The 225,041-nt window shown below is 49.1% G+C and carries 238 protein-coding genes, 9 tRNA genes, 2 pseudogenes and 1 riboswitch (1 of these 250 only partly in view); of the genes and pseudogenes, 142 read left to right on the top strand and 107 right to left on the bottom strand.

Annotation, left to right across the window (positions count from 1 at the left end):
- The 4 genes from LVJ88_RS08200 to hrpA all read right to left on the bottom strand — a co-directional run.
- Positions 1-688, bottom strand: partial view of an AAA family ATPase gene (locus LVJ88_RS08200; RefSeq protein WP_085417668.1) — the start only. 1,061 nt of this gene lie to the left of the window's left edge; only the first 688 of its 1,749 coding nucleotides appear in the window; the start codon lies at positions 686-688; its stop codon lies beyond the left edge, outside the window.
- Positions 689-827: 139 nt separating this feature from the next.
- Entirely contained in the window at positions 828-3,695 is a 2,868-nt protein-coding gene (locus tag LVJ88_RS08205) for a DUF3418 domain-containing protein (RefSeq protein ID WP_096777370.1), read from the bottom strand.
- Between the two features lie 185 nt (positions 3,696-3,880).
- A complete protein-coding gene (locus LVJ88_RS08210) occupies positions 3,881-4,291 on the bottom strand; it encodes an SRPBCC family protein (protein WP_085417670.1) in 411 nt (136 codons plus the stop codon).
- 84 nt (positions 4,292-4,375) lie between these two features.
- Positions 4,376-5,773, bottom strand: a complete 1,398-nt coding sequence (gene hrpA / locus LVJ88_RS08215) for an ATP-dependent RNA helicase HrpA (RefSeq protein WP_085417671.1) — start codon at positions 5,771-5,773, stop codon at positions 4,376-4,378.
- A gap of 137 nt (positions 5,774-5,910) precedes the next feature.
- On the opposite strand from hrpA, the gene LVJ88_RS08220 reads away from it, so the two are divergent.
- Complete coding sequence (locus tag LVJ88_RS08220) at positions 5,911-6,969, top strand: hypothetical protein (RefSeq protein WP_233127503.1); 1,059 nt, start codon at positions 5,911-5,913, stop codon at positions 6,967-6,969.
- 330 nt (positions 6,970-7,299) lie between these two features.
- Here LVJ88_RS08220 and rpsO read toward each other — a convergent pair whose 3' ends face one another.
- The 6 genes from rpsO to LVJ88_RS08250 all read right to left on the bottom strand — a co-directional run bounded on the left by rpsO (position 7,300) and on the right by LVJ88_RS08250 (position 11,539).
- Positions 7,300-7,569 carry a 30S ribosomal protein S15 gene (gene rpsO / locus LVJ88_RS08225; RefSeq protein WP_054599164.1) on the bottom strand — a complete coding sequence of 90 codons (270 nt, stop codon included), beginning with the start codon at positions 7,567-7,569 and terminating at the stop codon, positions 7,300-7,302.
- A 232-nt stretch (positions 7,570-7,801) separates the two neighbouring features.
- Positions 7,802-9,043 (bottom strand): aromatic amino acid transporter, encoded by a 1,242-nt coding sequence (locus LVJ88_RS08230; RefSeq protein ID WP_085417712.1) that lies wholly within the window; start codon positions 9,041-9,043, stop codon positions 7,802-7,804.
- 216 nt (positions 9,044-9,259) lie between these two features.
- Complete coding sequence (locus tag LVJ88_RS08235) at positions 9,260-9,643, bottom strand: hypothetical protein (protein WP_085355857.1); 384 nt, start codon at positions 9,641-9,643, stop codon at positions 9,260-9,262.
- Positions 9,640-9,813: a lipoprotein signal peptidase gene (locus LVJ88_RS08240; protein WP_082402960.1), complete on the bottom strand. Its 174-nt coding sequence runs from the start codon at positions 9,811-9,813 to the stop codon at positions 9,640-9,642. The genes LVJ88_RS08235 and LVJ88_RS08240 overlap by 4 nt, the downstream gene beginning before the upstream one ends.
- Before the next feature lie 267 nt (positions 9,814-10,080).
- Positions 10,081-10,698 carry a Smr/MutS family protein gene (locus LVJ88_RS08245; RefSeq protein WP_085417672.1) on the bottom strand — a complete coding sequence of 206 codons (618 nt, stop codon included), beginning with the start codon at positions 10,696-10,698 and terminating at the stop codon, positions 10,081-10,083.
- A 97-nt stretch (positions 10,699-10,795) separates the two neighbouring features.
- Positions 10,796-11,539, bottom strand: a complete 744-nt coding sequence (locus LVJ88_RS08250; RefSeq protein ID WP_244694139.1) for an SDR family NAD(P)-dependent oxidoreductase — start codon at positions 11,537-11,539, stop codon at positions 10,796-10,798.
- Positions 11,540-11,743: 204 nt separating this feature from the next.
- Between LVJ88_RS08250 and LVJ88_RS08255 the strand changes: the two genes are divergently transcribed.
- Positions 11,744-12,157 (top strand): hypothetical protein, encoded by a 414-nt coding sequence (locus LVJ88_RS08255; RefSeq protein ID WP_085355860.1) that lies wholly within the window; start codon positions 11,744-11,746, stop codon positions 12,155-12,157.
- 90 nt (positions 12,158-12,247) lie between these two features.
- Here LVJ88_RS08255 and LVJ88_RS08260 read toward each other — a convergent pair whose 3' ends face one another.
- Positions 12,248-13,318, bottom strand: a complete 1,071-nt coding sequence (locus LVJ88_RS08260; protein WP_085360662.1) for an AI-2E family transporter — start codon at positions 13,316-13,318, stop codon at positions 12,248-12,250.
- A 278-nt stretch (positions 13,319-13,596) separates the two neighbouring features.
- Here LVJ88_RS08260 and dcd point away from each other — a divergent pair, with 278 nt between their 5' ends.
- Positions 13,597-14,163: a dCTP deaminase gene (gene dcd, locus LVJ88_RS08265; RefSeq protein WP_054599169.1), complete on the top strand. Its 567-nt coding sequence runs from the start codon at positions 13,597-13,599 to the stop codon at positions 14,161-14,163.
- Between the two features lie 76 nt (positions 14,164-14,239).
- Here dcd and LVJ88_RS08270 read toward each other — a convergent pair whose 3' ends face one another.
- Complete coding sequence (locus LVJ88_RS08270) at positions 14,240-14,440, bottom strand: hypothetical protein (protein WP_054599170.1); 201 nt, start codon at positions 14,438-14,440, stop codon at positions 14,240-14,242.
- A 737-nt stretch (positions 14,441-15,177) separates the two neighbouring features.
- Between LVJ88_RS08270 and LVJ88_RS08275 the strand changes: the two genes are divergently transcribed.
- On the top strand, positions 15,178-15,309 hold the full coding sequence (locus tag LVJ88_RS08275; protein ID WP_085356301.1) for a DUF3149 domain-containing protein: 132 nt from the start codon (positions 15,178-15,180) through the stop codon (positions 15,307-15,309).
- Positions 15,310-15,495: 186 nt separating this feature from the next.
- On the opposite strand, the gene mpl is transcribed toward LVJ88_RS08275, so the two are convergent.
- Entirely contained in the window at positions 15,496-16,875 is a 1,380-nt protein-coding gene (mpl, locus tag LVJ88_RS08280; protein WP_085417674.1) for a UDP-N-acetylmuramate:L-alanyl-gamma-D-glutamyl-meso-diaminopimelate ligase, read from the bottom strand.
- A gap of 389 nt (positions 16,876-17,264) precedes the next feature.
- Between mpl and LVJ88_RS08285 the strand changes: the two genes are divergently transcribed.
- Together LVJ88_RS08285 and LVJ88_RS08290 are read left to right on the top strand one after the other, a co-directional pair.
- Entirely contained in the window at positions 17,265-18,845 is a 1,581-nt protein-coding gene (locus LVJ88_RS08285; RefSeq protein ID WP_085356304.1) for a sodium-dependent transporter, read from the top strand.
- On the top strand, positions 18,842-18,934 hold the full coding sequence (locus LVJ88_RS08290; RefSeq protein WP_082402962.1) for a methionine/alanine import family NSS transporter small subunit: 93 nt from the start codon (positions 18,842-18,844) through the stop codon (positions 18,932-18,934). Before LVJ88_RS08285 ends, LVJ88_RS08290 begins: the two co-directional genes overlap by 4 nt.
- 108 nt (positions 18,935-19,042) lie before the next feature.
- Here the strand turns inward: LVJ88_RS08290 and dut are convergent, their stop codons facing one another.
- From dut to gcvT, 5 genes are all read right to left on the bottom strand, one after another.
- Positions 19,043-19,495, bottom strand: a complete 453-nt coding sequence (gene dut, locus LVJ88_RS08295) for a dUTP diphosphatase (RefSeq protein WP_054599227.1) — start codon at positions 19,493-19,495, stop codon at positions 19,043-19,045.
- 118 nt (positions 19,496-19,613) lie between these two features.
- A complete protein-coding gene (gcvH, locus tag LVJ88_RS08300) occupies positions 19,614-19,997 on the bottom strand; it encodes a glycine cleavage system protein GcvH (RefSeq protein ID WP_040669495.1) in 384 nt (127 codons plus the stop codon).
- A 336-nt stretch (positions 19,998-20,333) separates the two neighbouring features.
- Entirely contained in the window at positions 20,334-20,834 is a 501-nt protein-coding gene (locus LVJ88_RS08305) for a hypothetical protein (protein WP_143773641.1), read from the bottom strand.
- A 122-nt stretch (positions 20,835-20,956) separates the two neighbouring features.
- Positions 20,957-22,399 (bottom strand): aldehyde dehydrogenase, encoded by a 1,443-nt coding sequence (gene aldA, locus LVJ88_RS08310; protein ID WP_085417676.1) that lies wholly within the window; start codon positions 22,397-22,399, stop codon positions 20,957-20,959.
- Positions 22,400-23,227: 828 nt separating this feature from the next.
- On the bottom strand, positions 23,228-24,328 hold the full coding sequence (gcvT, locus tag LVJ88_RS08315; RefSeq protein ID WP_085417677.1) for a glycine cleavage system aminomethyltransferase GcvT: 1,101 nt from the start codon (positions 24,326-24,328) through the stop codon (positions 23,228-23,230).
- Positions 24,329-24,506: 178 nt separating this feature from the next.
- A riboswitch (glycine riboswitch) is annotated at positions 24,507-24,604 on the bottom strand.
- 396 nt (positions 24,605-25,000) lie between these two features.
- Between gcvT and LVJ88_RS08320 the strand changes: the two genes are divergently transcribed.
- From LVJ88_RS08320 to LVJ88_RS08335, 4 genes are all read left to right on the top strand, one after another.
- On the top strand, positions 25,001-25,483 hold the full coding sequence (locus LVJ88_RS08320; protein WP_054599177.1) for an Lrp/AsnC family transcriptional regulator: 483 nt from the start codon (positions 25,001-25,003) through the stop codon (positions 25,481-25,483).
- Positions 25,484-25,740: 257 nt separating this feature from the next.
- On the top strand, positions 25,741-26,325 hold the full coding sequence (locus LVJ88_RS08325; protein ID WP_085417713.1) for a DUF1415 domain-containing protein: 585 nt from the start codon (positions 25,741-25,743) through the stop codon (positions 26,323-26,325).
- A 37-nt stretch (positions 26,326-26,362) separates the two neighbouring features.
- Positions 26,363-26,725 carry a YbaN family protein gene (locus tag LVJ88_RS08330; protein WP_054599178.1) on the top strand — a complete coding sequence of 121 codons (363 nt, stop codon included), beginning with the start codon at positions 26,363-26,365 and terminating at the stop codon, positions 26,723-26,725.
- Positions 26,726-27,063: 338 nt separating this feature from the next.
- Positions 27,064-28,482 carry a sodium:proton antiporter gene (locus tag LVJ88_RS08335; RefSeq protein WP_054599179.1) on the top strand — a complete coding sequence of 473 codons (1,419 nt, stop codon included), beginning with the start codon at positions 27,064-27,066 and terminating at the stop codon, positions 28,480-28,482.
- Between the two features lie 61 nt (positions 28,483-28,543).
- Here the strand turns inward: LVJ88_RS08335 and truA are convergent, their stop codons facing one another.
- Positions 28,544-29,356: a tRNA pseudouridine(38-40) synthase TruA gene (gene truA / locus LVJ88_RS08340; protein ID WP_054599180.1), complete on the bottom strand. Its 813-nt coding sequence runs from the start codon at positions 29,354-29,356 to the stop codon at positions 28,544-28,546.
- 389 nt (positions 29,357-29,745) lie between these two features.
- Between truA and gltS the strand changes: the two genes are divergently transcribed.
- The 16 genes and pseudogenes from gltS to LVJ88_RS08420 all read left to right on the top strand — a co-directional run bounded on the left by gltS (position 29,746) and on the right by LVJ88_RS08420 (position 43,382).
- Complete coding sequence (gltS, locus tag LVJ88_RS08345; RefSeq protein WP_054599181.1) at positions 29,746-30,987, top strand: sodium/glutamate symporter; 1,242 nt, start codon at positions 29,746-29,748, stop codon at positions 30,985-30,987.
- 96 nt (positions 30,988-31,083) lie between these two features.
- Complete coding sequence (locus LVJ88_RS08350) at positions 31,084-32,109, top strand: lysozyme inhibitor LprI family protein (RefSeq protein ID WP_085417678.1); 1,026 nt, start codon at positions 31,084-31,086, stop codon at positions 32,107-32,109.
- Between the two features lie 179 nt (positions 32,110-32,288).
- The gene (locus LVJ88_RS08355; protein WP_332888937.1) at positions 32,289-32,675 is read left to right on the top strand and encodes a DUF7832 domain-containing protein; all 387 of its coding nucleotides are present in this window, start codon (positions 32,289-32,291) and stop codon (positions 32,673-32,675) included.
- 66 nt (positions 32,676-32,741) lie between these two features.
- Positions 32,742-33,767, top strand: a complete 1,026-nt coding sequence (gene galE / locus LVJ88_RS08360; protein WP_085417680.1) for a UDP-glucose 4-epimerase GalE — start codon at positions 32,742-32,744, stop codon at positions 33,765-33,767.
- A gap of 104 nt (positions 33,768-33,871) precedes the next feature.
- A pseudogene (locus tag LVJ88_RS08365) lies at positions 33,872-34,499 on the top strand (WaaS/CpsH family glycosyltransferase).
- Positions 34,500-34,555: 56 nt separating this feature from the next.
- On the top strand, positions 34,556-35,779 hold the full coding sequence (locus LVJ88_RS08370) for a glycosyltransferase family 4 protein (RefSeq protein ID WP_085417681.1): 1,224 nt from the start codon (positions 34,556-34,558) through the stop codon (positions 35,777-35,779).
- Complete coding sequence (locus tag LVJ88_RS08375; protein WP_085417682.1) at positions 35,769-36,566, top strand: glycosyltransferase family 2 protein; 798 nt, start codon at positions 35,769-35,771, stop codon at positions 36,564-36,566. Before LVJ88_RS08370 ends, LVJ88_RS08375 begins: the two co-directional genes overlap by 11 nt.
- A 24-nt stretch (positions 36,567-36,590) precedes the next feature.
- Positions 36,591-37,655, top strand: coding sequence for a dTDP-glucose 4,6-dehydratase (gene rfbB, locus LVJ88_RS08380; RefSeq protein ID WP_085417683.1), 1,065 nt, complete (start codon positions 36,591-36,593; stop codon positions 37,653-37,655).
- Positions 37,652-38,530: a glucose-1-phosphate thymidylyltransferase RfbA gene (rfbA, locus tag LVJ88_RS08385; RefSeq protein WP_085356319.1), complete on the top strand. Its 879-nt coding sequence runs from the start codon at positions 37,652-37,654 to the stop codon at positions 38,528-38,530. The genes rfbB and rfbA overlap by 4 nt, the downstream gene beginning before the upstream one ends.
- Complete coding sequence (gene rfbD / locus LVJ88_RS08390; RefSeq protein WP_085417684.1) at positions 38,523-39,407, top strand: dTDP-4-dehydrorhamnose reductase; 885 nt, start codon at positions 38,523-38,525, stop codon at positions 39,405-39,407. Before rfbA ends, rfbD begins: the two co-directional genes overlap by 8 nt.
- A gap of 40 nt (positions 39,408-39,447) precedes the next feature.
- A complete protein-coding gene (gene rfbC, locus LVJ88_RS08395; protein ID WP_085356321.1) occupies positions 39,448-39,990 on the top strand; it encodes a dTDP-4-dehydrorhamnose 3,5-epimerase in 543 nt (180 codons plus the stop codon).
- A gap of 76 nt (positions 39,991-40,066) precedes the next feature.
- A complete protein-coding gene (locus LVJ88_RS08400; protein ID WP_085417685.1) occupies positions 40,067-41,119 on the top strand; it encodes a glycosyltransferase family 4 protein in 1,053 nt (350 codons plus the stop codon).
- Positions 41,120-41,133: 14 nt separating this feature from the next.
- Complete coding sequence (gmhB, locus tag LVJ88_RS08405; RefSeq protein ID WP_054599193.1) at positions 41,134-41,712, top strand: D-glycero-beta-D-manno-heptose 1,7-bisphosphate 7-phosphatase; 579 nt, start codon at positions 41,134-41,136, stop codon at positions 41,710-41,712.
- Between the two features lie 23 nt (positions 41,713-41,735).
- Positions 41,736-42,470, top strand: coding sequence for a lysophospholipid acyltransferase family protein (locus LVJ88_RS08410; RefSeq protein ID WP_085417686.1), 735 nt, complete (start codon positions 41,736-41,738; stop codon positions 42,468-42,470).
- 43 nt (positions 42,471-42,513) lie between these two features.
- Positions 42,514-42,693, top strand: a complete 180-nt coding sequence (locus LVJ88_RS08415; protein WP_085360174.1) for a hypothetical protein — start codon at positions 42,514-42,516, stop codon at positions 42,691-42,693.
- Positions 42,690-43,382 carry a M48 family metallopeptidase gene (locus LVJ88_RS08420; RefSeq protein ID WP_085417687.1) on the top strand — a complete coding sequence of 231 codons (693 nt, stop codon included), beginning with the start codon at positions 42,690-42,692 and terminating at the stop codon, positions 43,380-43,382. The genes LVJ88_RS08415 and LVJ88_RS08420 overlap by 4 nt, the downstream gene beginning before the upstream one ends.
- A gap of 87 nt (positions 43,383-43,469) precedes the next feature.
- On the opposite strand, the gene grxD is transcribed toward LVJ88_RS08420, so the two are convergent.
- From grxD to LVJ88_RS08445, 5 genes are all read right to left on the bottom strand, one after another.
- Complete coding sequence (gene grxD, locus LVJ88_RS08425) at positions 43,470-43,778, bottom strand: Grx4 family monothiol glutaredoxin (protein ID WP_054599197.1); 309 nt, start codon at positions 43,776-43,778, stop codon at positions 43,470-43,472.
- A 74-nt stretch (positions 43,779-43,852) separates the two neighbouring features.
- Positions 43,853-44,740, bottom strand: coding sequence for a DMT family transporter (locus LVJ88_RS08430; RefSeq protein ID WP_085417688.1), 888 nt, complete (start codon positions 44,738-44,740; stop codon positions 43,853-43,855).
- 39 nt (positions 44,741-44,779) lie between these two features.
- Positions 44,780-45,826, bottom strand: a complete 1,047-nt coding sequence (gene argC, locus LVJ88_RS08435; RefSeq protein WP_085417689.1) for an N-acetyl-gamma-glutamyl-phosphate reductase — start codon at positions 45,824-45,826, stop codon at positions 44,780-44,782.
- 134 nt (positions 45,827-45,960) lie between these two features.
- The gene (locus LVJ88_RS08440) at positions 45,961-47,115 is read right to left on the bottom strand and encodes an NnrS family protein (protein WP_085417690.1); all 1,155 of its coding nucleotides are present in this window, start codon (positions 47,113-47,115) and stop codon (positions 45,961-45,963) included.
- 387 nt (positions 47,116-47,502) lie between these two features.
- The gene (locus LVJ88_RS08445) at positions 47,503-47,868 is read right to left on the bottom strand and encodes a hypothetical protein (RefSeq protein ID WP_085417691.1); all 366 of its coding nucleotides are present in this window, start codon (positions 47,866-47,868) and stop codon (positions 47,503-47,505) included.
- A gap of 87 nt (positions 47,869-47,955) precedes the next feature.
- Here LVJ88_RS08445 and LVJ88_RS08450 point away from each other — a divergent pair, with 87 nt between their 5' ends.
- Positions 47,956-48,411, top strand: coding sequence for an Rrf2 family transcriptional regulator (locus LVJ88_RS08450; protein ID WP_085417692.1), 456 nt, complete (start codon positions 47,956-47,958; stop codon positions 48,409-48,411).
- A 340-nt stretch (positions 48,412-48,751) separates the two neighbouring features.
- On the top strand, positions 48,752-49,195 hold the full coding sequence (gene mscL, locus LVJ88_RS08455; protein ID WP_085417693.1) for a large conductance mechanosensitive channel protein MscL: 444 nt from the start codon (positions 48,752-48,754) through the stop codon (positions 49,193-49,195).
- Positions 49,196-49,378: 183 nt separating this feature from the next.
- On the opposite strand, the gene yacG is transcribed toward mscL, so the two are convergent.
- The 7 genes from yacG to LVJ88_RS08490 form a co-directional block, all read right to left on the bottom strand.
- Positions 49,379-49,558: a DNA gyrase inhibitor YacG gene (gene yacG / locus LVJ88_RS08460; protein WP_082402963.1), complete on the bottom strand. Its 180-nt coding sequence runs from the start codon at positions 49,556-49,558 to the stop codon at positions 49,379-49,381.
- 4 nt (positions 49,559-49,562) lie between these two features.
- On the bottom strand, positions 49,563-50,330 hold the full coding sequence (gene zapD / locus LVJ88_RS08465) for a cell division protein ZapD (protein WP_054599204.1): 768 nt from the start codon (positions 50,328-50,330) through the stop codon (positions 49,563-49,565).
- Entirely contained in the window at positions 50,327-50,950 is a 624-nt protein-coding gene (gene coaE / locus LVJ88_RS08470; protein ID WP_085417694.1) for a dephospho-CoA kinase, read from the bottom strand. The genes zapD and coaE overlap by 4 nt, the downstream gene beginning before the upstream one ends.
- A gap of 3 nt (positions 50,951-50,953) precedes the next feature.
- Entirely contained in the window at positions 50,954-51,817 is an 864-nt protein-coding gene (locus LVJ88_RS08475; RefSeq protein ID WP_054599206.1) for a prepilin peptidase, read from the bottom strand.
- Positions 51,818-51,819: 2 nt separating this feature from the next.
- Positions 51,820-53,058 carry a type II secretion system F family protein gene (locus tag LVJ88_RS08480; protein WP_085356335.1) on the bottom strand — a complete coding sequence of 413 codons (1,239 nt, stop codon included), beginning with the start codon at positions 53,056-53,058 and terminating at the stop codon, positions 51,820-51,822.
- A 32-nt stretch (positions 53,059-53,090) separates the two neighbouring features.
- Positions 53,091-54,770 (bottom strand): type IV-A pilus assembly ATPase PilB, encoded by a 1,680-nt coding sequence (pilB, locus tag LVJ88_RS08485; protein WP_085417695.1) that lies wholly within the window; start codon positions 54,768-54,770, stop codon positions 53,091-53,093.
- A 264-nt stretch (positions 54,771-55,034) separates the two neighbouring features.
- A tRNA-Phe gene (locus LVJ88_RS08490) sits at positions 55,035-55,110 on the bottom strand.
- 340 nt (positions 55,111-55,450) lie between these two features.
- Here LVJ88_RS08490 and LVJ88_RS08495 point away from each other — a divergent pair.
- Positions 55,451-56,083 carry an isochorismatase family protein gene (locus LVJ88_RS08495; RefSeq protein ID WP_054599209.1) on the top strand — a complete coding sequence of 211 codons (633 nt, stop codon included), beginning with the start codon at positions 55,451-55,453 and terminating at the stop codon, positions 56,081-56,083.
- Between the two features lie 76 nt (positions 56,084-56,159).
- Here the strand turns inward: LVJ88_RS08495 and putA are convergent, their stop codons facing one another.
- The 3 genes from putA to dnaQ all read right to left on the bottom strand — a co-directional run bounded on the left by putA (position 56,160) and on the right by dnaQ (position 61,475).
- Complete coding sequence (gene putA, locus LVJ88_RS08500; RefSeq protein WP_085417696.1) at positions 56,160-59,801, bottom strand: bifunctional proline dehydrogenase/L-glutamate gamma-semialdehyde dehydrogenase PutA; 3,642 nt, start codon at positions 59,799-59,801, stop codon at positions 56,160-56,162.
- Between the two features lie 259 nt (positions 59,802-60,060).
- Positions 60,061-60,759 carry a 2-C-methyl-D-erythritol 4-phosphate cytidylyltransferase gene (gene ispD / locus LVJ88_RS08505; RefSeq protein WP_085417698.1) on the bottom strand — a complete coding sequence of 233 codons (699 nt, stop codon included), beginning with the start codon at positions 60,757-60,759 and terminating at the stop codon, positions 60,061-60,063.
- Entirely contained in the window at positions 60,756-61,475 is a 720-nt protein-coding gene (gene dnaQ, locus LVJ88_RS08510; protein ID WP_085417714.1) for a DNA polymerase III subunit epsilon, read from the bottom strand. The genes ispD and dnaQ overlap by 4 nt, the downstream gene beginning before the upstream one ends.
- Positions 61,476-61,688: 213 nt before the next feature.
- On the opposite strand from dnaQ, the gene LVJ88_RS08515 reads away from it, so the two are divergent.
- The 10 genes from LVJ88_RS08515 to ykgO all read left to right on the top strand — a co-directional run bounded on the left by LVJ88_RS08515 (position 61,689) and on the right by ykgO (position 71,281).
- On the top strand, positions 61,689-62,342 hold the full coding sequence (locus LVJ88_RS08515) for an esterase/lipase family protein (RefSeq protein WP_085417699.1): 654 nt from the start codon (positions 61,689-61,691) through the stop codon (positions 62,340-62,342).
- Between the two features lie 271 nt (positions 62,343-62,613).
- Positions 62,614-63,672: an alanine racemase gene (gene alr / locus LVJ88_RS08520; RefSeq protein WP_085417700.1), complete on the top strand. Its 1,059-nt coding sequence runs from the start codon at positions 62,614-62,616 to the stop codon at positions 63,670-63,672.
- Positions 63,673-63,794: 122 nt separating this feature from the next.
- Positions 63,795-64,544, top strand: a complete 750-nt coding sequence (locus LVJ88_RS08525; protein WP_085417701.1) for an NYN domain-containing protein — start codon at positions 63,795-63,797, stop codon at positions 64,542-64,544.
- Between the two features lie 44 nt (positions 64,545-64,588).
- Positions 64,589-65,719, top strand: a complete 1,131-nt coding sequence (gene dapE, locus LVJ88_RS08530) for a succinyl-diaminopimelate desuccinylase (RefSeq protein ID WP_085417702.1) — start codon at positions 64,589-64,591, stop codon at positions 65,717-65,719.
- 24 nt (positions 65,720-65,743) lie between these two features.
- Complete coding sequence (locus LVJ88_RS08535) at positions 65,744-66,478, top strand: UDP-2,3-diacylglucosamine diphosphatase (RefSeq protein ID WP_085417703.1); 735 nt, start codon at positions 65,744-65,746, stop codon at positions 66,476-66,478.
- A gap of 121 nt (positions 66,479-66,599) precedes the next feature.
- Entirely contained in the window at positions 66,600-67,709 is a 1,110-nt protein-coding gene (locus LVJ88_RS08540; RefSeq protein WP_244694140.1) for a methyltransferase, read from the top strand.
- A 113-nt stretch (positions 67,710-67,822) separates the two neighbouring features.
- Entirely contained in the window at positions 67,823-68,815 is a 993-nt protein-coding gene (locus tag LVJ88_RS08545; RefSeq protein WP_085417705.1) for an ornithine carbamoyltransferase, read from the top strand.
- A gap of 147 nt (positions 68,816-68,962) precedes the next feature.
- Entirely contained in the window at positions 68,963-70,471 is a 1,509-nt protein-coding gene (gene pta / locus LVJ88_RS08550) for a phosphate acetyltransferase (RefSeq protein WP_085417706.1), read from the top strand.
- A 409-nt stretch (positions 70,472-70,880) separates the two neighbouring features.
- On the top strand, positions 70,881-71,156 hold the full coding sequence (locus LVJ88_RS08555; RefSeq protein ID WP_054599219.1) for a type B 50S ribosomal protein L31: 276 nt from the start codon (positions 70,881-70,883) through the stop codon (positions 71,154-71,156).
- On the top strand, positions 71,156-71,281 hold the full coding sequence (ykgO, locus tag LVJ88_RS08560; protein WP_004283474.1) for a type B 50S ribosomal protein L36: 126 nt from the start codon (positions 71,156-71,158) through the stop codon (positions 71,279-71,281). The genes LVJ88_RS08555 and ykgO overlap by 1 nt, the downstream gene beginning before the upstream one ends.
- A gap of 427 nt (positions 71,282-71,708) precedes the next feature.
- Here the strand turns inward: ykgO and LVJ88_RS08565 are convergent, their stop codons facing one another.
- From LVJ88_RS08565 to LVJ88_RS08575, 3 genes are all read right to left on the bottom strand, one after another.
- Positions 71,709-72,362 carry an IS1595 family transposase gene (locus LVJ88_RS08565; RefSeq protein ID WP_244694126.1) on the bottom strand — a complete coding sequence of 218 codons (654 nt, stop codon included), beginning with the start codon at positions 72,360-72,362 and terminating at the stop codon, positions 71,709-71,711.
- 39 nt (positions 72,363-72,401) lie between these two features.
- Positions 72,402-74,408, bottom strand: a complete 2,007-nt coding sequence (ftsH, locus tag LVJ88_RS08570; protein ID WP_085418988.1) for an ATP-dependent zinc metalloprotease FtsH — start codon at positions 74,406-74,408, stop codon at positions 72,402-72,404.
- A 62-nt stretch (positions 74,409-74,470) separates the two neighbouring features.
- Positions 74,471-75,091: an RlmE family RNA methyltransferase gene (locus LVJ88_RS08575; protein WP_054599220.1), complete on the bottom strand. Its 621-nt coding sequence runs from the start codon at positions 75,089-75,091 to the stop codon at positions 74,471-74,473.
- 107 nt (positions 75,092-75,198) lie between these two features.
- Between LVJ88_RS08575 and yhbY the strand changes: the two genes are divergently transcribed.
- Positions 75,199-75,480 (top strand): ribosome assembly RNA-binding protein YhbY, encoded by a 282-nt coding sequence (gene yhbY / locus LVJ88_RS08580; protein WP_054599221.1) that lies wholly within the window; start codon positions 75,199-75,201, stop codon positions 75,478-75,480.
- Between the two features lie 122 nt (positions 75,481-75,602).
- Here the strand turns inward: yhbY and LVJ88_RS08585 are convergent, their stop codons facing one another.
- Both LVJ88_RS08585 and LVJ88_RS08590 read right to left on the bottom strand, forming a co-directional pair.
- Entirely contained in the window at positions 75,603-76,094 is a 492-nt protein-coding gene (locus LVJ88_RS08585) for a nuclear transport factor 2 family protein (protein ID WP_085418987.1), read from the bottom strand.
- 263 nt (positions 76,095-76,357) lie between these two features.
- Positions 76,358-76,927: a DUF1287 domain-containing protein gene (locus tag LVJ88_RS08590; protein ID WP_085418986.1), complete on the bottom strand. Its 570-nt coding sequence runs from the start codon at positions 76,925-76,927 to the stop codon at positions 76,358-76,360.
- A 170-nt stretch (positions 76,928-77,097) separates the two neighbouring features.
- On the opposite strand from LVJ88_RS08590, the gene pip reads away from it, so the two are divergent.
- From pip to LVJ88_RS08615, 5 genes are all read left to right on the top strand, one after another.
- On the top strand, positions 77,098-78,033 hold the full coding sequence (gene pip, locus LVJ88_RS08595; RefSeq protein WP_085418985.1) for a prolyl aminopeptidase: 936 nt from the start codon (positions 77,098-77,100) through the stop codon (positions 78,031-78,033).
- Between the two features lie 101 nt (positions 78,034-78,134).
- Positions 78,135-78,893 (top strand): type I 3-dehydroquinate dehydratase, encoded by a 759-nt coding sequence (gene aroD / locus LVJ88_RS08600; protein ID WP_085418984.1) that lies wholly within the window; start codon positions 78,135-78,137, stop codon positions 78,891-78,893.
- A 150-nt stretch (positions 78,894-79,043) separates the two neighbouring features.
- Positions 79,044-79,883 (top strand): amino acid ABC transporter substrate-binding protein, encoded by an 840-nt coding sequence (locus tag LVJ88_RS08605; RefSeq protein WP_054600571.1) that lies wholly within the window; start codon positions 79,044-79,046, stop codon positions 79,881-79,883.
- Between the two features lie 22 nt (positions 79,884-79,905).
- Positions 79,906-80,589 carry an amino acid ABC transporter permease gene (locus LVJ88_RS08610; protein WP_172392895.1) on the top strand — a complete coding sequence of 228 codons (684 nt, stop codon included), beginning with the start codon at positions 79,906-79,908 and terminating at the stop codon, positions 80,587-80,589.
- A 9-nt stretch (positions 80,590-80,598) separates the two neighbouring features.
- On the top strand, positions 80,599-81,354 hold the full coding sequence (locus tag LVJ88_RS08615) for an amino acid ABC transporter ATP-binding protein (RefSeq protein ID WP_085418983.1): 756 nt from the start codon (positions 80,599-80,601) through the stop codon (positions 81,352-81,354).
- A gap of 202 nt (positions 81,355-81,556) precedes the next feature.
- Here LVJ88_RS08615 and LVJ88_RS08620 read toward each other — a convergent pair whose 3' ends face one another.
- From LVJ88_RS08620 to LVJ88_RS08630, 3 genes are all read right to left on the bottom strand, one after another.
- Positions 81,557-83,185 (bottom strand): ABC-F family ATPase, encoded by a 1,629-nt coding sequence (locus LVJ88_RS08620; RefSeq protein ID WP_085356372.1) that lies wholly within the window; start codon positions 83,183-83,185, stop codon positions 81,557-81,559.
- 280 nt (positions 83,186-83,465) lie between these two features.
- Positions 83,466-84,443 (bottom strand): IS30 family transposase, encoded by a 978-nt coding sequence (locus LVJ88_RS08625; RefSeq protein ID WP_085418660.1) that lies wholly within the window; start codon positions 84,441-84,443, stop codon positions 83,466-83,468.
- Positions 84,444-84,557: 114 nt separating this feature from the next.
- Positions 84,558-85,121 carry an adenine phosphoribosyltransferase gene (locus LVJ88_RS08630; protein ID WP_054600568.1) on the bottom strand — a complete coding sequence of 188 codons (564 nt, stop codon included), beginning with the start codon at positions 85,119-85,121 and terminating at the stop codon, positions 84,558-84,560.
- 225 nt (positions 85,122-85,346) lie between these two features.
- Between LVJ88_RS08630 and gmk the strand changes: the two genes are divergently transcribed.
- The 3 genes from gmk (at position 85,347) to LVJ88_RS08645 (ending at position 88,411) form a co-directional block, all read left to right on the top strand.
- Positions 85,347-85,964, top strand: a complete 618-nt coding sequence (gene gmk, locus LVJ88_RS08635; RefSeq protein WP_085356359.1) for a guanylate kinase — start codon at positions 85,347-85,349, stop codon at positions 85,962-85,964.
- Positions 85,965-86,026: 62 nt separating this feature from the next.
- Positions 86,027-86,233: a DNA-directed RNA polymerase subunit omega gene (gene rpoZ, locus LVJ88_RS08640; protein ID WP_085356360.1), complete on the top strand. Its 207-nt coding sequence runs from the start codon at positions 86,027-86,029 to the stop codon at positions 86,231-86,233.
- A 24-nt stretch (positions 86,234-86,257) separates the two neighbouring features.
- A complete protein-coding gene (locus LVJ88_RS08645) occupies positions 86,258-88,411 on the top strand; it encodes a RelA/SpoT family protein (RefSeq protein ID WP_085356361.1) in 2,154 nt (717 codons plus the stop codon).
- A gap of 79 nt (positions 88,412-88,490) precedes the next feature.
- On the opposite strand, the gene LVJ88_RS08650 is transcribed toward LVJ88_RS08645, so the two are convergent.
- From LVJ88_RS08650 to LVJ88_RS08695, 11 genes are all read right to left on the bottom strand, one after another.
- A complete protein-coding gene (locus LVJ88_RS08650) occupies positions 88,491-89,582 on the bottom strand; it encodes a tetratricopeptide repeat protein (protein ID WP_158087953.1) in 1,092 nt (363 codons plus the stop codon).
- An 8-nt stretch (positions 89,583-89,590) separates the two neighbouring features.
- Positions 89,591-91,633: an RHS repeat-associated core domain-containing protein gene (locus LVJ88_RS08655; protein ID WP_085419016.1), complete on the bottom strand. Its 2,043-nt coding sequence runs from the start codon at positions 91,631-91,633 to the stop codon at positions 89,591-89,593.
- Positions 91,634-91,845: 212 nt separating this feature from the next.
- Positions 91,846-92,559, bottom strand: coding sequence for a hypothetical protein (locus LVJ88_RS08660; RefSeq protein ID WP_085419033.1), 714 nt, complete (start codon positions 92,557-92,559; stop codon positions 91,846-91,848).
- Complete coding sequence (locus LVJ88_RS08665) at positions 92,552-93,937, bottom strand: hypothetical protein (RefSeq protein ID WP_085419034.1); 1,386 nt, start codon at positions 93,935-93,937, stop codon at positions 92,552-92,554. The genes LVJ88_RS08660 and LVJ88_RS08665 overlap by 8 nt, the downstream gene beginning before the upstream one ends.
- Complete coding sequence (locus LVJ88_RS08670) at positions 93,934-96,396, bottom strand: type VI secretion system Vgr family protein (protein WP_244694141.1); 2,463 nt, start codon at positions 96,394-96,396, stop codon at positions 93,934-93,936. The genes LVJ88_RS08665 and LVJ88_RS08670 overlap by 4 nt, the downstream gene beginning before the upstream one ends.
- Before the next feature lie 109 nt (positions 96,397-96,505).
- Positions 96,506-97,483, bottom strand: a complete 978-nt coding sequence (locus tag LVJ88_RS08675) for an IS30 family transposase (protein ID WP_244694142.1) — start codon at positions 97,481-97,483, stop codon at positions 96,506-96,508.
- Positions 97,480-97,611 carry a hypothetical protein gene (locus LVJ88_RS12570; protein WP_269844505.1) on the bottom strand — a complete coding sequence of 44 codons (132 nt, stop codon included), beginning with the start codon at positions 97,609-97,611 and terminating at the stop codon, positions 97,480-97,482. The genes LVJ88_RS08675 and LVJ88_RS12570 overlap by 4 nt, the downstream gene beginning before the upstream one ends.
- A gap of 357 nt (positions 97,612-97,968) precedes the next feature.
- A tRNA-Asp gene (locus LVJ88_RS08680) sits at positions 97,969-98,045 on the bottom strand.
- 12 nt (positions 98,046-98,057) lie between these two features.
- Positions 98,058-98,133: transfer RNA gene (locus tag LVJ88_RS08685), tRNA-Val, on the bottom strand.
- A gap of 130 nt (positions 98,134-98,263) precedes the next feature.
- Positions 98,264-98,854, bottom strand: a complete 591-nt coding sequence (gene ribA, locus LVJ88_RS08690; RefSeq protein WP_085418471.1) for a GTP cyclohydrolase II — start codon at positions 98,852-98,854, stop codon at positions 98,264-98,266.
- Positions 98,847-99,518, bottom strand: a complete 672-nt coding sequence (locus LVJ88_RS08695) for a hypothetical protein (protein WP_085418470.1) — start codon at positions 99,516-99,518, stop codon at positions 98,847-98,849. The genes ribA and LVJ88_RS08695 overlap by 8 nt, the downstream gene beginning before the upstream one ends.
- Before the next feature lie 164 nt (positions 99,519-99,682).
- Between LVJ88_RS08695 and LVJ88_RS08700 the strand changes: the two genes are divergently transcribed.
- From LVJ88_RS08700 to LVJ88_RS08765, 14 genes are all read left to right on the top strand, one after another.
- Positions 99,683-99,767: transfer RNA gene (locus LVJ88_RS08700), tRNA-Leu, on the top strand.
- 222 nt (positions 99,768-99,989) lie between these two features.
- Positions 99,990-101,216: a tyrosine-type recombinase/integrase gene (locus tag LVJ88_RS08705; RefSeq protein ID WP_085418475.1), complete on the top strand. Its 1,227-nt coding sequence runs from the start codon at positions 99,990-99,992 to the stop codon at positions 101,214-101,216.
- Between the two features lie 25 nt (positions 101,217-101,241).
- Positions 101,242-101,973: a hypothetical protein gene (locus tag LVJ88_RS08710; RefSeq protein ID WP_085418469.1), complete on the top strand. Its 732-nt coding sequence runs from the start codon at positions 101,242-101,244 to the stop codon at positions 101,971-101,973.
- 187 nt (positions 101,974-102,160) lie between these two features.
- Positions 102,161-102,367, top strand: a complete 207-nt coding sequence (locus LVJ88_RS08715) for a helix-turn-helix transcriptional regulator (protein WP_085418468.1) — start codon at positions 102,161-102,163, stop codon at positions 102,365-102,367.
- A gap of 11 nt (positions 102,368-102,378) precedes the next feature.
- Positions 102,379-102,690: a helix-turn-helix domain-containing protein gene (locus LVJ88_RS08720; protein ID WP_085418467.1), complete on the top strand. Its 312-nt coding sequence runs from the start codon at positions 102,379-102,381 to the stop codon at positions 102,688-102,690.
- Positions 102,687-103,370: a KilA-N domain-containing protein gene (locus tag LVJ88_RS08725; RefSeq protein ID WP_233127585.1), complete on the top strand. Its 684-nt coding sequence runs from the start codon at positions 102,687-102,689 to the stop codon at positions 103,368-103,370. The genes LVJ88_RS08720 and LVJ88_RS08725 overlap by 4 nt, the downstream gene beginning before the upstream one ends.
- Positions 103,371-103,408: 38 nt before the next feature.
- Positions 103,409-105,727, top strand: a complete 2,319-nt coding sequence (locus LVJ88_RS08730; protein ID WP_233127584.1) for a phage tail tape measure protein — start codon at positions 103,409-103,411, stop codon at positions 105,725-105,727.
- A 72-nt stretch (positions 105,728-105,799) separates the two neighbouring features.
- Entirely contained in the window at positions 105,800-106,195 is a 396-nt protein-coding gene (locus LVJ88_RS08735; RefSeq protein WP_085418465.1) for a terminase small subunit-like protein, read from the top strand.
- A 333-nt stretch (positions 106,196-106,528) separates the two neighbouring features.
- Positions 106,529-106,828: a hypothetical protein gene (locus LVJ88_RS08740; protein WP_085418464.1), complete on the top strand. Its 300-nt coding sequence runs from the start codon at positions 106,529-106,531 to the stop codon at positions 106,826-106,828.
- 109 nt (positions 106,829-106,937) lie between these two features.
- Positions 106,938-108,053, top strand: a complete 1,116-nt coding sequence (locus tag LVJ88_RS08745; RefSeq protein WP_085418463.1) for a DUF7146 domain-containing protein — start codon at positions 106,938-106,940, stop codon at positions 108,051-108,053.
- Positions 108,054-108,228: 175 nt separating this feature from the next.
- Positions 108,229-109,671, top strand: coding sequence for a DUF927 domain-containing protein (locus LVJ88_RS08750; RefSeq protein WP_233127583.1), 1,443 nt, complete (start codon positions 108,229-108,231; stop codon positions 109,669-109,671).
- The gene (locus LVJ88_RS08755) at positions 109,610-110,008 is read left to right on the top strand and encodes a hypothetical protein (RefSeq protein WP_233127581.1); all 399 of its coding nucleotides are present in this window, start codon (positions 109,610-109,612) and stop codon (positions 110,006-110,008) included. The genes LVJ88_RS08750 and LVJ88_RS08755 overlap by 62 nt, the downstream gene beginning before the upstream one ends.
- Before the next feature lie 619 nt (positions 110,009-110,627).
- A complete protein-coding gene (locus LVJ88_RS08760) occupies positions 110,628-110,894 on the top strand; it encodes a type II toxin-antitoxin system RelE family toxin (protein ID WP_085356730.1) in 267 nt (88 codons plus the stop codon).
- A gap of 37 nt (positions 110,895-110,931) precedes the next feature.
- Positions 110,932-111,327 (top strand): helix-turn-helix domain-containing protein, encoded by a 396-nt coding sequence (locus LVJ88_RS08765; RefSeq protein ID WP_085418462.1) that lies wholly within the window; start codon positions 110,932-110,934, stop codon positions 111,325-111,327.
- Between the two features lie 369 nt (positions 111,328-111,696).
- Here LVJ88_RS08765 and LVJ88_RS08770 read toward each other — a convergent pair whose 3' ends face one another.
- The 3 genes from LVJ88_RS08770 to LVJ88_RS08780 form a co-directional block, all read right to left on the bottom strand.
- Positions 111,697-112,995 (bottom strand): adenylosuccinate synthase, encoded by a 1,299-nt coding sequence (locus LVJ88_RS08770; RefSeq protein WP_085418461.1) that lies wholly within the window; start codon positions 112,993-112,995, stop codon positions 111,697-111,699.
- Between the two features lie 3 nt (positions 112,996-112,998).
- Positions 112,999-114,165, bottom strand: coding sequence for an ATP phosphoribosyltransferase regulatory subunit (locus LVJ88_RS08775; protein ID WP_085418460.1), 1,167 nt, complete (start codon positions 114,163-114,165; stop codon positions 112,999-113,001).
- Positions 114,166-114,427: 262 nt separating this feature from the next.
- On the bottom strand, positions 114,428-115,597 hold the full coding sequence (locus LVJ88_RS08780; RefSeq protein WP_085418459.1) for an alpha-hydroxy acid oxidase: 1,170 nt from the start codon (positions 115,595-115,597) through the stop codon (positions 114,428-114,430).
- A 289-nt stretch (positions 115,598-115,886) separates the two neighbouring features.
- Between LVJ88_RS08780 and iscR the strand changes: the two genes are divergently transcribed.
- The 9 genes from iscR to LVJ88_RS08825 all read left to right on the top strand — a co-directional run bounded on the left by iscR (position 115,887) and on the right by LVJ88_RS08825 (position 120,837).
- Positions 115,887-116,330 (top strand): Fe-S cluster assembly transcriptional regulator IscR, encoded by a 444-nt coding sequence (gene iscR, locus LVJ88_RS08785; RefSeq protein ID WP_054600297.1) that lies wholly within the window; start codon positions 115,887-115,889, stop codon positions 116,328-116,330.
- A 35-nt stretch (positions 116,331-116,365) separates the two neighbouring features.
- On the top strand, positions 116,366-117,580 hold the full coding sequence (locus LVJ88_RS08790; RefSeq protein ID WP_054600298.1) for an IscS subfamily cysteine desulfurase: 1,215 nt from the start codon (positions 116,366-116,368) through the stop codon (positions 117,578-117,580).
- Between the two features lie 108 nt (positions 117,581-117,688).
- Positions 117,689-117,934 (top strand): antitoxin, encoded by a 246-nt coding sequence (locus tag LVJ88_RS08795; protein WP_085356725.1) that lies wholly within the window; start codon positions 117,689-117,691, stop codon positions 117,932-117,934.
- Positions 117,935-117,937: 3 nt separating this feature from the next.
- On the top strand, positions 117,938-118,333 hold the full coding sequence (locus tag LVJ88_RS08800; protein ID WP_085418458.1) for a type II toxin-antitoxin system VapC family toxin: 396 nt from the start codon (positions 117,938-117,940) through the stop codon (positions 118,331-118,333).
- Between the two features lie 126 nt (positions 118,334-118,459).
- A complete protein-coding gene (iscU, locus tag LVJ88_RS08805; protein ID WP_085418457.1) occupies positions 118,460-118,846 on the top strand; it encodes a Fe-S cluster assembly scaffold IscU in 387 nt (128 codons plus the stop codon).
- A gap of 146 nt (positions 118,847-118,992) precedes the next feature.
- Positions 118,993-119,133, top strand: coding sequence for a TraR/DksA C4-type zinc finger protein (locus LVJ88_RS12655; protein WP_425312870.1), 141 nt, complete (start codon positions 118,993-118,995; stop codon positions 119,131-119,133).
- A 361-nt stretch (positions 119,134-119,494) separates the two neighbouring features.
- Entirely contained in the window at positions 119,495-119,731 is a 237-nt protein-coding gene (locus LVJ88_RS08815) for a recombinase RecA (protein WP_085418456.1), read from the top strand.
- Between the two features lie 140 nt (positions 119,732-119,871).
- Complete coding sequence (gene iscA / locus LVJ88_RS08820) at positions 119,872-120,192, top strand: iron-sulfur cluster assembly protein IscA (protein ID WP_054600303.1); 321 nt, start codon at positions 119,872-119,874, stop codon at positions 120,190-120,192.
- 108 nt (positions 120,193-120,300) lie between these two features.
- Positions 120,301-120,837 (top strand): inorganic diphosphatase, encoded by a 537-nt coding sequence (locus LVJ88_RS08825; protein WP_085356722.1) that lies wholly within the window; start codon positions 120,301-120,303, stop codon positions 120,835-120,837.
- 250 nt (positions 120,838-121,087) lie between these two features.
- Here LVJ88_RS08825 and LVJ88_RS08830 read toward each other — a convergent pair whose 3' ends face one another.
- A complete protein-coding gene (locus LVJ88_RS08830) occupies positions 121,088-121,441 on the bottom strand; it encodes a winged helix-turn-helix transcriptional regulator (RefSeq protein ID WP_085356721.1) in 354 nt (117 codons plus the stop codon).
- A 195-nt stretch (positions 121,442-121,636) separates the two neighbouring features.
- Between LVJ88_RS08830 and LVJ88_RS08835 the strand changes: the two genes are divergently transcribed.
- Together LVJ88_RS08835 and LVJ88_RS08840 are read left to right on the top strand one after the other, a co-directional pair.
- Positions 121,637-121,873 (top strand): DUF896 domain-containing protein, encoded by a 237-nt coding sequence (locus LVJ88_RS08835; protein ID WP_085356720.1) that lies wholly within the window; start codon positions 121,637-121,639, stop codon positions 121,871-121,873.
- A gap of 49 nt (positions 121,874-121,922) precedes the next feature.
- Positions 121,923-122,798 (top strand): pirin family protein, encoded by an 876-nt coding sequence (locus tag LVJ88_RS08840; RefSeq protein ID WP_085418455.1) that lies wholly within the window; start codon positions 121,923-121,925, stop codon positions 122,796-122,798.
- Positions 122,799-123,088: 290 nt separating this feature from the next.
- On the opposite strand, the gene LVJ88_RS08845 is transcribed toward LVJ88_RS08840, so the two are convergent.
- The 7 genes from LVJ88_RS08845 to argB form a co-directional block, all read right to left on the bottom strand.
- Positions 123,089-123,235, bottom strand: coding sequence for a FeoB-associated Cys-rich membrane protein (locus LVJ88_RS08845; protein ID WP_082403052.1), 147 nt, complete (start codon positions 123,233-123,235; stop codon positions 123,089-123,091).
- Entirely contained in the window at positions 123,235-125,112 is a 1,878-nt protein-coding gene (feoB, locus tag LVJ88_RS08850; protein ID WP_085418454.1) for a ferrous iron transporter B, read from the bottom strand. Before feoB ends, LVJ88_RS08845 begins: the two co-directional genes overlap by 1 nt.
- Before the next feature lie 88 nt (positions 125,113-125,200).
- The gene (locus LVJ88_RS08855) at positions 125,201-125,473 is read right to left on the bottom strand and encodes a FeoA family protein (RefSeq protein ID WP_054600308.1); all 273 of its coding nucleotides are present in this window, start codon (positions 125,471-125,473) and stop codon (positions 125,201-125,203) included.
- Between the two features lie 666 nt (positions 125,474-126,139).
- Positions 126,140-126,880 (bottom strand): toxin-antitoxin system YwqK family antitoxin, encoded by a 741-nt coding sequence (locus tag LVJ88_RS08860; protein WP_085418453.1) that lies wholly within the window; start codon positions 126,878-126,880, stop codon positions 126,140-126,142.
- 1 nt (position 126,881) lies between these two features.
- Positions 126,882-128,231: an aldehyde dehydrogenase family protein gene (locus LVJ88_RS08865; protein ID WP_085356742.1), complete on the bottom strand. Its 1,350-nt coding sequence runs from the start codon at positions 128,229-128,231 to the stop codon at positions 126,882-126,884.
- A gap of 397 nt (positions 128,232-128,628) precedes the next feature.
- A complete protein-coding gene (ttcA, locus tag LVJ88_RS08870) occupies positions 128,629-129,579 on the bottom strand; it encodes a tRNA 2-thiocytidine(32) synthetase TtcA (protein WP_085418452.1) in 951 nt (316 codons plus the stop codon).
- 128 nt (positions 129,580-129,707) lie between these two features.
- On the bottom strand, positions 129,708-130,601 hold the full coding sequence (gene argB, locus LVJ88_RS08875; protein ID WP_054600311.1) for an acetylglutamate kinase: 894 nt from the start codon (positions 130,599-130,601) through the stop codon (positions 129,708-129,710).
- A gap of 158 nt (positions 130,602-130,759) precedes the next feature.
- On the opposite strand from argB, the gene LVJ88_RS08880 reads away from it, so the two are divergent.
- Both LVJ88_RS08880 and LVJ88_RS08885 read left to right on the top strand, forming a co-directional pair.
- Positions 130,760-131,725: a tRNA dihydrouridine synthase gene (locus tag LVJ88_RS08880; protein ID WP_085418451.1), complete on the top strand. Its 966-nt coding sequence runs from the start codon at positions 130,760-130,762 to the stop codon at positions 131,723-131,725.
- Between the two features lie 133 nt (positions 131,726-131,858).
- Positions 131,859-133,073: a multifunctional CCA addition/repair protein gene (locus LVJ88_RS08885; RefSeq protein ID WP_085418450.1), complete on the top strand. Its 1,215-nt coding sequence runs from the start codon at positions 131,859-131,861 to the stop codon at positions 133,071-133,073.
- Here LVJ88_RS08885 and LVJ88_RS12615 read toward each other — a convergent pair.
- Positions 133,064-133,207: pseudogene (locus LVJ88_RS12615) on the bottom strand (lipoprotein signal peptidase); the annotation flags it as partial. The gene LVJ88_RS08885 and the pseudogene LVJ88_RS12615 sit on opposite strands and share 10 nt — an antisense overlap.
- 99 nt (positions 133,208-133,306) lie before the next feature.
- Here LVJ88_RS12615 and LVJ88_RS08890 point away from each other — a divergent pair.
- From LVJ88_RS08890 to LVJ88_RS08920, 7 genes are all read left to right on the top strand, one after another.
- On the top strand, positions 133,307-133,921 hold the full coding sequence (locus LVJ88_RS08890; RefSeq protein ID WP_085359859.1) for a riboflavin synthase subunit alpha: 615 nt from the start codon (positions 133,307-133,309) through the stop codon (positions 133,919-133,921).
- On the top strand, positions 133,921-134,541 hold the full coding sequence (locus tag LVJ88_RS08895; RefSeq protein WP_233127579.1) for a uracil-DNA glycosylase family protein: 621 nt from the start codon (positions 133,921-133,923) through the stop codon (positions 134,539-134,541). Before LVJ88_RS08890 ends, LVJ88_RS08895 begins: the two co-directional genes overlap by 1 nt.
- A gap of 111 nt (positions 134,542-134,652) precedes the next feature.
- Positions 134,653-135,402 carry a 23S rRNA (guanosine(2251)-2'-O)-methyltransferase RlmB gene (gene rlmB / locus LVJ88_RS08900; protein ID WP_085418449.1) on the top strand — a complete coding sequence of 250 codons (750 nt, stop codon included), beginning with the start codon at positions 134,653-134,655 and terminating at the stop codon, positions 135,400-135,402.
- Positions 135,403-135,717: 315 nt separating this feature from the next.
- Entirely contained in the window at positions 135,718-136,146 is a 429-nt protein-coding gene (locus tag LVJ88_RS08905) for an NfeD family protein (RefSeq protein WP_085418448.1), read from the top strand.
- Between the two features lie 9 nt (positions 136,147-136,155).
- Entirely contained in the window at positions 136,156-137,121 is a 966-nt protein-coding gene (locus LVJ88_RS08910) for an SPFH domain-containing protein (protein WP_054600317.1), read from the top strand.
- A 205-nt stretch (positions 137,122-137,326) separates the two neighbouring features.
- Positions 137,327-138,619, top strand: a complete 1,293-nt coding sequence (aroA, locus tag LVJ88_RS08915; protein WP_244694143.1) for a 3-phosphoshikimate 1-carboxyvinyltransferase — start codon at positions 137,327-137,329, stop codon at positions 138,617-138,619.
- Positions 138,620-138,761: 142 nt separating this feature from the next.
- Positions 138,762-139,529, top strand: a complete 768-nt coding sequence (locus LVJ88_RS08920; protein WP_085418446.1) for an endonuclease/exonuclease/phosphatase family protein — start codon at positions 138,762-138,764, stop codon at positions 139,527-139,529.
- A gap of 85 nt (positions 139,530-139,614) precedes the next feature.
- On the opposite strand, the gene greA is transcribed toward LVJ88_RS08920, so the two are convergent.
- The 3 genes from greA to plsY form a co-directional block, all read right to left on the bottom strand.
- Positions 139,615-140,091, bottom strand: coding sequence for a transcription elongation factor GreA (greA, locus tag LVJ88_RS08925; protein WP_054600320.1), 477 nt, complete (start codon positions 140,089-140,091; stop codon positions 139,615-139,617).
- A gap of 227 nt (positions 140,092-140,318) precedes the next feature.
- Positions 140,319-141,812 (bottom strand): patatin-like phospholipase family protein, encoded by a 1,494-nt coding sequence (locus LVJ88_RS08930; RefSeq protein ID WP_085418445.1) that lies wholly within the window; start codon positions 141,810-141,812, stop codon positions 140,319-140,321.
- A gap of 57 nt (positions 141,813-141,869) precedes the next feature.
- The gene (plsY, locus tag LVJ88_RS08935; RefSeq protein WP_085356709.1) at positions 141,870-142,493 is read right to left on the bottom strand and encodes a glycerol-3-phosphate 1-O-acyltransferase PlsY; all 624 of its coding nucleotides are present in this window, start codon (positions 142,491-142,493) and stop codon (positions 141,870-141,872) included.
- A gap of 61 nt (positions 142,494-142,554) precedes the next feature.
- Here plsY and folB point away from each other — a divergent pair, with 61 nt between their 5' ends.
- From folB to hemL, 4 genes are all read left to right on the top strand, one after another.
- Positions 142,555-142,908, top strand: a complete 354-nt coding sequence (gene folB / locus LVJ88_RS08940; RefSeq protein WP_085418444.1) for a dihydroneopterin aldolase — start codon at positions 142,555-142,557, stop codon at positions 142,906-142,908.
- 86 nt (positions 142,909-142,994) lie between these two features.
- The gene (locus LVJ88_RS08945) at positions 142,995-143,615 is read left to right on the top strand and encodes a flavin prenyltransferase UbiX (RefSeq protein ID WP_085418443.1); all 621 of its coding nucleotides are present in this window, start codon (positions 142,995-142,997) and stop codon (positions 143,613-143,615) included.
- A gap of 284 nt (positions 143,616-143,899) precedes the next feature.
- Positions 143,900-144,406, top strand: a complete 507-nt coding sequence (locus LVJ88_RS08950; RefSeq protein ID WP_085418442.1) for a hypothetical protein — start codon at positions 143,900-143,902, stop codon at positions 144,404-144,406.
- Between the two features lie 488 nt (positions 144,407-144,894).
- Positions 144,895-146,178 carry a glutamate-1-semialdehyde 2,1-aminomutase gene (gene hemL, locus LVJ88_RS08955; protein ID WP_085418441.1) on the top strand — a complete coding sequence of 428 codons (1,284 nt, stop codon included), beginning with the start codon at positions 144,895-144,897 and terminating at the stop codon, positions 146,176-146,178.
- Between the two features lie 241 nt (positions 146,179-146,419).
- Here the strand turns inward: hemL and tssC are convergent, their stop codons facing one another.
- Positions 146,420-147,958, bottom strand: a complete 1,539-nt coding sequence (gene tssC / locus LVJ88_RS08960) for a type VI secretion system contractile sheath large subunit (protein ID WP_085418440.1) — start codon at positions 147,956-147,958, stop codon at positions 146,420-146,422.
- Between the two features lie 37 nt (positions 147,959-147,995).
- Positions 147,996-148,496: a type VI secretion system contractile sheath small subunit gene (gene tssB / locus LVJ88_RS08965; RefSeq protein ID WP_054599929.1), complete on the bottom strand. Its 501-nt coding sequence runs from the start codon at positions 148,494-148,496 to the stop codon at positions 147,996-147,998.
- 156 nt (positions 148,497-148,652) lie between these two features.
- Between tssB and tssK the strand changes: the two genes are divergently transcribed.
- The 8 genes from tssK to LVJ88_RS09005 all read left to right on the top strand — a co-directional run bounded on the left by tssK (position 148,653) and on the right by LVJ88_RS09005 (position 158,716).
- Positions 148,653-150,056, top strand: coding sequence for a type VI secretion system baseplate subunit TssK (gene tssK / locus LVJ88_RS08970; protein ID WP_233127577.1), 1,404 nt, complete (start codon positions 148,653-148,655; stop codon positions 150,054-150,056).
- 17 nt (positions 150,057-150,073) lie between these two features.
- Positions 150,074-150,733 (top strand): DotU family type IV/VI secretion system protein, encoded by a 660-nt coding sequence (locus LVJ88_RS08975; RefSeq protein WP_085418438.1) that lies wholly within the window; start codon positions 150,074-150,076, stop codon positions 150,731-150,733.
- A 13-nt stretch (positions 150,734-150,746) separates the two neighbouring features.
- On the top strand, positions 150,747-152,405 hold the full coding sequence (locus LVJ88_RS08980; protein WP_085418437.1) for an OmpA family protein: 1,659 nt from the start codon (positions 150,747-150,749) through the stop codon (positions 152,403-152,405).
- Positions 152,406-152,557: 152 nt separating this feature from the next.
- Positions 152,558-153,046 (top strand): Hcp family type VI secretion system effector, encoded by a 489-nt coding sequence (locus tag LVJ88_RS08985; protein ID WP_085356701.1) that lies wholly within the window; start codon positions 152,558-152,560, stop codon positions 153,044-153,046.
- Positions 153,047-153,107: 61 nt separating this feature from the next.
- Positions 153,108-155,882 (top strand): type VI secretion system ATPase TssH, encoded by a 2,775-nt coding sequence (gene tssH / locus LVJ88_RS08990; protein WP_085418436.1) that lies wholly within the window; start codon positions 153,108-153,110, stop codon positions 155,880-155,882.
- 387 nt (positions 155,883-156,269) lie between these two features.
- Positions 156,270-156,776, top strand: a complete 507-nt coding sequence (gene luxS, locus LVJ88_RS08995; RefSeq protein WP_054599935.1) for an S-ribosylhomocysteine lyase — start codon at positions 156,270-156,272, stop codon at positions 156,774-156,776.
- Positions 156,777-157,241: 465 nt separating this feature from the next.
- Positions 157,242-157,718 (top strand): NGO0322 family iron-responsive protein, encoded by a 477-nt coding sequence (locus tag LVJ88_RS09000; RefSeq protein ID WP_085418435.1) that lies wholly within the window; start codon positions 157,242-157,244, stop codon positions 157,716-157,718.
- Between the two features lie 158 nt (positions 157,719-157,876).
- Positions 157,877-158,716, top strand: a complete 840-nt coding sequence (locus tag LVJ88_RS09005; protein WP_085418434.1) for a hypothetical protein — start codon at positions 157,877-157,879, stop codon at positions 158,714-158,716.
- A 236-nt stretch (positions 158,717-158,952) separates the two neighbouring features.
- On the opposite strand, the gene rnhA is transcribed toward LVJ88_RS09005, so the two are convergent.
- From rnhA to LVJ88_RS09030, 5 genes are all read right to left on the bottom strand, one after another.
- Positions 158,953-159,393 carry a ribonuclease HI gene (rnhA, locus tag LVJ88_RS09010; protein ID WP_085418473.1) on the bottom strand — a complete coding sequence of 147 codons (441 nt, stop codon included), beginning with the start codon at positions 159,391-159,393 and terminating at the stop codon, positions 158,953-158,955.
- 102 nt (positions 159,394-159,495) lie between these two features.
- Entirely contained in the window at positions 159,496-159,867 is a 372-nt protein-coding gene (locus tag LVJ88_RS09015; protein ID WP_054599965.1) for a VanZ family protein, read from the bottom strand.
- Positions 159,868-159,869: 2 nt separating this feature from the next.
- Positions 159,870-160,073 (bottom strand): dioxygenase, encoded by a 204-nt coding sequence (locus tag LVJ88_RS09020; RefSeq protein ID WP_085359887.1) that lies wholly within the window; start codon positions 160,071-160,073, stop codon positions 159,870-159,872.
- 883 nt (positions 160,074-160,956) lie between these two features.
- Positions 160,957-162,285, bottom strand: a complete 1,329-nt coding sequence (locus tag LVJ88_RS09025; protein ID WP_085418433.1) for a DUF3482 domain-containing protein — start codon at positions 162,283-162,285, stop codon at positions 160,957-160,959.
- Positions 162,286-162,749: 464 nt separating this feature from the next.
- Positions 162,750-163,004 carry a helix-turn-helix domain-containing protein gene (locus LVJ88_RS09030; RefSeq protein WP_004282923.1) on the bottom strand — a complete coding sequence of 85 codons (255 nt, stop codon included), beginning with the start codon at positions 163,002-163,004 and terminating at the stop codon, positions 162,750-162,752.
- Positions 163,005-163,288: 284 nt separating this feature from the next.
- On the opposite strand from LVJ88_RS09030, the gene LVJ88_RS09035 reads away from it, so the two are divergent.
- The gene (locus LVJ88_RS09035) at positions 163,289-163,540 is read left to right on the top strand and encodes a hypothetical protein (protein ID WP_125940155.1); all 252 of its coding nucleotides are present in this window, start codon (positions 163,289-163,291) and stop codon (positions 163,538-163,540) included.
- Between the two features lie 59 nt (positions 163,541-163,599).
- On the opposite strand, the gene LVJ88_RS09040 is transcribed toward LVJ88_RS09035, so the two are convergent.
- A complete protein-coding gene (locus LVJ88_RS09040; RefSeq protein ID WP_198941577.1) occupies positions 163,600-164,946 on the bottom strand; it encodes a DUF2868 domain-containing protein in 1,347 nt (448 codons plus the stop codon).
- A gap of 691 nt (positions 164,947-165,637) precedes the next feature.
- On the opposite strand from LVJ88_RS09040, the gene LVJ88_RS09045 reads away from it, so the two are divergent.
- The 14 genes from LVJ88_RS09045 (at position 165,638) to LVJ88_RS09110 (ending at position 175,178) form a co-directional block, all read left to right on the top strand.
- Entirely contained in the window at positions 165,638-166,252 is a 615-nt protein-coding gene (locus LVJ88_RS09045; RefSeq protein WP_233127575.1) for a lytic transglycosylase domain-containing protein, read from the top strand.
- Positions 166,253-166,313: 61 nt separating this feature from the next.
- Positions 166,314-166,634, top strand: a complete 321-nt coding sequence (locus tag LVJ88_RS09050) for a hypothetical protein (protein ID WP_085419036.1) — start codon at positions 166,314-166,316, stop codon at positions 166,632-166,634.
- An 11-nt stretch (positions 166,635-166,645) separates the two neighbouring features.
- Positions 166,646-167,077 carry a VirB3 family type IV secretion system protein gene (locus tag LVJ88_RS09055; protein WP_085419037.1) on the top strand — a complete coding sequence of 144 codons (432 nt, stop codon included), beginning with the start codon at positions 166,646-166,648 and terminating at the stop codon, positions 167,075-167,077.
- Positions 166,989-169,376, top strand: coding sequence for a VirB4 family type IV secretion/conjugal transfer ATPase (locus LVJ88_RS09060; RefSeq protein WP_244694144.1), 2,388 nt, complete (start codon positions 166,989-166,991; stop codon positions 169,374-169,376). Before LVJ88_RS09055 ends, LVJ88_RS09060 begins: the two co-directional genes overlap by 89 nt.
- A 137-nt stretch (positions 169,377-169,513) precedes the next feature.
- Positions 169,514-170,491: an IS30 family transposase gene (locus LVJ88_RS09065; protein ID WP_244694145.1), complete on the top strand. Its 978-nt coding sequence runs from the start codon at positions 169,514-169,516 to the stop codon at positions 170,489-170,491.
- A gap of 71 nt (positions 170,492-170,562) precedes the next feature.
- Complete coding sequence (locus tag LVJ88_RS09070) at positions 170,563-171,231, top strand: TrbJ/VirB5 family protein (RefSeq protein WP_244694146.1); 669 nt, start codon at positions 170,563-170,565, stop codon at positions 171,229-171,231.
- A 20-nt stretch (positions 171,232-171,251) separates the two neighbouring features.
- Complete coding sequence (locus LVJ88_RS09075) at positions 171,252-171,458, top strand: conjugal transfer protein TraH (protein ID WP_085419027.1); 207 nt, start codon at positions 171,252-171,254, stop codon at positions 171,456-171,458.
- Positions 171,459-171,516: 58 nt separating this feature from the next.
- Positions 171,517-172,497 carry a TrbL/VirB6 family protein gene (locus LVJ88_RS09080; protein WP_085358504.1) on the top strand — a complete coding sequence of 327 codons (981 nt, stop codon included), beginning with the start codon at positions 171,517-171,519 and terminating at the stop codon, positions 172,495-172,497.
- Between the two features lie 23 nt (positions 172,498-172,520).
- Positions 172,521-172,982 carry a cytochrome C oxidase subunit III gene (locus tag LVJ88_RS09085; protein ID WP_085419028.1) on the top strand — a complete coding sequence of 154 codons (462 nt, stop codon included), beginning with the start codon at positions 172,521-172,523 and terminating at the stop codon, positions 172,980-172,982.
- A 20-nt stretch (positions 172,983-173,002) separates the two neighbouring features.
- A complete protein-coding gene (locus LVJ88_RS09090; protein ID WP_085390655.1) occupies positions 173,003-173,167 on the top strand; it encodes a pesticidal protein Cry5Aa in 165 nt (54 codons plus the stop codon).
- Positions 173,168-173,240: 73 nt separating this feature from the next.
- Complete coding sequence (locus tag LVJ88_RS09095; protein ID WP_158087730.1) at positions 173,241-173,360, top strand: lipoprotein; 120 nt, start codon at positions 173,241-173,243, stop codon at positions 173,358-173,360.
- A complete protein-coding gene (locus LVJ88_RS09100; protein ID WP_180384088.1) occupies positions 173,360-174,103 on the top strand; it encodes a VirB8 family type IV secretion system protein in 744 nt (247 codons plus the stop codon). Before LVJ88_RS09095 ends, LVJ88_RS09100 begins: the two co-directional genes overlap by 1 nt.
- Positions 174,100-174,939 (top strand): TrbG/VirB9 family P-type conjugative transfer protein, encoded by an 840-nt coding sequence (locus LVJ88_RS09105; RefSeq protein ID WP_085358498.1) that lies wholly within the window; start codon positions 174,100-174,102, stop codon positions 174,937-174,939. The genes LVJ88_RS09100 and LVJ88_RS09105 overlap by 4 nt, the downstream gene beginning before the upstream one ends.
- Positions 174,936-175,178 (top strand): hypothetical protein, encoded by a 243-nt coding sequence (locus LVJ88_RS09110; protein ID WP_085419071.1) that lies wholly within the window; start codon positions 174,936-174,938, stop codon positions 175,176-175,178. The genes LVJ88_RS09105 and LVJ88_RS09110 overlap by 4 nt, the downstream gene beginning before the upstream one ends.
- 2 nt (positions 175,179-175,180) lie before the next feature.
- On the opposite strand, the gene LVJ88_RS09115 is transcribed toward LVJ88_RS09110, so the two are convergent.
- Positions 175,181-175,834 carry an IS1595 family transposase gene (locus LVJ88_RS09115; protein ID WP_244694147.1) on the bottom strand — a complete coding sequence of 218 codons (654 nt, stop codon included), beginning with the start codon at positions 175,832-175,834 and terminating at the stop codon, positions 175,181-175,183.
- Positions 175,835-175,848: 14 nt separating this feature from the next.
- Between LVJ88_RS09115 and virB10 the strand changes: the two genes are divergently transcribed.
- The 18 genes from virB10 (at position 175,849) to LVJ88_RS09200 (ending at position 190,924) form a co-directional block, all read left to right on the top strand.
- A complete protein-coding gene (virB10, locus tag LVJ88_RS09120) occupies positions 175,849-176,865 on the top strand; it encodes a type IV secretion system protein VirB10 (protein ID WP_244694148.1) in 1,017 nt (338 codons plus the stop codon).
- A 69-nt stretch (positions 176,866-176,934) separates the two neighbouring features.
- On the top strand, positions 176,935-178,029 hold the full coding sequence (locus LVJ88_RS09125) for an ATPase, T2SS/T4P/T4SS family (protein WP_085358494.1): 1,095 nt from the start codon (positions 176,935-176,937) through the stop codon (positions 178,027-178,029).
- 38 nt (positions 178,030-178,067) lie between these two features.
- Positions 178,068-178,394 (top strand): hypothetical protein, encoded by a 327-nt coding sequence (locus LVJ88_RS09130; RefSeq protein ID WP_085358492.1) that lies wholly within the window; start codon positions 178,068-178,070, stop codon positions 178,392-178,394.
- Positions 178,395-178,442: 48 nt separating this feature from the next.
- Positions 178,443-178,772: a hypothetical protein gene (locus tag LVJ88_RS09135; RefSeq protein ID WP_085419019.1), complete on the top strand. Its 330-nt coding sequence runs from the start codon at positions 178,443-178,445 to the stop codon at positions 178,770-178,772.
- A 17-nt stretch (positions 178,773-178,789) separates the two neighbouring features.
- Complete coding sequence (locus LVJ88_RS09140) at positions 178,790-179,185, top strand: single-stranded DNA-binding protein (protein WP_085419020.1); 396 nt, start codon at positions 178,790-178,792, stop codon at positions 179,183-179,185.
- Between the two features lie 61 nt (positions 179,186-179,246).
- Positions 179,247-181,292: a type IV secretory system conjugative DNA transfer family protein gene (locus LVJ88_RS09145; RefSeq protein ID WP_085419021.1), complete on the top strand. Its 2,046-nt coding sequence runs from the start codon at positions 179,247-179,249 to the stop codon at positions 181,290-181,292.
- A gap of 57 nt (positions 181,293-181,349) precedes the next feature.
- Complete coding sequence (locus LVJ88_RS09150; protein ID WP_085419022.1) at positions 181,350-181,991, top strand: hypothetical protein; 642 nt, start codon at positions 181,350-181,352, stop codon at positions 181,989-181,991.
- A 141-nt stretch (positions 181,992-182,132) separates the two neighbouring features.
- Positions 182,133-185,150, top strand: a complete 3,018-nt coding sequence (locus tag LVJ88_RS09155; protein WP_244694149.1) for an LPD7 domain-containing protein — start codon at positions 182,133-182,135, stop codon at positions 185,148-185,150.
- Between the two features lie 113 nt (positions 185,151-185,263).
- Positions 185,264-185,464, top strand: coding sequence for a hypothetical protein (locus LVJ88_RS09160; protein WP_004285818.1), 201 nt, complete (start codon positions 185,264-185,266; stop codon positions 185,462-185,464).
- On the top strand, positions 185,451-185,726 hold the full coding sequence (locus LVJ88_RS09165; RefSeq protein ID WP_004285819.1) for a type II toxin-antitoxin system RelE/ParE family toxin: 276 nt from the start codon (positions 185,451-185,453) through the stop codon (positions 185,724-185,726). The genes LVJ88_RS09160 and LVJ88_RS09165 overlap by 14 nt, the downstream gene beginning before the upstream one ends.
- A gap of 115 nt (positions 185,727-185,841) precedes the next feature.
- Positions 185,842-186,780, top strand: coding sequence for a hypothetical protein (locus tag LVJ88_RS09170; protein WP_085418976.1), 939 nt, complete (start codon positions 185,842-185,844; stop codon positions 186,778-186,780).
- 68 nt (positions 186,781-186,848) lie between these two features.
- Positions 186,849-187,394: a plasmid mobilization relaxosome protein MobC gene (mobC, locus tag LVJ88_RS09175; protein ID WP_050809989.1), complete on the top strand. Its 546-nt coding sequence runs from the start codon at positions 186,849-186,851 to the stop codon at positions 187,392-187,394.
- Between the two features lie 15 nt (positions 187,395-187,409).
- Positions 187,410-188,477 carry a relaxase/mobilization nuclease domain-containing protein gene (locus LVJ88_RS09180; protein ID WP_085418977.1) on the top strand — a complete coding sequence of 356 codons (1,068 nt, stop codon included), beginning with the start codon at positions 187,410-187,412 and terminating at the stop codon, positions 188,475-188,477.
- Positions 188,478-188,656: 179 nt separating this feature from the next.
- The gene (locus LVJ88_RS09185) at positions 188,657-188,941 is read left to right on the top strand and encodes a hypothetical protein (RefSeq protein WP_125940247.1); all 285 of its coding nucleotides are present in this window, start codon (positions 188,657-188,659) and stop codon (positions 188,939-188,941) included.
- Positions 188,942-189,002: 61 nt separating this feature from the next.
- Positions 189,003-189,305 (top strand): hypothetical protein, encoded by a 303-nt coding sequence (locus LVJ88_RS09190; RefSeq protein WP_107873936.1) that lies wholly within the window; start codon positions 189,003-189,005, stop codon positions 189,303-189,305.
- A 66-nt stretch (positions 189,306-189,371) separates the two neighbouring features.
- A complete protein-coding gene (locus tag LVJ88_RS09195) occupies positions 189,372-190,103 on the top strand; it encodes a DNA-methyltransferase (protein ID WP_233127655.1) in 732 nt (243 codons plus the stop codon).
- Positions 189,997-190,395 (top strand): DUF5131 family protein, encoded by a 399-nt coding sequence (locus LVJ88_RS12660; protein ID WP_416171761.1) that lies wholly within the window; start codon positions 189,997-189,999, stop codon positions 190,393-190,395. Before LVJ88_RS09195 ends, LVJ88_RS12660 begins: the two co-directional genes overlap by 107 nt.
- Positions 190,396-190,504: 109 nt before the next feature.
- Positions 190,505-190,924: a hypothetical protein gene (locus LVJ88_RS09200; RefSeq protein WP_085418978.1), complete on the top strand. Its 420-nt coding sequence runs from the start codon at positions 190,505-190,507 to the stop codon at positions 190,922-190,924.
- Here LVJ88_RS09200 and LVJ88_RS09205 read toward each other — a convergent pair.
- From LVJ88_RS09205 to LVJ88_RS09220, 4 genes are all read right to left on the bottom strand, one after another.
- The gene (locus tag LVJ88_RS09205; protein WP_085418979.1) at positions 190,898-191,893 is read right to left on the bottom strand and encodes a hypothetical protein; all 996 of its coding nucleotides are present in this window, start codon (positions 191,891-191,893) and stop codon (positions 190,898-190,900) included. The genes LVJ88_RS09200 and LVJ88_RS09205 overlap by 27 nt on opposite strands.
- Before the next feature lie 79 nt (positions 191,894-191,972).
- The gene (gene thrH / locus LVJ88_RS09210) at positions 191,973-192,590 is read right to left on the bottom strand and encodes a bifunctional phosphoserine phosphatase/homoserine phosphotransferase ThrH (protein WP_054617425.1); all 618 of its coding nucleotides are present in this window, start codon (positions 192,588-192,590) and stop codon (positions 191,973-191,975) included.
- Positions 192,591-192,616: 26 nt separating this feature from the next.
- Positions 192,617-193,234, bottom strand: coding sequence for a LysE family translocator (locus LVJ88_RS09215; RefSeq protein WP_085418980.1), 618 nt, complete (start codon positions 193,232-193,234; stop codon positions 192,617-192,619).
- A 3-nt stretch (positions 193,235-193,237) separates the two neighbouring features.
- Complete coding sequence (locus tag LVJ88_RS09220) at positions 193,238-193,996, bottom strand: 2OG-Fe dioxygenase family protein (protein WP_158087952.1); 759 nt, start codon at positions 193,994-193,996, stop codon at positions 193,238-193,240.
- A 104-nt stretch (positions 193,997-194,100) separates the two neighbouring features.
- Between LVJ88_RS09220 and LVJ88_RS09225 the strand changes: the two genes are divergently transcribed.
- Positions 194,101-194,958: a LysR family transcriptional regulator gene (locus LVJ88_RS09225; protein WP_085418982.1), complete on the top strand. Its 858-nt coding sequence runs from the start codon at positions 194,101-194,103 to the stop codon at positions 194,956-194,958.
- A gap of 262 nt (positions 194,959-195,220) precedes the next feature.
- Here the strand turns inward: LVJ88_RS09225 and LVJ88_RS09230 are convergent, their stop codons facing one another.
- The 4 genes from LVJ88_RS09230 to LVJ88_RS09245 form a co-directional block, all read right to left on the bottom strand.
- Positions 195,221-195,760: a hypothetical protein gene (locus LVJ88_RS09230; RefSeq protein WP_085419050.1), complete on the bottom strand. Its 540-nt coding sequence runs from the start codon at positions 195,758-195,760 to the stop codon at positions 195,221-195,223.
- The gene (locus LVJ88_RS09235) at positions 195,751-196,221 is read right to left on the bottom strand and encodes a hypothetical protein (protein WP_085419051.1); all 471 of its coding nucleotides are present in this window, start codon (positions 196,219-196,221) and stop codon (positions 195,751-195,753) included. Before LVJ88_RS09235 ends, LVJ88_RS09230 begins: the two co-directional genes overlap by 10 nt.
- Positions 196,222-196,243: 22 nt before the next feature.
- Complete coding sequence (locus tag LVJ88_RS09240) at positions 196,244-197,026, bottom strand: N-6 DNA methylase (protein ID WP_085419052.1); 783 nt, start codon at positions 197,024-197,026, stop codon at positions 196,244-196,246.
- Positions 197,027-197,090: 64 nt separating this feature from the next.
- Positions 197,091-197,492 carry a phosphoglycerate kinase gene (locus tag LVJ88_RS09245; RefSeq protein ID WP_244694150.1) on the bottom strand — a complete coding sequence of 134 codons (402 nt, stop codon included), beginning with the start codon at positions 197,490-197,492 and terminating at the stop codon, positions 197,091-197,093.
- A gap of 620 nt (positions 197,493-198,112) precedes the next feature.
- Between LVJ88_RS09245 and LVJ88_RS09250 the strand changes: the two genes are divergently transcribed.
- Complete coding sequence (locus LVJ88_RS09250) at positions 198,113-198,523, top strand: hypothetical protein (protein WP_143773696.1); 411 nt, start codon at positions 198,113-198,115, stop codon at positions 198,521-198,523.
- Between the two features lie 103 nt (positions 198,524-198,626).
- Here LVJ88_RS09250 and LVJ88_RS09255 read toward each other — a convergent pair whose 3' ends face one another.
- The 8 genes from LVJ88_RS09255 to LVJ88_RS09290 all read right to left on the bottom strand — a co-directional run bounded on the left by LVJ88_RS09255 (position 198,627) and on the right by LVJ88_RS09290 (position 202,240).
- Positions 198,627-198,887, bottom strand: coding sequence for a Txe/YoeB family addiction module toxin (locus LVJ88_RS09255; RefSeq protein WP_085419045.1), 261 nt, complete (start codon positions 198,885-198,887; stop codon positions 198,627-198,629).
- Complete coding sequence (locus LVJ88_RS09260) at positions 198,884-199,132, bottom strand: type II toxin-antitoxin system Phd/YefM family antitoxin (RefSeq protein ID WP_085360212.1); 249 nt, start codon at positions 199,130-199,132, stop codon at positions 198,884-198,886. Before LVJ88_RS09260 ends, LVJ88_RS09255 begins: the two co-directional genes overlap by 4 nt.
- A 117-nt stretch (positions 199,133-199,249) precedes the next feature.
- A complete protein-coding gene (locus LVJ88_RS09265; protein ID WP_085419044.1) occupies positions 199,250-199,654 on the bottom strand; it encodes a type II toxin-antitoxin system VapC family toxin in 405 nt (134 codons plus the stop codon).
- Positions 199,651-199,932, bottom strand: a complete 282-nt coding sequence (locus LVJ88_RS09270) for an AbrB/MazE/SpoVT family DNA-binding domain-containing protein (RefSeq protein WP_085419043.1) — start codon at positions 199,930-199,932, stop codon at positions 199,651-199,653. Before LVJ88_RS09270 ends, LVJ88_RS09265 begins: the two co-directional genes overlap by 4 nt.
- A 181-nt stretch (positions 199,933-200,113) precedes the next feature.
- A complete protein-coding gene (locus tag LVJ88_RS09275; protein WP_054600261.1) occupies positions 200,114-200,461 on the bottom strand; it encodes a type II toxin-antitoxin system PemK/MazF family toxin in 348 nt (115 codons plus the stop codon).
- Positions 200,458-200,700: an AbrB/MazE/SpoVT family DNA-binding domain-containing protein gene (locus tag LVJ88_RS09280; protein ID WP_244694151.1), complete on the bottom strand. Its 243-nt coding sequence runs from the start codon at positions 200,698-200,700 to the stop codon at positions 200,458-200,460. The genes LVJ88_RS09275 and LVJ88_RS09280 overlap by 4 nt, the downstream gene beginning before the upstream one ends.
- Positions 200,701-201,216: 516 nt before the next feature.
- Positions 201,217-202,014, bottom strand: a complete 798-nt coding sequence (locus tag LVJ88_RS09285) for a hypothetical protein (protein WP_244694152.1) — start codon at positions 202,012-202,014, stop codon at positions 201,217-201,219.
- Positions 202,015-202,030: 16 nt separating this feature from the next.
- Positions 202,031-202,240: a Cro/CI family transcriptional regulator gene (locus LVJ88_RS09290; RefSeq protein WP_232005234.1), complete on the bottom strand. Its 210-nt coding sequence runs from the start codon at positions 202,238-202,240 to the stop codon at positions 202,031-202,033.
- Positions 202,241-202,353: 113 nt separating this feature from the next.
- Here LVJ88_RS09290 and LVJ88_RS09295 point away from each other — a divergent pair, with 113 nt between their 5' ends.
- The gene (locus LVJ88_RS09295; RefSeq protein WP_085360218.1) at positions 202,354-202,986 is read left to right on the top strand and encodes a LexA family protein; all 633 of its coding nucleotides are present in this window, start codon (positions 202,354-202,356) and stop codon (positions 202,984-202,986) included.
- Positions 202,987-204,030: 1,044 nt separating this feature from the next.
- The gene (locus LVJ88_RS09300; protein WP_085390701.1) at positions 204,031-204,333 is read left to right on the top strand and encodes a hypothetical protein; all 303 of its coding nucleotides are present in this window, start codon (positions 204,031-204,033) and stop codon (positions 204,331-204,333) included.
- Position 204,334: 1 nt separating this feature from the next.
- On the opposite strand, the gene LVJ88_RS09305 is transcribed toward LVJ88_RS09300, so the two are convergent.
- Positions 204,335-204,790, bottom strand: a complete 456-nt coding sequence (locus LVJ88_RS09305; RefSeq protein ID WP_085419002.1) for a hypothetical protein — start codon at positions 204,788-204,790, stop codon at positions 204,335-204,337.
- A 154-nt stretch (positions 204,791-204,944) separates the two neighbouring features.
- Here LVJ88_RS09305 and LVJ88_RS09310 point away from each other — a divergent pair, with 154 nt between their 5' ends.
- The 6 genes from LVJ88_RS09310 to LVJ88_RS09335 all read left to right on the top strand — a co-directional run bounded on the left by LVJ88_RS09310 (position 204,945) and on the right by LVJ88_RS09335 (position 208,641).
- A complete protein-coding gene (locus LVJ88_RS09310; RefSeq protein ID WP_085418969.1) occupies positions 204,945-205,127 on the top strand; it encodes a hypothetical protein in 183 nt (60 codons plus the stop codon).
- Between the two features lie 93 nt (positions 205,128-205,220).
- Positions 205,221-205,751: a TrbM/KikA/MpfK family conjugal transfer protein gene (locus LVJ88_RS09315; RefSeq protein WP_054600251.1), complete on the top strand. Its 531-nt coding sequence runs from the start codon at positions 205,221-205,223 to the stop codon at positions 205,749-205,751.
- A gap of 168 nt (positions 205,752-205,919) precedes the next feature.
- On the top strand, positions 205,920-206,684 hold the full coding sequence (locus LVJ88_RS09320) for a nucleotide-binding protein (protein ID WP_085418970.1): 765 nt from the start codon (positions 205,920-205,922) through the stop codon (positions 206,682-206,684).
- Positions 206,677-207,108 carry a hypothetical protein gene (locus LVJ88_RS09325; RefSeq protein WP_244694153.1) on the top strand — a complete coding sequence of 144 codons (432 nt, stop codon included), beginning with the start codon at positions 206,677-206,679 and terminating at the stop codon, positions 207,106-207,108. Before LVJ88_RS09320 ends, LVJ88_RS09325 begins: the two co-directional genes overlap by 8 nt.
- A 295-nt stretch (positions 207,109-207,403) precedes the next feature.
- Positions 207,404-207,733 carry a helix-turn-helix domain-containing protein gene (locus LVJ88_RS09330; RefSeq protein ID WP_085418972.1) on the top strand — a complete coding sequence of 110 codons (330 nt, stop codon included), beginning with the start codon at positions 207,404-207,406 and terminating at the stop codon, positions 207,731-207,733.
- Positions 207,625-208,641, top strand: a complete 1,017-nt coding sequence (locus LVJ88_RS09335; protein ID WP_085418973.1) for a tyrosine-type recombinase/integrase — start codon at positions 207,625-207,627, stop codon at positions 208,639-208,641. The genes LVJ88_RS09330 and LVJ88_RS09335 overlap by 109 nt, the downstream gene beginning before the upstream one ends.
- A 331-nt stretch (positions 208,642-208,972) precedes the next feature.
- On the opposite strand, the gene LVJ88_RS09340 is transcribed toward LVJ88_RS09335, so the two are convergent.
- The 10 genes from LVJ88_RS09340 to LVJ88_RS09385 form a co-directional block, all read right to left on the bottom strand.
- A tRNA-Leu gene (locus LVJ88_RS09340) sits at positions 208,973-209,062 on the bottom strand.
- Between the two features lie 131 nt (positions 209,063-209,193).
- Positions 209,194-209,267, bottom strand: a tRNA-Cys gene (locus tag LVJ88_RS09345).
- 44 nt (positions 209,268-209,311) lie between these two features.
- A tRNA-Gly gene (locus LVJ88_RS09350) sits at positions 209,312-209,387 on the bottom strand.
- 21 nt (positions 209,388-209,408) lie between these two features.
- A tRNA-Gly gene (locus tag LVJ88_RS09355) sits at positions 209,409-209,484 on the bottom strand.
- A gap of 27 nt (positions 209,485-209,511) precedes the next feature.
- A tRNA-Gly gene (locus LVJ88_RS09360) sits at positions 209,512-209,587 on the bottom strand.
- Between the two features lie 81 nt (positions 209,588-209,668).
- Positions 209,669-210,235 (bottom strand): CDP-diacylglycerol--glycerol-3-phosphate 3-phosphatidyltransferase, encoded by a 567-nt coding sequence (pgsA, locus tag LVJ88_RS09365; protein ID WP_054600247.1) that lies wholly within the window; start codon positions 210,233-210,235, stop codon positions 209,669-209,671.
- Positions 210,236-210,661: 426 nt separating this feature from the next.
- Entirely contained in the window at positions 210,662-212,497 is a 1,836-nt protein-coding gene (gene uvrC / locus LVJ88_RS09370) for an excinuclease ABC subunit UvrC (RefSeq protein ID WP_085360230.1), read from the bottom strand.
- Positions 212,498-212,751: 254 nt separating this feature from the next.
- Positions 212,752-214,560: an aspartate--tRNA ligase gene (gene aspS / locus LVJ88_RS09375; protein ID WP_085418974.1), complete on the bottom strand. Its 1,809-nt coding sequence runs from the start codon at positions 214,558-214,560 to the stop codon at positions 212,752-212,754.
- 97 nt (positions 214,561-214,657) lie between these two features.
- Positions 214,658-215,332: a DUF502 domain-containing protein gene (locus tag LVJ88_RS09380; protein WP_054600264.1), complete on the bottom strand. Its 675-nt coding sequence runs from the start codon at positions 215,330-215,332 to the stop codon at positions 214,658-214,660.
- Between the two features lie 308 nt (positions 215,333-215,640).
- Complete coding sequence (locus tag LVJ88_RS09385) at positions 215,641-216,780, bottom strand: phospholipase A (RefSeq protein ID WP_054600244.1); 1,140 nt, start codon at positions 216,778-216,780, stop codon at positions 215,641-215,643.
- Here LVJ88_RS09385 and LVJ88_RS09390 point away from each other — a divergent pair.
- Complete coding sequence (locus LVJ88_RS09390; RefSeq protein ID WP_158087951.1) at positions 216,780-216,920, top strand: hypothetical protein; 141 nt, start codon at positions 216,780-216,782, stop codon at positions 216,918-216,920. The genes LVJ88_RS09385 and LVJ88_RS09390 overlap by 1 nt on opposite strands.
- A 142-nt stretch (positions 216,921-217,062) precedes the next feature.
- Here LVJ88_RS09390 and rpsT read toward each other — a convergent pair whose 3' ends face one another.
- A complete protein-coding gene (gene rpsT, locus LVJ88_RS09395; RefSeq protein ID WP_054600263.1) occupies positions 217,063-217,326 on the bottom strand; it encodes a 30S ribosomal protein S20 in 264 nt (87 codons plus the stop codon).
- Between the two features lie 187 nt (positions 217,327-217,513).
- Positions 217,514-218,491, bottom strand: a complete 978-nt coding sequence (locus LVJ88_RS09400; protein WP_085418660.1) for an IS30 family transposase — start codon at positions 218,489-218,491, stop codon at positions 217,514-217,516.
- A 239-nt stretch (positions 218,492-218,730) separates the two neighbouring features.
- On the opposite strand from LVJ88_RS09400, the gene LVJ88_RS09405 reads away from it, so the two are divergent.
- Positions 218,731-219,882 (top strand): extracellular solute-binding protein, encoded by a 1,152-nt coding sequence (locus LVJ88_RS09405; RefSeq protein WP_085418874.1) that lies wholly within the window; start codon positions 218,731-218,733, stop codon positions 219,880-219,882.
- A gap of 27 nt (positions 219,883-219,909) precedes the next feature.
- On the opposite strand, the gene LVJ88_RS09410 is transcribed toward LVJ88_RS09405, so the two are convergent.
- Positions 219,910-220,836 carry an AraC family transcriptional regulator gene (locus LVJ88_RS09410; protein WP_085418875.1) on the bottom strand — a complete coding sequence of 309 codons (927 nt, stop codon included), beginning with the start codon at positions 220,834-220,836 and terminating at the stop codon, positions 219,910-219,912.
- A 110-nt stretch (positions 220,837-220,946) separates the two neighbouring features.
- Between LVJ88_RS09410 and LVJ88_RS09415 the strand changes: the two genes are divergently transcribed.
- From LVJ88_RS09415 to LVJ88_RS09425, 3 genes are all read left to right on the top strand, one after another.
- The gene (locus LVJ88_RS09415; protein ID WP_054600241.1) at positions 220,947-221,282 is read left to right on the top strand and encodes a carboxymuconolactone decarboxylase family protein; all 336 of its coding nucleotides are present in this window, start codon (positions 220,947-220,949) and stop codon (positions 221,280-221,282) included.
- 330 nt (positions 221,283-221,612) lie between these two features.
- The gene (locus LVJ88_RS09420) at positions 221,613-222,104 is read left to right on the top strand and encodes a DUF302 domain-containing protein (RefSeq protein ID WP_054600240.1); all 492 of its coding nucleotides are present in this window, start codon (positions 221,613-221,615) and stop codon (positions 222,102-222,104) included.
- A 507-nt stretch (positions 222,105-222,611) separates the two neighbouring features.
- Positions 222,612-225,017: a DNA translocase FtsK gene (locus LVJ88_RS09425; protein WP_085418876.1), complete on the top strand. Its 2,406-nt coding sequence runs from the start codon at positions 222,612-222,614 to the stop codon at positions 225,015-225,017.
- Positions 225,018-225,041 lie beyond the last annotated feature (24 nt).

A 225,041-nucleotide genomic window follows, 5' to 3' on the forward strand; every position in this document is an offset into this window, starting at 1 on the left:
TAATCGCATTATCTTCACCAACAGAGGCGGTATTGGAGTCAATGCCCTCAGTATCGGTTAAATATTCTGTTCGAGTTTTGATATTTTCGATAATCTGAGGAGTTGATTCGGTTATCTTAATGCCAGTTATACGCTCTACTAACTTGTGAAAAATTACATTGTATTCTTTAGGCAGCTCTTTTCTGACCCCTTTCACAGGGATATCGTTTTTCATTTCTCCAAAAGGTAGCAATCTAGCTAAACTTAAATAAACGGTGCGTAAAGTCGGCAAACTTTGGCTTTGAGAAGATGAATATTTGGGAATAAGCCGAAAGCGTGAATGTGCATCGTCTGCTGAGTTTTTATTATGCCGCCTAAAACCAATAGATTGGTTATTAGTATATGCTACTTCAAAAAGTTCACCTGATTGGCCAGGGGCAGGGTCGTTATATTCTTTATCACCCTTGGTTAACATTTCGATTTTTGCATTGACTTGAGCTGAAATATTGTTGATTACGTTCAATTCGCTTGAAGGCTCTAGTTTGGTATTGGTGGATTTTTCTGCTTGAAATGCATTACTAATAAGATACAGAATCGATGACTTACATGTACCATTCAGTCCTGAAATAATATTAATATTATTGCAGAAATCTAGCTTTAAGGGAGCTTTTAAACGTCGGTATTGTGTGAATTTAATGCTCTTAATCATATCGAATTTTCCTGTAGATTAGATAAAAATCTATTTGTATTCAATGTCATAAAGTAATTCAATTTTTGCTTAAATTTCATCCTGACAAACAGTAATCAGATTTATACGTTAAATTAAAATGGATAGCAGTAATACTATACTAAGTTTGTTTATTCAACCCCTCCCACTCCTTCAACAACCTCTTCACCGACACCGGACTCGGCGTCTTCAACTCCTGCGCAAACAGCGACACGCGCAGTTCTTCTATTTGCCATTTAAACATCTTCAGGCCGTCTGAAACGGGTTGGTTTTGTTTTAAAAGTGATTGTACCTTGTCTTGCCACATCTGTTCCAACTCTTGAATATCGGCTTCGCGTGCGGCATCGCGGGCGGGGTTGGCGCTGTATTTTTCCATGCGCAGGGTCATGGCTTTGAGGTAGACGGGTAGGCGCGGCCATTGGCTCCAGGGGGTGCGGCCGGCGAATCCGGCGGACAGCAGGGTTTGGGTGCGTTCGCGCAGCAGGTGGGTGAGCGGGTGTTTGCCAAGTTTGCTGTTGAGTTCGGCGTAAGCGGCGGCGGTGTCTTGCAGGTAGCGGCTCATGGCTTCTTTGACGGCGGGCAGGCGGCTGCGGGCGCGTTTGATTTGTTCTTTGAAGGCTTTTTCGCTGCGGGGTAGCTCGTCGTCGCCGATAAAGGCGCGGTCGCAGATGGCGGCGGTGAGGTCGTCGCGCAGGGTGTCGGCGCTGATGTGTTTGAGCAGCATGGCGGCTTGGGTGAAGCCTTGGATGCCTTTGCCCAGGTCTTTCATGTGCTCTTTGAGCTGGAGCTGCATGAGGGCGATCACGCCTTGGCGGTGGGCTTGTTGGGCGGCTTCGGGGGTGTCGAACAGGCGCAGGGCGATGGTGTTGTTTTTTTCTTTTTGCAGGCCGAGATAGCCGGTGAGCTGTTGTTTGCCGCGGGCGAATTTGATGTTTTCAGGTAGCGTGCCGATGTCCCAATTGGTGAGGTTGTCGCGCTCGAATTCTTGGGTGTTGTCGCGGAAGGTTACGGCGGCGGCTTGGCCGAGTTCTTGCTGGAGTTTGGCTAAATCGCGGCCGGTGGCAAGCTCTTGGCCGCCGTCGTCGATGATGCGCAGGTTGAAATAGCAATGCTCGGGCAGTTTGAATGCGCTCCATTCGTCTTGGTCGATTTGCTCGAGCAGGCGCATGTTGCCGGCGGTTTTGGCGATAAAGCGGGCAAGCTGGGGGATGATCGGCTCTTGGCGGTTGGGGTTGCTTTCTAAAAATTGTGTGATGAAGTCGGGCACGGGCACGCAGATGCGGCGGATTTGTTTGGGCAGGGCTTTGATAAGCAATTGCAGTTTTTCGCGCAACATGCCGGGCACGAGCCATTCGAGCGCGGGGGCGTGGAGGCGGTTGAGCACGGTAAGCGGCAGGGTGAGGGTTACGCCGTCGAGTGGGTGGTGCGGCTCGAAGCGGTAGCTGAGTTTGAATTTGCCGTCGGCGTTTTTCCAATGTGGCGGAAACTGCTCTTCAGTGATGTGCGCGGCGGCGTGCTGCATAAGGTCTTCGCGGGTAAGGAACAGCAGGCGCGGGTTGTCGCGCTCGGCAGTTTTGAGCCAGCTTTGGAAGGTGCGGATGTCGGCAAGGGGCAATGGTTTTTTCAGACGGCCTGTGTGATGCGGGCTACCTGAAAGGCCGTCTGAAACGGGGGTATTTGGGGTAGGTCGGATACTGGTATCCGACATCTTATTTACTGCCTTTGTTTCTGCTGTGTTGTCGGATTCGAGAATCCGACCTACGTTTTCTGCACTTTCAGACAGGCCTGTGTTGTCGGGCAGGGAGGCCCGACCTGCCTTTTCAGACGGCTCGTAAAACTGCGGTAAACGCTGATTGTAAAACTCAAACAAGGCTTCTTCGTCCACCAACACGTCCTGCTTGCGCGACTTGTGTTCCAACTCACTGATTTCTTTAATCAGTTTTTTGTTGTGGATAAAAAAGGCCGTCTGAAGATTGCATTCCTGCGCCACCAGTGCGCTGCGGATAAAGATTTCGCGGGCTTCTTCGGGGGCGACTTTGCCGTAGGCGACCGGGCGGCGCGGCAGAATGGTCAGCCCGTAGAGGGTAACGCGCTCGCTGGCGACGACTTCGCCGCGTTTCTGCTCCCAATGAGGCTCGAAATAGTGGTAGCGCACGAGGTGCGGGGCTTCCTGCTCAATCCATTCGGGCTGGATGGCGGCGACATCGCGGGCATAAAGGCGGGTGGTTTCAGTGAGTTCGGCGGCCATCACCCATTTGGGTTTGGACTTGAACAGGGCGGAGGCGGGGAACAAATGAAAGTGCGAGCCGCGCGCGCCGGTGTAGTCATGGCCGTCGGGCGATTTCATGCCGACGTTGGCAATCAGGCCGGTCAGCAGAGCGCGGTGGATTTGTTCGTAGCTCGCTTCTTTAGCGGTGCGGATATGGGCGCGGTGCTGCTTTTTATCCAGTTGTTTTTGTTTGAGTTTGGCAGATAAATCTTGGTCGCCGGTGTTTTCAGACGGCCTCAGTTGCTCTTGTGCAGGAGGCCGTCTGAAAGCCCGCTCTTTGGTGGTCAAACCCATTTCCACGGCAATGTCGGCGAGCTGATGGTGCAGTTCGCGCCACTCGCGCATCCGCAGGTGGGAAAGGAAATATTGGCGGCACCATTGCACCAGTTGTTTGTTGGACAAACCTTTGTCGCGCTCGCGCTGGAAGCTGTCCCAAATATTGAGGTAGGCGAGAAAATCGGACTGTTTGTCGGTAAAGCGTTCGTGCGCTTTTTGGGCGGCTTCGCGTGCTTCGAGCGGACGTTCGCGCGGGTCTTGGATGGACAGGGCGGACACGATGACGAGTATTTCCGCCATACAGTCGTGCTTTTGTGCCGCCAGCAGAATGCGGGCAACCTTCGGGTCGATGGGCAGCCGCGCCATTTGTTCGCCGAGTTTGGTTAGGCGGTAACGGTTGCGGGGTTCAAGCAGGCTTTTTGTGTTGGCTTTCGTATCTTGCATAATTCGTAGATCGGGCATTTATGCCTCACATTGCGTTGTATTTCTGAATGTTGTCGGACATGAATGCCTGACTTATGTAATGTGTTGTGCCGGCTCAGATATTTCCGGTATGTGGATTGGGTTGAAAACCCAACCTTTCAGGCAGCCTCTAATTTTATTGGGTTTGCAACCCAAGTTACACGCGACTATGAGCTAGCTTCTTCACAATTTAATGCTTTCTTTAAATCTTTAAAATACAATTGCTGTTGCTTCCTCAAATATAACCCTACAAAAAGCTTAAATATGAATTTTTTAGACACAATATTTTCGGTAAAATCTAAAGTTGTTCTATCTCCATGAGAATAAAATTTCCCTGTCCAATTTCCTTTGATATTTTCATTTTCTATTTCAAATGCCCAACTTTGATTTTGAATACATTCTGTAACTTTAAAATATGTTTCAGTTCCATCTTTAGAAATTTCCACAAATTTATTCTCATCTATAATTCTTATACTTATTAAATCACTCCGCCAAGCAAAATCATTTAAATCAGTTACCTTATTCCACACTTTTTCAATTGGGCATAGAAGAGTAACCTTTATATTAGCAGTCGCCATACTGTTATCCTTTTCATAACGATTTAATTTTTTTCGTTACTATAACAAATATAACCATGCTACATTTTACTGTCTGAAGCATTTTCAGACGGCCTCTTCCACCGCCCCCAGTTCCAACAACACCTGAAACCCGTCATTAATATAACGCTGGTCAGGCGCTTCGAGGAACGGGAAAGCCGTCACATCGCCCAGTTTCAGCGCGGCCATGCGCAGGATGACTGCGGCCAGATTGCTGCGAATGATTTCGGGGTCGGTAAAGGCGGGACGCTCGTTGAAATCTTCTTCGCTATACAGGCGCACGGCTACGCCGGCGGATACGCGGCCGCAGCGGCCGGAGCGTTGACGCGCGGCGGCTTGGGAGATTTTTTCTACATGAAGCTGCTCCACTTTGGCGCGCGCGGAATAGCGTTTGACCCGTGCCAAGCCGGTGTCGATCACATATTTGATGCCCGGCACGGTGAGCGAGGTTTCGGCCACGTTGGTCGCCAGCACGATGCGCCGTTTGCTGCCGCTCGGGTGGAAAATTTTGTGCTGTTCGGCGTTCGACAAACGGGCAAACAGCGGCAGGATTTCGTCGTCACGGCGCAGCGGCGATTTGCGCAGGGCTTCGGCGGCTTCGCGGATTTCGCGCTCGCCGGGCAGGAACACCAGAATGTCGCCGTCTCCCAGCCGCGCCAGTTCGTCGGCGGCATCGACAATCGCGTCGGTCAGCTCGATTTCCGCTTCGTCTTCGTCTTGCGAATGCAGCGGGCGGTAGAGAATGTCGACGGGGAACGTGCGACCGCTCACTTCCAGCACCGACGCGTTGTTGAAATGTTTGGAAAAGCGCTCGGCATCAATGGTGGCCGAGGTGATGATGACTTTCAAATCGGGACGGCGCGGCAGCAGCTGTTTCAGGTAGCCGAGCAGAAAATCGATGTTGAGGCTGCGTTCGTGCGCTTCGTCGATAATAATCGTGTCGTAGGCGGTGAGGAAGCGGTCGGTTTGCGTTTCGGCGAGCAGAATACCATCGGTCATCAGCTTCACATAGGCATCGCGCGAGGTGTTGTCGTTGAAGCGCACTTTGTAGCCGACGGTTTGGCCGATGTTGCTGCCCAATTCTTCGGCAATCCGCTCTGCCACCGAACGCGCCGCCAAGCGCCGCGGCTGCGTGTGCCCGATCAAACCCGCCGTGCCGCGCCCGAGCTCCAAGCAGATTTTCGGCAGCTGGGTGGTTTTGCCCGAACCGGTTTCGCCGCAAATAATGGTTACTTGGTTGTTTTGAATGGCAGTTTTGATGTCGTCCAAACGTTCGTGCACCGGCAGCGTGCCGTCATACTGCGGCTTGGGCAGCGCGGCTTGGCGTTTTAAAAATGCGTCGTGCGATTTTTGGTATTTTTTCTGCACGGCTTCGATGCCGCCAAAGCGTTTGGGGTTTTTGAAGGCGTTTTGCAGAAAATGGCGGTCGCGGGAGAGCGTTTGGGTGAAGTCGGGCTGCTGCATGGTGTGTGTAAAAATCTAGGTAAAACAATGGCGGTAATTATAACAGAAGGCCGTCTGAAACTTTTAACCGGCCTTATGGTAAATGCGGTGTAAATTTAGTATGCTAGCGCGTGTATATAACGAAGGAGAAACAGACCATGAGCACTATCCGCCGCTTTTCTCTCGGCCTGCTGGCCGGTGCAGCATCTTTCGCCGCTCGGGCTGATCACTCACCGGCCGAAGAGCCGGTTTCGGCAGAAGCGCAAGCCGTCTCGGAACAGCAACCGGTTTATGTGCCGGTTACCCGCTCCGCCCCTGCCGAAGAGCAGGAACAACACAATACTTGGGTAGACAGAAGGCATAAAGATATCCGCAGCACTCTGAGCGGCTGGGCGCATAATATGGACGACTGGTTCGGCGACCCCGACCCCGACAACCCCGCTACCGCCAACCTGCGCCTGATTGTTGATACCTCATGGAACAAGCACGACGATTTTTCCGTGAAGCCCCGCGTTCGCGGCAAAGTGAAGCTGCCCGTGCTGCAAAAACGCTTGAACGTGGTATTCGGTGACGATTCGTTGGACAGCGAACCGCAGCAAACCGGCCATCTGTACGACGAAACCGTTCAAAACCGCCAAAAAACCTTCAGCAAAACCGAAACCAGAGAAAGCAACTCTTCGCTGGCCTTGCGTTGGTCGGATATCAACAAATACACCGGCATAGACACCGATGCCGATATCGGTATCCGCTCCGGCGATGATTTATATGTGCGTTTGAAAGGCAGCAAAGATTGGGATTTGGGCAACGATTTCAGCACCCGCGTCGAACAGATTTACCGCTACGGCCTCAAAAGCGAACACCACACCCGCTCCACTTGGGAAGTGCGCCACGGCAAAGCCGGCAAACCGTTTATCGCCAACCATTTGAATATCGAATACAACCATAAAGACCAAGACGAACATTGGACATGGGGCAACAGCCTCTACCGCCAACACAATTTTCCCAATCACAAACGTCTGAACTACGGTATCTACACGGGCGGCGACATCAAAAACAAAAAGGTAAAACTCAACAGCTACGGCCCGTTTGCAGGCTGGCGGCAACCGGTTTGGCGCGAATGGCTGTTTGTGCAACCTGAAATCAATTATCTCAACAACCGCAAAGAAAACCGCAAACACCATATCGGCGCATTGCTGAGGGTGGAGGCTTTATTTTAACGAAACCTTCTCGGGCTGAATTCGGATACGGGCTTTAAATCGACTTACCATCATTTAAAGCCCGGAATCTTTTGCGTGATTTAAGATAAAAATCGGGAGAGAACCTTAAAAAGCTTAATGCCGTCTGAAAGTTATAGTCAATCAACTTAATTTACTACGGCATTGCTGCGCCTTAGCTCAATAAGTTGATTCACATAGACTGTGCGGGTTTCGCCAAAACGCTTTCAGACGGCCTGATCGGCTTTTCGTAGATATGCTTTGGCTTTGCAGCATTCAGCCGCGCATAAAAAAACGCCGCTTGATATAAGCGGCGTTTGAACATATAAAAGATTATTTACGCAAGCCCAAACGGGTAATCAGATTACGGTAAGTGTCGGGCTTGGTGCGACGCAAGTAAGACAACAGGCGGCGGCGTTGGCTAACCATTTTCAACAGGCCGCGGCGGCTGTGGTGATCTTTGGGGTTGGCTTTGAAGTGGGGGGTCAAATCGTTGATACGGAAAGTCAACAATGCAACTTGTACTTCAGAAGAGCCGGTATCGCCTTCTTTGCGTTGGAAATCTTTAACGATTTCGGCTTTTTGTTCTACGCTTAATGCCATGATGGATAAACTCCGAATAAATAATAAGAACCTTTCGGTTCAGACAAGTTTGCCAAGCCTAAACCCGTGCAAACTCCTTAAACCCGTGTAAACGGACAGGCAATTATGCCACAACACGCCGCATTTTGCACAGGTTTATCAAATGGGGCCTTGCCATATGTTGCCGATTTTGCCCGCTTGACGTTTTTTCAGACGGCCTCGGCCTGCGTTCCATTCATCCGCAAAAGAAAGCTCAGCCTTTAAATACCGGCACGGCTTCCCATTCGTGCAATATTTTGGCGGCGATATTAATCACTCCGAAAGCAAATACCCACACAATCAGCCACATGCCGCCGTAAACGCGGTAACCTTTGTTTTCTTTAAATTTTTTGCGCGAGCGGTAAAGCAGCATCGAAGGAATCAAGGCCGTCCAAACCGTAGCCGCCAAGCCGACATATCCGATAACTTTTACAAAACCGGTAGGAAACAGCAAACAGCACACCAAAGGCGGCAAAAACGTGAGTGCCGCTGTTTTCGTGCGGCCTGCCGTGCTGTTGTCCCATTTGAACATATCGGCCAAATAGTCGAACAAACCCAATGTTACGCCTAAGAAGGAAGTAGCAATCGCCATATAGGCAAAAAACGACAATACTGCGGCCATGCTGCCCGTGGGCACAAACTTAGACAAAGTTTCAATCAACACCGAAACCTGCCCGTTCACTTCGATCACCGGCCCGAATGCGCTGCGCGGCAGGTTGCCTTGAATGGCCAACTGCCACAGGATGTAGATCACCAAGGCCATCAGCGTACCCCAAAACAAGGCGCGCGCAACTCTGGGGGCATCGCCGTTAAAGTATTTCAACAAACTCGATACGTTGCCGTGGAAACCGAACGATGCCAAACACACCGGCAAAGCGGCGGCAACGTAAATCCAATATTGCGTACCGGGTGCGGCATCGGTATCGAACAGCACCGGCAGCTGCACACTGCCGATTAAGCCGCCGGTAGCCCAGAAAAAGGCGATTACCATACCGGCAATCAAAATACTGGTCAGCCGGTCCACCCAGCGGGTCGATGCCCACACGCAAAACGCCAACACAAAGAAAAACAGCAGCTGCCCCGCAGGCAAGCCTACCTGCCCTTTCAGCAGGCTGCTCAAGCCTTTGGCGGTTAAATCGCCGCCTACGAAAATATAGGCGTAAGTGAGCAGATAAAGCACAAACGCCACGGCAAATCCGTTTATCGCATTCCAACCTTTGCCGAGCAAGTCTTTTACCATCGTATCGAAACTGGCACCGTGCGGGTAATGGGTATTCACTTCCAGCAACATCAAACCGCTCGACAACATAGAAAACCATGTATAAAACAACACCAGCAGCGAGCCGGTAAACCAGATACCCGACGTAGCGGTTGGATTGGCCAGCATACCCGCCCCAATCACCGTACCCGCAATAATCAATGCTCCGCCCACCAGCGACGGATTTTTAGCAGACATATTCATTCCCTTTGTTGCAACCATACGGGCGGGCCTTATCCGTGCCCGACACCTTTAACATGAAATAATATAAACAAAAATATAAAACAGCCCCCCGTGCTTTCGCAGCAAACGGCGGGCGGATATTATGCCTGATTGCGGGCTTTCTGACCTACACTTATCCGCTTTGTCAGGATAAAAAATTCAGACGGCTCCGAGAAGCCGTCTGAAATACGCTTACCAGCAATAATAGCAATACCGCCGGAAGGGGTAATAAAAACCGTCCCAATCGTGGTAATAACGCGCTCTTTCGAGTTCTTGGCGAGCAATATAGTTTTGCCAAGCCAATTTGTAGCAGGCCTGAAACATCGGATCGGACACTTTATCTATGTAGCGCAAACGAAACGCTTTTTGCTCTTTTTCGCTGCGGGGCGGCGAATCGAATTGTTCGCGCATCAACTCTGCGGTTTCTTTGTCGCATTGGGAAGCCAGCGATACCTGTAAATCCTGTTCGTATTTTTTCTGTGCAGCGTCCCTTGCAGCCCGCTGTTCGGGAGTAATGGCACATGCCGCCAGCAATAATGCGGCAGACAATAACGGGGCCGTCTGAAAAATCCTCATAACACGCTCCTTCGGCAAACAGAAAAGATGGGGTAAGACCTTTGCAAAACCCTCAGATGTGGATGCAGTTCAAGGCGTAGCAGCACAGCGAGTGCAGACATATCATACAGATAGGCAAACGAGCAAACAGCGCACAACGCAGAAATGCGCCGCAGATGGGGGTTTTGCAAAGGTCTCGGGGTGCGTACCCGCACCGGGTGTACCGCCGCAATGCCTTCTGACGATACGCCCTAGCACACAGTCCGCTTCATGTTTAAATGTACGCCTTTTTCTGCCACATTGCACGCGGTTTACCTATTTTATTGAGCAGAAACAATATCCGATATGAAATTTCATGCCGACGATTGCTAACTATAACGTGTTATTAAGGCCGTCTGAAAACCGGCCCGAACAGGTTTTCAGACGGCCGGATACTTTTGCAAACAGCAGCTGCCTGTTTATTCGGCATCCCATGCTTTATTGCGTTTCAGCAAAATCCGCACCGCGCCGTCGTTGCCTTTGTGCGGTTCCACATAGGCCAACACATCGGGATGGGCCATCAGCCAACGGCGCACCAGCGTTTTCAACACAGGCTTGTAGCCTGAAGACCCCAAGCCGCTGCCGTGCACGATTTCGCCGCACACGCCGCGCTTTTTGGTAAATTCGATAAACTCGTTCAATACTTCCTGCGCCTGCTCTTGGGTGTAGCCGTGCAAATCCACATCGGCCACCACCGGCCAATGGCCGCTTTGCAAACGGCGGATGTCGTTTTTGCCTTGGCCGTTTTTGCTGAACGATGTGGGCGGCTCGTCAAATCCGCCGTCGCCCACATAAAAATAATCTTCCGCCGCCAATGACGCTCCATCGGTTTTACGCGGCTTGATGGGGCTTTTGTCGCGCGGGGGAGCATAGCGGTTGCTGTTTTTCAGCGGCACGACTCCGCCCATTTCTTTGGCAAAGTCCACCTCTTCGGCAGCCTGTTTGCGCGCCTTTGCTTCGGCATCTTCCCGCTCTCGGGCTTCTTGTTTGGCTTGTTTGCCCAACGCTTTGAGCGCGGCTTGGAAATCGTTGTTCATGGGTTCGGCCTTCGATGGAGTCTTTCAGACGGCCTGATAGGGGCAGGCCGTCTGAAAATGGTTTGTGCTGTATTCAATGTCTTCGAGCAGATTTAGTTCAGTTACCTTTATGCCCTGCATAACGGCGCACATCGTCTATAACTTCTTTGCCGAAATCGGCAGATGCAATCATGGCGGCAATACGGGCGGCGGTATCGGCGGGACTGCTCAAACCGCCCTGCTCTTTCAGGTCGAGAAAACGCTGCCGCATCGGGAAAGCACCGTCATGCGAAGCACGGATTTCGGCCTGCATCGGCGTATCCACCACGCCGGGCGCAATAGAAGCGATGTAAACTCCGGCATGCTGTTCGGCGGCGATACAGCGGGCATGGTGGTCGAGCGCGGCTTTGCTTGCGCCATACACGCTCCAGCCGGGATAGGCATTGCGTCCCGCCCCGCTGCTGATGTGGACGATTTTCAACACGCTGCGCTTAGGCTTGCAGGCGATCAGATGGTTGGTCAGCAGCAACGGTGCGGCAATGTTTAACGATACGGCGGTGGAAATTTCACCGGCACTCTGCATACCCGCAACGGCATTCGGAGCAACGGCGGCCGCATTGTTGATTAAAATGATTTCGCGCGCGCCCGCCGAAAAATCATCTAACAGGCCGTCTGAAAGCAAAGCAGCCAATGCTTCTGCCCGACTTAAATCCACACTGTGCTGCAACAGATTTTCAGACGGCCCCAAAGCTGCCTGCCGTCGCGACAAACCCAATATGCGGCAGCCTGCCGACAGATAATGTTCGACCAACGCCAACCCTAAGCCGCTGCTGTGCCCGCTGATGATGACTCCGGTATCCATAAATGCTCCGCCGCTGAATGATTCTGAACAGGCTCCGATTGCCGCCGAAACGACACCGGCGGCTTTATTTTAGCGGCTTTTCCAAGCACCCGAAACCCGCGTTTCCGCAGCCTGCCGTATCCAGCGCTTTTATTTTGCGGTATATTAAACGCCTGTTTTCAGACGGCCTAACGCTATTTAGCCGCAACATAAAGGAATTTCCGCATGTTCAAACGCCCCGAAGAATTGATCTTAGCCACACTTGCCGCCCTGTGGGTTGTACTCACTTACCTGATTGCCAATTATTTCGGCGCGCCGATGCAGACCAAACTGCTGATCAGCGCGCTTACGTTAATTTGTTCGGTGGTGTGCTTCGTATTATGGCAGCGCAATTTGAGCCGCAACATTTGGCCGTTTTTCCTCGGCCTGCTCACCGCCTGTTGGTGGCCGTATCTCGACTGGGTTGCCGTACGCGATATTCTCGTTTCAGGCGGCACGATTTCGGCCGACACCATCGTGATTGCCAAACCGTGGTATGCCACTTGGACATTCAAATGGATTATCGCCCTCGCCCCCGTGCTGCTGGGCTATGCGGTGAAATGGAAACTCCGCAACGGCAGACAAAAAACCATTGATTAACCGTTCGTTTCACAATCATCCGTCCATGTAACAAAGGCCGTCTGAAAAACTTTTTCAGACGGCCTAAAACATTCCCATCGGCAATGCCATTTATTTGTGTTTATAGAACAAACTCTTGAAATAAACATCCGCTCCTTCGCGCAGCAACACCAACGTTACCGCCGCCAACGGCAAGCCGATCAACATGCCCACGAAACCCATCAACTGGCCGAAGGCCATCAACGAAAAAATCACCCAGAAAGGCGACAAACCGATGCGGTCGCCCACGATTTTCGGCGTAATGAAGAAGCTCTCCAAAAACTGGCCGACACCGAACACCGCCCACACCATCAACAAACCCTGCCACGAACCGAATTGCAGCAAAGCTGCCAACGTTGCCAACAGCAGGCCGGTAAATGCGCCCAAATACGGCACAAACACCAAAATGCCGGCGATCATACCGATGGCGAAACCCGAATCCAGCCCCGTGAGCATCAAACCCACGCCGTAAATCACGCCCATAATCAGCATGACCAACAGCTGACCGCGCAAAAACTCGCCCAATACCTTGTCCATATTGCCCGCAATGCGCGTGTAAGTATCAATAAAGCGTCTGGGAATCAAAGCCTTGATCCCGTGCGACCACCGCTGCCAATCGAGCAGAAAATAATACAGCAGAAACGGCAACAACATCAGGTTGGTCAACCCCACCGCCACATTGCTGCTTTGGCGCATCAAGGTCGGCGCAAGTCGGCGCAAAGCATTGTTCAACTCGCCCGTATGCGATTGAATCCACAGCGTAATACTCTGCACATCAATAGTTGCATGCTTGCCGGCCAGCTTATCGAGCCAAGGCAGCAGTTTGCCCTGAACAAAATTAATAATCTGCGGCACACGGTCGATCATATTGTTAAACTGGCTGATCAGCATCGGCACGATAATCAGCATCAACGCCAGCAGCAGCATCAACGCGAAAACCATCACCATCATCGAAGCCGGGCCGCGTTTTACACCTTTGTTACGCAGCTTTTCCACCAGCGGATTCAAAATATACGCCAACACCGCTGCAACAATAAACGGCGTCAGAATATTTCCGAGTGCATACAGCAGCCACACCAGCAGCAGCAACACCACCGTCATCACAATCCACGGCTTCGCGCCGCGCGCTTTTTTATGATACATAGTTTTTCCTGTGTGTAATCAAACGCATCTCTTAGCCGATGCGCGCAAAACGGTGTGAAGCATACCAGTTTCAACCGCATTGCGCATCAGGCTTCCGACAAACGGAACCGAGCATATCCGCAAACGCCTGCGGCAGAAACCGCCCCGAGCCGGCGCAACCGAAAACGGGATAAAGCTGTATAATCGGCGCGAGGTAACTTATAATCCCAGCCTCAATCGGCCTTCATGAACAAAGATTGAATTTCTACTGCAACCACCCGCTTATCAAAAGGAAAAACATGAGCATCAAATCGGACAAATGGATACGCCGTATGAGCGAGCAACACGGAATGATTGAGCCGTTTGAGCCGAATCAGATTAAAGAAATCAACGGTAAAAAAATCATTTCCTACGGCACTTCAAGCTACGGTTACGATATCCGTTGCGCCAATGAATTTAAAATTTTTACCAACATCAACAGCACGATTGTCGATCCCAAAAATTTCGATCCGCGCAATTTTGTAACGGTTGAAGACGACTACTGCATCATCCCGCCCAACTCTTTCGCACTGGCACGCACGGTTGAATATTTCCGCATCCCGCGTAACGTGCTGACGGTATGCCTGGGCAAATCCACTTATGCCCGCTGCGGCATTATCGTGAACGTAACGCCGTTCGAGCCTGAATGGGAAGGCTATGTTACGCTGGAATTTTCCAACACCACCCCGCTGCCGGCCAAAATTTACGCGGGAGAAGGCGTGGCTCAGGTATTGTTTTTTGAAAGCGACGAAGTGTGCGAAACCTCTTATAAAGACCGCAACGGCAAATATATGGGGCAAACAGGCGTTACCTTGCCCAAAACCTGAAGCATCAACCCGATACCCTTATGCAAAACGATGCCGTCTGAAACGTTTCAGACGGCATCGTACTTTTCATTGCGGCTTATGATTTGGAATCGGGGTAAAACAGCGAAGATTTGTTTTTTTCAAACTCTTTCTGCTTTTCAGGGTTTTTGAATTTCACTTCAAACAGATTTTCACGGCTGAACGTATGTTTGATTTTCTGCTTGACCTCAGGGCTTTCCTGAACATAGTAAAGGCCGCCCAATAACGCCGCCGCTGCAACAAAAACAGTAATACGCATGATTCCCTCCTTTTTCGATTCTTTTTTGGAGCAACTTTTCATCTTTAAAAAAGGATAAATCGGATGCCGTATTCTCAAGCAAATATCACTCAAACGGTTGCATATCTCACCGAGCGGAAAACAATCAACTTAAGTAATCACTTTGATTATAAATAATTTTTATCTGCCAAAAATCTTATATTCTTCTCTTAAACCTGCTGTTCTGTGAGCAAGCACAGCTTTTTTTACTGTTCGATAAAGCCCTAACACGTTTCATATTTTAGGCCGTCTGAAAACCTACTGAATCTTTTTTGCCGAAACAAGTTCGGCAAATATCATCAACCTATTTTCACGTTAACCGCCTGCTTCCGCTCGGCCAAATCGTCTATCCGCACGCAGATGATTCGGGCGGCAAGTTTACATAATTAATATCTGTTTTTATTATTATTTTATAAATGCCTCGTTTAAGACAGAAACACCCCCGCATATTGTGCAAACCCGACACGAACACGCATTCTGCCGCCCACTCTTTGGCACAACGCGCGAAAATTTCAGCACCTGCCATCGGGTTTCAAACAAGTCGGCCGCCTATGACGTATCAGCAACAGGCAAAATGAAAAAACCTAACCTGCCCGTATTTCGCGCTTTTCCATGCCCGATACCTCAACTTTGAGAAAAGTTGACCTGAATCAAATCCAAATAATTATTTTTATCTATAATGTGTTTCAAATCTAATAACAAATATCACCGGGAACATTATGGAACTACTCAAAGAATTATTTGAATCGCCTGTGGGCATTATGTCGCTGCTGACGATTCTTTTTGTGATTGTGATTGCAACGGTTTTATTCTTCTGGGTGAAAAAACAAGCTGACAAACCTAGAAACTGATTTTTTTCATCTCTTTCCTCTTGATGTGTGTGTGTTTGGGTGTGGCGGTCTGCCACCCCTTTTTTTTGCCGATACCTTTTCAAAACTCTTGCTTTTCAGTCAAACCAAACCAAGCCGAACAATCAAAAAAACATCAGGCCGTCTAAACAGTCAGAACGGCCTGATGTTTTTAAAGCTGCCCGAAGGCTATTTTTCCAATTCCGAAAGCAGTTTCTCATGAATACCGCCGAAACCGCCGTTACTCATAACCAACACATGGTCGCCGCTTTGCGCCTGCCTTACAATTTCCGCCACAAATGAATCAAAATCCTTGCCGACGTAAAGCTTGCTGCCGAGCGGAGCGAGTGCGGCGGCAACATCCCAATCCAACCCGCCTGCATAGCAAAACACTTGATCGGCTTCACGCAGGCTTTCCGGCAACGCTTCTTTCATGGTGCCGAGTTTCATGGTATTCGAACGCGGCTCCAATACGGCCAAAATCCGCCGGCTGCCGATTTTCTGCCGCAAACCGGCAACGGTTGTGGCGATGGCGGTGGGGTGATGGGCAAAATCATCATAAACCGTTACGCCGTTTGCCACGCCTTTGGTTTCCATGCGCCGCTTCACGTTTTTAAACTGCCCCAATGCTTCGCAGGCCGTCTGAATGTCCACACCGGCATGTCTCGCAGCGGCAATAACGGCCAAAGCGTTCATGCGGTTGTGTTCTCCTATGATTTGCCAAGCAACATGTCCTGCTTTTCGGTCTTCGAACCAAACGTCAAACGAGCCGTCTGCCTCTACATTGCCGATCTGCCAACCGCTTTCTCCGCCGAAATATTCCACGGGTGTCCAGCAGCCTTTGTTTAAAGTATCGCGCAAGCTCTGTTCGGTGCCGTTGCACGCGATCAGCCCTTCAGACGGCACGGTACGCACAAGATGATGGAATTGGGTTTGAATCGCGGCCAAATCGGCAAAAATATCGGCGTGATCGAATTCTAAGTTGTTGAGAATACAGGTGCGCGGGCGGTAGTGGACAAACTTGGAGCGTTTGTCGAAAAAGGCCGTGTCGTATTCGTCGGCTTCAACCACAAAAAACGGAGACTTACTGTTCGGATCTTGACGCGGAGATTGCGGCAGGCGGGCGGACACGCTGAAATTTTGGGGCACGCCGCCGATGAGAAAGCCCGGAGCAAGCCCTGCATATTCCAACACCCAAGCCAGCATGGATGCCGTGGTGGTTTTACCGTGCGTTCCCGCCACAGCCAACACCCAGTGCCGGTGCAATACATTTTCGGCCAACCACTGCGGGCCGGAAATATACGGCAGGCCGCGGTTCAATACCGCCTCTACCACTTCCATGCCCCTTTTGGCTACGTTGCCGATCACATACACATCGGCTTGAAAGGTATCAAGCTGTTCGGCATCGAAGCCTTCGTACACATCGATACCGAGTGCTTCGAGTTGGGTGCTCATCGGCGGATACATCTTGGCATCGCATCCGGTTACTTTGAATCCTGCTTCTTTGGCAATCGCCGCCACGCCGCCCATAAAGGTTCCGCCGATACCGATAATGTGTATGTGTTTCATATGATAAGTGGTCTTAACAAAAAAGCTTATTATATCGTGAATCGCTGCCAAGCCGATATATGCGCCAAACGGGAAAGGCAGGCAAGAGCCGCTGTTTTTTGTTGCCGATACCTGTCAGTTTCAGACGGCCATGTTTTAAATGCCGGCGATATTCTGCCGATAGCCGCCAAACGGTCGAAAAAACATTTATTCGCACCGCATCTGTTTATTTGCCCTGAAAACACACCGCAAATTTAAATTTTTCTCGCACAACTTTACATAAATCAGTATGATACCGTACATGGCGGTTTTTTTACCGACTGCAAACAACCTGCTTCGGTGCGTTTAGAGCCATCCTTTTTCAAGCCGGCTTCTTTTCAAACGCCCGCGAAGCAGCCGTGCCGGAATAAATGTTTCATCAAACATCCGGCGTAAAACATACTTTAAATTATTCACGAGGTACGATTGTGTCTGATTCAAATCAATCCAAGCGCGAAACCTTCTCAAGCCGGCGGGCGTTTATGTTTGCCGCCATCGGTTCGGCGGTCGGTTTGGGCAATATCTGGCGTTTCCCTTACGTTACTTATGAAAACGGCGGCGGTGCATTTATCGTGCCTTATTTGGTTGCATTGCTGACTGCGGGCATCCCCCTGCTGTTTTTGGATTACGCTTTGGGCCACCGCAACCGCGGTTCCGCACCTTTGGCCTTCCGCCGCGTTAACAAAGCTTTCGAGCCTTTCGGCTGGTGGAACGTACTCACCAACGTAATCATCTGTATTTATTACGCGGTGATCATCGGCTGGGCGGCCAGCTATACCTATTACTCGCTTATCGGCGCATGGGGTTCCGACCCGCAGGCATTCTTTTTTAAAGACTATCTTCAAATGGCCGACGGCGTATCGTTAGGTTTGGATTTTGTCGCCAAAGTCGCCGGGCCGCTGGTGGGCGTTTGGATTTTTACCCTGCTGATTTTGGCATTGGGCGTACAAAAAGGCGTGGCCCGCTCTTCCAGTTTCTTCATGCCTTTATTGGTGGTGATGTTTTTGATTATGGTGGGAATTTCCCTCACTTTGCCGGGCGCGGAAAAAGGCTTGAACGCGCTGTTTACGCCTGATTGGTCTAAATTGTCCGAACCCGGAGTGTGGGTTGCCGCATACGGCCAGATTTTCTTCTCGCTCTCTATCTGTTTCGGCATCATGATTACTTATTCGTCTTACCTGAAAAAGAAATCTGACCTGACCGGCACCGGTTTGGTAGTGGGTTTTGCCAACAGCAGTTTTGAAGTATTGGCCGGCATCGGCGTATTCGCCGCTCTCGGCTTTATGGCGGCCGCCAACGGCAAAGAAGTGAGCGAAGTTGCCTCTTCGGGCATCGGCTTGGCATTCATCGCTTTTCCGGCCATCATCAACCAAGCCCCTTTCGGCGCTTTAATCGGATTGCTCTTTTTCGGCTCGTTGGTGTTTGCAGGCATCACTTCGATGATCTCGATTGTAGAAGTGATTATCGCGGCCATTCAAGACAAAATGAAACTGGGGCGGGTAACGGCAACATTTACCGTGTGTATTCCCATGATGATCATTTCCACCCTGCTCTTCGGCACCACCACGGGCTTGCCGGTGCTGGATGTGATGGATAAATTCGTTAACACTTACGGCATCGTGGCAGCAGGTTTCTTATATGTCTTGGCCATTGCCGCCAGCAAAAACCTGCCGGTTTTACGCCGACACATCAATGCCGTTTCTTCCTTCAAAGTCGGTCCGATTTGGTATGCCTGCATCGGCATCACCATCGTTATACTGGGCTACATGTTGTTTAAAGACACTTCCGCACTGCTGGAGAAAAACTATGAAGGCTATCCCGACTGGTTCTTAAACATCTTCGGTTGGGGCATGTCGCTGGCTCTGGTTGTATTGGCTTTGGTTTTGTCGGCAATGCCTTGGAGAAAAGAAGAAGCCTTCAATCCTGATGAAGAAAAAGGAGATCAAGAATGAGCAGCACCGCAATCATGATGCTTATCATCACACTGGTTATTATTTGGGGCGGATTCCTAGTATCCATCATCCGCCTGCCTAAAGAATAAAACAAAATAACCATCTGAAAAGCCAGAGGCCGTCTGAAAATTTCAGACGGCCTCATCGCAACAAATATAGTTAATCAACACATTTTTAATACAAGGCAGCAAACTTGTTCAAGCCTTGCCCGTGCTGCCGAAACCGCCCTCTCCGCGCTCGCTTGCGGCAAATTCTTCTACCACTTTAAACGAAGCCTGAACCACAGGCACAATCACCATTTGGGCAATCCGCTCAAACGGTTGGATCACAAATGCTTCTTTACTGCGGTTCCAAACCGATACTTTTAATTCGCCTTGGTAATCCGAATCAATCAAACCGACCAAATTGCCCAGCACAACGCCGTGCTTATGCCCCAAGCCTGAACGGGGCAACAATACCGCAGCATAATCGGGATTGCCCAAATGAACGGCCAGCCCCGTCGGCACAAGAAACGTCTCGCCCGGTTGCAGCTCCACGGCCTCGTCGAGGCAGGCACGCAAATCCAAACCGGCCGAACCGGGCGTAGCGTAAGCAGGCAGCTTGTCGGCCATCTTGGGGTTTAAAATCTTCAATTCCACTTCTGTTTGCATCACATATCCGTTATCAGGGTTAAAGCCGCTCATTATACACAAAGGCCGTCTGAATTTTTTCAGACGGCCTTAAAGCCTTAGAAAATCGGTTGAGCCGATTCGGGCAACAAATAACCGTTTAGCCGATTTCGGCAGCGTATTGCTCGGCAGTCAGCAAACCATCCAAATCGGCAGCATTGGCCGGTTTGATTTTGAAGAACCAACCTGCGCCGTAAGGCTCGCTGTTGGCCGTTTCGGGCGCATCAACCAAAGCTTCGTTGATTTCCACCACTTCACCGGCAATCGGCGCGTAAACGTCGGAAGCCGCTTTTACCGATTCCACCACACCGGCCTGCTCTTCGGCGGCCAGATTCGCACCCACCTCGGGCAGTTCCACAAATACGATGTCGCCCAACAACTCTTGCGCGTGTTCGGTAATGCCCACGGTTACGGTGCCGTCGGCTTCCAAACGCAGCCATTCGTGGCTGGACACATATTTCAATTCAGCGGGGATATTGCTCATGGTTTGTTCTCCATAGGTTTCAAAATTAACACTGCCGTTAGTCAATTAACACATTTTTAAGGCAGCAAGGCGCAGCAACGCCGTAGTAAAAGTTAAGTTGATTGACTATTTCTCGCATTGCTTGGTGGTTTCATTATAGCTGCCGCCTTGATCCAAGCAAGCGTCTTTCGCATCGCAGCCGGCTAGGGCCAGCGACGACAAAACAGCAGCCAAAAATAATATCTTACACATCGTGTGAATCCTCTTGTGTTCGGCCTTATGGTCAGCCTGTCTGAAAATACCGTTTTATCTTTTTCAGACGGCCTCTTGGTTTAAAGGCCGTCTGAAAACGCAGGATTATAGCTGTTTATCGGCAAGCGCCAACTTATCCAAGCATTGCACGGTATTTTTCTTTAACGAACCGTCCGGCTCGATAATGTCGTCTATCAAACAAACGCCCTGATTGCAGGATAAAACGTAATCCAACACCCGCGCCTCGCCGAAATTCTCAAAAGAAACATAAACCCGCCCGCTTTTCGTCAGCTTGTATTGAATCGTGCGGGCGATTTCCTGCCTGTCGAAATCCTGCCCCTGAATCACATAATCATAATCCATGCAGGCCACGCCTTCTGCTTCCGCCGCTTTGGAATCGCGATTAAGTACGGCGCGGAAATCGGGCGTAAAAAACTGCTCCGGCTTAATCTCTTCCGCTCCGTCTCCTTCCGTATAGTGCGTATACAGTTTTTTCACTAAGTCCAACTTGGCCTCATCAGCGGCGCGGCTTTGTTGGGAGCAAGCCGCCAAAGCAAACGGCAATAAAACAAACGGGAGTATTTTCCACATAAAGGTTTTCATCATTTCTGCTTTTTATTTAGCCGGATAGCTTATCCGATAAAACGCATATTGTCGGCACCAACCTAACAGGCCGTCTGAATGCGGCACTTCCTTGCAAAAGGGAACGAAGTGCCGCGCGCTTCAGATTAAATATTGGTTTCCAAATAAACCATCTGCGTTTGCAGATACTCTTCCAAACCGTGTTTGCCGTCGGCACCGCCGATACCCGATTTTTTCCAACCGGCATGGAAACCCTGCATGGCCTCGAAGTTTTCACGGTTGATGTAGGTTTCGCCGAATTGCAGGCGGCGGGTTACATAGAAGGCTTCGTTCAGATTGGTGGTGTACACCGAGCTGGTGAGGCCGAATTCGCAATCGTTCGCCAACGAAACGGCTTCGTCCAGCGTTTCAAAAGTCGCAATCGGCAGCACGGGGCCGAAGGTTTCTTCTTTCATAATGTCCATGCTGTTATCGACATCGGTCAACACGGTCGGCTCGAAGAAATAGCCTTTGCCCTCGGCGCGTTTACCGCCGCACACCAGCGTCGCACCTTGCGAAACGGCGCGCTGAACTTTTTCCGCCACTTCCTTCACCGCGCGCTCTTCAATCAGCGGGCCCATTTCCAGCGCGCCTTCAGCCGCTTCGGCAGGATTGCCGAAACGCACCGCTTTTATGGCTGCGGTCATCTTCTCGATAAATTGATCTTTAATGCTCTTATGCACATACACGCGTTCGGCGCAGTTACAGATTTGGCCGGTATTGCCCACGCGTGAAGCCACTATCGACTTCACCGCCAAATCCAAATCGGCGTCTTTCAACACCAGCGCGGGTGCTTTGCCGCCCAATTCCAGCGACACTTTGGTGATGTTTGCCGAAGCCGCTTCCATCACTTGGCGGCCGGCTTCCACCGAACCGGTGAGGCTCACCATTGCGACTTGCGGATGCGATGCCAACGCATTGCCGATTTCCGCACCCGGGCCGTTCACCACGTTGAACACGCCCGCAGGCAGGCCGACGCTGTGCACGATTTCCGCAAAAATATGACAGTTGATCGGCGTAACGCTGCTGGGCTTAACCACAATCGTATTGCCCGTAACCAGCGCAGGCCCCATTTTGCGGGCAATCAGGAAAAACGGGAAATTCCACGGCAAAATACCGCCGATCACGCCCAACGGACGCTTAAACAAGAAAATATTTTCTTTCGGACGGTCGCTCTGAATAATCTCGCCCTCATAACGGCGCGCCCATTCCGCCTGATAATCCAGATAATCAGCGGTAAACATCACTTCGATACGCGCCAAATCTTTGGTTTTGCCGCCTTCGGCCACAATCGTATCGGTCAACTCATCCGCACGCTCGCGAATGCCCGCCGCGATTTTACGCAGATACGCACCGCGCTCCACTGCCGGCACACGTTCCCACGCAGGCTGCGCCGCATAAGCCGCCGCCACCGCTTTTTCCACATCGGCACGGCTGCCCTTCGGTTCCCGCGCAATCACCGCTTCGGTAGCCGGGTTCAACACATCGCGGTAGCTGCCTGCAAAATCAGACACAAACGCACCGTTGATATACATCGCCAATTGTTTCATGCTGTTACTCCTTTTTCCTTTATAGTGTCGGATGATTTTTATAAGTATGTGTGGTTTGGGCGTAAAGCGGAAACGGCTCTTTTTCTTGTAAAGTGATTCAAGCTGTTTCTCAGACGGCATCTTAGAAACAGATAGATATAGGTTTCGTTAAGAGGCCGTCTGAAAGTTTAGCAAGTATAGGTTAAACAACTCCTGCCAGCTCTGCATAGCAACTGTATGGTCAACCGGTCAGCAACAGCAAACACGGGTAACCAAACAACTTGCAAGCTACGCTGCCCAAATGTAGGTCGGATTCTTGAATCCTACAAAATGGGGAAATGCCTTGTTCAAGAAAAACAGTTCAGACAGCCTTGAAGGATTTGTCGGATACGAGTATCCGACCTACGCTTGCTTGTAAAGTGATTCAAGCTATTTTCAGACGGCATCGTAGAAACAGATGGATATAGGTTTCGTTAAGAGGCCGTCTGAAAGTTTAGTGTTGGTAAAACAATTCTTGCTTGCCTCGCGTAGGGTGTGCGGCTCAAGCCGCGCACGCGTTCTCAACCATTCCCAACCAACGCGTGTGTGCCGGTGGCACGCACCCTACTCGCTGTATGGCCAACCAATCAGAACAGCAAACACAGGGAACCAAACAACTTGCAAGCTACGCTGCCCAAATGTAGGTCGGATTCTTGAATCCGACAAAATAGAGAAATGCCCTATTCAAGAAAAATAATTCAGACAGCCTTGAAGGATTTGTCGGATACGAGTATCCGACCTACACTTGCTGAACCACTTTTCTTTTCAGACGGCCTCTTCATACTCAAGGCCGTCTGAAAACTCCAAACCTCAATCAAACTGCTTCTGCCCATTCCGCACAAACGGCAGTTTCAACACGCGCACATCCACTTCCTTGCCGCGAATCGCCACTTTGGCCGCGTCGCCTTCAAAGGCTTTGGGCACGCGGGCGATGGCGATGGATTGTTTCAGGCTGGGGGAAAACACGCCGCTGGTGGTGATGCCTTTGCCTTGTTCGGTAACGACTTCCATGCCTTCGCGCAATACGCCGCCTTTGGCCAGCAGCAGGCCGACTTGTTTCACGTCCACGCCTTTTTCTTTGAGGGCGACGAGGGCGGTTTTGCCGATGAAGTCGCGGTTTTCGTCTTTCAAGTCCACCGTCCAGCCCATGCCGGCTTGCAGGGGGCTGGTTTCGTCGTTCATGTCGTGGCCGTAGAGGTTCATGCCGGCTTCCATGCGCAGGGTGTCGCGTGCGCCGAGGCCGCAAGGTTGCACGCCGGCTTCGCGCAAGGCGGTAAAGAAGGCGGTGGCTTCGGTGCCGGGCAGAATCACTTCTACGCCGTCTTCGCCGGTGTAGCCGGTGCGGGCGACAAACCAGTCGTTGCCTAAATCTGCGCCTTGGAAGGGCTTGAGCGCGTTCACGGTTTCGGCCCATTCGGGTTTGACGGCGAGCAGTTTTTCAATGGCTTTGGGGCCTTGCACGGCGAGCATGGCGAGATCGTAGCGGGGGGTGATTTCGATGCCGAACGCTTCGCCTACTTTGGCAAATTGTGCCAAGTCTTTTTCGCGGGTGGCGGCGTTGGATACGATGCGGTATTGGGTTTCGGCTTCGTTGGTGCGGTAAACGATCAGGTCGTCCATCACGCCGCCGTTGTCGTTGAGCATGGCGGAATAAAGGGCTTTGCCGACGAATGAAAGTTTGGCTACGTCGTTGGCGAGCAGTTTTTGCAGCCATTGCTTGGCTTGGCTGCCTTTGATGTCGGAAACGAGCATGTGGGATACGTCGAACATGCCTGCGTCGGTGCGCACGGCTTCGTGTTCTTGGATTTGCGAGCCGTAGTTGACGGGCAGCTCCCAGCCAGCAAAATCAACAAGTTTGCCGCCTGCGTCTTTATGGGCTTGGTTGAACGGGGTGGTTTTGAGGGTAGTCATTGCTCTGGTTCTCCATAGTTTAAGGGCTGCGATGCTTTTCACGCGCCCCTATCTGTCCTTGAACCTGAGATTTTCGGCAACAGGCCGTCTGAATCGAATGCCTGCGTGTTCGCCCGAATGTTTTCAGACGGCCTTCTCCCCTTCGGTGGGCGCAGCCGCGCCGCTCTCCAGATGATTGTGATGAAATGCAGTCCTTTTGCCTGAGCGATTTAAGGGTGTCTGCGCCTTCGGCGGCTTGCCGTGCAATACGGTGTCGCGCTCTCCTGCATTGCGCCTGATTATGGCGGGATTTTCGGTTGCGGGCAAGTTTCGTTTATTTATAAGGTAAAGGTTTTGAATCGGGGGCGAACACACAGGGTAAAAACGGCGAAAACGCTCGCATGCTCAAACGGATTGTAACCTTTGCAAAATACCTAGATGTGCACGCGGTTCAAAGGTCTTTGATTGCGTGCGATGCCCTCAAACGGCCAACCCAAACTCCCGAACAGCAGAGAAAATTAAAAATACTGAAAAAATACAAAACAATATGAAGCTGAAAACTGTGTTTATTATCACATAATATTTTAAAAAAATATGTTTTTTAGACTATTGTGCGTTAAGTTAAATTATTTTATATTAAGCTTGCAGTCGGAATATAAACCAAACCAAAACCATAAGAAAAAGGGCAAGAAAATGGCACAAATCACTCTGGATAAAACCGATTTAAAAATCTTGCAGGTATTACAAGAAAACGGCCGCCTGACCAATGTGGAGCTTTCCGAGCGGGTGGCATTGTCGCCCTCTCCGTGTCTGCGCCGTTTGAAGCAGCTCGAAGATGCCGGCATCATCCGCCAATATGCGGCGTTGCTCTCGCCGGTGGCGGTCAAACTGGGGTTGCAGGCTTTTATCCGCGTTTCTATCGATAAAGCGGTGGAGGCGCGAGACGACTTCTCTTCTGCGGTTCAAAACTGGCCGGAAGTGTTAAGCTGCTTTGCGTTAACGGGAGAAACCGATTATCTGCTTCATGCGTTTTTTACCGATATGAACGCGTTTTCGCATTTTGTGTTGGATACCCTTTTATCGCATCCCGGCGTGCAGGACGCGAAATCCAGTTTCGTATTGAAAGAAATTAAAAACACCACCGCCCTGCCTTTGGGGCATTTACATCAAGATTAAGACAACCAACGCCATAAAGGCCGTCTGAACCGTTCAGACGGCCTTACTTGTATCTGTACAACACCACCTTACACGCATTGGCATCCGGCAAAATAGCAGCTTTTTGCCCGCCCGAAGCTGCATCTCTTCCGACAATACCCGTTAATCCGTTTTGACACCTTCCCCACCACCCAATAAATCGGGCGTTATTGTTTTCATTCGGGGTAAAAAACCTTATCATTACAAGTTATTCTCAGATAATGCAGTTTTTAACCGATATGACTATTTGCAACCAAACCGTAATCGAGCACACCCGCCAATGGCTGGAAAAAGCCGTTATCGGTCTCAACTTGTGCCCTTTTGCCAAAGCCCCTTATGTTAAAGGGTTGGTGAGGATTGAAGTCAGCAGGGCCAAACATCTCGACGGTTTTCTCGAAGATCTCGACCGCGAACTGCAATTATTGAGCAGCACTCCGCCCGAAGAGTTGGAAACCACTTTACTGGTGCACCCCGATTTATTCGGCGATTTTCTGCTATTTAACGATATGCTTGATTTTGCCGAGCAGGCGGTGGCGGATAACGGCTTGGAAGGGATTATCCAGATTGCTCCGTTTCACCCCGAATTTCAATTTGAAGGCACTCAAGCAGACGATATTACCAACTATACCAACCGCTCGCCTTACCCTACGCTGCATTTAATCCGCGAAGACAGCATCAGCAAAGCAGCCGAAGCATTCCCCGATGCCGAAGCGATTTTCGGCCGCAATATGGCTTTGCTGCGAGAAATGGGGCATCAAGGCTGGAACGATTTAAACATTGCACGTTGCACGTTCGATAAGCATAACAACAAACACAAACGCTGAAACCTTTACTCACTCACAACACAACATCAAGAAAAACATGATATTACGTCCTCTATTCTGGCTTTTCGGTGCGATTGCGCTGTTATTGGGCATTATCGGCATCTTTCTGCCGATTCTGCCCACCACCCCGTTTGTGATTCTGGCCGCCGCCTGCTGGGCGCGTGCTTCACCGCGTTTCCACCGCTGGCTTCACCAACACCGCTTTTTCGGCCCGATGGTCAAAGATTGGGAAGAACGCCGCGCCGTACCGCGCCGTGCCAAATATTTCGCATTCAGTATGATGGCCTTTTCTTGCTGCCTGATGCTGTATCAGTTTCCCGAACGCTGGTGGGTTGCCGCCGTTTCGGCCGTATTCTGCTTCTGCGTAGCCGTTTGGATGTGGCGTCTGCCCGATGCCTGAATAGGTATATTCAACCAAGGGATTCGCACTGGCTTGCCGACATTTTATGCCATGATTGTTTTCAGACGGCCTGATTGCTGAACAGGCCGTCTGAAAACACGCTGCGGCAAAAGCTGACACACCCGCATCTTTCATTTACAATTTGCCCCTTTCGTAGCCGGAAAATCGGTGGATACACACCATTCAAAGTGTGTTTAACCATCAACATGCGGCAAAACCGATATGGCAAACGGTTGCCTTACCGCTATGATTCATCGAAGCCTTAGGTTTCGGCCGTGCGCGGCAGTTTTTTCCCGCCGTGTATTTCGACGACCCTCCACCATAAGGAATAATAAATAATGCGATTATCCACCGCACTTCTTCCCCTGCTGCTTGCGCCGGCACCTGCGATGGCAGCATCTCTCGACGGTGCCACACTCAGCCTGATGTGGGGCATCCCTTTCGTTCTGATTCTGCTTTCCATTGCCACCGGGCCTTTGCTGTTTTCACATACTTGGCACCACCACTTCGGCAAAATCACTGCCGTTTGGACTTTGCTGTTTTTGATTCCGTTTATTTTCGTATTCGGTTTCGGCGAGGCCGTTCATACCGTTGCCCATGCTTTGGTGGCCGAATATATTCCGTTTATCGTGCTGCTGTTTGCCCTCTACACGATTTCAGGCGGCATTTTGGTGTGGGGTAATCTGCACGGCAGCCCCCGCCTGAATACGACCATTCTGGCCATCGGCACGGTGCTGGCATCGATTATGGGTACGACCGGTGCGGCGATGCTGCTGATCCGCCCAATTCTGAAAGCCAACGACAACCGCAAACATAAAGTGCATGTGGTGGTTTTCTTTATCTTCTTGGTAGCCAATATCGGCGGCGGCTTGACCCCGCTGGGTGATCCGCCGCTGTTTTTGGGCTTTTTGAAAGGCGTCGACTTCGGCTGGACCGTGCAACACATGATGGTGCCGGTGCTGATCAGCTCCGTATTGCTGCTGATTCTGTTCTACCTTGTAGACAGCTATTTCTTCTCCAAAGAAGACGAAATCCTGCCTAAAGACCCTTCTCCCGACAGCAAACTGAAAATTTTCGGCAAATGGAATTTCCTGCTGCTGGCCGGCGTAGTGAGTGCGGTATTGATGTCGGGCTTATGGAAACCCGACCACCCCGGCATCAATGTTTTGGGCACTCCCTACCTGCTGCCCAACCTGTTGCGCGATATTATTCTGGTTGTGTTGGCTCTTATTTCGCTTGCCATCACCGCCAAACAAGTACGGGCAGGTAACGAATTCAACTGGGATCCGATTCTCGAAGTGGGCAAGCTGTTCTTAGGTATTTTCATTACCATCGCGCCTGTAATTGCTATTTTGCAGGCAGGTGAAAAAGGAGCGTTTGCCGGATTGATTTCGCTGGTGCACAACGAAGCGGGTGATCCTATCAACAGCATGTATTTCTGGATGACCGGCATATTGTCTGCCTTCTTGGATAACGCGCCCACCTACTTGGTATTCTTCAATATGGCCGGTGGCGACGCCCAAGCATTGATGAGCGGCCCGCTGTTCCACACTTTATTGGCTATTTCAATGGGTTCGGTGTTTATGGGCGCATTGAGCTATATCGGTAACGCGCCGAACTTTATGGTGAAAGCGATTGCCGAGCAGCGCAAAGTCAACATGCCCAGCTTCTTCGGCTACATGGCTTGGTCTTTCGGCATTCTTGTACCACTGTTTATCCTGCACACTTTAATTTTCTTTGTGTGGGAATTGCTGTGACACTGTTTATATTGTTTTAAACACAGAGGCCGTCTGAAATCATTCAGACGGCCTCTGTGCTTTACCACAACCATTCGGGCGGTTGCGGCGTTGCCACCCCCCACTCCGGCGGATAGTCCACACCGGTCAGATACAAACCGTCCGGCATCAGAGTGGGCGGCGCATAAAGCCTGCTGCGTTTTTCCATTAACGCTGCAAAATCTTCCACACTCAACCGCCCGTCGCCCACATACACCAGCGCGCCCATAATATTGCGTACCATATGATGAAGGAAGGCATTGCCGTGCAAGTCTAAAGTCATCAAAGCAGGGCTGCCTTTGAGTTCGGCACTGTAAATGGTTTTAACCGGCGATTTGGCTTGGCACTCAGCCGCTCGAAAACTGGAAAAATCATGCTCGCCCACCAATAAAGCCGCAGCTTTGCGCATGTTATCCAAATCAAGTTGGCGGCACACCCACCCCACTCTTCCCTCCAATAAAGGGCTGCGCACGGCCGAAGACTGCAATACATAACGGTAACGGCGGCCGAACGCATCGAAACGGGCATGAAAACGCGCATCTACCGGTTGGGCATGCCACACGGCCACTCCCTTAGGCAAATGAGCATTCACACCCCGTATCCATGCTTGGGCGGGGCGCTTTGCCGACGTATCGAAATGCACAACTTGCGCCGTTGCATGAACCCCCGTATCCGTCCGTCCGGCCACCACCGTGTGTATCGGCTCTCCGGCTATACAACTTAAGGCGTATTCCAAGGATGCCTGTACCGTAGGCACACCCTGCACCTGTTTCTGCCAGCCGTAAAAAGCTTCGCCGTTATAAGACAGCATCAGCACCCAGCGTTGGGAAAATCGAGAAACCGTTTCTTGAACCATAAAACCCTAATAATGCACTTAAGCGGTTTAAATGCGTAAAATGTAAAAACACGCAAGTATAGCGGAAAAAGCAGATGGCGATTAAGGCGGGTTTTCAGTTTACTAATCGGCCTGCATACGCCGCCATAACGGCTACATTTCAATATAAGTCGATAAGCATAAAATATCTGCTTGCACCGCGCTATTCACGCAAATACGATACTTCCGATTTTTAGCCGCTGCTTCATCGCGCACCACATTTCTCTTTATAAATACACCTCAAACCAAACGGTTAAAAGTAAACCTATCTTTGACAAACCTTAACTCTTCCCCTAATATCAGCAAGCTAACCCGCAGGCAAATTTTTGTATGTGGTTTGATTTTTATGGTTTTACCGGAAAGAAAAATTTATGGAATGGGTATTTAACAGTTATTACACACTGATTGCCGCTACCATTGTTTTGCTGGTTGGCAAAATAATGGTAAACAAAATCAAAGTATTACAAAATTTCAACATCCCCGAACCCGTCGCCGGCGGCTTGGTTGCCGCCATCATCCTATACGCTTTACACTCTTTTTACGGTGTCAGCTTCAAATTTGAAAAACCGCTTCAAGATACCTTTATGCTGATTTTCTTCAGCTCCATCGGTTTGAGTGCAGACTTTTCCCGCCTTAAAGCAGGCGGCCTGCCTTTAATCATCTTTACCGCCATTGTCGGCTTTTTCATTTTCATTCAAAACGCCGTCGGCGTCGGCTTGGCCACCGCACTCGGTCTCGACCCCTTGATCGGCTTGATGACAGGTTCCATTACCCTCACGGGCGGTCACGGAACTGCCGGCGCATGGGGCCCTGATTTTGAGAAAAACTTCGGCTTAACCGGCGCAACAGGCTTGGGCCTTGCCGCCGCAACATTCGGCTTGGTGGCCGGCGGCTTGATCGGCGGCCCTGTATCCCGCCGTCTGATCAACAAAATGGGCCGCCAACCTTTGGACGAAGCCAGCATCAAAGCCCAAGAAGCCGCTTATGACGACGACGATCCCGGCAAGAGCACCGAAGATTTGTTTGAGCATGCCGAGCAAACCCGTCTGATTACCGCCAGCTCGGCAATCGAAACCCTTGCCATGTTTGCAGCATGTTTGGCTTTTGCCGAAATCATGGACAGTATCGACAAAGAGCATCTCTACGATTTGCCCAAATTCGTTTGGGCATTGGGCGGCGGTGTGATTTTGCGCAACATCCTGACCATCGTATTCAAATTCAATATGTTCGACCGTGCCATCGACGTGTTCGGTAACGCCTCTCTGTCGTTATTCTTGGCCATGGCTCTGCTGAACCTTAAGCTGTGGGAACTGACCGGTCTAGCAGGCCCCGTAACCATCATCCTGCTGGCACAAACCTTGGTTATGGTGCTTTACGCCACTTTCGTTACCTATGTTTTGATGGGTCGCAACTACGACGCCGCCGTATTGGCGGGAGGTCATTGCGGTTTCGGTATGGGTGCAACCCCCACGGCCGTTGCCAATATGCAGTCGATTACAGAACGCTTCGGCGCATCACACAAAGCATTTTTGATTGTGCCGATGGTAGGTGCTTTCTTCGTTGACTTAATCAATGTGATTATCCTTACCGGTTTTGTAAACTTCATCAAATAAACTGAAAGCAAACTAAAAAGCACCTGCAACAACCTTACCCGTTGCAGGTGCTTTTTGCTATGATGCCGTCTGAAATCCAATTTATGAGGTTTGAAAATGTATAAAAAACTACTCACTTTATCCCTGCTCGCCACCGCACTTGCCGCATGCAGCGACGACGCGCCCGTTCAACAAACCAACAACACACTTGAATGCAGCAACCCTGCCGTTGCCCACAACATACGCACCAACATCCAAGAAATCATCAAACAAGAAGCTCAATCCTACGCACGCAAAGACAGCCGCCAGTTTATCGACCCCGATAAAATCATCGCCGCCGCCACCCAACTGAATATTTCGCTGGATAATCCGCGCACAGAACAACGCAACGGCAACACCGTTTGCACCGCCGGCTTGAATATCCGCATTCCCACCGATATTCTCAATACCGCGCAAACGAACAGCCCGCTGCTGTACAGCAACCGCACCATCAGCCAACTGATGCAAGAACGGCTTACCGGCGGTCAACTCACTTACGACGACAAAGGCGGCTTCTCACGCCCCCTATCTTATACACTCGCCCATTCAGACGGCCAAACCACCGTTAATTACGAAGACAACGGCATCACCGTAGCTGCCCAAAACATCGCAACCGCCCTCATTCCCTACGGTATCAAAAGCATCCTGATGATAGACGGCAAAGCAGTGCAGCTTAAAGATGCCCTCAATGCCAACAACCAACCCTATTCCGACCCGCCCCAAGCCGACCCCGAAGACATTCTCGAGAACAATGCCGCCAGCAACGCCTTCGATAACCAAGAAGAAGCCTCTCCGCCCGAGATACTCAGCCCCGAACCCAAGCGCACAGAAATCACATTCTCTGCCAACGAACTCGAGCAGGCCAAACAAAACAACCAAGCGGCAAACAATGAAATCAACCGCCTTTGGAACAACATGGAGCAGCCCGTTCAAAGAGAATTGCTAAGCGAACAACGCAGCTGGATTCAAAGCAAAACCAACAACTGCCGCCAAGCAGCCGCCCAAGCCGAAAGCACCTTGCAAGCAGAATACCTGCGCCTGCAATGCGACACCCGTATGACGCGCGAACGCAGCCAATATCTGCGCGGCTACACCATCCACTAACCCACTATTCTTAAACTGTGTATCAGGCCGTCTGAAAAACATTTTTCAGACGGCCATTTAGTACATAAACCCCGATACTACATAAAATAATCAACAACATTACCGCCATTCATAGTAAAATTTCCAACATGCACTACGACCATATAACTTTCCATACCGAAGAAAACTACCCATCTGATTTGCCGAAAGAAAATGCAGCAAATCACATGGGTTATTATTATAAATGGGCCGTATCTCAAAACCTCCACAGCCCAGAAGCAGAAGCATTGCCCCGATTTACAGAACTGCAAAACGGCACATTTTCCGGCGCAGAGTTCGTTCTAACCCAACTGGGCGGCGGCATAGACACCACCTGCTTCAACGATCTGGGCAACCGCTTCACCCAATACTACTATCATGATGAAGAGGAAGGTTACGGCAATTTTATGATCGACTACTTTCTGGCTTTAGGCATTGAAACAGAAGAACACTTTTATCACACCCAAAACACCCGTGAGAATCAGCAGATTTTGAACCGGGTTTTTCAGAAGGCCTTTGAAGAATGGCAAGACAGCCTAAAATCCTAAACCCCTAATATAAATAACAAAATAACATTCATTACAAACATTACTCATTTATCCGACGGAATAATTATGGCGACTATATTAGTAACAGGAGGTACTGGATTTATCGGCTCCCACACCGCAGTTTCTCTTGGAGAGGCAGGCCACGAAATTGTCATCATCGATAACTTGTCTAACTCGTCTGCCAATATCCTGCCCCGCCTTGAACACATTATAGGCAGCCCTGTTCGCTTTTATCATGGCGATATTCGAGACAGAGCGCTGCTCAAACAGATTTTCAACACCCATAAAATCGAAGCCGTCATGCATTTCGCGGGCTTAAAAGTCGTAAATGAAAGCATACAAAATCCACTCGAATATTACGACAACAATGTGTACGGCAGCTTGGTATTATTTGAAGAAATGAGTAATGCCGGGATATTCAATATCATATTCAGCTCATCAGCGACCGTTTACGGCATTCCTTCCCGAATGCCGGTAACAGAAGCCATGCCAACAGGCGCCACAACCAACCCATACGGTCAAACAAAACATATTGTAGAAAAAATACTTCAAGACATGGCTGCGGCAGACCCGCGTTGGAGCGCCGTTATATTGAGATACTTTAACCCTGCCGGAGCTCATGAAAGCGGATTGATAGGCGAAAACCCAAACGGAATACCCAACAACCTTCTTCCTTATATCTGCCAAGTCGCATCAGGAAAACTCAAACAACTCAGTATTTTCGGCAACGACTATCCAACTTCGGACGGTACCGGGGTGCGCGATTATATTCACGTCGTCGACCTGGCAGAAGGCCATCTGAAAGCCATGCAGGCAAAGCAAAACCAACCGGGTTTGCATATTTATAATTTAGGTACCGGCCGAGGCTATTCCGTGCTGGAAGTCATCAAAGCATTTGAAAAAGTTTCAGGTATCACCATTCCCTATACCGTCTGCAAAAGGCGCGAAGGGGATGTTACAGAATGTTATGCAGACACAAAAAAGTCAGAAAGAGAATTAGGGTGGAAAGCCAAGCGCAACATCTACGATATCATGCAAAATGCTTGGAAATGGCAAAAAAACTTTGCTAACGGGTGCAGCGGTTCCAATTAACCCCCGACCTTTTATCCGTGGATATCGCGATTATTTCACGTCATTCCGAATAACTCGAAAATAATCATTTTTTTATACTCTACAAAACACTTTTGGCTATTTTTATGAATAAAACAGTTATTCTTGCCGTTCCATTCCTTTACGGCCTTGATCAGTGTATAGAAAAAAATTTACGCCATCACGGATACAACGTCATCAATCTTTGCTATGACGACAGGGATACATATTATCCCACGCTTAAAAGCCGCTTACTCTCTGCTTATCATAAACACATTACCCAAAACAGCGACTACAAAAAGAAACTAAGATTTGATGTTTCATATTTACTGTAAAGATGACCGTGCTAAAAACTTATTTGGATCAGACGGCATCAACTACCTAAACCGTGAAACCGTCTTAAGCTTTACAGACAACTTAAAAAAATCAGCCACATGCGGAGTAATAGTCGATTTCGTCAGCCCCGACCATAACGGATGCTCCTTCAGAATATTTGATGCTCTCAATTACAATAAAAAATTAATCACAACCAATCCCACGGTAACAGAATATGACTTTTACCATCCGGATAATATTTTTGTTTGGGATACTCGAAACAGCGATGAAATCAAAAGCTTTTTAAATAGGCCCTATCAAGAAATTGATTATCGCATTAAAGAAAAATACGGGTTCAAGCATTGGTTGGATCGTCTTTTACACCATGAAACGCAAAACCAAACCGAAAAACAACCATAATGGTTTGATATATCATACATACGCTTAACTCAGATACTTTTTAAACGGCAACCTTTATGCGCAGTAAAAAAATAGCTTTTTTATATGAAGTGTTTCAATTTAAAAAATTATTGAAACAAATCCATTCAAATGTCGAGCAAGCCGATATTATTTTTTTCTTCCCTGCTTATCACTTAGGTGGTGCCGAGCGGGTGCACGCAGATATTTTGGAAACATTTTCTCAATATAAAACTTGTTGTTTCATTACTGAAAAATCTAAAAATGATTTTCTAAAAGAAACTTTTTACCAATATACCGATATTATCGAATTGGGCGCGTTCCGCAGCTTAGTATACAAATGGTATGCAAAAAAAGTTGCCGGATTAATCAACCGTAAGAAAAAAGCCATTATTTTCGGTTGCAACTCCTCGTTTTTTTACAGAGTGCTCCCTCATGTGCAAAACCATATAAAGGTGGTTGATTTAGTTCATGCTTTTTCATTTGAATATCCCTGGGCTGCTGAAAAATTAAGCCTTCCGGTTTTGGAAAAAATTGATACGCGTATTGTTTTAGGAAAAAAAACGTTCGATGATTTCAAACAACAGTACCATGAAGAAGGAAAAGACGAAAATCTCTTATCGAGGATTATGATTATTCCCAATAAAGTCGATACCCCCGATACTTTTCCACAAAAGCCCGACAACCCCAATCTAAAAGTATTGTTCGTAGGCAGAAATTCATCCGAAAAGCGTCCCGAAATATTTTTGGAGATTGTAAAAAAATCCTATTCATTACAACTACCGGTGGAATTTACTTTAATTGGCGATTTCGATAAGTTGCATGTTTCCTACCCCAATCTTCACATTGCGGGCAGCATCAAAGAAAAAGAGAAATTGAACCAATATTATCTGGAAAGCGACTTATTGTTGATAACTTCATGGCGTGAAGGTTTTCCAATGGTTATTTTAGAAGGAATGGCTTATGGTGTCGTACCCGTTTCAACCAACGTGGGCGAAGTGCCGGAATTCATCAATGATAAAAACCAGAATGGCTGGATCATACAAGACGATTCCATCCCTCTGTATCTCAACAAAAAAACGGTTTCATTAAACGATTTCATGCCTTGTGTGGATAAATTCATCGAATGTATAGCGCAATCGGCAAAAAACCGTACCCAATTGAAAATATTTCAAATGAATGCCTATCAATCGGTTAAAAGGGATTTCTCCGCAGCTGCCAATCGTAAAGCATATCTAGATATGATGGCTATTAATGGATTAGATAAAAAATATGAAGCTTAAAAAACGTCTTCAACAACAGTTTTGGCAATCTTTAGTAGCCCAAAAGTTAAAAAGAACTTTACTCAAAAACAACAGACAAATTCCTGTAATCATTGTGTCATACAACAATGGGGCATATGTTGAAAACATAGTATCCCAAATGAACCGGTTCGATATTATTCCTATTGTTATAGATAATAAATCCACACATAAAAAATCTTTGCAAATTCTGTGTCAGTTACAAAATGACCAAAAGGCAGATATTGTTTTCAGCCCTTATAATTTCGGCCATTTGGTCGGTTTTATAGGAAGAATTTATGAAGCGTTACCCGAAGTGTTTGCTTACAGCGACCCCGACTTAGAACTTTCACCCGATCTGCCGCATAATTTTCTGGAAATATTGGCAGATTTAACCAAGGAATTTTCAGTATATAAAGCAGGCTGCGCTTTATCTATGCCTCCCCAATCAAGCGATAATAATCAAGCTACACAATTCATCCATAGAAAACAAAAAAAACCATTTGCTTATCCGCAAAAACCATTCACACCTGTGCAATGGGAAAAACAATTTTGGAGATTTAAGATCGAGCATCCAATATGGGAAATTTATGCCGCCAAACTGGATACCACGTTTGCCGTATACAGAAAAAGCAATTACCAATATGATTTTTTAGATGCTGTAAGAGTAGCCGGGGTATTCACAGCTGTTCACCTGCCTTGGTTTCCCGAATCCGACATAATGTGCGCCGAAGATAAATTAGAATATTTCAATAAAAACGAATCTGCGACTTGGAAAAATCAGTCATAGCTAAATGATTAAGAGATAAGAAACATGAAACTCCTCATTACCGGCGGAGCCGGCTTTATAGGCTCCGCAGTTATCCGTCACATCATCAACCACACTCAAGACAGCGTGGTCAACCTTGATAAGTTGACCTACGCAGGCAATCTTGAATCTTTGGCTTCGATTGCAGACAATCCGCGTTATACATTCGAACAGGCAGATATTTGCGACCGCTCTGCGCTTGAGCGGATTTTCTTTTACCATCAACCGGATGCCGTTATGCACTTGGCCGCGGAAAGCCATGTCGACCGCTCGATCGACCGGCCGGCGGCGTTTATTGAAACCAATATCGTCGGCACTTATACCTTGTTGGAGGCAGCACGGGCATACTGGCAAAACATGCCGTCTGAAAAACAGGCGTCGTTCCGTTTTCATCATATTTCTACCGACGAAGTGTATGGCGATTTGCACGGTACCGACGATTTGTTTACCGAAACCACGCCTTATGCGCCCAGCAGCCCTTATTCCGCTTCCAAAGCCTCCAGCGACCATTTAGTAAGGGCATGGCGGCGCACTTACGGCTTGCCTACTTTGATTACCAATTGTTCCAACAACTACGGCCCTTATCATTTTCCTGAAAAACTGATTCCTCTGATCATTCTCAATGCCATCGGCGGCAGACCCTTGCCCGTTTACGGTAACGGCTTGCAGATACGCGATTGGCTGTTTGTCGAAGATCATGCGCGGGCTTTATATGCCGTGATCACACAAGGGAAAATAGGGGAAACCTATAATATCGGCGGCCATAACGAAAAAACTAATCTCGAAGTGGTGCAAACCGTCTGCAAACTGCTGGAAGAATTGATGCCCGAAAAACCCGCCGGGGTTCGAGCCTATGAAGATTTGATCACGTTTGTCGCAGACCGCCCCGGCCACGATGTGCGTTATGCCATTGATGCGGCCAAAATCAACCGCGAGCTTGGCTGGAAGCCCGAAGAAACTTTTGAATCGGGTATCCGTAAAACCGTAGCATGGTATTTGAACAACCGCGGCTGGTGGCAACGTGTGCTCGACGGCTCCTACCGGCTCGAACGCTTGGGAGTGGCAAAATGAAAGGCATTATTCTCGCAGGCGGTTCGGGTACGCGGCTCTATCCGATCACACGCGGCGTTTCCAAACAACTGCTGCCCGTGTATAACAAACCGATGATTTATTACCCTTTGTCGGTGCTGATGCTGGCCGGTATCCGCGACATATTGGTTATCACCACGCCCGAAGACCAAGCTGCTTTCCGCCGCCTTTTGGGAAACGGTTCCGATTTCGGCATCCGCATCGATTATGCCGAGCAACCCAGCCCCGACGGTTTGGCTCAGGCTTTCATCATCGGCGAAACCTTTATCGGCAGCGATAAAGTATGCTTGGTGTTGGGCGACAATATTTTTTACGGCCAATCGTTTACTCAAACCTTGCAGCAGGCCGCCGCGCGCGAATCGGGGGCAACGGTTTTTGCTTATCAGGTAAAAGACCCGGAACGCTTCGGCGTTGTGGAATTCGATAAGACATTTAAAGCTCTGTCTATCGAAGAGAAACCGCAAAAACCTAAATCGGATTGGGCGGTAACCGGCCTCTATTTCTACGACAATCGTGTAGTCGATTTTGCCAAGCAGGTTAGGCCGTCTGAAAGGGGCGAACTGGAAATCACCAGCATCAACCAAATGTATCTCGAAGACGGCTCGCTCAACGTGCAACAACTCGGCCGTGGTTTTGCCTGGCTCGACACCGGCACGCACGACAGCCTGCATGAAGCTTCTTCGTTCGTCAAAACCATCGAGCATCTGCAAAACCTGCAAGTGGCCTGCCTTGAAGAAATCGCGTGGCGCAACGGTTGGCTTTCCGACCAACAACTCGAAACGTTGGCAGCCCCGTTGTGCAAAAACGATTACGGCCTTTATCTGATGCGTTTATTGAAAGCCCGTGAACATGGCTAAATTTTTGATTACCGGCAAAAACGGTCAAGTCGGCCATTGCCTTACCCGCCTGCTCGCCCAGCGTTCCGACCAAGTGTCGGCTCTTCATTCCGCCCAGCTCGACATTACCGACCGCGATGCTGTTTTTCAGACGGCCTTAAGCTTCCGCCCTGACATTATTATCAATGCGGCAGCTTATACTGCCGTAGATAAAGCCGAAAGCGACAGTGATCGGGCGTTTGCCGTCAACCGCAACGGTGCGGCATATTTGGCCGAAGCCGCCCAAGCGTGCGGAGCGGCCATCATCCACCTTTCGACCGATTATGTGTTTGACGGGCAAAAACAGCAGCCCTACTCCGAAACGGATACCCCCTCTCCCCAAAGTGTTTACGGAGCAAGCAAACTTGCCGGAGAACAAGCCGTTCAAGCCGCATGTTCCCGCGCCGTGATTATCCGCACTTCATGGGTGTTCGGAGAACACGGCCACAATTTCGTTAAAACCATGCTCCGGCTAGGAAAAGAACGCGATACCCTGAATATTGTCGGCGACCAATACGGTGCGCCCACCTACGCCGGCGACATTGCCGCTACCCTGATACACATCGGCCGCCGCTTATCCCAACAAGACCACGGTTACGGTTTATACCACTATTCGGGCAGCCCTTATGTCAGCTGGTATCAATTTGCCCAAGCTATTTTCGATGCGGCCGCAGCACAGGGTCTGCTCGATCGGATACCGGAGCTCATCGAAATCGACACAGCTTCCTACCCTACACCGGCAAAACGCCCTGCCTGCTCCCGCCTGAACACCCATAACATTCAGACGGCCTTTGGCGTTCAACCCAGTAACTGGCAGGCTGCCCTGCATGATTTGTGCCCATATATGCCTGCACCTTAACGATGCCGTCTGAAAAATTCTTTTACCCGACCACACCGATATGAACATCATCTCCACCGCCATTCCCGACGTAAAAATTCTCGAACCCAAAGTATTCGGCGACGAGCGCGGTTTTTTTATGGAAACCTTCCGCGACCAATGGTTTAGAGAAAACGTCTGCAACCGCACTTTTGTGCAGGAAAACCACTCCAAATCCGCCGCCGGCGTTTTGCGCGGCCTGCACTACCAAACCGAAAACACCCAAGGCAAGCTGGTGCGGGTGATTTCCGGCAGCGTGTTTGATGTGGCTGTGGACTTGCGCCGCTCATCGCCCACTTTCGGCCGTTGGGTCGGCGCGGTTTTATCTGCCGACAACAAACGCCAACTGTGGGTGCCGGAAGGCTTTGCCCACGGCTTTTATGTACTGGGAGACGGCGCGGAATTCGTGTATAAATGCACCGATTACTACAACCCGCAAGCCGAGCATTGCCTGTTGTGGAACGACCCTTCTGTGAACATCCGCTGGCCGCTCACGGACGAGCCGCAACTGTCGGCGAAAGATGCGGCCGGCAAAACGCTTGCCCAAGCCGTTGTTTTTGAATAATGTCGGTATTTCCTTTTCAGACGGCCTCATCCGCTCTAAGGCCGTCTGAACATTTATGTGAATCATTGTGAACCTTATGAACCCTATCGCCATCAGCATCAACCGATTCAACCGAGGCGGCGGCATGGAAAGCTATACTTTCGACATCGTCCGCGCGCTGGCCGCACAAAACATACCCGTTCGCGTTTATGCCTCAAGGTTCGACACTTCCCTGCCCGAATACGCGCAAATCGGCGCGCAAACCGTTAATCAGAAACGCATTCCCAAAAAGCTGCGCCCGTTTTTCTTTGCACGCCAACTTCAAAAACTGCGCCGCAGCGGCGAACGGCTGATCGCCTGCAACCCCGGCGACCACGCCGATATTTTCGTGTGCGGCGGCACGCATTTAGGCTATCTGCGCGGTATGCAGCAACAGCCTACCCTGCTCGACAAACTCACCATCCGCCGCAACCGCACCAATTACCGCACCGCCCAATCCATCATGGCGCATTCCGCTTTGATGCAGCACGAGCTGGTCGAACTCTACGGCGTGAACCCCGACAAAATCCGCGTGGTGTATCCGCCTGCCGACACCGCACGCTTTTCCCCCGCCCGGCCGGAAGATATTGCCGCCCTGCGCCAAAAATACGGTTTCGGCGAACACGAAACCGTGTTCCTCTTCCCTTCCACCGGCCACAAACGCAAAGGCTTGGACATGCTCGCCGCCTTTTTCGAGCATACCGATCTGCCGGTAAAGCTCGCCGTGGCCGGTTCGCCGCTGCCCCGCCCGATGAAAAATATAGTGGAACTCGGCTTCTGCAAAAACATGCCCGAACTTTACCGCGCCGCCGATTTCACCATCATGGCCTCGTTGTACGAACCTTTCGGCTTGGTGGGTGTAGAATCGGTGTTGAGCGGCACGCGCGTGGTGTTGTCCGACAACATGGCCTGCACGGAAGTGATGAACGATAAGGCCGGTTTCTTCTTCTCGCGCACGCGCCCCGAAACACTGGCTGCCGCCGTGGAACAAGCCGTCGCCCTCAAACAGAGCGGCACGCACAAACTGGCCGACCCGCAACAGGCATTAACTTACAATCCCTCTTTAGAACAGCACATTACCGAGCTTCAAGCCATGCTTGAGGCCGTCTGAAAGGTATCGCACGCATGAAACTGATTATTCTCGACCGCGACGGCGTGATTAACCACGACCGCGACGACTTCGTAAAATCCTGCGACGAATGGGTGCCCATCGAAGGCAGCATGGATGCCATTGCCTTCCTAACCGAAGCAGGCTACACCATCGCCGTGGCCACCAACCAATCCGGCATCGGCAGAAAATACTTTACCCTGCAAGACCTTACCGAAATGCACACCAAAATGCACCGCTTGGTACAACAGGCCGGCGGCAAAATCGACGGCATCTGGTTCTGCCCGCATCTGGCCGACGACAACTGCGGCTGCCGCAAACCCAAGCCCGGCATGATTACCGACATCATCGAGCGTTTCAACGCCGATGCCGCCGAAACTTGGCTGGTGGGCGACAGCCTGCGTGATTTGCAGGCGATTGACGCAGTCGGCGGCAAATCCGCGCTGGTGCTGACCGGCAAAGGCAAAAAAACGCTCGAAAACCAAGGCGACGACCTGCCCGAACGCACGCAAATCTTCGACAACCTGCTGGCTTTTTCGCAATACCTGATGCAGGAAAACGCTCGCCAGCAGGCGGCAGAACATCAGGCCGTCTGAAAACCCGTTAAAGAAAGCTCCCGATGCTCTATATCCGCAACCTGATTTACTGGCTGGTATTGGTATTGATTACCCCGCCGATGTTCACCGTTATCATTCCCATCGCCCTGATTCCCAAAGGTGCAAACCACGTCGGCCGCGCTTGGGCGTTGATACTGATGTGGATGCTCAAGCACATCATCGGCCTCAAATACCGCGTGGTCGGAGCAGAAAACATCCCCGACCGCCCCTCGATTATTTGCAGCAAACACCAATCGGGCTGGGAAACGCTCGCCTTTCAGGAAATCTTTCCCCTGCACGTTTTCGTGGCCAAAAAAGAACTGTTCAAACTGCCCTTCTTCGGCTGGGGGCTGAAACTTGCCAAAACCATCGGCATCGACCGCAGCAACCGCACCCAAGCCAACCGCCAGCTGATGGAGCAAGGCTTGGCGCGTAAAAAAGAAGGCTTTTGGATTACCATTTTCCCCGAAGGCACACGCCTGCCGCCCGGCACACGCGGCAAATACAAACTCGGCGCCGCACGCATGGCGAAAATGTTCGAGATGGATTTGGTGCCCGTTGCCCTCAACAGCGGCGAATTCTGGCCGCGCAATTCGTTTTTGAAATACCCGGGCGAAATCACCATAGTCATCGGCAAACCCGTTGCCCACAGCAGCGGCACACCCGAAGAGTTGATGGCCCAATGCGAAAACTGGATTGAAAGCCAACAGGAAAAAATCGACGGTGCCGGGCCGTTTGCCGCCAAAAAGGCCGTCTGAACATTTCAGACGGCCTCCACACCCAACAACATCATACCAACCCATGAACAGCGACACCTATTCCGCCCTCATCTTCGCCGTGCTGGTTACCCTGATCGGCGGAGCTTATTTCAACCGCAGTCTGCGCGATGCAGGCGTGCCGGCCAACGCCCGCACCGCCCTGCTCGCCGTCGGAGCCGCCGTGATTATCGGCTGTGTGCTCTATTATCTCGGCCTGATTTGACCATGCAGCTTGCCCACACCCTTTCAGACGGCCTCGACATCACGCTCCATCTGAAACGTAGCGCCAAGAAAAACATCATTTTGCGCCCGCTGTCGGCAGCCGCTATCCGCATCAACATTCCGCCTTTTTTGAGCGAACGGCAACTGCGTCTGTGGCTGCAACACAACGAAGCACTCGTTCTGCGCACCCTGCGGCACACACCGCCCGCGCCCACGCCGCACACCGCACCCGAACACATTTGGTATCGCGGCCAACCCCACCAACTCCGCACCCACGCGCAACACCACATCAGCCACCAACCGCCGTACTTTCTGCTGCCGGAGCAACCGTGGGCGCAGCAAAAAACGCATTTGCGCCGCTTTCTCACCGAACGCGCCGCCGAAACCCTGCTGCCGCGCTTGCAGCAACACGCCCACACCCTGCAACTCTTCCCCGCCGCCACCGCCCTGAGCAACGCCAAAACCTTTTGGGGTGTATGCCGGCAGCGCACCGGCATCCGCCTGAACTGGCGTTTGATCGGCGCGCCCGATTTCGTGATTGATTATGTGTGCATCCACGAACTCTGCCACCTTCCCCATCCCGACCACAGCCCGCGCTTTTGGGCGCTGCTCAACCGCCACACGCCCCATACCGATACCGCCAAACAATGGCTGAAACAACACGGCAACGAACTGTTTTTGCTGGATTAAGCCACCCTACGCCCGAATACAAAGAAGCCGTCTGAAAAACTTTTCAGACGGCCTCCAAACCGATGATTCAAAACACCGGCGCGTTCATTACGCTTTCAATGCCTCTTGCAGCTCACCGGCTTCATACATTTCCATCATGATGTCCGAACCGCCGAGAAACTCGCCGTTTACATACAGTTGCGGAATGGTCGGCCAGTTGCTGTATTCTTTAATGCCTTGGCGCACGGCATCATTTTCCAGCACGTTTACGGTAACGAAATCTTCGCAACCCGCAGCTTGAAGAAGCTGCACCGCACGCGAAGAAAAGCCGCATTGCGGAAACTGCTTGGTACCTTTCATAAACAGCACTACGCGGTGGGTGGTTACGACTTCTTTGATTTGTTCTTGAATACTCATCTCAATTCCTGATTCTCAAAATAAAACGATTAAACGCCCGCATTATACGCGGTTTGAAAAAAGATACATTAAGCTTATTTGCGGTTGCTCAACATAATCCCGCCGAAAATCGCTGCGATGCCCACCACATGGTAGGTCTGCAAAGTCTCGCCCAAAAGCGTTACCGCCAGCAGTGTGCCGAACACGGGCATCAGATAAATGCTCAAGCCCGCACCCACCGCGCCCAAGCGGGCGATGGCGGCGGTGTAGCATAAATAAGCCACCACGGAAGGGAAAATGCCCACATAGGCAAAGCCAGCCAGCGAACGCAGGTTCCAATTCACCACCGCACCGCCGGCCTGTTCCCACCACCACAAAGGCAGCAGCACCAGCAAGCCCAACATAATCTGCACGGCGGTCAAACCCGTGCGGTTGATTTCTGCCGGTATTCTCTTCATCCACAATGTGTAAAACGCCCAACACACCGCCGCAGCAAACACCCATAAATCGCCGGGGTGGAAACGCAGCGCCACAAGATTGTCCATGCTGCCTTGCAACACGACAACCAACACACCCGACAGCGATAGCAGCAACCCGGCCATCTGAAAACGGTTCAGCCGCTGCCCGTAAAACACCGCGCCGATCAGCATAATCAACACGGGAATGCACGAATTGAGCAGCAAAGCGTTGGTGCCGGTGGTCGTGTGCAAGCCTGCATACACCAGCGTGTTAAACGCGGCAATGCCTGTGAGCGCCGTGGCTGCCACCATTTTTTTGTGCTGGAAATACAGCGCTTTATCGCGCCGCATCGCCGCCCAAGCAAACGGCAGCAGAATCAGCAGCGAAATCACCCATCGCCCGAACGACAAGGTAAACGGCGGAATATCGTTACGCACCGCCCGCGCCACAATCACGTTCCCCGCCCATAACAGCGGCGGGGTGAGCAGAAACGGCAGGTTTTTCAGCAGGGAAGGTTTCGACATAACGGACTGGAAATCAAACTAAGCAAAACATGATGCGGATTACGGCAGCAGCGGCGTGTTGCCCAAGCCTGCGTTTTCGTTAAAGCCGAACATAATATTCATGTTCTGCACCGCCTGCCCTGCCGCGCCTTTTACCAGATTATCGATTACCGACAGCACAATCCACACATCGCTTTGCGGCGCCTGCTGCACACTGATGCGGCACAGGTTTGCCCCGCGCACGCTGCGTGTTTCCGGTGTGCTGCCCGCAGGCATGATGTCCACAAACGCGCTGTCGCCATAAAAACCGCTTAAGATTTCATGCGGGTCGGAGCCGTCTTTCAGATGCACATACATGGTGGCCTGCATGCCGCGTATCATCGGCGTGAGATGCGGCACAAACACCAGCCCGTCGGCCACGCCGTTTTGCAGGCCGCTGATGGTTTGCTTGATTTCGGGCAGGTGGCGGTGTCCGCCCACGCCGTAGGCTTTGAAGTTGTCGCCCGCCTCGCACAGCAGCGTGCCCACATTAGCCTTGCGCCCCGCGCCCGATACGCCGGATTTGCAGTCGGCAATCAGCGGCATGTTTTCTTTCAGACGGCCTGCTTTCAACAAAGGCAGCAAGGCCAGCGAAACGCAGGTCGGATAGCAGCCGGGGTTGGCCACCAAACGCGCTTTTGCCACTTCGGCACGGTTCATCTCACTCAAACCGTACACCGCCTCGGCAACCGTTTCGGGGCTGGCGTGCGTCATGCCGTACCATTTTTCCCAAGTGGGAATGTCTTTGATGCGGTAGTCGGCCGACAAATCGACTACGCGCACGCCCTTAGCCAACAGCTCCGGCGCTTCTTTCATGGCTACGCCGTTGGGCGTGGCAAAAAACACCACGTCGCACGATGCCAAATCGGCATCATCGGGCGTTTGGAACACCAAGTCATACACACCGCGCAGGCTGGGAAAATAATCGGCCACCGCAATACCCGCCTCGCCGCGGCTGGTTACGGCACAAACATCAACATGGGGATGAGCAGACAAAAGGCGCAGCAGCTCCACGCCTGTGTAACCGGTTGCGCCGACAATACCCGCTTTCATTTTTTGATGCGACATGATGTTCCTCTACTTAAACCAAGGTGTTTTTATCAAGCCGCCAGTTTAAGCGCAAACAGGCCGTCTGAAAAGATTGGTTCAGGCTGTTTTATCTTTTCAGACGGCCTCATGTTCAAACCGAACTCAAGCATACGTTAACCCGGTTTGCCGTCTGCTCGCGGCGCAATCAGCCACGGAATATAACGCCACGCATACAGCAGCAGCGACACCGCAAACAAAGCGGCCGACAAGCGGATGCTGTGGGTATAAGCCGTGCTGCCCACAAAAGCTGCCAGCACACGCACCAGGGTTGCTCCCACCATCAGCCAAAACGCCAAAGTCATCGGCGACGGTGCAGGATAAATCGGATGCCCCGTATGGCCGAGCGCCGTCCGCGCCATCATGCCCAGCGTCAGCAAGCCGATACCGCCCACGCCGATCAAGTGCACGCCCAAGCTCGTAAAAGCGATAAACCATTGCGCCACACCCACCACCATCAAGCCCAGCGCCGTAAACAGATAGCCTGCAAACAAAACCCACAGCATCGGCTCGCGCAACACCTGCTTGTGCCACCAGCGGAAAAGCTGCACCAGATTAATCACACCCGCAGCAAACGCACACCATGCCACCAGCAGAAAGGCCGTCTGAAAAAGCATCAACACCGCCGCCAACATAGGCAGCACCAAAGCCGACAAAGCCACCCACATCGGCGAAGACACCTGCTCAATACCCAAACGCTTGGCCGTGAAAAACGGCATAATCCGCATCCCCACTAAGCCGATAAACCCCGCCACCATCATCAGGCCCGCCAATATCATGTTCATCAGCACGCCCGTTTCATGGGATTGAAGGTAAAAATGGAACACGGCATGGGTTAAGCCGAACACCGCCAGTGCCACCACGGCGATATAGTTGCGCGAATTTTTGCTTTCGACCACCGGAATCGCCATGCACACCGCCGCGCCGCCCAAAAACAGCGTTCCCAACACCCCGCTGATTGCCGCGCCGTGCGGAAAATACATTGCAATACGCGCCAGCAGCCAGCAAGCCGCCAAGCCAAACAAAGCCGCCCCGCGCGTAGGCGGCTGGCCGGTCCACGTTGCCACAGCCGTCAGCAGAAAGCCTACCACCACCGCACCGGCATAACCCCAAATCATTTCATGCGCGTGCCAAAAAAACGAAGGCATGTCTGCCGTACCCTGATAACCGAATCCCCACAGCAATATCGACACGGCACCAAACACAGCTGCCAGCGCATAAAACGGGCGGAAAGCCATTGCCCACACAGGATGGGAAAACAAGGTTTTCATGGTAAGTTCCTTTTATATAAGTTTGAGACCTTTGCAAAGCCGCCAGATGTGGATGCAGTTCAAGGCGTAGCAGCACAGCGAGTGCAGACATATCATATAGATAGGCAAACGAGCGGGCAGCGCACAACGCAGAAATGCGCCGCAGATGGGGGTTTTGCAAAGGTCTCCAGTTTTATATCAGTGATCTTCACATACCAAAACGCCGGACAAGCATCCAAGCAGCCGCGTCTAAAAGATTGCCGCCCACCTTGCCAAAATATTGTTCAGACGGCCATCCTACAAAAGTCTTAATGCGTATCAGCCTTAATCAGCAGCAGCCAATGCTCAATCCATACCTCAAATACAAATCGAGGCCGTCTGAAAACTTTCCCCTCCGGCTTTAGCAGTTCAATTCAAAAACGGCTCAAGCGCCGGAAACAGTTCACGCTCTTCAAAACGCGCATGGTCGCGCAAAGTCGTGGCAAAACGAGTGTTCCACTCAGCATCATCGTATTGCGATGCCGCCGCCATTCCGCGCAGCAAAACATGTTCCGCCTCAAAACGCTGCCGCAGAGCCGAATCCACCTTATCCCAATACGGAGCGAACTGCGCTTCTTCCGCGGCAAAATGCGCAAACAAATCAGGTAGGTGCGCTTCAATATCATCGCTGTGGTTCTGATTGGGATCGCGCAAAATCCGCACACATAATGCCAAAGTATGATGGTGATCGCGCGAACGCTCGATTAAATCGGGATGGCGTTTCAAAGGTTTCATGGTCGTGCCCGTACTGGATTATTGTATAAGTTTCATATATTATGAAACTTATAACGACACAAAGTCAAACTCACCCCGCCATCCATTATGTATTTGACCCAGCACACCGATTACGGCCTGCGCGTATTGATTTACACCGCCATCAACGACGATGCTTTAGTCAACATCAGCACCATCGCCGACACCTACGGCATCTCCAAAAGCCACCTGATGAAAGTGGTTACTGCATTGGTTAAAGGCGGCTTTCTCGACAGCATCCGCGGCAAAGGCGGCGGCCTGCGCCTGTCGCGCCCCGCCGATAAAATCAACATCGGCGCAGTTATCCGCCATCTCGAACCCATGCAGCTTGTGGAATGTATGGGCAACAACAACCAATGCATCATTCCCCCCAACTGCCGCATGGCCGGCATTTTAGGCGGCGGCATCCGCGCGTTTCTCAACTATCTCGACGGATTTACTCTTGCCGACTTGGTCAACAAACCCACCTACGATTTACTCTATATGCCCAAAATTGACGTCATCGAGGTAAGCAACGGTCTCTAACGCATTTTGCGGCCGCTCCTCTCTGCTGCGACTCACATCCGATCAACAGCGTTGTAATCACATCACATATATTCCAATTGATGTTTTCTCACTTCGCCATTCAGGGCAATATCGGCACGTTTTATCGATTCATTCTTTTGCATAAATGCTACAAATCTTTTCAAACGGCATTTTTTTCACCTGAACGGGAACTAAAACTGCCGTTTTCTATCAAAAACACAAATCATAACTATGTGATACATATTTTTACAATAAATCAAGTACCATGCGCGGTCTTTCGCCCGACAGTGGTTTGAATAATTTCATACATCTATATTTAATATTTTGGAAAGGAAAAAAGATGTCTTTAGCAAAAGAATTTAAAGAGTTTATTATGCGTGGTAATGTTATCGATCTCGCGGTCGGTATGGTTATCGGTACTGCCTTCAGCGGCATTGTAAAATCTTTGGTAGATGATGTGATTATGCCCCCTATCGGTATTTTGATCGGCGGCGTAGACTTTTCAAACCTGTTTATTACCCTGAAAGACGGCGTGCCGCCTGCACCTGAAGCCGGCTACTCCACTTTGGCTGCCGCCCAAGCCGCCGGCGCGGTTACTTTGAACATAGGTCTGTTCATCAATACCATCATCAGCTTCCTGATCATTGCTGCCGCTATTTTCGTGGTAATTAAAATGATCAACAAAATGAAACGCGAAGCACCTGCTGCCGAAGAAGCACCTGCAGCTCCTTCTGAAGAAGTATTGCTGCTGCGCGAAATCCGCGATTCTTTGAATAAAAAATAATCCGCATCCCATAAAACGCTGCTGCCGTCTGAAATAGTTTTCAGACGGCAGCAGTTTTTTATTGTGTTTCGTATTTTAGGGCGCGTTATCAGCAAACGGCTTGATACCTTTGCAAAACTACTTAATTTTTCACAACGGCAGCAAGATTAATAACCCTGCTTCGATTAAATATTGAACGCTTCCTTATTCTTCCCGATAAATATCGTCAGCTTCTGATTCAATCGCATAATCTTCATTCGCCCAAGCACCTAAATCAATCAATTTACAGCGTTCGCTGCAAAATGGGCGGAACTTGTTTTCTTGCGTCCATTCGGTAGGCTTACGGCAGGTCGGGCAAGGCACTATCGGTTTCGGGTCATTCATAACTTTATTCTAAAATCGGGTCAAAACTGCACATAATCAATTTAAACGGCACATCAGCCTGCAATTGTTTGCCTCGGGCATATTCTTGAGAAGCTTCTAAAAAACGTATATGGGTAATGTATTTGTTGGCAGAAACCTCGGGTAACGCCTGATTATCGATATCGACCTCGATCGTCAGCATATGAATATTTTGCGGCAGACTGTTGCTCTGATAATTACCTTTTTGCGCCACGCAATCAACCGACTTGGTATTGGCGCGCAAAATATCCAACAACACGGTTATTGCTTCGCGCGTAGGCAGCAATGTGCCAATCCACTTTTTTAAATCGTTTAAGCGACACTCGTAAGGCAGCTGCTGCCAAAAGTAATAAGACGACAAATCAAACGGGCTTGTTCCTCCCGGTACCAACATACGCTGCTTAATCGCCATCAGCCAATCGTTTTCACGCAAATGCTGGCCGAACTTTTGCTGAACGCCTTGAAGATTATCGGCAACCTCTTGCAAACGGTCTCGGCCGACTACTATGCCCTCCCCCTGAAACCGGCTGTCGGACAAAATCTGTTTCTGCCGTTCAAGCTCTTGAAGAATATCCAACTTTACTTCCGCGCGTCCTGCGCATTCCATAATTTCAAACAGAGAAAACAATGCCAAGTGATGTGCCCACGGGCTGTCGTCCTGCCGTTCGCTCTCGGAATGAAAACGGTTAAACAAATATTCGATGCGTAAAAAACTGCGTAACCGCTCGGAAAGCGGATGTTCGAAACGAATCATGGCATTACTCTGGATAAGTATGAAAAATATGCTTGGTAAAACCGGTGCAATCTGTTCACCTTAGCGGCTAATTCTTCAATTGTACCTTCATTTGACAAAACATCATCTGCCGCAAGCAATCTTTCCCTTCTGCTCGCCTGCGTGGCCATGATGCGCTTGATTTCAACCGGATCAAGACCGCTACGCTGCCGCACCCGTTCTATCTGAATCGTTTCGTCGGCATCAATAACCAAAACACGTTTAGCCAATACAGAAAATACCGGCTTTTCAATCAATAAAGGAATATCGATGATTCCGTACACCTTATGTTCATAATTGCGCTGCTGTAAGCGGATTTCATTCAAAATCAGCGGATGCATCAATGCTTCAAGCTGTTGTTTGGCTTCAGGCCGTCTGAAAACCAAATCGCGTAAAGCATCACGTTTCAGACGGCCTTCATCATCAAAAAAATCCACACCGAATACACGGCGTATTTCAGGTAAGGCCGAACCGTTGTCTGCCGTTATCTCTCTACTGACGGCATCCGCATCAATAACCGGAACGCCTAAATGGAGAAATTCGGCAGCGGCCTTTGATTTGCCGCTGCCGATTCCTCCGGTTAACCCTACCCAAAAAGCCATCGTTTAAAACCCCGAAGCATTCAACCACCATGCCGTTAACGATAATATCTGCTCATTGGCAATAAAAATAAGCCAGCCGGCAACCGCCAAACTGGGGCCGAACGCAAACTGCTGCCCTTTCGCAATTTTCATAACCAACGCCGCAATAATGCCGATAAGTGCCGCCATAAAAACCAATACGGGCAACACCCCCACTCCCAACCAAGCACCTAAGGCGGCCAATAATTTAAAATCACCCCCGCCCATACCGATTTTGCCCGTTAAGAGTTTATAAATATAACACAGCAACCATAAACTCATATACCCGCATACTGCCCCCCATACTGCGGAACTAAGCGGTACAAACGAGCCGTTTATATTAAAAATCAAGCCCAGCCAGATTAACGGCAAGGTCAACTGGTCGGGAAGATACTGGGTATCCGCATCAATAAATGCGAGCGCAACCAGCATTGCCGTGAATACCAAACCGCCAAAAGTGATCCAGCTCCACCCGTATTGCCAAGCAACCGCCGCAAACAGCAAACCGGTCAACAGTTCCACCAGCGGATAGCGTTTGCTGATAGGTGTTTTACATGAACCGCATTTACCGCCCAACAACAGATAACTGATAACGGGTATATTTTGCCACGGTCTAACGCGGGCAAGACATTTCGGGCATCGCGAATCAGGCTTGATCAGATTAAACGTTTCAGATTCTTCAGCAGTTATATCCAAACCCAAATGATCTTTGGCAAACAATGTCCAGCTTCGTTCCATCATTACCGGAACACGATAAATCACCACATTCAGAAAACTGCCGGTCAAGAGGCCGAACAAGAAAGAGAGCGGCACCGCAAAAGGTGCCAGCTCTTGGAATAAAGCCCACATAATCAGCCTACCACGTTACCCAAGTTAAACAGCGGCAGATACATGGCAACCAAAATCACACCGATAATGGAACCGAGCACAACCATAATAATCGGCTCCATTAACGACGATAGTTGGGCAACCGCATTATCAACTTCATCTTCATAAAACTCTGCGGCCTTGTTCAGCATATCGTCTAACGAACCCGATTCCTCACCGATAGCCGCCATTTGCAGCACCATATTCGGAAACATATCCGTACCCTGCATACTCGATGTCAGCGACAAACCTTGAGTTACTTTGGCTCGGATATCGTGTGTCGCTTCTTCGTAAAGAATGTTGCCCGCCGCACCCGATACGGAATCCAACACCTCTACCAAAGGAACGCCTGCAGCGAACAGCGTAGAAGTTGTGCGCGCCCAACGTGCAATGGTGGCTTTTCTAACAATGGCACCGAAAATAGGCAGCCGAAGCATCACTGCATCAACGCGTTTCTGCAGCATCGGTGATTTTTTATACCATTGGAACAAACCGAAACACAGCACCACCGTTCCGATTACGATAACCCAAGCATACTTGACGAAGAAATCGGAAATACTCATCACGATTTGGGTCAATCCCGGCAGTTCCGCCCCCATGCTGCTGTACACTTCACCGAATGCCGGTAAAACAAACACCATCATAATGAATACCAAAACAATGGCCACAACCACAATGGCAATCGGATAAGTGAGCGCACTTTTTACTTTTTTCTTAATGGCTTGGGTTTTTTCTTTATAAATCGCCAATTTATCCAACAAGCTTTCCAACACACCGCCCGCTTCACCTGCCGCAATCAGATTGCAGTAAAAACGGTCGAAATATTTGGGATGTTTGGCAAAAGCTTTACCCAGCGCACTGCCTTGCTCCACATCGGCCCGCACCTGCATCAGCATTTGCGTCATCGACGGATTGGAATGCCCTTTGGCTACGATTTCAAATGCCTGCATCAAAGGCAGGCCGGCTTTCATCATGGTGGCCAGTTGGCGTGTAAATACCGTAATGTCTTCCTGCGTAATCCTCTTCTTGCGCACTGCCTTTACTTTGCTGACCCGTAACGGCTTAATGCCCCGCCGTTGAAGCTTTTTGCGTGCTTCTTCTTCGTTTTTGGCAACCACTTCGCCCCGAACCATTTGTTCGGTATCGATATTCCTACCTTCAAAATTAAAACGGATGCCTTTTTCTTTTTTAACGTTTCTGCTTCCTGCTGTGGATTTGCTCATTTTGACCCCTTTAAAAATCCAATACTTGTATGTTAATCGTTAGTATGAGCGAGCACTTCTTCCAACGAAGTAATGCCTTGCATGACTTTCAACAATCCTGCGCGGCGCAAATCGACCATGCCTTCTTTATAGGCCATATTTAAGATATCGACTTCCGTACCGTTTTCCATGATTACGCGCTGCATTTCTTCGCTTATCGGCATTACCTCATATACGCCGGCACGCCCCTTATAGCCTTTCCCCCTGCAACTGTCGCAGCCTACCGGACGGTACATAGTCCAGTTTTTTGCCAAATCTTCATCAGTAAAACCCGCTTTTTTCAAAGCCGCAACAGGCGGGCGTTCCATCGGCGTTTTACAATTCGAGCACAAGCGGCGCAGAAGCCGTTGAGCCATAATCAGGCTCACGGAGCTGGCAATATTAAACGGAGCAACACCCATATTCAGCATACGCGACAGCGTTGCAGGAGCGTTATTAGTATGCAAAGTGGAGAAAACCATATGGCCGGTTTGAGCAGCTTTAATGGCGATGTCGGCAGTTTCCAAATCCCGAATCTCACCCACCATGATGATATCCGGATCTTGACGGAGAAACGCCTTCAGCGCGGCAGCAAACGTCAAGCCTTGTTTATCGTTTACGTTTACCTGGTTAATGCCGGGCAAGTTAATCTCAGCAGGGTCTTCGGCAGTAGCGATATTGACATTCTCTGTATTCAAGATGTTCAAACAGGTATAGAGTGAAACCGTTTTACCCGAACCGGTCGGGCCGGTTACCAATACCATGCCGTAGGGGCGGTGGATGGCTTCCAGCAGCAATTCTTTTTGAAATGGTTCGAAGCCCAATTGGTCGATATTCAAAGACCCTGCATCTGAATTCAGAATACGCATAACCACTTTTTCGCCGAACAAAGTGGGCAAAGTGCTGACACGGAAATCGATCGGGCGGCCGTGCTTATGGAATGCGATTTGAATACGGCCGTCTTGAGGCACTCTTTTTTCCGAGATATCCAAACGGGCCATCACTTTGATACGCGATGCAAGCTGGCCTCGGACGGCTACGGGCGGCTGAACGACTTCTCTCAACTGGCCGTCCACACGGAAACGAACCCGCGCCATTTGCTCGTAAAATTCGAAGTGAATATCCGAAGCGCCCGCATTTAAGGCATCGGAAAGTGTTTTGTGAATAAAACGGGGAATCGGCCCGTCTTCTGCTTCTTCGTTATCGATATACAGAGATTGAACGGGAGCCGCAGCCTCCTGCTCTTTGCTCATTTCGTTCAAAATCGAAGTCGAACGCTGGCCGAGCCATTCAAGCAAAGTGCTCAACTGGTCGTCGCGTACCACGACCAAATCGACCGATACGCCTGATGAAAAGGCTATTTTTTGGAAATTCTGAATTTGGGTTGGATCGGATACTGCGAAGTAAACTTTCCGGCCTCTTTGAAAAATCGGCACACAGCGGTTTTGCAGCATTTGTTCTTCGGAAAGCACATCCGGGAGGATATTACTGCGGGGATAATGGGTTAAATCCAAGAGAGGGTAGCTGAAAACCCTTGCCAGCAACTCGCCTAATGCTTTAGGTGTGATTACGCCCTCTTCAAACAACAGAGGAACAATTGATTTATTTGCTTTTAATACGTTTTGATAACGTTCGACCTGATTATTGTCAATGATTTGGCTTTGCACCAACACTCTTAATATACCGACGCTCATTTTTCCACTTCCTGCTTTACCAGCCGCGTGTGCGGTTGTGTTAATCATTATTATAAAATGCAGTGCAAGGCGCAAAACTATACCCTTGCAGCATGAACCCGTAATGTTATTTTATTCGCAGGAAATATTTTTCCCGCAAGAACCATGTCATTATAAGCGAACAGGCCGGGCAAACCTACCCGGCCTATGTTGAAATTTATTGTATCTAAGATTTATTCGGCGTAAAAACAACAGATAAAAAAATAACCGCACTGTGCGGTTAAATGGTGGCCAGAGGCGGGATCGAACCGCCGACACACGGATTTTCAATCCGTTGCTCTACCGACTGAGCTATCTGGCCGTGCTAGAAGAGATGCGTATTAAAACAGAATCAGACGGCCTCTGCAAGCGTTTTGATTTAAAAATATCAAGCCCGAAAGGTAACAGCATATTTTTTATAGAAATTAAATAAGGCATGGCAAGGTTGAGCCGATAAAGGGAATGCGGTTTACCGGCTGATTATTGATTCAACATAGTTACATGCAATATTTTTTGCAAAAATTACCGATTATCTGTAATATCTACCGAATATCAAGAAAGCTTACATTAAGCTGCTTTGTGTGAATAGCCAAGTTACCGGATACGTTTCACATCCTCCGAAAAACATACGACACCATTATTCGTTTATTGAAGAGAAACTTATGAGTATTGTTGCCATCGATATCCATCCGCAAAAAACTTTTTCCGAACTCTGCCCCGACGAGCTGCCCGTACCCGGCGCGCTCTCGATTGTGCCGCACCTGAACCGGCAAGCTGCTTGGGCGGATTACCGGGTGTTGACGAAAGACGCCCATGCGGGTCATGAATCTTGGCTTACCGACACTCAAAACGGTTATCTTCCTTTGGAATCTGCCGAACAATGGATCAGCCATGCCGTGTTGGGAACGGAAGGTTATGGCAATCTGCCGGGGCTGCCGCGCTCTGAAAACTATCATTTTTTGGTGCATATCGGGTTGGAAAACAATGTGCATACGTTCGGCGCATGTTTTCACGATATGGCCGAAAACATCAGTACCGGCTTGATTGAATGGCTGGTTTGCCGTAACGCGGATACCCTGATCATCGGCGGATTGACTACGGAATACTGTGTTCAGGCTACGGTGCTGCAACTGTGTTGGTACGGCAAATGGCGGGTAATCGTTAATTTAGATGCCTGCCGCAGCTTGAGCGAGCGTGAAGAGCAGCAGGCCATCCGCAATATGGAAAAAGCCGGTGCGCTGATTGTAAAGCATACGGATGAAATTCCCGATTTGTTGCTGGAAGTGGCACATTGATTGTTATGGTTAATCCACATGTATCGAGGCCGTCTGAAAACTTTTTCAGACGGCCTCGGTTGTGATTAAAACGGTATCAGCTTTCCGCCATCGCCATCAGGCTTGCGTTACCGCCTGCCGCGGTGGTATTGACGCTGACGCTGATTTCTTCAAACACCTGCAAAATATCCACACCGTTTGCCGCATCGAGTATTTTGACGATTGCGCCGTCTTGCTGTGCGGCCTGCTGTTTGAGTTCGGCGGGGAGCGGTTCCAGCGCGGCCAGATGGCTGATGCCTTCGGGCACGTTGCGGCTGCTCACTTCAATCAGGCCGTCTGAATGTTCGCGCCAGATGGCCAGCGGGTGTTCTTGGGTAACGACTGCCGCCGAACCCGCCGCCACCAGTTGAATCAGCGCGGCAAAGGCGTTTTCCAAGCTGCCGCCGTAGAGCCATACTTTTTCAGGCGCACGCCATGCCACACTGTTGCGCTCGCCTGTCGGCCCCGGCAGCAGGGCTTCGGCTTGTCGCAGGGTGTGTATGCGCGTTTCGCCCATCAAACCGCCCAAGCGCACTTTTTGTTCGTGGTCGAAGCCCATCTGCTGCATCAGGTTTTCCAACACGGCCAGCGCAGCTTCGTCGGCTTTGCCGTTGCGGGTGAGCGCGGGCATCTGCCATTTGCCGCAGCTGAGTTTTTGCAGGTAAAACGCGCCGCCCGCTTTGGGGCCGGTGCCCGACAAGCCGTGCCCGCCGAAGGGCTGCACGCCGACGACGGCACCGACGATGTTGCGGTTCACATATATGTTGCCCGCTTCGATGCGACCGCAGATATGTTCGATGCTGCCGTCGATGCGGCTGTGGATACCGTGGGTGAGCGCGTAGCCTTTGCTGTTGATTTGATCGATCAGGCTGTCGAGTTCGTCGGCACGGTAGCGCACCACATGCAGCACGGGGCCGAACACTTCGCGTTGCAGTTCGTTTAAGTTGTTCAATTCAAACAATATCGGCGCAACGAATGTGGCATTGCCGCCGTTTTGGCGAAACTCGCTCCGCTCGTTTTGGCGAAACTCGCTCCGCTCGTTTTCAGACGGCCTGATTTCGTGATACGACTTGGCTACGCCTTTCATTTTGTTGATGTGCGCCAGCAGGTTTTGTTGCGCTTCGGCATCAATCACGGGGCCGATGTCGGTGGCAAGGCGTATCGGATTGCCGACGTTCAGCTCGTTCATCGCGCCTTTAATCATCCGAATCATGTGGTCGGCCACGTCTTCCTGCACGCACAAAATCCGTAGGGCGGAACAACGCTGGCCGGCGCTGTCGAACGCGGAAGCCAGCACATCGGTACACACCTGCTCGGCCAGCGCGGTGCTGTCGACAATCATTGCGTTCATGCCGCCGGTTTCGGCAATCAGCACGAGGTTGTCGGCGCGGCGGCTCAGGGCTTGGTTAATCAGTTTGGCCACTTCGGTAGAGCCGGTGAAAATCACGCCGTTGATGCGTTGGTCTTGCGTTAATGCCGCGCCCGCTTCGCCCGCGCCCAACACCAGTTGCAGCGCGTCTTGCGGCACGCCCGCTTCGTGCAGCAGCCGCACGGCGTAATGGGCGATCAGGCTGGTTTGCTCGGCGGGCTTGGCAATCACGGTATTGCCGACGGCCAACGCGGCCGCAACTTCGCCGACAAAAATCGCCAGCGGGAAATTCCACGGGCTGATGGCGACAATAGTGCCGACCGGCGCGCGTTCGGCACAGGTGGTTTCGGCTTCGTCGGCGTAATAGCGGCAGAAATCGACTGCTTCGCGCACTTCTGCAATGGCGTTGTTGAGCGTTTTGCCCGCCTCGCGCACCGCCAGCATCATCAGCGCGGGCATGTGGGCTTCGAGCATGTCGGCAAAACGGCGCAGGCATTCCGCCCTTTCAGACGGCCTCTTGGTCGCCCATGTCTGTTCTGCGGCTTTGGCAGCGGCCACCACATCGCTGACGGAGGCCGTCTGAATAAAGGCGGCGGTGCCGACCATATCACCGTGGTCGGCGGGATTGCGCACGGGCTGCGGTTCGCCGCTTGCTACGGCCACGGCAGTGATGGAGGCCGTCTGAAAATCTTGCCGTGCGGCGGCGTTCATCTCGTCTTGCAGTTGTTGCAGCACAAACTCGTTGCTCAAATCCAAACCTTGCGAATTCAGACGGCCTGCTCCGTAAAGGTTACGCGGCAACGGCAGCGCGGCGTGCATTTTGCCTTGTGTTTGCGCGGCGACATCGAGCGGGCATTTTATTAAGTCGTCTATGCTCACATTTTCATCAACGATTTGGTTCACAAACGACGAATTGGCACCGTTTTCCAACAAGCGGCGCACCAAATAAGCCAGCAGGGTTTCGTGCGTGCCGACGGGGGCGTAAATGCGCACGCGGCGGCCTAAATTTTGTGCGCCGACCACTTGGTCGTACAGCGTTTCGCCCATACCGTGCAGGCATTGGAATTCAAAATCTTTGCCCTGCCCCATTTGGTAAACGGCCGACAAGGTGTAAGCGTTGTGAGTGGCAAACTGCGGGAACACGGCATCTTGCGCGGCCAGCAGCTTGCGGGCGCAGGCGAGGTAAGATACGTCGGTGTGGACTTTGCGGGTGTAAACGGGATAGCCGCTCAAACCGTCCACCTGCGCCCATTTGATTTCGCTGTCCCAATATGCACCTTTCACCAAGCGGATCATCAGTTTTTGGTTGTGGCGGCGGGCGAGGTCGATTAAATAATCAATCACAAACGGGCAGCGTTTCTGATAAGCCTGCACCACAAAACCGATGCCGTTGAAGCCGGCCAAATCGGCATCGCCGACCAATGCTTCCATCAGGTCGAGCGACAGTTCCAAACGGTTGGCTTCTTCGGCATCGATGTTCAGGCCGATATTGTATTGTTTCGCCAGCACAAACAGCTCTTTCAAACGCGGCAGCAGTTCGCTCATCACACGTTCGTGCTGGGCGCGCGCATAACGCGGGTGGATGGCGGAAAGTTTTACCGAAATGCCGTTGCCTTCATACACGCCCGCACCCGCCGCATCTTGGCCGATGGCGTGGATGGCGTTTACATAATCCTGATAATAACGGTCGGCATCGGCCTGCGTCATTGCCGCTTCGCCGAGCATGTCGAACGAAAAACGGTAGCCCGATTTTTCACGCTCTTTGCCGTTTTGCAGGGCTTCGCCTATGGTTTGGCCGGTAACAAACTGCTTGCCCAACAAACGCATGGCGTAGTCCACGCCCTTGCGTATCATCGGCTCGCCGCCTTTGCCGATGATGCGGGTTAAGGCCATGCCCAAGGTTTTGTCGTCGTTGGCGGCGGTGAGTTTGCCGGTAATCAGCAGCCCCCACGCGGCGGCGTTCACAAACAGCGACGGGCTGTTGTTGAGGTGTTTTTTCCAATTGCCGCCCGAAAGTTTGTCTTGAATCAGCTTGTTGCGGGTGGCGTTATCGGGAATCCGCAGCAAGGCTTCGGCCAAACACATCAAGGCCACACCTTCTTGGCTCGACAGTGAAAACTCGTGCATCAACGCATCCACGCCGCTGGCTTTGGTGCGGTTGGCGCGCACCTGCGTAACCAGCCGCCGCGCCAGTTTCGCCGCTTCTTCTTTTTCCTGCGTGCTCATTTCGGCGCGTTGCAGCATATCGGCCACCGCTTCGGCCTCGTTACGGCGGTAGGCGGCGGTTACGGCATCACGCAAAGCGGATTGGGGTTTGGTAAAGCTAAACATGTTTTTCTCCGAAGCTTGGTTTTCTTGATGCGGCAGCCAAATCCTGAAACCTTTGCAAAACCCCCATCTGCGGCGCATTTCTGCGTTGTGCGCTGCCCGCTCGTTTGCCTATCTGTATGATATGTCTGCACCCGCTGTGCTGCTACGCCTTGAACTGCATCCACATCTGAGGGTTTTGCAAAGGTCTCATCCTGCCGTTGCATCATCGAATTAATAACATATTAAGGCCGTCTGAAAAATCATTTCAGACGGCCTGCATTCATTTCAACAACAAACGCACGATAAATTCATCTTGCGGCAAAGTGAGCTTTAAATTGCGGCTGTCGCCCTGCACCAAACGGGGGCGGATGCCGAGCATTTCTACCGCCGATGCTTCGTCGGTTATCCGGCTTAAATCGCCTTCTGCCAATGCCCGCTGCAACAAATCCGCCCGAAAAAGCTGCGGCGTTTGCGCCTGCCACAAAGCGTTGCGCGGCACGGTGGCGTTAATGCGGCGGTGTTCGTCGGCCTGCTTGAGGGTATCGGCAACCGGCACGGCCAAAATGCCGCCTTCTTCGGCGTCGCCCGCTTCGCTTATCAGACGGCCGAGGGCTTCGGCGGGCAAGCAGCAACGGGCGGCATCGTGCACGAGAATGTTGTCTCCCGCATCGGCCAAACCGCGCTCCAGCAGGGCGTTTAATCCGTTTCTTACGGTTTCCGCTCGGCTCTCGCCGCCGCAGCGCAGCACGATTAATTGATCTGAGGCCGTCTGAAAACAGGCTTGGTGCGTTTCGCTAAAATATGTGTCGTTGGGCGACAACACAACCGCTGTCAGGCTGATGTCGGGGTGAGCGGTAAAAATATCGAGGGTATGCGCCAAAACGGTGCGGCCGTTGATTTCTACATACTGCTTGGGTTTGCCCGCGCCGAAGCGTTCGCCGACACCGGCGGCGGGAATCAAGGCGATATGGCGTTTCATGCCTGCCTCTCCGCGCGCCACACACACGCTGCGCCTACGGTTTTGTCCAAACCGTCCAAATAAGCCTCGTGCGCCGCCAACTCTTCGGCATCGGCCGCCACCACTTTCAAATAGGCCGGGCGTTGGAAATCAACCGACGCACCCACGGCCTGCGGTTCGTCTGCCGGGCTGTCGGCCATCAGGTCGAACTGTCCGCGCGTCATCGCCAAATACACTTCGCCCAGCAGCTCGCAGTCGATTAACGCACCGTGGAACACGCGCTTGCTGCGGTCGACGGCAAAGCGGGTACACAAAGCATCCAGGCTCACTTTCTGCCCCGGAAACATCTCGCGCGCCATGCCGAGGGTGTCGGTTACTTGGCAGCCCAGTTCTTCGATGGTCGGCAGCCCCATGCGGCGGAACTCCATATCGAGAAAACCTACGTCGAACTTGGCGTTATGGATAATCAACTCCGCGCCGCGCAAAAATTCGGCAATCTGCCGCCCCACTTCTTCAAATTTGGGGGCGTTTTTTTCTTCGAGCTGCGCTAAAGTGATGCCGTGTATCGCCGCGGCGTCTTCGGGGATGTCGCGGTCGGGGTGGACATAAAGGTGCAGGGCGTTGGCGGTCATCTTGCGGTTGACCATCTCCAAACCGGCAAACTCCACCAGCCTGTCGCCGCTGTTGGGGTAAAGGCCGGTGGTTTCGGTATCGAGAATGATTTGGCGGGTATTCATGCGTGTTTTCATCAAAAATTCGGTTGGCGCATCATACTAAAAGCACATGGGAAAGTAAAAACAAAGATAAGTGCCGAATGCCGCCGCAGCATGAAAGCGGGCGCGTTCTCCAAGCACCGCACAAGCATTGATAACCATGCGGTTTGGCGGTTGTATAATACGCTCATTGATTAAGGCGTTCCGCCGCAAAATAATTACCGATAAAGAATCTATATGTCTCTTCGCGTTTTACTGCTGCACGGCCTGTATATGCGCCCTTGGGTGATGCAGCCTTTCGCCCGCCTGATAAGCCGGCACGGTTTTATGGCCGACACCTTCGGCTACCGCAGCCTCACGCATCCGATTTCCGCCCACACCGCCGCGCTGGGCGCACACGTCGGCGCTTATTATTTGCGCTGCAACGAGCCGCTGCATTTTGTCGGCCACAGTTTGGGCGGTTTGGTATTGCGCCATTTTGCCGCGGCCTATCCCGAATATGTACGCGGCAGAATCGTTACTCTGGGTACGCCGCACCAAGGCAGCTTTACCGCCGCCCGATTGAAGCGGCTGGGGTTGGCGCGTTTTACTTTGGGCGAATCTTATTGCGATGCTTTGGACGGCTGCGTTCCCGCCCTTCCCGACGGCATCGAATTGGGCAGCTTGGCAGGCAGCAAAACCGTCGGTGTAGGCCGCTTGCTGGGCATTCAAGGCGGGCACGACGGCACGGTTACGATACGGGAAACCTGCTGCACGGGTATGAAAGACCATATCGTTTTGCCGACCTCGCACACCGCCATGCTGTTCGACCGCCAAGTAGCCGCCCAAGCCGCCGCCTTTCTGCTGCATGGCCGCTTTATCCACACAGACCAAAGCGGCAACGCCATCTAAACCGCCCTTTCAGACGGCCTCTGCCTATCCGCCCTTCCATAGATACGGTAAAAAACTTATTTCCGATACAAAACAGCCAGCCGCAGATGGGGGTTTTGCAAAGGTTTCATGTTTTAAAACGCCGCCAATCGGCCTATAATTCCATTCTTTACATACAGGCCGTCTGAAAAGCCACATCCAGCCGCCCGCGGCCTCAAGCAAACAAACACATACGGCCACCAACCTTATTCACACACCCGCTGCGAAACCCGCACAAAGGACACTCCGAATCATGCGCCCGCTGAACGCCCAAATCCGCCTCGACAACCTGCGCCACAATTACCAAACGCTGAAAAACATCCACGGCAACAAACTGCTGGCGGTGGTAAAGGCCAATGCCTACGGGCACGGCGCGGTGCGGTGCGCCCATGCGTTGGCGGACATGGCCGACGGTTTTGCCGTCGCCTCCATTGAAGAAGCGGTGCAATTGCGCGAAAACGGCATCGAAAACCCGATTCTGCTGCTCGAAGGCGTGTTTGAAGCCAAAGAATACGCGCTGGTCGACCAATACCGCCTGTGGCCCGCCGTATGCAGCCAATGGCAGCTTGAAGCCCTGCTGCACCACGAATGGCAGGCTCCCGTGAAAGTGTGGTTGAAAATGGATTCCGGCATGCACCGTGCCGGCTTCTTTCCGCACAACTACGCCGCCGCCTACACCGCCTTGAAGCAGAATCCGAACGTGGCCGAGATTGTGAAGTTCAGCCATTTCGCCTGTGCCGACGACCCCGAAAGCGGCATGACCGAAATCCAGCTTGAAGCGTTCGATTTGGGCTGCGAAGGCTTGGAAGGCGAAGAAAGTCTGGCCAATTCCGCCGCCATCCTGCGCTTTCCCGAAGCCCGCCGCGACTGGGGCAGAGCGGGGATTGCGCTTTACGGCATATCGCCTTTCGGCGGCAGCGACGAACGCCTGAAACCCGTGATGCGCCTGAGCACGCGCGTGTTTGGCGAACGCGTGTTGCAGCCGCATTCGCCCGTGGGCTACGGCGCGGTGTTTTATACGCAAAAATCCACCCGCGTTGGCCTGATTGCCTGCGGCTATGCCGACGGCTACCCCCGCCACGCCCCGACAGGCACGCCCGTGGCCGTCGGCACCCACCGCAGCCGCTTAATCGGCCGCATTTCTATGGACATGATGACCATCGAACTGGACGTTTCCCAAGAAGGCATCGGCGACGAAGTGGAACTGTGGGGCGACACGGTAAACATCAACGAAGTGGCGGCAGCGGCAGGCACGATTGCCTACGAATTATTGTGCAACGTCAAGCGCGCCAAGTTTACTTATTACGAATAACACACAGGCCGTTTGAAAGCGAGCCGTACGAGTTTCGCTAAAACCCGTGCGAAAAAGTTTTCAGACGGCCTTTACTAATAATTTTTGCTTTTTGAATAATCACAATATGAAGGGGAAACTGAATGAAGAACCACACAGAACAATCAACGGTTGCATTATTCATTGATGCCGACAATGCTCCAGCTAAAAAAATTGAATTTATAATTAATGAATTAGCGAGTTATGGCTCGGTAATGGTCAGAAAGATTTATGGCAACTGGAAAAAAGAAAGTTTAAAAGGGTGGGAAGGGATATTATTGGATTACGCTTTGGCTCCTGTACAGCAATTTGATTACGCATCAGGGAAAAATGCTACTGATATGGCAATGACAATCGATGTTATGGATTTACTGTTCCAAGGAAAAATAGATGTGTTTTGTATTGCTTCTTCAGATAGTGATTTCACACCGTTAGCTATGCGTATCAAAATGGAGGGGAAACAAGTAATTGGTTTTGGCGAGAGAAATAAGTCGTCCAAGGCTTTGGTTGCAGCATGTAACAAATTTTTATTTCTAGATGACAATAATGAAAATGAATTGGCGCAAGAAACAGGCATTCGTAAGCAAACCGGAGCAGAATTAAAAAGTAATACTTCATTAATGAACCTATTACGTGATGCCATTGCCCATTGTCGCGATGAAGATGGCTGGGCAGGTTTGAATGAAGTAGGGAAAATTATCAATAATCAGTCATCATTTGACAGTAAGAACTATGGATATTCCAAGTTAGGTGATCTTGTCAGAGCAATTGATATATTTGAAACAAAGCTGGCCGAAAACCGCTCACAAATGTTTGTGCGCAACAAAAGAGATAAATCGATTAAGGCAGCTTAACTGGATATTCATAAAACCATGCAAAGAAAAAAGAGCTATAAATTATGAACGACACCCAATCTCTCGCCTTAACCAAGCAACTCATCGCCCAACCTTCCGTTACGCCCGACGACCAAAACTGCCAGCAGATTTTGGCCGAACGGCTGCAAAAAATCGGCTTTACCGTTGAAGAAATGAATTTCGGCGACACCAAAAACATTTGGGCGCGGCGCGGCACAACTTCACCGGTGGTATGTTTCGCGGGGCATACCGACGTAGTGCCGCCGGGGCCGTCTGAAAAATGGGATTCGCCGCCGTTCGAGCCGACCGAGCGCGACGGCCGCCTTTACGGGCGCGGCGCGGCGGATATGAAAACCAGCATCGCCTGCTTCGTTACCGCCTGCGAGCGTTTTGTCGCCGCCAACCCCGATCACACGGGCAGTATCGCCCTGCTGATTACCTCCGACGAAGAAGGCGACGCGCACGACGGCACCACCAAAGTGGTGGACGCACTCAAAGCGCGCGGCGAATTGATTGATTACTGCATCGTCGGCGAACCCACCGCCGTCGAAACGCTGGGCGACACGGTGAAAAACGGCCGCCGCGGTTCGCTTTCCGGCAACCTTACCGTTAAAGGCAAACAAGGCCACATCGCCTACCCGCATCTGGCGTTGAACCCCATACATACCTTTGCGCCCGCGCTGGCCGAACTGACCGCCGCCGAATGGGACAAAGGCAACGAATATTTCCCGCCCACCGGCTTTCAGATTTCCAATATCAACGGCGGTACTGGTGCAACCAACGTCATCCCCGGCACGCTCAACGTGAAATTCAATTTTCGTTTTTCCACCGAATCCACCGACATCGGCCTCAAACAGCGCGTGCACGATATTCTCGACAACCACGGAGTCAGCTACGATTTGGAATGGTCGTGCTCGGGGCAGCCGTTTCTCACCGAAGCCGGCCGCCTGACCGACATCGCCCGCGAAGCCGTTGCCAAAGTGTGCGGGATACAGACCGAACTTTCCACCAGCGGCGGCACGTCGGACGGCCGCTTCATCAAAGCCATCGCCGCCGAACTGATCGAACTGGGACCCAGCAACGCCAGCATCCATCAGATTAACGAAAACGTGCTGCTGAGCGACATTCCCAAACTCTCGGCGGTGTACGAAGAAATGCTCAAAGCCCTGCTCTGAGGCCGTCCACTCACACACCAGCCTATGCGCCAAACCATCTTCATCGCCGACCTTCACCTTTCCGACGACACGCCGGAACTCAACCGCCTGTTTCTGCAATCTCTCAACCGCTGGCAGGGCAAGGTGGACGCGCTCTATATCTTGGGCGACTTATTTGAAGTATGGCTCGGCGACGACATCCTGAGCGACATCGCCGTTCAGACGGCCTCGGCATTAAAAACCTTCAGCCAAACCGCGCCGGTGTATTTCATCTGCGGCAACCGCGATTTTCTGCTCGGCAAACGTTACGCAGAACAAGCAGGCATCACGCTGCTGCCCGACAACCACATCGCCGAACTCTACGGCACCACCTATCTGATTACCCACGGCGACGAAATGTGCACCGACGACGTTTCCTACCAACGCTTCCGCCGCATTATCCGCCATCCCGTTATCCGCAAAACCCTGCTTTCCCTGCCGCAAAACCGCCGACAGCGCATCGCCCACCGCCTGCGCGCCGCCAGCAAAAACAAGAAACAGCAAATGGGGCAAACCGCCCTTTCCGACGTAACCGAACACGGCGTTCAGACGGCCTTAAGCCGCTATCCCCAAGCCCAAGCCGTCATCCACGGCCACACCCACAGGCCGAATGTCCACCAACACACCCGCCACGGCCAAACCGTTACCCGCTATGTGTTGCCCGATTGGCACGGCGTGCGCGGCGGTTATTTGACGGTTCATGAAAACGGAGCGGAGATAAAGCCTTTAGAGGCCGTCTGAAAACTGTTGCAACAAATAATGCAGGGCGAACACCCCTGCCCGCCGCCCAACCACCCGCAAAGCCCGCATCCGCCCACAAAATATAGTACACTCCCAGCACCTATTTTTTCCCCGGCCACCCATGTCTACCCACATCCCCACCAACCGCGGCCATGAACTCGAATGGCGCAGCGAAAGCACCCAAAAACCGCCCGCACAAGCCGTTTACAGCGGCGAAACCAACGCAGCCGCCGTGCTGGCCGCCGCCCGCGACAACACAGCCACCGTTTGGACGGGCGATTATCACAACGCCAAACAAGTGCTGGCCGCCATGAAAAAACGCCTGCGCAAACCCAACAGCAAAGCCGATGGCGATATTCAGACGGCCTTCCACAGCCACCGCATGCGCCAATCGCAAAACAGCCGTCTGCTCAATATGTTGGCCGTAGAAATCGGCGCAGACTTTTCTCTCGACTTGCCGCGCGCCCCCGATGTTGCCGCCGCCCTTGCCGACGTTTACGGCACACCCGACGGCAAACCGTTTCTACTGCCGCTCAACCGCCTGCTCGGCTACATCGGCGCGCACGAATGGCACAAAAAAGGCGTGTTCGTGCCCGCGCTCGACGCCCGCATTCATGTTCCTTTCGGCGTCTTTTCTCCCTTGCGCGGCGAATATCTCGATTTAATCGCCCAAGCGCCGCTGCCGTCTGAATGCCGAACCGCTTTCGATATCGGCACCGGTTCCGGCGTGATTGCCGCCCTGCTCGCCCGCCGAGGCATTTCCGATATTACCGCCACCGACACCAATCCCCGCGCCATAGCGTGCGCCCAAGCCAATATCGAACGCCTCGGCTTCTCGGCAGACATCCGCATCGAAACCGCCGACTTATTCCCGCAAGGCAAAGCCGACCTGATCGTGTGCAACCCGCCGTGGTTGCCCGCCAAACCCACTTCCGCCATCGAAGCCGCGCTCTACGACCCTGGCCACGCCATGCTCAAAGGCTTTCTCAACGGCGTGCGCGGCCATCTGAACGAAAACGGCGAAGCGTGGCTGATTATGTCGGACTTGGCCGAACACCTGCATCTGCGTTCTCCCGATTTTCTGGCCGAATGTTTTCAGACGGCCCCACTGCAAGTGGTCGATATACTCAGCACCCGCCCCACCCACCGCAAAGCCGATGATGCAGCCGATCCGCTGGCCTTCGCCCGCAGCCGCGAAACCACGTTTCTTTATCGCTTGAAAGCGGCGTAAACACCATCGACACAGGGTATTTGAATGAATATAAAAAATAAATTACTATCCCCTTGATATACCCTGTCTCAGGCCGTCTGAACCTTCCTTACCCCACCCCTCAGGAATCCGACATGAATCTCAAAAACCGCCATTTTCTGAAACTGCTGGACTTTACCCCCGAAGAAATCCAATACCTTCTCGACCTTTCCGCCGAATTAAAAGCCGCCAAAAAAAGCGGCCGGGAACAACAAAAACTGAAAGGCAAAAATATCGCGCTGATTTTTGAAAAAACCTCCACCCGCACACGCTGTGCCTTTGAAGTGGCTGCTTACGACCAAGGCGCACAAGTTACCTATCTCGAACCCGGCGGCAGCCAAATCGGCCACAAAGAAAGCATCAAAGACACCGCCCGCGTGCTCGGCCGCATGTACGACGCTATCGAATACCGCGGATACAGCCAGCAAATCATCGAAGAGCTGGCCAAATACGCCGGCGTACCCGTGTTCAACGGCCTTACCGACGAATTCCACCCCACCCAAATTCTCGCCGACATGCTCACTATGCGCGAACATTGCAGCAAACCGCTGAAAGAAATCGCATTTGCCTACATGGGCGACGCCCGTTTCAACATGGGCAATTCCCTGCTGCTCGGCGGCGCCGTATTGGGCATGGACGTGCGTATCGGTGCGCCGCGCGAACTGTGGCCGTCTGAAGAACTCATCACCCGCGCCCGCCGCATTGCCGAAAACAGCGGCGCCCGCATCACACTCACCGACAACCCGCAGGAAGCCGTGAAGGGCGTCGACTACATCCACACCGACGTATGGGTTTCCATGGGCGAAGCCGAAAGCGTGTGGAAAGAACGCATCGAATTGCTCACCCCCTATCAAGTTAACGCCGAACTGATGGCCGCTTCCGGCAATCCGCACGTTAAATTCATGCACTGCCTGCCCGCCTTCCACAACCGCGAAACCAAAATCGGCGAATGGATTTACCAAGTATTCGGCATGGACGGCGTAGAAGTAACCGAAGAAGTGTTCGAAGGCCCTGCCTCGGTTGTGTTCGACCAAGCCGAAAACCGCATGCACACCATTAAAGCCGTGATGGTGGCTTTGTTGTCTTAAACGTTTGATTTCACGTTTTTTTGAACGCTCGTCCGGGCAATAGCCGCCCGTTCCGGAAAATTAACGGTATAAACCGCCCAACCAAAGTGCTAAAATTGCCGCGTTTTCCATTCCGTTACTACGATTGACCAAAAGGATAAATAAGCTATGGCTACTGTATTGATTGTTCCCGTATCTACCCGTTCCGACGGCTGGGCCGTTACCCAAGCCGTTGCCGCCGCCATGCCTAATGCGGTTGCTTCGCGCGCCTTAGACGAAACCGGCGATGCCGAAAAAATGCTGTGCGACGGCAAATGCGACGATTGGCTGGATATGCTGGTTTCACGAGTCAGCAAACTCGATGCCGAAAACGTGGTCATCAAAGGCATCAAACCCGATGCGGAAAAAATCTTTCTTTCCACCCGCAACATCGAATTGGCTTTATCGCTTGATGCCAATGTTGTGTTTTCCGTATTTACCCACGACGGCAATGCCGAGCACCTGACCAAAAAACTGAACATTGCCAAGCAGGCTTATGTTACCGCTCCCGGCGTATTGGCCGGTTTTGTGTTGGACGGCGCCGATGCCGGTTTGGGTGCGTCGATTGCCGAAAAAACAGGTTTGGCTTATCTCGGCTCTACCGAAAACATCTGCAATACCGATTTGCTGTTGAAAAAAACCGGCCGCATGTCGCCCGCACAATTCCGCGTTAACATGATGGAAGCCGCGCGTAAAGCCAACAAACGCATCGTATTGCCCGAAGGTGCCGAACCGCGTACCGTACAAGCCGCAGCTATCTGCCATGAAAAAGGCATCGCCCGCTGCGTATTGCTGGCTCCGCGCGCAGAAGTGGAAGCCGTAGCCAAAGAACGCCACATTACCCTGCCCGATTCTTTGGAAATAATCGACCCCGCCACCTTAATCGACCAATACGTCGAGCCGATGTGCGAACTGCGTAAGAGCAAAGGCTTAACACCCGAACAAGCCCGCGAACAGCTGCAAGACACCGTTGTGCTCGGCACCATGATGATGGCGCAAGACCATGTGGACGGCTTGGTATCCGGCGCCGTACACACTACCGCCAACACCATCCGCCCCGCCCTGCAACTGATTAAAACCGCTCCCGGAGCCAGCTTGGTATCCAGCGTATTCTTCATGCTGCTGCCCAACCAAGTGCTGGTTTACGGCGACTGCGCAGTAAACCCCGAGCCGACTGCCGAACAATTGGCCGACATCGCCATCCAATCTGCCGATTCCGCCAAAGCCTTCGGCATTCCGCCCAAAGTAGCCATGATTTCCTACTCAACCGGCACATCCGGCGCCGGCCCCGCCGTAGAAAAAGTCGCCCAAGCCACCGCCCTTGTGCGTGAAAAACGCCCCGATATCGACGTGGACGGCCCACTGCAATACGATGCCGCCACCGTACCGAGCGTAGCCAAATCCAAAGCACCCGACAGCAAAGTGGCCGGCCAAGCCACCGTGTTGGTGTTCCCCGACCTCAATACCGGCAACTGCACCTACAAAGCCGTACAGCGCAACGCCAACGTATTGAGCGTAGGCCCCATGCTGCAAGGCTTGCGCAAGCCGGTAAACGACCTGTCGCGCGGCGCATTGGTAGACGATATCGTGTACACCATCGCACTGACTGCTATTCAAGCCGTACAAATGGGTAAATAAACCGTTTTAACCTTAAAAGCCAAAGGCCGTCTGAAAAATAAATTTCAGACGGCCTTTGGCTTTTCATAACCACCGGATTTTCTATGGCGGGTAGATATATATCGCGGGTGGATATATATAGTCAACCAACACATTTTTAATACAAGGCAGCAAACCGCAGACAGTAAAGTAGTATGGAACCGATTCTGTTGCCGCTTTAGCGGTTTAGATATAGAAAATAAACTTTTTTGCTACGGCATTAATACGCCTGCCTTATTACTCATACTGTCTGCAGCTTGCTGCCTTGTATCAAAAATAAGTTGATTGACCTTACTAGCTATCCCACATAAAAACCGGCTGCACACTTGATAACTATTCTTAAATAGAATATAATGTTATATTATAACGTTTAATACAGGAGACATTCCCGATGAAACCCAATCTACACCCCGAAAATTACCGCACCGTATTGTTTTTCGATAGCGGAGCCAACGAAGGATGGCTGATCCGTTCATGCGCCAATACGCACGGTAAAACCATGAAATGGCACGACGGCAACGAATATCCCGTATTTATGCTGGATACTTCCTCAGCTTCACACCCCGTTTATACCGGCAAACAACGCGCCTACAACAACGAGGGGCGCGCCAGCAAGTTTAACCAGCGTTACCAATCTATGATGAACTCGTTCAGAAAGGATAAATAATGCAAGTGCTATCCTCTTTAAAATCAGCTAAAAAACGCCATCGCGATTGCCAAATTGTGCGCCGCAAAGGCAAAGTATATGTTATCTGCAAGAGCAATCCCCGCTTTAAAGCCCGTCAACGCTGATTTTTGCTTTTAAAAAAATTCATTTAACACAGAAAAAAAATCGGTACCGAGCATCTGCTTGGTACCGATTTTATTTAGGCTGTCCAGGAGCTACCATTAATCTACGTTACAGCAATATAGCCGGAGACCTTTTTGCAAAACCTTCAGATGTGGATGCAGTTCAAGGCTTAGCAGCACAGCGAGTGCAGACATATCATATAGATGGCGAACAAGTGAGCAACGCGCAACGCAGAAATGCGACGCAGATGGGGTTTTACAAAGGTCTCAGCCAATCAACTTAACTTTTAGCGTTGCATCAACTTAGCAAGTTAAGTTTATTTGCAGTATTGTCGGGCTTACAAAACAAGTATTGATTTGAATCTGACAAAAAAACAGCAGCCATCAGGCTGCTGTTTAACATTAAACTTGGGGCTGAAGTAGATTAGCCCTAAACACCACACCAAAGCCGCAAAGTTTTTAACTGCTGCTTTGGTGTCCCGAAGTTAAAACGAAACTCACATTCTTTCAAGAACAGAGGAAAAGATTTTCGGTCAATTCCGTTGTATTTGCGCAAGACACGTTTCGCCTGATTCCAAAAATTCTCAATGCCGTTGATATGGTTGTGTCGGTCGGCAAACTTTTTGCTGTGATTAATCCTGTGATGGTGAAAACCGCTGACATCCAACACGTCGTAACTGCTCAGGCAGTCCGTATAAACTACGCTATCAGGTGTAATTTTCCTTGTAATAACAGGAAATAAACTTTCCTTTCGGGCATTATTCACTACAACCGTATAAACCTTACCTCCACGTTTAAGGATACCGAAAACCACCACTTTACCTGCTGCTCCCCTACCGCGCTTTCCTTTACGCTTACCGCCGAAATAGCTCTCATCCAATTCTATAGCGCCCTCAAAAACCTGATCTGCTTCCAAAGCCAAATGACGGCTGATAACAAGACGGATTTTACGGTAGAAGAGAATAGCCGTATTGGGCTGAATACCCAAGATATCGGCAGCAGAACGTGCGGTTACTTCCAATACAAAATATTCAAGCAGTTTTCTTTGCAGACTCTTCTTTAACTTACAGTGGGTTATCTTCATTTTGGCAGCCTATCATGACTGCTAATCTACGTCAGCCCCTTAAACTTTGTTTTGATTTTGCTGTTGCCCTGTTTCGGGTTGTTCCGAAGATGGTGTTTCTTGAGTAACCACTTCAGCAGACGCGGGAACTTCTTTTTCCGAAGATTCAATCTGCTCGGGTGATTCAAAAACATTGTCCACCACAGTCAGCTCATCTTCCTTACGGATATTGTGGCTGTAATCTTTAGGAGGGCTTGGCTGTTTTCCTTGCATGATTTCAACCACTTGGTCGCGATCGATGGTTTCCCACTCCATTAATGCCTTGCACATGGTTTCCATCTTATCGCGATTTTCATCCAAGATTTTGTATGCTACCGCATATTGCTCATCCAAAATACGGCGCACCTCGGCATCTACTTCTTGTTGGGTTTTTTCCGAAATATGCTGAGAGCGGGTAATGGAACGGCCTAAGAAAACTTCGCCCTCGTTCTCGGCATAAACCATTGCGCCCATTTTGTCGCTCATACCGAAACGGGTAACCATTTCACGGGCAATTTGGGTAGCGCGCTCGAAGTCGTTAGAAGCTCCGGTAGAAATACGCCCTACAAAAATATCTTCAGCAATACGGCCGCCATACAGAATCGAAATCTGGCTCAGCATTTGATCTTTATACATGCTGATACGGTCGCGTTCCGGAAGCTGCCAAGTCAAACCCAAAGCACGGCCGCGCGGCATAATGGTTACTTTGTGAACCGGATCGGTAAAATCCAAGCTTTCTGCCACAATGGCATGGCCCGACTCATGATACGCAGTAGCACGTTTTTCATCCTCGTGCATAACCATCGAGCGACGCTCCGGCCCCATATAGATTTTATCCTTGGCATCTTCGAAATCGCTTTGGTCAACTTTGGTTTTGTTGCGTCGGCCGGCAAACAGTGCCGCTTCGTTCACCAAGTTGGCCAAATCTGCACCCGAAAAACCCGGAGTGCCTCGAGCCAACGAAACCAAATCTACCGATTCGTCCAAAGGTACTTTTCTGGCATGTACTTTTAAAATCTGTTCGCGACCGCGGATATCGGGCAGCGGCACAACCACTTGGCGGTCAAAACGACCCGGGCGTTGCAAGGCAGGATCAAGTACGTCGGGGCGGTTGGTTGCGGCAATCACAATCACAGTTTGGTTGCTTTCAAAACCATCCATCTCCACCAGAAGCTGGTTCAAAGTTTGCTCGCGCTCATCATTACCGCCACCCAAACCGGCACCGCGTTGGCGGCCTACTGCGTCGATTTCGTCGATAAAGATGATACAAGGCGCATTTTTTTTAGCCTGCTCAAACATATCGCGTACGCGGCTGGCACCCACACCGACAAACATTTCTACGAAGTCCGAACCCGAAATACTGAAAAAGGGCACTTGCGCTTCGCCGGCAATGGCCTTAGCCAACAAGGTTTTACCGGTACCGGGGCTACCTGCCAGCAGGATACCGCGCGGCACACGGCCTCCCAAGCTTTGATAGCGGTTGGGTGCTTTGAGATAATCTACAATTTCCTGCACTTCTTCTTTGGCTTCGTCGCAACCGGCCACATCGGCAAACGTTACTTTGTTGGTGTCTTTATCAAGCAGTTTGGCACGACTCTTACCGAATGAAAAAGCACCGCCTTTTCCACCGCCGCCGGACTGCATGCGCATAAAGTAAAACCATGCGCCGATAAGCAGCATCACGGGCAGCAAGCTGAAGAACAGGCTGGTGAGCATGCTTGGTTTTTCTTCCGGAATCACTTTCACGCGCACCTGCTTGTCGAGCAGTGTTTTAACCAAATTATCGTCTAAAGGCGCATTGGTGAAAAAACGGGTTTTATCGTTGCGCTCGCCTTTAATCAAATAGCCGCTCAAGCCCGAGCCTTCGATGTTGACATTAGCGACCTCGCCTTTGTTAACTTGCTCGATAAATTGCGAATACTCGATTTGCTGTTTATTTTCCTGTTTGTCGCTGATGGCGTTGAAGGCGGCCATTAAGGCAACACCCAACACCAGCCAAACTAAAACATTCTTAAATATATTCCCCACTGAAACAGGCTCCATACAAGGGTAAAAACAAAAACGGATTTTAAATCAGGCTATCTGCATTGTCAGCGTTTATTTTTAGCCAATAAATAAATCTCACTGGAACGATTGCGTGAAGCTTGAGGCTTGCGCGTTTGTACCACGGCAAATGCTTCGCGCATGGCTGCCATATACTCTTGATAACCGGCTCCCTGAAATACTTTCACGAGAAAATTGCCTCCCGGTTTCAAATGGTTAACGGCAAAATCCAAAGCCAACTCGCACAGATAATAGCTACGCGCCTGATCTGTAACTGCATTGCCCGACATATTGGGTGCCATATCGCAAATTACAAGGTCTAAGGGGCGGTTGCCCAGCAAGGCTTCAAATTCGGCCAATACCGTTTCTTCTCTAAAGTCGCCTTGAATAAACGAAACGCCCTGTATTTCGTCCATCGGCAAAATATCCAGTGCAAATACCCGGCCTTTTTCGCCCGCCAACTCGGCAGCGACCTGAGACCAACTTCCCGGCGCGCTACCTAAATCGGCCAGTACGGTACCCGGTTTGATTAATTTGTCTTTTTCATTGATTTCCAAAAGTTTGTAGGCAGCTCTTGCCCGATAGCCGTCTTTTTGTGCCATATGCACATAATGATCGTTTACATGTTCGTTGAGCCATGCTTTGGAAGATTTCGAGCGGACAGACATAACACTCCACTATCGGTTTAAAGGGAACTATTGTACGTTATTTTCCCCTTAACCATGCAGTTTCGCGTAAAATACCGCGTTTATATTGTTTGAAGAATTTCAAGAAAATGACCGACAAATTAACCACACGCGAGATTTTGGAGCTTAAGGCGCGCGCGCATCATTTGAACCCTGTTGTGATGGTTGGGCAACACGGCCTGACAGACTCTGTAATTAAAGAAACCGATGCGGCACTTACCGCGCACGAACTGATTAAAGTGCGTGTTTTAGGCGACGACCGTGCCGAACGCGTCGAGATATGCGCGGCCTTGTGCGAAGCGGTAGATGCGCAACTGGTACAGCACATCGGCAAATTGCTGGTTTTGTGGCGTAAAAAACCCGAAATTTAATACCTGCCTATCAGCCTGTTTCAATAAGCCTGCTTAAACCATCTCTTAATTATTACGAAAGGCCGTCTGAAATGTTTTCAGACGGCCTTTGTGCCGAACCCCGAGATTGTTTTACTCAGGCTTTATTTTTTTCCTAAAATTTTCTCAGGCATTAAAGAAGAATGGTGGGAAGAAATCAGCCATTGTTTGCCATCCCAAACGTAAGTAAACGTATAACGGCCGGAATGCTTGGTTCCGTCTGCATAAGCAAATGTGTAGAGACCGTTATCCATAGCAATGTTACAACCCAGCTGTATATGGCTTAAGTCGATCGAACCTACGGGCTTATGAATCAGGAAATGTGCGAAATAATCTTCTTTCTCCTCCGGTGTAAAACGCGGCTTGTTGGAAATGGTAGGCAGCAAAACAGAACCCGGAGCATAGTTGGCTACCACCTGCTTGGCATCGCCGCTTTTCAGAGAATGGTTCCAACGGTCGAACAGAGCGGCAATTTCCTGTTTACTAACAGCTTTACAGCCTGCCATATCCGCAGATATTTTGTTTTTTGCCACGCCGGTGGTACAGGCTGCCAATACTGAAGACATTGCCAAAACGGCCAATAAACCCAATTTCATATTGAATTCTCCTTTTAATAAAGGGTGGTCGGAAAGCAATTGAGTTCAGGATAGCATCAATTCCTGCACGATAAAGTTGTGATGGCACAAGGTTTAATTTATATCAAACAATCTGCCTATTTATTTATAAAATGGAAATCATAATTTTATGTTTTTATTAAAAATATTAAAATAAAGAAAAATATTAATAATTTACCCGAATAGAGCTTGATTTAGGCCGTCTGAAACGGTTTCAGACGGCCTTGAAGTGTTTTGCATTTCACTCATTTGGGCAACCGGTAGTGGCCTGTAATTTTGTAGCGGTAAAGAATATCTTCTTCCCGCGTGCCGCGTCCTATATTATGGATAATCAGGGGTTTGCCGCGAACACTCCGGTCGGACACAATACCGATATGGGTTAAACCGCGCCCTAAATCCCAAGTAACCACATCGCCCGCACGATAAGCCCCTGCAACAACACGGTAACCTTTACGGTCAAAATAAGTGGCGATATTCGGCACGCGGCGGTGGTCGATATTGCGGTCGGTTGCTTTCAACCCCCACTTTTTAGGATAAGCCGAAAAGTTTTTCGACATATCCTCGTGAATCATCTGCTGCAAATCCCAGCCTTGCTTTCTCAGCGCGCGGATCAACACGTCGGTGCACACCCCTTTGTGCAGCGGCACGTCGCCCATAGGATAGTCCAGCCGGGTATAAGCGGGATCATAAGATACGGTTTTGCCGATTTGCCAACGTGCATCTTGAACCAATTTCTGAGGCGACAAAGCCCACGCAGGAAATGTATTCAACCCGAACACGCAAGCCGCAAGAAACACACGAACAGGAAACTTCATCCGAATAACTCCGAATCAACTATAAAATACCGATATCATAACCAAACGCCATGCCTTCAGACGGCCTCTGAAAGTTAAGTTGTATAAATATTATATATGGGCATAAACTGTTTCAGGCCGTCTGAAAGCAGCCTGAGACCTTTGCAAACCCTTTCCGCAAGGAGAAGCTTATGTATCCGATTCACGAACCCCGCGTGAGCGGCTTGTTAAAAGTATCCGACATCCATCAGATTTATTGGGAAGAATCCGGCAACCCGCACGGCATTCCGGTGATTTTTCTGCACGGCGGGCCGGGTGCGGGGGCATCGCCGAAAGCACGCGGCTTTTTCAACCCCCGCAAATACCGCGTGGTGATTATCGACCAGCGCGGTTGCGGGCGTTCGCTACCGTATGCCGAAACCGATGAAAACACCACTTGGGATTTGGTGGTCGACATCGAAAAAGTACGCGAAATGCTCGGCATACACAGTTGGCTGGTATTCGGCGGCTCTTGGGGCAGCACACTTTCGCTGGCTTACGCGCAAACCCATCCGGAACGTGTGCGCGGCTTGATTTTGCGCGGCATCTTCTTGGGGCGGCAGAGTGAAATCCGCTGGCTCAACGAGCAAGGCGGTGCGAAACACATCTACCCCGAACAGTGGCAGCATTATCTCGCCCCCGTGCCCGAAGCAAAGCGCGGTGCAATCGTACAGGCCTATCATGAAATGCTGTTCGGCCAAGACCGCGAACAGGCTCTGCGGGCGGCGAAAGCATGGGCGGAATGGGAAAGCTGGCTGGTGCAGTTCGACCCGCAACCGGTGGAAGAAGATGCGGAGCAGGCGTTGGCGATTTCGCGCATCGAAAACCATTATTTCGTCAACGGCTGCTGGCTGGAAAACGAAAAAGCGTTGCTGGCGAATATAGATAAAATCCGCCATATCCCCACCGTGATTATTCAGGGCCGTTACGACATCTGCACGCCGATGCAGAGCGCATGGGAATTGAAACAAGCATTCCCCGAAGCCGATTTGCGGATTGTGCAGGGCGGGCATGCGGCGTTTGAAGGCGAAGTGGCCAAAGGCTTGGTGCAGGCAGCGGACGAATTTGCAGACAAGTTGGCCGTCTGAAAAGAGCGGCCGTGTTTTTCAGACGGCCTCAACCCGCAGGCTTTCAGGCCGTCTGAAATCCCGTACAATACGCCGACCGTTTTTTAAAGGAATCCGCCTCGATGAATACCGTAAAAATCAAAAACACCGTGCTGGGCGCAGGCAGCCCGAAAATCTGCGTGCCGTTGGTAGCCAAAGATTCAGACGGCCTGCAAACCGCTTTGGCAGGCTTGCAGGGCTTGGCTTTTGATGTGGTGGAATTTCGTGCGGACTTTCTCGAACGTGCGGCCGACAGCGGCTATGTGATGGAACACCTGCGCGAAGTGCGCGCCGCCCTGCCGGATACGCCGCTGCTGTTTACCTTCCGCCGCGCCGAAGAAGGCGGCGAGTGCCCCGTGCCGCCGGAGGTTTATTTTTCGCTGGTTCAAGTGGCCATACGCTCCGGCCTGACCGACATCATCGATATCGAACTGTTTGCAGGCGAAGATAAAGTGAAAGAAACCGTTGCACTGGCCAAAGCCAACGGCGTGGCGGCCTTGCTGTGCAATCACGATTTCGACAAAACGCCGCCGAAAGAAGAGATAGTAGGCCGTCTGAAAACCATGCAGGATTGGGACGCGGACATCTGCAAAATCGCCGTGATGCCGCAATCCGCCGCCGACGTGCTGGTGCTGCTCGATGCCACGCAAACCATGTTCCATCAATATGCGCGGCAGCCTCTGGTAACGATGGCGATGGGCAAACTGGGCGTGGTGAGCCGTTTGGCGGGCGAAACCTTCGGCTCGGCAATGACTTTCGGCTCTGCGGGAACCGCTTCCGCGCCCGGGCAGATCGGCGTGAACGATTTGCGCTTTATTTTGAACGTGTTGGCAGGTAAATAATATCGGCAGGCCGTCTGAAAACATATTTTCAGACGGCCTCAAAGCCTTATAGCTTTATATTATAAATAATAGAAGTAAGCATTCTTTGTATTGTGTTTTCGATTGTCGTACAATGCCTGCTTCTATTATCGACGTTTTACTGGAATGATTATGTTGAAAAAATTCGTACTCGGCAGCATGGCTGCTTTTGTATTGGCTGCCTGCGGCAACGGTGGCGGCAGCTCATCTTCAGCCTCCGCTCCGGCCTCTTCCACCCCCGAAACCCAAGTTGCCGGTTCGCTGATCGAACGCATCAACAATAAAGGCACGGTAACCGTAGGCACCGAAGGCACTTACGCACCGTTCACCTATCACGATGAAAGCGGCAAATTAACCGGTTACGATGTAGAAGTGACCCGTGCCGTAGCAGAAAAGCTCGGCGTAAAAGTCGAATTCAAAGAAACCCAATGGGATGCCATGTTGGCCGGCTTGAAAGCAGGCCGGTTCGACATCGTAGCCAACCAAGTGAGCCTGACCACACCCGAACGCCGCGCCACTTTCGACAAATCTGCCGAATACAGCTATTCAGGCCCGATGGCGGTAGACCGCAAAGACGACAACCGCATTAAATCGCTGGCCGATGTAAAAGGTTTGTCTGCCGCACAAACCTTGAGCAGCAACTACGGCGAAATGGCGCAAAAAGCCGAAGCCAAAATCATTCCGGTAGACGGCATGGCTCAGGCATTGACTTTGGTTCAACAAAAACGTGCCGACTTCACATTCAACGATTCGCTCGCCCTGCTCGATTATCTTAAGAAAAATCCGAACTCCGGCCTGAAAACCGCATGGACGGCCCCCGCAGAGGAAAAATTGGGTGCCGGTCTGATTTTAAACAAAAACAACGATGAAGCCTTGGCAAAAATCAGCGGCGCAATAGAAGAGCTGCGTGCAGACGGCACATTGAAAAAACTGGGCGAACAATTCTTTGGCGTAGATGTAAGTGTTAAATGATCTTTTAAGCGCGCTGCCGTTTATGACCGAAGCCCGCGCGGCTTTGGTCATAAATGCATTTTGGCCGATGGTTAAAGCGGGGTTTCTCTATTCCATTCCGCTGGCCGTCGTTTCTTTTATTTTCGGCATCCTGATTGCATTGGCCGTCGCCTTGGTGCGCGTGATACCGGTTAACGGCATCTTCCACCGCATCTTGCTCGGCATAGTGAAATTCTACGTTTCCGCCATCCGCGGCACACCGATGCTGGTTCAGTTGATGGTGGTGTTTTACGGCTTACCGGCCATCGGCATCACGCTCGACCCGCTGCCTACCGCCGTAATCGGCTTTTCGCTGAATATCGGTGCCTATGCCTCCGAAACTATACGGGCGGCGATTTTATCGGTGCCCAAAGGCCAATGGGAAGCGGGTTTCTCCATCGGCATGACTTATATGCAGACCTTCCGCCGCATCATCATGCCGCAAGCGTTCCGCGTTTCCGTGCCGCCCTTGAGCAACACCTTTATCAGCCTGTTTAAAGAAACCTCGCTGGCTTCGGTGGTAACCATTACCGAGCTTTTCCGCGTGGCGCAGCAAATTGCCAACGCCAGCTACGACTTTCTGCCCGTGTATATCGAGGCAGGCTTGATATATTGGGTGTTCTGCTTCTTCCTGTTTATCGGGCAGGCAAAACTCGAAAAACGGCTCGACCGCTACGTTGCCAAGTGAGCATAAACCATGATTAAAATCCGCAATATCCATAAAGCATTCGGCAGCAATTCGATTTTAAACGGCATTGATTTGGACGTAGCAAAAGGCAGCGTAGTCGTGATTCTCGGCCCTTCCGGTTCGGGCAAAACCACATTTCTGCGCTGTTTGAATGCTTTGGAAATGCCCCAGCAAGGCAGCATAGAATTCGACGGCCCAAGCCCGTTGGGCATTGATTTTGCTCAACATCCGTCCAAAAAAGACATTCTCGCCCTGCGCCGCAAATCAGGTATGGTGTTTCAGCAGTACAATCTTTTTCCGCACAAAACCGCGCTGGAAAACGTGATGGAAGGCCCCGTGGCCGTACAAGGTATTTCCGCAGCAGAAGCCCGTAAAAAAGCGTTGGCCTTGCTGGAAAAAGTCGGCCTTGCCGATAAAGTGGATTTATACCCTTTCCAGCTCTCGGGCGGTCAACAACAGCGGGTAGGTATCGCCCGTGCTTTGGCAATCCAACCGGATTTAATGCTGTTCGACGAACCAACCTCCGCCCTTGACCCCGAGTTGGTGCAAGATGTATTGAATACCATGAAGGAGCTTGCTAAAGAAGGCTGGACGATGGTGGTTGTTACCCACGAAATCAAATTTGCCATGGAAGTGGCTGATTTGGTGGTGGTAATGGATGGCGGCGTGATTGTGGAACAAGGTTCGCCCGAAACATTATTTAAAAACCCCCAACACGAACGCACCAAACGCTTTCTGCACCAAATCCGCGTACAGGAAGATTAATGCGCGATTACCTTAAAAGGCTGCGACGACGTAGCAGAAACACTGTTTATTTGCTCTATCTTGAGTCAAACAAAACGGGGCATTATTAACTTCCACTATTAAAAGTTCAGCCTCCGTCAACAGAGATGCAACACAAAAAAACACTTGGCATTTTACAGCCAAGTGTTTTTTATTTAACGGATTTCCATCAGCTTTTCAAAAACTAAGCCAATCCTTTTTTCTCCAAATAGCTTTCGTAATCGCCCAGATAGTGTTCGTAACCGCCTTTGCCGTCCAGTTCGATGATTTGTGTGGCCAGTGAAGACACAAACTGGCGGTCGTGCGATACGAAAATCAGCGTGCCTTTGTATTTTTCCAAAGCCATATTTAAGGATTCGATGCTTTCCATATCCATGTGGTTGGTCGGTTCGTCCATAATCAACACGTTCGGTTTCAGCAGAATCAGCTTGCCGTAAAGCATACGGCCTTTCTCTCCGCCCGAAAGCACCTGCACTTGTTTTACCACATCATTGCTGCCGAACAGCAAGCGACCGAGCGTACCGCGGATAACCTGTTCGTCGTCGCCTTCCTGACCCCATTGGCGCATCCATTCGGTGAGGTTCATGTCGATATCGAAGTCGTTTTCGTGGTCTTGCGGATAGTAGCCGACGTTGGCTTTTTCCGCCCATTTGATGGTACCTGAATCGGGTTGGACACCTTCGCCGTATTCGGGATTGAATGCACCGGCCAACAATTTCAGCAAAGTGGACTTACCGGCACCGTTAGGGCCGATAATCGCCAAACGTTCTCCGGCTTCCAGAATAAAGCCCAGGTTTTTAAACAATTGGTTCTCAAAGCGTTTGCTCAAACCTTCCACTTCAACAGCTTGGCGGTGCAGCTTGGCTTTTTCGTCGGTTTCAAAGCGGATATACGGGTTTTGGCGAGTAGAAGGTTTCACTTCCACCATTTCGGCCTTGATCTTATCGGCCTGTTTCAGACGGCTGGTGGCTTGACGGGCTTTGGATTTATTGGCCGAGAAGCGTGCCACGAATTCTTGCAGTTCTTGCAGCTTTTCTTTGGCTTTAGCGTTGTCGCGCATGGCGCGCTCGCGGGATTGCGCGGAAGCCAGCATGTAATCATCGTAGTTGCCGGGGTAGATGGTGATGCTGTTGTAATCAACATCGGCCATATGCGTGCAGACTTCATTCAAAAAATGGCGGTCGTGCGAAATGATGATCATAGTGGAATCGTATTCGTTCAACACACCTTCGAGCCAACGGATGGTGTTGATGTCCAAGTTGTTGGTCGGCTCGTCGAGCAGCAATACGTCGGGTTTGGAAAACAAGGCTTGCGCCAGCAATACGCGCAGTTTGAAGCCGGGAGCCACTTCGCTCATTTGGGCATTGTGCAATGATTCTTCGATACCCACGCCGCTCAACAATTCGGCCGCGCGCGCTTCGGCGGTGTAACCGTCGTATTCGGCAAACTTGGCTTCCAATTCGGCAGCGTGCATGTAATCGTCTTCGGTGGCTTCCAAATTGGCGTAAATGGCATCACGCTCGGTCATCGCCGACCACATTTCGGTGTGCCCCATCATCACTACATCCAGCACACGCATCTCTTCATAGGCAAATTGATCTTGGCGCAGTTTACCGAGGCGGACACCGTTTTCAATGGCCACTTCGCCGCTGGTCGGCTCCAAGTCGCCACCAAGGATTTTCATGAAGGTGGATTTACCCGAACCGTTGGCACCAATCAGCCCGTAGCGGTTGCCTTCGCCGAATTTGACAGACACGTTTTCAAACAGCGGCTTTGCGCCGAACTGCATGGTTATGCCGTTGGTAGAAATCATTTTGATACAACCTTTAAGGATAAAATATTTAAAGCGCGGAATTATATCATAATTTCCGTTCAATCCGCTGCCGGTCTCTGCCGTCTGAAAAATAAGGTTCGAAGCGTCAAAGCATGATCAAATGTTTTTTTCAGACGGCCTCAACATATTCAACCGTTTTCATTATTTTTAAGAACCCGGAGCATGTCGACCAATGTGTTGACAACTTTGCAAGCTCATGCAAAAAAACATATCAAACAGGCCGTCTGAAATACTTTTCAGACGGCCTTAGATTCTAATTTCAAGTGCAACACTCAGGCAGTAGTGGTTGGAACAGATTCAAGAATAGAACACTTGGCGTTTCATAGCCAAGTGTTTTTCTTGGCCGGTGGTTCAGCTCATCCTGAACCCTACGTATTTCCCGCTCACTAATGTTGCGGAAATCCGTTTGTTTGGGGAAGTATTGGCGGATGAGTCCGTTGGTGTTTTCATTCAGCGCCTTTTCCCAAGAACGGTAAGGACGGCAGAAATAGGTTTCAGCCGCCAATGCTTTGGCTATTCGGGTGTGGCGGTAGAATTCCTTGCCGTTATCCATGGTGATGGTGTGCACCCTGTCTTTATGCGCCCTCAGCGCCCGAATGACGGCATTGGCCGTATCTTGGGCTTTGAAGTTCTTCAATTTGCAGATAATGGTGTAGCGGGTAACCCGTTCGACCAGTGTCAATAATGCGCTTTTCTGATCTTTGCCGACGATGGTGTCGGCTTCCCAGTCGCCTATACGGGATTTTTCGTCGACGATGGCGGGTCGGTTTTCAATGCCTATGCGGTCGGGTACTTTGCCTCTGCTCCATGTGCTGCCGTAGCGTTTACGGTAGGATTTGCTGCATATTCTGAGATGCTGCCACAAAGTGCCGCCGTTGCTTTTGTCGTCGCGCAGATAGTTATAGACGGTGCTGTGGTGGAGTGTGATTTGGTGGTGTTTGTGCAAATAGGCGCACACTTGCTCGGGGCTGAGTTTGCGGCGGATGAGGGTAGCGATGTGTTGGATCAGCTGCGAATGGAGCTTATAGGGCTTTCTTTTGCGCTGCTTGGTAAGCCGGCTTTGCTGTTGGGCTTTTTCGGCACTGTATTGCTGCCCTTGCGGGCAGTGCCGTTTGATTTCGCGGCTGATGGTGCTTTTATGGCGGTTAAGCCGTTTGGCGATTTCGCTGATGCTGTGGTGGCGGGACAGGTATTGGATGTGGTATCGTTCGTCTTGGGTCAGTTGTGTGTAGCTCATATGCAATCTTTCTTGCAGGAAAGGCCGTATGCTACCGCATACTGGCCTTTTTCTGTTGTGGAAAGTTGCACTTCAAATTTGAATCCGCTGGCCTGACAAATCTATGCCGACAACTCAAGACATCGAGCCTTCATTTTGATAAAGCGTAAACAACGGCACGCCGCGCTTACGGATATTTTCGCCGCCGGGCAAATCTGTAAACTCCAAAATCGCAGCCGCTTCCACAATTTCCCCGCCCAGCTGGCGCACCAAATCGATACCCGCCTGCATGGTGCCGCCGGTCGCAACAAGATCATCCACCAAAAGCACACGCGCACCGGCGGGAATCGCATCGGTATGAATTTCTACCGTAGCTTCACCGTATTCAAGCGCATAACTTTGAGAAAGCGTTTCAAACGGCAGCTTACCTTTTTTACGGATGGGGACAAACCCTACGTTTAATTGATAAGCCAACGCAGCTCCGATAATAAAACCGCGGGCATCCAAACCGGCCACAACATCAATTTTTTGGCTCATATACCGGTAAACAAGCAGATCTACCAACAACCGGAAATATTCAGGGCTTTGCAGCACAGGGGTAATATCATGAAATAAAATACCTTTTTTCGGCCAATGAGGGATCTTGCGGATCTTTTCGGCAAGTGCTTCCACGCCCATCACGTCGGGATGAATCAACATAAAACTACCCAATTCACAATGAAAAATTACACAGAAATTCAAAACACAAACGCACTATTCTAACAAAAACTAGCCTTGCGTTGTCGGCGTTGAAACATATAAAAACGGAAATAATATTTTAAACGCGATAGTTTTCGCAAAAACAGGAACCAGAACGCCCGTTTTGCAAAGGTTTCCGGCTGTATGGCATAATAACCACTTAAATTTTTCATTTTCGAGACCATCATGCGCTCATCTTCAAAAGGTAATATTTTTATTATTTCCGCAGCCTCCGGAACCGGAAAAACCACTTTGGTTTCACGCCTTACCAAACATCATGACGACATCAAGGTTTCCGTTTCCCACACCACCCGGCAGCCGCGTGAAGGCGAAGAGCACGGCAAACACTACTATTTTGTAGATGTGCCGAAATTCGAAACTCTCATTAGTGAAAGCGCATTCCTTGAATATGCAAAAGTTTTCGACAATTATTACGGCACCAGTGTAGAAGGCGTAAACATATTGCGGGAACAAGGTTATGATGTGATTTTAGAGATCGACATTCAAGGTGCAGAACAAGTCCGCCGTGTTTGGCCCGGAGCATGCAGCATCTTTATATTGCCGCCTTCTTTCCAAGCATTGGCCGAACGCTTGGTCGGCCGCGGAACAGACAGCCCCGAAGTAATCGAACGGCGGCTGGGCAAAGCGCGCAAAGAAATCGAGCAGGCGTTTATGTTTGATTATGTGGTGGTTAACAACGACTTGGTTGAAGCAGAAGCCGATTTACTGTCGATTATCAAATCACACCGCCTAAAACAATCCTGCCAACACTTATTTATTGAAAATCTGTTGGAAAATTCTTAAAAAACAGCGACAATACTTAATTAAATACTTCCCTATTTATTTGTAAAAAGGAACCATTCAAAATGGCACGCATCACCGTAGAAGACTGCATTACCAAAATCCCCAACCATTTCGACTTAACATTAACTGCCGCACGCCGCGCACGCCAACTGGAAAACGGCAATGCACCTTTGGTTGAAGACATCCGTAACAATAAACCTACCGTTACCGCTTTACGCGAGATAGCCGCCGGAGAAGTCGGCGTAGAGCTGCTCAAACGTAACAAATAAAAGCAAAATCAAAAGGCCGTCTGAATGCAACTGCCGCTACCTACCGCCCCTTATGACCCATTGACATCAGAAGCCCGTGACTTATTGTTCCGCACGGCTTCCTATCTCAATGAAAAAGAGCAGCAACAGCTTGAAAAAGCGTGTGCCTATGCTTTCCATGCCCACGACGGCCAAACCCGCAAAAGTGGCGAACCCTACATTACCCACCCTATTGCCGTTACTACCCAACTGGCCATCTGGCACATGGACATACAAGGTTTGTGTGCGGGCGTGATGCATGATGTACTTGAAGACACAGGTGTATCCAAAATCGAAATGGCAGCAGAATTCGGCGACACCATAGCCGAAATGGTAGACGGTCTTTCCAAACTTGAAAAACTCGAATACGACAGCCAAGCAGAACATCAGGCAGAAAGTTTCCGCAAGTTAATTCTCGCCATGACCAAAGACGTTCGCGTGATCGTCGTTAAATTGGCCGACCGTCTGCACAACATGCGTACATTAGGCTCGATGCGCCCCGAAAAACGCCGCCGGATTGCTCAGGAAACACTTGAAATCTACGCACAAATAGCCAACCGCATCGGTTTAAACAACGCCTATCAAGAGCTTCAGGATTTATCCTTTCAGAATCTGCACCCCCGTCGGTATGAAACATTGCAAAAAGCCATGAAAGCAAGCCGACGCAACCGACGCGACGTTGTAGGTAAAGTTCTGCGTGCCTTCAGCATGCGCTTGGTTGACGCAAATATTGAAGCCAAAATCAAAGGCCGCGAAAAAAACTTATTCAGCATCCACCAGAAAATGCAGGCTAAAAATCTACGCTTCGCAGACGTGATGGATATTTACGGCTTTCGCGTTATCGTAAACAGCATACCCGCCTGCTACGCAGCCTTGGGTGCACTTCACAGCCTCTACCAACCCAAACCCGGCCGTTTCAAAGACTACATCGCCATTCCCAAAAGTAACGGTTATCAAAGCCTGCATACCACCTTAGTCGGCCCTTACGGCCTGCCTATCGAAGTACAGATACGCACCCACGAAATGGATGCAGTAGCCGAAGGCGGCGTAGCCGGACATTGGATTTATAAATCGGGAGAAAGTACGGTCGATCAGGCTACCCTCCATACCAATCGCTGGCTGAAAAATATTCTTGATTTGCAAGCAGGCAGTTCCAATGCCATCGAATTTCTCGAGGCCGTTAAAGTTGATTTATTCCCCAACGAAGTATATATCCTTACCCCGAAAGGAAAAATCCTTACCCTCCCCAAAGGAGCAACCCCCATCGACTTCGCATATGCAGTGCATACCGATGTCGGCCATCACACCGTAGCCGCCCGCATCAACAATACCATGATGCCGTTGCGCACCAAACTGAAAACCGGTGATTCTGTTGAAGTGATTACTTCCGAACAGGCAAAACCCAACCCGGCATGGCTAAATTTTGCCGTTTCCAGCCGTGCACGCAGCGCCATTCGAAATTACATCAAAAATATGAATAGGCAAGATGCAGTAACACTAGGTGAAAACCTATTGCAAAAAGCCCTATCAAGCTTATTGCCTCAAAACGTATTGCTTTCAGACGGCCTCAAAGAAAAATATCTTGCCGACCTCAATCATAAGCAAACCACTTTTGAAGATGTATTGTACAGCGTAGGAATGGGGCATACCCTGCCGATTACAGTTGCCATGCATATTGCCGACTTGGCAGGTGAACATTTTGGCGGCGAAGTGCGGTTAAGCCCGATTAAAATCAACGGCAGCGAAACAGGCCGCGTACATCTTGCCCAATGTTGCCAGCCATTGCCCGGAGATGCCGTACGCGCAGTTTTAATTAAAGATCAAGGTTTGGTTATTCACCGGGACACTTGTCCGAATGTACTAAAAGTAGATCCCGACCAACAGCTTGACGCCGACTGGGAAAGCATTCCCGATCAAACTTTCCGCACAACACTTACAGTCGGAGCACGCGACACCCGCGGTTTGTTGGCATTAATGGCCCAAGCTATTTCTTCAGCCGGCGCCGACATCGAATCGGTTGAAACACCGCAAAAACAACCCGGCACAGAAGGGTTTATTGAATTCAAGTTCTTTATCAAAGTAACCGGTATAGAGCAACTCAATGAAATCATTCGTGCTTTGCACGCTATTACTGATGTGAGACGTGTTGTAAGAGTATAAGGTATAGAAAATCCTAGCGTTGTTTGCAGTATTGGCTTTTGAATACTGTAAACAACGCTAGGATTTTCTATATAAAGCTTTACTCAACGACCAGTTTGTTTTTCCAATATTGTTTTTTAGCTTCGTTTTTGGGAATGTCTTTGGTACCATTGCCGTAGATTTCCACCAACTTCTTGGCAGCTTTTATTTCGCCATTATTGGCCGAACGTTCAAACCATTCTAATGCTTTTTTTTCGTCTTTCATAACATGTTTTCCATTTAAGTACCATAAACCTATTAGTGTTTGAGCAGTTTCTTCACCCATCTCGGCAGCTTTTAGATAATAGTCAAAAGCTTTAGCTTCATCGTAAGGGAATGTATCATTTTTCTCAGAGTACATAACACCAGCGACTGAATAAGCATAAGCATCGTCTTGCTCTAAAGATTTAAATAACCATTGCTTGGCTTCTTCCCGGTCTTTTTCATTTTTTCCAATTTTAACAAGAAGCCCTGCCAATTCAGCCTGAGCTACACTAATATTAAGGTCAGCTGCTTTACGTAACCATAGAATGGCATCATCATACTTACCCATAGAAGCATAAATTGTTCCAACATTATAAATGGCTAATTGATTGCCATTGTCAACAGCTTTTTTGGCTAATTCAAGTGCTCTATCTTGATTTTGCAAAACCCCTTTGCCTTGAGAATAAATAATAGCCAAATTTTGATAAGCATCGGCATATCCGTTATCTGCTGCCAGTTGATAATATTCAGCTCCTTTTTTCCAATCAACAGGAACCCCAATTCCATGGCTATAATAAAACCCTAAGTTATTATAAGACGGGATATTGCCTTGCTTCGCGGCTTGTTGAGTCCAATAAAAAGCTTTTTGTACATCCTTTTGTGCACCCCAACCCTTATAGTAAAGCCAACCTAAATTGGATTTAGCCCTTGCATCTCCTTTTTTTGCTGCCAACTCTGTCCAATAAAAAGCTTTATTGAAATCTTTTGGAGCCTCCCAGCCTTCTAAATAACGGGCACCTAAATTATATTGGCTAGAAACATCACCTCTTTCAGCGCATTGTTCCAATCGCGATAATTCTCCTCTTGGATCACAATTGATGCTATTTTTATCTACATAACAGCCACTCAGAAGAAAAAAACAAACTAGTGTAATAATATTTTTAATCATGGTTCTTATCATTTCGATTGATTAGGTTTTGTTGTGAATCTGTCAATACTACTATTAGTAATTGTTTTTCCAATTTCATTTATTCCTGCCTGTCCAAAATCACCCACTCCTGTTTTTCCTGCTTTATAAGCAGCTCCTGTTCCCACTATATTACTCGGAATTCCTTTTAGCGTTTCCTTTACAGTTTTCCCTTGACAAATAGAGTCAGATAAAACACCACTACCAACTGCATTGGTTGTTTGTTGACCTAGCGTAGCCCAACGCGCCCCAACAAGACCGCTGGCAGTGTCGGTAGCCAAAGAGCAGGCGTTGATTCGCCCGTTTTCAAGAGTTTGAGTTGTACCGGAAGTCACTGTAGAAATGCCAATACTCTTTTCTACAGGCGACAAACGCCCCCATGCTTGAGCCGCAGGTCTTGCTGCAGTGGCTAACGCAGGTAGCGCACGAACACCTACAAAGGCTGTTCCTGCCGCTGCCATTGACCCACCTGCTACCTTTACGCTGGTTTCTCTTAAGCCCGCTTGAGAGGTGTGCAGACGCCTACATTGATCATTTTTTGCGTTTAGAGCCATGGTGCTCGGCATTATCGCACCCAAGGCAGTAGCACAACCGGGTTCTTTCATCACTCCACGGTTTTTTATTGCTTCTCTTCTAGCTGCTTCTCTTGCAGCAGCTTGGGCTCTGGCGGCAGCTTCAAAATCTCCCATGCCTCTATTAAACGCATCTCTCACTCCGGGGCTGTCAAGATGTTGTTGTAACCACTGATAACCATTAAGCCCTAAAGGATCAACCCATCCTTGAGCTGATTGGCCAAAATCATAAAGGTTATCTCCCCCAGCCAACCCAATCGGATCCTGCTGCGTAAACCGCCCGCAGTGCGGATCGTAATAACGGAAGAAGTTGTAATGCAGACCCGTCTCTACATCCGCATACTGGTTCTGTAATCTGAACGGCTGATGCACATCTTCTTTCAGATTCGCACCCTCTGCATTATTCAGTTTACCCCAACCGCTGTATTCTCCGCGCCAAACGATGTTGCCTTCCTCATCCGTCAGTTCACGCGGAATGCCGATTTGGTCGTTGTGGTAGTACAAAATCCGTCTGTCGGCTTTGCTGCTATCTTTGTTGGCCATCTGAACGATTTGTGCCAACGGTTCGTAGCTTCCCTGTTCGGTATAAACGTAAGTATAGGTCGCTTTATCGCCGTATTCCTGTAACAGGCGGCTGCCTTCCCACAGGAAACGGGTTTCCGTTTGGTTGTGGGCGTTCTGTTTGCTCACCCTTCTGCCTAAGGCGTCGTAGCGGTAGTGCCAGTGTTCAGACCGCCTTCCCTCTTGTTCGATACGCGCTTCGGTCAATTGGTTGTCGGCATCGTAGCGATAATACTGGCTTTCGCCCGTTGCGTCGTTGTGGCGTTCGCTCAGGTTGCCCAGCGGATCATAAACGTAGCGGATGCCGTTATAGTCGGTCAGGCGGTTGCCGGCTACTTTGACACCGTCGCCGCTGATATTGTGGGCGGGGTCGAAGGCGAAGCGTTCGTCGCCGGCACGGGTAATCCTGCCCAGCGGGTCGTAGGCGTAGTCTTTATTGCCGTGGTGTTGGTCTTCGGTTTGAACCAGATTGCCGTTGGTATCGTAATGGTAACGGCGTTTGATCAGGCCTTTCGGCTCGGTGGCTTTGCCGCCGGGAGCTTCGAGTTGTACCAGCTGTTCTTTCAGACGGCCTAAGGGGTCTGAAATCAGGCGGGTGTGCAGTTTGCCGGCACTTCTGGATACGGGACGGTGCAGGTCGTCGCGCTCGATATCGGTAATGGTGTCGCCGTCGAGGTTGATGTGGTGCAGATGGCCGCTGCCGTAGTAGAGGTAGTTGAGCGTCTCGCCCGTCGGTAGGATGGTTTGGGTGCGGTTGCCGAGGATGTCGTAACGGTATTCGGTCACCAGCGGGATGCCGTCTTGGGTACGGGGCCGGATTATGCCCGGCTGTATCGGTTCGCCCAGTGTTTGGTATTGTTCTTTGACCAACAGGCCGTCTGAATTGTAGCTGAGACGCAAGTCGCTATGGGAATTACAGGTATTACGTTTTTAACATATAAAAAATTATTAATATGAAAACTATTACCTTATGTACTTTATGAGACAATTTATAAGAAATATTAGTTTAAATAAAACTAACAGAAAATCAGTGAGCAGTAAATATAATAGAATAGAATAGATGTTATCACATTGTAAAAAATATATTTACATAACAATTTTTAAAATGATAATTATTGTTTGTTATTTATGTAGAAATATCTAATAGCAACAAATAAAAAACAAAATTCTGTATAAAATAACATACTCATCAATGGAATAAAGCAAAGAATTGCATTATATAAACTTTCATCTGTTCCTCTATTTAAAATGGCTTTTATTCCAAAAAAAATTGTTAAGAAGTAGGGAATAAAACATATAATTTTTGACTTCGTCAATATCATTGGTAAACTATCATTAGACCAAAGCAAATACCTTTGATTTTCACGAGAAATTAAACTAGATTTTTTTAAATTTTTTATTTCTTCATCACTGATATTTAACATTACATACCACAATGAAATCAAGGAAACAATTAGAAAAGATATGGCAACAGTTTCCCATAAAAATGGGAAATTTATAGTCATTAATAACAAAAATGGGCTTACCAATGTCAAAGTTACTCTCATTCCAACATTATAAAAAACTGATTCAAATAGCTTCGAATAAAATATCCCTTTCTTTTTTAAAATAAAGTTTGAAATTAACCATATTAAAAATAAAATTCCCCATACAATAAAAAAGAAAATAAATACTTGGCTTACCATTATCGGAATTCCCCAACCTAGGTAAGAAGCAAAAATAATGCATAAATGGTAAATGCTAGCTATCCCCAAGGCAATAATTTGATGCCTAAAATCAATAGATTGATTAAAATTAATATTCTTAATCATAATTTGATTATCCATATATCTTCTGCTTTAATCCATCTGATAATATTGAAATCAATAGTCCGACAGCCATAACTGCAGCAGTACCAATTAACAACACCAAGCCAATAGGAAGTGTTGCTCCAGACAAAGCTATTAATACTGCACTTAATGCAGCACTGCCCGCAATAAATCCCACCCCAGCAGCAACCGAGCTGATTCCTACTCTTCCAATCAACTCCATAACATCTCTACTGCCTTTCTCATCCAGCATAACTTTATTATAATCTCCAATAATATCAATAGCTAGAGCAACACCTGCAACTCCTCTAGTTGTTCCTCTAGTAACATTTTTTAACACATTGTTCTTAAATGAAAGCCAAACTCTATTTATTTTTTTTCCAATGTATATACCTCCAGTTAACGGTTTTAATTGGTTTTTATCAAATCCTGCATAAGTAAAGCCAAATGGGGGATTATACCCTTTAAATACAATAGTCCAGAATCCTCGTATTCGTTTTACCTGTACCTTTCGATTTAATATATTTCTCATTTCAAGGTTGTCCTGCAGATAACCGACACCACTAAAAATAGCAGCATACTTTGGCTCACTATAAGCTGCTATTGCTTTGATAAGATCGTTAAAATCTTGTTGGCTAATTATTCCTCTTAGCTCATGTGCACTACACTCTCGTTCAAGGCTTTTAGGATTCATCCATTCAACATTTGAAGCTGGCTTGAAAATCATGACTACCGCTAACTCATTAATTTTACTAAAACCCTTTGAAGCCGAGTTAAAAGTATTCTGAACATCTTGAGGTTGATAAGGTTTAAATAAAGTCTTCTCTTTAAATTGAGGGAGGTTTCTCAACCATTGTTGTGAACTATAATTATGCACTTGCACAAATGAATCAATATTTATTTGATCTTTACGCCCATCAAAACCGATATAAAGCGGCTCAATCCAAATAGCAGGCTTACTATTATAGCGATTAGCATCCATCAAGCTTGGGGTATACCTACCAATTACTTTACCGCCAGCTTTTACCACAAACGTTCCTTTAAAGTACCTGCTAATATGAACACGATAAGCTTCTCCTGAAGTTATAAAAAATTTTCCGGAAATGAGCTTTTTTGTCTTCAAATCAAAAACACCATAATCTCTAACATTTACAGAACTACTTACTTTTTCAACTTCAACACTAATTTTACGGGAGCCATTAATACTGAAATTAAAAACTACTTCCCTAACGGTAGCTAAAATAACTTGATAGTCATTATTTGTAGAAATATTATTCACAGGCTGCCCTGGAATATAAATGACTCTAGTTTCTTTTTGCTGGGGTATTGAACTTCTCTTAGCAGCTTTTTCAGTTTGTTCTCTTTTAACTCTTGCTCTTTGTTCTCCGCCACTCATTTTTTATCCTCTCTTTTAGGTTGCGTTGCTTTAAATATTTCAAAAGATATATTTTCTAATTTTCCTTTACCTTCAGTATCCAACGATATTGTTAAAGTTTTTCCTTGTTTTGAAGTAAAGCTAATAGGTTCTCCCTCAGGTACATTTCCGTAAACATCAATATATTCAATATTAATGTCACCTTTTATTTCTTCTTGATTAAAAACCTGATGTAAACTGCTCGGCCCCATCACCTGAAACCCCGCACACTTCACCCACACCATCTTCGGGCAGCCCAATTCGATGTTGCCGTCTTTAATCTTGATGTACGCCCCGCCGCTGGTCAGCAGGATTTCGTCTTTGGCAGCGACGACCACTTTTCCCGCGCTGCTGGTGATGGTGGCATCTTTCAGGGCATTGATCTGCATCTCGTCGTTCTGTGCCTGAATCTCCACTTTGCCCTGATTGGCCTGTAACTTCGCCCCTTTGCTCTGTGCAAACAGGTTGACGCTCCCGACCGCATGGGCGGTAAAGTTGCTGCCGGCGCTGATGTCGGTGTCGCCGCCGCTGATATGGTGGATGTGTTGGCCGGCGGTGTGCAGCTGGCTTTGCGGGGTGGCGCTGGCAATGCCGTCGGGGGCGGACAGTAAAATCACTTGTCGGTATAAGTCTTTAATACAGTTTTTCAGACGGCCTTCCTGCTCTTCAGTTAAAGTTCCTTCCGCTTTGGCTGTGTTGGCTGCTTTATTCAAACTCTTCGCTAATGACAATGCCTGTTCCAAATGGGCGATGGCTTCGTCACGGTTTAATACTTCTCCCTGTGCACCGCTTTGGCCATCTGAAGAAATAAACAAGCCTTTACCGGCCCTCAGCGCGCCCCAACTGTCGGTACGCAGTTCAAACCCTTCGCCGTTGTCGCCACGTTTTTGGCGTTGGCTGTCGACGATATGGCCGAGGTTGAGTTGGGTTTTGCCGTATTCGGTCGCCAGTTTGATATGCTCCTGCCCCTGTTTGTCTTCCATCCGCAGTTTGTTGTTCGCCCAAGTGCGGATGACGTTGCGGGTGTTCCAATCGGCAGGTACGTGGTCGGGGTGGGAGCTGTCGTGCATCACGCCACTGATGTAGGGTCTGTCGGGATTGCCCTGTACGAACGACAGCATCACTTCGGTGCCTTCGTGCAGCGGGAAGTGTTGGCCGTAGTCGGGGCCGGCATAGGGTTTGGCCAGGCGGATGGGACGGCTTTCTCCGCCCGGGCTCCATTCGTCGAGGTCGAACGGCAGTTTGACGCGGTAGCGCCCCATGTTGTCGATATAGGCGTATGTGTAGTTGCCGGGGCTGGTGACTCTGGCGGGTAGGCTGCCCTGTATCTTAGGCAGCGGGGTGATGCGTTCGGGGCGGAAGATGCTGTCGGCGGGGATGGCGGTGAAAGTATGGCTGTATGCTTGGTCGCGGCTGCCGCTGTGGGTGAGTGACACCGCCAACCAGCCGTTGGGCGCTTCGCTGAAGCTCGGGGCCGTCTGAAACACCAGGCCGGGGCTGAGGGCGGTAATGTTGCCGCTGCCGGAGGCAACAATACGGCGGCTGTGGTCGAGCTGTTGCAGTAAGGCCGTCTGAAGTTGGGCTTCTGCGGGTGTCTTTTGATGCAAACCCCAATGGCTGTCGCTGCCGAGTAAGACGCTGCTGTCGCTTTCCTTATCTTTAGCTGTTACTTGGGACGACAAATCGGTATCGGCATCGCGGTAGTTGTAGTCGCCGACGCGGATGGATTCGAGGATGGGGTTGTGTTTTACCTGTAAGGCGAACACCGCTTCGGCTCCGACGCTCTCCAATCCGCCGTGGGGGCGGTAGGGATAGGGAAAGGTATTACCGCGAAAATAATGGGCGGTATCGTCACCGAATACCGCCACATCGCCATATTGGGCATTCTGCTCGAAGGCGTACCAGATGCCTTCTTCTTCGCACAGCCGGTTGAGAAAGGCGAAGTCGCTTTCCTGATACTGGGTCACATACTCGCGCACACCGTATTCGCGTGAGGTATTGAAACGGAAATCAACGCCGGAGAAGCCGTGGTGTTTCAGCAGCGACGAAATAATGTCGGGCACGTTTTGGTTTTGAAACAGACGCGAAGTGCGGTGATGCTTCAATGCGGCGATGCGGGGTTCCAATACCATGCGGTAACGGGTTTCGTCGGCCGATACCGACAACTTCTCGCAGGAAGTGATGATGCCGCTCCATTCCTTCAACGGCTCGGGAGCCAACATCCCTTCGATCAATCCCAACACATCAGAGCTTACCGGCGTCACCGTAAACTTAGCCGCTTGGTTGATGTACGACGACAGCGGCAAATCGGCATCGGCGGAAGTGAGTTCGATGTCGAGACGGTAGGCTGTATTCAATGCTTCGGTGGCGGTGAAGGAGACGACGGAGAGGGAGGGGCTGAAACGGGAGAAGGTGAGGTGGTAGGATTGGGTTTGGGTCATCGCGGGCGTTCCAAAGCGGTGTGTCTAAAGGAGATTATGCTTTGGAAATATATCAGAACGGATATTTATTTTCCATTTGCATATGATAAAAGGCCCTTAGATTCTAATTTCAAGTGCAACACTCAGGCAGTAGTGGTTGGAACAGATTCAAGAATAAAACACTTGGCGTTTCATAGCCAAGTGTTTTTCTTGGCCGGTGGTTCAGCTCATCCTGAACCCTACGTATTTCCCGCTCACTAATGTTGCGGAAATCCGTTTGTTTGGGGAAGTATTGGCGGATGAGTCCGTTGGTGTTTTCATTCAGCGCCTTTTCCCAAGAACGGTAAGGACGGCAGAAATAGGTTTCAGCCGCCAATGCTTTGGCTATTCGGGTGTGGCGGTAGAATTCCTTGCCGTTATCCATGGTGATGGTGTGCACCCTGTCTTTATGCGCCCTCAGCGCCCGAATGACGGCATTGGCCGTATCTTGGGCTTTGAAGTTCTTCAATTTGCAGATAATGGTATAGCGGGTAACCCGTTCGACCGGTGTCAATAATGCGCTTTTCTGATCTTTGCCGACGATGGTGTCGGCTTCCCAGTCGCCTATACGGGATTTTTCGTCGACGATGGCGGGTCGGTTTTCAATGCCTGTGCGGTCGGGGACTTTGCCTCTGCTCCATGTGCTGCCGTAACGTTTACGGTAGGATTTGCTGCATATTCTGAGGTGCTGCCACAAAGTGCCGCCGTTGCTTTTGTCGTCGCGCAGATAGTTATAGACGGTGCTGTGGTGGAGTGTGATTTGGTGGTGTTTGTGCAAATAGGCACACACTTGCTCGGGGCTGAGTTTGCGGCGGATGAGGGTAGCGATGTGTTGGATCAGCTGCGAATGGAGCTTATAGGGCTTTCTTTTGCGCTGCTTGGTAAGCCGGCTTTGCTGTCGGGCTTTTTCGGCACTGTATTGCTGCCCTTGTGGGCAGTGCCGTTTGATTTCGCGGCTGATGGTGCTTTTATGGCGGTTAAGCCGTTTGGCGATTTCGCTGATGCTGTGGTGGCGGGACAGGTATTGGATGTGGTATCGTTCGTCTTGGGTCAGTTGTGTGTAGCTCATACTTTCTTGCAGGAAAGGCCGTATGCTACCGCATACTGGCCTTTTTCTGTTGTGGAAAGTTGCACTTCAAATTTGAATCCGCTGCCGTCTGAAAGTTTCAGACGGCCTCGTAAAATGAAATTACCCATACAATGAGTTCCTCACTTGGCTGCAGCTGCGCAAAAAACGGCAAATGAATTCATGACACCAACCAGTGCACAAAAAATAGACTTCAAGTGCGATAAGCCTGGCAGAATCATCAAGATTAAAATACAGCCGCTACACCAGCATAACCAAAGTGCTGGGCGACCGAACTTTTATAAACGAGAATGGTTTTGCCGGAGTGACAAACGTATTAACGAGTGAAGATTTATATATATATGAAAAAAGTCGGTGATTAATCACCGACTTTTTTCATGAGGTACACAATATGGTACATAAAACAGATATAACCCGAAATTCATTATATTAATTATCAATATTAATTATCAGGTTACGATAAGATTTGGCGGAGTGGACGGGGCTCGAACCCGCGACCCCCGGCGTGACAGGCCGGTATTCTAACCAACTGAACTACCACTCCGCGCAGAAAACTTGGTGGGTGATGACGGAGTCGAACCGCCGACATTCTGCTTGTAAGGCAGACGCTCTACCAACTGAGCTAATCACCCGCGTCGTTGCGAAAACGCAATTAAAACAAATTTTCATACCGTACGCAAGCATTAATTGCATCTACTATTAACCATATTTAAATAAGAATTTGAAATAAAAATACAATTACTTTATTTCACACTCTAAAATCTAAAACCAATGACCTAGTTTTTGCGCTTTAGTATTTAAATAATGTTCGTTTTCGGCATTCTCTCCTACCTGCAAAGGCACTCTTTCCACTATTTTAATACCTGCATCACCTAAAACCTGCACTTTCTCTGGATTATTGGTTAATAACGCCACTTCTTTTACACCCAAATGGTCAAAAATATGCTTGGCCAACCTGAAATCACGAGCATCCACCGGCAAACCTAAGGCAACATTGGCTTCAACAGTATCCAAACCTTGATCTTGCAGCTGGTAAGCTCGGATTTTGTTAATCAATCCAATACCCCGCCCTTCCTGCCTCAGATAAACAATCGCTCCGCGGCCTGCCTTTTGAATTGCCTGCATCGCAGCTTGAAGCTGCGGGCCGCAATCACATTTTTGTGAAAATAAAGCATCTCCCGTTAAGCATTCTGAGTGTATGCGTGCCAACACAGGTTTTCCGTCTGCGATATTACCCATTGTTATCGCAACGTGTTCTTGACCACTGTTTACTTCTTCAAAACCATGCAGTGTAAATACACCCCATTCGGTGGGCAAACGGCAGGAAGCAACAAATTTAACCGGTTTACTCATGATTGTTTTCCGATAATTCAATATTTAACAATTCGCTCAAAGGCTGAGCCAAAGCCAGCGACAAAGCCACCCATTCGGCTTGGTTCTCATCATCCAATATATCTTTCTCTGCATATTCAACATGAACCACACCCAATACAGCACCGCTATCGGTGCAAACAGGCAGGGAAATCTGGCTGCTGCTGCGCTTGTGGTGAATTCCCTCCAACTCTCCTTGCTGCAACCACAGTTCAACGTCATCAACTAAATTCAGCCATCCGGTTTGCGCTGTTCGTACCGGTAGATATGAACGGTTCAGCTCTTCATCAACCAATAGTTTTTGCTCGATAGGTTTGCCTTGTTGTACCAAACGTAGTAAACACCGTTGGTTGTTTTCAGACGGCATCAATATATATACCGTTGCATTTTGAGCTTTTTCAACCCGGCTAAACACCGAATCCAAAGCCATAAAAATCTGTTTCAACAAAACTTCATTTTCGGCCTCTTGCCCGACGTAATCCGACAACACCACTCCATCAGCAACATACCACAATACGGAACGGTCTATTGAAGCATGGCCGGCATCCATTACAGCCCTAACAGCCAAATAAGACATATGTACTCTATCTTTGGGCAAACTTAATCCTTGAGTTTGGAGGTAATCCTGAATTTTCCCAACAGGCATAAACTTTCCTTTTGCTACGGCATTTCATTTTAATTTTAGGTCGTCTGAAATGTTCAGACGGCTAAAGCCTATCAGTAAATTAAGCCGGCTATGATGTTTTTCAAGTGGGAAACATATTGCATCTTTGGATGTTTACAGTATAATTATGAGCTTATTCAAATTAAGCGGAAGTGGCGAAATTGGTAGACGCACTGGATTTAGGTTCCAGCGCCGCAAGGTGTGAGAGTTCGAGTCTCTCCTTCCGCACCACCCTATAAAAATAACAGCCTTTACGGGCTGTTTTTTTACGTCTGATACTGTCCAACGCCACAAACCAAGATTCAAGCACAGCAAGGCTTACAGCCCGATAAAGGGCATTTTCAGACAGCCTTGATTATCCAATACAGTAAAATCCCGTCTAATTGAATAAACCAAAAAACGGGGGTATATTTGGGGGTGCCTGAAAATACCCCTAAAAAAAATACCCCCAAAATGCCGTTAAACGACCGCCAAATAAAGAACGCGAAGCCCGCCACCAAGCCTTATAAGCTGGCAGACGGCGGCGGTATGTTTTTACAGGTTACGCCAGCGGGCGGGAAGCTATGGCGGCTGAAATACCGCATAGACGGCAAAGAGAAATTACTTTCAATCGGAAAATATCCCGCCGTTTCTTTGAGCGAAGCCCGAGAAGCCGCCGAAAATGCCCGCCGTCTGATTGCAACAGGACAAGACCCCAGCGCAGCCAAACAACAGGCCAAGCAAGAGCGGCAAGCCGCCCTATTAAATACCTTTGCAGCGGTAACGAAGCAATGGCACACCAAAAACCTGCCCCGCTGGAAAGAGAAACACGCCGCCCGCATCATGCAGTATTTTGAATCGGACGTTTTCCCGCATATCGGCAACCGCCCGATTAAAGAATTGCGGGTAAGCGATATTAAGGCCGTAATCGAACGTATAGCCGAGCGGGGCGCATTGGAAACGGCAGAAAAAATCAGGCAATGGATAGGCAGCGTTTTCAACCATGCCGCCTTGCTGGAACTGACAGACGGCAACCCAGCCGCCCCGCTTGTCGGCTATTTACCGAAAAAAGAAGCGGCACACATGCCCGCCCTGCCCCGTGAAGAACTGACGGAGTTTTACCGCCGTTTGATATTGGCCGATACACACCAACAAAACCGTATATGTGTGATGCTGATTATGCTTTGCTTCGCCCGCAATACCGAAATACGCGGCGGCAAATGGCAGGAAATCGACTTTGATAAGAAAATATGGACAATACCGGCGGAACGCATGAAACGCCCCCGACCGCACGTTATCCCGCTGGCAGATTGGCCGCTTGAGCTACTGACAGAGCTACACGCCATCACGGGGCACAGCCCGTTTCTATTCCCCAGCCGAACCGCCATAGACGGCCATATCAGCGAAAACACGGCAGGCAAAATCATTAACAACATGGGCTATAAAGGCATTGCGACACCGCACGGATTCCGCAGCCTTGCCAGCAGCCTACTAAACGAACAGGGCTACAATCCCGATGCAATCGAACGGCAGTTAGCCCATATCGACGACAACAAAATCAGAGCAGCCTATAACCGCACGGACTACATGGCCGAGCGGGTAGAAATGATGCAATGGTATTCAGATTATTTGCGGGAACGGTACAACCAAGCCCGCGCGATGATTGAGAGTGAAACAGGCAGCCGAGAACAGGCCGTCTGAAGAAGTAGATAGGAGCTATGAATATATGTTTATTGTAGAAAGAAGCGGAAAAATCAGTTATCCGCCATTTTTTAATGACAATATCCGTATAAATCATGATGAAAATTCAGCATTCCGAGCAATAGTTGAAATACTTCAAGGCATTGTAAGTAATCGCATTCATGCTTTAGCCGGTTTCTTTGATGATGATACATGGCTACACAAGGTAAGCTTATGTGCGTTTGCCATTATTGCCGCGATTCAATCAATACCGAAAGCAATAAATGGAAGAATCAAAACCGTAAAATCAGAAATGCGGATTTTTAACAAAGGGATTGAGAAAATAAAGCAGGGAATGAAGTTGGCAAAGATACCGATAACGGAGCATCAATTACTAGAGTTTGAGCAAGCGCAGAAAGAGCGGGAAGAGCATCTTAAGTACATTGAATGCTTGCCCACACATGGCAATTTCGGTAGGGAGCAGATGGCATTAAAACGCATTATCGCGACGGTTTATTACCATCTTGGCATTGACTTATCACAAGTGAGAATCGGAATAGTGCAACGCCTTTATGATAATGTTCGAGACATTGCAGACTTGGCAGAATACCCAAGTTATCAATTTTTCAACAAATATTTAAAGCGCGGCAATATTGAAGTAAAAAACATCATTGCAACAGTAGACAAAATAAAAAGCCGCCAAAATAACACTCAATTGGCGGCAGAAAATATAGCAAATTCATCAATGCTTGATAATACAGAAAACAGCGCAGCCTAGGTATCACGAAACGCCCCATAATCGGGGCGTTTTTACATGATGTGAAAATGCGTTTTTTTAACCGTTTTCGCATCACTTAAAAATCTGAAAAATAACTTATTTTCACGCTAACGCACCGCCCCACGAGGGCGGTATATTTTTGCCATACTTTTCAACCACACCCAATCGGACAGCAGGAGACTGATTTATGGCAACCATCTTACGACAAAACGAAGTAACCAAACGTCTTGGCATCTCATCAAGCACGCTTTGGTATCGTCTCGACCCCAAAAACCGCCGCCACGACCCCGATATGCCCCGCCCGTTTAAGTTGTCCGGCAGCGGTAATGCAATCGGCTGGCTGGAAAGCGAAATAGACGACTATATCGCCAAACAAGCGGCGAACCGTATTTAAGGGGGCAAGCGATGAAAAACGAAACCGCCCAAAACGCACAAAGCATTTCAGACGGCATCAATCCCCCTAAATCAAGCCGCCATTATGCCCCGTTTGAGCCTGATTCACAATGCGGCGAAATCCTGAACCATATCCGCACCCACGGCAGCATCACGAGCTATGAAGCCACGCAGATGGGCATCATGGGCTTTCAGGCGCGTATTTATGACTTGCGCCATGCAGGTTATCCCGTTGTCTGCACCATGCAGCCGCATATCAATAAACGCGGCAGAACCGTTAAACGCGGTATCTACACGCTGGCAGTAGAGAAAGGGGCGGCATGATGAAACCGATCACACTCGACTATCAAGGCTTATCCATTCATGCCACCCGCGAAGCATGGTTTAACGCTACCGAAATAGCGGCCATGTTTGATAAGCAACCTAACGAATGGTTACGCCTACCCGATACGGGGCGGTACATTGAAGCCCTGATGAAACGGGAAGCCGAAAAACAGATTATTTCAAATACGGGAAAATCCCGCATTACAAAAACCGACTTCATCAAGACTAAACGGGGTAACAACGGCGGCACATGGCTACACCCCAAACTAGCCGTAGCGTTTGCCCGCTGGTGTGATATTGATTTTGCCCTATGGTGTGATGAACAGATAGAGAACCTGATTGCAGGCGGTAAAGACTGGCGGACGGCACGGGCGGAAAGCAAACTTGGTTTTCAAGTTATGGCTGAAATCTTGCAGGCGAAACGCCAAGCAGAGGGCAAAGCCACCAAGCACTATCATTTCAGCAATGAAGCCTTATTGTGCAATGCTGCTTTAACAGGGCAATTCCGCCCCATAGAGCGCGATAAGCTGAACAAGGCGGCACTTACCATGCTAATACGATTGGAAGCCCGAAATAGCGCATTAATCGGGCAAGGCTTGCCTTATGAAAAACGCAAGGCACAATTGTTCGCAATGGCTGCACCGCACAGAGACACTTTTTTTCTGAATTTTGCTAATTGAGATTTTCCCACATCACATCACTTTTAAAGGTTTGAACTATGGCAACAGTAATTGACACCCTATTTCTTGAGCTTGGCATTGATGCGTCTAAGTTTTCAGGCGAAGCGGCTAAAGCTGAAAAACAGCATGAGAAGCTGGAACAGGCCATAGCCAAGACCGAAGATGCCGAAAAGAACGCCACGAAAGCGGCCAATGAAAACGCCGTAGCCCGCAAGAAGAACGCAGCCGAGCAGAAAAAGGCTGACGAACAATTACAGCAGCTTGGCAAGGATATTGCCGTTGTTGCCCGCGGGTTTATGGCGTTTACCGGAATGCTTTTAGGCGCAAGCGGATTATCCAAGCTGGCGGCAGATGCAGCAAAGGCCAATGTAGAGCTGGATAACACCGCCAAAAACCTGAATATGAGCCGTAAAGAGCTATCCGCATGGAAAGGCGCGGCGGATATGGCAGGCGGCAGCGCGGACGGCATGGCCGGTTATATGCAGACGCTTTCAGGCGACATCATGAATTTAGTCATGATGGGCGATGCTTCGGTACTCCCCTACTTCAATGCGCTTGGCGTGTCGTTACTGGACAGCAGCGGCAAAGCCCGTGCGCTTGATGATGTGATGCTTGACCTTGCCGACCGCATGAGCGGCATGGACAGGCAGCAGGCATACAGCCTTGCCCGCCAAATGGGTATGGACGACGGCACGGCCAACGCATTGATGCGCGGACGGCAGGAAATGGAAAGAATGCTTGCTATCCAGCGGGATATGTACAAATCCAATGAGGCAGACATTGAAAACTCTCGTAAGTTAACAGAAGCCCGCGCCGTGCTGAATGCCCAATGGGAAAGCCTGAAATTAATGATCGGCAATGCCCTGATTCCCGTTGTAACCTACCTGACGGAGAAAGTGAGCGCGTTTGTTGATTATCTTGTGAAAAACGAGCATCTGACTAAAGGCGTGTTTCTTGGTATCGCAACGGCAATCAGTATTTTCCTAATTCCGATGCTTGTCGCCGGTACTGCCGCTGTATTGGCCTTTATCGCCCCATTTACCCCGCTGATTGCTGCTGTAACCGCATTAGGCGCGGCGTTCGGCCTGTTATACGATGATTACAAGACGTGGGCGAAAGGTGGGAAATCCCTGTTCGATTGGGGTAAATTCACACAGTACATCAATACTACGGAGCTTTCGACAGAGAATCTTGGGAAGGCGTTTACCTACCTTTTAACCGGCTATACCGATTGGAGTACCGCAGCAAACAGCCTGCTGGATTGGCTGAAGCTGAAAGGGTTTATCGACGCTAACGGCGTATCGGTCAATTCATTGATTACCGGCTTTAAAAACCTTGCGGCTGAGATAGCAGACGGCCTGATGCCCTACTTACAAGATATTGTTGATATTTTCATGAAGCTGAAAGATGGCGACTTGTCGGGAGCGGGCGCGGCGTTGGAAGTGGCAGTAAAGCGCAGGTGGGAATTAGCCAAGAATATAGGCGGCGCGTTGTGGGACAGAGTGGCCGGAACTGCCGATATTGCCACAGGCCATGAAGTCGGAACGCTTGGCAATTCGATGCCATCAAGAGAGCAGTATGGTAAAGGCATCAATCTTTCCGGCGGTGTCATGAAGCTGACCCAGCGTGATATAGACGATATTTTGCGGGTTACTGCAACAGAAACGGTAGGCTCTTTGCAGGGCAAGGCATTTACAGACCAAGTAGGCGGTATCGTTGACACGGTGTTAAACAGAGGTTCGATGCACAAAGGCGGCATTCGCGGCGCAATTAACCAGCGGTGGGCATTCAGCGATATTAATACACCGAGAAAAACAGCTTACGGAGCGGTTGAAAACGTGCCGTGGAGCAGAGTTACGCCGAAATTGCGGGCAGCCGTAATGGAGCATCTGCAAGCGCGGGCAAACGGCAAAGCATCTACCGTTGACGGCAACACCCATTACGCCAATCCGTATTATCTGCATGAAGCATCTGCATCAACTAAGAAATGGGTTAGAGAAGCACACGATCAGGCTAAACGAACAGGACAGATTTACGGCGCAGGCAAAGCAATACATGTTCACGGAACGCCAACGGGCGAACGTAGAGCGCCTAAATTTTCCATTAGATTGCCAAGTTCGCTTGCCAGCCAGCCCATAGGCGGAGCGGCGGCGGCCAACATTTCCACTAACACGCGCCGTATTGAAGCGCAGAAACAGGCGGCACAATCGGCAGGCCAAACGGTAAACAAGCATACTCAAGTTTCCGTGAATAACGTAACCATTCAGACGACCGTAAGTAACATGAGCGGTACCGGGTCGGACTTTGGTAATGCGTTGGCGCAACAATTAGACCAGCTTAACTATGGCATGTCGTAAGTTGTAATTGAACAGCGCGGCCACGCCGCACAGAGCCGCTTTTCAGACGGCCTTAACCGCAGGAGTAATGCAATGATAAAGAACAAACCCAAAGTACAAGAACGCATTTGCGACATGCTGGCACAGGGTAAAAGCATGGTTGCCATTTGCGGCCTTGAAGATATGCCCGCCCAATCGACTGTTTATAAATGGCTGGCAGAAAGTGAAGAATTTTCGGAGAGATACGCGCGTGCGCGCGAGATGCAGGCCGATTTATACGCGGATCAGATTATTCGGATAGCCGACGATTGCGAGCCGGAAGCGGCGGCAGTTGCAAAAGCCAAAGCACAGATAGACGCGCGTAAATGGCTGGCTGCACGGCTTGCACCAAAGAAATACGGCGACCGATTGGACGTAAGCGCAAGAGCAACGGTACGGGTAGAAACGCGCAGCCTTGCCGACATTTTCACAGACGGCCAAAGCGTATAAACGCCTTTGTTTGCTGGTGTTTTGCATGGCGGGGAAGCAACAATCAGCCCCTTTTGCACAACACCGGCCAAACAAAACCATTGACAGCTTGAGCATTGAGAATTAAATTACAAATTCTCTCTCAAAAAAACTTATGCCCCAATCAGCAGGGTAAACGCTGATTTTTTCACGCCAAAATTTCACATTGAGCGGCCATTTTTCAGACGGCCTATCAAGTCAAGTTATGGCGGTGTCGGTAAGCAGTAATGCCCCGGCTGGTGTCATAAGTACCAGAGAGAGCGCCGCCCCCCTAATGGGTTTCTCAAACTCTCAAAAACTTATGGAGCATTTCAAATGCAAAACATTCAAACCGCGCAGCAGGCGCAAAATCCCCAACAGCAAACTATCGCCGTTTCCCGCGAACTGATATGCAATAGTGCCGATTCATTGTGGGCTTTATATCGCATTTCAGAAGCAGCCGAAACAATCGCCCTAACCATCAAAGAGCTTTCACAAGGCAATACCCTAATTGCGGCACAAGCCGATTTACTGCTTCAGATCAACGAAGAAATCCAAGCACATCACAGCCCACAATCATACAGCTATGAGCTTTGGGAGCTTGTAGAAGAAGCAGACGCGGCAACAAGTAAATAACCCCCTTTTGTTATTCCCCCAGCTTTGCCCCGCGCGGGCAAGGCGGGGTAAGTGCAACTTTTTTTCAGGCGGGTATCGAGATAAGGCCGTCTGAAACGGAGCAGACATCATGAATAACCGCCGTTACGACCTATCCGACCTGAAAGCCGCAGCACATGGCCGCTGGCCTGAAATCCATGCCGCGCTAGGCATTCCCCGTGAATACCTTAACCCCCGTAAACATTGCCCCTGTCCCTATTGCGGCGGCAAAGACCGTTACCGCTACACCGATTATCAAGGCACGGGCGCATTTATCTGCAACCAATGCACCCCCGACGGCGGCAGCGGTTTTGACTTGCTTATGCTGGTGTTTGGCTACGACTTTGCCACCGCCGCCAACGAAACCGCCGCTTTATTGGGTTTTTCAGACGGCCAAGCAGGGCAACACCAGCCCCGCGCCCCGTTACCGCCTGCCAAGCCTGCCGCCCAGCCGAAAGACAAACAGGCCGCCTTGCTGAATCTATGGCACGAAGCGCAGCCCATCAACAGCCAGGCCCCCGCAGGGCAATATCTGCAAGGGCGGGGCATACCTGATACCACTTTTCAGACGGCCTTAAATATCCGTTATCACGCAGCCTTACCCCTATGGGCAACCGACACCGACGGCCAAACGGCCAAGCCGCTGTTAATCGGCCATTTCCCCGCCATGCTGGCCGCCGTAACTACTGCCGACGGCCAATTACAGGGCTTGCATAAAACCTATCTTGATGCGGTTTATACCAAGCCATACGGCGAAAACGGCAACCATATCCCCGCCTTTACCAAACTGAATATCCACCACCCGCAGACAGGCGAGCCGTTGCCCGCCAAAAAGATGCAATCCCGCTTCCCCGATGCCCTGAAAGGCGCGGCAGTACACCTTTTCCAACCCGACGCACAAGGCCGCCTGATTGTGGCCGAGGGCATAGAAACCGCCTTTGCCGCCCGCGCCCTTTTCGGCCTGCCAGCCGTTGCCGCCTTATCCGCTTACGGCATGGCTTCGTTTATATGGCCATCTGAAACGCAGGAATTGTTTATTTGCGCCGACAACGACGACAACCGCACGGGCATGAAAGCCGCCCACAGCTTGGCAGTAAGAGCCATCAAGGCAGGCATCAAGGCACGGATATGGCAACCGGAAACGGCAGGCTTTGACGCTTTAGACGAACTGAACCGCCGCCAAGACGAACAGATCGCACCGCCGTAAACCGCCGTATTTGCGTTTTCAGCCCGTTTCCCTTTCAGACGGCCTTACACCCTTACCTAAGCGGATAACGCCCCAAACAGCGCAGATTTACCCGCCTGCCGTCTGAAATACACCAGCAAACAAAAAGGGCAGCCGATACAGGCCGCCCGAAACAGGAAAAATCAGGAATACCATCATGAAAAACGAAACCATACACGACAACACCGCCGACACCGGCCCCGAAACCATTCAGGCCGCCGCCCTTGCAGAGTTTGAACAAGCAGAATTGCGCCCGTATTTCCAATGCACCCAAAACGGCGTTTTCTACATTGCCGTAGAAACCGACAAGCACGGCGAAGTTCACGAAAAGCCCCCGCTGAAACTGGCCGACCCAATCGAGCTTATCGGGCGCGGCACCGACGAAACGGGCAGCCATTACCGCATTATCCGCTGGCGCGATGCCGTAACCCGCAAAGCCCGCATAGAAGCCCTGCCGATGGCTGAAATCGGCAACAACTGGCAACGCCTGCAATCACACGGCATTACAGTCATGGCAAGCCGCAGAAAACGCGAATTACTGGCCGATTATCTGCAAACCGACGGCAGCAACGAACGCTACACCGTAACCAACCGCGCGGGCTGGTGTGCCGACAATACAGCCTATATCCTGCCCAACGGCGAAGCCATAACCGCCAAAAAACAGCCCGCCAAAGTGATTTACAACGGCGACAAATCACAGGCCGACAGCTACACCGAAAGCGGCAGCCTTGAAGACTGGCAGCAAGGCATAGCCCGCTATATGGCAGGCAACAGCCGCTTATGCTTGGCAATCGGCACAGCCCTAGCCGCCCCGCTTGCCCGCCTGTTGAATATCGAAGCAGGAGGATTCCACCTTTTCGGCGATTCACGCGACGGCAAATCAACCGCCGCCAAAGCCGCATTATCCGTATGGGGCAACCCTGAAACGCTTATGCTGACATGGACAGGCACAGGCTTAGGCTTTACCAACACCGCCGCCGCCCGCAATGACGGCTTACTGGTATTGGACGAAATCGGCCAAGCCAACGCTAAAGCCGTAGCCCAAACCGCCTATTCCGTGATTAACGGCGTTTCCAAAGTACAGGGAGCAAAAGACGGCGGCAACCGAGAATTAAGCCGCTGGCGGATTTTCATGCTTTCCACAGGCGAAAAGCCCCTAAACAGCTTTCTGAAAACGGCAGGTGTAGAATGGAACGCAGGCCAAGCCGCCCGCCTGCCCGATATTCCCAGCGACGCAGGCAAAGGCTTAGGCATTTTTGACACCCTGCACGGCCACGAAAAAGGCGCAGCCTTGAGTGAAGCCATTACCGATCATGCCGCCCAATACCACGGCACCGCAGGCCGCGCCCTTATCCGCCTGCTATTGGAAGACCCTAAAGCCATCAACGAAGCCCGCGCCATAATGGCTAGCTTTATGGCCATGTTGCCCGATACCGACGGCCAAAGCCGTACCGTTGCCTTACGCTTTGCCATAACCGCCGCCGCTTTGGAACTGGCCGCCAAGCCACGGCATTACAGGCTTAGGCGTAGGGGTAGGCATGACAGGCATCAAGCAATGTTTCGACGCATGGCACAGCCGCACAGGCACAGGCAAATATGAAGGCAACCAAATTATCAAACAGGCCATAGACTTTATGCAGCTTTACGCGGAATCCCCGCGCTTCACAGGCTGGAACAGCGAATTTACCAACCACGACCACGCAGGCTACCGGAAACGGGCAGAGCAGCCATGTAACGATGAATTTTGGATCATTCCCGCCGTGTTTGAGAGTGAAATCTCGAAAGGCTTTGAGCCGAGCAAGGCTTGTAATGTGCTTCACGCTATCCAATGGTTGAAACGCAATGAAACGGCAGGCCGCTGGAAGTTTCAACGCAGCGGCGGCGGACGTTTTTATGTGCTGGTAGGCATAGAGCCGCCAAACCAAGAAGAACAATAGGCCGTCTGAAAACAGTTTGAGACATTGGCATTTACTAGCAACACCAGCCCGGGCCGCTGGTGTTTTTTTATGGCCGTCTGAGAAACCGCCTGCCACCTTTCAGACGGCCCACCCCAACACAAAGCATTACGTTTCAGGCAAACCCAACCCCTAGCCATGCGCCTATTATTTCCCACAAGGAAATTATTGCTGCTAAAAAATGCTGATTGTTTCATGAAAAATTTTTCGCTATACGGAATAACCAAAAATTAGCGGTTATAGCGGTTATTACAATTAAAAATAGCCTGAAAGGCTTTATTTATAAGCGTTTCAAGAATAACCACTTACATAAATTAACGCGGTTATGAGTGGTTATTAGTGGTTATTTCCTTATATTCATAGGCTTATAGTGTTAAGAAGTAAGAAATAACCGCAGTTAACCGCTCTATTTTCATGCAGTGGTTATGATTTAGCCTTGTAATATCAATATGTTAAGACATTTATAACCGCATAACCACTATAACCGCTATGTTTTGCATATATAGCAATGTTTTTTTAGGGCGTTTAATAAGTAAAAAATTGCCACTATTGATAATAAATCTTATAATATAAGAGAAATTTAAGAAAACATAAGCTAATCATGCCTAAAGTATTTTGGACACCCAAAGCCACTAAACAGCTTTTGAAAATTGACCCGAAAAACAGATCGGCCATTTCCAGCAAGGCCAAAGCCTTATCAGCTTTTCCCGATGTGGAAGCCGATATAAAGAAAATGGTAGGAATGGCTGACACCTACCGCTTAAGGATAGGAAACTACCGTTTGATATTTCAATGGCAGAAAAACCAAGAACCGCACATTATCGAAATCCAGCAGGTAGAAACGCGGCAATCCGTTTATAAAAACTAATCCAGCGGGGCATATCCCGCCCCTGAAAGGCCATCACATGAATATTCAGTTATTAAACGGCGCAGACGGCAAACCCGCATTTGTCGTATTATCCGTAGAAGAATTTAACCGCCTTGCCAAAGGGCAGGCACAAATAGACGAAGCAGGCGAAGTATGGGAAAGTATCCCCGTAGAAGCGGGCGAGACGGACGAAAGCCCCAGCGCAGCACTACCGCATGAAATTGTAGAAATTATTCTAGAGCAAAATGTAAGCCCCGCCGCCGCATGGCGCATATACCGTAACCTTACCCAAAGCCAAGCCGCCGAACGGGCAGGCATCACGCAGGCGGCATTAAGCCAAATTGAGAAACAGGGCAGCCGCCCACAGGCCAAAACCCGCGAAACTTTGGCCGAAGTGTATAACTGCCACCCCGACCAACTGGCAGGCTTATAAGGCCGTCTGAAAACACAAAACACCAGCCCCGCCGCTGGTGTTTTTTATGGCCGTCTGAAAAACAGTACAAAATGCGTTATACTCAATCCAACAAAACCCCACACCCAAGCCGACAAAAACCACACAATCAGCCCAAAAACGCTTTGACTTTTGCAAGATGGGGGTATATTTGGGGGTATTTACCAAATATGAAAATAAAATATATAATTAAATCAATTTCATGAATTAATAATTAGTGTCTCTCCTTCACCCTGTTACCTGATCTATAAAATCTCCAAAGCCAATCACAAATGCCCTTTGCCTGATTGGAGCAGCGCCCTGCCCCATATCAGACGTGTAGCCGAATGGGGCGCATTAAAGGCGAAAAAATCAAGCAAACGGATGCTGCAACACAATAGTTTCTTCGCGGTCGGGACCGGTAGAAACAATCGCTACCGGCGCACCGCATACTTCTTCGATACGCTTCAAATAAGCTTTGGCATTGGCGGGCAATTTGTCGAACGCTTTCACGCCGAAAGTGGATTCCGTCCAACCCGGCATGGTTTCGTAAATCGGCGTACAACCCGCTACGGCATCTGCACCGAAAGGCAGGATGTCGGTTTTGCTGCCGTCAGGCAGTTGGTAGCCGGTACAGATTTTGATTTCTTCAATGCCGTCCATCACATCCAGCTTGGTGATACACATGCCGGAAATGCCGTTTACTTGAATGGAACGCTTCAGGGCGGCGGCATCGAACCAACCGCAGCGGCGGGCACGGCCGGTTACCGAGCCGAATTCATGGCCGCGCTCGGCCAATCCTGCGCCGATGTCGTCGAACAGTTCGGTGGGGAACGGGCCTGAGCCGACACGGGTGGTGTAGGCTTTCACGATACCCAGCACATAATTCAACATTTGCGGCGGCACACCGGCTCCGGCGGAAGCGGCTCCGGCCAAGCAGTTGGAAGAGGTAACAAACGGATAGGTGCCGTAGTCGATATCCAGCAAAGTGCCTTGTGCGCCCTCAAACAGCAGTTTTTCGCCTTTTTGGTTTTTTTCATACAAGGTGCGCGATACATCGCTGATCATCGGTTTGATTCGGCTTGAGAATTTTTCAACCACAGCCAGCACTTCTTCAAATTTTACCGGCTCGGCTTTGTGCAGATGCTGCAACTGAATATTGTAGTATTCGATATTGGCCTGCAATTTGGTTTTCAGTTTTTCGATGTCGAACAGGTCAACCATGCGGATGGCGCGGCGGGCGACTTTGTCTTCGTAAGCGGGCCCGATACCGCGGCCGGTTGTGCCGATTTTACCGCTGCCGCGCGAGGCTTCGCGGGCTTTGTCGAGTGCGATGTGGTAAGGCAGAATCAAGGTGGCGGTAGGAGCGATTTTCAGACGGCCTTCTACGTTTTTCACGCCCGCCGCATTCAATTCGTCAATTTCACCCAGCAAGGCTTCGGGGCTGACCACTACGCCCGAGCCGATAAAGCATTCCAGTTTTTCGTGCAAAATACCGCTCGGAATCAGACGCAGAATGGTTTTTTTACCGCCGACAACCAAGGTATGACCTGCATTGTGTCCGCCCTGAAAACGCACCACGCCCGAAGTTTCTTCGGCCAGCCAGTCTACGATTTTACCTTTGCCTTCGTCGCCCCATTGTGCGCCGATAACCACTACGTTTTTAGCCATAACTCAAACCTGTTCCATTTCTGTTTCAATAACTTTCCATTCGCCGTCCTGTTTTTTCAGACGGCGCGTCGTATTCTTCGTGCCATTGTGCTCGACACCGTAATCGACCACCACGCAATAGCCTTCGGCGCGTAGTTGCTCAACTGCACTGCACGCCTCGGCCATATCCTGATGCGCCACGGCGATAAACTGCGTTTGCTCGCTCTGCGGCAAGCGCCCGATAAACATCCGCAAATCAAAGCTGAAACCCGTGGCAGGACGGGCGCGGCCGAAATATTGACCCAAACCGTCGTAACGCCCGCCGCGTGCAACGGCATCGTGACAGTCGCTGCCGTATGCGGCATACAGCAAACCGGTGTGATAATTGTCTACCCGCAATTCGGCCAAATCGATATGGATTTGCCGGTCGGGGAAGGCATCGCAAACGGCCTGCAATTCGTCTAATGCTTTGCCGACCGCAAACAAATCGGGCAAACGGTTACGCGCTTCCTGCAATACTTCCCGCCCGCCATACAGTGTGGGCAGCAAGGCAAAGGCTTTGGCCCACATTCCGTCAAGCTGCCAGCCATCAACCTGAGCGCGCACGGCTGCGGCATCTTTATCCTGCATCAAGGCCAACAGCTGTTCCGACTGCTGCTCACTCAAACCGGCCGCCTCCGCCAGCGCACGAAACACGCCGATATGCCCGAGCGAAAGCAGAATCTCGCCAAACTCGGCAACCGAAACGCTTTTCAGCATCAAATCAATCAATTCGATATCGGCGGCCACTCCGGCAAAGCCGTAGAGTTCCGCTCCCACCTGCAAAGGCTCGCGGGTGTTCAAAAAACCGTCCGGACGGGCATGCAGCACCGAGCCTGCGTAACACAAGCGGTTAATGCCGTTGTTGGCCGACAAAAGATGGGCATCGATACGCGCCACCTGCGGCGTGATGTCGGCACGGATGCCGAGCTGCCTGCCGCTGAGTTGATCGACGACGCGGATGGTTTTCAGCGACAACCCCGCGTCGATACGGGTAAGCAGAGAGTGGCTGTATTCCATCAGGGGCGGATGCACCAATTCATATCCGTGTACACGGAATAAAGCCAACAGCTTTTCCCGCGCACTTTCGAGCTGGCGCGCGGTCGAAGGCAAAATGTCGGCGATGTGTTCGGGTAGCTGCCAAGACTGCATGAAACTCTTTCCGTAAACATGATGAAGGCTGTTTAAGCTTAAAATCGGGCAGAATACTTGAGCGTGTTCCGACAGCATTTCTGCTTGTGTTACCTGATTTTAAATTCAAACAGCCTTTTTCCGGCAGCCCAAACTGCCGCGTGGTTAAAATCAGACTTTAACATAAAACAACAATTAATGCAGTCTGTTTTTACCCCTTTCCGCACACATAAACAGGCCGTCTGAAAAAGGCTTTTCAGACGGCCTGTTGGAACCTTGCCGCTTATTTGGCTTCGGGATAAGTACCCTCAACCAGAATATCTTTGGTGACATTGTGAATATCGCGGTGCCCGGTAAACGCCATAGAAACATCCATTTCTTTATAGAGAATTTCAAGTGTGCGGGTAACGCCTTCTTCACCGTATGCGCCCAAACCGTATAGAAACGCACGGCCGATCATTGTGCCGCGCGCTCCCAATGCCCAAGCCTTGAGAATATCCTGACCGCTGCGGATGCCGCTGTCGAGCCACACTTCGATGTCGCTGCCTACGGCGCTGACAATATCCGGCAAAGCTTTAATCGATGAAACCGTATCGTCGAGCTGGCGGCCGCCGTGGTTGGACACCACCAACGCATCCGCACCGCTCTTCACCGCCAGTTCGGCATCTTCAGGCTCCATAATGCCTTTGATAATCAGCTTGCCGCCCCACAAATCTTTAATGCGGGCTACATCATCCCAGCTCAAACGCGGATCGAACTGTTCCGAAGTCCAAGAAGACAACGAAGACAAATCGCCCACGTTTTTCGCATGACCGACAATATTACGGAAGGTGCGGCGCTCGGTATTGAGCATTTTCATGCACCATTCGGGCTTGGTGGCCAAATTGATCAAATTGGCCAAAGTCGGCTTGGGCGGCGCAGACAAGCCGTTTTTAATATCTTTGTGGCGTTGGCCCAAAACCTGCAAGTCGGCAGTTAAAATCAGCGCCGAACACTTAGCCGCCTGAGCGCGCTTAATCAGGTTTTCCATAAACTCGCGGTCGCGCATCACATACAGCTGAAACCAAAACGGCGCACTGGTATTTTCGGCCACGTCTTCAATCGAGCAGATAGACATCGTAGACAAAGAAAACGGGATACCGAATTTTTCCGCCGCACGCGCTGCTAAAATTTCGCCGTCGGCATGCTGCATGCCGGTAAAGCCGGTAGGCGCAATCGCCACAGGCATTTTCACATCGTGGCCGATCATTTTGGTTGCCAAGCTGCGGCCTTCCATATTAACCAGCACGCGCTGACGGAATTTGATGTCTTTGAAATCGGTGGTATTTTCTCGATAAGTTGTTTCAGTCCACGAACCGGAATCGGCATAATCGTAAAACATTTTCGGCACTTTGCGCTGCGCCACACGGCGCAAATCTTCGATACAGGTCATTTTGCTCAAATCGCGTTTCATACTGAATCCACCTTGATTGAATAGTGTTGGCTGTAAAACATTTTTTCAGACGGCTTCTACATGGCTATCTAATAATCCTTATCAATCTATACCAAGCCTTTGTTTATTGCAAACGCTTTTATGCCTTTTTCAGGCAGTGTTTTGTTCTAAAAGCCGCTTTTAAAGGCCGTCTGAAAAATTTTATGGCTGCAATAAAAACAAACAATGCCTGCCGGCAGATACTTGACCAAAACACTCAGATATTAGACAATCCCCCACCAATATAACAATACAAACCACCAACACCATCATGCGATTAACCACCAAAGGCCGGTTTGCCGTTACCGCTATGATTGATTTGGCGATGAACGCGCAAAACGGCGCAGTCAAACTCAGCGCCATCAGCGAGCGGCAAAACATATCCCTATCCTATTTGGAGCAGCTGTTCAGCAAACTGCGCCGCGCCCGTTTGGTAGAAAGCCTGCGCGGCCCCGGCGGCGGTTATATCTTGGCTGCACCGGCGAAGGAAATCAACATTGCCCAAATTATCGCCGCAGCCGAAGACAAACTCGATGCCACACAGTGCAGCAGCAAAGCCAACTGCAACAACGGCACCGCCTGCTTAACCCACGAATTGTGGGAAAGCCTGAACAAAACCATTCACGACTACCTAAGCAGCGTTACCCTGCAAAACATTGTCGACCAGAAAAACGAAAGCAACGGCAAAGTCGTTACCTTCACCCACATCCACTAAAGATACCGAAATATAAAAACGAAAGAGACCAAACCATGACCGTTCACACCCCCATTTATCTCGACTACGCCGCCACCACCCCCGTTGACAAACGCGTGGCCGAAAAAATGATTCCCTACTTAACCGAAACCTTCGGCAACCCCGCTTCCAACAGCCACAGCTTCGGTTGGGTGGCAGAAGATGCCGTAGAAAATGCCCGCCTCGAAATTGCCAAACTGATTAACGCCGATTCCAAAGAAATCGTGTTTACCAGCGGCGCCACCGAATCGAACAACCTTGCCATCAAAGGTGCGGCGCACTTCTACAAAACCAAAGGCAAACACCTGATCACCGTTAAAACCGAGCACAAAGCCGTTTTGGATACCATGCGCGAACTTGAACGCCAAGGCTTTGAAGTAACCTACCTCGGCGTGCAGGAAAACGGCCTGATTGATTTGGAAGAACTCAAAGCCGCCATCCGCCCCGACACCATTCTCATTTCTGTGATGTGGGTCAACAACGAAATCGGCGTGATCCAAGACATTCCCGCCATCGGCGAAATCTGCCGCGAAAACAAAATCATCTTCCACGTTGACGCCGCCCAAGCCTGCGGAAAAACCCCTGTGGACGTAGAAGCCGCCAAAGTCGATTTGCTCTCCATGTCCGCCCACAAAATTTACGGCCCCAAAGGCATCGGCGCATTATATGTACGCCGCAAACCCCGCGTGCGCCTCGAAGCCCAAATCCACGGCGGCGGCCACGAACGCGGCTTCCGCTCCGGCACCCTGCCCACCCACCAAATCGTCGGCATGGGCGAAGCCTTCCGCTTGGCGCGTGAAGAATTGGAACAAGACATCGCCCACGCTCTCAAGCTGCGCGACATCTTCCTCAAAGGCATCGAAGGCATTGAAGAAGTGTATATCAACGGCGATTTGGAACAGCGCGTCGCCACCAACCTTAATGTGAGCTTCAACTTCGTCGAAGGCGAAAGCCTGATCATGGCCGTAAAAGAACTCGCCGTATCCAGCGGCTCCGCCTGCACCTCCGCCTCACTGGAACCCAGCTACGTTCTGCGCGCATTAGGCCGCAACGACGAGTTGGCACACTCTTCCCTGCGCATCACCTTCGGCCGCATGACCACCGAAGAAGAAGTGGCTTTCGCCGCCGAACTGATTAAATCCAAAATCGGCAAACTGCGCGAACTTTCACCGCTGTGGGAAATGTTTAAAGAAGGAATTGATTTGAATACGGTTGAGTGGGCGGAGCATTAAGATTGATGTTTATGAGGCCGTCTGAAATCAAAAGATATATACCTTGATAAATACCAATTAAACCCTTACACTGAAATTATCCCTACCCATATATATAAGGAAACCGCCATGCAAACCGCCAAACTTTTTCAAAACGGCCGCAGCCAAGCAGTACGGCTGCCTGCAGCATTCCGATTTACGGGTGATGAAGTGTATATCCGCCGAGATGAAGCCACGGGCGATGTGATTTTGTCGCAACGTCCGAGCGACTGGCAGGGTTTTATCGCCGCAGCATCGGAGCTTGACGAAAGCGATACCATTGAACGCGATACCTCCATACAGCAACGCGATCCGTTTGCAGACTGGCAGGAATAAAACATGCGCTACCTTTTGGATACCAACATTGTGAGCCATATCCTGCGCCGGCAACCCAATGTGATGGCAAGATTGCAAAGCGTGCCGATGTCTGATCTATATATTTCGGCGGTTACTCATGCCGAATTGATGTACGGCTTGGCGAAAAAACCTGATGCGGCCAAGCTGCATCGTGCCGTGCATGAACTTTTATTGCGTATAGGCGTATTACCGTTCGACGAACAAGCAAGCACGCATTACGGAAAATTTAAAGCACAGGCAAAGCAGTCGGGTAAAAACTTGGCATCTTTAGATATGATGATTGCCGCCCATGCTTCCGCCGTAAGCGCAGTATTGGTCAGCAACGATGCCGCTTTCCAACAGATTGCTGATTTATCGGTGGAAGACTGGACGAAATAACGCGCAAAAGCCATCACTAACCACATACTATATTTTTTAAAACAAAAACTTAATTCGTCTTGAAATTCTTTTCAGACGGCCTTAAATAAACCGAATAACCCAATATATACACAAGGAACCCACATCATGGCATACAGCGATAAAGTGATTGATCATTACGAAAACCCCCGCAATGTCGGCTCGTTCGACAAAAACGACGAATCGGTCGGCACCGGCATGGTGGGCGCGCCTGCCTGCGGCGACGTGATGAAACTGCAAATCAAAGTGAACGACGAAGGCGTGATTGAAGATGCCAAGTTCAAAACCTACGGCTGCGGCTCGGCCATTGCTTCTTCTTCATTGATTACCGAATGGGTAAAAGGCAAAAGCCTTGATGAAGCTTTGGCGATTAAAAACAGTGCCATCGCCGAAGAATTGGAACTGCCGCCGGTGAAAGTACACTGCTCGATTTTGGCCGAAGACGCGATTAAAGCCGCTGTTTCGGACTACAAAAAGAAAAAAGGCGCAGAATAAGGCTGAAGCAACATGGCGGCGGTTGGGCGCCAGATGGCGCGGAGCAAGAGCAAATCGAGGCCTCGCTGGAAGATGCGCTGGCTTTGGTTCGGTAACATCTTCCTACGGGTGAAAGTGCCCGCGAATGTGCCGAATGCGTCGAACCGATTCCCGAAGCCCGCCGCCAAGCCTTGCTAGGCGTGCAACTATGTATTACCTGCCAGGAAGAAGCCGACAAACAACAGGTTTGGCCTATTTTGAAGATGCGAGCGTTATTGAAAATGATGCATATCACCGCTGCGTTGTGAAAAAAGTTTCAGGAGCAAATGATGAGTTCATACTTCAAAGCTATTCTCGCCTACATGTTTGTTTTTTCAATAGCGGGTATTATGTTTGACGGGTTGAATACGGGCAAAGGTGCGGGAATGACTATAATACTGTCCACTTTAGCTGCCGCAATTGTATGGTTCATGTCATCCCGTTAAACAAAATGAGATGGTTGCGGCAGGTATGGAAAACAGGCATGAAACAGCAACGCTCGGTATTTGCGCTACTGGGATCATTTCTGCCCTGCAGGTTTGGCACTACTTGTAACCGCGCTTCAACAGCAAAGACAGCCAATTAAAGGCCGTCTGAACACACAAACTCATTTGAAAACAAGGTGATCCTATGCCCTTTACTCCCGAACAACAGCAATCTCTGCTGGCACAAAAAGGTGTAGGCAAAACCGTTTTGCAACGCTTGCAGCAAATGGGCTTGGACGATACCGCCAAACTCGCCGCGGCAGATGTAGACGATATTTTGCAGCAAGGCGCGGCGTTAACCGGTTCAACCTGCTGGAAAAACAGCCCGCAAGCCAAAGCGGCCATTGTTGCAGCAGTAGAATGGGCTAAAGCGCAAAGCTGATTTTCAGACGGCCTCACAGTTCATAAAGGCCGTCTGAAAAACCGTAGGGCTGTGAGAAACATGTAAGGAAGGTATCTCTGCCCTCAACGAATACCCTCAGCAAAGAAACACCCGCATAGTAAGCGTAAAGGATTAAGACGATGATTACATTAACCGAAAAAGCCGCCAACCATATCCAAAACTTTCTCACCAAACGCGGCAAAGGCGAAGGCATCCGCTTGGGCGTGAAAACCAGCGGCTGTTCGGGCATGGCTTACACTTTGGAATTTGTTGACGATATCCAGCCCGAAGATTTGGTTTTTGAAGGCTACGGCGTGAAAGTGTTTGTCGACCCCAAAAGCCATGTGTATCTCGACGGCACCGAACTGGACTACACCAAAGAAGGCTTGCAGGAAGGCTTTAAGTTCCAAAACCCCAATGTGAAAGACGAATGCGGTTGCGGCGAGAGCTTCCACGTTTGATTGCGCAATAACCGAGGCCGTCTGAAAGTGAGCTTTCAGACGGCCTCTCCATGCAGCTTATGTTATACTCGCACCCGTTTAAAAACCATCTCGAAACAAGGATTCATCATGGCTGATTTTAATCAGATTCTCACCCCCGGCGACGTTGACGGCGGCATCATCAACGTAGTGAACGAAATTCCCGCAGGCAGCAACCACAAAATCGAATGGAACCGCAAACTGGCCGCCTTCCAACTCGACCGCGTAGAACCCGCCATTTTCGCCAAACCCACCAACTACGGTTTCATCCCGCAAACCCTTGATGAAGACGGCGACGAACTTGACGTATTGCTGATTACCGAACAGCCTTTGGCTACCGGCGTATTCTTGGAAGCCAAAATCATCGGCGTGATGAAGTTTGTTGACGACGGCGAAGTGGACGATAAAATCGTGTGCGTACCCGCCGACGACCGCAACAACGGCAACGCTTACAACAGCTTGGCCGACCTGCCCAAGCAGTTGATCCAACAAATCGAATTCCACTTCAACCAATACAAAGCCCTGAAAAAACCCGGCTCCACCACCGTGGAACACTGGGGGGATGTGGCCGAAGCCAAAGAAGTGATCAAAGAATCGATCGAGCGCTGGAACGCCCAAGCTAAATAAACAAGCGTTAAACGGCATCAGGCCGTCTGAAACACCAAACCGCCCGCAAAAACCAGATAAATTTCCGGCTTTTGCGGGCGGTTTTCATTTTTCAAACAAGAAAACTTCGCAAACTTACCGCCTGCGGCACATGGCCGCTTTGCGCCCTACCCGCTCGTTTCATCGGTCTGCACCCGCTGCACCTTTACACATTGAACTATATCCGCATCCGCCGATGCTTATACTTATAAAAGTGTCAATCCACCTGCCGTCAGCTTTTCTGCGCCTTGTGTTTTGCACACTCCAACGCATATTCCGTACCCCAACGGTGCATGGCTTCGATTACCGGCATCAACGTCAACCCGAATTCGGTCAGCGAATATTCCACTTTGGGCGGCACCTGCGGATACACTTCGCGATGAACGATACCGTCGCCTTCCAGTTCGCGCAGTTGCAGGGTTAACATGCGCTGGGTTACGGCGGGCATCAGCCTCTGCAATTCGTTGAAACGGCGGGTTTCCGTATTTAAATGATGCAAAATCAAAACCTTCCATTTTCCGCCGATGATATCGAGCGTGGTGCTGACCGGGCAGCAGTTACCGTTTAATTCGTGATAGCTGTTCATATTCCACTCTGTTGCCGTATTGTTTACAGTATAAAAAATGTGCGTACTTGTATAAAAATTTGTACTGCGTATAATACGCCTAACGATACAAAAAGCCCAGTAAAAAATAACGGGCAATCGACAAATAACCGAAGAGGCCGTCTGAAAAACGGCAAACCGGATTTCAGACGGCCTCAACCACACAAGGAGCACATCATGCGTATTGCAGAATTAGACCGTATCAACGAGCTGGCCCGCAAAGCCAAAACCATAGGCCTGAGCGAAGCCGAAACCGCCGAACGCGATGTTTTGCGCCAAGCCTACATCCGCCAAGTGTGCGGACAAATCAACAATATGCTCTCCACCGTAACCGTGGTTGACCCCGAAGGCACCGACGTTACCCCCGCCAAATTAAGGGAAGCTCAAGCCGCGGGTATGCAGCAAATGCACTAACACGAGCAAACACACATCATTAAAAATTAAAATAACGAAAGGAAACATCATGAGAAACGTGCGACAAATCTACCGCGCCAACAGCCAACACTGGGTTGGAGACGGCTTTTTGGTTCAACCCCTGTTTTCACACATGGATGCCGACCGCGGCACCGACCCGTTTTTGATGCTCGACTACGCCGCACCTTACACATTTGCGCCCAACGAAGCACGCAGCCCCCGCGGCGTCGGCCAACACCCGCACAAAGGCTTTGAAACCGTTACCATTGCTTATCACGGCGAAGTGGCACATCGCGATTCAACGGGCAGAGGCGGCGTGATTAAAGAAGGCGACGTACAATGGATGACCGCCGGTGCCGGCATCATTCACGAAGAGTTCCATTCCGAAGCATTCAGCAAAGCGGGTGGCCTTTTCGAGATGGTGCAACTGTGGGTAAACCTGCCGGCAAAAGACAAAAACACACCGCCGCACTACCAACATCTCGCTAAAGAGAACATTCCCGTAGTGGAGCTGCCCGACGGTGCCGGCCATCTGCGTTTGATTGCAGGCGAACACGGAAACATCAAAGGTGCGGCCGATACCCACACCGAAATGAACGTATGGGACGTGGTTATCCGCCCCGGCAAAGAAGCTGCCTTAACCATCCCCGCCGACCACAGCCTTTCTATGGTTGTGCTGCGCGGTCAAGCAGTGTTTAACGGCAAAGACAGTGCCGGTGCGGGCCAATTGGTCGGTTTTGAAAACGGCGGCGGTAAAGTGCATATTGCCGCAGGCAACGAAGAAGTGAAAATACTGCTGCTCTCCGGCGTGCCGATTAAAGAGCCGGTGGTCGGCTACGGCCCGTTTGTGATGAATACTGTGGAAGAAATCCGCGAAGCCATCAACGATTTCAATAACGGCCGCTTCGGCAGCCTTGCATCTTAATTGCTCCAACAGCAGTATCAGGCCGTCTGAAAGCATTGTTTGGTTAAAGCAATGCTTTCAGACGGCCTGATACTGTTTAAATGCCGATACCAACGTGCGGACGGTATTCAAGCCAAATGCACAACAAATACAGTCAATCAACTTAACTTTTACTACGGCGCTGCCGTGCCTTAGCTTTAAGAAAACGATGCTACAAGCTGCTAAAGCGGCACGCCGTAACACAAACAAAGTTTATTTGCCCTATCTGTTTTTGCCTTATTAACCCTCTCCCACGCCAGCCTGCGCCATAATCAATGGCAACCGCCGCCTTTATTGCCGCCGCAACGGTCGCAACCGCCGCAGGCCGAACCGCTGTTTTTCGGCTTGAACACAAATTTTCTCAGAATATACAGGGTGCACAGCAGCACAATCGCACCCACAATCATGTATTGCTCCATCACACTATCCTCGAAGTAATCTGATACACAACGAAAGCAAACACATAGGCAAGCCCGAACAGATACGCCGTGATCATAAAGGTTTTCCGTGCCGATTTGGTTTCACGCTTGATTACCGCCAATGTGGCCATACACATCGGCGCGTAAATATACCAAGCCAAGAACGCAAAAGCGGTCGGCAGCCCCCAGTTGTTGTGCACAATCGGAATCAGCGCGTTTTGCACGGCATCTTCCGAACCGGCACCCACGGCATACACCGTACCCAAAGCAGCCACCACCACTTCGCGGGCGGCAATACCCGGAATCATCGCGATACACATCTGCCAAGTGAAGCCCAAAGGTGCAAACAAAGGCTCGATAAAATGGCCTATCGTTCCTGCAAAGCTGTAATCGATCGCCGCGCCCGTTGCACCGGCAGGCGGCGCAGGAAAGCTCACCAATGCCCACAATATCACGCTCAACGCAAAAATAATCGTACCGGCACGTTTTAAAAACGCTTTTACGCGATCCCACAAGCTGATCACAATATGCTTGAAATTAGGCATGCGGAAGGTGGGCAGTTCCATTAACAGCGGAAACTGCTTGATACCCTCTTTGCTGCGCGCAAAAAACTTCATCACATAAGCGGTTGCCGCCGCCGAAACAATACCGGCCACATAAAGCCCGAATAAAGTCAGCCCTTGCAGATTAAACACGCCCATTACCGTTCGGTTGGGTATGACCGCCGCAATAATCAGCGCATAAATCGGCAGGCGTGCGGAGCAAGTGAGCATCGGCGCAATCATAATGGTAATCAGCCGTTCGCGCGGGTCGTGAATGGTGCGCGCCGACATAACGGCAGGCACGGCACATGCAAAGCTCGACAACAAAGGAATAAACGAACGCCCCGAAAGCCCGGTTTTCGACAATACGTTATCGAGCAAAAAAGCGGCACGGGGCAGATAACCAGAATCTTCCAGCAACAAAATAAACGCAAAAAGAATGGTAATTTGCGGCAGAAAAACCAGCACGCTGCCGATACCGGCAATCACACCGTTTACCAGCAAATCCTGCAAAATACCTGCCGGCACCACGGTCGTTACCCATTCGCCGAATATGCCGAAGCCTTCTTCGATCGCCCCCATCAAAGGCTCTGACCACGAATACACGGCTTGGAACACCAGCAGCAGAATCACCAGCAAAATGGCAAAACCCCATATCGGGTGCAGCACGATATTATCCAAACGGCGGTGCCATTCCGGCAGCTTCATTTCCGTGCTGACTACCTGCCGCAAAATATCTTCCACTTGGGCATAAAGCTCGTTACTGTCGAGCCGGTTAAGGGTGTTCTCCGCTTCTTCCACATTGATGGGGTGGACACTGCTGCGCGGCAGTTTCGCCACCGCTTCGCGCACGGCGCGAATGCCCTCTTTACTAACCGCCACCGTTTCCAAAACCGGCACGCCCAGCAACTTGCTCAATTTATCGGCATCGATTTTCAAACCGCGCGAACGTGCCACATCGCTCAAATTCAGCGAAACGGCCATCGGCAGCCCGAGCGTTTTCAGCTCCAGCATCATCCGCAACGTCATCCGCAGGTTTGTTGCGTCCGCCACCGCAATAATCGCATCGGGCTGCTGGCCGAGCTTACCCAGCACCACATCGCGCGCCACCGCTTCATCAGGGCTGGTGGTACGCAGACTGTATGTACCCGGCAGGTCGATAATATGAACAGACGTATCGTCGATAAACACACCTTCCCGTTTATCCACCGTTACGCCCGGATAATTGGCTACTTTGGCATGCGCACCGGTAAGGCCGTTAAACAATACGGTTTTACCGCAATTCGGCGCACCCACCAAAGCAAAATAGCTTAAAGCTGACGCTTGCGCGCTCATGTTTGATCCTTTCATTATTCGTGTCCGACACCCTTTCAAGCAGGAGGCCGTCTGAACATTCTGAAATCGAAAAATGATGCAAAAGGCATCAGAAATGGTCGGTAACGACCCTGCACATCACTTTGGCCGCTTCGGGCGCGCGCAAAGCAAATTGCGATTGATTACCCAAGCGCACGGCGAAAGGCCCTTTTCCGAGCACGCCGACCGCCATAACCATTAACGGCATGCCGTTGGAAAAGCCCAAGTCGGCCAAACGGCGGCTGACCAAAGCGTCTAATTCTCCGAAAACGGGATTTTCGCCAATGGATTCAATATGGGCACAAGTGCCTTTAGCTAATTGGGAGAGTGGTACAACAGACATAAAAGCCTACTTTCTTGTGTTCGTAAAAAAGTTAAGCTTTAAGACGGGAAACCCTGAACGTGATTGAATCAACCTTTGTTTATGATATTAATTTTTATTTATTTATAACTGTATCTTAATGTTTTTTAGTTGGATTTGCAATGAAAGATGAATTTCTTCTCCACTAGAAAGAAATACGCAAACCAAACCGCTACTTTAAGAAAAAATCAGATAAAGAAATAAAGAATCAAGATATTACAAATAAATGCTGCTCAATCTGCCTTCAGCGCCCGATGAGGCCGTCTGAAAACAAATCGACATTTTTTTGAGCTATATCAGAAGAAAAGAGAGTGATCATTTAATTGATCAGGACATGCCGCTTAGTTTATGAAGCGGTTTTGAAGAACCAGCCGCCGATATATCGTTAAACCGCTCAATTTCAGCAACCTTGCGGCCATGCCCGAATCAAGCCAAACTACGAAGCGTGTATTCTTTGAGCGGCTCGGCTATATATCGCAAATAAACTCGCGCCGGTTTCCGCCCAAATATTTTCAGACGGCCAGAAGCCGGCATCGGCTCTCCGGGAAACCATTCCCGCAACCGGAGCGATTTTTCTGTCTGACTCAGGCAAAACAAAGGCTGCCGGTATGCCGCCCGCAGCCTTTTTGTTTATATATAATTCTGCAATCAATCCGACAGCACATAACCGTCTTCATCCCACACCGTTTTTTTAATCAAAGAACCGTTCAAATACACCGCTTCTGATTTTTTCGCTCCGTTGGGATGCCAATCCAGCACAATGCCGTTGCGCTTACCGCCTTCCATCGTGATTTCGGTAAGCAGCAAGCCGTTTTCGTTCCAACTGACGATGCTGTTGGGTTTGTCTTCCACCATCATCATTTCTGTTTTGGGCTGGCCGTTAGCATACCATTGCTTCCAATAACCGTTGGCTTTGTTGTCTTTAAACTGGATTTCGCTTTCTTTGTTGCCGTTGCGGTAATAACGCGACCCCGTGCCTTCGCTGCGGCCTTCCACATAAGGCATTACGGCGGATTTTTTACCGTTGGGATACCAGTTTATCCACACGCCGTCGGGCTTGCCGTTTTTATAGCGGCCGCTCATTTTCTTCTGGCCGTTGAAATGCCACAAGGTCAGCACACCGTTATGGGGTGCAGGCACGAAACTTTTGATTTGCCCCGCCGCCACTTGGTAGGGGTCGGAGTATTTCTTCATCGAGGGATAATAGAAATCTTGTGCTTGGGCAATGCCGTCTTTCACTTCATACTGGCGCACATAGGCCACCGACGACATATTCGCGGTAATCTGCCCTTGCTGGTTGAAATACAGTTCTTGCATCTGCGCGGCGGAGGCCAGCGGGAAACCCGCCAGCAGCAACGCTTTAAGCCCTGTATGCCATATTGATTTCATATTATTTTTGCCAATAAGATTTCACGTTAACAAATTCGTAAATGCCGAATTCCGACAATTCCCTGCCGTAACCCGAATCTTTCACGCCGCCGAAAGGCAGGTGCAGATCACTGCTGGTATGGCGGTTGATATACACCGCACCGGTTTGCAGCTTAGTTGCATATTCCCAAGCTTTTTCATGGTCTTGCGAATAAATGCTGGCCCCTAAACCATAGGGGTTGTCGTTGGCCAGCGCAATAGCGTGTTCTTCGCCCAACGCCCGCATAATCACGGCCACAGGGCCGAATACTTCTTCGTGGTAAACACGGCAGTTGTGGTTTACATGATCCAACACCGTGGCGGGATAAAACCAACCCTGCTCGCTGCATTCCGGTATCTGCCCGCCTTGAAGCACGGTTGCGCCGTTCACCAGCGCATCGATTACCTGCGAATGGATGCGCTCGCGCAAATCGCGGCGGTGCAGCGGTGCCAATGTGGTATCGGGGTCCATCGGGTCACCCGTTTTCAGCTTGGCACATTCGGCAAGAAACAGGGCGATAAACTCTTCTGCTACCGATTCGGTAACGATAATGCGCTTGGCGGCATTACACGATTGCCCGGCATCGCGAAAGCGAGAATAGCACGCATCTTTGGCGGCTTGCGCCAAATCGGCATCCGACATCACGATAAAGGCATTGCTGCCGCCCAGTTCCATCACGGTTTTCTTCAAATACAAACCGGCCTGAGCCGCCAACCGCCGCCCTGTTTCGGCAGAACCGGTAAAGGCCAGCGCATCGGTGCAGGCAACGGCGCGGCGCACTTCGGCATGATCCAACCATGCCACATCCATCGGCAGATCGGCTCCGATGATTTCAAACAGGGCTTCGGTTACCCTGCCCACACTCGGCGCGGGTTTGACCATGCAGGCATTGCCGGCGCACAAGGCGGGAATAGCGAAACGCAGTATCTGCCAAACCGGATAATTCCACGGCATCACGGCAAACACCACGCCCAAAGGCTCGAATCTTACTTGGCTTAGACTGGCTTGAGTCTCAATAGTTTTATGTGCCAGCAGTTCAGGCGCTTTGCGCGCGTAATAACGCACCAGTTCAACCGATTTGTTCAACTCGGCTTTGCATTCGCGCAAACAGCGGCCGACTTCTTCGCAAATCATCACGGCCAAACGGCCGCGGTTGGCTTCGAGCCGGTCGGCAAAGGCGTAAAGCAGTGCGGAACGCTCTTCAACCGTAAGCGCCGCAAAAGCCTGCTGGCGTTTTCTCAAACGCCGCAAGCGGTATTCAAACTCTTCCCACGATTGAGCTTCGCGCTCGTATAAGGTTTCTCCGTTTAAAATATGTGTGCTGAAAAACACGGGCAGCTCCGAAAAATGCGGCAATCAATACGCCGGAATATAAAAATTATTGTGAGTGAGAATTTTATAAGTTAATGACGGATGCCGTCTGAAAACACCGTTAAACGGCTTTCTGCTCATATAATCGGCTGTTTGGTTTTCGATGAATGTTTTTCGGATTGACGGTTAACAGATTTATTGTACCCCAAGAGCCTGTTTAAAGTCTTGATGAAAGTGGTGTTTTCGTTGAAAACACGCGATATGGCCAACCAACTTGACTTTTACTGCGGCATTGCTGCGCCTTACCGTAGCAAGTTAAGCTGATTGACCATATTAATTAAGCATCATCCATATCGGGGGCGCCCAAGTATGGAAACAGGCATACCCCGCAAAATATTCGGTTTGATAACCGTTGCATTCAGTTTTTCGGTTTGCTGGCCAGTATGTTGATCACTTTTTTAACCGGCACTTCGGGGGAGATCATGATTTCGCTGCCGTCGCGCTTAGAGCCGTCTGAAAACTGTTGCGGCACGGTTTCTTTATCGAATGCCAAATCGCCGCCGTGCCGTAAAGTTTGGCCGCGTTCCAAACCGGCAAAGTCGAAAAGTTCGGTATCGGCCAAATGCGAAGGCACGATGTTTTGCAGGGCGGAAAACATGGATTCGATGCGGCCGGGGAAACGTTTGTCCCAATCTTGCAGCATTTCCTTAATCACTTGGCGTTGCAGATTAGGCTGCGAGCCGCACAGGTTGCATGGAATAATCGGAAACTGCTTCAACTCGGCATAACGCTCCAAGTCTTTTTCTTTCACATAGGCCAGCGGGCGGATAACGATGTGCTCGCCGTTGTCGCTCACCAGCTTGGGCGGCATGGCTTTGAGTTTGCCGCCGTAAAACATGTTGAGAAACAGGGTTTCGAGAATGTCGTCGCGGTGGTGGCCGAGCGCGATTTTGGTGCAGCCCAGTTCTTTGGCCACGCGGTAGAGCACGCCGCGGCGCAGGCGGCTGCACAGCGAACAGGTGGTTTTGCCCTCTTCAATCACGCGCTTGACCACGGAATAAGTGTCTTCTTCGATGATTTTGTAAGGCACGCCGATGCTTTCGAGGTATTCGGGCAAAACGTGTTCGGGAAAGCCGGGCTGCTTTTGGTCAAGGTTGACGGCAATCAGCTCGAAATCGACCGGCGCACTGGCCTGCAACTGGCGCAGAATGTCCAGCAAGGCGTAGCTGTCTTTGCCGCCCGACAAGCAGACCATGATTTTGTCGCCCTGCTCGATCATGTTGAAATCGTTGATGGCATCGCCCACGGCATGGCGCAGGCGTTTATTTAACTTGTTGTTTTCTAATTCGTGTTTGGGTTTCTTAGACATGGCTGAAACGTGAAAAACAAAGGCCGGATTGTACCTTAAATATTAGGAGGCCGTCTGAAAAAAGCTGCGGGCTTTTTCAGACGGCCTCTCTGTTGATGAAGCAGGTTTTCACTCTGTTCGGCAGCGCTTTATGCTTTTTCGCCGCCCAAAATCATCGAGCCTATGCCCGAATCGGTAAAAATTTCCAACAGCAGCGCATTCGGCACTCTGCCGTCGATGATGTGCGTGGCTTTTACGCCGTTCACCGCCGCTTCCACCGCCGAGCTGATTTTGGGCAGCATACCGCCGTAGAGCGTGCCGTCGGCAATCAATTCGTCGATACGCTTGGGGGTGAGGTTGGTGAGCAGGTTGCCTTCTTTATCCATCACGCCGGCGATATTGGTCATCATCAGCAGTTTTTCGGCATTTAACTCTTCTGCCAGTTTGCCTGCCACCAAGTCGGCATTGATATTGAACGCTTCGCCGTTTCTGCCCACACCGATGGGCGCAACCACGGGGATATGGCCGTAACCGATGATGCCTTTAATCAGCGAGCAGTCGATGCTTTCCACCACGCCCACTTGGCCGATATCGACGCCGTTGCGTTCGGGCGTGTTGATAAACAGTTTTTTGGCGCGGATAAAATGGCTGTCGCGGCCGGTTACGCCCACGGCCTTGCCGCCGTGCTGGTTGAGCATAGACACGATTTCTTTGTTCACATGGCCGCCGAGCACCATTTCTACAATGTCCATCGTTTCGCTGTCGGTTACACGCATACCCTGAATAAACGTGCCTTCTTTGCCCACTTTATTGAGCATATCGTTAATCTGCGGGCCGCCGCCGTGCACAATCACGGGGTTGATGCCGCAAAATTTCAGCAGCACCACATCTTTGGCAAAACCTTCTTTCAGATGCGGCTCGGTCATGGCGTTGCCGCCGTATTTGATCACGATGGTTTTGCCGGAAAAGCGGCGGATATAAGGCAGGGCTTCGGAAAGAATCGCTGCTTTTTCCGAAGCGGAAATGTGTTGGGTGTCGCTCATCATTTCTCCCTTGAGTGTGTACAGTCTATGTTCAGACGGCCTAGAAGCTGCCGATTTCTCGGCCACACATGTTAAAGTATAGAGATAATAAAAACAACAACCGCCCTCTGCTGCGGTTTGCGATAAAATAAGCGGTTTTTCAGACGGCCTTTTCAATTATGCAGCTTATTCTTGCCCCGATGCAGGGGCTGGTGGACGATGTGATGCGCGACCTGCTGACCCGTATCGGCGGGTTCGACGAATGCGTGAGCGAATTTGTGCGCATTACCCATACCGTGCACTCGCGCCAGACTTGGCTGAAACATGTGCCGGAAATCGCCGGCAACAACCGAACGCCCGCCGGCGTACCCTGCACCGTGCAGCTTCTAGGCAGCGATGCGGACAACATGGCGGTAAACGCGCTCGAAGCCGTGCGTTTCGGCGCCGACAAAATCGACCTTAATTTCGGCTGCCCCGCGCCCACCGTCAACAAACATAAAGGCGGCGCGGTGCTGTTGAAAGAGCCGGAGCTGATTCACCATATCGTCCGCACTTTGCGCCGAAGCCTGCCCGACCATATTCCGCTCACCGGCAAAATGCGTTTGGGCTTTGAAGACAAAACGCTCGCGCTCGAATGTGCCGCCGCCATTGCAGAAGGCGGCGCCTGCGGCCTGACCGTACATGCGCGCACCAAAGTGGAAGGCTACGAACCGCCCGCGCATTGGGAATGGGTGCGTAAAATCCGCGAGGCCGTGCAGATTCCGGTAACGGCCAACGGCGATGTGTTTGCCTTGCAGGACTATCTCGACATTAAAGAGGTAAGCGGTTGCAGCAGCGTGATGCTCGGGCGCGGCGCGGTGATGCGGCCGGATTTGGCGCGGCAGATTAAGCAGTTTGAGCGCGGCGAAAGCGTTACCGAAGCGGATTTCGGCGAAATCGCGGGCTGGATAAACCTGTTTTTTGACCTGTGCCTCGCCAAAGAAGCCAACAACAAATACCCCGTCGCCCGCTTGAAACAATGGCTGGGCATGATGAAGAAAGTGTATCCGCAAGCGCAGGAATTGTTTGAACGCATCCGCACATTGAAAGAAGCGGACGAAGTGAAAAACGTATTGATTGCGTTTGAACAGGCGCAACGCCGTTAAATATCAACGGCTTTTGGTGTTATCCATTAAATCACATTCCCTCTCTCACTCAGGCTCTTAGCTGCCGTCTGAAAAATCATTCGGAATCAGTTAAGATACGGCCTGATACTTTTTCAGACGGCCTGATCACACCATGCAGATTTACCTTGTCGGCGGCGCAGTCCGCGATACTTTATTGAACATCAGCGTTACCGACCGCGATTGGGTTGTTGTCGGCGCCGATGCCGCAGCGATGTTGGCGCAAGGCTTCCAGCCCGTCGGAAAAGACTTCCCCGTATTTCTGCATCCCGACAGCCACGAAGAATACGCCCTCGCCCGCACCGAGCGCAAAACTGCCAAAGGTTATGCCGGTTTCGCTTTTTACGCCGATAAAGACGTTACCCTCGAGCAAGATTTAATGCGCCGCGACCTCACCATCAACGCCATGGCACAAGATTCAGACGGCCTGATTATCGACCCTTTCGGCGGCCAAGAAGATTTGCGCAACGGCGTTTTGCGCCATGTTTCCAAAGCCTTCGCCGAAGACCCCGTGCGCATTCTCCGCACCGCCCGTTTTGCCGCCCGCTACGGTTTCAGCGTTGCCCCCGAAACCATGGAGCTGATGAAACAGATGGTGCGCGACGGTGAAGCCGATGCTTTGGTAGAAGAACGCGTGTGGCAGGAATTGGCCAAAGGGCTGATGGAAAAACAGCCGCGCAAAATGATCGAAATCCTGCGCGAATGCGGGGCTTTAAAAGTGTTGCTGCCCGAAGTGGACGCCCTTTTCGGCGTGCCGCAACGCGCCGACTACCACCCCGAAATCGACAGCGGCATCCACACGCTGATGGTATTGCAACGCGCCGCCGACATGGGCTTGACCCTGCCCGAACGCTACGCCGCCCTGCTGCACGACTTGGGCAAAGCACTCACACCCGCCGACATTCTGCCCAAACACCACGGCCACGATATAGCGGGCGTAACGCCCGTGCGCGCCGTCAACGCCCGCTGGAAAGTGCCCAAAGCCTGTTCCGAATTGGCCGAACTGGTTTGCCGCTGGCACATCATGTTGCACAGCGTCGAAAACCTGAAAGCACAAACCGTGTTGAAAACCCTGAAACAAACCGATGCTTTCAGACGGCCCGAACGTTTTCAGACGGCCTTAAACGTTTGCGTGGCCGATACGCAAGGCCGTCTGAACCGCGAAAACGAACCCTACCCGCAGCGCGAACACTGGCTGGCTCTGCTTGATGCCGCCAACAGCATCAACACCGCCGAAATCGCCGCCGCCCACGCCGATGCGCCGCACAAAATTGCCGAAGCAATTGATAGGGCGCGGCTGGAAAAAATCAAACCGCTGCATGCGGCCTGAGACCTTTGCAAAACCCTCAGATGTGGATGCAGTTCAAGGCGTAGCAGCACAGCGAGTGCAGACATATCATATAGATAGGCAAACGAGCGAGCAGCGCACAACGCAGAAATGCGCCGCAGATGAGGGTTTTGCAAAGGTCTCGGCCTACTGCGAGGGTTCCGCCACCTCATAAACCGCCGCTTTACCGGCCTTTCATCCGTTTTTTTAGTTTTTTCGTTTTTTAAGGAATCAAAATGTTCACAGGCATCGTACAAGGCATGGGGCGCATTGTCGCCAAAGATGCGCCTTCCGCCGACTTTTGCACCTACACGGTCGAGCTGCCCGAAGACATGGCACACAACCTGCAAATCGGCGCATCGGTAGCCAATAACGGCTGCTGCCTTACCATTACCCGCATCAACGGCCGCCAAGTCGATTTCGACCTGATGGCGGAAACCTTGTCCAAAACCAACCTCGGCGCATTGGAAACCGGCAGCCCGGTCAACCTCGAGCGCGCCGCCCGCTTCGGCGACGAAATCGGCGGCCATGTGATGAGCGGCCACATTATCGCCGTTACCCCGATTACCCGCATCGAAGAGAGCGAACACAACCGCACCATATGGTTTGCCCTGCCGCCCGAGCTGAAACCTTATATCCTGACCAAAGGTTTTGTGGGGCTGGACGGTTGCAGCCTTACCATCGGCAGCGTAACCGACACCGAATTCAACGTGCATCTGATTCCCGAAACCCTGCAACGCACATTGTTCGGCACGCGCCAAGCGGGCGACCTTGTGAATATAGAAATCGACCCGCAAACCCAAGCCGTGGTTGATACCGTTGCACGGATTATGTCGGCGCAGCAAAGCTGATGCCCAAACTGACTGCGGCAGCCGCCATGAACCCGACCGTTGAAACCCACCCGCTCGCCCCGTTCGCGCCCGCAAACGCCACCCTGCTGATGCTCGGTTCGTTTCCGCCGCCGCGCGCCCGCTGGAAAATGGATTTTTACTACCCCAATTTTCAAAACGACATGTGGCGGATTTTCGGCTTGGTGTTTTTCGGCGACAAAGATTATTTTGTCGAACCCGGCGGCAAAGCCTTTAAAGAAGCGCTTATCCGCAGCTTTCTCACCGAACGCGGCATCGCCGTCGGCGATACGGCGCATCAGGTTATCCGTTTGCAGGGCAACGCTTCCGACAAGTTTTTGCAGATTGTGAAGCCGGTGGATTTGGCCGCGCTGCTCAATATCATGCCCAAGTGCACAACCGTGATGACCACGGGCGAACTGGCTACCGACACCCTGCTCTCGCTGATGCCGTCTGAAACCGCCAAACCCGCCATCGGCCGGTATTCCGAAACCGAATTTGCCGGCAGGCCGCTGCGCCTGTACCGCCTGCCGTCGTCATCGCGCGCCTATCCTTTGCCGCTGGCGGAAAAAGCCGCAGCCTACGGTGCGTTTTTCCGCGAAATCGGCTTGGCAAACCCATAAAACGCCAACCTTATTACCCTTTACACCCACCTGTTTTTCAGACGGCCTCGAAAGCCCTGTGCCGCCCAAACCCTGTATAATGCCGTCTGAAACTTTCACACAAAGCAAAACATGGCAAACCAACGACTTATCTACGGCTTTCACGCCGTTAACGCCCGCTTGTGGCAAAACCCGAAAAGTATTACCGAGCTGTATGTCCAAGAAGGCAAACACGATGCCCGCACCCGCGACGTGCTGGAAAAAGCCGCCGCCGAAAACGTGCGCGTGCATTTCGCCGCCGCCGAACGCTTAAACACCATCAGCAAAGGCGCGCGCCATCAAGGGGTAGTCGGCTTTATCGACGCATCCAAAAACCACGTCCACCTCGAAGACGTGTTGGAAAACCTGCGCGAACCGGCACTATTGCTGGTGCTCGACGGCATCACCGACCCGCACAACCTCGGCGCATGTCTGCGTACCGCCGACGCAATGGGCGTTCACGCCGTGATTGCGCCGAAAGACAAAAGCGCGGGGCTGAACGCCACCGTGAGCAAAGTGGCCTGCGGCGCGGCCGAAACCGTGCCCTACATCACCGTAACCAACCTCGCCCGCACCCTGCGCGAATTGAAAGAATACGGCATCTGGGTAGTCGGCACCGACATGGGCGGCGAGGCCGATCTGTATCACGCCCAGCTGCCCGAAAGCATCGCATGGGTGATGGGCAACGAAGGCGAAGGCATGCGCCGCCTCACCCGCGAACATTGCGACATGCTCGTTTCCGTGCCCATGTTCGGCACGGTGGAAAGCATGAACGTATCGGTAACGGCGGGCATGGTATTGAGCGAGACCCGCCGCCAACGGGTGTTGAGCGCCGAGAAATAAACCGTTTCCATTCAAAATGGCCGTCTGAAAACTCTTTACGCAAACCGTTTATATAGTCAATCAACTTAAAAATAGTACATCCGTCATACTCGGGCTTTACCCGAGTATTTTAAGTTTCAGCAAATTTAGGAGATACTCGGGTCAAGCCCGAGTATGACGGTTTTGTTGTTAAGACGGTTTTGTTGTTAAGTAGATTAACGATACTTTTTGCTTAAACCTTTTCAGACGGCCTTTTTACCGTTCCCGCCGAAAACATTGAATTTTCGCCGAGAGCCTTTATCATCTACCCGATTGAAACAACAAAGGGGGCAACCTATGATTGCTTGGTTTATCGCCGCCGTATTGGTGCTGATTGTCGAACTGTTTGTCGGCACGATTTATCTGTTGGTGGTCAGCGCCGCCCTGTTCGGCGCAGGCTTGACCGCTTGGCTGTTCGACAGCCTCGCCGCCAGCATCATTACCGCCGCCGTGCTGGCCGCCGCGGGCGTGTGGTGGGCGCACGGCTGGATTAAAAAACACCGCCGCCCGCCCGTGGAAGAATCCGCCCGCAACGATTTGGACATCGGGCAAACCGTGCAAATCAACCGCCACCTGCACGGCAATCTGTATGAAGTGCATTACCGCGGCACCGTGTGGCAGGCTCAGGCCGACAATGGTGCCGATCACGCTGCCGGACAAACCGCCGTTATCACCGGCAAAAACGGCAATATTCTGCTTATTCATCTGCATTCATCATCAAACTAAGGAAAAACCATGGATTTCAGCCTGTTTCTCAGCTTTCCCATCCTGATTCTTATTGCCGTTGTCGTATTCGGCTTCAAATCGTTTACCGTTGTGCCGCAACAGGAAGCCTATGTAGTCGAACGCTTGGGCCGCTTCTACAAAATCCTTAATCCCGGCCTGAACATCCTGATTCCGTTTATCGACCGCATCGCCTACAAACACACGTTGAAAGAAATCCCGCTCGACGTGCCGAGCCAAGTATGTATTACCCGCGACAACACCCAGCTCACCGTCGACGGTATCATCTATTTCCAAGTAACCGACCCGAAACTCGCTTCATACGGCTCGAGCAACTACATCATGGCGATTACCCAGCTTGCCCAAACCACGCTGCGTTCGGTTATCGGCCGCATGGAATTGGACAAAACCTTTGAAGAGCGCGACGAAATCAACAGCATCGTCGTTTCCGCGCTCGACGAAGCCGCCGTATCGTGGGGCGTAAAAGTGTTGCGCTACGAAATCAAAGACTTGGTGCCGCCGCAAGAAATCCTGCGTTCGATGCAGGCGCAAATTACCGCCGAACGCGAAAAACGCGCCCGCATCGCCGAATCGGAAGGCCGCAAAATCGAGCAGATCAACCTTGCCAGCGGCCAGCGCGAAGCCGAAATCCAACAGTCCGAAGGTGAAATGCAGGCCGCCATCAACGAATCAAACGGCGACAAAATCGCCCGCATCAACCGCGCCCAAGGCGAAGCCGAAGCCTTGCGCTTGGTGGCCGAGGCCAATGCCGATGCCATCCGCCTGATTGCCGCCGCCCTGCAAACTCCGGGCGGCAACGAAGCCGTGAACCTGAAAGTGGCCGAGCAATATGTAGAAGCCTTCAGCAAACTGGCCAAAGAAAACAACACGCTGATTATGCCCGCCAACGTGGCCGACATCGGCAGCTTGGTTTCTGCCGGACTGAAAATTGTCGAGGGCAATAAAACGGTGAAATAATCCGGCTTCCCGCCCCAACGCTTGATGTTCAGACGGCCTCTTTACCGGAGGCCGTCTGAAATATTTTAAACAGGCAGTTTCGCGCGCCTACCGAATCCGAACGCCTCAACAAAAGCCGCCCCCGCCCCTCGCACCCGTTTTCCAAGCCGCACGATTACAGGCATAATACCGCTTCCCTTTTTTATCGTTCACGGAAAGAAAAACAATGACCGAATCCGTCCGCCTGCCCGCCGCCACACTCAAGCCCTCCACCGTCGCCCTGCCCGGCTCCAAAAGCATCAGTAACCGCACGCTGCTCTTGGCGGCATTGTCGGACAATGTGTGCGAAATCCATTCTTTATTAAAATCCGACGACACCGACCGCATGCTCGAAGCCTTGGAAAAACTCGGTGTCCAACTGGAATTTATCTCGGAAGGCCGTCTGAAAGTGCACGGCACGGGCGGGCGTTTTCCCAACCGTGAGGCGGATTTGTTTCTCGGCAACGCAGGCACGGCGTTCCGCCCGCTTACCGCAGCCTTAGCTGTGTTGGGCGGCAACTACCACCTGCACGGCGTGCCGCGTATGCACGAACGCCCCATTGGCGATTTGGTCGATGCCCTGCGCACGGCCGGTGCCGATGTCCAATACCTCGGCAACGAACACTATCCGCCGCTGCGCATCCGCGAACGCACCGACAACGGCGTGCGCGTGATTCCGATTAAAGGCAACGTATCCAGCCAATTTTTGACCGCGCTCTTGATGGCGCTGCCGCTGACCGGCCAAGCGTTTGAAATCCACATGGTCGGCGAGCTGATTTCCAAACCCTATATCGACATTACGCTAAAACTGATGGCGCAATTCGGTGTTAACGTCGAAAACCAAAACTACCGCGTGTTCAAGCTGCCTGCCGACGCACACTACCATGCGCCGGAAAATCTGTATGTGGAAGGCGATGCTTCAAGCGCGTCTTATTTCCTCGCCGCCGGCCTGCTTTCCGGCGAACCCGTGCGCGTAACCGGTATCGGCAAAAACAGCATTCAGGGCGATGTCGCTTTTGCCCGCGAGTTGGAAAAAATCGGTGCCGATGTAACGTGGGGCGACAATTTTATCGAAATCTCCCGCCCTGCCGGCCACCCTATCCAAGCCTTTGATTTGGATGCCAACCACATTCCCGATGCCGCCATGACCTTAGCCGTCGTTGCCCTTGCCACCGGCGCACCGTGCACCCTGCGCAACATCGGCAGCTGGCGCGTGAAAGAAACCGACCGCATCGCAGCGATGGCGGCGGAACTGCGCAAAGTCGGCGCAACCGTTACCGAAGAGCCGGAAGCCATCCACGTCATTCCGCCCGCTGCGCTCACGCCCGACGCCGAAATCGACACCTACGACGACCACCGTATGGCCATGTGCTTCTCACTCGTTTCCCTGCTCGGCGTGCCCGTGGTCATCAACGATCCCAAATGCACCCACAAAACCTTTCCCACCTATTTCGAAGTGTTTGCTTCGTTGCAAAAATAAACCGACACCGATAAACGCGGCCGTCTGAAACAATGGTTTTCAGACGGCCTTTTTACAAAGCTATGCTTATGTAAAATATGAATTTTCGAGCGGCCTATTGATATATAATCAAAAATACACAATAACAAATACCGAGCACATTATGACCCCCGTACCCGTTACCATTACCTCTTACAACATGCACAAAGGCATGTCGGCACTCAACCGCAAAGTACAGGTGAGCAGCATGGCCGAAGCCTTGCAAGGTTTGAATTCAGACATCCTATTCTTGCAGGAAGTACAAGGCGAACACCAAACCCGCAGCATCAAACTGCCCGACTTCCCGCACCGCCCGCACTACGACATTCTCAGCGAGCATCTGTCGTTCAACAGCAGCTACGGCAAAAACGCCGTTTACCCCGAACGGCATCACGGCAATGCGATTCTCAGCCACATGCCCATCGACACCCGCCACAATCTCAATATCACGGTCAACAAACTCGAGCAACGCGGCGTGCTGCATTGCGAGATTCAGCCCGAATACTGGGAACACCCGCTCGTGTGCCTGTGCGCCCATCTCAACCTGCGCGAACCCGACCGCATGAAACAGTATCAGGCGATTTTCGAATACGTTTCCCAGCAGGTTGACCCGCACAGCCCGCTGATTATCGCCGGCGACTTCAACGACTGGCGTTCCAAGTCTGCCGCCGCATTGGGCAAGGCGTTGAATCTCGAAGAAGTGTTTGTGGATGCTAACGGCAAACGCCCCAAAACTTTCCCCTCGCGCATGCCCGTATTGAGCCTCGACCGCATCTACACCCGCAACCTCGAAGTGCTCGATTCGCAAATCCACAAAGAAAAGCAATGGCAGCTGCTCTCCGACCACCTGCCCTTGAGCGTGAAAGTGCTGCCGAGAATCAAACAGCCTTAATCTGTTTGCCGCATAACAACAGGCCGTCTGAAAAATTGTTTTCAGACGGCCTGTTGTCATTTAAAAGCTATAAAACACACAGCGGTTAAATATACTCCACCGCAACAATATCGTATTCGCGCACGCCGCCCGGAGCCTGAACCTCCGCCACATCGCCTTCTTCTTTACCGATCAAGGCGCGGGCAATGGGTGAGCCGACGTATATTTTATTGGCTTTGATATCGGCCTCGTCCTCGCCCACAATCTGATAACGCACCTGCTCTTCGGTATCCAAATCTTCCAAGGTTACGGTTGCACCGAACACCACTTTACCTTCGGCGTGGATTTCGGCGGGATTGATAATGTGTGCCATGGATAATTTATGTTCTACCTCTGCAATGCGGCCTTCGATAAAACCCTGACGCTCTTTGGCCGCTTCGTATTCGGCATTCTCCGACAAATCGCCGTGCGAACGCGCCTCGGCAATCGCTTCGATCACTTGCGGGCGGGCAACGCTTTTGAGCTGTTGTAATTCTTCTTTCAACAATTCTGCACCGCGTACGGTTAACGGAATTTTCTGCATGAAACTTTTCTCCGGTTTGTAACGGCTTGGAGGCCGTCTGAAATAATAGGCAAATAAAAATACAAGCCGCCTGAAACCGGCGGCTTGTTTTAAAAAGTTGTATGGAAACGGATTGTATCAAAAACCCGTTCTCAGGCAAAGCTTTCCGGCGCCTATGCCCCAAATAGTGTTGCGCGGGCGGGTTTATCCTGCCGGGGCTTTTGCAAAAGCCTCGTGAAGCGGCACGATTATTGCGGCTTCAACCACTGCGCGTCATATTCTACGGGAACATCCGAACCGGGCAGCGGCGGCCCTTCGCCCACAAACCACACAGGCTTGTTTACCGCACGTTCCGGCTCGACGGGGTCGGCGGCCAAATCGGCCAGCAGCCGTTTATATTCGGCCGATTGTTGGAGCAAGGCGCGTGCTGCGGTTTTTAAATCGTTGATGTCGTTGGGCGGCAAATAGAATGTGGTGGGAATATTCAATACATTCTTCCTCAACTGGGACTCAGGCAATTCCCTCAGATTGAGGCTCACGAAATACATACCGGTTTGGCTGCGGTTCTTACCTTTACCGATGCTTTTGTTCCATTGGTCTGCAAACTCGCGGAACCGGCGCAGCGATTCTTGCGAATACCTGTCTATCGGGATATCGACAACGGCATTGATCACATCGGTCAAACCCGGAACCGCGGCCGATTGGTCGATACGGCTGCTGATTTGGTTTTGGGCATTCACGTTGATGATCACGATGCGGCGGATATGTTCGTCGTCGAGCTTGCGTTGCAGCATACTGCTCGAGCGTGCATCGGCTACGTCGAGCAGGCCGCGCAGGCCGAGATTGTCGGTAAGCCCGCCGTCCAAAAGATGAATGTAAGGCCGCTTAACGCTGTCGTTGTATTGCAGAAAACTCTGCACAAACTCGCGTTTCGTTTGGGTTTGCAATCCGCCGCCGCGCACGGCGGTTGCTTTCTGCACTTCTTCGGGAACCATATAACCGCATCTGCCGCCGTTGTTGTTCAGGGTAATCGGGCTGAACACCAAAGGCACGGCACTCGAAGCAGCCACCGCCCGCGCAATCCGCAGCTGCGAGAGGTCGAGGCACATCATGTCGAAATATTCCTGCGTAAAATCCAAACGGCTGCCGGCCGCCATATCCGTGGCGGAAATCACGGCAAACGGGCCTTTTCGCTTTCTGTCCAAATCGCCGAAAGTGGCATCGCGGAAAAGCGTATTCTCAAACTGTTCCTGCAGCAAATCCCCCCTGCCGTATTCGGGCGAAGTCAGGCGCGGCACGTTGGCAAGCGAAAACAGCTGCTTGGTAAACTGACGCTGAAAGTTCTGTTTCAAAAAACGCCGCTCGAAAGCAGGTACGGTTTCCGGGCCGTGCATCGAAAAATAAGCCGCCAGCACCGAACCGCCCGACACGCCGTACACCATATCTATATTTTCCAGCAGGCTTTTTTCCCTGCCACCGATATTGACCTGCTGTTTTTTCAATTCTTCCAGCACGCCGTAACCCAAAGCGGCCGCGCGCGTGCCGCCGCCGGAAAAAATCAGCACCACAAACGTATCGTCTTCAGCGCGCCGGCTCAATGCCTTTTCTAAACGGTAACCTTTGTCGGTATCCACCTTATCAATCGTCTGTAACGGTTGAAACTGCACCAGTGCGCAAGAAGACAGCAAACAGGCAATCGATATGGCCGCACATTTTTTCAGGCCGTCTGAAAAACTCCGCATCACATCATTCCTTCAAACCAAATCAAAACAAAAAAGCAGCCGAGGCTGCTTTAACATTTATTCTCCGGATTCGGATTTATCCGCTTTTTCCCCGATTTTCGTTTCTTTGCCGCTCAACAGGTTTCTAATGTTGGTTTTATGCCTGTAAAGCACCAGCAACGCAATCACTGCGGTAGACCATATCCACGAATCGTAAGGCATAAAGAAAAAAGCCACAATCGGGCTGGCTACCGTAGCAACCAATGCCGCCAGCGAAGACACTTTAAATCCGAACGCCATCACCAGCCAAATCAGCGCACACACCAGCGCAGTCGGCCACGACAAAGCCAGCAACACGCCCAAAGCAGTCGCCACCCCTTTGCCGCCTTTAAAGCCGAAAAACAGCGGCCACATATGCCCCACCAAAGCGGCAACCGCCACCAAAGCGATGGTTGCGTTGTCCAATGCCAGCGGCTCCTGAAGGTAGCGCGCCAGCAAAACCGCCAGCAGCCCCTTCAACGCATCGCCCAACAGCGTCAATGCCGCAGCCTTCTTTTTGCCGCTGCGTAAAACATTGGTCGCCCCCGGATTGCCGGAACCGTAAGTACGCGGGTCATCCATGCCGTAAAATTTCGATACCATCACGGCAAACGACAACGAGCCTATCAGATAACCTGCAGTAATCATCAAGAAATTAAACATTGCAAAAACTTTTGTTTTAGAATGGAGCCGTGATTTTAACGTGAAAACGGCGTAACACAAAATGGATAAAATCTTTTTATACGGCATGAAAGCCGAAACCCTTATCGGGCTTTACGATTGGGAGCGCGGCCAAAAACAGACGCTGGTTCTTGATGTGGTTATCGGCGTTCCTGAAAAATCGGCTGCCGACGACAACATCAACGACACCGTTCATTATGCCGACGTGTGCGAAGCGGTGCGCAGCAGTCTTAAAAACCAACAGTTTCTGCTGCTTGAAGCTCTGGCCGAACACGTTGCAGGTTTAATCTTGTCGGATTTCGGCGCACTGTGGGTGCGTGTACGCATCGTTAAACCCGGCATCCTCGCCGATGTAAAAGAAGTCGGCGTAGAAATCGAGCGCAGCAGAGAAATCTAAAAAACTTTTTAAATCCGATCGATTATTTATTATCGCCCCTTTTTAACAGACAGGCCGTCTGAAAATTATTCTCGGCTTCACGCACCATGAATACAGTCCATTACCCGATAAACACCGTTACTCTCGCCTTTACCGGCGCATCAGGCATGCCCTACGGCATCCGCCTGCTTGAATGTTTGCTGCAAAGCGGCAAAACCGTGTGGCTTTTATATTCTCAAGCCGCACAAATTGTAGCCCGCCAAGAAATGAATCTCACCCTGCCGGCTTCTCCCTCTGAATGTCAGGCAGTTTTGTGCGAACGCTATCACGTATCTCCTGCCCAGCTGCGCGTATTCGGCAAAGACGAATGGTTCGCCCCGCCGGCATCCGGCACCAACCCCGCAGATGCCATGATTGTTTGCCCTGCCAGCATGGGCGTGGTAGCCGCCATTGCACACGGCACTTCAGACCACTTGATCGAACGTGCCGCCGATGTGTGCATAAAAGAACGTCGCCCGTTGGTTATCGTGCCGCGCGAAACGCCGCTTTCCACCCTGCATTTGGAAAACCTGCTCAAACTTTCCCGCTTGGGTGCGGTTATCCTGCCGCCCTCCCCCGGTTTCTACCATCACCCCGATACGCTCGACCACATGATCGATTTTGTGGTTGCACGCATTCTTGACCAGCTGCGCATCCCCCACCAACTGATGAAAAAATGGGGAGAGTAAAATTAACAAACAATTTCAACAAGATAAAAATTAAACCTACTTAAAAACCCAAATAAAAGTTGACAATCTCCAATACCCTGATTTACATTGGCCGCCATGAACACATTAAACATTCGCCCCTTTGCTTATTACTATTGGTACCACACAAACGTGCGGTACTCTTTTGCGCTTGTCTGAAACACAGATAAACCAAGCAAACGCGAAACAGCAGCCGCCCGAATATTCAGGCGGCCTTTTTATTGCTTTGCCGCCTGTTACTCCCCATATCACAGGAGCAGATAACAATGAAAACCGCCACGTTGCCAACCCTAGAAAAACCGACCACCGTTTTGCAACCCATACACCTGATTGTAAACGGCAATGTTCACCGTTCAGACCTGTTCGCCTCACCGGCCGTTTCAACCGGCGGTGTTCAAATCAGCGAGGCACTTTTGCCGCAAATCCGTACTGTGGCCACTTTAATCGCAGCCATGCGTCATGATTTTAACCACCGCAGCCCCGACACCTTTACCGAAGAAGCCGATTGGTTTGCCGCTCGCATTATCGTATTGGGCGTTAAACGCTTTCATCTCGATGTTACCCTGCTTCCGATGTTGAAAGCAGCCAACCAACGCGCCCAAGCTTTCGCCGCTTCCCGCAAAATCCCGTTTACACCGGCAGAAATCCGCATGAGCCTGCACGCCGTTCGACCTGCCAATCTTTTAATCGCCGAAACCGGGCATCTCATCGAAGATTGCGGCAATATGGTTGAAAACAGCATGGCATTGAAACAGCAGCTGGCCGATTTTTAATCAACCTATCAGCCGCACATTCGGCAATAAGCAATCAATTTCATGACAAACTAAATGCAGCGATACCCAACATAAAATGAAATGCGCTGCCTGTAAAAGCTTATAAAAAATATCCGCACATTTTCGTGCGGGTCAATTTATGGCATCAATTATTTTTGATTCAAACCCACACCACTCAATCAAGCTGCATCATTCGAGCCGCGCCGTTAACGGCATGTTGCCACCCGCTCCGATACAGCATTCTCTACTTTGCCGGTTCGCTCTTTAGATATATGCAAGGGCGGATGTCGCCTGCCGCCTGAAAGCAAAGCTGCTAAAATAACGCATTCGTTTTTTCAGACGGCCTTTTATAGTCAATTAACTCAATTTTAATGCAAGGCAGCAAGCCGCAGACGGTACACTCTTTAAACTAAGGCACAGCAACGCCGCAGTAAGTTAAGTTGATTGACCATATCTGTGCCAATATCTATTCGACAAAAGGATACCCCATGAACCGCAACGAAGCATTGTTCAACCGTGCCAAAGCCATCATTCCCGGCGGCGTCAACTCGCCCGTGCGCGCATTCGGCAGCGTCGGCGGCGTGCCGCGCTTTATCAAAAAAGCCCAAGGCGCATATGTTTGGGACGAAAACGATACCCGTTATATCGACTATGTAGGCTCGTGGGGGCCCGCGATTGTCGGCCACGCCCATCCCGAAGTGATCGAAGCTGTGCGCGAAGCAGCCTTGGGGGGGTTGTCGTTCGGTGCGCCTACCGAAGGCGAAATCGTGATTGCCGAAGAAATCGCCAAACTTGTGCCCAGCGTGGAACAGGTGCGCCTCGTCAGCTCCGGCACCGAAGCCACCATGAGCGCCATCCGCTTGGCACGCGGCTTTACCCAACGCGACAAAATCATCAAATTTGAAGGCTGCTACCACGGCCATTCCGACAGCCTGTTGGTTAAAGCGGGCAGCGGCCTGCTCACGTTCGGCAATCCCAGCTCCGCCGGCGTACCCGCAGATTTCACCCAACACACGCTGGTTTTGGAATACAACAACGTTGCCCAACTCGAAGAAACCTTCGCCCAAATCGGCAACGAAATCGCCTGCGTGATTCTCGAACCGTTTGCCGGCAACATGAACTTGGTGAGGCCGTCTGAAAACTTCATCAACGCGCTGCGTTCGCTTACCGAACAACACGGCGCGGTGTTGATTTACGACGAAGTGATGACCGGCTTCCGCGTGGCGTTGGGCGGCGCGCAATCGCTGCACGGCATCAAACCCGACTTAACCACCATGGGCAAAGTGATCGGCGGCGGCATGCCGTTGGCGGCGTTCGGCGGCCGCAAAGACATCATGGCCTGCATCTCCCCGCTCGGCGGCGTGTATCAGGCAGGCACGCTGTCGGGTAACCCCGTGGCCGTGGCCGCCGGTTTGAAAACGCTGGAAATCATCCAACGCGAAGGCTTCTACGAAAACCTCGCTAAGCTCACCGATCAACTGGTTAACGGTTTTCAGACGGCCTCGAAAGAAGCGGGTATTACTTTCAGCGCCGATTACGTCGGCGGCATGTTCGGCCTCTATTTTGCCGACAGCACGCCGCAAAGCTATGCCGACATGACCCGCTCCAACATCGAAGATTTCAAACGCTTCTTCCACGGCATGCTCGAGCGCGGCGTGGCGTTCGGCCCCTCGGCTTACGAAGCCTGCTTCATGTCGGCGGCACATACGCCTGAATTGATAGACGAAACCGTTGCCACCGCCAAAGAAGTGTTTGCCGAGATGGCGAAATAAAATGATTGGCTTTAAATATAGTCAATCCACATTAACTTTTACGACGGCGTTGCTGCGCCTTAGCTCAAAGAGAACGATGATGTAAGCCGCTGAAGCGAGCCAACTGTACTGTCTGCAGCTTGCTGCCTTTTATTAAAAATTAAGTGGATTAACTATAAGAATAAAAAGGCCGTCTGAAATTTTCAGACGGCCTCGTATAAAAAAGCACTCTTCATCAGAGTGCTTTTTGCATAACCAAAACTTATTTCTTTTCTTTCGGCATTTGTGATACCAAAGACAAGTTCACATCCAAGCCCTCAATTTGGAAGTGCGGGCGGGCATACAAGCGCACTTTGAAGAAGCCCGGATTATCTTCGATATCTTCAACAATCACTTTGGCCTCTCTCAAGGGATGGGTAGCTTGCAATTCATCGCTCGGATCGGTCATTTCCGTTACCAAACCGCTAATCCAAGTGTTCAACTCCAATTCGAGCATGCGGCGGTCTTTAGTAGTGCCGATGTTTTCACGTTGAATCAGCTTCAGGTAGTGAGCCAAACGCGACAATAAGAATACATACGGCAAGCGTGAGTTGATGCGGCTGTTGGCCGTTGCCTCTTTGGTTTCAAACAAAGCCGGTTTTTGTGCCGAGTTAGCAGAGAAGAAGCAGGCGTAATCACGGTTTTTATAGAACGAGAGTGGCACGAAGCCCAAGTTGGCAAACTCAAATTCACGCGTTTCGGGAATCAATACCTCAGTAGGAATTTTCACCTGATTGCCTGTGCCCAAGTCGTACATGTGAATCGGCAAATCCTCAATCAAACCGCCTGCCTGCGGACCGCGAATCTGTACACACCAGCCGTTGTTAATAAAGCTGCGAACCATATTGGCAGCAAAGGCGAAAGAAGCATTCGCCCACAGATAACGCTCGTGATCATTGCCTTTAACCTGCTCTTCATAATTAAAGCTGCGCACCGGCACTGTGTCGCTGCCATAAGGCAAACGGGCGAGGAAGCGCGGCAAAGTCAAACCGATGTAGCGCGAATCTTCACTTTCACGGAAGCTCTTCCATTTAATGTATTCGGCACGGTCAACATAGCTGGCAATATCCTGAATCGCAGCCACTTCTTCCATATGTTCTTTACCGAAAAACTCCGCGCCAACCGAACCGATAAACGGCATGTGCGCCGAAGCTGAAACACGGGAAATATTGCGGAGCAACGCGATATCCTGCGGATTTCTGCCGAATTCGTAATTGGAAATAATGGCACCGATCGGTTCTCCGCCCGGCGTGTCGTATTCCATCGTATAAGTATGGCGGTAAAGGCCGCTTTGTGAAATTTCTGGCGTATCTTCAAAGTCTTGCACCAAATCTTCTTTAGAAATATCCAGAATTTCGATTTTTACGTTGCGACGGAAATCGGTGCGGTCAACCAAAAATTTCAAACCGCGCCAACCCGATTCCACTTTCTGAAATTCTTCGTTATGCAGAATTTCATCTAATTGCCGGCTGATTTTTTCATCTATTCTAGCGATATGATAATCCAATAAACTACGGTCAAGACGTTCCACTTTTTGGGAAGAATCCTGCACCATTTTCAAAAATACGTTAACCGCCGCCGCAATCCTTTCATCGGCAGAAGATTCCGACATTTTCTCATTGCTTTGGAACTTCTCGATATCGATAACAGAATCAACGGTATTTAAATTGATTTTTTGGCAAAGTGTTTCGTAAATATTACCGCTTTGAATATTTTCAGTTTTTTCAACAACCGTTGTTTTAGCCTGCTGGACTTTTTGCATTTTATTTTCCTTGTTCAATATTCTCACGTTGCTGAAATTACTTATCAACCGGCGCGATTTTTTCCAACTCGTTACGCAGTTCTTTAGATAGCGATTCATCTTTCAAAATCGTTTCCAGCTCACGGCGGAAACCGGCGTCATCAAGCAAATTGGATTTCAAATCACGCAACAGGTTACGCATTGCCAGCAAAGCACGCAGTTCGGGAACGCTTCTGGCAATCTGTTCGGGATGGAAATCGTCCATCGAAGTGAAGTTCAGATCCACGTTCAAATCGCTGCCGTCGCCGGCCAAAGTGTTTTTAACGGCGATATTCACTTTCGGGTTGTAATCGGCAAGAACCGAATCAAAGTTGTTTTTGTTTACGTTAACTTTTTCACGCTCTGCAAGCGGGCGGTGATCCTGTCCGTTACTGTAATCGCCCGCTACCAATAATTTAAGAGGCAGTTCCACCTTCTTCTGCGCTCCGCCCGTATGCAAATCCAATTTGATATTAATCCGCGCAGGCGGTACTTCGTTTTGAAAACTCTTGCTACTCATGATCGTCGTTATCCTAAAGATTGTTGTTTAAATCATACAAAGATAAAACCTTGTACACGTTTTAAAAAACCATACCGCGGCAATGAATCAATATCCTATTCGCTCAGTTTTGAAAATATACCGCTAATTATTTATTTTGAGTATATGAGCTAAGATATGCTATTGTCCAGAAATGATGATTATCGGTTATTTTTTAGGAATAAAGCGGTCGTGAAAATTTACAAACCATTATGGGAAGAAGGCATATTATTGTCACCCCAGCATTTTCAACAACAAAATCAATATAATGATTTTGTAGCGGCTACTATGCTGAAAACAACAAGGGCGTTTAATTGGGGAGTTGTGCAGCAACATCTTGATCACAAAGCACTTGAAGTCGGAAAAATCAAAATCGATTTCATACAGCTGTGCCTGCCCGACGGTATTGTTTTAGATACCCGTTTAAGTAACGATATTATTGAAGCCCGTCCTTTAGATATCATTCCGGAGTCGGCCAAAAATGTTTTGGTTTATCTGGCTGTTCCCATTTGGCAAAGCCACACCTCGAATTTGTCGGGCAAACAAGACACTGCAGGCGCACCACGCCGTTTCAAAAAATATTTTGAAACGGTTTCTGATTTATTTTCAGACGAAGAAGTGGAAATTGCCGTCGAGCAATACAATCTCCAAATCAGATTCGATTTTGAAGACAACGACAACTATATTTTATGCCCGGTTGCCAGATTGTCTAAAAACGAACACGGAAAATTCACTTTCGACAGCCGCTATGTTCCTCCTTCTGTGCTGCTTGAAAGCTCGCCTTATCTTGTTGAGCTTTTACAAAGGCTTAAGTCTTTATTATTTTCACGCATACACAGTTTGTCGGCACGTCGGAAAGCCCGTAGCGAAGATCTTGTAGATTTCTCCGTTTCCGATTCGACTTTGTTTTGGTTTTTGCACAGCCTCAACAGCGTGTATCCCGAAATATCGCATCTTGAACTGCATCCGAACCACCATCCCGAAGAGTTGTACAAGCTGATGAGCAGACTTTTAGGGATGTTGTACACCTTCCGCATCTCCGAATCCGTTGAAAACATAGACAACTACGACCACTTAAATTTATATAAAACCTTCAATAATTTAGAAATAAAAATTCGAGACTTGCTGGACGAAGTGATTCCATCCCCCGTTATTGAAATCAGTTTGGATCACTTCAAACCGACGCAATGGAGAGCACAGATATTCGATAGCCGCATTGATGGTTCGGCAGAATTTTTCCTGTCTGCACACTCTGAAACCTTATCGTTTCTCGACCTTCAGAAACAATTGCCTTTAGTCAGCAAAGTCGGCGCACCTGATGATGTGGAAAGAGTTATCAACACCGCTGTGTTGGGTGTGCCTTTGCAATTGTTGAATCAAGCTCCGGCAGGCTTGCCGGTACGCATGGACAATGTTTATTTCCGATTGGATAAAAACCACCCTGCTTTCAAACGCATGTTGGAATCTCAAGCATTCAGCATCTATGTTCCGGCATCTGTTACCAATTTGCGTTTAAGTTTATATGCCGTTGTAAACCTTTGAGTGAAAGAAACCCATAAATGAATAATCAATTTTTAATCAGAAGCAGCCTGCGGGATACCGCGATTGCCGTTGCCACTCTCTCTTCCGGCGCCACGCCCGAAACCGCAGCTACTTGGCACGAATATGGAAAAACATTGGTTACGCAATTCAAAAACCATCTGCACGAGCATGGTTTTTCATCAGAAGAAATCGATGCCCTATCGTATGCCCAATGCGCCCTTCTGGATGAGATGGCATTAAAACACCTTCAAGGGCAAGACCGGGACGTTTGGGAAATGGAACCTTTGCAAGTCCACTTTTTCCAGTCTTATCACGCAGGGGATGTTTTGTGCGACAGAATCGAAAAATTATGCTCAGAAAAAACGCCCGACAGCAAAATTGCCGAAGGATATTTAAGTATTTTGAATTTAGGCTTCAGAGGCCGATATGTTTTAGATGAGCAGGAAGCGCAAAAGTGGCGCAACGAGTTAAGCCGTTTTGTGCCCAAGCCCGCTTATTCCGCCGATACTTCAGACGGCCACTTTTTCTATTCAGACTACAAAGGCACATTGCTGAAAAAAGGTTTCTCTTTCAATCCGGGTTGGGTATTTGCCTGTTTATTGGCTATTACCGTTGTAACGTATTTTATATACGATTTTTATTTGAGTAATTTAGCGCAACAAATCACAACCAAATAAGCATAACTGAAATATGGATTCAAACCGCTATACTTTTTTATCCTTGCTGCTGGCCTCCGGGCTGGCAGCTTTCTGCATCATCATTTTTTATATCGACACCCATTGGTTGATAAAAAGCGTTGCCCTTTTACTAATCGTAATCGGCTGTGTATCGCTATGGTTTTTCAAAAGAAAAGAATTTCTTTCAAAAAACACGGGCTATCAAGGTGAATGGTTTGACATCCGCAACCAGATTAAGAACCTTGAGCAGACAGTTAAGTTTATTTTCATTTTGGATACCGACTTAACGGATAACAAAGTTAATGTTTCAGACGGCATCGCCTATATTCCAGTAAACAATCCGGAATATCTAAACAAAATAGCACTCGGATTAATGGATGAATACAAAAGCAAACCTCTTTTTTTGGGGTTGGCTCTGGTATGTCGTCCTGCAAAACATAGCGACATAACCCCTCTACTGAAAAACTGGCTGAGAAATATTCTTTTTCTGCAAAAAAACATTGATGCTTGCGTTCCTGTAAATCTGATTATCGATATGCCTGCAGATTTTTTAGGGGTGAATGAATTTTCAGAACCTGTGTGGTTTGCACAAAAATTAAACACGGGTATCCAAGAATCAAATCTGCCCAAGCAGTTTGAAAGCTTTCAACAACATTTGGCATCAGAATTTATCCATAATCACAACATTCTGAACAACCAACATTATATTCACCTGATCGAAGCACTTGATTGCTTAAAACAATATTTCAACCATCAGCATGATATAGGTTGGTCTTATATCGATGTACGCAGTATCGGCCTTGTTAACCGTTCAGACGCCACTCCTCATTCCCAATGGCATAAATTTATCTCAAACCGTACAGGCAAACTGAATATTCAATACTCAAATATCCGGAAGGTTTATCCATCCTATGCGCTGCATTTACCCGAAAAAATTATCGGTCGGGATTCTTTCCATCAAACCAACTGGCTGCAAAAACTGTTATTCAAAATATCTTCAATCATAGTTGCCGCCATTTGGGTAGCCGTTATGTGTTCAGGCTATAACAATGCCGCTTTTCTCAAAGGAATACAGGCACACGTTGACGACTTTAAAAACAAAGAGAATCTTTCTGAATCCGAACGCCTGAAAGTAACCGATACCCTATATGCCGACCTGAATATGCTTAAACGTTACCAAAACGAAGGAATTCCTACCCATTACGGTCTCGGCCTTTACCACGGTAACGACTTAATCATCAGCCTGGAAAAAATGCTTACCCCTTCCAAGCCTGCCGCGCCGCAGCCCACGCCTAAGAAGGAACCGGTGGTATTGACGATTGACAGCCTTGCCCTCTTCGAATCAGGGCAATACGAATTAAAAGCCAATGCCAACAAATCGTTAATCAAAGTGATCCGGGCAATTGAGGAGCAGCCTGATACACAAGTCATTATCGAAGGCCATACCGATAATGTCGGCAACCCGGCAGCCAACCAGAAATTATCCGAGCAACGTGCCGTTGCCGTGCGCGATTGGCTGGTTATTTCTTCCAATATCCCTGCCAGCCGCTTTGCAACCAAAGGTTACGGAGATACGAAACCTATAGCCGATAATGAAACCGAACACGGCAAAGCACAAAACAGACGGGTTGAAATCACCTTGATTCCCAACGAAATGATTAATCACAAATGACATCTGTCTTAAAAATATGACTTTCGTCTAAAAAATAAATTTAATATAGATAATTTCATTAGAATAAAGAAAGTTTACCAATATGCTTATTGGGCAAACTTTCTCCCTTTCAGGGAGTATCTTAACCTTCCTCATTACACAAGGAGTAATATATGGCAATTCCTGCTTATATGTGGCTGAAAGACGACGGTGGCTCTGCCATTAAGGGTTCTGTAGATGTAAACGGCCGTGAAGACAGCGTTGAAATCGTTGAATTCCAACACAACGTACGTATTCCTACTGATGCAAACACCGGCAAATTAACCGGCACCCGCGTACACGAGCCGATCGTTTTGTATAAAGAATACGATGCTTCTTCTCCCTACTTGTTTAAAGCGGTTACTACCGGCCAAACTTTAAAAGAAGTAGAGATCAAATGGTATCAAATCGACGAATCCGGCCAAGAGAAAGAGTATTTCAATACCAAGCTGGATAACGTTAAAGTGGTAGGTGTTGCACCCGTAATGTACAACATCAAAGATCCGCAACGCGAGCGCTACAACCACTTGGAGCGTGTAGAATTGCGTTACGAAAAAATCACTTGGACTTACAAAGACGGCAACATCATCCACTCTGACAGCTGGAACGAAAGCCGCGCTTAAGCCGCTAAAGTGCTGCCCACCGGCAGCACTTTTTATTAAACACATTAACTAGAGAATTATTATGTCTGCTCAGAATCAAGCCATGCTTCTCCGACGTTTGAACCATTACTGCCAACAGGCTATGGAAGCGGCGGCCAGTTTATGTCAAACCCGCGGTCATGCCGAAATTACCGTCGACCACCTATTTATCAAACTGTTGGAGCTGGATGAAGGCGATATTGTATCGATTCTCCGCCGCTATGAAATCAATTCAGACGGCATCTGGAATCCCCTTCTGGCAACCATGGACAAACTGCCCCGAAATGTGCGCGGCAACCCCAGCCTGTCCAAATCATTGGTTGCACTATTGTCTGATGCCTGGCTGCAGGCTTCTGATGACGGCAGCACAGAAATCCGTTCCTCACACCTTTACATTGCCTTATTAAAATCACCCTACCGCTTAATGAGCCAAGATGCCTGGCCGCTTTTCAGCATCACCGAAACACAGATAGGCCGTCTGAAAAACTGGCTGGACGAAGTTTCTACCGAAGGCATCCAACACACAAGCGATGCGGCGGAAAATGCCTCATCTGCATCAGCAGGCAATACCGAATCAGCCGCTTTTTCCGTTGCCCAAAACCACCAAAACGAAGCCTTGGCCAAATTTACCGTTAACCTTACCGAAAAAGCACAAAAAGGCGAGATAGACCCTATTTTCGGAAGAGAAACCGAAATCCGCCAGATGATCGACATTCTGCTGCGCCGCCGTAAAAACAATCCCATTTTGGTCGGCGAACCCGGTGTCGGCAAAACTGCATTGGTAGAAGGCTTGGCATTGAAAATTGCAGCCGACGAAGTGCCTGCCATTTTGAAAGACACTCAATTACTGGTATTGGATTTAGGCTTGCTGCAAGCCGGTGCCGGCGTGAAAGGCGAATTCGAACAACGCTTGAGAAACGTAATCGAAGCCGTTCAAAACGCTGAAAAATCAACATTGCTGTTTATTGACGAAGCACACACTTTAATTGGTGCGGGCAACAGCGCCGGCGGCGCCGACGCCGCCAACTTGCTCAAACCCGCATTGGCCAGAGGCGAATTGCGCACCATTGCCGCAACCACTTGGAGCGAATACAAACAGTATTTTGAAAAAGACGCCGCCCTAGAGCGCCGTTTCCAAATGGTTAAAGTGGACGAACCCGATGATGAATCGGCCTTTACCATGCTGCGCGGCTTGAAACAGCGCTATGCCGCATACCATAACGTACATATTCAAGATTCCGCCATCGTGGCAGCCGTTCAACTTTCCCGCAAATACATTACCGGCCGCCAACTGCCCGACAAAGCAGTTGATTTGTTGGATACGGCTTCTGCCCGTGTCCGCATGAGTTTGGACACCGTACCGCATCAGTTCAGCCTGATGGATGCCCAAGCCGCATCTTTGCAACGTGAAATTGAAGCGTTGAAAACCGATGATTTATTAAGCCAAGCAACCGAATCAGAGCAAGAAAAAATGGCTTTGGCCCAGCAAGAACTCGACGAACTGAATGCCAAAAAAGCAGCATTAACTGCACGTTATGAAGCAGAAAAACAGCTGGCCGATAAAGTGCAGGAATTAATCGCAAAAATCAAACACCCCGACACCGATGAATCCGCTCGCATTCACGCGAAAGACGAATTGCACGCAGCCCAAGCCGAATTGGAAAAAATGGCTTCAGACGGCCAAAGTTTAATATTTACCAGCGTTGACGAAAGCGTGATCGCCAACATCATCGCCGACTGGACCGGTGTGCCGACAGGCAGCATTCTCAAAGACGAACTGGCCAACCTGCTGCAATTGGAAAGCATCATGTCTAAGCGCGTGGTAGGCCAAGACGAAGCCGTCCACGCCATTGCGCAAAGCCTGCGCGCCGTTAAAGCCGGTTTGAAAACCAATGAATCCCCGTTGGGCGTATTCCTGCTTTCCGGCCCATCCGGTGTCGGCAAAACCGAAACCGCATTGGCATTGGCCGATGCTTTATTCGGCGGCGAAAAATCTCTCATCACCATCAACATGTCTGAATATCGGGAAGCTCATACCGTATCGCAACTGAAAGGCTCTCCTCCCGGATATGTCGGTTACGGGCAAGGCGGCATCTTAACCGAAGCCGTACGCCAAAAGCCTTACAGCGTGGTTTTATTGGACGAAATTGAAAAAGCCCATAAAGATATTCTCAACCTTTTCTATCAGGTGTTCGACAAAGGCATCATGCGGGACGGAGAAGGCAGGGAAATCGACTTCAAAAACACCGTTATTTTGATGACTTCAAACCTGGGTGCCGACGAACTGCTCCAGCTGCTCCAACCTGTTGAAGACGCTCCGGCAGAACAGCCCGAAACAGAAGGTTCATCCACTCCGGAATCTACCGAATCCGAACAAAAACAGCCCGAAATGCCGGAAGAAGACAGCAGCACCGAAACACCGGAATACACACAGGCAGAACTCCAAGAAGCTATCCGCCCTATTTTGGTAGATCATTTCCAAGCCGCATTGCTGGCGCGGATGCAGGTTATACTGTACAGACCGTTGCAAACAGAAGCCTTGGCTGAAATCGTACGCCTCAAGCTCAATAAAGTAGCGGCACATCTGCATGAACAACATCAAACCAAACTGGTGTACAGCGATGAATTTGTTCATCTGATTGCATCTTCCTGCACAATCAACGACAGCGGCGCCCGCAATATCGACCACCTGCTCAACCAGCAAGTGCTGCCGGTTATTGCACAAAGCTTCCTGCAATGGCAGCAAACCGTCGGCCACCCGCCCAAACAGGCAACATTGGCGGTAGCCAACGGCGAGATTGATGTATTGTTTGAATAACGATTGTTCAACTTCCCAAATGCTTGTGCCGGCTTTTACACAACGTCTCCAAAATGCTTCAAAAGATTGTGCGTATTGTGAAAAAGCCGGCACAGGCCTTTTCACTCGTTCATACAGCCGGACACCTTTGCAACACCTCCGCATGCGGATGCAGTTCAAAGCATAGCAGCGCAATAAGCACATCATATTCGCAAATAATCTCAACTTGCTCCATCGTTGCTGCATCTCCGACGGAGTTCTTGCAAAAGCCTCACCTTATCTGCCCGGCCATTCGTTTTCAGACGGCCTCACCCGCAAAAAAATGTTATGATTCTGCCAAACTCAATGCCTGCTGCCGGATACGCTTGCCGCAGGCTCGCGAAACCGATATTTGAAAAGGAAGTTACCATGCCATTGCTGGACAGTTTTAAAGTCGACCACACCCGTATGCACGCTCCGGCGGTGCGGGTAGCTAAAACCATGCGCACGCCCAAAGGCGACGACATTACCGTATATGATTTGCGTTTCTGTGTGCCTAACCGTGAGATATTGTCGGAAAAAGGCATACACACGTTGGAACATCTGTTTGCCGGATTCATGCGCGAACATTTAAACGGTGAAAACGTAGAAATTATCGACATTTCGCCAATGGGCTGCCGTACCGGCTTTTACATGAGCCTGATCGGCACCCCCGATGAGGAACAAGTTGCCGCAGCTTGGCTTGCTTCTATGCAAGACGTTTTAAACGTGCAGAATCAAAACGAAATCCCCGAATTAAACGAATACCAATGCGGCACTTATCAAATGCATTCGCTGATTGAGGCACAAGACATTGCCAAAAATGTGTTGGAGCGCAAAATCAGCGTAAATAAAAGCGAAGATCTGATGCTCGACGAGCGTTTGCTCAATTCATAAACACCAAAGCAAACGATACCGTGCGCTTTTACGGCAACCGGTATCTTTAATCTTCTGCATCAAGGCCGTCTGAAACTATTCAGACGGCCTTGATGTATTGGCCACTGCCATACCCAACCAAAATTTTCCTATATAGCCAAATCAACTCACTTTTACTCCAGCATTGTGGCACCTTGCCATTATAGTTAAGTAGATTGACTATACTTATGTTGTCTACTGCTTGCTGCCTAGTATCACAAATAAGTTTATTCGCGATATGAGCTCTTTTCAAAACCCTATAATTTTTAATCTAAAAGCATAAAGCATAGCATTTCACTCAAGAATTTACTCAATTAATTTCCATTTAAAACATAAGTTTATAAAATATATTACTAATAATAACAATTATCATTTGCAAGACAGCATTTTTTCCGTATAATGCACATCAACGGTTCAGCACATGAACAGATACAAAAGGAGAAAGAAATGCCTGAAAGTATTTTTAAGCAGATTTCTCTCGATATTCTGAGATTGCACCAAAAAGCTGTGCATTCACTGCTGGCAACACAATGTAGCGACTGTCCGGAAATCCATAGCGCAGTGTTTATCACACTAAACGGCAGATATTACGTTTGGCTTGAACACAACCCGCAAAACGAACCCGATACCGGTATTCTGCTGATTGAAACCGAAGATGCTTCTACCCGCTTAAGCTGGATCACTTCAGCCCGTACCGTAGAGCAAAAAGACAAACTGCACCAACGCGTTACCGCAGCACTACAACGACGTTTGCGTGCAACCAAAGAAACATTTATCCAAGCTGCAAACAGCCGCCTGATCGAACTTACCCCCCGTCAAGGCCGCTTAACCACAGCAGATAATCGGGATTATACGCTTTCGCCTTCCGACTTAATGAAGGCTTTATATCCGGCAAAACAAACAATAGAAGAATTTGCCCTGTAAAAGTTTTGGTAGTGGTTTGTGTTCCTTTTGCGCCCCCTAGTGGGGCGGTTTTTTTGGTTCACGATTCCGCGCAACAAATTTTATTGAAACAAAACATAACGCTTTTAAAAACAGCCATACCGATTTACAATCGGCAAAAATATTCCAAAAGAATAAAAATGGCTCGTTTTTACAATATCGCACTTCTTTGCTGTGCTTTTCTGCCAGGTATCCGCACCGCTTCAGCCGAACCAATGCACAACCGCATCCAATTTTCTGTGGGTGTAGAAAATTACCGGGAAACCTATCGAGAATACAGACACGGCACCCAACGCATTATGCAGCAGCGCGGCAAGTTATGGTCTGTTTCGGCAGGCATGGCATACCCGTTCAACCGTTACCATAGCGCAAACCTGAATGCCCGTTATGCCCAAGGCAAGTCGGATTACACGGGAGGCATAACGGCCAATCATGAAACGCCCGCCACACCTTACAGCTCTGTTTCCTACCATAATACGCCCCGAAAAGCCTACCATATACAAGCCGCTTACCAATACCGTTACCCGATTGGTGAAAAAACATCGCTTCTGTTGGAAACAGGCTTAGGTTACCGTGTACTTAAAGACTTACCCCGCAAACAAAACGAACACGATTACGACCGCCAAAACCAAGCCGTTTACGCCCGCGCAGCAGCCGGCCTGCACATTAAGCTGCCACGCTCGTTAGAACTCACACCGTTGGCGGCGTACCATCATGTACTTCACAGCCGACAACACAGCTACAACAACCGCTTTAACGTCACATTAAAACAAAAAAACGGCAAAGGTTTCGAAGCAACCCTGCCTTTATCGAAGCGTTTTTCTGATCAATCCGCACTAAGCATCGGCCCGTTTTACCGGGGATGGAAAGTATTTGATTCCGATACCGGCCACATTCGCAACGGCAACCAAACCCTTTCCGTTATCGAACCTAAAAACTATACACACGAAGCAGGGTTAAGACTGGAATACCACTTTTAAACCGAAAGCTTTATGAAAATAGCTTTATATAGTCAATAAGTTGGAGCTGGCAGAAATACCCGTCCTGTGATATTTATTTTAAAGACATAAAACTGCTTAGCCAAAACCATTAAAAAAGATACGCATAAAAATGCGTATCTTTTTAGTTCGGTAAAAATATTCTATAAAGGGGAAAACAGCCTTCGCGCGGCTACATCAAACCGCAAAGGGTTTTTCCCAAAATTTTCAGACGGCCTCTAGCGTGTGTATAACCCAACTCCCCTATTGGCCAACTCATCCGCCCGTTCGTTTTCTGCATGACCGGCATGCCCCTTCACCCAAGTCCAACGGACATGATGCCGGCCAACCAAACCGTCCAATTCCCGCCACAAGTCCTCGTTTTTTACCGGCTGCTTCGAAGCCGTTTTCCAGCCGTTTTTCTTCCAACCGTAAATCCAACTCTCCATACCGTTTTTCACATATTGCGAATCCGTACAAATCTGCACATTGCAAGGCCGCTTCAATGCTTTCAGCCCTTCGATAACAGCGGTTAACTCCATTCGGTTATTGGTTGTTTCCGCCTCGCCCCCGAACAATTCTTTCTCATTAGCGCCATAACGCATCAACACGCCCCAGCCGCCCGCACCCGGATTGCCCTTACATGCGCCGTCCGTATAAAGATAAACCGTTTTTTCCATATCAATCTGCTTTACTTTTGATTGAGCCATCATATCACAGGCCGTCTGAAAAGCTTTTTTCAGACGGCCTCAATACTGCCTAAGCACTTGTTATTAAAGTCGTTAAGACTTCAAGAGCTTGGCCTCTCTCACTTTACTTGCCAGCCACAAAGCCGCCGCCACTCCGAAAACATCTGCCAAAACATCCGCCAAACTGCCTTCTCTGGTTGTTGTCCACACAGCTTGTGCCACTTCGCTTCCCACCGCAAACAGCATAGCCAAAACAAATAACATCCGATAAGGAATCGGTTCGCCTTCTGCAATAAAAGCCTTTGCACACAACCAAGTTTGGGCAAAAAAGAGGGCGAAATGCGCTACTTTGTCAAAATGGCGGAACGGCGGCGCACCGCCCGAATCACGCAACAGCAAAAAATACACCCCGGCAAAAAACCACAACACGGCAAAAACAGTATAACGGTTGGCAGGCAGCCTAATCATTAGCCCTCCTCATCCAGCCACGTTTGGCATTGCGCAGCCAAACGGGCAAATTTACCCCCACGTTTGGTTAACACATCGCGCCAAGCCTCAACTTCTTGAATTGAAGGCGCTTCTTCCAAACTACATTCATACAAAAAGAAATCCAATGTTTCGGCAACAGCTGCCGGAGCCTCGGTGCTCATCAGTTCCAAAAGTGGCGTCATATTTCACAATAACAATAAAAAGCAGATTGAACCGGCTGAAAATCCGCATGGTTTTTCAAAAGAGCCGTTCTGATTGTCAAAGCAGATATTCTATAACGAACTCAATCAAACAAAATCGAATCTTCAACATGCAACCGCTTAAATCTGCCTGAAATAATACAACGAAAAAAGATAAAAAAATGCACACAATCGTAAGATTGTGTGCCAAGTCTACAAAGGAGAAATAGAGGAGAAACTATCAGCTGACTACTCAAATCAGCCAACGTCGCGAATTATGCCCAAGCATTTGAGCTGCGTCAATATTTTTATTTATATAATTTATCAATTCAGCCATTAAAATTATTTATAAGACTCTATTTCTGCAGCTTTGAAACCAATCATAGGGTATCGGATCATCTTAATATCAAAAATATCTTACATGTTCGCAAACGAATAAAAACGATGAATATAAATCCTGCTTTTTTTTAGAAACAACAAACCAAATCTGCCAAACAACCTTCAACATGTTTTACCTCAACCGTTGGGTTACGATGGCTACATTCATAAAAACTGCTTCGCAACCTAAACTGCTATCAAAGCATATTATATTAAGTGCATGATTTATATAAAAATATAAAATCATTTATCCTATAAAACCTTCAGGCAAAAAAATGCGCATAGCCCGTTAGGGTATGCGCCAAGTCTACAAAGGAGAAATAGAGGAGAAAACATCAAGCTGCACAAAGCAACCTGATGTGCGTATTATGCCAAGCCTTGAATTTGAAGTCAAACAAAATTTTCAAAATATTTTCGCCATCAACCAAAAAAGCAACAAACATCGTTCGTTTTATGTTCGGTTATGTTCCTTTATCCAAAAATCATACACTGCAAAGCGCATAACCTCTCATAATCTAGCTGCAAGCTGCTTTGCCGCTTCCTCACGTTCGCGCCTGCTTTGCTCCGGCAAATGCGTGTTCAAAGCAGACCATTTCGGCTGGCTTCTAGCTTTGTTCAATTCAGACGGCAGTTTAGAAGGCTGCCACGGCGTTTTGCCGCTCAGCATCTGAATCCGGGCTTGCGCCGCATGGCCGCGTTTTTGCAGCGCGTTGAGCAAATCCAAAGCGCGGGCGGCCAGCAAGGTGATGGTTTCCGGGTCGATATGCAGCGTTTGGATGCCGGATAATTTATCGCTGATGGTCTGCATATTCGGCAGCACACCGCCGAGCACACCACCGATGGCCGTACCCAAACCGAGCGAGCCGCCCAGCGTTACCATGTCCACGCCCAAGCCGATTAACGCACCCGTGGCCGCGCCCGTGCCGGTGCGGATGCCGTATTCTTTGAGCAAATCCGCATCAAACGGGTCTTGGCGGAATTCTTTCAACGCCCATTCACCCGTGTCGATTTCGCTGTGGTAAAAACGGTAGGTTTGGAACAATTGCTGCTGAAGTTGGCGCTCCAACTGGCGCACAGCGGCCTGCATAGTTTGCAATACCGGCTCGGGGTTGTCGTCTTCGTCGATTTCCTGCTTGTACGCGGCGACATCGAGCAGAAAATGGGCGATATCGTGTTTGGCATCGCTGTCGAGCTTTTGCCACTCGCGGCGGCGCATACCCATCAAGCGGTCAAGCGTATCGCGTTCGGGCAGCATGGTGGCGAGGTTATCCCACAAGCGGATTTCACCTTCAAAATCAAAGGCAACGGTATCGAATCCGCTGTAAACATGCAGCCCGCGCCGTGCCAGCATGGTTGTCCATTCGCTTAAATCCTGCCCTTCGATAAAGTTGAACACAGGCATCACGGGTTTGGCGCACCACGAAAGCACAGTCAGCTCGTCTTTATATTTGTTCAACACCGGCTCGCGCGCATCCACCACATACAAAGCCATATCGCTCTGCAAAAGCTGACGCAGCACTTTGGCTTCCTGATTGAAATCGCCCGCCGCTTCGGGGCTGTCGAGAAACTGCTGCAAACGCTCGATGCCGTCTGAACGGCTTGAAGTATTGGCTTCCAACCAATCCAGCACACCGCCCGCATCTTCCAAACCGGGCGTGTCGTAGAGGTAAACCAGCGTATTGCTGCCGTCGCTAATCGCCGCCTCTTCCACATGGCGCGTAGTGGCGGGTGCGTTTTTGACTTCGCCGAACTGACTGTCGCGCAGCAAGGTACGCAGCAGAGAAGTTTTACCGGTGTTGGTGTGGCCGACGACGGCTAGGGATAGGGGATTTTGCATGGCAAAAGCTTACATTGAATTAACAGCCTGCATTTTAGGCTGCAGGTCTTGTACCGACAAGGTATTCTCGTTAACGTAAAAGTAAACGTAAAAGTATAAATGCTAATTCACATAGAATTGATGGCTGTTTTTTAATTTTCTGAGTATTTTCAGCCTTAATATAGTCAATCAACTTAAGTTTAATAACAAAACCGTCATACTCGAACTTAACTCAAGCATGACGGAACGGTTGCTAAGTAATTGATTTGATAAACAAGTAAAATTTTTCTCTGCAATGTTGTAGGGGCGGATTACATATCCGCCCGCAGCGGCAAATCTTGCAAGGATTGTCCGGATATTCCGGAAATGTAAACACGGGCGGATATACAATCCGCCCCTACTATTGTGTTACTAAGTAAATAGTTTAGCTAATATAAACCCATCAAATATCTCCATAAAACTAGGCCGTCTGAAATAAACAGAATTTATTTCAGACGGCCTAGTTTTGCCAAATCACGCTGTAACAATTCTTCTAAGGGCAATTCCAGCGCATCTGCAATCCGCCCCATTATATCAATCGACACTGCTCTGCTGCCCCGTTCTATTTCGCAAATATAAGTTTTACTGATTCCTGCCTCAAATGCCAGTTCTTCTTGAGAGATTTCCCTCAAGCGACGGACTTGGCGCATATTTTGTGCAAAAACCAAGCGGTAAGGGTGTGGGTTGTTTTGTTTTTCCATTTAATAGAGTATGGAAAAACCCGACCGTCCAAACAATTAATTATAATGGTATATTTTTCAACTATAATTGAATTATATTAAATTTTAATTTATATTTATTTCTCCTTTTCAGGAAATTATTCAACCCAATAATAAGGAGACGATGAATGTACGCAAATAACGGTAATAATCCTAACTGGCCAAGCAAAACAGGTAATCCTTCGGGTGGCGGCAGAGGAAATAATCCGCCTTCAGGTCAAGGTGGTTCTAACAAAAAGTAATATCTTTTTTTCAATTAAATTGCGATGAAAACCATGAAAATTATTCTTTCTTGTTTCACTTTAGCTATCTTAGTTTCAGCGTGTGGATCTCCCCGACAATTACAACCATACCGTTATTGGTTTAAAGAAGGGGTATCCCAAGAAGCAACCGCAGATCAAGTAGGTCATTGCCGCCATGAGGTTAGAGCCAGCGACTTATCCCGCGAACAGGCTGCCAAATTAATTGGATATTGTATGCGCGCTAAAGGTTATATTGTTATGACAGGCTACCGTTAACCTATTCGCCAATCAAACCAAAAGCCGTCTGAAAATGAATTTTAGACGGCTTTTTGTTTTCAGACGGCCTCCCGCTCCAACCGCTCCCGCTGGCTAACCCTAGCCGGATCCAACCACGGCAAACTGCGTTCGGTTAGGGCTGCGTGCCATTGGCTTAAATAGTCTTCGAGGCCGTCTGAAAAGTCTTTTTCCACCAGCAACTGCACCACTGCTCCGCCTTGTGCGGCTTCGGCCAGAGCGGTGATTTGGCGCAGGATGCCGCGGTCGGGCACGCTGCGGGCGCGGATACCGATCAGCAGTTGTGCGGGCTGTGCCTGCAATTCGTTTTTTAAGACGGCCACGGCATCGCGGCTGTCGGCGGTGCCTTTGTCGAGCCAGTCTTGGCCTAAGATATGTTTGAACCATGTTTTGTCGGGCCATTCGGCATCGAGCATCACGGCCCATTTGGGGGATTGGTTGAGGCTGATTTTGGGGGCGACGGCAGTTACGGTTTCGCTTTGGGTGTCGGCATCGACAACGCGCTGCTGCCATTGTTGGATGATTTGTTGGTAATAGGGTTTTTCAAGCGGCAGCGGGCTTTGAGTGCGGCGGGCAAGGATTTTGCACACGAGCCATGCGGCGAAGCGCGGCAGCAGACCGTAGCAGATAATGCTGCCGATTAAGAGGCCGCCCCATTGTCGGGAGGCGGTGATGTCGTTGTTCAGGCGGCTGTTTAAGACGGCCTCGGTATCGGGCACGGGAAAGCCGAGTTTGGCGGGCAGCCATGATAAAACCTGCACGGCTTTGACAAAGGTGCTGTCGCTCAACAGGGTGCTTTCCCAGTTAAAGGTGTATTGGCGCACAGTAAGCAGCAGCACGACGGCGGCGAGCATGCCGAGCAGTGTGGCCAGCCACAGGCGGTGGGTGGTTTGGCCTATCAGCCAACGGGTGGCGGGTTTGTTCCATTCGTCGCTATACAGGCGCAGGATGGCTTGGTTGACGGGGTCTTTGCCGCGTATCCACATGGCAGGATTGGCAAAAAAACCGTTGGGTTTGAAGCGCATGCCTACGGCGACAAGCCACACCAGCAGCATCAGGGTGTGCAAACCAAGCACGCCTGCCAACACGAAAAAGAAGTTCAGCCCCGATTGCTGCATTAGGGTAAAGGTGCCGAGAAACCCACTTACCAGCCAAAACACGGTAGCCGCCAGCAGCAGCCATGCAAACAGGCTGCGGACGCGGGCGAGGCTGTCTTGCAGCTTGTGGTCGCTGTCGATCATTTCGGCGCGGCGGTTGAGTTTGGTTTCGGGATTGCCGTCGGCATGGCGCAGGGCTTCGGTGATGGGTTGCGGGTCGGCAGGGAAAATGTAGCTGCGTTCCTGAAGCAGGCGCACGAGTTCGGTAAGCTGGCGGTGTGGGTTGAGCATAGAAAATGAAGAGGCTGTTTGAAAATAAGGCGTTATTTTAGCATAGGCCGCTTTTCAGACGACCTGAGACCTTTGCAAAAGCTCTAGAACGTGCCTTTTCAGGCAAGCGGCACGGAGAATACAGACATATCATATATAGATAGGCTGGGCACAGCATAGAAATGCCTGTAGGTAGGAGTTTTATAGAGGTCTCAGGCTACGGTTCCCAATTAAATACATTTGTTATCTATGTTTCGGATTTTATCAGCCGGCTTTCAAATTGCTTATTTGACGATCGTTTAGCGGCATTCGTTGGCAAATACGCGAAATTGTACCAACTAAAATCAGTTGATTGAAATCGGCTTAAAGAACAAGACAAGCTGAAAATAGGGGAAAGCCTTTTAAATATAGCAAATAAACTTATTTTAAGTCCTAAAATATAAATATAACTAATTGTTTTTAAACAAGAGTGAAGCCTGCAATTACAGTCATAAACAGCCTTATTTAAGTGCAATCAGGCACAAATTAGGCACACCTTGAAAACGAAAACTTAAGCCTGCCTATCGTAAAGGGTATGTTTAAATTTTCGTTTTTATTTTGAATGTAGCTATGAAAATAGCGTAAACAAATTAATGTTTATATATCATTTAGCGTGATGCCGTCTGAAGTATTTCAGACGCCTTTTTTTGCCCTTCACAAAGGAGTATGTAAATTGAAACGAAATAAAACTATTTTCGTATTGGCGGCAGCATTCTGTTCCGCCATCTGTACCGCAGCACCGTATCCTCAATATCAACATTTAGTAGAAAAACATGCGGCGGCGCAAGGTTTAGACGCAAATCTAGTATGGGCGGTTATGGCTCGTGAAAGCGGTGGCAACCGTTACGCATTGTCAAATAAGAACGCCCGCGGATTGATGCAAGTTATTCCGCCGACTGCTGCAAGAATGGGTGTTAACCCAAAACATTTGTATGACCCTGAACAGAATATTATCGCCGGTACGCGGTATTTGCGTTACCTGACGAAGTATTTTAACGGTAACTTGGATTTTATTTTAGCGGGATACAACGCCGGTGAAGGGGCGGTGAATAAATATAAAGGCATTCCACCGTATCCCGAAACTAAAAAATATGTCCATTTGGTTCGTAACCGTTATGCAAAATTGAGCGGCAACCCTGCTTATGCAGCTGGGAAACATACAGCATTCGCTAAAGCGGTTTACCGGGCCAAACCTGTCGCTAAAGCAGAACGAGCCGAACCTTTAGAAGCCGCTTATGCTCAGGCCCCCAAACAGCATGCGTCTTGGGATGTATTTGGTGACTTTTAATTAATTAAATATGTAGTTTTTGTGTGTCCGCCTCTAGGCGGTTTTTTTTTTGGAGATTTGTATGAAATATGTAAGTGAAAATACCCGTCAATGGATTAAAGCTTTTTTGTTGTCCGTCATGCTTGGCGGAGCACAAGTTGCATTGGCTGCCGGAGGATTATCTTCTGCCGAGAGTAGCCTCAAAGATGCGATTATGGGCTTCTACGGTATTGTAGGTATCTTGGCCGGTCTGGCTATGCTTGTAACGGCTGTTTGGGGTTATTTGGGTAACAAAACTTTGAAAGACGTGGTGGAAGTATGTGGTTGGATTTTTCTTGCCGGTGCGGCCTTGGCAATAGCTAAGGCGGTCTTTGATTGGGGCAAACAAGCCTCCTTTTCTTAGGATAACTAAAAATGCGGAATTTACCGGAAGTCGATATAGATACCGAATACAGCACCTATGACGGACTGTCCCGCGAGGCCATGATAGCCGGTGTACCGATAGTACCGGCTTTTATTTTGCTTATAGCATTGATGGTTAGTGCAATGGGGCTAATACCTTTGTTGGGCTTAAAAGCTCTTTCCGTTTTTTTACTGGGTATTCCCGTAATTATTTTTTTGCGCATCTTGGTTAAACGGGATGATCAGGCAATAAGAATATTGGGATTGGAAATCTACTGGTGGTTTGTCCGACGGAAGTCCGTTTTATTCGGAGACACTTTAACTATTTCTGCAACTAAATTTGGAAGAGACCGAGATGATTATACCCGATTTATTAATGAAGATATTGAGGAAGCAGCCGCCGCAGCAAGACTTCTTTCCGAAAGTCAGTCGGCACGTTTCTGAACATATTTTTCATTACGACAGCGGCTACTTTGGTTTTACCCTAAAGTTTGAGGGTATTCCTTTTGAAGGTGTTAACGATGGGCATTTGATTGCAGCCAATGAAACATTGAAAAGGGTGCTTAATGCTGCGGGTAAGCAGTATGGAAGTCGGCTTGGCTTATGGACAACAATTCAGAGACAGGAAATCGGCTTAAATCACAAGTATGAGTTCTCCTCGAATTTCTGTAAGGAGTTTTCAGAACACTATATCAAAGAGTTCGGCGGGAAAAATTACTATGAGAACCTGTTTTACATAACAGCCGTATTGAAATATACAGATTTTTCAGACGGCCTTGAGGAAGCCCAAGAGCTTTTGGAATTGATGGTAAAAGGGTTGTCACTCTTTGAGCCGCAGCCTTTGTCGGTTTATGAAAATGATTCAGGCGTGACATTCTCCGAGGCATATCAGTTTTTAGGTACTTTGTGCAATGGCGGCTTGCGTGAAGAAATTCCCTTAACCGCATCCGCGGCATATAAGGTCATTCCGTCGGCAGATCTGCATTTCGGTACGGATATTTTGGAAATCAGGAGTGCCAGGCACCGTAAATTCGCCACATGTTATGACTTAAAGGACTTTGGCAAAAGCAAAATCATGGTTTTGCTGCCCGTTCTCTCATTGCCTTGTGAATTTACACTGACGCAGAGTTTTGTCTTTACTGAAAATGCGGAGATGCAGACGGCCATTAATAAACAGAACAATGCCTTGATTAGTGCCAATGACCAAGCAACAGATCAGCAGGAAGAGTTGCTCATCGGTAAAGGCGAGCTGGCCGCGGGCAGAACCATGTTTGGCGATTATTCCGCTTCTCTTGTGGTTTATGGTAAGACGGAAAAGGCTGCTGACAGAAACGGTTCGGCAGCCGTGACGGCATTCCTAAATGCCCATTCCTTCCGTTTTGTCCGGGCTACAGGCTCCATGCCTTCAACCTTCTTCAGCCAAATACCGGGCTATCGCCAACGTCCTCGTATGATTCCCAAAACCACTACCAATCTTGCTACTGTCTTCGGTATGCACAATTACCCTCAAGGCAAGAGTTGGGGAAACCCAATTGGTGACGGCTCCCCCGTTATGCCGCTGAAAACGCTGTCCAACACGCTGTTTAATCTAAGCCTGCATTACAGCCTTAAAGACCTCAATATGGTCGGCAAAAAAATAGCGGGACATACTCTGATTACCGGTGCGACGGGCACAGGTAAGACGGCACTCGAAACGGCTGTTTTAGCATTTATGGAACGCTTCAACCCTTATATGTTCGTGTTGGATTTGGATAGAGGGATGGAGATTTTTGTACGGGCATTGGGTGGGTCATATTTTGCCCTGGAAGAAGGCGTGGATAGCGGGTTAAATCCGTTCCAACTGCCTGATTTGCCGAAAAATCGCAGTTTTCTGTACCGGTTGGTCAATCTGTGTGCCGGTGGTGCGGACGCTTCGGAAGAAAGGCAGATCAAATTGGCGGTAGATACCTTGTATGAGCTGGCTTCAGAACATAGAAATTTCAGCACTTTGTTGGATAACCTGCCTTTTTCCACTTCCAAAAATTCGCTACGCACCCGTTTGTCAAAGTGGTGTCGAAGCGAAAATGGGGAATACGCATGGTGTCTAGACAGCCTGCAAAACCGTTTCAATCCCGACGCTTTCTACCGGATAGGAATGGATGCCACTTGTATTCTGAAAACAAATTATGAGCCAACAGGACCAGTATTGTCGTACCTGTTTTACCTGAAAGAAATCATGTCGGAGCGTGTAGCACAGGACGGCAGTCTGTTGGCTTCGGTTATTGCCGAGTTTTGGTATGCAGACCGTTTCGATATTACTTCCGAGTTGATGCTTAAAACTTTGAAGACCGGCCGGAAGTTGGGTGAATTTATGTTTTTAGATTCACAGTCTCCCGAGGACGCGGCCAAATCTCCCAATGCAGCCGCAATTGTTCAGCAGACACCAACTAAGATTTTCCTGCCTAATCCTGATGCCAGCAGAGACGCTTATATGCAATGCGGACTGACGTATAAAGAGGCTGAGGAAGTCATCAAGCTGCACCCGCTCAGCCGCACATTCCTGATTAAGCAGGGAAAACAAAGCACGTTGGCAACGCTTGATCTGCATGAGTTCGACAAGGAAATGATTGTCTTGTCCGGCACGTCGGAAAACGTAGCTCATATGCACCGCATCATTGAAGAGACCGGCAGCGAAGATCCCGAAGTATGGCTCCCGCTGCTTTATCAGACGGTACTAGGGGAAGCGACCGCTAATACCGCCTAAACAATGCGGTGTGCCGCCAACAAATACCGTCTGAATTTTTCAGACGGTAGCGGATTCAAATTTGAAGTGCAACTTTCCACAACAGAAAAAGGCCAGTATGCGGTAGCATACGGCCTTTCCTGCAAGAAAGATTGCATATGAGCTACACACAACTGACCCAAGACGAACGATACCACATCCAATACCTGTCCCGCCACCACAGCATCAGCGAAATCGCCAAACGGCTTAACCGCCATAAAAGCACCATCAGCCGCGAAATCAAACGGCACTGCCCGCAAGGGCAGCAATACAGTGCCAAAAAAGCCCAACAGCAAAGCCGGCTTACCAAGCAGCGCAAAAGAAAGCCCTATAAGCTCCATTCGCAGCTGATCCAACACATCGCTACCCTCATCCGCCGCAAACTCAGCCCCGAGCAAGTGTGCGCCTATTTGCACAAACACCACCAAATCACACTCCACCACAGCACCGTCTATAACTATCTGCGCGACGACAAAAGCAACGGCGGCACTTTGTGGCAGCATCTCAGAATATGCAGCAAATCCTACCGTAAACGCTACGGCAGCACATGGAGCAGAGGCAAAGTACCCGACCGCATAGGCATTGAAAACCGACCCGCCATCGTCGACGAAAAATCCCGTATAGGCGACTGGGAAGCCGACACCATCGTCGGCAAAGATCAGAAAAGCGCATTATTGACACTGGTCGAACGGGTTACCCGCTACACCATTATCTGCAAATTGAAGAACTTCAAAGCCCAAGATACGGCCAATGCCGTCATTCGGGCGCTGAGGGCGCATAAAGACAGGGTGCACACCATCACCATGGATAACGGCAAGGAATTCTACCGCCACACCCGGATAGCCAAAGCATTGGCAGCGGAAACTTATTTCTGCCGCCCTTACCGTTCTTGGGAAAAGGCGCTGAATGAAAACACCAACGGACTCATCCGCCAATACTTCCCCAAACAAACGGATTTCCGCAACATTAGTGAGCGGGAAATACGCAGGGTTCAGGATGAGCTGAACCACCGGCCAAGAAAAACACTTGGCTATGAAACGCCAAGTGTTTTATTCTTGAATCTGTTCCAACCACTACTACCTGAGTGTTGCACTTGAAATTAGAATCTAAGGGTATTTGCTTTTGTCCGCCATTTGGCGGCTTTTTCTTTATCTAAAGTGAGGTAATCATGAATATTCGAAAATTCAAAAAATCTGCTGTCGCCGTTCTTGTTTCAGCAGGCTTGATGCTCGGTTCTTCAACGGCTGCCGTTGCAGCCGGTATTCCTGTTTTTGACGGTGCGGCTGTTGCCCAAGCTATCCAACAAGGGATTCAGATGGGAGAGCAGATTCAAAACCAAATCAAACAGATTTCCGAACTGAAAAGCCAGTTAAAGGCGATTACCGGAAATCGGAATTTGGGTAATATCCTGAAAACCGAAGCACTCGAGCAATTGCCGGACGAGTGGAAGTCGGTTTACAGCCAAGCCATGAAGGCTAAAAACGGGAACTTTAAAGATTTACTGAGTTCCAAAGGCTATGACAAGAATGCGGACAATGACCGTTTGGTTAAGCATTACGATCTGACTTTAAAGGCTATTAAAGATTCAGAGCTACGTTTTAAAAACATCAAGGCATTGATGAATCAGGTCAACACAACCCAAGATGCGAAGGCGGCTGCCGACCTGATGAACCGTATTCAATTGGAAAATGCCTATATCCAGCAAAACCAAACCCAATTGGATATGTTGGAACGCTTTATGGCGTTGGACGAAAAAGTACAATTTAAGAAACGGCAGGCCGTTGATAGCTGTATTCGCCAAAACCGTATCAACAACACAAATAAATCCTGTGGTTAAATATTGAAAGGACATCTGAAATGAAACTTCAACTGTTGGGCTTAATCAGTGCGGCTTTGTTATTATCTGCCTGCGGAAAATCCGAAGAAGAGAAGTTTTATGAAAAGATGAACAAGGATATGGAAATCAGCAAAATCCGCCAAGAACGTGATAGTTGTATTCGTCAAAATCGAATCAACAATACTAATGTGGATTGTCACAAGAAGTTTCCTATACCTGAAAATTAACCACGATTAACCATATAAAGCCACCGGTAAAACGGTGGCTTTTTAATTGGAGACGTTTATGTCTACTTTTTTTGCAGACGTGGCAAAAACGCTTGGCGCAGATTTGGGGCAGAATCTTCTTGATAAAACCGGGGACTTTATCAGTCAGATTTCCCCGTTGTTTCTCTCAGGCTTCTCCCTGTATGTGCTGTTGGTGATATGGGACTATTACGGACAAAGTTTTGATACCACGCTGGTTGATTTCATCAAAAAATGTTGCGGTTGGATGGTTATTATCAGTCTTGCCTTTGCCCCGGCAGCGTACATGAAACTGGCCGTACTTACATACGGTTTACCGGATGAAATTGCAGGTATTTTTGCCGGCGGTTATACCGTTGATGCTTCCGCATTGGATGCCAGTTGGAAACTGTTAATGGATTTGCTGTATAGCATTTCTAAATTACATGAACAATATCAATGGTATGACTTGGGGGTGCATTTCGGTTTAGCAGTGAAGATAAGTGCCATTATCCTTGTTTGTGGTGCATTGGTTGTCGGACTATCGTTTGCCTTTTATATGGTGGCAAAAATATCACTGGCATTGGTTTTGATGATCGGACCGCTTTTTCTCGCGTTCATGCTTTTTCCTGCCACCCGTCAATATGCAATCAATTGGATCGGACAATGTATGAACCATATCATCACCTGCACGATGTTTGTTTTGCTGGCTAAAGTCCAAATGACCGCATTTGATAAAGCAATCAATATGGCACTCAGTGGCGGGGTGGCTGATTATGCTGCTGCCGAATTGCTGCCGCCGTTGTTTTTATTGCAAACCATTATTTTCCTAGTGGTTGTTTTCAATATTCCAAGCATCGCTTCTGCTTTAACCGGTGGAGCCATATTGTCAGGTGCAACCCGACACTTGAACTCTTTGGCAGGCGGCATGGGTACTGTCGGCCGCTTGGCCGGTCGTGCCGGTGGAGCTATGTTGTCTGCTGCCTCTACACGGCGCAGCGGCGGCGGTATCTCCCCTATGCTCAACAAGCGGCCTTCTTAACCTTAATCATGTAGGAGTACAATATGACCGCCCGTCTGTCTTGGGTAGTGTATATCCAATATTTTGCTATCGGTGTCCTGCTGTATTTATTTGTCGTTTCATCGGCATTTTCGATTATATCGGGGCTACTCGGCTTGGCTTTGGGAAAAGTTGCCGCCCAGAGTGTATTTTACGGGTTGACGTTGCTGTATTTGTCCGGCTTCGGATGGGTGATGTTCCAACTGAGCCGCTGTCGCGCCTATGTTGATGAAACAGGAGTATGGTATTACAGCGGCCTGCTGCCCTGGGCAAAAGGCATACGCGGCATACGGTGGGAAAACTTCGATCAAGTACAGTATGGGCAAAGCGTCTTTGGATGGGCTGCCCATAGCTACACCGTTTACCTGTTGGACAGATACGGTAGAACTGTTACCATTAGAAATCTGTACAACGGACGCGATTGGAGTGCCGAAGTAAACAATTATGCTTTTGAGCATATAAGGTAAGCCCAAAAGGAGAATCCATCATGAAAATGCTGTTAGGAATAGGTGTGGTATGGGCACTGGTTTTGGTTGCCTACTTCAACCGGGATAGTAACATTGCTCCGGCAATTATGATGATTTTGATTTTTCCCGCTGCATTGTTTGCAGTGGCCTGTTCCGGTCGTCGCCGTGATTGGTACGACGACTGATTTTAGACGACAACAGCTAAAGCCCGACAAGATATCTTGTCGGGCTTTATGTTTACCGACAAGGAATACCGCTATGAAGAAAGTTATATTACTGGCAGTTTTGGCTGCCATTCTCTCGGCCTGTTCATCATCACCCAAACAGCCTTACGGACAGGCTTTTCCGATTAACGCTCAACAGAACGGGATGAAATAATGTTCAAACGCAAATCCAATAAACAACCTCAAACACCCGAGCAATTGCAAAAAGAGCAGAAAAAAAGCGTTCATAAAGAAGTGAACCAAATGATCAACATGGCTTTAGGTTTTGAAAAATCTCTCGTTGACGAAGCTCAGAAGAATGCACGCACTTGGAAACGGGTAGGTATCGGCAGCCTTGTCATTGTCGGTTTAGCAGTTGCTGCCGTTATGGGGCTGACACCATTAAAGGAAGCCGTGCCTTATGTTGCCCGCGTCAATGATACTACCGGAGCGGTGGATATCATGACCACGATAAAAAATAAAGAAATGAAATATGACGAAGTAACTAACCGTTATTGGCTTTCGCAATATGTCCGTTATCGTGAAGCATACGACTGGAACACGATTCAGGCCACTTATGATGCAACCAATCTGCTTAGTTCTCCCGCGATACAGACTGAGTTCAGAAACATCTACAACCATGCTGCCGCGCCGCATAAGATGTTGAAAAACCATTTTAAAACAACGGTAAAAGTAACCAATATCTCGTTTGTAGGTGATATGGCTCAAGTTCGTTTTGAAAAGAGAACCATACCGGTAGGGGCGGATGCGGATACCAAATCTGCACCTCCGCAAAAGATGATTGCCACAATGGCATTTGAATTCAAGTCAACACCGATGAGTGAAGCCGACCGCCTGATAAATCCGCTGGGCTTTCAGGTGTTGAGTTACAACGTCACTGAAGAGGTTGCACCATGATAAAACCTACCTTGTTGATAACCGGCCTGATGGCCGGTTTTTCGTTTCAGACGGCCACGGCCGCAGTCAATCCCAAACATTCCTCTTTCGATACAAGGATTCAGCATGTCAATCACAATCCCTACGATGTGGTTGTCGTTAGAGCAAAAGTTGGTTATGCCTCACTGCTTCAGCTGGAAGAAGGTGAAACGGTTGATGTGGCTAATCCTGTCAATGAAGGTTTGGTGACCGGCTACGGTAAGGCATGGGGTTTTTCTGTCCGTGGCAACAATATTTTTTTCAAGCCGACGAAGCCGCAACCGGCAACCAATCTGCTGATGGTTTCCAATAAAAACCGCCGCTATTCGCTCGATTTGAAAATGTCCAATCAAAACCACCCGCCAACCTATGTACTCGAATTCCGCTATCCGAAAGAAGCGCGCAAACGACAGCAGGCCGAGATGGCTAAATACGCCAACGCGGAAGCCGTACTTCGTATGGAGGAAGCACGCAATCCCGTTCGTAAAGGATACAACCTTGACTATTGGGGGCGGGGTAAAAAATCGTTGGCACCAACGGAAATTTACGACAACGGACGCTTTACCTACTTCCGTTTCGATAATGCAAAAGACCTGCCTGCGGTATTCCGGGTTAAAGCCGACGGTACGGAAGCTGCCGTCAACAGCCACGTTGAAGGTGATACTTTGGTTGTACATGAAACAGCCAAGCATTTTGTACTGCGTTTGGGTAAATCGGTTCTCGGCATCGAAAACCGCAGTTACAACCCCAAAGGTAAATTCAACATTACCGGTACGACCCAAAGTCGCACTGTACGCATGAAAAAGGAGAAGAAATGAGCCGTAATCATATTCCTTCCGAAGAAGACCGTCAGACCCTGCAAGAGCGCATCGGCGATAACACTATCGAACGCGGTATCCCTACAAACCTCAATACGAAAAAAAAGAACAGTATGCTGGGTTTTGTGCTGTTCCTTATAGGCTTGATGGTTGCAGGCTTGGCTATCGGCGGCTTGATGATGTTTGCCGGCGGTTCTGACGAAACACCGGTTAAAAAAGAGGGGGCTGAAGTAGATTAGCCCTAAACACCACACCAAAGCCGCAAAGTTTTTAACTGCTGCCTTGGTGTCCCGAAGTTAAAACGAAACTCACATTCTTTCAAGAACAGAGGAAAAGATTTTCGGTCGATTCCGTTGTATTTGCGCAAGACACGTTTCGCCTGATTCCAAAAATTCTCAATGCCGTTGATATGGTTGTGTCGGTCGGCAAACTTTTTGCTGTGATTAATCCTGTGATGGTGAAAACCGCTGACATCCAACACGTCGTAACTGCTCAGGCAGTCCGTATAAACTACGCTATCAGGTGTAATTTTCCTTGTAATAACAGGAAATAAACTTTCCTTTCGGGCATTATTCACTACAACCGTATAAACCTTACCTCCACGTTTAAGGATACCGAAAACCACCACTTTACCTGCTGCTCCCCTACCGCGCTTTCCTTTACGCTTACCGCCGAAATAGCTCTCATCCAATTCTATAGCGCCCTCAAAAACCTGATCTGCTTCCAAAGCCAAATGATGGCTGATAACAAGACGGATTTTACGGTAGAAGAGAATAGCCGTATTGGGCTGAATACCCAAGATATCGGCAGCAGAACGTGCGGTTACTTCCAATACAAAATATTCAAGCAGTTTTCTTTGCAGACTCTTCTTTAACTTACAGTGGGTTATCTTCATTTTGGCAGCCTATCATGACTGCTAATCTACGTCAGCCCCAAAAAGAGGAAGAAACTGTCAATAATAAAGCCGGTAGTAAAAGCTTTGCATCTGAACAGGAAGAAATCTTGGAAATGACGCAAAAGCCCGAAATTACCGCTTCAGAACCTGCGAAAGAAGAAAAAGTTGCAGCTGCTTCTTCTGTATCCGACAAGGTAACTATCAATGAAACCTCAATTCCGGCTCAAGTTCCGCCGCCACCCGACGAACGTTTGGATTCGGACTTGTCTCCACAAGGGCTAGGCAATTCCGGCAGCAATGCAGCCGGTCAAATTGCGTCAATTGGGGAAAGAGGTAGCATGGATGGGAATCTTTCTACCGGTAACATCTCTTCCCCTTCTGATAACGCCTTAACAGCCAAGTTGCGTCCCGGAGCATATCAGACGGCGTTAGCAGAAAGCCGTGGCGATTTAACGTATGTATTGGGTAGAGGTACAGGGATTCCTTGTGTTACCACAAGCAAAATTGTAACCACTCATCCCGGCTTAGCCCGCTGCCAAGTAACCAAAGACGTATATTCTGCGAACGGCAAAACACTTTTGGTCGAGCGCGGTTCAACCGTCATCGGAGAGCAAACCTCCGCATTGACGCAGGGTCAGGCACGGGTGTTTGTTTTGTGGAACACCCTTGAAACACCTGAAGGTATCCGTGTGGCGATAGACAGTCCCGGCGGTGATGCGCTTGGTGCGTCAGGCCATCCGGCTAAAGTCAAACACCATTTTTGGCGCAGAATCGGCGGTGCGGTCATGATCAGCATGATACAAGATGTTGTGGCTGTCGCAGGAAACCGCCGTAGCAGCAAGGGAACCGATGTGAGTTTTGAAAGCACAACAGAATCCGCTCAGGACTTGGCAACCGAGATATTGAAAAACAGCATTAATATTCCGCCGACAGGTTATGTCAATCAAGGCACGGAAATCATGATTTTTGCTGCCCGCGATGTCGATTTTTCAGGGGTATATGAAAATATTACCGTTCCGGGTGCCTACTGACCACAAGCCGTTTCCCATATGGGAACGGCTTTTTTGAGGTATCCACAATAAGTATTTTGAGAGAAAGATATGGCTCACGACAATTCAGTATCATCCCGAAATTTATTGGAAAAGTTACGACTGACTGAATATCTCAATATGCCGGGAATAACGGAAGTATTTATTAACCGGCCGGGCGAAGTATTTTTGGAAGGTGCCGATGGCCGCCGCCGATTAGAAAGAGAGGATTTGACTTTCCATACATTGGAAAAGTTGGCGAACACTTTGTGTACTTATAACAAAAAATATATCTCCCACGAATCTCCCATTCATTCCGTTACCTTACCTGATGGCGAACGTGGTCACATCATGATGCCGCCTTCCTGCGAAGACGGAACAATGGTGTTCGCCTTCCGTAAACCATCGAACAACCGTTTCAGCTTGGATGACTATATCAATACAGGCCGTCTGAAAGACTTTAACGATGTATCATCTCACGGTGTACCTGAACGTCGTATGGCATCCGAAATTGAAATTGACAGCCGTTATGTCCGTGATGTTTGCGACAAGATGAAGTTGCCGCACGATGTAAAGTTGGCTGACTGGCAGTATAAGATGTTGGAACACAAAGCCAATGGGAATTTGGTCGAGTTTTTTAAAATAGCGATTGCCCGTAAGTTAAATATCTGCATGGTTGGCGGCACGGGTTCCGGTAAAACCACGTTTACTAAAGCCCTTGCCGACTTAATTCCCGAAAACGAGCGTTTGATTACCATTGAAGACACGCACGAATTGAGCCTGCCCAACCATCCTAACCATGCCCATCTTTTTTATAAAGAACACATTTCGGCCAAAATGATCGTTGCTGCCTGTATGCGGCTGAAACCTGACCGTATATTTTTGACAGAGCTTCGCGGTGATGAAGCATGGGATTACTTGGCCGCACTCAATACGGGACACCCGGGTGGGTTAACTTCGGTCCATGCCAATGATGCCCGCTCCGTTCATTATCGTATCGCGCAGCTGGCGATGGAATCTCCGGCAGGGAAAAGTATGGATCATTCGTACATACTGAATACTGTTCGGGCAACCATTGATGTGATTTGTTACTTTGAAAAAACCCGCATGACCGAGTTGTATTTCGATCCGGTTGAAAAATTCTATGCCATGAGCGGCCGTCTGTGACGGCTGTTTTTTTGTAGGTTGAGAAGAAAGGTATTTCAGTGACATTGCCGGTTAATGGGAAAAAACTTTGGTATGTGTGCGGTACGGTTTACGGCTTGGGTGAAGATGGTTTGGCAGATTTAAACAAAGAAATTCGGGCCGTAAGTCGGATTTTCGAGTATGAAATGGGAGACAATTATATAGATATTTTTTATTACATTTTTGCCTTATTTTCAAAACAATTTAACCAAGAAACTGAGGAATTGGTTATTCAAGAATTGTCTATGCTTTCCCGCATACGAAACTCTTCAGATGTCCTGAATACGGAAGCCAGTGATAATCAAAATGACTGCGAAATTATTCATCAATATATACGTTGCTATTGAACATGGTTGTTGCTGCTTTTTTTGCGATTAAAAAAGAAAGGTTTACCAATGACTTCACCTGTTGGAGAAAAATTCAGTTACTTTGTCCGCGCATCTGTTTACAGATCAACAGGGGGGGATTATGCAGATATGAGTAATAAGATTCGTGCTATATCACTCATATTGGAATCTCCCCCCATTCGGGTTTGGGAGGATTTAAATAAATCTATCCTACCTGAGCTTAAAAAACAGTATCACGAGGAAAACGAAATAATCGATATAGAATCGATTGTCCCTGTTTGCTGGCCGCAAACATCCTATATGGTATTAGGCTCCCCGGGGAGTGGTAAAACCGGTCGAACGCATACTGTTCTTAACACTTTTGAAACAGATAAATAAGTCAAAAAGGGGGGAGTATGCCGTATATCAACAAAATCGAAGTCATGGGCAACTTGGCCAAAGACCCAGTGTTACGTTACATGCCCGACGGAACGCCCACAACCAAAATCACAGTCGCCGTTGCCGAAAAATGGACAGATAAAAAAACAAAAGAATTGAAGGAACACGTCGAATGGTTCCCTGTCTTGCTATACGGCCGTCACGCCGAAGTCGTGTGCCAGTATATGAAAAAAGGCGATTGCATACAGGTGTACGGTAAATTGCGGACACGCCCATATACCGACAATAGCGGTATAGAGCGCAACGTAACTGAAGTAATCGCAAACGAAATGCAGATTATCCATACAACCAACCGTCATACACAATCCGGTAATGATGTTCCGCAGGATGGCAGTTTATACAACATGATGTAATCTGACCTTGTTTTTCAGGCCGTCTGAAATTTTCAGACGGCCTTTGATTTGGAGTTTGTCCATGAAGAAATATTTGGTAGCGGCTTTTGTATTCTGTCTGTTGATGGCCGTGTCCGTCTGTGGCGGTTTGTATGTCGGAGCTATGCTTTATACACAATGGTTAGGATTAAAAACCGAACCGTCGGTATTTCTGCTTATCAAATATTGGCAGCATATCGAACAGTTGCCTAAAGGCATGGTTTGGCGGCTGCACGTCTCCAGCGTTGTTGCTGCCTTATTGCCGGTTTTCGTTGTGGTATTGTTTCTGACAGCGTTGTTTTCCCGCCCGAAAAAAGAACTGCACGGCTCGGCGCGCTTTGCCAAGCCCAGTGAAATAATAAAGGCCGGTTTGTTGGAGAAAAAACCGTTACTGTTTTGGCTAAAGCCCAAGCCCGATAAGTATCCTGATTTAATCATGGGAAAGTTTAACGGTGAATATCTGCGTTGGCCGTCTGACAGCCCTGTATATTTGGCCGCACGTCCGCGTAGCGGTAAGGGTGTGGGCTTTGTCATCCCTAATTGTCTGCATTACAACGGAAGCATGGTTGTAAATGACGTTAAAAAAGAGAATTTCTTCATTACGGCTGGGTTCCGAGCTGCCCACGGCCACAAAGTTTATTTTTTCAATCCAAGCGGCACGATGCCGTATCACGACCGCGATCAAAGTGCGCCCCTTATCAGTCACCGTTGGAACCCTCTGACTTATGTGCGGCGAAACCCGATTAATACCTACAAGGATGCTTTGGCGGTGGCAGCGGTGTTTTACCCTCTGCCAACGGAAGACAGAGGAAGCGCAAAATTTTTCCAGTTGGAGGCACAAAAGTTGTTTGCTGGATTGTTGCTGTATTTGATCGAGACTGAAAAGGAGCGCGATTTAAGCCAGCTGGAAAACAAAACCACGATGGCCAACCTGTTCCGCCTCACCACCCCAACAGACGGCAAGACCCTGCAAGAGTGGATACGGGCAGAGTTTGAATTGCGGGCGGCACAACCGGATACAACTCAACTCAGCAACAACTGCAAAACACTGTTATTGGGCTTTGCCAACGCAAATGCCAAAACCAGCGGTGATGTTTTGTCCACCATGACCGCGCCGCTGGCGATTTTTTTGGATCCGGCGGTTGAGGCGGCCACCGGCGGTGATGATTTTTACTTGGATGATGTCCGCCGTAAATTGATGACGATTTATTTGGGGGTATCGCCGGAAGAATTGAAAGTGTACGGTACACTTCTCAATCTATTTTTCAGCCAGCTTGTCGACGTGAATGTCCGGCAGGGGTTGCCCAAAGACAACAAAGATTTGAAATACCAATGCCTGCTGATGTTGGATGAATTTACGGCTCTTGGCCGCATTCGTGCGATTGAAGAAGGTATTGCATATTTGGCCGGTTACGGTATCCGTCCCGTTCCCGTTTTTCAGGCTCCTTCACAAGTTGAGAACGTCTATGGCAAAGCTGCAAGTCAAACGTTCTTTTCCACATTCGCAGCCCGTATCGTTTTTGCCCCCCGGGAGCAACAAGATGCTGAAGAGTTAAGTAAGCTGATAGGCTATTACACCTATAAGGCGAAATCATCTTCCCGTTCGAGAGGCAAAAACAGCAGTAGCACCGGCAGCAACATCAGTGATCAAAAGCGGGCGGTAATGAATCCTGATGAGCTTAAAACGATGTCGAACACTAACTGCATCATCACAATGGAAGGCGTGAATGCCATTTTTGCAGACAGAATCGTTTATCACGAGGATCCCATTTTTAGCGAACGGGCTGACTGGCCTGTGCCGGATGTTCCCGTTTTAGAAGTTACCATTACTAAAAAACAACCGCCGAAAGTGATAACACCGGACTATGTTTCCCCCGAAGATATGGCGAGCTTCAAATGGGAGGAAGCAGCCAACAACGAAGAGATTGCCCGTGCGCTGATTACGGCACTGATTCCGCCGGACAGCAAGCCGGAGTTTGTGGCCGAAGTGGTGCCGGTCATCATCCAAAACTGGGGTGAAGGCAGAATGGCCATCGTGTCGGAAATCCTGAAAAACACTTCGACAGACGACAAGCCGAAAGCGGCTTAATTTAGGCTTGAATTAAAGACGGTCCTTTGTGTCCGTCTATTTTTTTGGAGATTGAAGATGAAGAGAATTGTGTTGGTAACAGGGGGAACGGAACGGCAACGTAACCGCTATATTGCAAGTCAGCAGAATCAAACAAAGAACAGGGATATCAGAGCCGTTTTAGCACTCGGCAATGAAGAAATACTGCATGATTTGGAACACGCATGGGGTGTTGATTTATATATCGGCATGAATAATACCGAACACATTGCGCAAGAAGTTTTGGATAAGGTAACGGAACGTGTCCACCTTTCACATGAAAACGGACAGCTTACAGTTATTGAAACAGATAATTCAGGAAAAGAAATCAAATATAAATTTGATAACGATGCAGATATTTCATGTTGGCAGGCGATTACACATACCCAAATAGTCATTATAGGTAATAGTGATGATGGTCGGACAATTTTTCCCTCTGAACTGTTAAATGAAGATGGTTGCGATGCGGCCTTTGCTTTCGCCGTATTGCTCGCAACAAGAGAATTGCATGATCCTTTTGCGCATTTGGACACTGAAATTGGCAGCCGACTGGATAAGTTGTTTTCTTATAAACTCAATACCGTTTCTTATGATCCGAAGACACGCACCGGATTTGCATCAATACGCGACTATCCGCCTCCAGCCGTTGGAACGATTCGGGGACTTCCTGAAGATAGATAAAACTGCATTTACTCGTCTGAATTTAATATGCCCATTTATTTTTAAACCCTTATAAAGCCGCAAGCGGAAGCTGCTAAATTAACGTTTATACACAGGCCGTCTGAAAATTTCAGACGGCCGTTTTAATTTTGGAGAACAGTTATGAGCAACTACGATGACATCCGTAATGCACTAACTTATATCGATGCCCATGACCGCGACACATGGATACAGATTGGCTCAGCCCTGAAAGACGAGCTGGGCGAAGAAGGTTTTAACCTGTGGGACAGCTGGTCTCAAGGAGCGGATAACTATAATGCCCGTGATGCTAAAACAGCTTGGAAATCATTCAAACCCGGGCTGGTACACATTGGCTCTCTGTTTTATCACGCCCGTGCCAACGGCTACCGTTCCGACAAACCCTATACGCCGCCGTCGCCCGAAGAACAGGCGCGGATTCAGGCAGAGCGGGAAGCGGTGCGTTTGGCCGAAGAACAAGCCCGTGCCGAACGCAAGGAACAAGTAAAACATCTCGCCCAACGGATTTGGGCAGGTGCTACACCTGCCGACATCAGCCACCCCTACTTGGCAGCCAAAGGCATTACGGATCCGGCCACAATTGCCGGGCTGCGACAAAACATGTATCAGGGCGACAATAATCTGTTGGTGCCCGTGTATTACAACCGCGAGATTGTCAACATCCAGTCCATCAATCAGGATGGCAGCAAGCGGTTTTTGGCCGACGGCCAAGTACAAGGCGGTTTTGCGGTAGTGGGCGACGCCGCCAACACCCAAAACGGTATCGTAATCGCCGAAGGTTTTGCGACGGCCGCAAGTATCCACCAAGCCACGGGTAAAACCGTTATCGTGGCGTTCCATGCCGGAAATATGGTAACGGTATCGGAACGTTTATCCAAAAGTTTGCCTGAAAACGTACCTGTTACGCTTGCAGTAGATAACGATGCCAGTCAGACAGGTATGAAAAAGGCTTTACAGGCAGCGGCATACTTCGGCGGTCGGGCACAGGTTGTCGAACCGGAATTTACCATGACCCAAATCAGACAATACCAACAGGAAAACGGCATGGACGAACAAGGCCGCCCCAAGCTGCCGAGCGATTTTAACGACTTGCACCATTTGGCCGGTATCGAAGCAGTGCGTGAAAAAATGGAAGCGGCTTTCAGACGGCCTGAAGCGGCACCCGCTGTCGCGCCGGAAGTCGGGCAACCGCGCCCCGCAGCCGCATCCGCCATGACAGATGAAGAGTGGGCAGCCGTAGTTGCCGAAGAAGCCCGCTTGTCGGGCTATTCCGCGCCGCCGCCCGCCGAACCGCCACACCAAGCCGCCCAAACTGAGGCGGCTTCTGTTTTACAGGAGCAGGCACAAGAGATGAACAGTAACGAACATGATGCAGTTGGGACGGAAGCCGCTTCGGGAAAGCCGTCTGAAAACGCCGCCTTGCCGGAAAATACCATCGAATATACTGCGCTGCGTCGGGGCAAAGAACCCGAACCCTATCAGGGTGTGGATCCCGATCACGTTTTCGGCAGAGGCCGTACCGCCGACGGGGTATCCGGCCATTCGTATTATGAAGGTGATTTCAAACACTATGAAATGCACGATCCACGCACCGATACCCAGTATTTGCAGGATACACCGGAAAAAATCCAAGCCGATTTGGATAAAGCGGGCGATATAGGCGAGTATGAAGGCGTAACCCACGACGGTGAATTGATTACATTCCGTAAAACAGAAGCGGGCTGGGAATCGCCCCTTCCGGGTAACGCCCCGGAGAAAAACGAAGGGATACCCGAACATGATGCCGCATCAGTCAAAAAGCCCGTGACTGATTTGAATTACCGTATCCCGCCGGAAAGCATTGAGAGCCGTTACGTTGTTGCCGGTGGCAAATATTTGTCGGCAGCCAACCACACTACCGTGATGTTTGTGGATGCGGGTAAAAAAATCAGTACCGCCAAAACCGATATGCAAACCATCAACGATATGCTCGAGGTGGCCAAAGAGAAAGGCTGGGACAGCATCAAAATCAGCGGCAGCCAAGAGTTTAAATCCATGATGTATGTGGCGGCTGAAAGCCGGGGTATCCGCACCACCGGATACCGCCCCAAACCCGAAGACTTGGCCTTGTTGGAGCGGATGCGGCAAGAGCGGTCACTGAATGCCATCGAACCGCAGCCCGAACGCGCACCGGCAATAGAGCCGGTAAAGGAAAAGGTTGCGCCCGCCCCATATCCCGGCGATAAGCGGCAAAAGCCGTCTGAGACCCAAGCGGACGCAGCGGCCAAAACCGCATCGGCCGCAGAAGTGGGCGAACGGATTGTGGACGTTGGCACGGCACATTACCGCCACAACCCTAAAGAGCAACTCAGTCCGTATATCGTGTTGGAGCGCGAGGGCAAGGAACGCACCGTTTGGGGCGTGGATATTCCCGATGCAATGGCACGCAGCGGAGCCGAAGTCGGCGACCGCATCCACTTGCACAAGTTGGGTAAACAACCGGTTGAGATTGAAGTAGCTGTCCGTGATGAAAACGGCCAAGTTACCGGTACCGAGAAAAAAGAAGTTGAGCGCAATCTTTTCAGAATGGAGATCGTGCAAGACAACCGGCAGCAGCAGGAGAAAGAAACGCCGGCTAAAGGCGAGCAAAAGGTGTCCACCAAGCCCGATGTGGAGATGCTGTCGAAGGCAGATAAGATGATGGCGCAGAATGAATTGCCGTCTGACGCTACGATCAATTCTTCCCCTGCCGCCGATACACAGCTAGGCGTTCCCGTGCAAGCCGTCGGGCAGTCCGAAATCCGCTCCGAAGTGGTTATACAGGCAAACCGTATGAAAACGGCTGCTTTGGAGACAAACTATCTGTCGGCCAAAGCGGTTTACGCGGATAAGGCAGCCAAGTTGTCTAAAGCGAACAAACAGCACCTGCAATGGCACGAGCGAAATGTTCTAGACACCATCCGCGGCCTGAAAGGTGATGCCCGCACGTTGGCATTGACCAACTATTATGAGCATACGGCCAAACAGATGAGCGGTTCCAAGCTGAAACTGCCCAAGCCGATTAAGCAGCCCGCCCATCAGCAAACGCCGACCAACCAAACAACCGAACGCAACCAACAGCATGAACGTTCGCAAGGTAAAGAAATGGAAATTGAGCGTTAATGCTGCTCCTTTGAGATAAGGCCGTCTGAAATTTCAGACGGCCTTATCCGTTGACAAAACAAAGCCGTATCAGGCACGATAGCCCTATCCAATCTTTTGAAAGAGGTTCCGCGATGGCAGAAACCGCATTGAAACTTGATCCGAGACTTTCGGAATTCGATTCCCCGAACGAAGCCGATTCTTACCTGCAATGGCTTGAAAACAAGGTCGAGTCCGCCCGTGCTGCTTCCACAGTCAGCCATGAAGAAGCATTAGCGCACTTTGAGCAGCAACGGATGAAGAGACTGGAACGCCTGAAAAATGCACATCATTGAATGGTCGGCAGGCGCATTGTCTGATGTTGACGATATTCTCGACTTTATTTTTGCAGACAATCCTCATGCAGCCGTTGAAATGGATTTGCTGATACATGATTCGGTTCAGCATTTGTCCACCCTGTCGTATATAGGCAGAAAAGGTCGCGTGGCCGATACCAGAGAATATGTGATACACCCTAATTACTTGATTATTTACGAAGTATCCCCAAGCCGTGTGAAAATCCTGTCGGTACTTCATGTACGGAAAGAATATCCGTAACCTTATATTTTGTTTATCGCCTATGGCCGTCTGAAATTTCAGACGGCCATATTCACATTTGAACCATACCGCCCGGACATCGCAGTTCAGGCTTATTTTGTTTCGGAGTAAGTACATGGAGAACGAAAGCAAACCCGCCGACAGTAAACGCATGGAGATTTTGCAGCAGTCTTTGGCCAAAAAGCAGACTGCTTTCGACAACAAATTACAGGCGCATTTCGACGACGTGCAGTCTGCAAACGGCCAACCGCTTAACGACAAGCGCAACGGCCAAGCGACCATGAACCGTTGGGAACGACAGAATGAGAGTTTGCGCACTCTTCAAAAAAGCATCGAAAAAACAGAGGCGGCCATTGAGCGGGAGCAGCGGAAAATTGATTATGTCGCACGCACCCCGATTCCCGAATTTTTAAAGCCTATGTTGGAAGCGGGAGAAATTACGCAATGGCGCAAGTATCCCAACCGCTTTTTCGTGCCGGGCGTGGAAAAAGCCCGTATTGTGTGGCACGAAGACAAACAGGAGTTCGGTTACAGTCATTTGCAAGGCGTTAAAGGGGAACAATACGCCAAATTCCGCGATACCTATAATCATATCCGTGCCCTGCATAAGCAGGAACGCGAAAAAACGCTGAAAACAAACAGTATGGAAAACCCCGCTCAAGATACCGTTGCCGATAAAGCATGGCAATCTGCTTCGCCGGACAATGTTTCAGACGGTCTCTTTACAGAGCCATCTGAAAAAAGTTTAAGTAGCTCAATGAGGCCGTCTGAAACCGTTCAGACGGCCTTTTCCAATGGCGTGTCGGAGCAAAGTCCGCAAGGCAGCTTGAATGTACTCAAACACCAATACCTGATGCAGACGGCCACGTTGTCAACGGCAGACAAACAGCACCGCACCGTTTTGGAACATGCGTTGGAAAAAACCATCGCCGACTTGCCTGCCGATGTGCAATTACAGGCACGGATTAATTTTTACCGTTCGCAAACGCAGGCAGCCGCAAATAAATATGAGGTTACGGTGGAGCGGCAACCTGAAACCGGTATTGAGCGGTGATTCTGAATAGCGTTTGTAGATTAGCCTGCATCTATACGCGATGCAGGCTTTTTCAGGATGTATGATTTATGAATGAAACAGCTAACCAAGCGAAATCAATACCTGTCAGGGTGTTTGGTCTAAAAGAACACGAATTACAATCTCTTCGCGAAGTGGCCTTTAAACGTTTCGGGAAAGCCAGTGTATCTTTATTGGCCAAAAAACTGTTGCAGGCGGAGTTGGAAGCAGCCGCCGAACCCGATCCGGTACAACTGCCGCCACCCAAATGTAAAAAGCGCATCACCCTGCGCCTACCTGATAAAGACCGTGCTTATCTTGAGGCGGCAGCGGAGACACGTCGCGGCTCCATCAATGATGTCGTCAGAGATATTATCCAATCCCATATCTCGCATCATCCGATTTTGTCGGCATTTGAAGCCGACGTGCTGTCGCAGTCGAACTACCAATTGGTCATGATAGGCAGAAACCTCAACCAAATCGCCCGCCGTCTGAATGCGGGCGAAAACATATCTTTAAGCAGCCAACAGATTACCGACCTGAAAAAGTTCATTGATGCCCACGTCGGCAATGTAAACCACGTGCTGCAAACCAACCGCCGCAGGAAGCGGGAGTAACCGGAAGGAGTGAGGATGACATTGCACCGAAAAATAGACGATTGGTTTTTGGGTTATAAAACCCGTGCCGTCAAAGCCAAAAAAGACGGCGGGCTGTATTTCGGCAATGGGCGGCGCAGCCATGCCAAGCCGTTGAAGCCCGGTAGCGGTTTGGCCAACTTGCGCGCCGCCGCACTTAAACACCCGGAAGTTATGGTTAAAATTCCCAAGCGGCTCAGTAACAATTCCAAAGGTATGAAAGGTGTCCGCAACCATTTGGATTATGTATCGCGTAATGGCGAAGTGCCGCTGGAAACGCAATCCGGCGAAAAGCTGGTTGGAAAACGTGCAGTCATGGATTTTGCAGACGACTGGCGGAAACTCGGCATTCCCGAAGAAAGCAAACATAAGGAAGCACTCAATATTGTGCTGTCTATGCCCGAAGGCACGCCGCCGGATGCGGTGTTGAATGCCGCCCGCAACTTCGCCGCCGAACAATTTGCCGGGCATCAATATGTGTTCGGCCTGCACCACGACAGCCACGATCCCGACGAGCCGAAGCACCCTCACGTCCACTTGTGCGTGTTGATGCGGGACGAGTTCGGGCAGCGGCTTAACCCGCGCAAAGCCGATCTGTTCGAGTGGCGCGTCCGTTTTGCCGAAAAGTTACGCGAAGAAGGAGTGATGTGCGCGGCCACCAAGCGCATACACCGGGGAAAAGTCCAAAAACCGGAAAACAGCCTGCTGCGTGCCATGCGGCAGCGTGGTGTGTTGTCCAATGTGGCAAGACAACAGGCCGTCGAATTGATAGAAGCCTTGAAAAACAATGACCGCCCCAAGCATCCGTATCTAAAAGAAACCATACAGACGCGCGGCATTGTCCTGGAGCAATACGGCCAAATAGCCAAAGAGCTTTATAAGATGGGCAATAAAACCGAAGCCCGCATCATCAGCCAACTGGCAAAAGAAGTGGCCGGGCAATCGTTTAATACCCTGGCGCAGAATCAATACGACAGTATCCACAATAAGCGCCCCGATCTTGAAAAATTGCAATCTCAGGCAATGGTATTCCGCGACAAGCAAGATAAGGATATTCAGCGTTAAACTAAAATAAAATCAAGATATTGATTTAATTAAATTTATTATTATTATGATATTTAATATAACTTCTATTATGTTTAGAAAAGAAGGTTTTTTGATGCAGTCAGAACTTTGAGTACAGAAACAGAATCAAATCTTTTCTAGTATTAATTTGTTACTTAGTATTTAGTTCGGAGGGTGCAATGCAAAAGTCTTTATTAAGTTTTATTGTAACTACATCTGTGGTTCTGTTTCCTCAAACTGTATCTGCCAAAGTGTTTACTGACAAAGCTCAATGTTATATTCAAATACACGATAAAAGTTTGGATCCTTCTAAGACACCTACAAAAACTTTTGGTACTGCAACTTCCAAAGTATCACAAAACGATGCTTGTAAAGAAGCCAAAAGGGTTGCAACACAAAAAGCACCTCGTGGCACTTATCCTAGACACTGTTTTTGCGACAGCGAAAAAAATGGTAGAAAGTGAAAACGATATTTTGAAACAATAAAACCAGTCAGGAAAAAGTATTAATATTTAGGAGATGGAAATGTTCTATGAAATCAAAACATTCACCCTACCGGTGATTGAAATTGATGATGATGTTTTAGTTTTTCGTGTAGAAATTACACAAAAGGATAACCAATACTTTGGACAACTGTTGAGACGGGAAATTTATCGACTCAAACCTACTTACGCACCGGAGGAAGTTGTTGCAGATGAAGAAATTTATGTACTGGATTACCATACAATTCCCCCGTTTGAGCAGCAGGTATTTAATAGCATAGATGACTGTTTAAATTATGCTCATAGTTATTTACAGGATTTTTTTAATCAAAAAAGTCATAAGTGATATAACTTGTAATATTCCCAAAACACCGCTCAGCGGTGTTTTTTTATGGATATTAAAAGGACGAAAATGAAGCATCACAACCAATCCATTCTTCATATTGGCGACTGCCGCCTTGTACTCCCCCGGTTGGCCCGGCAAGGCGTGAAAGTTCAAACCTGCATTACCTCACCGCCGTATTACGGTTTGCGCGATTACGGCTGTAACGGACAAATCGGCTTGGAGCCGACCGTGAATGAGTATGTCGGCAATTTGGTAGAAGTGTTCCGTATGGTGCGTGATGTATTGGCCGATGACGGAACCTTATGGCTCAACCTCGGCGACAGTTATGCAGGCAGCGGCAAAGGCCGCAATGCCGACGGCAGCCCGTTTAGCGGATATCAAGATTCATTTCAGACGAGAACCCAACTGACAGGCCGTCTGAAAAGCACACCGCTATCAGACGGTCTCAAAGCCAAAGACCTGATCGGCATTCCGTGGCGCGTCGCCCTGGCTTTGCAGGCAGACGGCTGGTATTTGCGCCAAGATATTATTTGGCACAAAACCAACCCGATGCCCGAATCCGTCACCGACCGCTGCGTCCGCTCACACGAATATCTCTTCTTGTTATCCAAAAACAATCGTTACTACTTCGATCATGAAGCCATCCGGGAGCCTTCGGACAGTTACGAACGCCCCGGCGCAAACCGACAAAATGATTTCTGCCGGACGAAAGGCAAATACACGGCAATGCCGAATCCCGGCCAGCGTGCAACCCAACACCGCAGTAACCGCGAGCACACACCTGTACGAAGACCTTGATTCCGCTTTACGGGATTTTTGTGCCTATGAGCATTTGGGCGCACGTCTCTATTTAATCAATGATGCGGGCGAAAAGGAATATTGGTTTTGGGATTTTTGGCATCGGTACGGCTGTTTTCAGACGGCCTGTTTTGATGCCGACGGCCTTTTCCCGTCCGATTATCAGAAAGTGAATTGCGAGAGGGTTTTGCAAAGGTCTCGGCCTGTTTGGGTAGATAACATCCGACGGCAATGCGAGGCTGCCGGAACCGCGTTTTTCTTCAAACAATGGGGCGGGGAGCAGACGGCATAAAGCGCAGTAAGCGTGCCAATGGATGTTTGCTCAATGGGGAACTTCAACAGGGGTTTCCTAAATTATTATTCAGCAATTAAGTAAACTAGAAATCAAAAAGGAATCTGATATGAAAAACAAATTACATCAATACCCCACAAATTATATTTTTGATTCAACACTGGGGCGAGATGAAATAACCCCACAGTGGGTAGCCAAACTTAATCAATTGACTACATATCTTGATAAATATCTGAACGGGATTGATAAAATCCATTGGGACTTTTACCGTTATAAAGATGGTTGTTTTTCTGCGGTGGACATGCACGGATTAAACGGAGAAACCTTTTCTCTGACGCTGACGGTAGGAAGAGAGAATGTTTGGCCCTCTAAGCTTTTTGAGGGATTAAAAAAAGCAGAGGATGCAGATATTCAAATGCTGGATACAGTCGATATTCATAAGTTGGTCACTTTCATCCTTCATCAGTACGAGCTGGATACTTGTATATCTGAAAACAATCAATTATGTTTTTTTAGGCGTACCAATTAATCTAAAAAAATTCAAATCAGAGATAGTTATTTGTATTTCCTTCCAACCGGAATCAAATTTATACTCAGTAACGATGTTAGGCTTTGGTATAAAATACGCTGTCAAACTTTCAAATTTCTCATAATTGTTCAATATATCAAGCAGAGCATTACGATGGCGGTATTCGCGTATTTGCTCTGGCGATATATAAATAGTGACTGCTAGCTCATTTATTTTCGCCCAGAACTTAACTCTAAAACCTGTTCCATATTTTTTTATTCCATTATTGTTGGAAAGCTGGCCAAATAATATGCAGTCATACTCATGTTCTTCATTGTCCAGTATTAATGCATATTTGATTAACCGAAAATACTTATAGAAATTGGTATCTCCTAAGCCTGTTACGTGCAATGGGATTTCTTTTAAGTCATTTAAATTTGGCAGTACTTTTGCAAGTTCATAGTGATATTGGCAAATTTTTTGAAAGGAATGAGTTGTTCTTCCATGGCTGCCCGTATGTATTTTGTCTTGGGACTGGGAGGAGGGATTGACTGTATTTGAACCTAAAACAGTTACTGGACTGCTTTCTGTACGAACCCCGGTATCAGGTTCATAAGGTGTGTATGTTGTAATCCAGTCAGAAACTGTATTGTAAGTTTGTTGCCGGATTACAGCTAAACGTTCTGTTTCACCCGGGTGTGGAGATGGGTGGCTCAGGTAATTATGCATGATTACCCATTCACAATCGGGATGATGTTTATATTCGTGATTTTCTCGGAAATGCATTGCATTTTGCTGTTGAGAGATAGGTTTATCGTAGTTTACCCCTATTATTTTCACACCCTTTTCCCTGCATCTAGGGTCAGAGCAAAGAAACTCAAATCTTTTATAAGGTGCTCCTCCTCTCATAGATTCTTCATGAGCACGGTCAATGTCTACTACATCTCCCAATTCAACGCAGTATGCTTCTGTAATTTTAACTTTCCTCATGCGTCAACCTCATTATTGTTTCTAAAGGATAATTGATAAATAACTTTTAAATACTCAATAAAGAAATACTTCATATACCCTATTCTAATTTTCCTTTTAAATATTCTGTTATCTGATCATAGTTTCGTACTACTCTAAAATTTGGGGAAGCCATCAACAAAGCCTGTTGAGAAGGATTAAACAAAAAGCCATCATCTGCGTAGTCAAGCATAGTGAAATCATTAAAAGTATCGCCTATCGCAATAGAATAAGCATTCCGCTTCTCTTTTAATATTTGTTCCAAGACTTCATATTTCCCTTTCTCTCGCATATAAATCGCGTCAGTAATATATCCTGATTCATCACATGTGAAATGGTTAGGATAAATATTACATACTTCCAAATTTTTAACACTATCCCCAATAATTTCCAAAAAGGCGTCAGTAACAATATAAATGTCAAAATGCATTTTTTGTAAGGATTTTACAAAGTCCAAGGCACCATCTAGTAGCTTAATTTGTTTGGATAACGTGGATAGATGTTGCAATTGAACATTGTTTTTTTTCAGTATTTTGATTCTTTCACTAACCAATTTTTTAAAATCAGGTTCTTCTCTAGTAGTTTTGCCCAACTCCGGCAATCCAAGCTTGTGTGCATAAATTTCCCAAATTTCGGGATACAGTACCCCTTCCAAGTCTAAAAAAGCAAAACGTTCCATAATATTTTCTCCTTGTTTAATTTCGCTCAAAACGGAATTGATGAAAATATCAGCATTCCACCCAGCAAAATTAAAATTGCTCCGATAAAACGGTTAACATATTTCTGTTTTTGCAATAATCTATTTCTAATTAATGGGCTGGATAACACCTCCGCTACAAATACAAACCAAATTAGATGTGCAATAGACATAAATGCCCCATACCCTAATTGGATGTAAATAGAAGTGGTTGGTTTTACTATTTGAGTAAATGTACTCAATACAAATAGAGTTGTTTTGGGATTTAAAGCATTTGTTACAAAACCATTTTTAAATGCTTCAATATCACTAAGTGTCTTTGATGAGGCATTTAAATCCACGGTTACGTTGTGATGATTAAATGTTTTAAATCCGATATAAACTAAATAAGTTGCGCCCAATATCTTTATAAAATGAAACAATGTAGGAAATTTGAGCAACAATATGCTGACACCTAGCAGTGTGTAACCTATATGGATCCAAACGGCAGAAGCTATACCTAAAGATGTCAATACTCCTGCTCTCCTGCCATGCAGATAACTGTTTCTAGTGACCATGGCGAAGTCCCCACCGGGACTGATAACCGCAAGTATGGTAATTAAGGCTACGGCTATGAGTTCTTGCATGACTTAATCCGTTTCTTTAAAGGTGATAACTAATATATCTCGATATGCTTCGCCTTCAATTGCTGAATGTTTGTAAACAGGAGATACACTGTGGAATACTTTTGTATCATCTACAATAGCGATATCCAAAGTATCCATTAAGGTAAATTGTGCTAATGGTTGTTTATCTAAATCGTAAATTGTCGTTTCTTCACCTTGAACGTTATTTCTTTTAACCATAGCCATTAAAACGTATGCAACGCCATCACGATGGATACCTTCGGGCGTGGGTAATCCGATAACACCTTCTTTAGCTTTTATACGGAACTGATGAACCTCAATAAAATAGTTTGTAGGTTTAAGCCCTGAAAATAGTAGGTAGGCAAATTTCATCAATCCCTCAAACACCTCATTTTTTAACACTTGTTCAGGGATTTCTTTAAAGTATCTAGCTACACCTCCATTTAGCTCATTGTAATATTTTGTTTGGAAATGTGGCTGGTACGGTAATAGGCACACCGAATTGTCGGATACCGACGAAGCGAAAACCGCATGTGTTCTTTCACGATATTTACCTCCATCAGCCATGAAAGTGTCTTCTTCTAAATTGAACCAAGTGTTGATAAATTCATTTATTGATTCTTTAGAAGGATAATGCAGTAGAATCTCTCCGATAATCTGTCTTGCTTGTTCTGAAGGAATGTGTGAGAAATAGTTACTTTTAACTTGCTCTTTGATAGTTTCAATAGATGAAGAGTTCGATTTAATATTTTGATATATCATAATAATTCCTCGCTTTGAAATTGTATGAGCCATTATGTGCGAAGAATTTTGCGCCAAAATTTAAACTAAAAAAATCGAATTATTATCTTTTCATGTGTGAGATTATGGAAAATATTAGACGATTACCACTTAATGCACTTAAGTTTTTTTATTTCGTTGGAAAATATGGAAGTCTAGTTGCCGCTTCGCAGCAACTTCATGTAACACATGGTGCAGTAAGCAAGCAATTGAAGCTTCTAGAAGAGCACCTGAATGAAACATTATTTATTAAGCAAGGCCGCAATCTCCGACTTTCTTCTGCAGGATTAATATTGTATGAATCCTGCCAGTACATTTTTTCAGAACTCCAAAGCACATTAACTAAATTAGATCATGGTAAAGATAAAGATTTGGTGGTTTCGTGCGAACCTACTTTGGCGATGAGATGGTTAATTCCTAGAATTACTCGCTTCCCAAAGGATTTCGGCTTTAATGTGGTAATTTTAGCTGCTGGAGGGAACGTAGATTTTCATCATCAAAAGATTGATGTAGCTATACGGCGAAATGACTTTTCATGGCCCAAAACAATTTATTCTGAATTGTTGTGTAATGAAAGAATGGGGCCGGTACATATCCCTTCACTTTCTACGGATGCAAAAAAGTTGCATACATACACACGCCCTCATGCATGGAAAGATTGGGAGAAATGTCATAGAAATAAATTTTCATGTAAAGAAAATATGTTTTTTGAACACTTTTATCTATCCATTCAAGCTGCAATCGCAGGACTGGGGATCGCTATGGCTTCTGAGCTGATGGTTGAAGACGAAATAAAGCAAGGGATATTAATCGCACCTTATGATTTCAGGGAGGATGGATCTAGATATTATTTGCTATCAGAGATAGCTTTTGAAACTGATTATCGCAGAATTAAATTTTTATCTTGGTTGCGAGAACAAATGAATGATTTTATTGGGGAGTAGCATACATTAATCATAAATAAGAAAAAAATGATGATAATTCCCGCAGGAGGGGGCAAGTCGGGCTTGGGCTTGCCGGTTGCGTAGGTTGCCGCAGGTGCCGGAGCGGTCGGCATGGTCAAGTCCGGCTTGGGGGCGTGGGGACGTTTCGGGCGGAGGTACGGAGCCGGGAACGGGGCTGCTGCGGGCTGGATTTTGACAAACGGGCTTCCCACCTGCCATATTCAGGCCGTCTGAATCCGTCTCTTTCAGACGGCCTGCTATATCAAAAATTAAAGATTACTTGCTCGATTGTCCACCAAGTTTTAGGGTATGCTTCCCTAAATTCGTCAATTTCCCATAGATTTTCTTCATCATCAATTCCTGTATCATAGATAAATTTTCCGTCTGAACCTATAAAATGTGTTGCTCTTATACAACCATTTCTTATACTGGCCTCCACATTGGCGACATTTTCCAGCATCAGCAGATTAGTTAAGGCTACTGTGTCTAGCCTTGTATTAGGTGGAATATCTCCTTTCAGGCAGTCTGAAAACAACTTGTCATACGTTGTGCGGGGTAACAATGCAAACGTGTCCGTCATAGTTCCGACACCGAAATCCTCACATGTTTGAGCCAGTAAGTCGTAAGTAAAATCGGAACTGCCTTTTAAGGCCGAAGCAAAAATTTCTATACAATCGTCCGCGGTCAAACCATCATTCAAGCCGTCCATATCACGCCACATCGTCATAAATACTTCCCGCATCTGCTTCGGGTGAAGTTCTGATATTTGAGTGAGAATGTGGTCAACATTGTTTACTTGCATTGTTCCGCCTCCATAACTTCTTCAACGTTTTGAATCCCTTTCGCTGCAATCTCTTTTTCAAACCATGCAGCGGGGTTTACATAAAAATCAGACGGAAAATCCAACTCAACATTAAAATCAATATTGGTATTCCGCCAAAACCAATGGGCGGCAATATCGAGTGCACCGTAAAAACAGATTTCAAAACAGCATCCCATCAGCGCATATTCAAACGAGCCGCTAATACTCCGTATAGAAGCCTCCATATAGACTTTGACCATTTTTCGGCTTTCGCCCGCCGCTAATAGCATTCGGTGCAGACGGCAATAAAGGTCTATATCAAAAGTTACGGTTAAGTCCCGATAATATTCGCTCAAACAGTCCAACTCTTCATCCGTGCAGCCGATATAGTCAAGCTCGCTATCCAATTCGGCCACCATCAGGCGGCTGCCGTCATTTCTGTATTCAAACCGATATTTCATTTCTATTTCCTTTTTTAAACGGTCAAAATAAAACAAGCTGTTCCTCAAGCGTAAACATGCGCTGCGGAATTACCGTAATCGGATTTTCTTTACTTTCTGCTGCTTCTTTCTTGTCGGCGGATATTCTGTCCGCCATTGCCTGTCCAAAGCCGCCGAGTATCCAATCGGCAGTACACCAAGCCGCCCAAAATTCGTTCGTCAAACTGTTGCCATGCACGATTTTGGCGGGGATACGGTAAAGCTGGCATTGGATAAAACACATCCAAACGCACAAGGCATCAATATCAATTCCGATAGCGGCCATGTGCTGTGCAGGTGTGTAGCCAAGTGAACAGACGTTTTCGGCGAAAGCAATCACGTTCGCCCCACTTCCGCAGGTAGGCTCTAAAACGCTTACAAATGGCTCGGTTTTCAGCTTTTCGGCCAAATCCTGATTAACAATGGCCGCCATCAGTTTACTGATGTTGTAGGGCGTAAAATATTGCCCGCTGTTTGGGTTGCCCAAACCTAAATCCATATACAGGCAGCCTAAAATATCGGCAAATAAGCCCTGTTCTCTGTGGCTATGGGTTTCAACAATCAATAAGCCCAGTATTTCTGCAAACCGCTTAAAATCACTTTCCGAATACTGTTTGCGGATTTCGTGGTAACGGTTTTCCCGTTGCCCCCATCTATCGTCAAATGCGTATTGGTTAATCAATACAATGGCGGCCACTTCGACAAAATCCCTAAATAAATCTGCAACCCGATAGGCAGCACCGAACGACTGAAACAATCTGACAATCTCTTTATTGATGTCGGCCATACCGTTTAATCTCCGTTGTGTCGTTCAGACGGCCTCAACAGGCCGTCTGAAACATGGTTAACGATTACCACCAACTGTCATAAAAGACTGCCAAGCCGTTTGCTATGGCTTCGCGGGCGGCTGCAATAAATTTCTTGGTCTCTTCTATGTCTTCGGGGTACACCTCTTCTCCGCCGAAGAAAAAGCCCGGCGTATATTCCAATTCGTTGTTGTCCAACGCCTGCTCCAACCGTACCAAGTCCGCTAACTCCAGCCTTACCGTGCGGCAGTTAAACACCTCGTCTTGCCCGCCTTTTTCTCTGTAAAGCTCTTCCATCCAACCATGCAGATGATTGAATTTGCGCCAATAGGCAATATCGGTTAGCTGCGCCTGCTCGCGCTCTTCATCAGTTTTTGGCATCACATCGGTTTGTCGGTCGCCCGCAAACTCGGCACGCATGGTGTAGCCGTACATGTCCAATCCCATAGTCATTCCTTTCATGTGAAATAATTAACAATAATTACAACCATCGGGGGCGGTCGCCGCCGTGTTGTGATGTCGTTAAAAATTTCAAAGCGCAAAAAGTCCAGACTGGCTTTGTGCGGCTTTCATCTTTGTCCGGTGCGCCCTTAGCGGCGTGGTGGAAAAGGTGGAAGACGTGCAAAGACACTCGTCTTGGTCTGGACTTTTTGCGCTTTGAAATTTAGACATCTAGAGACAACACGGCGGCGACCGCCCCCGATGGTTGTTTTATGGGACAGCCGCTTGCGGCGTTTCCGCCTTTTGGCGGAATTTTTAAAAACGCTTTGGGGCGTTTTTTGGCACTCGTTGCCTATCCTGCGTCTAGTTTGAAAATAGGTTTATTTAGGAAGTTTCGCGTTTTTAGCAGGGGTGAGGTACGCGCGGACATAGATAATTACGTTTGTTTAGTTAGTATTGATTTAGTATTAATATGATTTTATTTTGATTAATTTTGTTTTATTTTGTATTTTATCAATATTAATTTAGTTTTTATTTTTTGTTTTCTTTGTACATTTCTGTCAATTTTTCTGTACAATTGGTATTGTTGAGTTTTTATTTTGTATTTATTTTGTTGAGGTTACGCAGTGAGCGATTTGGACGATTTCATCAAAGAACACAATCTGAAACCTGAAAAAAACAAAAAATCTGTATTGGCACCGTACCAACACGAGATTTTCAAGATGAAGGAAATGGGATTTACAGAAAAGATCATCCTGCAATTCTTGAAAGAGAAAAAAGGTATTTCAGTTAGTCAGCAAACTTTAAACTGGTTTATTCGCAGTCGGAAAAATGATACGAAGCCAGTTTCTAGCGCTCAAAAGACGCCCGTTAAGCCTGTTCAAGTGGAAACCGACAAACTGGTTATTCATAAGCCGCATACAAATCAGGTTGAACATGGTTCCCCAAGAAAATTCGAGTGGGGAGAGACCCCTTCTGATGCGGAACTGTTCGGATCTTCTGATGAAGAACAGCCCCAAGATGATAAAAACAAATAGCTCTGTAAATTTATTTAGAGATTTTCTGTAACCGACCCTAAAAAATTTTTCACAAAAAAGCCGTCTGATTTTTTTCAGACGGCCTCTTCAAAAAAACTTGTGCCTAACGTCCATAGTGAAAGCGACAAGCATAAACTGTTACCGTATCTTCTTCTACGGAGTAAACCAGTCTGTGTTCCCGATCTATCCTACGCGACCACAAACCTGATTTCTGATGCCTGAGTGGCTCCGGCTTACCGATGCCTTTAGGGTGGTTGATTTTAATATCTTCCAACAGAACTTTAATCCGTTCCACCTTCCTTCCATCATGCTTTACCCAGTAGGCTAAGTCCTCTGCTGCATCTGCGGTAAAGCGGTGTTTCATAATTCGACATCCACAAACTCGCCACGCTCGGCTTGAGCCAAAGAATGCTCCAAACGGGCAGCATTGGTCGGGTTGCCAAACAGATAAAGCGTTTCCATAATTGAGTTGTACTCTTCTTCCGACATCAAAACACAATTGCCACCGTTGCGGCGGGTAATATGTGTAACGACATGATCATCACACACTTTGGTCATGATGTTGGCCAAGTCTTCTCGAGCAGCGGTGTAACTGACTACATTGTCCATTTTTCATCTCCAAATTTAAGCATGATTTTATTGTACAGGTTATATGTACATATATCAATTCTACTAAGAAAAAGCCGCCCGAAACCTTTCAAGCGGCTTTTCCATCACAAAATAACCTTATTTCAACAACAACGCCGGCCTACCCAGTCTGTTTAAGATGCCAACCGCTTTTTTATCAAAAGTGGCAAATTTTTCCGCACCCAACCTGCTGCCAAGATATTCATTCACCCCATCAGCAAAATCGCCACCGTTTTCCATTACAGACAGTCCTGCTTCAACTTCATCTTCCTGCACGACTAAATTCGGCACTGAGCCGATAAAGTTTCTGAGCTGGGCTACTACCGTTTCTGACGGTATTTTATAAGCCCTAAGCAAAACCCACACCGTTTCCATCCATACTGAGGTCGGAATTACAATCTCATCATTAGCCTCAAATAAACGGATAGCCGTCTCCTGCTGGTTTTTATCGTCACCGATAAACAATCTGACCAATACATTCGTATCAACAGCCAAACTGCTCATATGTTTTTCTCCAATCCTGCAATTCCTGATTCAGCGGCAGCGTCCGCAATAGCCTCATTTATTTCTTCAACGCTTAAGTGCACACCGGCAACATTTTCCATACAACCGGCAAAATCACGGGCAGATTTTAATCGGTTTTGTTTTGCCCTGATTCTGAGTTCTCCACCAGGCAGTTTTAATACCTCTAACTCGTCACCAGTACCGATGCCTAGGTGCTGTAAATACTCTTTCTTAAACGTTACTTGATTTTTCGCAGTAATTTTCAAAGTCGTCGCCATAACTGCTCCTTTTCATTTTCATTCTAAAGTAAGGCTTATTATACCTTACTTTTAGTCTAAGTCTTATCGAATTTATTCACAAATACACATGCAATCCTTATTCAATTAATTGTAGTAAAAGGACTTTTTTGTTATAAAAAGGCCGTCTGAATTTTTCCCAGACGGCCCCAATCATCATTTTTCAATCAAGTTCCAAAATAGCCTCAATGCGGGATAAAACATCTTGCACCACATAATCGGGAACCTTCTCTTTCAATGCTGCTTTTCGTGCCTTCCAATCCAGTGATTTGAGCTGGTGGCAATGAATATTACCTTGAGTATGGGTTCCGGCTCCGAGCAGGCTGGAAAGCATTCCCCTAGCGGCTTCGGCTTTGCCTTGTGAAATGGGACAGGCAAAAACCAGTCCCATCGCTTTGTTAAATGCTTTGGCCGATACCACCAAAGCAAAATGATCTCCCTGCATTTCCTTTCCTGATGCCGGGTCAAATCGAAGATGGATAATATCGCCTTTTTCCGGGATATACGTCATTCGGCAATCTCCCTGCCTACATCCGGCATTTCTTCCCACCCTTCAGCACGAGGGGCATCACCTTGCATCTCTGATAGCAATTCCGACAGCTTATATCGTGGTCGTTTCACTGCCTTAATCACGATCGTTTGCCCTCTGACTTCGGTTTGCAGTTCATCGCCAATTTGCAAACCGAGCTGGCTGATAATCTCTTTGGGAAAGCGTACTGCCGCGCTGTTTCCCCATTTCTGTAACTTCATACTGATACTCCCATTGACGTGTATCTACATTGTAGATACTTTGGATTTGGGTGTCAAAAATATGCCTTCCAAAACCAACTTATCCACAAAAAACGTGCATATTCTTCCCGTTAAATGACTTAAACGTTTATTTCCAAATTAAAAAATAATTTGCACAAAAAATCATCAGGCCGAATGGCCTTATTAATATCTGTAAGTGGTCTCTGATGTGATCTCTGTATAGATATTGTCCTCAGCGTACAAAGAACTTTGTCTAATATGTACAGTGTACTTTGTTCAATATGTACAAAGACATGATTTTATTAGATAAATTTTGGAAATAGAAAAGGCCGTCTGAAAACGGACACCAACGGTTTCAGACGGCATCAATACCCGAATTTACGAAAATAGCATAAAAAAAACGGCCAATGCAGTGCATCGACCGTATCAAAATGCCTTTGAATCGCTCAAAAGCAGGGTGAAAACCATTTATTTAGGACATTTAGGTAATAGTAAGACACGGTACACCATCAGGTCTTATTTGCCTGATTTCATACCGCCTTTGCCTAAATATTTCTGTATCGCCTGATAATCTGCCGAATTTTCCGGCGGTGGTTTGTCCGGCTTCCGCTTCGCCTGTTCATCGCGCTGCCGCTCTTTTGCAGCCGCTTCATATTCCCGCCGCGTGCGTTCTTCTTGTGCTTTCAGGTCGCTTTCAGACGGCCTGCCGGTTTGTTTTTGGTTGGGCGGGAAAAAGCCCAGCCAGCCTTTGAGAATGGCCATCTCCATAATCGGGCGAAGATCGAGATTTTGATTGTGGAGTGCCGCCAGTTGCTTGATGGCGGCTTTCTTTGCACCCGTACCCGCTTTTTTTCCTGCCTCTGCACGCATATCCAAATACTTATGCCACAAATCGAGCGGAATAAACATCGGCAGGCGGTAGTTATCACGGTCGTAGTTGTAGCGGCTATTCTTTTCGGGAACGGGAATGCCCCGCAATTCGCAGATTCTGGCCAACAGCACCTCGCGGTTGATATACCAGTGCATCTTACCGTGTACACCACCGCGCCGATATTGCACCAAGCCGAGCTTAAGTAGAATGCGGCGAACTTTTTCATAACCACGGCGGGTAAGCCCAAGTTCTTGCTTGAGGTTTACAGCGGTTTTATACACCCATCCTTGTTTCTTAGGCTCTTTGTCCGCTACTTCGCTCCACCAAAATAAATTAGACAAAAATGAGGCCGTCTGAAAATCGTGCGCACAAACCGGCATAAATTCGTCGAATACTTGCACGAATTTATTGGTTAGGTGTGGGCGCAGGTCTGAAATAAGCATGGAAAGCCACTCTCGTTTACGGCTTTTTTGCTTTTAAGACTTCTTGTACTTGATATAAACGGGGATTTATTTTTAGTTTACCGCCCGTCATCCTTTGAATGCGGTATGCCTGTTTTTCGGGGACTATCTCTTTCCACTGAGTAACTGCTGAAGGGCTAATACCTAACGCCCTTGCTACCGCGATTTTAGTTCCATAAAAGTCGATAACATCTTTCGTAAGCATCATTGAACTTTCTTTTTTTAAGTTTGCTTAAATTATATGTATAAAGAACACTTAAATCAACATCAGTTAAGATAACTTAAACCTTGAAAAATTGAGAGTTGGATTTGATTGTGCAGATGAAAACTATCGGTGAGCGAATTCGTAAACTTAGAAAAGATATGAATTTGACCCAACAAGATTTGGCGAAAAAATTGAAGGATGTATCCCACGTTGCTATCTCACAGTGGGAATCAAATACAACCAAGCCTAATGCTGAAAATTTATATGAGTTGTCAGCTTTATTTGGTTGTGATTTTGGTTGGCTTTTAAAAGGCGGTGAAGGAGAGACTACAAACGCAAAACTAATCTCAAGCATTACCGCCACACAAATTCCTCTTTTGAGCTACGATGACATTAGAAATCTTGATGTTGCAACTCCTTTTATACCAATAACAGGAGACTTCATCATGAGCGAACTGAAAAATTCAGAATCAACATTCGCTTTTACTTTAAAAGGCGATTCAATGGCTAACGAGTTTTTAGAAGGAGATACTATTTTCATTGATATTGCTGTGAAACCCGAGCCTGGCGAGTTTGTATTAGCACGAGTTGGAGATGATGTATTGTTCAGAAAATATAAAATTGACAATATTGGGCAGTTCAGTCTTCAGCCATTAAATCTTGACTACCCAACTATCTCTTCAAATGAAGCAGAAATTCAGATCATCGGAATATTAGTTGAGCATAGAATTTATCGAAGAAAAAGATGAATTTAACTTCAATTAGATTCCATGTTCATCTAAATTCTGTAATTTCAATGACTTAAAATCACTTTTTATCATATTCATAAATATTGATTCTTTTATAGCCGTCTAAATCACTTTAGACGGCTTATTTATTTATCAAATTTCCTTTTTTTTCAGACAGATATGTTTATAATTTAAGTATTCTTAAAATAATTCTTGCGATTAAATTTAAGTTATCTTAAAATTAAGTCAACGGGTAATACCGAATAGTTCTTTAACAACTCGAAATCGTAGCAACCGGCCTTCGGAGCCGTGCCGTTCCTTATTTGAAAACCAATGCAGGCTTCACTCAGGAACAACGCGGCAGGCGTAGAAAAGGCTTCGAGCCTTTGGGTAAATCTAACAAACGGTTGCAGGTGACATTCAACCGCCTAAAAAAAGAAAAGCCGCGCATCCGGGTAGCGCAATGGCGTCCGGTAACAGGCGGCTGTTGAACGTATTTAACAATCGGGGCGTATCCCCGATGCGGAGCGATAATCTACGGACAAGCTCCAAACTACATACTGATTTTTTGAGGCTGCCTCTTGACGGGCAGATTCAGGGCTTTACGCCTTTTAGTGTGCCGAAGACGCACACTCTTTAGAAGACGGTCTTGCACACCGTCTTACGGTCTGTACCCAGACCCAAGCCCGTTTGAAAAAGCGGGCTTCCGTATGGGTACTTCTATTGTACACCGTTTATGGAAAGAAAGTAACTAAGGTTATTTTATGTATTTTAAGTAGTTTCAGCAGGCCGTCTGAAAGATGATTTTCAGACGGCCTCACCATAACGGTGGTTGGGGCTGAATCCCGTTCGGCAGGGAGGATGCAGCAAGCGGCTCGGGTGTGGCCTCCGTTATGTTTTTTCGCACACCATAGTTCGCCTTGGCAAAGCGTTAACGCATCAATCAGAGCCTTTGAGAGTTCGACCTGCTCCGGCCGAAAGGGGGTGGGAAGACGCTTACAGACCTCGCGATACCGGTTCGGGCGGGTGAAAGGCTCGCTTTTTTGCATTTATAAGGAGCTGTCGATGTTTCACGATTGGGTTTATTTTTCATCGTATGTTGTTGCCCTTGTTCTTTTTCTTATTTTTAACTCTTATATCGACGACCGTTTGGCCGGTGAGTCTAGACTTGTCGCCACTACCGTATTTCTTACCATTATTTCCCTCGTTATTTTTGCTCTGCACGAATGGCATGATGAAAAAGAGTGGGAGGTTTTTCGGCAAAGAAACCGTTGTGAGGTCATGGACAAAAAAATCGACTTTCCGCTCAACGGAGAATATGGCAAAACTGCTTACCTGTGCAGCAATAATTTTGTTTATTGGCGTTAAGTTATACGATTAAAACCTCTTCTTCTATTATGGGAATCGAGCAGCTTGATTTATAAGGAAATGAGACGCTTTTGAATTTCAAACGAAGCCAACGGTCTCTATTGGTTTTGGACACGGTAAACCAAAAAAGGCAGGATTCGTCATCTGAAGACGACTTGGGGTTTATCCAATAACCTAAGTTTTCTTTCTTCTTCGGCAGAAGATTGACGGGGATTCTCGGACTGTAAATTCCTTGCCCGTAGTCAATAATCGTACATTTTTCCATACAGGCTGTTTTTACACTGTAAAAATGATAACCGTGCTTGAGCCTTTCCATTTCTATAACGATTATGTCTTCATGAAAACCTTTTGTTACCGAAACAATTCTTATGCTTGGCTTTACTCTGTGCCGGTAGTTGATAAAACTTAAAACGATTGCAGACAGCGACAGAATCAAGCTGATCCATTCAATGTTCATGGGCGTTTCCTGTTTTGTGTAAAGAGAAGACGTGGAAATCCAATCTTAACACGGACATTGAAACGCCCGCCTTACAACAAAGGCCGTCTGAAACCATGATTTTCGGACGGCCTTTTTTTTATCCACCAACTTTTTACATAAAAGGAGAACGACTATGTTCAATATACACATCAGTAAGCCTGTGCCGGTATCGGTAATCGGCACTTATGATTCGCTCGAGGCTGCGTCAAAGCAGGTTGATCTGTTTATGCGGGGAAACGATCCCGACGCTTGCGCCAACATTGTGCCGTCCGAAAAAGGAATCGGCTACACAGTCCAGGCTGTGAAATGGCAATAAAAAACCGCTTTGTTTCCAAAGCGGCCTGTTTAATTTAAAAGGGATAAAACCATAGGGGTATGGCGATTATCCTTTTCTTGCGGAGACATGTCAATGAAGAAAATTTTTGCAGTTTCGGCGGCGGTTGCCGCTTTTGTTTCATTCCCTGCTCAGGCATCCGATGTATTGACGGGTGATACCCGTTTGGCCTGCGAAGCTGTTTTGTGTTTATCCAGCGGAGACAGGCCGTCTGAATGTGCGCCGTCTATCAAGCGGTATTTCTCTATCAAACATAAACGCTTGCACAAAACTTTGCAGGCGCGTAAGGATTTCTTAAATCTTTGTCCGTCGAGCCATGAAGGTCAGATGCCTGATTTGGTAAACGCATTGGTCAACGGTGCCGGCCGTTGTGATGCGAACGAATTGAATCGGGTAATGAGATCAACCTATACCGTCCAAAAATATGTACCGCACGGTAAAGGTGGGAGAGACGGTTGGTATGACACGGTACACATACCATACGTCAAAAATTCAAAACCCAGTTACTGCCGGGCATATTTTGACCACGAATGGACGACTACCGGCGATAAAGTCAAATATGTCGGCACTGAAAAAGACGGCGGTCGTTGGGTAGATGTGAAATAGTTCACTCGGCTCCGGTTTCATTCCTCCATCCAACCCTACCGGAGCAACTTCAACCGGCGGAGTTAGCATTCTCCGCCGGTCTTTTTACAGACTAAAGCGCGCCTGATTTAAGGTGTTTTTTAATGTGTAAAAAGATTGGCCGACTGGCCGTTTGAAAAAGGAAATAAAATGAAAGAAGTACATTTAATTGTTCAGGGTAAGGGTGGTGTGGGCAAATCTTTGACGGCAGCCATGCTCGCGCAGTATTTAAAAACGGCAGCTAATGAAGAAATCCCTGTTTACTGTTTTGATACAGACCCTGTGAATCAAACATTCAGTCGTTTCGCGGCTTTAGATACTGAAGTTGTGAAAATAATGACTGAAGACAACATCATCGACACCCGTCGTTTCGACAGCTTGATCGAGAAGATGATTGAGGCTGATGGCATGGCTGTAGTGGATAACGGAGCGGCAACTTTTGTACCTTTGATGTCATATATGGCCGAGAATCATGTGGACGAACTTTTGAAAGAGAGTGGTGTTCGCATGATTTTGCATGTGCCTATAATGGGCGGACAGGCACTTAGAGACTGTATTTTTGGGCTTCAGCAAACATTGGGTGCTATTGATGCTGAAGTGGTGGTTTGGTCAAACGAATTTAACGGAGATGTCAAATCACCGGATGGAAAAAACTTTACCGATCTGCCTGTCTATAAAGACAACAAAAACAAAATTATAGGCATCGTTTCCCTTCCACGACGCAATCCCGACACATTTGGTAAAGATATACAAGCTATGACAGCTGCGAACCTTACTTTCAACGAAGCTGACACATCGCCTGACTTCGGTATTATGACCCGCCAACGTTTGCGTACTGTAAAACGCGACTTATATGCTCAATTGCAAACGTTACCAATATGGGTAAATCAGCAAAACGGTGCGACCGATGAGTAGTAAAACTGACCACATCATATCTGAAGTATTCCGCCTTACAGGTCTTCGTATTTCCAAAGATGATCCGGTAATGGCGGTTCTTCTTATGCAACAGCAGATGTTTGATGAATCTTTTGCACAGCTTTCATCTCATCAGGAGCAATACGCCGAAGCTATTGCCACCCATGCCGAAAACATCACGGCAGCCGCCGCAAAACTTGAAACCTACCGCGAGCAGCTTTTGGTTGAGCTGGCACAGCAAGCCAACAGTAGGATAGAAGAAACTGAAGATCGTGTTTATGCCTCGGTTTCTGAACGTGTTATTCGGGATGTAGAGAACGCTAATACAGCCTTTATAGACCGTCTTAAAAAGCTGTTGATTTTTGTTTCTGCCGCATGGGGTATCGGATTGCTGCTACTGGTCGGGGTTGTCGTTTTTAAATAGTCAGTATTTTGATATTACTTGGAGAATTATAATGCTGAGTGAGGCTACTCCTATTATTCGTACCATTAAGATACCGCCCGGCTTTACTCCGCCGGAAAACAACTACCCGCACTACCGGCTTTTACCGGTGCAAACAGAAACATGCAGATTCCACTGCCTGTTTTTTTACATTACGGCCAAAGATTTTTTGATACTCGAGCCGAAAATAAAACGGCATCTTGCTATCGGAAAGCTGTCCGAATTTCTGAAAACAGCAACGTACACGGTGTATGAAACAGTATATGAGTGAACAGCTATGAATACATATGATGTGGATGAAGCTGCTGAGTACTGTAAATGCCACCCGGAAACCATTCGGGAGCATATCAGGGAAGGCAGATTAGTAGCGTCCAAACCCGGTCGTAAATATTGCATTAAGAGGTCTGCACTTGACGCATTCCTTTCCAATCAAGAGAATGAGCAATTGCAGGCTTCACTTGCTAATAGGAGTGAAGAAAAATGCTTAAAACCGATGGATTGTATCGCCGTGGAAACGGTGTCTGGTACATTGATTTTACGACACCAAGCGGAAAAAGAGTTAGACGCTCTGCTCGCACAAAAGACAAAAAATCAGCCGAAGAGCTGAGAGATAAACTCAAGCATGATGCTTGGCGAGTTTCCCAACTTGGCGAAAAGCCTAAGCGTTTATGGGATGAAGCCGCTTTAAAGTGGCTTAAGGAGAAGGCGGCAAAAAGAAGTATAGAAGACGACAAGTCAAAAATACGAATGCTGACACAATTCAGAGGAGTTTATTTACATCATATTGATAACGAGTTCGTGATGAATGTGGTGGGCAATCTGAATTGCAAAAACAGCACGAAGAACCGCTATTTATCTCTTATCATTTCTATTTTGAATGCAGCTGCAAAAAAATGGAAATGGATAGACAAAGCCCCATACATTGAAAAATACAAAGAGAATGAAGGGCGAGTTCGCTGGTTAAAGCCTGCTGAAGCTCAAAGGCTGATTGAGGTTGCAAAACCAAGGTATTTTGCTGATCTGATTATATTTAGTCTCAATACTGGTTTAAGACAAAGCAATGTTTTAAATCTTAAGTGGGACCAAATAGATTTAGATCGTAAAGTTGCTTGGTGCCATCCTGATGAGATGAAAGCTGGAAGAGCTTTGGGTGTTGTTTTGAATGAAGCCGCGATTGAGGTTTTGAGGCGGCAGATTGGAAAACATTCCGACTACGTTTTTGTCAACAAGCGTGGGAATCCTATTGTTGGTATAAACAGTAGGTATTGGAAGAAAAGTCTTGAGTTGGCCAACATAACAGATTTCACATGGCACGATTTGAGACACACCTGGGCAAGTTGGTTAGTTCAACGCGGAGTACCATTGAGGGTGTTACAGGAGATGGGTGGATGGAAAACACTATCTATGGTTCAACGCTATGCACATTTGTCGTCGGAGCATTTGCAGTCACATGCACAGATACTGTCTGATTTGGTTAGTCATACGGAGAATGACGACACAAATTTGTCACAGTAACTTTAACCGGAAAGATTTTGCTTGAGGATTATTTGATACGAAAAGATAATTTTCTTAGGAAAATCATGATGGTTATGGTGCCCGGAGCCGGAATCGAACCGGCACGACCTGTTTAGGGTCGACGGATTTTTAATATCAAGGTAGCAAACCGCAGACAGTACAAGTAGTACGGAACCGATTCTGTTACCGCTTCAGCGGCTTACACCATCGTTCTCTTTGAGCTAAGGCGCAACAACGCCGTAGCAGAAATAAAGTTTATTGCTATATAAAGGTCTTGGTTGATTGGATTGGATAATATCAGACAAAAAAATAACCGCCTAAAAGCGGTATGTGGTGCCCGGAGCCGGAATCGAACCGGCACGACCTGTTTAGGGTCGACGGATTTTAAGTCCGTTGTGTCTACCTATTTCACCACCCGGGCTTTGTCTTTTATTTCTGAATGAAATGAAAGACAAATAACTTGGAGGCGGGGGCGCGGATTTTAACCGGCCTGTATAAGGGTTGCACCCCTTATCGCATAAACACTCTGCCACCCCGCCATGAGGGTTTGATTGGAGGCGGAAGTCGGAATCGAACCGGCGTACACGGCTTTGCAGGCCGCTGCATAACCACTCTGCCATTCCGCCTAAACTTTACAAGCCGTTTAAGTGGTGTAAACGGCTTGGTATTTTGGAGCGGGAAACGAGTCTCGAACTCGCGACCTCAACCTTGGCAAGGTTGCGCTCTACCAACTGAGCTATTCCCGCTTTGGCTCAAATGTAAATTGTTGGAGCGGGAAACGAGTCTCGAACTCGCGACCTCAACCTTGGCAAGGTTGCGCTCTACCAACTGAGCTATTCCCGCATTTGAATTACATTTGAAGTTAAACTGTGGAGCGGGAAACGAGTCTCGAACTCGCGACCTCAACCTTGGCAAGGTTGCGCTCTACCAACTGAGCTATTCCCGCTTTGAACTTTTGCTTACTGCTTTGCAAAAGAGAAGGCCATTATAGTGTCTGAAATTTTGCTGTCAAGCATTTTGTTGGTATTTAATGCTTAAATTCGTTCCATGCCATTTTCAAATAATAGAACATCGACCATAGTGTTAACACAGATGCGATAAACATCAATATGTTACCGATGCTGATAAGGTTAAAGCCGTAAAAGTCTTGCAATCCGATCAGCAACAGCAAAATAGCGGCCATTTGTGCGGCGGTTTTGAATTTGCCGATGGTGGCGACGGCTACGCTGTTGCGCTTGCCCATTTGTGCCATCCATTCGCGCAATGCTGAAATGGTGATTTCTCTGCCGATGATGATCATGGCGAAAATGGCATAGGTTCTGCCTAAGCTAACCAGCAGCAACAAGGCTACGGCAACCATCAGTTTGTCGGCAACGGGATCGAGAAAAGCGCCGAAATCGGAGGTTTGCTTCCAACGGCGCGCTAAAAAACCGTCGAACCAGTCGGTAACGGCGGCAATGGCAAAAATCACGGCGGCTGTCCAATTTACGGTTTGTATGTCCAGCCATTCTTTGGGCAGGTAAAACAGGAGTGTGAATACCGGAATCAGCAATACGCGCATCCAGGTAAGGAAAATGGGAACATTCCAGGGCATGATTTGTGGCTTTCTGTGTTTTGCTGCTGATATAGCAATATAAACTTATTTTTGATGCAAGGCGGCAAGCCGCAAACAGTATGGGTAATATAAAACCGATTCTGTTGCCGCTTTAGCGGCTTGTTCCATCGTTCTCTTTGAGCTAAGGCACAGCAACGCCGTAGCGGAAATAAAGTTTATTTGCTATATGCCTGCGTGTTTTCAGACGGCTTGTATGATGGGTTGATATGCCTCCGGCCGTCTGAAAAGTGTGTGCAGAAATTTTATTATTCAAACACGCAACGGCGGTTTGCTAACCGCGGCTGCATTCGGTTGATGCCGAATTATAGCGAATTTAAGGGCTTGCTTGTGCGGGTTATCGTGTGGCCGTCTGAAAAATAAACCGCACGGCTGTATTCCGCCTTATCTAATATGTATATTTTTCAATTAGTGCAGGCTTTCATAAATTTTTTCGGCCAAGGCTTTGCTAATGCCTTCTACTTGAGCCAAGTCTTCTACGCTGGCGGCTGCTACGCCGCGCAGCCCTCCGAAACGGGTAAGCAATGCTTGGCGGCGTTTTGCGCCTATGCCGGGGATTTCGTTTAATGACGACGTTACTCTTGTTTTGTCGCGTTTTTTGCGGTGTCCGGTAATGGCGAAACGGTGGGATTCGTCGCGCACGGTTTGTAGCAGGTGCAAGGCGGGGCTGTTGGGCGGCAGGCGGAAGGTTTCGCCTGTGAACGGCAAAATCAGTTCTTCCAAGCCGGCTTTGCGTTCGGGGCCTTTGGCGATGCCGATGATGGGGATGTGCAGGCCGAGTTCTTCCCACACGGTTACGGCCATGCCGACCTGCCCTTTGCCGCCGTCGATTAAGACGGCATCGGGCCATTTGACGGTTTCGCCGTTGGCTTCGGCTTCGACCATTTTGCCGTAACGGCGGGTAAGCACTTCGCGCATGGCGGCGTAGTCGTCGCCGGCTTTGGCGGTGGTGATGTTGTAGCGGCGGTACTGGCTCGGTTGGATGTTTTGCTCGTCGTACACGACGCAGGAGGCGATGGTGGCTTCGCCCTGCGTGTGGCTGATATCAAAGCATTCGAGGCGTTGGAGGCCGTCTGAATCCATGTTTAACACGCGTGCTAGTTCTTCGATGCGGTGTTGCTGGTTGCTGTGCTGCAAGCGGTGTTGGGCAATGGCGAGTTTGGCGTTCTTCTCTGCCATGTTCAGCCAGATTTTGCGCTCGCCTATGGTTTTTGTAACGAATTGGATTTGCTTGCCGTGTTCTTCGTTTAAGGCCGTCTGAAGAACTTCGGGCAAAGTGAAGTTGCTGATGATGATGTCGGGCTTGCTTTTTCCTAAATAATGTTGGGCGACAAAGGCTTCGGCGTAATCCTGCCCGTTGGGTTCGGGGTCGTTGCGCACGTCGGGGAAGAAACTTTTGTCGCCGACATGCCGCCCGCCGCGGATGCTGACCCAATGGATACACACGCTGCCTTGTTCTACCACCAGCGCCAGCAGATCGATATCGTTGGGATTGTTGGGATTTTTGCTGTCGATAAACTGCTGGCTTTGCACTAATCCGAGCGCTTGGATTTGGTCGCGGTAGCGGGCGGCTTCTTCAAATTGCAGCGCGGCGGCGGCCTGATTCATTTTGTGGTGCAGGGTTTGGGTGAGTTCGCCGGTTTTGCCGTTGAGAAAGGTAACGGCTTCGCGCACGCTGGCTTGGTAGTCTTCGTAAGTGATGTGGCCGACGCACGGGCCGGAACAGCGTTTGATTTGATACAGCAGGCAGGCGCGGTCGCGGTGTTGGAATACGCTGTCTTCACAAGTGCGCAGACGGAATACTTTTTGCAGAATCTGAATGCTGTCGCGCACGGCGTAGCCGTTTGGATAAGGGCCGAAATATTGGTTGGGCTTTTTAAGCGTGCCGCGGTAATAGGCCATTTGCGGGAACTCGTGCCCGCTCAGCATCAGATAGGGATAGCTTTTGTCGTCGCGGAAAAGGATATTGTATTTCGGCGATAAGGCTTTGATTAAATTGTTTTCCAGAATCAGCGCTTCGGCTTCGGAACGGGTAACCGTGGTTTCGACCGAATGTACTTGTTTTACCATCAAGGTGATGCGCGGAGAATGGTCGCTTTTCTGAAAATAGCTCGACACCCGCCTTTTCAGGTTGACCGCTTTGCCGACATACAAAACCTGCCCGCTTTTGTCGAGCATGCGGTAAACGCCCGGCAGAGTCGGCAGGTTTTTTAAAAAAACGGTTAAGTCGAACGGAGTGGACACGGCAGAAGGCAGATTCAGGTTTCAGACGGCTTGAATTATACGGGAAATTATGTATTGCGCGCAGGAAGCAGTCGGCAAGCTATCGAGAATAAATGGGGTGCTACAAACGCTTTTTTTGGATTGAGTAGAAATTTTGAATAGCCAAATCTCTTTTGAAACATCGTATAGCAAGCCGGCTTTAAAAAGACTTGGCTTTTATGAAAAGGCCGTCTGAAAAATTTTCAGACGGCCTCGGTTTTTTCAATTAAAGAATCTTATGCTTCTTTGTTTTCAGTCGCTTTCGCACGCAAGCGCAGGCTTAACTCGCGCAGTTGTTTCTCGTCAACCGCATTCGGCGCATTGGTCAGCAAGCATTGGGCGCGTTGGGTTTTCGGGAAAGCAATCACGTCGCGGATGGATTCGGCACCGGTCATCAACGTAACCAAACGGTCTAAGCCGAAGGCCAAACCGCCGTGCGGAGGTGCACCGAATTTCAGGTTATCCAGCAGGAAGCCGAATTTTTCCTGTTGCTCTTCAGGGCTGATTTTCAGGGCGGCAAACACTTTTTCCTGAACGTCGGCGCGGTGGATACGGATAGAACCGCCGCCGATTTCCCAGCCGTTCAACACCATATCGTAGGCACGCGCCAAGCAGTTTTCCGGGTCGGTTTCCATCAAGTCTTCATGACCGGGCTTAGGCGAAGTAAACGGATGGTGCATGGCGGCATAGCGGTCGTTTTCTTCGTCGTATTCGAACATCGGGAAATCAACCACCCACAACGGTTTCCATTCGTCCACGAAGTAACCGTTTTCCGCGCCGTGTTCATGACCGATTTTGATACGCAACGCACCGATGGCTTCGTTCACAATCTTGGCTTTGTCGGCACCGAAGAAAATAATGTCGCCGTTTTGCGCTTCGGTTTTGGCAATAATTTCTTTCAGGCAGTTTTCAGACAGGAATTTCACAATCGGAGATTGCAGGCCGCTGTCTTCGCCGTTGGTGATGTTGCTCACATCGTTCACTTTGATGTAAGCCAAGCCTTTCGCGCCGTAGATGCCGACAAATTTGGTGTATTCGTCGATGTCTTTGCGGCTTAATTTCGCACCGTTGGGCACGCGCAAAGCCACCACGCGACCGCCTTTCATATCGGCTGCGGCACGGAATACTTTGAATTCTTCGGTTTTCATCAACTCGGTCAGCTCGGTGAATTTGAGCGACACGCGCATATCGGGTTTGTCGGAACCGTAGTAGAACATGGCTTCGGAGAACGGCATGCGCGGGAAGTCGCCCAATTCCACGCCCAACGCATCTTTGAACACCTGTTTAGCCATGCCTTCGGTAATATCCATGATTTCATCTTCGTTCAAGAACGAAGTTTCGATATCGATTTGGGTAAATTCGGGCTGGCGGTCGGCACGCAAGTCTTCATCACGGAAACATTTGGTGATTTGGTAATAACGGTCGAAACCGGCCACCATCAGCAGTTGCTTAAACAGCTGCGGCGATTGCGGCAAAGCGAAAAATTCGCCCGGGTGCACGCGGCTGGGCACAAGATAATCGCGCGCGCCTTCGGGAGTGGAACGGGTCAGCATCGGCGTTTCGATGTCGATAAAGCCTTGTTCGTCGAGATAGCGGCGCACACCCATAGCCACTTGGTAGCGCAGGCGCAGGTTGCGCTGCATTTGCGGACGGCGCAGGTCGATCACACGGTTGGTTAAGCGTACGTTTTCGCTGATGTTTTCGTCGTCGATTTGGAACGGAGGCGTTGCCGCGGCATTTAAGATTTCGATTTCTTTGGCCAAAATTTCGATTTTGCCGGAAATCATTTTTTCGTTGGCCGTGCCTTCGGGGCGGTTGCGCACTTTTCCGGTAATGCTTAAAACGTATTCGTTACGGGCTGAATCAGCCGTTTTGAATGCTTCGGGGGTGTCGGGATCGATAACTACCTGCACAATGCCTTCTCGGTCGCGCAAGTCGATAAAAATAACCCCGCCGTGGTCGCGGCGGCGGTGTACCCAGCCTTTTACGGTAACGGTTTGGTCTAAGTATTGTTCGCTGATTAGGCCACAATAGTTGGTACGCATAAATTCACCTTAATTAATTAGAATCAATTATTTGTTGATATGTTTGGATTTTTTGGATTTAAAGCCCGAATAAGCAATGCCGTCTGAAACATACGGTTCAGACGGCCTTATCTGTTACTCCGCCCGCCTGCTCTGCCACCTCATTGGGCAGCACCATGCCGAGTGAAATAATGTATTTCAAAGCGTCGTCCACGCTCATATCCAACTCGCGGACATCGCTTTTTTTAACCATGATGTAATAGCCGCCGGTAGGGTTCGGCGTAGTCGGCACATATACCGAAACATACTCTTCGCCGTTTAAACTGCGCGCAACCGCAGAAGGAATGCTGCCAGAAACAAACGCGATGCTCCAAATATCCGGCTGCGGAAAAGGAACCAATACCGGCGTTTTGAAGGAACGGCTGTTGTCGGACAATAACGACTCCGACACTTTCTTCACGCTGGAATAAATCGACTTCACAACGGGAATGCGGCCGAGCAGATGATCCCAAGCCGCAATCATTTGCTTACCGATCACATTGGCACCGAACAGGCCGGTAATAAACAGAGCCAGCACAGTCACAATCACACCCAAGCCGGGAATATTGAAGCCGAGAAAATGTTTCGGCTGCCAATGCGCAGGCAAGAGATTAATCAATTGATCGGATGCAGACACGATATAGGTGATGACCCATAACGTTACCGCAATCGGCAGCCATACCAAAACACCGGTAATCAGATATTTTTTCAAAGCTTTGCCGATTCCGCCGCTTTCCGCTGCATTTTTGGCCATCATTCATGTTCCATTCAAGGTAATTAATCTTGCCCAAACGCGGCATTATACGCGCTAGAGCGGTAATAAACGAGTGCCGCGCCATAAAATGCGCAATTCGGGCTATGCAATCAACCAACTTATTTTTAATACAAAACAGCAAGCCGAAGGCGGTGCAGGCAGTGCGGAACCGATTCTGTTGCCGCTTCAGCGGCTTGCACAATCGTTCTCTTTGAGCTAAAGCGTAAAAACACCGTAGTAAAAATGAAGTTGATTAACTATAGTAAAACCTTTGGCAGAATAGGCATCGGCCGATGCCGGGCGATATTTTAAAAACCGTCCCAATCGTTCAGCATTACCCCGAAGCCCACACTGTTGTGTTTGTGGTTGTAGTCGAGCAGGCTTTCGCCGTAACCGTGGAATCCCTGCACATAGGCTTTGAGCTTGCCTTTGATCGGAAACGTATAATCTGCCTGCACGCCGCCTTTTCCGGTTTTGGGATTGTAGCGCATGGTTGTTGCGATGGTTTGCTTGTCATTGAAACGGTATTGCAGTTTCACATCACCGTAACCCATGTAATCGGAAATATCGGGGTTGTCGTCTTTATCACCGTTTTGGTCGAACATTCTTGCCCACACGCGCGGAATCACGGTTAATTTACCCCACTCCAAACCTGCCATCCCGTATACACGGTTCCATGAGCGTGACAAAGGGCGGCTTTGGCCGTTCGACTGATGCACCACACCCAACCCCAACATACGCAACTTACCCCCGCCGGGCAGATCTGCTTTGACCGGTTGGGTAATGAAAATCTCCGGGGAATAATCATTGTTGCGGAAAGGTGCCGATTTCTCACCTTGACTCCACAGCTGCCAGTGCGCGGTTTGGGTGTAGCCGAACCAAACATCCGAGCGGGTTTTAAACACATCCTCCATCAGCTTGGTTTTAAACGATACCTGCATCTTGGTTTCCAAACGCTTCTGATCTTTCGCACGCGGATCATCGGCTGCCCCCCGCGTTTGCGAAGACGGCCGGTAATTCGGGCTGCTGTTATACCAAGCCGGCAACAGATACATGGGATTATGCTCGCGAACCGACAACAAACCGCGTGTATCGTTCTGATCCAAATCGTACATCAGGCTCAAAGGCGTATAAGCATCGGCCGCCTGCAATAAGGCTTCGGTAGGCTGTATGCCTGCCGTCTCAGGCTCGCTGAACACAATCGCCGCTTCTTTTTTGGCCAAACTTTCATCTACCGTTTTAACCAAATCTACCGATTTTGAGGGTTGCTTTACCGGAACCGGCGGCATTTGCGGTGGAAACTGAGCCGCATACACCTTATCAAAACAGGCCAAACGCAAGGCATTGTCTTGTATCAATGTACATTGCAAAGCCTCGTTACCCGATGAAAAAGCAGGAGCGGAAGCGGCAATGGCCGCTCCGGACATTAAAAGAAAGCGTTTCAACATTGTATCAATTACCTGTTCGCGCAACGGCTGAGCCCAACATCCGGTTGCCTACTGCCGGTAAAACTATCGAACCCACCCGCCCGATTGAAACATTGCTGCCGTCTGAATATTCAGACGGCCTGCATCAACCGATGCTTTAAACATTACAGTTCATTATCTGTATATACAAAACAATCACCAAACAAATGCCCCGAGAAACCGTAACCGCTTTCCGGGGCATTTGATCAATAAAACAAACCGGCACCTGCTTTTTGCAGCGGCAAAAAGCAACCGTTTGCCGAATTAAGCCAGAGCTTTAATTTTGGCAGACAGACGGCTCTTGTGGCGGGCTGCTTTGTTTTTGTGGTAGATGCCTTTATCGGCAATACGGTCGATAACTTTTACAGACTCTTGGAATACTGCTTGGGCAGCGGCTTTGTCACCCGCTTCGACAGCTTTCAGAACTTTCTTAACCGCAGTGCGGAAAGCAGTACGTTGGCTGGCGTTGTGGGCACGTTGTTTAACCGACTGGCGGGCACGCTTACGGGCTTGTGCGCTGTTTGCCATATTGAATATCTCCTGATTAAAATCAAATTTAATTTCGTAAACGCGCAATTCTAAAGATTTCACCATGTATACGCAAGCGTTTTAACTAAAATGTGCCGATTCAGCGGTTTAAGTTGGGCCTAAAACGACACGCCCCCGGCAGGCTGCGCTTTTCTTCTTTGTTTTCAGACGGCCTTAGATTCTAATTTCAAGTGCAACACTCAGGCAGTAGTGGTTGGAACAGATTCAAGAATAGAACACTTGGCGTTTCATAGCCAAGTGTTTTTCTTGGCCGGTGGTTCAGCTCATCCTGAACCCTACGTATTTCCCGCTCACTAATGTTGCGGAAATCCGTTTGTTTGGGGAAGTATTGGCGGATGAGTCCGTTGGTGTTTTCATTCAGCGCCTTTTCCCAAGAACGGTAAGGACGGCAGAAATAGGTTTCAGCCGCCAATGCTTTGGCTATTCGGGTGTGGCGGTAGAATTCCTTGCCGTTATCCATGGTGATGGTGTGCACCCTGTCTTTATGCGCCCTCAGCGCCCGAATGACGGCATTGGCCGTATCTTGGGCTTTGAAGTTCTTCAATTTGCAGATAATGGTGTAGCGGGTAACCCGTTCGACCAGTGTCAATAATGCGCTTTTCTGATCTTTGCCGACGATGGTGTCGGCTTCCCAGTCGCCTATACGGGATTTTTCGTCGACGATGGCGGGTCGGTTTTCAATGCCTATGCGGTCGGGTACTTTGCCTCTGCTCCATGTGCTGCCGTAGCGTTTACGGTAGGATTTGCTGCATATTCTGAGATGCTGCCACAAAGTGCCGCCGTTGCTTTTGTCGTCGCGCAGATAGTTATAGACGGTGCTGTGGTGGAGTGTGATTTGGTGGTGTTTGTGCAAATAGGCGCACACTTGCTCGGGGCTGAGTTTGCGGCGGATGAGGGTAGCGATGTGTTGGATCAGCTGCGAATGGAGCTTATAGGGCTTTCTTTTGCGCTGCTTGGTAAGCCGGCTTTGCTGTTGGGCTTTTTCGGCACTGTATTGCTGCCCTTGCGGGCAGTGCCGTTTGATTTCGCGGCTGATGGTGCTTTTATGGCGGTTAAGCCGTTTGGCGATTTCGCTGATGCTGTGGTGGCGGGACAGGTATTGGATGTGGTATCGTTCGTCTTGGGTCAGTTGTGTGTAGCTCATATGCAATCTTTCTTGCAGGAAAGGCCGTATGCTACCGCATACTGGCCTTTTTCTGTTGTGGAAAGTTGCACTTCAAATTTGAATCCGCTGGCCTCCCCCGTTTTCTTTGCTCCGCCCCATCTATATCACTTTGATTTTTATTAAGCATTCATTTACAATACGCCACACGCCGCCGCCGGGGTTTATATGGGGCTGCGGCTTTTTTTCATTTCAACCCTTTCATTAGGAAAACAACCCGTATGAAAAAATCAGTATTAGCCGTTATTGCTGCCCTTTCATTGGCAGCCTGCGGCGGACAAAGCGAGCAGAAACCCGCCCAACCTCAAGCAGATGCAGGCTCTGCCGCTGCTGCCAATGCCGGCCTGCCCGCAACCGACACACTCAACATCTACAACTGGTCTAACTATGTTGACGAAAGCACCGTTGAAGACTTCAAAAAAGCCAACAACCTGAAGCTCACCTACGACCTTTATGAAAACAACGAAGCCCTTGAAGCCAAAGTGTTAACCGGCAAATCCGGTTACGACTTGGTTGTGCCCGGCATCGCTTTCCTGCCGCGCCAAATTCAGGCCGGTGCTTACCAAAAAATCCACAAGGATTTGATTCCGAACTACAAAAACATCGATCCCGACATGCTGAAAATGTTGGAAACCGCCGATCCGGGCAACGAATACGCCGTGCCCTATTTCTCCGGCGTGAATACTTTGGCCATTACTGCCAAAGGCAAAGAAGTGTTGGGCGGCCAATTGCCTGAAAACAGCTGGGACTTGCTGTTCAAACCCGAATACACCAACAAACTGAAATCTTGCGGTATTGCCCTGTGGGATACCCCGAGCGAAATGTTCCCGATTGTGCTGAACTACTTGGGCAAAGACCCGAAAGGCAGCAGCGCGGACGACATCAAAGCCGCCGCGGCGACTCTACAAGCCATCCGCCCCGACGTGAAACGTTTCAGCCCGTCGGTTATCGACGAATTGGCCCGTGGCGACGTATGTTTGGCAGCCGGTAACGGTGGCGATCTAAACATGGCCAAAGCGCGTTCGGAAGAAGTGAAAAACAACGTAGGCATCGAAGTGCTTACACCTAAAGGCATGGGCTTCTGGATTGAATCTTGGCTCATTCCTGCCGATGCGAAAAACGTAGCCAACGCCCATAAATACATCGACTACACACTGGATCCCGAAATTGCCGCGAAAAACGGCAATGCCGTAACCTTCGCACCGGCCAGCCTGCCTGCCCGCGAAAAAATGGATCCGGCTTTGGTAGCCACCCGCTCGATTTTCCCGAATGCGGATGATGTGAAAAACGGTTTCGTGATGCCGCAAATGGACAATGATGCGAAAAAATTAACCGTGAACCTGTGGCAAAAAATCAAAGTAGGCTCCAATTAAGCCCTGCTCTGTTTATCGCGAACAAACCTATTTTTCAGACGGCTGCACTATGCAGCCGTTTTTTCGATATTGTCCCGGCGATACGCCGTATTGCTTTTTAAAGGTTTTGCCGAAATGTGTTTCCGACTGGAACCCCACCGACAAAGCCACAGACAATATTGAATCGGCAGTTTGCTTGAGCAAAACGGCAGCCTGCTGCAAACGGATACTGTTAACGAAAGCATGCGGGCTGACACCGATTTGCTGCTTAAACAAACGCATCAGCTGTGCTCTCGACACATTTGCCGCAGCCGCCATCTCCTGCACACTCCAAGCCTTTTCCGGTGCGGTCAATACCGCCTGAACCACCGCACGCAAGCGCGGATGATGCCAACCGTTGAGCGTACCTGCGGGCAGTTTTCGATTCTCTTGAACAAGATATGCGCGCATCAGCATTACCAGCAATACCGAAGACAAGGCATTCACAACCGTTGCCGAGCCTTTATCCGAGCGTTCCGCCTCATATTCCAACATGGCGGTTAAAGGTTGCAGGGCGGCGCGGTCTATATTCAGATGCACGATTTCAGGCAAACCATCGATTAAATCGGCGCGGCTGTCGTATTCAAAACGGGCACAAAACAGATTCAGGCTCCGGCCTTGCGAACCACGCTTCTTCAACGTGAAAATCCCATTTTGAACCCAATACGGTGTATCTTCGGTATTGTTGCAATCCCTGCTGCTGCTGATGGTATGCCCTGCGATACGCGGAAAAAACACAATATCACCTGCCGTGAGCAACCTGCTTTCCGCCTCTCCGTCAACCCGCAGATACCCCTCTCCCTCCGTAACGATGTGCGCCAAACCCCGCGCACGTTTCGGCTCTTGCCTGACATACCAGCTGCCTTGCAGACGGCATTGCACATCGACGCTGCCTTTGATTTGCGCCAACTCTACCAATTTATCGAAAATATCCATTTTTACACCAAATGTTGAGACGATTTGCAGATTATTCTAACCTGTTTTCCGTACAATATCCTTTTGTCACGTTCCAGAAGACAAGCCTGAAAAACACAGAAAGGAAAACCATGTTTCAAAATTGGCCCGAACATACCGCCCACGTTAAAAAATCATTTGCCGCATTAGGCAAATCGCACCCCAAAATGCTGCAAGCCTACGGCTCGCTCGAGCAGGCGGCGGCTGCGGAAGCACTCGATGAAAAAACCCGCGAACTGATTGCCATTGCCGTAGCCATCACCACCCGTTGCGAAAGCTGCATCAGCGTTCATGCCGAAAAAGCGATTAAAGCCGGTGCAACCGAAAGCGAAATTGCCGGCGCGCTGGCTACTGCCATCTCGCTCAATGCCGGAGCGGCCTACACTTACGCCCTGCGCGCACTTGAAGCAATCGAAACCCAACGCTAACCGGTTGGCATACAATCTTGTTTACCTTTTCAGACGGCCTGTAAGAAAATCTCTGTGTGGCCGTCTGAAAACGTATATAGGGCAAGTAAACTTATTTTTGATACAAGGCCGCCAGCCGCAGACAACACAGAAGGCGCAGCAACGCGGTAGTAAAAGTTAAGTTGATTGACTATATACGCTGCAATTCAAGCAATATTGATACACAACATGGAGCAGACGGGTTAGTATTGCCAAGCTGCAACCGTTTGTTACACCGATTCTCCCCCAGCCCGCATTGCCGCAGCTATTATCCGTGTTCGGGCTGCCGTTTTTATGCAAAGGAATCCTGCTATGAAACTTCTGAAAACCGCCTTGTTTATTACCACAGCCGCCGCGCTGACTGCCTGCGCCCAAACACCCCATAAAAGCGGCCACCGCCATCATCACGGTAAACACATGATGCAGCCCACCCATACCGTAGTGAGCAAATACAATTTTAACGATACGGTGAACCGTCTCGAGCAAACCATCAAACAAAAAGGCATGACGCTGTTTACCGTTATCGACCATCAAGCTGCGGCACGGCAAAACGGTTTAACCATGCAGCCGGCCAAAGTGATTATTTTCGGCGCACCCAAAGCCGGAACGCCCTTAATGGTTAAAGACCCCGAATTCGCCCTGCGCTTACCCCTGCGCGTGCTGGTTACAGAAACCGAAGGCAAGGTCAAAGTGGTATTTAACGACACCCGTGCCTTGATTAAAGGCAGCCGCATCGAATTTGCAGAAGTGGAAAATACTTTGGCCAACGCCGAAAAGCTGATCCGCAAAACCGTAAGCGAATAAACTCTGTATGATTAAAGCAGCCGTATGCCATACACCGCATACGGCTGTTTTAATATTGGTGATTGAAATCTGCCCGCACAGCCGGCGCAGGATATTTCCGCATCACAAAAGCACCTCCAAGCCACAACAGGCCGAGACCTTTGCAAAACCCCCAGATGCGGATGCAGTTCAAGGCGTAGCAGCACAGCGAGTGCAGACATATCATATAGATAGGCAAACGAGCGAGCAGCGCACAACGCAGAAATGCGCCGCAGATGGGGGTTTTGCAAAGGTTTCAGGCCGTCTGAAACCGCTTTTCCCCTCTTCCCGCCGCACACTTCCATCCCGCCCTTCATACAGCATATCTATTGTATAATTTCGCTTTTTCCGCACCGCCGCCGCAGTTGACGCACCCCATCGGTAAACTTAATCTGCATTGAGGCGGTCAAACTGCATTTTGCCGCCGCGCTGAATCTTTTGGCAGCTCACACAGCCTGCTTTCAGACGGCCTCCGGATACGATTGTTTTATGGCTACCAAATCCCCGAAAACCACTGAAAAAACCGCAGCGAAATCCAACGCCCGCAACAAGAAGCCGTCTGAAAGCGAGCTTCGTCCCGCCAAGCCGCCGCGCCGTGCGAAAGGCGTAACCAAAAACCATGCCGCCAAAAAACGCCCGCAACATGTCGTCAACCTGATTAACGATACTTTATGGCTGCTCGGCCTGCTGATAACCGTTTACGTTACCCTGTCTTTGGCCAGTTTTACGATGGACGACCCTGCATGGTCGCGCAGCGTGCCGCCTTCCGACGAAGTACACAATCTCGGCGGCTTGTTCGGGGCTTACCTTGCCGACATCGGCTATTACCTGTTCGGGCTGTCGTTTTGGTGGTGGGTCGTTGCCGCCAGCGTTTTGCTGTATAAAAATTTCCGCCCGCTGCACACCCCCGAACGCAAACCCTACAATTACATGATTGCGGCTGCCGCTTTGGGCATACTACTGCTGTGCGGCCCCATATTGGAAGTGTTTTCGTTCCAAAACCGTCTCGACGAATCTTTACCCGTCGGTGCCGGCGGCCTGATCGGTTCATTCGCCGCCAAAGGCTTGAGCTGGTTGCTGGGCACATCGGGCAGCCTGCTGATTATGCTGGTGGTTTTGCTACTGGCCTTATCGCTGCTGGCACAAGTTTCGTGGCTGGATGTCCTTGAAAAAACCGGTGCCAAACTGGAATGGTTTTGGATGAAGCTCACCCGCAAAGAACACAAATACATCAAAGACCTGCCCGACGCCAAAACCACCCGCCGCATGGTGCGTGAAGCGAAAAACATCACCGCCGAGCCGGTAGAACAAATCGAAGGCACCAGCAGCAACCGCAAAGTGGCCGTATCGGTCGCCCCGCCCGCGCCCGTCCAGCCCGCCTTGTTCGACGAAAAAGGCGAAGCGGCCGAACACCAGCACAGCGGCGAATACACCAAACCTTCGCTGCACCTGCTGCGCCTGCCGCAAGGCGAGCCGCCGGTGGTCAATCCCGACAAGCTGCAACAAACCGCCGAACGCATCGAAGCCAAGCTGGCGGAATTCGGCATTGGTGCGCAGGTGGTTTCCGCCACGTCGGGGCCGGTGATTACCCGCTTTGAAATCGAACCGGCACAAGGCGTGAAAGGCAGCCAGATTGTCAACCTTTCCAAAGACTTGGCACGCTCGATGTCGTTACAGGCGGTGCGGATTGTCGAAACCATCGCCGGTAAAAACACCATGGGTATCGAGCTGCCCAACGAACGCCGCCAAGACGTGATGTTGAGCGAAATCCTTTCCTCGCCCGTGTTTACCGATGCCAAGTCCAAGCTCACCGTTGCACTGGGTAAAGACATTGCCGGCATTCCCGTAGTAGGCGATTTAGCTAAAATGCCGCATTTATTGGTCGGCGGCATGACCGGCTCGGGTAAATCGGTGGGCGTAAACGCCATGATTTTGTCGATTCTGTTTAAAGCCACGCCCGAAGAAGTGCGCTTTATCATGATCGATCCGAAAATGCTGGAATTGAGCATTTACGACGGCATCCCCCACCTGCTCTGCCCCGTAGTTACCGATATGCGCGAAGCCGGCCAAGCGCTCAACTGGTGCGTGGCAGAGATGGAAAAACGCTACCGCCTGCTTTCGCACGCCGGTGTGCGTAATATCGAAAGCTTCAACAAAAAAGTGGCCGATGCCAAAGAAGCAGGCAAACCGCTGCTCAATCCGTTCAGCCTCAATCCCGACGATCCCGAACCTTTGGACAAACTGCCGATGATTGTGGTGGTGATCGACGAATTGGCCGACCTGATGATGACCGAACGCAAAGCCGTCGAGCAGCAAATTGCCCGCCTCGCCCAAAAAGCCCGCGCCGCAGGTATCCACATGATTGTGGCCACCCAACGCCCGAGCGTGGACGTGGTTACCGGCCTGATTAAAGCCAACATCCCCACCCGCATGGCGTTTACCGTGCAAAGCAAAATCGACAGCCGCACCATTCTCGACCAGATGGGTGCCGACGAACTGCTGAAATACGGCGATTCGCTGTTCCTGCAACCCGGCAACGCCGAGCCGACCCGTTTGCAAGGTGCATTCGTATCCGACGACGAAGTCCATCAGATTGTCGCCCACGTCAAACGCCAAGCTCCGGCCAACTATATCGAGGGACTGCTCAGCGGCGAGGCGGCGTTGGAAACCACCAATATCGTCAACCCTAATGCCAACAGCGACGAACTGTTTGATCAAGCCGTGGCCTTTGTATTGGAAACCCGCAAAACCTCGATTTCTTCCCTGCAACGCCAGCTCAGAATCGGCTACAACCGCGCCGCCAACCTGATGCAGGCGTTGGAAGATGCCGGTGTGGTTTCGCCCGCAGATGTCGGCGGCAGCCGTAAGATTTTGGCGCAGAAAGACAACCTTTAATTTTTACCCTCTAGGCTGAGACCT

This window comes from Neisseria dumasiana, from assembly GCF_022870885.1.
Classification (GTDB): domain Bacteria; phylum Pseudomonadota; class Gammaproteobacteria; order Burkholderiales; family Neisseriaceae; genus Neisseria; species Neisseria dumasiana.

What these genes read in the sequence shown, in the direction of transcription:
- LVJ88_RS08205 (WP_096777370.1), bottom strand. Translation starts at nt 3,695, where the DNA reads ATGCAAGATACGAAAGCCAACACAAAAAGCCTGCTTGAACCCCGCAAC.
- LVJ88_RS08210 (WP_085417670.1), bottom strand. Translation starts at nt 4,291, where the DNA reads ATGGCGACTGCTAATATAAAGGTTACTCTTCTATGCCCAATTGAAAAA.
- hrpA (WP_085417671.1), bottom strand. Translation starts at nt 5,773, where the DNA reads ATGCAGCAGCCCGACTTCACCCAAACGCTCTCCCGCGACCGCCATTTT.
- LVJ88_RS08220 (WP_233127503.1), top strand. Translation starts at nt 5,911, where the DNA reads ATGAGCACTATCCGCCGCTTTTCTCTCGGCCTGCTGGCCGGTGCAGCA.
- rpsO (WP_054599164.1), bottom strand. Translation starts at nt 7,569, where the DNA reads ATGGCATTAAGCGTAGAACAAAAAGCCGAAATCGTTAAAGATTTCCAA.
- LVJ88_RS08230 (WP_085417712.1), bottom strand. Translation starts at nt 9,043, where the DNA reads ATGTCTGCTAAAAATCCGTCGCTGGTGGGCGGAGCATTGATTATTGCG.
- LVJ88_RS08235 (WP_085355857.1), bottom strand. Translation starts at nt 9,643, where the DNA reads ATGAGGATTTTTCAGACGGCCCCGTTATTGTCTGCCGCATTATTGCTG.
- LVJ88_RS08245 (WP_085417672.1), bottom strand. Translation starts at nt 10,698, where the DNA reads ATGAACAACGATTTCCAAGCCGCGCTCAAAGCGTTGGGCAAACAAGCC.
- LVJ88_RS08250 (WP_244694139.1), bottom strand. Translation starts at nt 11,539, where the DNA reads ATGGATACCGGAGTCATCATCAGCGGGCACAGCAGCGGCTTAGGGTTG.
- LVJ88_RS08255 (WP_085355860.1), top strand. Translation starts at nt 11,744, where the DNA reads ATGTTCAAACGCCCCGAAGAATTGATCTTAGCCACACTTGCCGCCCTG.
- LVJ88_RS08260 (WP_085360662.1), bottom strand. Translation starts at nt 13,318, where the DNA reads ATGTATCATAAAAAAGCGCGCGGCGCGAAGCCGTGGATTGTGATGACG.
- dcd (WP_054599169.1), top strand. Translation starts at nt 13,597, where the DNA reads ATGAGCATCAAATCGGACAAATGGATACGCCGTATGAGCGAGCAACAC.
- LVJ88_RS08270 (WP_054599170.1), bottom strand. Translation starts at nt 14,440, where the DNA reads ATGCGTATTACTGTTTTTGTTGCAGCGGCGGCGTTATTGGGCGGCCTT.
- LVJ88_RS08275 (WP_085356301.1), top strand. Translation starts at nt 15,178, where the DNA reads ATGGAACTACTCAAAGAATTATTTGAATCGCCTGTGGGCATTATGTCG.
- mpl (WP_085417674.1), bottom strand. Translation starts at nt 16,875, where the DNA reads ATGAAACACATACACATTATCGGTATCGGCGGAACCTTTATGGGCGGC.
- LVJ88_RS08285 (WP_085356304.1), top strand. Translation starts at nt 17,265, where the DNA reads ATGTTTCATCAAACATCCGGCGTAAAACATACTTTAAATTATTCACGA.
- LVJ88_RS08290 (WP_082402962.1), top strand. Translation starts at nt 18,842, where the DNA reads ATGAGCAGCACCGCAATCATGATGCTTATCATCACACTGGTTATTATT.
- dut (WP_054599227.1), bottom strand. Translation starts at nt 19,495, where the DNA reads ATGCAAACAGAAGTGGAATTGAAGATTTTAAACCCCAAGATGGCCGAC.
- gcvH (WP_040669495.1), bottom strand. Translation starts at nt 19,997, where the DNA reads ATGAGCAATATCCCCGCTGAATTGAAATATGTGTCCAGCCACGAATGG.
- LVJ88_RS08305 (WP_143773641.1), bottom strand. Translation starts at nt 20,834, where the DNA reads ATGATGAAAACCTTTATGTGGAAAATACTCCCGTTTGTTTTATTGCCG.
- aldA (WP_085417676.1), bottom strand. Translation starts at nt 22,399, where the DNA reads ATGAAACAATTGGCGATGTATATCAACGGTGCGTTTGTGTCTGATTTT.
- gcvT (WP_085417677.1), bottom strand. Translation starts at nt 24,328, where the DNA reads ATGACTACCCTCAAAACCACCCCGTTCAACCAAGCCCATAAAGACGCA.
- LVJ88_RS08320 (WP_054599177.1), top strand. Translation starts at nt 25,001, where the DNA reads ATGGCACAAATCACTCTGGATAAAACCGATTTAAAAATCTTGCAGGTA.
- LVJ88_RS08325 (WP_085417713.1), top strand. Translation starts at nt 25,741, where the DNA reads ATGACTATTTGCAACCAAACCGTAATCGAGCACACCCGCCAATGGCTG.
- LVJ88_RS08330 (WP_054599178.1), top strand. Translation starts at nt 26,363, where the DNA reads ATGATATTACGTCCTCTATTCTGGCTTTTCGGTGCGATTGCGCTGTTA.
- LVJ88_RS08335 (WP_054599179.1), top strand. Translation starts at nt 27,064, where the DNA reads ATGCGATTATCCACCGCACTTCTTCCCCTGCTGCTTGCGCCGGCACCT.
- truA (WP_054599180.1), bottom strand. Translation starts at nt 29,356, where the DNA reads ATGGTTCAAGAAACGGTTTCTCGATTTTCCCAACGCTGGGTGCTGATG.
- gltS (WP_054599181.1), top strand. Translation starts at nt 29,746, where the DNA reads ATGGAATGGGTATTTAACAGTTATTACACACTGATTGCCGCTACCATT.
- LVJ88_RS08350 (WP_085417678.1), top strand. Translation starts at nt 31,084, where the DNA reads ATGTATAAAAAACTACTCACTTTATCCCTGCTCGCCACCGCACTTGCC.
- galE (WP_085417680.1), top strand. Translation starts at nt 32,742, where the DNA reads ATGGCGACTATATTAGTAACAGGAGGTACTGGATTTATCGGCTCCCAC.
- LVJ88_RS08370 (WP_085417681.1), top strand. Translation starts at nt 34,556, where the DNA reads ATGCGCAGTAAAAAAATAGCTTTTTTATATGAAGTGTTTCAATTTAAA.
- LVJ88_RS08375 (WP_085417682.1), top strand. Translation starts at nt 35,769, where the DNA reads ATGAAGCTTAAAAAACGTCTTCAACAACAGTTTTGGCAATCTTTAGTA.
- rfbB (WP_085417683.1), top strand. Translation starts at nt 36,591, where the DNA reads ATGAAACTCCTCATTACCGGCGGAGCCGGCTTTATAGGCTCCGCAGTT.
- rfbA (WP_085356319.1), top strand. Translation starts at nt 37,652, where the DNA reads ATGAAAGGCATTATTCTCGCAGGCGGTTCGGGTACGCGGCTCTATCCG.
- rfbD (WP_085417684.1), top strand. Translation starts at nt 38,523, where the DNA reads ATGGCTAAATTTTTGATTACCGGCAAAAACGGTCAAGTCGGCCATTGC.
- rfbC (WP_085356321.1), top strand. Translation starts at nt 39,448, where the DNA reads ATGAACATCATCTCCACCGCCATTCCCGACGTAAAAATTCTCGAACCC.
- LVJ88_RS08400 (WP_085417685.1), top strand. Translation starts at nt 40,067, where the DNA reads ATGAACCCTATCGCCATCAGCATCAACCGATTCAACCGAGGCGGCGGC.
- gmhB (WP_054599193.1), top strand. Translation starts at nt 41,134, where the DNA reads ATGAAACTGATTATTCTCGACCGCGACGGCGTGATTAACCACGACCGC.
- LVJ88_RS08410 (WP_085417686.1), top strand. Translation starts at nt 41,736, where the DNA reads ATGCTCTATATCCGCAACCTGATTTACTGGCTGGTATTGGTATTGATT.
- LVJ88_RS08415 (WP_085360174.1), top strand. Translation starts at nt 42,514, where the DNA reads ATGAACAGCGACACCTATTCCGCCCTCATCTTCGCCGTGCTGGTTACC.
- grxD (WP_054599197.1), bottom strand. Translation starts at nt 43,778, where the DNA reads ATGAGTATTCAAGAACAAATCAAAGAAGTCGTAACCACCCACCGCGTA.
- LVJ88_RS08430 (WP_085417688.1), bottom strand. Translation starts at nt 44,740, where the DNA reads ATGTCGAAACCTTCCCTGCTGAAAAACCTGCCGTTTCTGCTCACCCCG.
- argC (WP_085417689.1), bottom strand. Translation starts at nt 45,826, where the DNA reads ATGTCGCATCAAAAAATGAAAGCGGGTATTGTCGGCGCAACCGGTTAC.
- LVJ88_RS08440 (WP_085417690.1), bottom strand. Translation starts at nt 47,115, where the DNA reads ATGAAAACCTTGTTTTCCCATCCTGTGTGGGCAATGGCTTTCCGCCCG.
- LVJ88_RS08445 (WP_085417691.1), bottom strand. Translation starts at nt 47,868, where the DNA reads ATGAAACCTTTGAAACGCCATCCCGATTTAATCGAGCGTTCGCGCGAT.
- LVJ88_RS08450 (WP_085417692.1), top strand. Translation starts at nt 47,956, where the DNA reads ATGTATTTGACCCAGCACACCGATTACGGCCTGCGCGTATTGATTTAC.
- mscL (WP_085417693.1), top strand. Translation starts at nt 48,752, where the DNA reads ATGTCTTTAGCAAAAGAATTTAAAGAGTTTATTATGCGTGGTAATGTT.
- yacG (WP_082402963.1), bottom strand. Translation starts at nt 49,558, where the DNA reads ATGAATGACCCGAAACCGATAGTGCCTTGCCCGACCTGCCGTAAGCCT.
- zapD (WP_054599204.1), bottom strand. Translation starts at nt 50,330, where the DNA reads ATGATTCGTTTCGAACATCCGCTTTCCGAGCGGTTACGCAGTTTTTTA.
- coaE (WP_085417694.1), bottom strand. Translation starts at nt 50,950, where the DNA reads ATGGCTTTTTGGGTAGGGTTAACCGGAGGAATCGGCAGCGGCAAATCA.
- LVJ88_RS08475 (WP_054599206.1), bottom strand. Translation starts at nt 51,817, where the DNA reads ATGTGGGCTTTATTCCAAGAGCTGGCACCTTTTGCGGTGCCGCTCTCT.
- LVJ88_RS08480 (WP_085356335.1), bottom strand. Translation starts at nt 53,058, where the DNA reads ATGAGCAAATCCACAGCAGGAAGCAGAAACGTTAAAAAAGAAAAAGGC.
- pilB (WP_085417695.1), bottom strand. Translation starts at nt 54,770, where the DNA reads ATGAGCGTCGGTATATTAAGAGTGTTGGTGCAAAGCCAAATCATTGAC.
- LVJ88_RS08495 (WP_054599209.1), top strand. Translation starts at nt 55,451, where the DNA reads ATGAGTATTGTTGCCATCGATATCCATCCGCAAAAAACTTTTTCCGAA.
- putA (WP_085417696.1), bottom strand. Translation starts at nt 59,801, where the DNA reads ATGTTTAGCTTTACCAAACCCCAATCCGCTTTGCGTGATGCCGTAACC.
- ispD (WP_085417698.1), bottom strand. Translation starts at nt 60,759, where the DNA reads ATGAAACGCCATATCGCCTTGATTCCCGCCGCCGGTGTCGGCGAACGC.
- dnaQ (WP_085417714.1), bottom strand. Translation starts at nt 61,475, where the DNA reads ATGAATACCCGCCAAATCATTCTCGATACCGAAACCACCGGCCTTTAC.
- LVJ88_RS08515 (WP_085417699.1), top strand. Translation starts at nt 61,689, where the DNA reads ATGTCTCTTCGCGTTTTACTGCTGCACGGCCTGTATATGCGCCCTTGG.
- alr (WP_085417700.1), top strand. Translation starts at nt 62,614, where the DNA reads ATGCGCCCGCTGAACGCCCAAATCCGCCTCGACAACCTGCGCCACAAT.
- LVJ88_RS08525 (WP_085417701.1), top strand. Translation starts at nt 63,795, where the DNA reads ATGAAGAACCACACAGAACAATCAACGGTTGCATTATTCATTGATGCC.
- dapE (WP_085417702.1), top strand. Translation starts at nt 64,589, where the DNA reads ATGAACGACACCCAATCTCTCGCCTTAACCAAGCAACTCATCGCCCAA.
- LVJ88_RS08535 (WP_085417703.1), top strand. Translation starts at nt 65,744, where the DNA reads ATGCGCCAAACCATCTTCATCGCCGACCTTCACCTTTCCGACGACACG.
- LVJ88_RS08540 (WP_244694140.1), top strand. Translation starts at nt 66,600, where the DNA reads ATGTCTACCCACATCCCCACCAACCGCGGCCATGAACTCGAATGGCGC.
- LVJ88_RS08545 (WP_085417705.1), top strand. Translation starts at nt 67,823, where the DNA reads ATGAATCTCAAAAACCGCCATTTTCTGAAACTGCTGGACTTTACCCCC.
- pta (WP_085417706.1), top strand. Translation starts at nt 68,963, where the DNA reads ATGGCTACTGTATTGATTGTTCCCGTATCTACCCGTTCCGACGGCTGG.
- LVJ88_RS08555 (WP_054599219.1), top strand. Translation starts at nt 70,881, where the DNA reads ATGAAACCCAATCTACACCCCGAAAATTACCGCACCGTATTGTTTTTC.
- ykgO (WP_004283474.1), top strand. Translation starts at nt 71,156, where the DNA reads ATGCAAGTGCTATCCTCTTTAAAATCAGCTAAAAAACGCCATCGCGAT.
- LVJ88_RS08565 (WP_244694126.1), bottom strand. Translation starts at nt 72,362, where the DNA reads ATGAAGATAACCCACTGTAAGTTAAAGAAGAGTCTGCAAAGAAAACTG.
- LVJ88_RS08575 (WP_054599220.1), bottom strand. Translation starts at nt 75,091, where the DNA reads ATGTCTGTCCGCTCGAAATCTTCCAAAGCATGGCTCAACGAACATGTA.
- yhbY (WP_054599221.1), top strand. Translation starts at nt 75,199, where the DNA reads ATGACCGACAAATTAACCACACGCGAGATTTTGGAGCTTAAGGCGCGC.
- LVJ88_RS08585 (WP_085418987.1), bottom strand. Translation starts at nt 76,094, where the DNA reads ATGAAATTGGGTTTATTGGCCGTTTTGGCAATGTCTTCAGTATTGGCA.
- LVJ88_RS08590 (WP_085418986.1), bottom strand. Translation starts at nt 76,927, where the DNA reads ATGAAGTTTCCTGTTCGTGTGTTTCTTGCGGCTTGCGTGTTCGGGTTG.
- pip (WP_085418985.1), top strand. Translation starts at nt 77,098, where the DNA reads ATGTATCCGATTCACGAACCCCGCGTGAGCGGCTTGTTAAAAGTATCC.
- aroD (WP_085418984.1), top strand. Translation starts at nt 78,135, where the DNA reads ATGAATACCGTAAAAATCAAAAACACCGTGCTGGGCGCAGGCAGCCCG.
- LVJ88_RS08605 (WP_054600571.1), top strand. Translation starts at nt 79,044, where the DNA reads ATGTTGAAAAAATTCGTACTCGGCAGCATGGCTGCTTTTGTATTGGCT.
- LVJ88_RS08610 (WP_172392895.1), top strand. Translation starts at nt 79,906, where the DNA reads ATGACCGAAGCCCGCGCGGCTTTGGTCATAAATGCATTTTGGCCGATG.
- LVJ88_RS08615 (WP_085418983.1), top strand. Translation starts at nt 80,599, where the DNA reads ATGATTAAAATCCGCAATATCCATAAAGCATTCGGCAGCAATTCGATT.
- LVJ88_RS08620 (WP_085356372.1), bottom strand. Translation starts at nt 83,185, where the DNA reads ATGATTTCTACCAACGGCATAACCATGCAGTTCGGCGCAAAGCCGCTG.
- LVJ88_RS08625 (WP_085418660.1), bottom strand. Translation starts at nt 84,443, where the DNA reads ATGAGCTACACACAACTGACCCAAGACGAACGATACCACATCCAATAC.
- LVJ88_RS08630 (WP_054600568.1), bottom strand. Translation starts at nt 85,121, where the DNA reads ATGTTGATTCATCCCGACGTGATGGGCGTGGAAGCACTTGCCGAAAAG.
- gmk (WP_085356359.1), top strand. Translation starts at nt 85,347, where the DNA reads ATGCGCTCATCTTCAAAAGGTAATATTTTTATTATTTCCGCAGCCTCC.
- rpoZ (WP_085356360.1), top strand. Translation starts at nt 86,027, where the DNA reads ATGGCACGCATCACCGTAGAAGACTGCATTACCAAAATCCCCAACCAT.
- LVJ88_RS08645 (WP_085356361.1), top strand. Translation starts at nt 86,258, where the DNA reads ATGCAACTGCCGCTACCTACCGCCCCTTATGACCCATTGACATCAGAA.
- LVJ88_RS08650 (WP_158087953.1), bottom strand. Translation starts at nt 89,582, where the DNA reads ATGATTAAAAATATTATTACACTAGTTTGTTTTTTTCTTCTGAGTGGC.
- LVJ88_RS08660 (WP_085419033.1), bottom strand. Translation starts at nt 92,559, where the DNA reads ATGGATAATCAAATTATGATTAAGAATATTAATTTTAATCAATCTATT.
- LVJ88_RS08665 (WP_085419034.1), bottom strand. Translation starts at nt 93,937, where the DNA reads ATGAGTGGCGGAGAACAAAGAGCAAGAGTTAAAAGAGAACAAACTGAA.
- LVJ88_RS08670 (WP_244694141.1), bottom strand. Translation starts at nt 96,396, where the DNA reads ATGACCCAAACCCAATCCTACCACCTCACCTTCTCCCGTTTCAGCCCC.
- LVJ88_RS08675 (WP_244694142.1), bottom strand. Translation starts at nt 97,483, where the DNA reads ATGAGCTACACACAACTGACCCAAGACGAACGATACCACATCCAATAC.
- LVJ88_RS12570 (WP_269844505.1), bottom strand. Translation starts at nt 97,611, where the DNA reads ATGGGTAATTTCATTTTACGAGGCCGTCTGAAACTTTCAGACGGCAGC.
- ribA (WP_085418471.1), bottom strand. Translation starts at nt 98,854, where the DNA reads ATGAGTAAACCGGTTAAATTTGTTGCTTCCTGCCGTTTGCCCACCGAA.
- LVJ88_RS08695 (WP_085418470.1), bottom strand. Translation starts at nt 99,518, where the DNA reads ATGCCTGTTGGGAAAATTCAGGATTACCTCCAAACTCAAGGATTAAGT.
- LVJ88_RS08705 (WP_085418475.1), top strand. Translation starts at nt 99,990, where the DNA reads ATGCCGTTAAACGACCGCCAAATAAAGAACGCGAAGCCCGCCACCAAG.
- LVJ88_RS08710 (WP_085418469.1), top strand. Translation starts at nt 101,242, where the DNA reads ATGTTTATTGTAGAAAGAAGCGGAAAAATCAGTTATCCGCCATTTTTT.
- LVJ88_RS08715 (WP_085418468.1), top strand. Translation starts at nt 102,161, where the DNA reads ATGGCAACCATCTTACGACAAAACGAAGTAACCAAACGTCTTGGCATC.
- LVJ88_RS08720 (WP_085418467.1), top strand. Translation starts at nt 102,379, where the DNA reads ATGAAAAACGAAACCGCCCAAAACGCACAAAGCATTTCAGACGGCATC.
- LVJ88_RS08725 (WP_233127585.1), top strand. Translation starts at nt 102,687, where the DNA reads ATGATGAAACCGATCACACTCGACTATCAAGGCTTATCCATTCATGCC.
- LVJ88_RS08730 (WP_233127584.1), top strand. Translation starts at nt 103,409, where the DNA reads ATGGCAACAGTAATTGACACCCTATTTCTTGAGCTTGGCATTGATGCG.
- LVJ88_RS08735 (WP_085418465.1), top strand. Translation starts at nt 105,800, where the DNA reads ATGATAAAGAACAAACCCAAAGTACAAGAACGCATTTGCGACATGCTG.
- LVJ88_RS08740 (WP_085418464.1), top strand. Translation starts at nt 106,529, where the DNA reads ATGCAAAACATTCAAACCGCGCAGCAGGCGCAAAATCCCCAACAGCAA.
- LVJ88_RS08745 (WP_085418463.1), top strand. Translation starts at nt 106,938, where the DNA reads ATGAATAACCGCCGTTACGACCTATCCGACCTGAAAGCCGCAGCACAT.
- LVJ88_RS08750 (WP_233127583.1), top strand. Translation starts at nt 108,229, where the DNA reads ATGAAAAACGAAACCATACACGACAACACCGCCGACACCGGCCCCGAA.
- LVJ88_RS08755 (WP_233127581.1), top strand. Translation starts at nt 109,610, where the DNA reads ATGACAGGCATCAAGCAATGTTTCGACGCATGGCACAGCCGCACAGGC.
- LVJ88_RS08760 (WP_085356730.1), top strand. Translation starts at nt 110,628, where the DNA reads ATGCCTAAAGTATTTTGGACACCCAAAGCCACTAAACAGCTTTTGAAA.
- LVJ88_RS08765 (WP_085418462.1), top strand. Translation starts at nt 110,932, where the DNA reads ATGAATATTCAGTTATTAAACGGCGCAGACGGCAAACCCGCATTTGTC.
- LVJ88_RS08770 (WP_085418461.1), bottom strand. Translation starts at nt 112,995, where the DNA reads ATGGCTAAAAACGTAGTGGTTATCGGCGCACAATGGGGCGACGAAGGC.
- LVJ88_RS08775 (WP_085418460.1), bottom strand. Translation starts at nt 114,165, where the DNA reads ATGCAGTCTTGGCAGCTACCCGAACACATCGCCGACATTTTGCCTTCG.
- LVJ88_RS08780 (WP_085418459.1), bottom strand. Translation starts at nt 115,597, where the DNA reads ATGAAACGCGATTTGAGCAAAATGACCTGTATCGAAGATTTGCGCCGT.
- iscR (WP_054600297.1), top strand. Translation starts at nt 115,887, where the DNA reads ATGCGATTAACCACCAAAGGCCGGTTTGCCGTTACCGCTATGATTGAT.
- LVJ88_RS08790 (WP_054600298.1), top strand. Translation starts at nt 116,366, where the DNA reads ATGACCGTTCACACCCCCATTTATCTCGACTACGCCGCCACCACCCCC.
- LVJ88_RS08795 (WP_085356725.1), top strand. Translation starts at nt 117,689, where the DNA reads ATGCAAACCGCCAAACTTTTTCAAAACGGCCGCAGCCAAGCAGTACGG.
- LVJ88_RS08800 (WP_085418458.1), top strand. Translation starts at nt 117,938, where the DNA reads ATGCGCTACCTTTTGGATACCAACATTGTGAGCCATATCCTGCGCCGG.
- iscU (WP_085418457.1), top strand. Translation starts at nt 118,460, where the DNA reads ATGGCATACAGCGATAAAGTGATTGATCATTACGAAAACCCCCGCAAT.
- LVJ88_RS08815 (WP_085418456.1), top strand. Translation starts at nt 119,495, where the DNA reads ATGCCCTTTACTCCCGAACAACAGCAATCTCTGCTGGCACAAAAAGGT.
- iscA (WP_054600303.1), top strand. Translation starts at nt 119,872, where the DNA reads ATGATTACATTAACCGAAAAAGCCGCCAACCATATCCAAAACTTTCTC.
- LVJ88_RS08825 (WP_085356722.1), top strand. Translation starts at nt 120,301, where the DNA reads ATGGCTGATTTTAATCAGATTCTCACCCCCGGCGACGTTGACGGCGGC.
- LVJ88_RS08830 (WP_085356721.1), bottom strand. Translation starts at nt 121,441, where the DNA reads ATGAACAGCTATCACGAATTAAACGGTAACTGCTGCCCGGTCAGCACC.
- LVJ88_RS08835 (WP_085356720.1), top strand. Translation starts at nt 121,637, where the DNA reads ATGCGTATTGCAGAATTAGACCGTATCAACGAGCTGGCCCGCAAAGCC.
- LVJ88_RS08840 (WP_085418455.1), top strand. Translation starts at nt 121,923, where the DNA reads ATGAGAAACGTGCGACAAATCTACCGCGCCAACAGCCAACACTGGGTT.
- LVJ88_RS08845 (WP_082403052.1), bottom strand. Translation starts at nt 123,235, where the DNA reads ATGGAGCAATACATGATTGTGGGTGCGATTGTGCTGCTGTGCACCCTG.
- feoB (WP_085418454.1), bottom strand. Translation starts at nt 125,112, where the DNA reads ATGAGCGCGCAAGCGTCAGCTTTAAGCTATTTTGCTTTGGTGGGTGCG.
- LVJ88_RS08855 (WP_054600308.1), bottom strand. Translation starts at nt 125,473, where the DNA reads ATGTCTGTTGTACCACTCTCCCAATTAGCTAAAGGCACTTGTGCCCAT.
- LVJ88_RS08860 (WP_085418453.1), bottom strand. Translation starts at nt 126,880, where the DNA reads ATGAAATCAATATGGCATACAGGGCTTAAAGCGTTGCTGCTGGCGGGT.
- ttcA (WP_085418452.1), bottom strand. Translation starts at nt 129,579, where the DNA reads ATGTCTAAGAAACCCAAACACGAATTAGAAAACAACAAGTTAAATAAA.
- argB (WP_054600311.1), bottom strand. Translation starts at nt 130,601, where the DNA reads ATGAGCGACACCCAACACATTTCCGCTTCGGAAAAAGCAGCGATTCTT.
- LVJ88_RS08880 (WP_085418451.1), top strand. Translation starts at nt 130,760, where the DNA reads ATGCAGCTTATTCTTGCCCCGATGCAGGGGCTGGTGGACGATGTGATG.
- LVJ88_RS08885 (WP_085418450.1), top strand. Translation starts at nt 131,859, where the DNA reads ATGCAGATTTACCTTGTCGGCGGCGCAGTCCGCGATACTTTATTGAAC.
- LVJ88_RS08890 (WP_085359859.1), top strand. Translation starts at nt 133,307, where the DNA reads ATGTTCACAGGCATCGTACAAGGCATGGGGCGCATTGTCGCCAAAGAT.
- LVJ88_RS08895 (WP_233127579.1), top strand. Translation starts at nt 133,921, where the DNA reads ATGCCCAAACTGACTGCGGCAGCCGCCATGAACCCGACCGTTGAAACC.
- rlmB (WP_085418449.1), top strand. Translation starts at nt 134,653, where the DNA reads ATGGCAAACCAACGACTTATCTACGGCTTTCACGCCGTTAACGCCCGC.
- LVJ88_RS08905 (WP_085418448.1), top strand. Translation starts at nt 135,718, where the DNA reads ATGATTGCTTGGTTTATCGCCGCCGTATTGGTGCTGATTGTCGAACTG.
- LVJ88_RS08910 (WP_054600317.1), top strand. Translation starts at nt 136,156, where the DNA reads ATGGATTTCAGCCTGTTTCTCAGCTTTCCCATCCTGATTCTTATTGCC.
- aroA (WP_244694143.1), top strand. Translation starts at nt 137,327, where the DNA reads ATGACCGAATCCGTCCGCCTGCCCGCCGCCACACTCAAGCCCTCCACC.
- LVJ88_RS08920 (WP_085418446.1), top strand. Translation starts at nt 138,762, where the DNA reads ATGACCCCCGTACCCGTTACCATTACCTCTTACAACATGCACAAAGGC.
- greA (WP_054600320.1), bottom strand. Translation starts at nt 140,091, where the DNA reads ATGCAGAAAATTCCGTTAACCGTACGCGGTGCAGAATTGTTGAAAGAA.
- LVJ88_RS08930 (WP_085418445.1), bottom strand. Translation starts at nt 141,812, where the DNA reads ATGCGGAGTTTTTCAGACGGCCTGAAAAAATGTGCGGCCATATCGATT.
- plsY (WP_085356709.1), bottom strand. Translation starts at nt 142,493, where the DNA reads ATGTTTAATTTCTTGATGATTACTGCAGGTTATCTGATAGGCTCGTTG.
- folB (WP_085418444.1), top strand. Translation starts at nt 142,555, where the DNA reads ATGGATAAAATCTTTTTATACGGCATGAAAGCCGAAACCCTTATCGGG.
- LVJ88_RS08945 (WP_085418443.1), top strand. Translation starts at nt 142,995, where the DNA reads ATGAATACAGTCCATTACCCGATAAACACCGTTACTCTCGCCTTTACC.
- LVJ88_RS08950 (WP_085418442.1), top strand. Translation starts at nt 143,900, where the DNA reads ATGAAAACCGCCACGTTGCCAACCCTAGAAAAACCGACCACCGTTTTG.
- hemL (WP_085418441.1), top strand. Translation starts at nt 144,895, where the DNA reads ATGAACCGCAACGAAGCATTGTTCAACCGTGCCAAAGCCATCATTCCC.
- tssC (WP_085418440.1), bottom strand. Translation starts at nt 147,958, where the DNA reads ATGCAAAAAGTCCAGCAGGCTAAAACAACGGTTGTTGAAAAAACTGAA.
- tssB (WP_054599929.1), bottom strand. Translation starts at nt 148,496, where the DNA reads ATGAGTAGCAAGAGTTTTCAAAACGAAGTACCGCCTGCGCGGATTAAT.
- tssK (WP_233127577.1), top strand. Translation starts at nt 148,653, where the DNA reads ATGCTATTGTCCAGAAATGATGATTATCGGTTATTTTTTAGGAATAAA.
- LVJ88_RS08975 (WP_085418438.1), top strand. Translation starts at nt 150,074, where the DNA reads ATGAATAATCAATTTTTAATCAGAAGCAGCCTGCGGGATACCGCGATT.
- LVJ88_RS08980 (WP_085418437.1), top strand. Translation starts at nt 150,747, where the DNA reads ATGGATTCAAACCGCTATACTTTTTTATCCTTGCTGCTGGCCTCCGGG.
- LVJ88_RS08985 (WP_085356701.1), top strand. Translation starts at nt 152,558, where the DNA reads ATGGCAATTCCTGCTTATATGTGGCTGAAAGACGACGGTGGCTCTGCC.
- tssH (WP_085418436.1), top strand. Translation starts at nt 153,108, where the DNA reads ATGTCTGCTCAGAATCAAGCCATGCTTCTCCGACGTTTGAACCATTAC.
- luxS (WP_054599935.1), top strand. Translation starts at nt 156,270, where the DNA reads ATGCCATTGCTGGACAGTTTTAAAGTCGACCACACCCGTATGCACGCT.
- LVJ88_RS09000 (WP_085418435.1), top strand. Translation starts at nt 157,242, where the DNA reads ATGCCTGAAAGTATTTTTAAGCAGATTTCTCTCGATATTCTGAGATTG.
- LVJ88_RS09005 (WP_085418434.1), top strand. Translation starts at nt 157,877, where the DNA reads ATGGCTCGTTTTTACAATATCGCACTTCTTTGCTGTGCTTTTCTGCCA.
- rnhA (WP_085418473.1), bottom strand. Translation starts at nt 159,393, where the DNA reads ATGGAAAAAACGGTTTATCTTTATACGGACGGCGCATGTAAGGGCAAT.
- LVJ88_RS09020 (WP_085359887.1), bottom strand. Translation starts at nt 160,073, where the DNA reads ATGACGCCACTTTTGGAACTGATGAGCACCGAGGCTCCGGCAGCTGTT.
- LVJ88_RS09025 (WP_085418433.1), bottom strand. Translation starts at nt 162,285, where the DNA reads ATGCAAAATCCCCTATCCCTAGCCGTCGTCGGCCACACCAACACCGGT.
- LVJ88_RS09030 (WP_004282923.1), bottom strand. Translation starts at nt 163,004, where the DNA reads ATGGAAAAACAAAACAACCCACACCCTTACCGCTTGGTTTTTGCACAA.
- LVJ88_RS09035 (WP_125940155.1), top strand. Translation starts at nt 163,289, where the DNA reads ATGAAAACCATGAAAATTATTCTTTCTTGTTTCACTTTAGCTATCTTA.
- LVJ88_RS09040 (WP_198941577.1), bottom strand. Translation starts at nt 164,946, where the DNA reads ATGCTCAACCCACACCGCCAGCTTACCGAACTCGTGCGCCTGCTTCAG.
- LVJ88_RS09050 (WP_085419036.1), top strand. Translation starts at nt 166,314, where the DNA reads ATGAAATATGTAAGTGAAAATACCCGTCAATGGATTAAAGCTTTTTTG.
- LVJ88_RS09055 (WP_085419037.1), top strand. Translation starts at nt 166,646, where the DNA reads ATGCGGAATTTACCGGAAGTCGATATAGATACCGAATACAGCACCTAT.
- LVJ88_RS09060 (WP_244694144.1), top strand. Translation starts at nt 166,989, where the DNA reads ATGATTATACCCGATTTATTAATGAAGATATTGAGGAAGCAGCCGCCG.
- LVJ88_RS09065 (WP_244694145.1), top strand. Translation starts at nt 169,514, where the DNA reads ATGAGCTACACACAACTGACCCAAGACGAACGATACCACATCCAATAC.
- LVJ88_RS09070 (WP_244694146.1), top strand. Translation starts at nt 170,563, where the DNA reads ATGAATATTCGAAAATTCAAAAAATCTGCTGTCGCCGTTCTTGTTTCA.
- LVJ88_RS09075 (WP_085419027.1), top strand. Translation starts at nt 171,252, where the DNA reads ATGAAACTTCAACTGTTGGGCTTAATCAGTGCGGCTTTGTTATTATCT.
- LVJ88_RS09080 (WP_085358504.1), top strand. Translation starts at nt 171,517, where the DNA reads ATGTCTACTTTTTTTGCAGACGTGGCAAAAACGCTTGGCGCAGATTTG.
- LVJ88_RS09085 (WP_085419028.1), top strand. Translation starts at nt 172,521, where the DNA reads ATGACCGCCCGTCTGTCTTGGGTAGTGTATATCCAATATTTTGCTATC.
- LVJ88_RS09090 (WP_085390655.1), top strand. Translation starts at nt 173,003, where the DNA reads ATGAAAATGCTGTTAGGAATAGGTGTGGTATGGGCACTGGTTTTGGTT.
- LVJ88_RS09095 (WP_158087730.1), top strand. Translation starts at nt 173,241, where the DNA reads ATGAAGAAAGTTATATTACTGGCAGTTTTGGCTGCCATTCTCTCGGCC.
- LVJ88_RS09100 (WP_180384088.1), top strand. Translation starts at nt 173,360, where the DNA reads ATGTTCAAACGCAAATCCAATAAACAACCTCAAACACCCGAGCAATTG.
- LVJ88_RS09105 (WP_085358498.1), top strand. Translation starts at nt 174,100, where the DNA reads ATGATAAAACCTACCTTGTTGATAACCGGCCTGATGGCCGGTTTTTCG.
- LVJ88_RS09110 (WP_085419071.1), top strand. Translation starts at nt 174,936, where the DNA reads ATGAGCCGTAATCATATTCCTTCCGAAGAAGACCGTCAGACCCTGCAA.
- LVJ88_RS09115 (WP_244694147.1), bottom strand. Translation starts at nt 175,834, where the DNA reads ATGAAGATAACCCACTGTAAGTTAAAGAAGAGTCTGCAAAGAAAACTG.
- virB10 (WP_244694148.1), top strand. Translation starts at nt 175,849, where the DNA reads ATGACTGCTAATCTACGTCAGCCCCAAAAAGAGGAAGAAACTGTCAAT.
- LVJ88_RS09125 (WP_085358494.1), top strand. Translation starts at nt 176,935, where the DNA reads ATGGCTCACGACAATTCAGTATCATCCCGAAATTTATTGGAAAAGTTA.
- LVJ88_RS09135 (WP_085419019.1), top strand. Translation starts at nt 178,443, where the DNA reads ATGACTTCACCTGTTGGAGAAAAATTCAGTTACTTTGTCCGCGCATCT.
- LVJ88_RS09140 (WP_085419020.1), top strand. Translation starts at nt 178,790, where the DNA reads ATGCCGTATATCAACAAAATCGAAGTCATGGGCAACTTGGCCAAAGAC.
- LVJ88_RS09145 (WP_085419021.1), top strand. Translation starts at nt 179,247, where the DNA reads ATGAAGAAATATTTGGTAGCGGCTTTTGTATTCTGTCTGTTGATGGCC.
- LVJ88_RS09150 (WP_085419022.1), top strand. Translation starts at nt 181,350, where the DNA reads ATGAAGAGAATTGTGTTGGTAACAGGGGGAACGGAACGGCAACGTAAC.
- LVJ88_RS09155 (WP_244694149.1), top strand. Translation starts at nt 182,133, where the DNA reads ATGAGCAACTACGATGACATCCGTAATGCACTAACTTATATCGATGCC.
- LVJ88_RS09160 (WP_004285818.1), top strand. Translation starts at nt 185,264, where the DNA reads ATGGCAGAAACCGCATTGAAACTTGATCCGAGACTTTCGGAATTCGAT.
- LVJ88_RS09165 (WP_004285819.1), top strand. Translation starts at nt 185,451, where the DNA reads ATGCACATCATTGAATGGTCGGCAGGCGCATTGTCTGATGTTGACGAT.
- LVJ88_RS09170 (WP_085418976.1), top strand. Translation starts at nt 185,842, where the DNA reads ATGGAGAACGAAAGCAAACCCGCCGACAGTAAACGCATGGAGATTTTG.
- mobC (WP_050809989.1), top strand. Translation starts at nt 186,849, where the DNA reads ATGAATGAAACAGCTAACCAAGCGAAATCAATACCTGTCAGGGTGTTT.
- LVJ88_RS09180 (WP_085418977.1), top strand. Translation starts at nt 187,410, where the DNA reads ATGACATTGCACCGAAAAATAGACGATTGGTTTTTGGGTTATAAAACC.
- LVJ88_RS09185 (WP_125940247.1), top strand. Translation starts at nt 188,657, where the DNA reads ATGCAAAAGTCTTTATTAAGTTTTATTGTAACTACATCTGTGGTTCTG.
- LVJ88_RS09190 (WP_107873936.1), top strand. Translation starts at nt 189,003, where the DNA reads ATGTTCTATGAAATCAAAACATTCACCCTACCGGTGATTGAAATTGAT.
- LVJ88_RS09195 (WP_233127655.1), top strand. Translation starts at nt 189,372, where the DNA reads ATGAAGCATCACAACCAATCCATTCTTCATATTGGCGACTGCCGCCTT.
- LVJ88_RS12660 (WP_416171761.1), top strand. Translation starts at nt 189,997, where the DNA reads ATGATTTCTGCCGGACGAAAGGCAAATACACGGCAATGCCGAATCCCG.
- LVJ88_RS09200 (WP_085418978.1), top strand. Translation starts at nt 190,505, where the DNA reads ATGAAAAACAAATTACATCAATACCCCACAAATTATATTTTTGATTCA.
- LVJ88_RS09205 (WP_085418979.1), bottom strand. Translation starts at nt 191,893, where the DNA reads ATGAGGAAAGTTAAAATTACAGAAGCATACTGCGTTGAATTGGGAGAT.
- thrH (WP_054617425.1), bottom strand. Translation starts at nt 192,590, where the DNA reads ATGGAACGTTTTGCTTTTTTAGACTTGGAAGGGGTACTGTATCCCGAA.
- LVJ88_RS09215 (WP_085418980.1), bottom strand. Translation starts at nt 193,234, where the DNA reads ATGCAAGAACTCATAGCCGTAGCCTTAATTACCATACTTGCGGTTATC.
- LVJ88_RS09220 (WP_158087952.1), bottom strand. Translation starts at nt 193,996, where the DNA reads ATGATATATCAAAATATTAAATCGAACTCTTCATCTATTGAAACTATC.
- LVJ88_RS09225 (WP_085418982.1), top strand. Translation starts at nt 194,101, where the DNA reads ATGGAAAATATTAGACGATTACCACTTAATGCACTTAAGTTTTTTTAT.
- LVJ88_RS09230 (WP_085419050.1), bottom strand. Translation starts at nt 195,760, where the DNA reads ATGCAAGTAAACAATGTTGACCACATTCTCACTCAAATATCAGAACTT.
- LVJ88_RS09235 (WP_085419051.1), bottom strand. Translation starts at nt 196,221, where the DNA reads ATGAAATATCGGTTTGAATACAGAAATGACGGCAGCCGCCTGATGGTG.
- LVJ88_RS09240 (WP_085419052.1), bottom strand. Translation starts at nt 197,026, where the DNA reads ATGGCCGACATCAATAAAGAGATTGTCAGATTGTTTCAGTCGTTCGGT.
- LVJ88_RS09245 (WP_244694150.1), bottom strand. Translation starts at nt 197,492, where the DNA reads ATGGGATTGGACATGTACGGCTACACCATGCGTGCCGAGTTTGCGGGC.
- LVJ88_RS09255 (WP_085419045.1), bottom strand. Translation starts at nt 198,887, where the DNA reads ATGAAACACCGCTTTACCGCAGATGCAGCAGAGGACTTAGCCTACTGG.
- LVJ88_RS09260 (WP_085360212.1), bottom strand. Translation starts at nt 199,132, where the DNA reads ATGGACAATGTAGTCAGTTACACCGCTGCTCGAGAAGACTTGGCCAAC.
- LVJ88_RS09265 (WP_085419044.1), bottom strand. Translation starts at nt 199,654, where the DNA reads ATGAGCAGTTTGGCTGTTGATACGAATGTATTGGTCAGATTGTTTATC.
- LVJ88_RS09270 (WP_085419043.1), bottom strand. Translation starts at nt 199,932, where the DNA reads ATGGCGACGACTTTGAAAATTACTGCGAAAAATCAAGTAACGTTTAAG.
- LVJ88_RS09275 (WP_054600261.1), bottom strand. Translation starts at nt 200,461, where the DNA reads ATGACGTATATCCCGGAAAAAGGCGATATTATCCATCTTCGATTTGAC.
- LVJ88_RS09280 (WP_244694151.1), bottom strand. Translation starts at nt 200,700, where the DNA reads ATGAAGTTACAGAAATGGGGAAACAGCGCGGCAGTACGCTTTCCCAAA.
- LVJ88_RS09285 (WP_244694152.1), bottom strand. Translation starts at nt 202,014, where the DNA reads ATGCTTATTTCAGACCTGCGCCCACACCTAACCAATAAATTCGTGCAA.
- LVJ88_RS09290 (WP_232005234.1), bottom strand. Translation starts at nt 202,240, where the DNA reads ATGATGCTTACGAAAGATGTTATCGACTTTTATGGAACTAAAATCGCG.
- LVJ88_RS09295 (WP_085360218.1), top strand. Translation starts at nt 202,354, where the DNA reads ATGAAAACTATCGGTGAGCGAATTCGTAAACTTAGAAAAGATATGAAT.
- LVJ88_RS09300 (WP_085390701.1), top strand. Translation starts at nt 204,031, where the DNA reads ATGTTTCACGATTGGGTTTATTTTTCATCGTATGTTGTTGCCCTTGTT.
- LVJ88_RS09305 (WP_085419002.1), bottom strand. Translation starts at nt 204,790, where the DNA reads ATGAACATTGAATGGATCAGCTTGATTCTGTCGCTGTCTGCAATCGTT.
- LVJ88_RS09310 (WP_085418969.1), top strand. Translation starts at nt 204,945, where the DNA reads ATGTTCAATATACACATCAGTAAGCCTGTGCCGGTATCGGTAATCGGC.
- LVJ88_RS09315 (WP_054600251.1), top strand. Translation starts at nt 205,221, where the DNA reads ATGAAGAAAATTTTTGCAGTTTCGGCGGCGGTTGCCGCTTTTGTTTCA.
- LVJ88_RS09320 (WP_085418970.1), top strand. Translation starts at nt 205,920, where the DNA reads ATGAAAGAAGTACATTTAATTGTTCAGGGTAAGGGTGGTGTGGGCAAA.
- LVJ88_RS09325 (WP_244694153.1), top strand. Translation starts at nt 206,677, where the DNA reads ATGAGTAGTAAAACTGACCACATCATATCTGAAGTATTCCGCCTTACA.
- LVJ88_RS09330 (WP_085418972.1), top strand. Translation starts at nt 207,404, where the DNA reads ATGAATACATATGATGTGGATGAAGCTGCTGAGTACTGTAAATGCCAC.
- pgsA (WP_054600247.1), bottom strand. Translation starts at nt 210,235, where the DNA reads ATGCCCTGGAATGTTCCCATTTTCCTTACCTGGATGCGCGTATTGCTG.
- aspS (WP_085418974.1), bottom strand. Translation starts at nt 214,560, where the DNA reads ATGCGTACCAACTATTGTGGCCTAATCAGCGAACAATACTTAGACCAA.
- LVJ88_RS09380 (WP_054600264.1), bottom strand. Translation starts at nt 215,332, where the DNA reads ATGGCCAAAAATGCAGCGGAAAGCGGCGGAATCGGCAAAGCTTTGAAA.
- LVJ88_RS09385 (WP_054600244.1), bottom strand. Translation starts at nt 216,780, where the DNA reads ATGTTGAAACGCTTTCTTTTAATGTCCGGAGCGGCCATTGCCGCTTCC.
- rpsT (WP_054600263.1), bottom strand. Translation starts at nt 217,326, where the DNA reads ATGGCAAACAGCGCACAAGCCCGTAAGCGTGCCCGCCAGTCGGTTAAA.
- LVJ88_RS09400 (WP_085418660.1), bottom strand. Translation starts at nt 218,491, where the DNA reads ATGAGCTACACACAACTGACCCAAGACGAACGATACCACATCCAATAC.
- LVJ88_RS09405 (WP_085418874.1), top strand. Translation starts at nt 218,731, where the DNA reads ATGAAAAAATCAGTATTAGCCGTTATTGCTGCCCTTTCATTGGCAGCC.
- LVJ88_RS09410 (WP_085418875.1), bottom strand. Translation starts at nt 220,836, where the DNA reads ATGGATATTTTCGATAAATTGGTAGAGTTGGCGCAAATCAAAGGCAGC.
- LVJ88_RS09415 (WP_054600241.1), top strand. Translation starts at nt 220,947, where the DNA reads ATGTTTCAAAATTGGCCCGAACATACCGCCCACGTTAAAAAATCATTT.
- LVJ88_RS09420 (WP_054600240.1), top strand. Translation starts at nt 221,613, where the DNA reads ATGAAACTTCTGAAAACCGCCTTGTTTATTACCACAGCCGCCGCGCTG.
- LVJ88_RS09425 (WP_085418876.1), top strand. Translation starts at nt 222,612, where the DNA reads ATGGCTACCAAATCCCCGAAAACCACTGAAAAAACCGCAGCGAAATCC.